210 protein-coding genes, 1 tRNA gene, 2 rRNA genes, 2 pseudogenes and 2 riboswitches (2 of these 217 cut by a window edge) are annotated in these 230,686 nt (G+C 62.6%); of the genes and pseudogenes, 118 read left to right on the forward strand and 97 right to left on the reverse strand.

Annotated elements, in window-relative coordinates:
- The 3 genes from WFR25_RS02575 to WFR25_RS02585 all read left to right on the forward strand — a co-directional run.
- Positions 1-2,191, forward strand: a 23S ribosomal RNA gene (locus WFR25_RS02575); it begins 617 nt to the left of the window's first position.
- A gap of 138 nt (positions 2,192-2,329) precedes the next feature.
- Positions 2,330-2,444: ribosomal RNA gene (gene rrf, locus WFR25_RS02580) — 5S ribosomal RNA — on the forward strand.
- 106 nt (positions 2,445-2,550) lie between these two features.
- A tRNA-Met gene (locus WFR25_RS02585) sits at positions 2,551-2,627 on the forward strand.
- On the opposite strand, the gene WFR25_RS02590 is transcribed toward WFR25_RS02585, so the two are convergent.
- Positions 2,584-4,272, reverse strand: a complete 1,689-nt coding sequence (locus tag WFR25_RS02590) for a recombinase family protein (protein WP_336974624.1) — start codon at positions 4,270-4,272, stop codon at positions 2,584-2,586. The genes WFR25_RS02585 and WFR25_RS02590 overlap by 44 nt on opposite strands.
- Before the next feature lie 638 nt (positions 4,273-4,910).
- On the opposite strand from WFR25_RS02590, the gene WFR25_RS02595 reads away from it, so the two are divergent.
- The 5 genes from WFR25_RS02595 (at position 4,911) to istB (ending at position 10,605) form a co-directional block, all read left to right on the forward strand.
- On the forward strand, positions 4,911-5,528 hold the full coding sequence (locus tag WFR25_RS02595) for an RNA polymerase sigma factor (RefSeq protein WP_336968210.1): 618 nt from the start codon (positions 4,911-4,913) through the stop codon (positions 5,526-5,528).
- Entirely contained in the window at positions 5,528-6,526 is a 999-nt protein-coding gene (locus WFR25_RS02600) for a FecR family protein (RefSeq protein ID WP_336968212.1), read from the forward strand. Before WFR25_RS02595 ends, WFR25_RS02600 begins: the two co-directional genes overlap by 1 nt.
- Before the next feature lie 66 nt (positions 6,527-6,592).
- Positions 6,593-8,212 carry a TonB-dependent receptor gene (locus tag WFR25_RS02605; RefSeq protein WP_336968215.1) on the forward strand — a complete coding sequence of 540 codons (1,620 nt, stop codon included), beginning with the start codon at positions 6,593-6,595 and terminating at the stop codon, positions 8,210-8,212.
- A 97-nt stretch (positions 8,213-8,309) separates the two neighbouring features.
- On the forward strand, positions 8,310-9,833 hold the full coding sequence (gene istA, locus WFR25_RS02610) for an IS21 family transposase (protein ID WP_336968217.1): 1,524 nt from the start codon (positions 8,310-8,312) through the stop codon (positions 9,831-9,833).
- The gene (istB, locus tag WFR25_RS02615) at positions 9,823-10,605 is read left to right on the forward strand and encodes an IS21-like element helper ATPase IstB (protein ID WP_336968219.1); all 783 of its coding nucleotides are present in this window, start codon (positions 9,823-9,825) and stop codon (positions 10,603-10,605) included. Before istA ends, istB begins: the two co-directional genes overlap by 11 nt.
- A gap of 68 nt (positions 10,606-10,673) precedes the next feature.
- Here istB and WFR25_RS02620 read toward each other — a convergent pair whose 3' ends face one another.
- Genes WFR25_RS02620 through WFR25_RS02635 form a run of 4 tightly spaced genes read right to left on the reverse strand, consistent with a single transcriptional unit; the run spans position 10,674 to position 11,789 of the window.
- The gene (locus WFR25_RS02620; protein WP_336968222.1) at positions 10,674-10,820 is read right to left on the reverse strand and encodes a hypothetical protein; all 147 of its coding nucleotides are present in this window, start codon (positions 10,818-10,820) and stop codon (positions 10,674-10,676) included.
- Positions 10,821-10,826: 6 nt separating this feature from the next.
- Positions 10,827-11,351: a VOC family protein gene (locus WFR25_RS02625; RefSeq protein ID WP_336968223.1), complete on the reverse strand. Its 525-nt coding sequence runs from the start codon at positions 11,349-11,351 to the stop codon at positions 10,827-10,829.
- A gap of 22 nt (positions 11,352-11,373) precedes the next feature.
- Positions 11,374-11,526: a hypothetical protein gene (locus tag WFR25_RS02630; protein ID WP_336968226.1), complete on the reverse strand. Its 153-nt coding sequence runs from the start codon at positions 11,524-11,526 to the stop codon at positions 11,374-11,376.
- Complete coding sequence (locus WFR25_RS02635) at positions 11,523-11,789, reverse strand: hypothetical protein (RefSeq protein WP_336968228.1); 267 nt, start codon at positions 11,787-11,789, stop codon at positions 11,523-11,525. Before WFR25_RS02635 ends, WFR25_RS02630 begins: the two co-directional genes overlap by 4 nt.
- A 255-nt stretch (positions 11,790-12,044) precedes the next feature.
- Between WFR25_RS02635 and WFR25_RS02640 the strand changes: the two genes are divergently transcribed.
- Both WFR25_RS02640 and WFR25_RS02645 read left to right on the forward strand, forming a co-directional pair.
- Positions 12,045-12,542 (forward strand): nuclear transport factor 2 family protein, encoded by a 498-nt coding sequence (locus tag WFR25_RS02640; protein ID WP_336968229.1) that lies wholly within the window; start codon positions 12,045-12,047, stop codon positions 12,540-12,542.
- A 16-nt stretch (positions 12,543-12,558) separates the two neighbouring features.
- Positions 12,559-12,903, forward strand: a complete 345-nt coding sequence (locus tag WFR25_RS02645; RefSeq protein WP_336968230.1) for an SDR family NAD(P)-dependent oxidoreductase — start codon at positions 12,559-12,561, stop codon at positions 12,901-12,903.
- A 114-nt stretch (positions 12,904-13,017) separates the two neighbouring features.
- Here WFR25_RS02645 and WFR25_RS02650 read toward each other — a convergent pair whose 3' ends face one another.
- The 10 genes from WFR25_RS02650 to WFR25_RS02695 all read right to left on the reverse strand — a co-directional run bounded on the left by WFR25_RS02650 (position 13,018) and on the right by WFR25_RS02695 (position 20,144).
- Positions 13,018-13,443, reverse strand: coding sequence for a hypothetical protein (locus tag WFR25_RS02650; protein WP_336968232.1), 426 nt, complete (start codon positions 13,441-13,443; stop codon positions 13,018-13,020).
- The gene (locus WFR25_RS02655; protein ID WP_336968234.1) at positions 13,397-13,798 is read right to left on the reverse strand and encodes a helix-turn-helix domain-containing protein; all 402 of its coding nucleotides are present in this window, start codon (positions 13,796-13,798) and stop codon (positions 13,397-13,399) included. The genes WFR25_RS02650 and WFR25_RS02655 overlap by 47 nt, the downstream gene beginning before the upstream one ends.
- 5 nt (positions 13,799-13,803) lie before the next feature.
- Complete coding sequence (locus WFR25_RS02660) at positions 13,804-14,019, reverse strand: SDR family oxidoreductase (RefSeq protein ID WP_336968236.1); 216 nt, start codon at positions 14,017-14,019, stop codon at positions 13,804-13,806.
- A gap of 16 nt (positions 14,020-14,035) precedes the next feature.
- Positions 14,036-14,194: an SDR family NAD(P)-dependent oxidoreductase gene (locus tag WFR25_RS02665; protein ID WP_336968239.1), complete on the reverse strand. Its 159-nt coding sequence runs from the start codon at positions 14,192-14,194 to the stop codon at positions 14,036-14,038.
- Between the two features lie 9 nt (positions 14,195-14,203).
- Positions 14,204-15,163: an acyl-CoA dehydrogenase family protein gene (locus WFR25_RS02670; protein ID WP_336968240.1), complete on the reverse strand. Its 960-nt coding sequence runs from the start codon at positions 15,161-15,163 to the stop codon at positions 14,204-14,206.
- A gap of 438 nt (positions 15,164-15,601) precedes the next feature.
- Entirely contained in the window at positions 15,602-17,215 is a 1,614-nt protein-coding gene (locus WFR25_RS02675) for a hypothetical protein (protein ID WP_336968242.1), read from the reverse strand.
- Entirely contained in the window at positions 17,208-17,855 is a 648-nt protein-coding gene (locus tag WFR25_RS02680) for a class I SAM-dependent methyltransferase (RefSeq protein WP_336968243.1), read from the reverse strand. The genes WFR25_RS02675 and WFR25_RS02680 overlap by 8 nt, the downstream gene beginning before the upstream one ends.
- Entirely contained in the window at positions 17,852-18,847 is a 996-nt protein-coding gene (locus WFR25_RS02685) for a glycosyltransferase (protein WP_336968244.1), read from the reverse strand. Before WFR25_RS02685 ends, WFR25_RS02680 begins: the two co-directional genes overlap by 4 nt.
- Before the next feature lie 254 nt (positions 18,848-19,101).
- The gene (locus WFR25_RS02690; protein WP_336968247.1) at positions 19,102-19,500 is read right to left on the reverse strand and encodes a GtrA family protein; all 399 of its coding nucleotides are present in this window, start codon (positions 19,498-19,500) and stop codon (positions 19,102-19,104) included.
- 308 nt (positions 19,501-19,808) lie between these two features.
- On the reverse strand, positions 19,809-20,144 hold the full coding sequence (locus tag WFR25_RS02695) for a DUF3140 domain-containing protein (protein ID WP_336968250.1): 336 nt from the start codon (positions 20,142-20,144) through the stop codon (positions 19,809-19,811).
- 2 nt (positions 20,145-20,146) lie between these two features.
- Here WFR25_RS02695 and WFR25_RS26575 point away from each other — a divergent pair.
- Together WFR25_RS26575 and WFR25_RS02700 are read left to right on the forward strand one after the other, a co-directional pair.
- Positions 20,147-20,384, forward strand: a pseudogene (locus WFR25_RS26575) (DDE-type integrase/transposase/recombinase); the annotation flags it as partial.
- A gap of 217 nt (positions 20,385-20,601) precedes the next feature.
- A complete protein-coding gene (locus WFR25_RS02700) occupies positions 20,602-21,312 on the forward strand; it encodes a hypothetical protein (RefSeq protein WP_336968252.1) in 711 nt (236 codons plus the stop codon).
- 16 nt (positions 21,313-21,328) lie between these two features.
- Here the strand turns inward: WFR25_RS02700 and WFR25_RS02705 are convergent, their stop codons facing one another.
- Together WFR25_RS02705 and WFR25_RS02710 are read right to left on the reverse strand one after the other, a co-directional pair.
- Entirely contained in the window at positions 21,329-22,192 is an 864-nt protein-coding gene (locus WFR25_RS02705) for a S1/P1 nuclease (protein ID WP_336968255.1), read from the reverse strand.
- Complete coding sequence (locus tag WFR25_RS02710; RefSeq protein WP_336968257.1) at positions 22,179-23,132, reverse strand: isoaspartyl peptidase/L-asparaginase family protein; 954 nt, start codon at positions 23,130-23,132, stop codon at positions 22,179-22,181. Before WFR25_RS02710 ends, WFR25_RS02705 begins: the two co-directional genes overlap by 14 nt.
- Positions 23,133-23,391: 259 nt before the next feature.
- Here WFR25_RS02710 and WFR25_RS02715 point away from each other — a divergent pair, with 259 nt between their 5' ends.
- The 9 genes from WFR25_RS02715 to WFR25_RS02755 all read left to right on the forward strand — a co-directional run bounded on the left by WFR25_RS02715 (position 23,392) and on the right by WFR25_RS02755 (position 33,930).
- Entirely contained in the window at positions 23,392-24,699 is a 1,308-nt protein-coding gene (locus WFR25_RS02715) for an OmpP1/FadL family transporter (protein ID WP_336974625.1), read from the forward strand.
- Positions 24,700-24,750: 51 nt separating this feature from the next.
- Positions 24,751-25,911 (forward strand): flavodoxin-dependent (E)-4-hydroxy-3-methylbut-2-enyl-diphosphate synthase, encoded by a 1,161-nt coding sequence (ispG, locus tag WFR25_RS02720; protein WP_336968259.1) that lies wholly within the window; start codon positions 24,751-24,753, stop codon positions 25,909-25,911.
- A gap of 383 nt (positions 25,912-26,294) precedes the next feature.
- Positions 26,295-27,209, forward strand: coding sequence for a DMT family transporter (locus WFR25_RS02725; protein WP_336968262.1), 915 nt, complete (start codon positions 26,295-26,297; stop codon positions 27,207-27,209).
- 9 nt (positions 27,210-27,218) lie between these two features.
- Positions 27,219-27,713, forward strand: a complete 495-nt coding sequence (locus WFR25_RS02730) for a GNAT family N-acetyltransferase (RefSeq protein WP_336968264.1) — start codon at positions 27,219-27,221, stop codon at positions 27,711-27,713.
- Between the two features lie 59 nt (positions 27,714-27,772).
- Positions 27,773-30,103 (forward strand): FtsK/SpoIIIE family DNA translocase, encoded by a 2,331-nt coding sequence (locus WFR25_RS02735; protein ID WP_336968266.1) that lies wholly within the window; start codon positions 27,773-27,775, stop codon positions 30,101-30,103.
- Positions 30,104-30,629: 526 nt separating this feature from the next.
- Positions 30,630-31,280, forward strand: coding sequence for a LolA family protein (locus WFR25_RS02740; RefSeq protein WP_336968269.1), 651 nt, complete (start codon positions 30,630-30,632; stop codon positions 31,278-31,280).
- A 249-nt stretch (positions 31,281-31,529) separates the two neighbouring features.
- The gene (locus WFR25_RS02745; protein WP_336968271.1) at positions 31,530-32,348 is read left to right on the forward strand and encodes an exodeoxyribonuclease III; all 819 of its coding nucleotides are present in this window, start codon (positions 31,530-31,532) and stop codon (positions 32,346-32,348) included.
- Positions 32,345-33,430, forward strand: coding sequence for a GTP cyclohydrolase II (gene ribA, locus WFR25_RS02750; protein WP_336968274.1), 1,086 nt, complete (start codon positions 32,345-32,347; stop codon positions 33,428-33,430). The genes WFR25_RS02745 and ribA overlap by 4 nt, the downstream gene beginning before the upstream one ends.
- Positions 33,427-33,930 (forward strand): L,D-transpeptidase family protein, encoded by a 504-nt coding sequence (locus WFR25_RS02755; protein WP_336968277.1) that lies wholly within the window; start codon positions 33,427-33,429, stop codon positions 33,928-33,930. The genes ribA and WFR25_RS02755 overlap by 4 nt, the downstream gene beginning before the upstream one ends.
- Positions 33,931-34,199: 269 nt before the next feature.
- Here WFR25_RS02755 and WFR25_RS02760 read toward each other — a convergent pair whose 3' ends face one another.
- Positions 34,200-36,974: a [protein-PII] uridylyltransferase gene (locus tag WFR25_RS02760; protein WP_336974626.1), complete on the reverse strand. Its 2,775-nt coding sequence runs from the start codon at positions 36,972-36,974 to the stop codon at positions 34,200-34,202.
- A gap of 9 nt (positions 36,975-36,983) precedes the next feature.
- Positions 36,984-39,647, reverse strand: a complete 2,664-nt coding sequence (gene mutS, locus WFR25_RS02765) for a DNA mismatch repair protein MutS (RefSeq protein WP_336974629.1) — start codon at positions 39,645-39,647, stop codon at positions 36,984-36,986.
- A 124-nt stretch (positions 39,648-39,771) separates the two neighbouring features.
- Between mutS and WFR25_RS02770 the strand changes: the two genes are divergently transcribed.
- Positions 39,772-42,033, forward strand: coding sequence for an NADP-dependent malic enzyme (locus WFR25_RS02770; protein WP_336968280.1), 2,262 nt, complete (start codon positions 39,772-39,774; stop codon positions 42,031-42,033).
- 83 nt (positions 42,034-42,116) lie between these two features.
- Here WFR25_RS02770 and WFR25_RS02775 read toward each other — a convergent pair whose 3' ends face one another.
- Complete coding sequence (locus tag WFR25_RS02775) at positions 42,117-42,959, reverse strand: MJ0042-type zinc finger domain-containing protein (protein WP_336968282.1); 843 nt, start codon at positions 42,957-42,959, stop codon at positions 42,117-42,119.
- A 159-nt stretch (positions 42,960-43,118) separates the two neighbouring features.
- Between WFR25_RS02775 and ftsE the strand changes: the two genes are divergently transcribed.
- The 4 genes from ftsE to WFR25_RS02795 are packed head-to-tail and all read left to right on the forward strand — an operon-like array spanning position 43,119 to position 46,012.
- Positions 43,119-43,829 (forward strand): cell division ATP-binding protein FtsE, encoded by a 711-nt coding sequence (ftsE, locus tag WFR25_RS02780; RefSeq protein ID WP_336968284.1) that lies wholly within the window; start codon positions 43,119-43,121, stop codon positions 43,827-43,829.
- A complete protein-coding gene (locus WFR25_RS02785) occupies positions 43,829-44,749 on the forward strand; it encodes a cell division protein FtsX (RefSeq protein ID WP_336968287.1) in 921 nt (306 codons plus the stop codon). Before ftsE ends, WFR25_RS02785 begins: the two co-directional genes overlap by 1 nt.
- 16 nt (positions 44,750-44,765) lie before the next feature.
- Positions 44,766-45,296, forward strand: a complete 531-nt coding sequence (locus WFR25_RS02790) for a YdcF family protein (RefSeq protein WP_336968288.1) — start codon at positions 44,766-44,768, stop codon at positions 45,294-45,296.
- A gap of 14 nt (positions 45,297-45,310) precedes the next feature.
- Complete coding sequence (locus WFR25_RS02795; protein ID WP_336968291.1) at positions 45,311-46,012, forward strand: lysophospholipid acyltransferase family protein; 702 nt, start codon at positions 45,311-45,313, stop codon at positions 46,010-46,012.
- Here WFR25_RS02795 and WFR25_RS02800 read toward each other — a convergent pair.
- The 3 genes from WFR25_RS02800 to WFR25_RS02810 form a co-directional block, all read right to left on the reverse strand.
- Positions 46,009-46,917: a prephenate/arogenate dehydrogenase family protein gene (locus tag WFR25_RS02800; protein ID WP_336968294.1), complete on the reverse strand. Its 909-nt coding sequence runs from the start codon at positions 46,915-46,917 to the stop codon at positions 46,009-46,011. The two genes, WFR25_RS02795 and WFR25_RS02800, sit on opposite strands and share 4 nt — an antisense overlap.
- A gap of 2 nt (positions 46,918-46,919) precedes the next feature.
- Positions 46,920-48,017 carry a histidinol-phosphate transaminase gene (hisC, locus tag WFR25_RS02805; protein ID WP_336968297.1) on the reverse strand — a complete coding sequence of 366 codons (1,098 nt, stop codon included), beginning with the start codon at positions 48,015-48,017 and terminating at the stop codon, positions 46,920-46,922.
- A gap of 72 nt (positions 48,018-48,089) precedes the next feature.
- A complete protein-coding gene (locus WFR25_RS02810; protein ID WP_336968300.1) occupies positions 48,090-49,049 on the reverse strand; it encodes a 2-hydroxyacid dehydrogenase in 960 nt (319 codons plus the stop codon).
- Between the two features lie 88 nt (positions 49,050-49,137).
- On the opposite strand from WFR25_RS02810, the gene metX reads away from it, so the two are divergent.
- Together metX and metW are read left to right on the forward strand one after the other, a co-directional pair.
- A complete protein-coding gene (gene metX, locus WFR25_RS02815) occupies positions 49,138-50,274 on the forward strand; it encodes a homoserine O-acetyltransferase MetX (protein ID WP_336968302.1) in 1,137 nt (378 codons plus the stop codon).
- 4 nt (positions 50,275-50,278) lie between these two features.
- Positions 50,279-50,875, forward strand: a complete 597-nt coding sequence (gene metW, locus WFR25_RS02820) for a methionine biosynthesis protein MetW (protein ID WP_336968305.1) — start codon at positions 50,279-50,281, stop codon at positions 50,873-50,875.
- Between the two features lie 7 nt (positions 50,876-50,882).
- Here metW and WFR25_RS02825 read toward each other — a convergent pair whose 3' ends face one another.
- A complete protein-coding gene (locus WFR25_RS02825) occupies positions 50,883-51,497 on the reverse strand; it encodes a TetR/AcrR family transcriptional regulator (RefSeq protein ID WP_336968307.1) in 615 nt (204 codons plus the stop codon).
- Positions 51,498-51,654: 157 nt separating this feature from the next.
- Here WFR25_RS02825 and WFR25_RS02830 point away from each other — a divergent pair, with 157 nt between their 5' ends.
- Entirely contained in the window at positions 51,655-53,973 is a 2,319-nt protein-coding gene (locus WFR25_RS02830; RefSeq protein WP_336974630.1) for a TonB-dependent receptor, read from the forward strand.
- Positions 53,974-54,040: 67 nt separating this feature from the next.
- Entirely contained in the window at positions 54,041-55,312 is a 1,272-nt protein-coding gene (locus tag WFR25_RS02835; RefSeq protein WP_336968308.1) for a spinster family MFS transporter, read from the forward strand.
- A gap of 61 nt (positions 55,313-55,373) precedes the next feature.
- Here WFR25_RS02835 and WFR25_RS02840 read toward each other — a convergent pair whose 3' ends face one another.
- Positions 55,374-56,951, reverse strand: coding sequence for a peptide chain release factor 3 (locus tag WFR25_RS02840; protein WP_336968311.1), 1,578 nt, complete (start codon positions 56,949-56,951; stop codon positions 55,374-55,376).
- Between the two features lie 56 nt (positions 56,952-57,007).
- Positions 57,008-57,889 (reverse strand): aldose 1-epimerase family protein, encoded by an 882-nt coding sequence (locus WFR25_RS02845; protein WP_336968314.1) that lies wholly within the window; start codon positions 57,887-57,889, stop codon positions 57,008-57,010.
- A 150-nt stretch (positions 57,890-58,039) separates the two neighbouring features.
- On the opposite strand from WFR25_RS02845, the gene WFR25_RS02850 reads away from it, so the two are divergent.
- Positions 58,040-58,648 (forward strand): hypothetical protein, encoded by a 609-nt coding sequence (locus WFR25_RS02850; protein WP_336968317.1) that lies wholly within the window; start codon positions 58,040-58,042, stop codon positions 58,646-58,648.
- Here WFR25_RS02850 and pheT read toward each other — a convergent pair.
- The 6 genes from pheT to hisN all read right to left on the reverse strand — a co-directional run bounded on the left by pheT (position 58,593) and on the right by hisN (position 64,470).
- Positions 58,593-61,022 (reverse strand): phenylalanine--tRNA ligase subunit beta, encoded by a 2,430-nt coding sequence (pheT, locus tag WFR25_RS02855; protein WP_336968319.1) that lies wholly within the window; start codon positions 61,020-61,022, stop codon positions 58,593-58,595. The two genes, WFR25_RS02850 and pheT, sit on opposite strands and share 56 nt — an antisense overlap.
- Positions 61,019-62,110, reverse strand: a complete 1,092-nt coding sequence (gene pheS / locus WFR25_RS02860) for a phenylalanine--tRNA ligase subunit alpha (protein WP_336968321.1) — start codon at positions 62,108-62,110, stop codon at positions 61,019-61,021. Before pheS ends, pheT begins: the two co-directional genes overlap by 4 nt.
- A 71-nt stretch (positions 62,111-62,181) precedes the next feature.
- Positions 62,182-62,805, reverse strand: a complete 624-nt coding sequence (locus WFR25_RS02865; protein ID WP_336968324.1) for a LysE family translocator — start codon at positions 62,803-62,805, stop codon at positions 62,182-62,184.
- 90 nt (positions 62,806-62,895) lie between these two features.
- Entirely contained in the window at positions 62,896-63,261 is a 366-nt protein-coding gene (rplT, locus tag WFR25_RS02870; protein ID WP_336968327.1) for a 50S ribosomal protein L20, read from the reverse strand.
- Positions 63,262-63,274: 13 nt separating this feature from the next.
- The gene (rpmI, locus tag WFR25_RS02875; RefSeq protein WP_336968329.1) at positions 63,275-63,478 is read right to left on the reverse strand and encodes a 50S ribosomal protein L35; all 204 of its coding nucleotides are present in this window, start codon (positions 63,476-63,478) and stop codon (positions 63,275-63,277) included.
- A gap of 197 nt (positions 63,479-63,675) precedes the next feature.
- Positions 63,676-64,470, reverse strand: coding sequence for a histidinol-phosphatase (gene hisN, locus WFR25_RS02880; protein WP_336968331.1), 795 nt, complete (start codon positions 64,468-64,470; stop codon positions 63,676-63,678).
- An 82-nt stretch (positions 64,471-64,552) separates the two neighbouring features.
- On the opposite strand from hisN, the gene WFR25_RS02885 reads away from it, so the two are divergent.
- Both WFR25_RS02885 and WFR25_RS02890 read left to right on the forward strand, forming a co-directional pair.
- Positions 64,553-64,981, forward strand: coding sequence for a VOC family protein (locus WFR25_RS02885; RefSeq protein ID WP_336968333.1), 429 nt, complete (start codon positions 64,553-64,555; stop codon positions 64,979-64,981).
- 54 nt (positions 64,982-65,035) lie between these two features.
- Positions 65,036-65,269 (forward strand): hypothetical protein, encoded by a 234-nt coding sequence (locus WFR25_RS02890; protein WP_336968335.1) that lies wholly within the window; start codon positions 65,036-65,038, stop codon positions 65,267-65,269.
- 25 nt (positions 65,270-65,294) lie between these two features.
- On the opposite strand, the gene WFR25_RS02895 is transcribed toward WFR25_RS02890, so the two are convergent.
- A complete protein-coding gene (locus WFR25_RS02895) occupies positions 65,295-66,230 on the reverse strand; it encodes a ribose-phosphate pyrophosphokinase (protein ID WP_336968337.1) in 936 nt (311 codons plus the stop codon).
- Positions 66,231-66,351: 121 nt separating this feature from the next.
- Between WFR25_RS02895 and WFR25_RS02900 the strand changes: the two genes are divergently transcribed.
- Together WFR25_RS02900 and gltX are read left to right on the forward strand one after the other, a co-directional pair.
- Entirely contained in the window at positions 66,352-68,013 is a 1,662-nt protein-coding gene (locus WFR25_RS02900; protein ID WP_336968340.1) for an NAD+ synthase, read from the forward strand.
- An 80-nt stretch (positions 68,014-68,093) separates the two neighbouring features.
- Positions 68,094-69,416, forward strand: a complete 1,323-nt coding sequence (gene gltX, locus WFR25_RS02905; RefSeq protein WP_336968343.1) for a glutamate--tRNA ligase — start codon at positions 68,094-68,096, stop codon at positions 69,414-69,416.
- 581 nt (positions 69,417-69,997) lie between these two features.
- Here gltX and WFR25_RS02910 read toward each other — a convergent pair.
- From WFR25_RS02910 to hemC, 4 genes are all read right to left on the reverse strand, one after another.
- Entirely contained in the window at positions 69,998-70,753 is a 756-nt protein-coding gene (locus WFR25_RS02910) for an esterase/lipase family protein (RefSeq protein WP_336968345.1), read from the reverse strand.
- A 108-nt stretch (positions 70,754-70,861) separates the two neighbouring features.
- Positions 70,862-71,695 carry a hypothetical protein gene (locus WFR25_RS02915; RefSeq protein ID WP_336974631.1) on the reverse strand — a complete coding sequence of 278 codons (834 nt, stop codon included), beginning with the start codon at positions 71,693-71,695 and terminating at the stop codon, positions 70,862-70,864.
- Between the two features lie 52 nt (positions 71,696-71,747).
- Complete coding sequence (locus tag WFR25_RS02920) at positions 71,748-72,455, reverse strand: uroporphyrinogen-III synthase (RefSeq protein ID WP_336968348.1); 708 nt, start codon at positions 72,453-72,455, stop codon at positions 71,748-71,750.
- Positions 72,452-73,381 (reverse strand): hydroxymethylbilane synthase, encoded by a 930-nt coding sequence (gene hemC, locus WFR25_RS02925; RefSeq protein ID WP_336968350.1) that lies wholly within the window; start codon positions 73,379-73,381, stop codon positions 72,452-72,454. Before hemC ends, WFR25_RS02920 begins: the two co-directional genes overlap by 4 nt.
- Before the next feature lie 44 nt (positions 73,382-73,425).
- Between hemC and tsaD the strand changes: the two genes are divergently transcribed.
- The 3 genes from tsaD to WFR25_RS02940 are packed head-to-tail and all read left to right on the forward strand — an operon-like array spanning position 73,426 to position 77,016.
- Complete coding sequence (tsaD, locus tag WFR25_RS02930) at positions 73,426-74,460, forward strand: tRNA (adenosine(37)-N6)-threonylcarbamoyltransferase complex transferase subunit TsaD (RefSeq protein WP_336968353.1); 1,035 nt, start codon at positions 73,426-73,428, stop codon at positions 74,458-74,460.
- Positions 74,457-75,428 (forward strand): NAD(P)H-dependent glycerol-3-phosphate dehydrogenase, encoded by a 972-nt coding sequence (locus WFR25_RS02935; RefSeq protein WP_336968356.1) that lies wholly within the window; start codon positions 74,457-74,459, stop codon positions 75,426-75,428. Before tsaD ends, WFR25_RS02935 begins: the two co-directional genes overlap by 4 nt.
- 43 nt (positions 75,429-75,471) lie before the next feature.
- Positions 75,472-77,016 carry a lipopolysaccharide biosynthesis protein gene (locus WFR25_RS02940; protein WP_419723137.1) on the forward strand — a complete coding sequence of 515 codons (1,545 nt, stop codon included), beginning with the start codon at positions 75,472-75,474 and terminating at the stop codon, positions 77,014-77,016.
- A 38-nt stretch (positions 77,017-77,054) separates the two neighbouring features.
- Here the strand turns inward: WFR25_RS02940 and WFR25_RS02945 are convergent, their stop codons facing one another.
- Positions 77,055-78,092 carry an adenosine kinase gene (locus WFR25_RS02945; protein WP_419723138.1) on the reverse strand — a complete coding sequence of 346 codons (1,038 nt, stop codon included), beginning with the start codon at positions 78,090-78,092 and terminating at the stop codon, positions 77,055-77,057.
- A 104-nt stretch (positions 78,093-78,196) separates the two neighbouring features.
- On the opposite strand from WFR25_RS02945, the gene WFR25_RS02950 reads away from it, so the two are divergent.
- Positions 78,197-78,862 (forward strand): EI24 domain-containing protein, encoded by a 666-nt coding sequence (locus WFR25_RS02950; protein WP_336974632.1) that lies wholly within the window; start codon positions 78,197-78,199, stop codon positions 78,860-78,862.
- Positions 78,859-79,227: a hypothetical protein gene (locus WFR25_RS02955; protein WP_336968363.1), complete on the forward strand. Its 369-nt coding sequence runs from the start codon at positions 78,859-78,861 to the stop codon at positions 79,225-79,227. The genes WFR25_RS02950 and WFR25_RS02955 overlap by 4 nt, the downstream gene beginning before the upstream one ends.
- On the opposite strand, the gene queG is transcribed toward WFR25_RS02955, so the two are convergent.
- Positions 79,213-80,253, reverse strand: coding sequence for a tRNA epoxyqueuosine(34) reductase QueG (gene queG, locus WFR25_RS02960; RefSeq protein WP_336968365.1), 1,041 nt, complete (start codon positions 80,251-80,253; stop codon positions 79,213-79,215). The genes WFR25_RS02955 and queG overlap by 15 nt on opposite strands.
- 22 nt (positions 80,254-80,275) lie before the next feature.
- On the opposite strand from queG, the gene WFR25_RS02965 reads away from it, so the two are divergent.
- The 3 genes from WFR25_RS02965 to msrB are packed head-to-tail and all read left to right on the forward strand — an operon-like array spanning position 80,276 to position 82,954.
- On the forward strand, positions 80,276-81,247 hold the full coding sequence (locus WFR25_RS02965) for an ABC transporter ATP-binding protein (protein WP_419723188.1): 972 nt from the start codon (positions 80,276-80,278) through the stop codon (positions 81,245-81,247).
- Positions 81,244-82,449 (forward strand): ABC transporter permease, encoded by a 1,206-nt coding sequence (locus WFR25_RS02970; protein ID WP_336968370.1) that lies wholly within the window; start codon positions 81,244-81,246, stop codon positions 82,447-82,449. Before WFR25_RS02965 ends, WFR25_RS02970 begins: the two co-directional genes overlap by 4 nt.
- Positions 82,450-82,468: 19 nt before the next feature.
- Positions 82,469-82,954 (forward strand): peptide-methionine (R)-S-oxide reductase MsrB, encoded by a 486-nt coding sequence (gene msrB, locus WFR25_RS02975; protein WP_336968372.1) that lies wholly within the window; start codon positions 82,469-82,471, stop codon positions 82,952-82,954.
- On the opposite strand, the gene WFR25_RS02980 is transcribed toward msrB, so the two are convergent.
- The 9 genes from WFR25_RS02980 to htpX form a co-directional block, all read right to left on the reverse strand.
- Positions 82,903-84,687 (reverse strand): hypothetical protein, encoded by a 1,785-nt coding sequence (locus WFR25_RS02980; protein WP_336968374.1) that lies wholly within the window; start codon positions 84,685-84,687, stop codon positions 82,903-82,905. The two genes, msrB and WFR25_RS02980, sit on opposite strands and share 52 nt — an antisense overlap.
- A gap of 4 nt (positions 84,688-84,691) precedes the next feature.
- A complete protein-coding gene (locus tag WFR25_RS02985; protein ID WP_419723189.1) occupies positions 84,692-85,060 on the reverse strand; it encodes a GtrA family protein in 369 nt (122 codons plus the stop codon).
- A gap of 88 nt (positions 85,061-85,148) precedes the next feature.
- Complete coding sequence (locus WFR25_RS02990; protein WP_336968378.1) at positions 85,149-86,660, reverse strand: NAD(P)/FAD-dependent oxidoreductase; 1,512 nt, start codon at positions 86,658-86,660, stop codon at positions 85,149-85,151.
- A 148-nt stretch (positions 86,661-86,808) separates the two neighbouring features.
- On the reverse strand, positions 86,809-87,138 hold the full coding sequence (locus WFR25_RS02995; RefSeq protein ID WP_336968380.1) for a UrcA family protein: 330 nt from the start codon (positions 87,136-87,138) through the stop codon (positions 86,809-86,811).
- Between the two features lie 167 nt (positions 87,139-87,305).
- Positions 87,306-88,895, reverse strand: a complete 1,590-nt coding sequence (gene purH, locus WFR25_RS03000) for a bifunctional phosphoribosylaminoimidazolecarboxamide formyltransferase/IMP cyclohydrolase (protein ID WP_336968382.1) — start codon at positions 88,893-88,895, stop codon at positions 87,306-87,308.
- A gap of 53 nt (positions 88,896-88,948) precedes the next feature.
- Positions 88,949-90,739 carry a heparinase II/III family protein gene (locus WFR25_RS03005; protein WP_336968385.1) on the reverse strand — a complete coding sequence of 597 codons (1,791 nt, stop codon included), beginning with the start codon at positions 90,737-90,739 and terminating at the stop codon, positions 88,949-88,951.
- Positions 90,736-91,398, reverse strand: coding sequence for a ribulose-phosphate 3-epimerase (gene rpe / locus WFR25_RS03010; protein WP_336968387.1), 663 nt, complete (start codon positions 91,396-91,398; stop codon positions 90,736-90,738). Before rpe ends, WFR25_RS03005 begins: the two co-directional genes overlap by 4 nt.
- 66 nt (positions 91,399-91,464) lie before the next feature.
- Entirely contained in the window at positions 91,465-92,751 is a 1,287-nt protein-coding gene (locus WFR25_RS03015; protein ID WP_336968390.1) for an RsmB/NOP family class I SAM-dependent RNA methyltransferase, read from the reverse strand.
- Between the two features lie 44 nt (positions 92,752-92,795).
- A complete protein-coding gene (gene htpX / locus WFR25_RS03020) occupies positions 92,796-93,719 on the reverse strand; it encodes a zinc metalloprotease HtpX (RefSeq protein WP_336968392.1) in 924 nt (307 codons plus the stop codon).
- A gap of 88 nt (positions 93,720-93,807) precedes the next feature.
- Here htpX and WFR25_RS03025 point away from each other — a divergent pair, with 88 nt between their 5' ends.
- The 4 genes from WFR25_RS03025 (at position 93,808) to WFR25_RS03040 (ending at position 96,170) form a co-directional block, all read left to right on the forward strand.
- Positions 93,808-93,981, forward strand: coding sequence for a DUF1674 domain-containing protein (locus WFR25_RS03025; RefSeq protein ID WP_336968393.1), 174 nt, complete (start codon positions 93,808-93,810; stop codon positions 93,979-93,981).
- A 221-nt stretch (positions 93,982-94,202) separates the two neighbouring features.
- Complete coding sequence (locus WFR25_RS03030; RefSeq protein ID WP_336968395.1) at positions 94,203-94,640, forward strand: hypothetical protein; 438 nt, start codon at positions 94,203-94,205, stop codon at positions 94,638-94,640.
- A 170-nt stretch (positions 94,641-94,810) separates the two neighbouring features.
- A complete protein-coding gene (locus WFR25_RS03035; RefSeq protein WP_336968397.1) occupies positions 94,811-95,689 on the forward strand; it encodes a UTP--glucose-1-phosphate uridylyltransferase in 879 nt (292 codons plus the stop codon).
- Positions 95,690-95,753: 64 nt separating this feature from the next.
- Positions 95,754-96,170: a VOC family protein gene (locus WFR25_RS03040; RefSeq protein ID WP_336968400.1), complete on the forward strand. Its 417-nt coding sequence runs from the start codon at positions 95,754-95,756 to the stop codon at positions 96,168-96,170.
- A gap of 118 nt (positions 96,171-96,288) precedes the next feature.
- On the opposite strand, the gene WFR25_RS03045 is transcribed toward WFR25_RS03040, so the two are convergent.
- From WFR25_RS03045 to WFR25_RS03060, 4 genes are all read right to left on the reverse strand, one after another.
- Positions 96,289-98,316 (reverse strand): glycoside hydrolase family 97 protein, encoded by a 2,028-nt coding sequence (locus WFR25_RS03045; protein ID WP_336968401.1) that lies wholly within the window; start codon positions 98,314-98,316, stop codon positions 96,289-96,291.
- 17 nt (positions 98,317-98,333) lie between these two features.
- Positions 98,334-99,962, reverse strand: coding sequence for an alpha-glucosidase (locus WFR25_RS03050; RefSeq protein WP_336968403.1), 1,629 nt, complete (start codon positions 99,960-99,962; stop codon positions 98,334-98,336).
- Positions 99,959-101,776, reverse strand: coding sequence for an alpha-amylase family glycosyl hydrolase (locus WFR25_RS03055; RefSeq protein WP_336968406.1), 1,818 nt, complete (start codon positions 101,774-101,776; stop codon positions 99,959-99,961). The genes WFR25_RS03050 and WFR25_RS03055 overlap by 4 nt, the downstream gene beginning before the upstream one ends.
- 111 nt (positions 101,777-101,887) lie before the next feature.
- Positions 101,888-104,668: a TonB-dependent receptor gene (locus WFR25_RS03060; RefSeq protein ID WP_336968408.1), complete on the reverse strand. Its 2,781-nt coding sequence runs from the start codon at positions 104,666-104,668 to the stop codon at positions 101,888-101,890.
- A gap of 319 nt (positions 104,669-104,987) precedes the next feature.
- Between WFR25_RS03060 and WFR25_RS03065 the strand changes: the two genes are divergently transcribed.
- The 5 genes from WFR25_RS03065 to WFR25_RS03085 all read left to right on the forward strand — a co-directional run bounded on the left by WFR25_RS03065 (position 104,988) and on the right by WFR25_RS03085 (position 110,095).
- Positions 104,988-106,016, forward strand: a complete 1,029-nt coding sequence (locus tag WFR25_RS03065; protein WP_336974635.1) for a LacI family DNA-binding transcriptional regulator — start codon at positions 104,988-104,990, stop codon at positions 106,014-106,016.
- A gap of 101 nt (positions 106,017-106,117) precedes the next feature.
- Positions 106,118-107,602, forward strand: a complete 1,485-nt coding sequence (locus WFR25_RS03070) for an MFS transporter (RefSeq protein ID WP_336968410.1) — start codon at positions 106,118-106,120, stop codon at positions 107,600-107,602.
- A 281-nt stretch (positions 107,603-107,883) separates the two neighbouring features.
- A complete protein-coding gene (locus tag WFR25_RS03075; RefSeq protein ID WP_336968412.1) occupies positions 107,884-108,078 on the forward strand; it encodes a hypothetical protein in 195 nt (64 codons plus the stop codon).
- A 26-nt stretch (positions 108,079-108,104) separates the two neighbouring features.
- Positions 108,105-109,514, forward strand: a complete 1,410-nt coding sequence (locus WFR25_RS03080) for a sensor histidine kinase (RefSeq protein ID WP_336968415.1) — start codon at positions 108,105-108,107, stop codon at positions 109,512-109,514.
- A complete protein-coding gene (locus WFR25_RS03085; protein WP_336968416.1) occupies positions 109,511-110,095 on the forward strand; it encodes a response regulator transcription factor in 585 nt (194 codons plus the stop codon). The genes WFR25_RS03080 and WFR25_RS03085 overlap by 4 nt, the downstream gene beginning before the upstream one ends.
- Positions 110,096-110,142: 47 nt before the next feature.
- On the opposite strand, the gene WFR25_RS03090 is transcribed toward WFR25_RS03085, so the two are convergent.
- The 4 genes from WFR25_RS03090 to WFR25_RS03105 form a co-directional block, all read right to left on the reverse strand.
- Positions 110,143-111,660, reverse strand: coding sequence for a CRTAC1 family protein (locus WFR25_RS03090; RefSeq protein ID WP_336968417.1), 1,518 nt, complete (start codon positions 111,658-111,660; stop codon positions 110,143-110,145).
- 19 nt (positions 111,661-111,679) lie between these two features.
- Positions 111,680-112,999 (reverse strand): MFS transporter, encoded by a 1,320-nt coding sequence (locus WFR25_RS03095; protein ID WP_336968419.1) that lies wholly within the window; start codon positions 112,997-112,999, stop codon positions 111,680-111,682.
- Between the two features lie 63 nt (positions 113,000-113,062).
- Positions 113,063-114,103, reverse strand: coding sequence for a FecR family protein (locus tag WFR25_RS03100; protein ID WP_336968420.1), 1,041 nt, complete (start codon positions 114,101-114,103; stop codon positions 113,063-113,065).
- On the reverse strand, positions 114,033-114,278 hold the full coding sequence (locus tag WFR25_RS03105) for a sigma factor-like helix-turn-helix DNA-binding protein (RefSeq protein WP_336968422.1): 246 nt from the start codon (positions 114,276-114,278) through the stop codon (positions 114,033-114,035). The genes WFR25_RS03100 and WFR25_RS03105 overlap by 71 nt, the downstream gene beginning before the upstream one ends.
- A gap of 149 nt (positions 114,279-114,427) precedes the next feature.
- On the opposite strand from WFR25_RS03105, the gene WFR25_RS03110 reads away from it, so the two are divergent.
- Positions 114,428-115,777: an IS1380-like element ISSp1 family transposase gene (locus WFR25_RS03110; RefSeq protein WP_013039775.1), complete on the forward strand. Its 1,350-nt coding sequence runs from the start codon at positions 114,428-114,430 to the stop codon at positions 115,775-115,777.
- Positions 115,778-115,832: 55 nt separating this feature from the next.
- On the opposite strand, the gene WFR25_RS03115 is transcribed toward WFR25_RS03110, so the two are convergent.
- Positions 115,833-116,336 carry an RNA polymerase sigma factor gene (locus WFR25_RS03115; RefSeq protein WP_336968428.1) on the reverse strand — a complete coding sequence of 168 codons (504 nt, stop codon included), beginning with the start codon at positions 116,334-116,336 and terminating at the stop codon, positions 115,833-115,835.
- Between the two features lie 130 nt (positions 116,337-116,466).
- On the opposite strand from WFR25_RS03115, the gene WFR25_RS03120 reads away from it, so the two are divergent.
- The 5 genes from WFR25_RS03120 (at position 116,467) to WFR25_RS03140 (ending at position 125,952) form a co-directional block, all read left to right on the forward strand.
- Complete coding sequence (locus WFR25_RS03120) at positions 116,467-119,286, forward strand: TonB-dependent receptor (protein ID WP_336968430.1); 2,820 nt, start codon at positions 116,467-116,469, stop codon at positions 119,284-119,286.
- Positions 119,287-119,448: 162 nt separating this feature from the next.
- Complete coding sequence (locus tag WFR25_RS03125; protein ID WP_336968431.1) at positions 119,449-121,959, forward strand: TonB-dependent receptor plug domain-containing protein; 2,511 nt, start codon at positions 119,449-119,451, stop codon at positions 121,957-121,959.
- Between the two features lie 19 nt (positions 121,960-121,978).
- Positions 121,979-124,084: an acylase gene (locus tag WFR25_RS03130; protein ID WP_336968432.1), complete on the forward strand. Its 2,106-nt coding sequence runs from the start codon at positions 121,979-121,981 to the stop codon at positions 124,082-124,084.
- A gap of 148 nt (positions 124,085-124,232) precedes the next feature.
- The gene (locus tag WFR25_RS03135; RefSeq protein ID WP_336968434.1) at positions 124,233-125,399 is read left to right on the forward strand and encodes a DUF2157 domain-containing protein; all 1,167 of its coding nucleotides are present in this window, start codon (positions 124,233-124,235) and stop codon (positions 125,397-125,399) included.
- Positions 125,392-125,952, forward strand: coding sequence for a GDYXXLXY domain-containing protein (locus WFR25_RS03140; protein ID WP_336968437.1), 561 nt, complete (start codon positions 125,392-125,394; stop codon positions 125,950-125,952). Before WFR25_RS03135 ends, WFR25_RS03140 begins: the two co-directional genes overlap by 8 nt.
- Positions 125,953-125,988: 36 nt before the next feature.
- Here the strand turns inward: WFR25_RS03140 and WFR25_RS03145 are convergent, their stop codons facing one another.
- Positions 125,989-127,116 (reverse strand): zinc-binding dehydrogenase, encoded by a 1,128-nt coding sequence (locus WFR25_RS03145; protein WP_336968438.1) that lies wholly within the window; start codon positions 127,114-127,116, stop codon positions 125,989-125,991.
- A gap of 111 nt (positions 127,117-127,227) precedes the next feature.
- Between WFR25_RS03145 and WFR25_RS03150 the strand changes: the two genes are divergently transcribed.
- The gene (locus WFR25_RS03150; protein WP_336968439.1) at positions 127,228-127,686 is read left to right on the forward strand and encodes a hypothetical protein; all 459 of its coding nucleotides are present in this window, start codon (positions 127,228-127,230) and stop codon (positions 127,684-127,686) included.
- A 50-nt stretch (positions 127,687-127,736) separates the two neighbouring features.
- On the forward strand, positions 127,737-128,600 hold the full coding sequence (locus WFR25_RS03155) for an ImmA/IrrE family metallo-endopeptidase (RefSeq protein WP_336968442.1): 864 nt from the start codon (positions 127,737-127,739) through the stop codon (positions 128,598-128,600).
- Positions 128,601-128,895: 295 nt separating this feature from the next.
- Here the strand turns inward: WFR25_RS03155 and WFR25_RS03160 are convergent, their stop codons facing one another.
- Positions 128,896-129,552 (reverse strand): spermidine synthase family protein, encoded by a 657-nt coding sequence (locus WFR25_RS03160; protein WP_336968444.1) that lies wholly within the window; start codon positions 129,550-129,552, stop codon positions 128,896-128,898.
- A 35-nt stretch (positions 129,553-129,587) separates the two neighbouring features.
- Positions 129,588-129,725 (reverse strand): hypothetical protein, encoded by a 138-nt coding sequence (locus tag WFR25_RS03165; RefSeq protein ID WP_336968446.1) that lies wholly within the window; start codon positions 129,723-129,725, stop codon positions 129,588-129,590.
- 207 nt (positions 129,726-129,932) lie between these two features.
- Here WFR25_RS03165 and WFR25_RS03170 point away from each other — a divergent pair, with 207 nt between their 5' ends.
- Together WFR25_RS03170 and WFR25_RS03175 are read left to right on the forward strand one after the other, a co-directional pair.
- Positions 129,933-130,202, forward strand: a complete 270-nt coding sequence (locus tag WFR25_RS03170) for a hypothetical protein (protein WP_336968447.1) — start codon at positions 129,933-129,935, stop codon at positions 130,200-130,202.
- Between the two features lie 45 nt (positions 130,203-130,247).
- Positions 130,248-131,705: a CYTH and CHAD domain-containing protein gene (locus tag WFR25_RS03175; RefSeq protein WP_336968449.1), complete on the forward strand. Its 1,458-nt coding sequence runs from the start codon at positions 130,248-130,250 to the stop codon at positions 131,703-131,705.
- Between the two features lie 35 nt (positions 131,706-131,740).
- Here the strand turns inward: WFR25_RS03175 and WFR25_RS03180 are convergent, their stop codons facing one another.
- Positions 131,741-132,154 carry a MarR family winged helix-turn-helix transcriptional regulator gene (locus WFR25_RS03180; RefSeq protein WP_336968450.1) on the reverse strand — a complete coding sequence of 138 codons (414 nt, stop codon included), beginning with the start codon at positions 132,152-132,154 and terminating at the stop codon, positions 131,741-131,743.
- Positions 132,155-132,291: 137 nt separating this feature from the next.
- Between WFR25_RS03180 and WFR25_RS03185 the strand changes: the two genes are divergently transcribed.
- Positions 132,292-134,013: a chloride channel protein gene (locus tag WFR25_RS03185; RefSeq protein ID WP_336968451.1), complete on the forward strand. Its 1,722-nt coding sequence runs from the start codon at positions 132,292-132,294 to the stop codon at positions 134,011-134,013.
- Positions 134,014-134,808: 795 nt separating this feature from the next.
- On the opposite strand, the gene WFR25_RS03190 is transcribed toward WFR25_RS03185, so the two are convergent.
- Positions 134,809-135,261, reverse strand: a complete 453-nt coding sequence (locus tag WFR25_RS03190; RefSeq protein ID WP_336968453.1) for an RrF2 family transcriptional regulator — start codon at positions 135,259-135,261, stop codon at positions 134,809-134,811.
- Between the two features lie 95 nt (positions 135,262-135,356).
- Here WFR25_RS03190 and WFR25_RS03195 point away from each other — a divergent pair, with 95 nt between their 5' ends.
- The 5 genes from WFR25_RS03195 to WFR25_RS03215 all read left to right on the forward strand — a co-directional run bounded on the left by WFR25_RS03195 (position 135,357) and on the right by WFR25_RS03215 (position 141,560).
- Entirely contained in the window at positions 135,357-135,746 is a 390-nt protein-coding gene (locus WFR25_RS03195) for a group III truncated hemoglobin (protein ID WP_336968456.1), read from the forward strand.
- 38 nt (positions 135,747-135,784) lie between these two features.
- On the forward strand, positions 135,785-136,996 hold the full coding sequence (hmpA, locus tag WFR25_RS03200) for an NO-inducible flavohemoprotein (RefSeq protein WP_336968459.1): 1,212 nt from the start codon (positions 135,785-135,787) through the stop codon (positions 136,994-136,996).
- Between the two features lie 112 nt (positions 136,997-137,108).
- Positions 137,109-137,621, forward strand: coding sequence for a DUF6306 domain-containing protein (locus tag WFR25_RS03205; RefSeq protein ID WP_336968461.1), 513 nt, complete (start codon positions 137,109-137,111; stop codon positions 137,619-137,621).
- An 84-nt stretch (positions 137,622-137,705) separates the two neighbouring features.
- The gene (locus WFR25_RS03210) at positions 137,706-138,383 is read left to right on the forward strand and encodes a TetR/AcrR family transcriptional regulator (RefSeq protein ID WP_336968462.1); all 678 of its coding nucleotides are present in this window, start codon (positions 137,706-137,708) and stop codon (positions 138,381-138,383) included.
- Positions 138,384-139,109: 726 nt separating this feature from the next.
- Positions 139,110-141,560: a TonB-dependent receptor gene (locus WFR25_RS03215; protein WP_336968464.1), complete on the forward strand. Its 2,451-nt coding sequence runs from the start codon at positions 139,110-139,112 to the stop codon at positions 141,558-141,560.
- Positions 141,561-141,616: 56 nt separating this feature from the next.
- Here the strand turns inward: WFR25_RS03215 and trhO are convergent, their stop codons facing one another.
- Positions 141,617-142,564 carry an oxygen-dependent tRNA uridine(34) hydroxylase TrhO gene (gene trhO / locus WFR25_RS03220; RefSeq protein WP_336968467.1) on the reverse strand — a complete coding sequence of 316 codons (948 nt, stop codon included), beginning with the start codon at positions 142,562-142,564 and terminating at the stop codon, positions 141,617-141,619.
- 157 nt (positions 142,565-142,721) lie between these two features.
- On the opposite strand from trhO, the gene WFR25_RS03225 reads away from it, so the two are divergent.
- From WFR25_RS03225 to WFR25_RS03265, 9 genes are all read left to right on the forward strand, one after another.
- Complete coding sequence (locus tag WFR25_RS03225; RefSeq protein ID WP_336968468.1) at positions 142,722-143,066, forward strand: HU family DNA-binding protein; 345 nt, start codon at positions 142,722-142,724, stop codon at positions 143,064-143,066.
- A 120-nt stretch (positions 143,067-143,186) separates the two neighbouring features.
- Positions 143,187-143,843: a phosphatase PAP2 family protein gene (locus tag WFR25_RS03230; protein WP_336968470.1), complete on the forward strand. Its 657-nt coding sequence runs from the start codon at positions 143,187-143,189 to the stop codon at positions 143,841-143,843.
- Between the two features lie 110 nt (positions 143,844-143,953).
- Positions 143,954-144,271, forward strand: coding sequence for a hypothetical protein (locus WFR25_RS03235; RefSeq protein WP_336968473.1), 318 nt, complete (start codon positions 143,954-143,956; stop codon positions 144,269-144,271).
- A 196-nt stretch (positions 144,272-144,467) separates the two neighbouring features.
- The gene (locus WFR25_RS03240) at positions 144,468-147,164 is read left to right on the forward strand and encodes a glycoside hydrolase family 2 TIM barrel-domain containing protein (RefSeq protein WP_336968475.1); all 2,697 of its coding nucleotides are present in this window, start codon (positions 144,468-144,470) and stop codon (positions 147,162-147,164) included.
- Complete coding sequence (locus tag WFR25_RS03245) at positions 147,161-148,048, forward strand: sugar phosphate isomerase/epimerase family protein (protein WP_336968477.1); 888 nt, start codon at positions 147,161-147,163, stop codon at positions 148,046-148,048. The genes WFR25_RS03240 and WFR25_RS03245 overlap by 4 nt, the downstream gene beginning before the upstream one ends.
- A gap of 121 nt (positions 148,049-148,169) precedes the next feature.
- A complete protein-coding gene (locus WFR25_RS03250; protein ID WP_336968479.1) occupies positions 148,170-149,279 on the forward strand; it encodes an S-(hydroxymethyl)glutathione dehydrogenase/class III alcohol dehydrogenase in 1,110 nt (369 codons plus the stop codon).
- A gap of 19 nt (positions 149,280-149,298) precedes the next feature.
- Positions 149,299-149,679, forward strand: a complete 381-nt coding sequence (locus WFR25_RS03255; protein WP_336968481.1) for a VOC family protein — start codon at positions 149,299-149,301, stop codon at positions 149,677-149,679.
- 17 nt (positions 149,680-149,696) lie between these two features.
- Complete coding sequence (gene fghA / locus WFR25_RS03260) at positions 149,697-150,536, forward strand: S-formylglutathione hydrolase (protein ID WP_336974637.1); 840 nt, start codon at positions 149,697-149,699, stop codon at positions 150,534-150,536.
- A gap of 12 nt (positions 150,537-150,548) precedes the next feature.
- Positions 150,549-150,911 (forward strand): winged helix-turn-helix domain-containing protein, encoded by a 363-nt coding sequence (locus WFR25_RS03265; protein WP_336968483.1) that lies wholly within the window; start codon positions 150,549-150,551, stop codon positions 150,909-150,911.
- Here the strand turns inward: WFR25_RS03265 and WFR25_RS03270 are convergent.
- Complete coding sequence (locus WFR25_RS03270) at positions 150,908-151,900, reverse strand: cytochrome-c peroxidase (RefSeq protein ID WP_336968485.1); 993 nt, start codon at positions 151,898-151,900, stop codon at positions 150,908-150,910. The genes WFR25_RS03265 and WFR25_RS03270 overlap by 4 nt on opposite strands.
- Positions 151,897-152,421 carry a hypothetical protein gene (locus WFR25_RS03275; RefSeq protein WP_336968486.1) on the reverse strand — a complete coding sequence of 175 codons (525 nt, stop codon included), beginning with the start codon at positions 152,419-152,421 and terminating at the stop codon, positions 151,897-151,899. Before WFR25_RS03275 ends, WFR25_RS03270 begins: the two co-directional genes overlap by 4 nt.
- A gap of 75 nt (positions 152,422-152,496) precedes the next feature.
- On the opposite strand from WFR25_RS03275, the gene WFR25_RS03280 reads away from it, so the two are divergent.
- Positions 152,497-154,653 carry a TonB-dependent receptor plug domain-containing protein gene (locus tag WFR25_RS03280; RefSeq protein ID WP_336968488.1) on the forward strand — a complete coding sequence of 719 codons (2,157 nt, stop codon included), beginning with the start codon at positions 152,497-152,499 and terminating at the stop codon, positions 154,651-154,653.
- A 108-nt stretch (positions 154,654-154,761) separates the two neighbouring features.
- Positions 154,762-157,176, forward strand: coding sequence for a hypothetical protein (locus WFR25_RS03285; RefSeq protein WP_336968491.1), 2,415 nt, complete (start codon positions 154,762-154,764; stop codon positions 157,174-157,176).
- Between the two features lie 5 nt (positions 157,177-157,181).
- Here the strand turns inward: WFR25_RS03285 and WFR25_RS03290 are convergent, their stop codons facing one another.
- On the reverse strand, positions 157,182-158,057 hold the full coding sequence (locus WFR25_RS03290) for a LysR family transcriptional regulator (RefSeq protein ID WP_336974639.1): 876 nt from the start codon (positions 158,055-158,057) through the stop codon (positions 157,182-157,184).
- On the opposite strand from WFR25_RS03290, the gene WFR25_RS03295 reads away from it, so the two are divergent.
- The 8 genes from WFR25_RS03295 (at position 157,953) to WFR25_RS03330 (ending at position 164,618) form a co-directional block, all read left to right on the forward strand.
- Positions 157,953-158,204, forward strand: a complete 252-nt coding sequence (locus WFR25_RS03295) for a hypothetical protein (RefSeq protein WP_336975047.1) — start codon at positions 157,953-157,955, stop codon at positions 158,202-158,204. The two genes, WFR25_RS03290 and WFR25_RS03295, sit on opposite strands and share 105 nt — an antisense overlap.
- 6 nt (positions 158,205-158,210) lie before the next feature.
- The gene (locus WFR25_RS03300) at positions 158,211-159,722 is read left to right on the forward strand and encodes an acetyl-CoA hydrolase/transferase family protein (RefSeq protein WP_336968493.1); all 1,512 of its coding nucleotides are present in this window, start codon (positions 158,211-158,213) and stop codon (positions 159,720-159,722) included.
- Between the two features lie 47 nt (positions 159,723-159,769).
- Positions 159,770-161,029: a glycosyltransferase family 4 protein gene (locus WFR25_RS03305; RefSeq protein ID WP_336968496.1), complete on the forward strand. Its 1,260-nt coding sequence runs from the start codon at positions 159,770-159,772 to the stop codon at positions 161,027-161,029.
- A 22-nt stretch (positions 161,030-161,051) separates the two neighbouring features.
- On the forward strand, positions 161,052-161,588 hold the full coding sequence (locus tag WFR25_RS03310; protein WP_336968497.1) for a sigma-70 family RNA polymerase sigma factor: 537 nt from the start codon (positions 161,052-161,054) through the stop codon (positions 161,586-161,588).
- Positions 161,581-162,309: an anti-sigma factor family protein gene (locus WFR25_RS03315; RefSeq protein ID WP_336968498.1), complete on the forward strand. Its 729-nt coding sequence runs from the start codon at positions 161,581-161,583 to the stop codon at positions 162,307-162,309. Before WFR25_RS03310 ends, WFR25_RS03315 begins: the two co-directional genes overlap by 8 nt.
- A 21-nt stretch (positions 162,310-162,330) precedes the next feature.
- On the forward strand, positions 162,331-162,981 hold the full coding sequence (locus WFR25_RS03320; protein ID WP_336968500.1) for a DedA family protein: 651 nt from the start codon (positions 162,331-162,333) through the stop codon (positions 162,979-162,981).
- Between the two features lie 72 nt (positions 162,982-163,053).
- Positions 163,054-163,833 (forward strand): sulfite exporter TauE/SafE family protein, encoded by a 780-nt coding sequence (locus tag WFR25_RS03325; protein ID WP_336968502.1) that lies wholly within the window; start codon positions 163,054-163,056, stop codon positions 163,831-163,833.
- An 80-nt stretch (positions 163,834-163,913) separates the two neighbouring features.
- Positions 163,914-164,618: an HAD family hydrolase gene (locus tag WFR25_RS03330; protein WP_336968504.1), complete on the forward strand. Its 705-nt coding sequence runs from the start codon at positions 163,914-163,916 to the stop codon at positions 164,616-164,618.
- Here the strand turns inward: WFR25_RS03330 and cobU are convergent.
- The 10 genes from cobU to WFR25_RS03380 form a co-directional block, all read right to left on the reverse strand.
- The gene (gene cobU, locus WFR25_RS03335; RefSeq protein WP_336974640.1) at positions 164,610-165,131 is read right to left on the reverse strand and encodes a bifunctional adenosylcobinamide kinase/adenosylcobinamide-phosphate guanylyltransferase; all 522 of its coding nucleotides are present in this window, start codon (positions 165,129-165,131) and stop codon (positions 164,610-164,612) included. The two genes, WFR25_RS03330 and cobU, sit on opposite strands and share 9 nt — an antisense overlap.
- On the reverse strand, positions 165,131-166,591 hold the full coding sequence (locus WFR25_RS03340) for a cobyric acid synthase (protein WP_336968506.1): 1,461 nt from the start codon (positions 166,589-166,591) through the stop codon (positions 165,131-165,133). The genes cobU and WFR25_RS03340 overlap by 1 nt, the downstream gene beginning before the upstream one ends.
- Positions 166,579-167,517: an adenosylcobinamide-phosphate synthase CbiB gene (gene cbiB, locus WFR25_RS03345; RefSeq protein WP_336968509.1), complete on the reverse strand. Its 939-nt coding sequence runs from the start codon at positions 167,515-167,517 to the stop codon at positions 166,579-166,581. The genes WFR25_RS03340 and cbiB overlap by 13 nt, the downstream gene beginning before the upstream one ends.
- The gene (locus WFR25_RS03350; RefSeq protein ID WP_336968510.1) at positions 167,510-168,493 is read right to left on the reverse strand and encodes a threonine-phosphate decarboxylase; all 984 of its coding nucleotides are present in this window, start codon (positions 168,491-168,493) and stop codon (positions 167,510-167,512) included. Before WFR25_RS03350 ends, cbiB begins: the two co-directional genes overlap by 8 nt.
- Positions 168,490-169,218 (reverse strand): adenosylcobinamide-GDP ribazoletransferase, encoded by a 729-nt coding sequence (locus WFR25_RS03355; protein WP_336968512.1) that lies wholly within the window; start codon positions 169,216-169,218, stop codon positions 168,490-168,492. Before WFR25_RS03355 ends, WFR25_RS03350 begins: the two co-directional genes overlap by 4 nt.
- Positions 169,218-169,784, reverse strand: coding sequence for a histidine phosphatase family protein (locus WFR25_RS03360; RefSeq protein ID WP_336968513.1), 567 nt, complete (start codon positions 169,782-169,784; stop codon positions 169,218-169,220). Before WFR25_RS03360 ends, WFR25_RS03355 begins: the two co-directional genes overlap by 1 nt.
- Positions 169,781-170,797 (reverse strand): nicotinate-nucleotide--dimethylbenzimidazole phosphoribosyltransferase, encoded by a 1,017-nt coding sequence (gene cobT / locus WFR25_RS03365; RefSeq protein WP_336968514.1) that lies wholly within the window; start codon positions 170,795-170,797, stop codon positions 169,781-169,783. The genes WFR25_RS03360 and cobT overlap by 4 nt, the downstream gene beginning before the upstream one ends.
- Positions 170,794-171,210: a DUF1636 domain-containing protein gene (locus WFR25_RS03370; protein WP_419723190.1), complete on the reverse strand. Its 417-nt coding sequence runs from the start codon at positions 171,208-171,210 to the stop codon at positions 170,794-170,796. The genes cobT and WFR25_RS03370 overlap by 4 nt, the downstream gene beginning before the upstream one ends.
- Before the next feature lie 189 nt (positions 171,211-171,399).
- Positions 171,400-171,594, reverse strand: a riboswitch (cobalamin riboswitch).
- 32 nt (positions 171,595-171,626) lie between these two features.
- Complete coding sequence (locus tag WFR25_RS03375; protein ID WP_336968516.1) at positions 171,627-172,406, reverse strand: ABC transporter ATP-binding protein; 780 nt, start codon at positions 172,404-172,406, stop codon at positions 171,627-171,629.
- Positions 172,400-173,371 (reverse strand): FecCD family ABC transporter permease, encoded by a 972-nt coding sequence (locus tag WFR25_RS03380; RefSeq protein ID WP_336974643.1) that lies wholly within the window; start codon positions 173,369-173,371, stop codon positions 172,400-172,402. The genes WFR25_RS03375 and WFR25_RS03380 overlap by 7 nt, the downstream gene beginning before the upstream one ends.
- A gap of 128 nt (positions 173,372-173,499) precedes the next feature.
- Here WFR25_RS03380 and WFR25_RS03385 point away from each other — a divergent pair, with 128 nt between their 5' ends.
- Complete coding sequence (locus tag WFR25_RS03385; protein WP_336968518.1) at positions 173,500-174,381, forward strand: ABC transporter substrate-binding protein; 882 nt, start codon at positions 173,500-173,502, stop codon at positions 174,379-174,381.
- On the opposite strand, the gene bluB is transcribed toward WFR25_RS03385, so the two are convergent.
- The 4 genes from bluB to cobW are packed head-to-tail and all read right to left on the reverse strand — an operon-like array spanning position 174,368 to position 180,394.
- The gene (gene bluB, locus WFR25_RS03390; RefSeq protein ID WP_336968520.1) at positions 174,368-175,018 is read right to left on the reverse strand and encodes a 5,6-dimethylbenzimidazole synthase; all 651 of its coding nucleotides are present in this window, start codon (positions 175,016-175,018) and stop codon (positions 174,368-174,370) included. The genes WFR25_RS03385 and bluB overlap by 14 nt on opposite strands.
- Positions 175,018-175,626 carry a cob(I)yrinic acid a,c-diamide adenosyltransferase gene (gene cobO, locus WFR25_RS03395; RefSeq protein WP_336968523.1) on the reverse strand — a complete coding sequence of 203 codons (609 nt, stop codon included), beginning with the start codon at positions 175,624-175,626 and terminating at the stop codon, positions 175,018-175,020. The genes bluB and cobO overlap by 1 nt, the downstream gene beginning before the upstream one ends.
- Before the next feature lie 2 nt (positions 175,627-175,628).
- A complete protein-coding gene (gene cobN, locus WFR25_RS03400) occupies positions 175,629-179,348 on the reverse strand; it encodes a cobaltochelatase subunit CobN (RefSeq protein ID WP_336968525.1) in 3,720 nt (1,239 codons plus the stop codon).
- Positions 179,348-180,394, reverse strand: a complete 1,047-nt coding sequence (gene cobW / locus WFR25_RS03405; protein ID WP_336968527.1) for a cobalamin biosynthesis protein CobW — start codon at positions 180,392-180,394, stop codon at positions 179,348-179,350. The genes cobN and cobW overlap by 1 nt, the downstream gene beginning before the upstream one ends.
- A 139-nt stretch (positions 180,395-180,533) precedes the next feature.
- A riboswitch (cobalamin riboswitch) is annotated at positions 180,534-180,777 on the reverse strand.
- Positions 180,778-180,904: 127 nt separating this feature from the next.
- Here cobW and WFR25_RS03410 point away from each other — a divergent pair.
- Positions 180,905-182,536: a TonB-dependent siderophore receptor gene (locus WFR25_RS03410; RefSeq protein WP_336968530.1), complete on the forward strand. Its 1,632-nt coding sequence runs from the start codon at positions 180,905-180,907 to the stop codon at positions 182,534-182,536.
- 34 nt (positions 182,537-182,570) lie between these two features.
- On the opposite strand, the gene WFR25_RS03415 is transcribed toward WFR25_RS03410, so the two are convergent.
- Positions 182,571-183,563 (reverse strand): NAD(P)H-dependent flavin oxidoreductase, encoded by a 993-nt coding sequence (locus tag WFR25_RS03415; RefSeq protein WP_336968531.1) that lies wholly within the window; start codon positions 183,561-183,563, stop codon positions 182,571-182,573.
- Between the two features lie 77 nt (positions 183,564-183,640).
- Entirely contained in the window at positions 183,641-184,258 is a 618-nt protein-coding gene (locus WFR25_RS03420; protein ID WP_336968532.1) for a TetR/AcrR family transcriptional regulator, read from the reverse strand.
- Between the two features lie 98 nt (positions 184,259-184,356).
- On the opposite strand from WFR25_RS03420, the gene WFR25_RS03425 reads away from it, so the two are divergent.
- Genes WFR25_RS03425 through WFR25_RS03440 form a run of 4 tightly spaced genes read left to right on the forward strand, consistent with a single transcriptional unit; the run spans position 184,357 to position 188,482 of the window.
- A complete protein-coding gene (locus tag WFR25_RS03425) occupies positions 184,357-185,484 on the forward strand; it encodes an acyl-CoA dehydrogenase family protein (RefSeq protein WP_336968534.1) in 1,128 nt (375 codons plus the stop codon).
- A 32-nt stretch (positions 185,485-185,516) separates the two neighbouring features.
- A complete protein-coding gene (locus WFR25_RS03430) occupies positions 185,517-186,965 on the forward strand; it encodes an NAD-dependent succinate-semialdehyde dehydrogenase (protein WP_336968537.1) in 1,449 nt (482 codons plus the stop codon).
- Positions 186,966-187,022: 57 nt separating this feature from the next.
- On the forward strand, positions 187,023-187,784 hold the full coding sequence (locus WFR25_RS03435; RefSeq protein WP_336968538.1) for an SDR family NAD(P)-dependent oxidoreductase: 762 nt from the start codon (positions 187,023-187,025) through the stop codon (positions 187,782-187,784).
- Positions 187,785-187,810: 26 nt separating this feature from the next.
- Positions 187,811-188,482 (forward strand): SDR family NAD(P)-dependent oxidoreductase, encoded by a 672-nt coding sequence (locus tag WFR25_RS03440; RefSeq protein WP_336968539.1) that lies wholly within the window; start codon positions 187,811-187,813, stop codon positions 188,480-188,482.
- Between the two features lie 45 nt (positions 188,483-188,527).
- Here WFR25_RS03440 and WFR25_RS03445 read toward each other — a convergent pair whose 3' ends face one another.
- Entirely contained in the window at positions 188,528-188,836 is a 309-nt protein-coding gene (locus WFR25_RS03445) for a hypothetical protein (protein WP_336968542.1), read from the reverse strand.
- 60 nt (positions 188,837-188,896) lie between these two features.
- On the reverse strand, positions 188,897-189,787 hold the full coding sequence (locus tag WFR25_RS03450; RefSeq protein ID WP_336968544.1) for an alpha/beta fold hydrolase: 891 nt from the start codon (positions 189,785-189,787) through the stop codon (positions 188,897-188,899).
- Positions 189,788-190,037: 250 nt separating this feature from the next.
- Here WFR25_RS03450 and WFR25_RS03455 point away from each other — a divergent pair, with 250 nt between their 5' ends.
- The 6 genes from WFR25_RS03455 (at position 190,038) to WFR25_RS03480 (ending at position 198,700) form a co-directional block, all read left to right on the forward strand.
- Positions 190,038-191,867 carry a flavin-containing monooxygenase gene (locus WFR25_RS03455; protein ID WP_336968546.1) on the forward strand — a complete coding sequence of 610 codons (1,830 nt, stop codon included), beginning with the start codon at positions 190,038-190,040 and terminating at the stop codon, positions 191,865-191,867.
- A 155-nt stretch (positions 191,868-192,022) separates the two neighbouring features.
- A complete protein-coding gene (locus tag WFR25_RS03460; protein WP_336968547.1) occupies positions 192,023-193,399 on the forward strand; it encodes an aromatic ring-hydroxylating oxygenase subunit alpha in 1,377 nt (458 codons plus the stop codon).
- Complete coding sequence (locus WFR25_RS03465) at positions 193,396-195,183, forward strand: thiamine pyrophosphate-binding protein (RefSeq protein ID WP_336968549.1); 1,788 nt, start codon at positions 193,396-193,398, stop codon at positions 195,181-195,183. Before WFR25_RS03460 ends, WFR25_RS03465 begins: the two co-directional genes overlap by 4 nt.
- A 72-nt stretch (positions 195,184-195,255) precedes the next feature.
- Positions 195,256-196,671 carry an aldehyde dehydrogenase family protein gene (locus WFR25_RS03470; RefSeq protein WP_336968550.1) on the forward strand — a complete coding sequence of 472 codons (1,416 nt, stop codon included), beginning with the start codon at positions 195,256-195,258 and terminating at the stop codon, positions 196,669-196,671.
- 2 nt (positions 196,672-196,673) lie between these two features.
- Complete coding sequence (locus tag WFR25_RS03475; RefSeq protein WP_336968553.1) at positions 196,674-198,260, forward strand: NHL repeat-containing protein; 1,587 nt, start codon at positions 196,674-196,676, stop codon at positions 198,258-198,260.
- Between the two features lie 26 nt (positions 198,261-198,286).
- Positions 198,287-198,700, forward strand: a complete 414-nt coding sequence (locus WFR25_RS03480; RefSeq protein ID WP_336968555.1) for an EthD domain-containing protein — start codon at positions 198,287-198,289, stop codon at positions 198,698-198,700.
- On the opposite strand, the gene WFR25_RS03485 is transcribed toward WFR25_RS03480, so the two are convergent.
- Entirely contained in the window at positions 198,697-199,185 is a 489-nt protein-coding gene (locus WFR25_RS03485) for a nitroreductase/quinone reductase family protein (RefSeq protein WP_336968558.1), read from the reverse strand. The genes WFR25_RS03480 and WFR25_RS03485 overlap by 4 nt on opposite strands.
- A gap of 119 nt (positions 199,186-199,304) precedes the next feature.
- Positions 199,305-200,162 carry an IclR family transcriptional regulator gene (locus WFR25_RS03490; protein WP_336968559.1) on the reverse strand — a complete coding sequence of 286 codons (858 nt, stop codon included), beginning with the start codon at positions 200,160-200,162 and terminating at the stop codon, positions 199,305-199,307.
- 150 nt (positions 200,163-200,312) lie between these two features.
- Between WFR25_RS03490 and WFR25_RS03495 the strand changes: the two genes are divergently transcribed.
- The 4 genes from WFR25_RS03495 (at position 200,313) to WFR25_RS03510 (ending at position 205,385) form a co-directional block, all read left to right on the forward strand.
- Positions 200,313-201,881 (forward strand): acetate--CoA ligase, encoded by a 1,569-nt coding sequence (locus WFR25_RS03495; RefSeq protein WP_336968560.1) that lies wholly within the window; start codon positions 200,313-200,315, stop codon positions 201,879-201,881.
- Positions 201,882-201,916: 35 nt separating this feature from the next.
- Complete coding sequence (locus tag WFR25_RS03500) at positions 201,917-203,068, forward strand: FAS1-like dehydratase domain-containing protein (protein WP_336968562.1); 1,152 nt, start codon at positions 201,917-201,919, stop codon at positions 203,066-203,068.
- 81 nt (positions 203,069-203,149) lie between these two features.
- Complete coding sequence (locus tag WFR25_RS03505; RefSeq protein ID WP_336968564.1) at positions 203,150-204,364, forward strand: CaiB/BaiF CoA transferase family protein; 1,215 nt, start codon at positions 203,150-203,152, stop codon at positions 204,362-204,364.
- 97 nt (positions 204,365-204,461) lie between these two features.
- Positions 204,462-205,385, forward strand: coding sequence for an SDR family NAD(P)-dependent oxidoreductase (locus WFR25_RS03510; protein WP_336968566.1), 924 nt, complete (start codon positions 204,462-204,464; stop codon positions 205,383-205,385).
- Here the strand turns inward: WFR25_RS03510 and WFR25_RS03515 are convergent.
- Genes WFR25_RS03515 through WFR25_RS03535 form a run of 5 tightly spaced genes read right to left on the reverse strand, consistent with a single transcriptional unit; the run spans position 205,382 to position 210,105 of the window.
- Positions 205,382-205,789 carry a nuclear transport factor 2 family protein gene (locus tag WFR25_RS03515; RefSeq protein ID WP_336968568.1) on the reverse strand — a complete coding sequence of 136 codons (408 nt, stop codon included), beginning with the start codon at positions 205,787-205,789 and terminating at the stop codon, positions 205,382-205,384. The two genes, WFR25_RS03510 and WFR25_RS03515, sit on opposite strands and share 4 nt — an antisense overlap.
- Before the next feature lie 4 nt (positions 205,790-205,793).
- Complete coding sequence (locus tag WFR25_RS03520; protein ID WP_336968571.1) at positions 205,794-206,957, reverse strand: sulfotransferase family protein; 1,164 nt, start codon at positions 206,955-206,957, stop codon at positions 205,794-205,796.
- 35 nt (positions 206,958-206,992) lie between these two features.
- Positions 206,993-208,249 carry an MBL fold metallo-hydrolase gene (locus WFR25_RS03525; protein WP_336968573.1) on the reverse strand — a complete coding sequence of 419 codons (1,257 nt, stop codon included), beginning with the start codon at positions 208,247-208,249 and terminating at the stop codon, positions 206,993-206,995.
- On the reverse strand, positions 208,246-209,259 hold the full coding sequence (locus WFR25_RS03530; RefSeq protein WP_336968575.1) for a zinc-dependent alcohol dehydrogenase: 1,014 nt from the start codon (positions 209,257-209,259) through the stop codon (positions 208,246-208,248). The genes WFR25_RS03525 and WFR25_RS03530 overlap by 4 nt, the downstream gene beginning before the upstream one ends.
- Positions 209,260-209,280: 21 nt before the next feature.
- Entirely contained in the window at positions 209,281-210,105 is an 825-nt protein-coding gene (locus tag WFR25_RS03535; protein WP_336974645.1) for an SDR family NAD(P)-dependent oxidoreductase, read from the reverse strand.
- A gap of 140 nt (positions 210,106-210,245) precedes the next feature.
- On the opposite strand from WFR25_RS03535, the gene WFR25_RS03540 reads away from it, so the two are divergent.
- From WFR25_RS03540 to WFR25_RS03555, 4 genes are all read left to right on the forward strand, one after another.
- Positions 210,246-211,115 (forward strand): helix-turn-helix transcriptional regulator, encoded by an 870-nt coding sequence (locus tag WFR25_RS03540; RefSeq protein ID WP_336974646.1) that lies wholly within the window; start codon positions 210,246-210,248, stop codon positions 211,113-211,115.
- 115 nt (positions 211,116-211,230) lie between these two features.
- Positions 211,231-212,382, forward strand: a complete 1,152-nt coding sequence (locus WFR25_RS03545; RefSeq protein ID WP_336968577.1) for a sulfotransferase family protein — start codon at positions 211,231-211,233, stop codon at positions 212,380-212,382.
- 3 nt (positions 212,383-212,385) lie between these two features.
- A complete protein-coding gene (locus WFR25_RS03550; protein ID WP_336968580.1) occupies positions 212,386-212,853 on the forward strand; it encodes a VOC family protein in 468 nt (155 codons plus the stop codon).
- Positions 212,854-212,866: 13 nt separating this feature from the next.
- Complete coding sequence (locus tag WFR25_RS03555) at positions 212,867-213,250, forward strand: VOC family protein (protein WP_336968582.1); 384 nt, start codon at positions 212,867-212,869, stop codon at positions 213,248-213,250.
- Positions 213,251-213,277: 27 nt separating this feature from the next.
- On the opposite strand, the gene WFR25_RS03560 is transcribed toward WFR25_RS03555, so the two are convergent.
- Positions 213,278-214,090 (reverse strand): SDR family NAD(P)-dependent oxidoreductase, encoded by an 813-nt coding sequence (locus WFR25_RS03560; RefSeq protein ID WP_336968583.1) that lies wholly within the window; start codon positions 214,088-214,090, stop codon positions 213,278-213,280.
- A 272-nt stretch (positions 214,091-214,362) separates the two neighbouring features.
- On the opposite strand from WFR25_RS03560, the gene WFR25_RS03565 reads away from it, so the two are divergent.
- The 7 genes and pseudogenes from WFR25_RS03565 to WFR25_RS03595 all read left to right on the forward strand — a co-directional run.
- Positions 214,363-216,786: a TonB-dependent receptor gene (locus tag WFR25_RS03565; RefSeq protein WP_336968586.1), complete on the forward strand. Its 2,424-nt coding sequence runs from the start codon at positions 214,363-214,365 to the stop codon at positions 216,784-216,786.
- Positions 216,787-217,132: 346 nt separating this feature from the next.
- Positions 217,133-217,822 (forward strand): TetR/AcrR family transcriptional regulator, encoded by a 690-nt coding sequence (locus WFR25_RS03570; protein WP_336968589.1) that lies wholly within the window; start codon positions 217,133-217,135, stop codon positions 217,820-217,822.
- A 49-nt stretch (positions 217,823-217,871) separates the two neighbouring features.
- Entirely contained in the window at positions 217,872-218,855 is a 984-nt protein-coding gene (acuI, locus tag WFR25_RS03575; RefSeq protein ID WP_336968591.1) for an acrylyl-CoA reductase (NADPH), read from the forward strand.
- Positions 218,856-218,880: 25 nt separating this feature from the next.
- Entirely contained in the window at positions 218,881-220,563 is a 1,683-nt protein-coding gene (locus WFR25_RS03580; protein ID WP_336968593.1) for a class I adenylate-forming enzyme family protein, read from the forward strand.
- The gene (locus WFR25_RS03585) at positions 220,560-220,973 is read left to right on the forward strand and encodes a nuclear transport factor 2 family protein (protein ID WP_336968596.1); all 414 of its coding nucleotides are present in this window, start codon (positions 220,560-220,562) and stop codon (positions 220,971-220,973) included. Before WFR25_RS03580 ends, WFR25_RS03585 begins: the two co-directional genes overlap by 4 nt.
- A 22-nt stretch (positions 220,974-220,995) precedes the next feature.
- Entirely contained in the window at positions 220,996-221,757 is a 762-nt protein-coding gene (locus tag WFR25_RS03590) for an SDR family NAD(P)-dependent oxidoreductase (protein ID WP_336968597.1), read from the forward strand.
- A pseudogene (locus WFR25_RS03595) lies at positions 221,757-221,942 on the forward strand (nuclear transport factor 2 family protein); the annotation flags it as partial. The gene WFR25_RS03590 and the pseudogene WFR25_RS03595, both read left to right, overlap by 1 nt.
- Positions 221,943-221,996: 54 nt before the next feature.
- On the opposite strand, the gene WFR25_RS03600 reads toward WFR25_RS03595, so the two are convergent.
- The gene (locus WFR25_RS03600; RefSeq protein ID WP_336968600.1) at positions 221,997-222,521 is read right to left on the reverse strand and encodes a cupin domain-containing protein; all 525 of its coding nucleotides are present in this window, start codon (positions 222,519-222,521) and stop codon (positions 221,997-221,999) included.
- A 172-nt stretch (positions 222,522-222,693) separates the two neighbouring features.
- Between WFR25_RS03600 and WFR25_RS03605 the strand changes: the two genes are divergently transcribed.
- The 4 genes from WFR25_RS03605 to WFR25_RS03620 all read left to right on the forward strand — a co-directional run bounded on the left by WFR25_RS03605 (position 222,694) and on the right by WFR25_RS03620 (position 226,621).
- Positions 222,694-223,476 carry a hypothetical protein gene (locus tag WFR25_RS03605; RefSeq protein ID WP_336968603.1) on the forward strand — a complete coding sequence of 261 codons (783 nt, stop codon included), beginning with the start codon at positions 222,694-222,696 and terminating at the stop codon, positions 223,474-223,476.
- A gap of 100 nt (positions 223,477-223,576) precedes the next feature.
- Positions 223,577-224,329 carry an SDR family oxidoreductase gene (locus tag WFR25_RS03610; RefSeq protein ID WP_336968604.1) on the forward strand — a complete coding sequence of 251 codons (753 nt, stop codon included), beginning with the start codon at positions 223,577-223,579 and terminating at the stop codon, positions 224,327-224,329.
- A 55-nt stretch (positions 224,330-224,384) separates the two neighbouring features.
- Positions 224,385-225,851, forward strand: a complete 1,467-nt coding sequence (locus WFR25_RS03615; protein ID WP_336968606.1) for an aldehyde dehydrogenase family protein — start codon at positions 224,385-224,387, stop codon at positions 225,849-225,851.
- A 26-nt stretch (positions 225,852-225,877) separates the two neighbouring features.
- Positions 225,878-226,621, forward strand: a complete 744-nt coding sequence (locus tag WFR25_RS03620) for a TetR/AcrR family transcriptional regulator (protein ID WP_336968608.1) — start codon at positions 225,878-225,880, stop codon at positions 226,619-226,621.
- Between the two features lie 4 nt (positions 226,622-226,625).
- Here WFR25_RS03620 and WFR25_RS03625 read toward each other — a convergent pair whose 3' ends face one another.
- The 4 genes in view from WFR25_RS03625 to WFR25_RS03640 are tightly spaced (at most 39 nt apart) and all read right to left on the reverse strand, a layout consistent with a single transcriptional unit that may run on beyond the window.
- Entirely contained in the window at positions 226,626-227,426 is an 801-nt protein-coding gene (locus WFR25_RS03625) for an enoyl-CoA hydratase/isomerase family protein (protein ID WP_336968609.1), read from the reverse strand.
- A gap of 8 nt (positions 227,427-227,434) precedes the next feature.
- Entirely contained in the window at positions 227,435-229,642 is a 2,208-nt protein-coding gene (locus WFR25_RS03630) for an acyl-CoA dehydrogenase family protein (protein ID WP_336968610.1), read from the reverse strand.
- Between the two features lie 39 nt (positions 229,643-229,681).
- Positions 229,682-230,509: a coniferyl-alcohol dehydrogenase gene (locus WFR25_RS03635; RefSeq protein WP_336974650.1), complete on the reverse strand. Its 828-nt coding sequence runs from the start codon at positions 230,507-230,509 to the stop codon at positions 229,682-229,684.
- A 22-nt stretch (positions 230,510-230,531) separates the two neighbouring features.
- A protein-coding gene (locus WFR25_RS03640) for a ferredoxin (RefSeq protein ID WP_336968612.1) crosses the window boundary here: on the reverse strand, positions 230,532-230,686 show its 3' portion. Its footprint extends 76 nt past the window's final position; 155 of the gene's 231 nt are visible here — the last part of the coding sequence; its start codon lies off the right edge, out of view — the gene reads right to left on this strand; it ends in the stop codon at positions 230,532-230,534.

Below are 230,686 nucleotides of genomic sequence, written 5' to 3' on the forward strand. Positions count from 1 at the left end.
TGGGTCTGTGACTTAGTGTATCAAGCAAGCTTAAGCCGTTAGGTGTAGGCGCAGCGAAAGCGAGTCTGAATAGGGCGACCATAGTTTGATGCATTAGACCCGAAACCCGGCGATCTATGCATGACCAGGTTGAAGGTGCGGTAACACGCACTGGAGGACCGAACCGTTCAATGTTGAAAAATTGTCGGATGAGTTGTGCTTAGGGGTGAAAGGCCAATCAAGCCGGGAAATAGCTGGTTCTCCGCGAAATCTATTGAGGTAGAGCGTCGAATATTTGCCGTTGGGGGTAGAGCACTGGATGGTTGCGGGGGTCGCGAGATCTACCAACACTAACCAAACTCCGAATACCAACGAGTCTAGTTCGGCAGACAGACGGCGGGTGCTAAGGTCCGTCGTCAAAAGGGAAACAGCCCTAACCTACAGCTAAGGTCCCCAAGTCATCACTAAGTGGGAAAGCATGTGGGATTTCCAAAACAACCAGGAGGTTGGCTTAGAAGCAGCCATCCTTTAAAGAAAGCGTAACAGCTCACTGGTCTAAATAAGAGATCCTGCGGCGAAGATGTAACGGGGCTAAAGTGATGCACCGAAGCTTAGGGTTTGGATCTTTTGATCCAAGCGGTAGCGGAGCGTTCCGTAGGCCGATGAAGCGATCTGGTAATGGGTCGTGGAGGTATCGGAAGTGCGAATGCAGACATGAGTAGCGATTAACAGTGTGAGATGCACTGTCGCCGAAATTCCAAGGGTTCCTGCTTAAAGCTAATCTGAGCAGGGTAAGCCGGCCCCTAAGACGAGCCCGAAGGGGGTAGTCGATGGGAACCACGTTAATATTCGTGGGCCTGGTGGTGTGTGACGGATGGTGTAACTTGTTCGGGCTTATTGGATTGCTCCGGGCAGGGAAATCGTCCCAGGAAATAGCCCCACCGTATAGACCGTACCCTAAACCGACACAGGTGGAATGGTAGAGTATACCAAGGCGTTTGAGAGAAGTATCCTGAAGGAACTCGGCAAATTGCCTCCGTACCTTCGGAAGAAGGAGGCCCCATGTTAAGGCAACTTTTCATGGGGGGCACAGGCCAGGGGGTAGCGACTGTTTAGCAAAAACACAGGGCTCTGCTAAGTCGGCTTCAAGACGACGTATAGGGCCTGACGCCTGCCCGGTGCTGGAAGGTTAAGAGGAGGAGTGCAAGCTCTGAATTGAAGCCCCAGTAAACGGCGGCCGTAACTATAACGGTCCTAAGGTAGCGAAATTCCTTGTCGGGTAAGTTCCGACCTGCACGAATGGCGTAACGACTTCCCCACTGTCTCCAGGATATGCTCAGCGAAATTGAATTCTCCGTGAAGATGCGGAGTACCCGCGGTTAGACGGAAAGACCCCGTGCACCTTTACTGCAGCTTCAGAGTGGCATTAGGAAAGAACTGTGTAGCATAGGTGGGAGGCTTTGAAGCGATGACGCCAGTTGTCGTGGAGCCATAGGTGAAATACCACCCTGTTGTTTTCTGATGTCTAACCTCGCACCGTTATCCGGTGCAGGGACCCTCTGTGGCGGGTAGTTTGACTGGGGCGGTCGCCTCCTAAAGAGTAACGGAGGCGCGCGATGGTGGGCTCAGGACGGTTGGAAACCGTCTGTTAGAGTGCAATGGCATAAGCCCGCCTGACTGCGAGACTGACAAGTCGAGCAGAGACGAAAGTCGGTCATAGTGATCCGGTGGTCCCTCGTGGAAGGGCCATCGCTCAACGGATAAAAGGTACGCCGGGGATAACAGGCTGATGATTCCCAAGAGCTCATATCGACGGAATCGTTTGGCACCTCGATGTCGGCTCATCACATCCTGGGGCTGGAGCAGGTCCCAAGGGTTTGGCTGTTCGCCAATTAAAGTGGTACGTGAGCTGGGTTCAGAACGTCGCGAGACAGTTTGGTCCCTATCTGCCGTGGGCGTCGAAATTTGAGAGGAGTTGACCCTAGTACGAGAGGACCGGGTTGAACATACCTCTGGTGTACCAGTCGTTCCGCCAGGAGCGCAGCTGGGTAGCTATGTATGGACGGGATAACCGCTGAAAGCATCTAAGCGGGAAGCCTCCCTCAAGATAAGATTTCATCGAGCCGTGGAAGACCACCACGTTGATAGGCTGGGTGTGGAAGTGCGGTAACGCATGAAGCTAACCAGTCCTAATTGCTCTGTTCGCGCTTAAGAGTCCCACCATCAACAACAGTGCTGGATATCCAGCGCCAAGGCGATGTGCGATGATTATACGCAGCCCGATAATTACAGGTCAAAATACACACCGTGCACGGTATCGATTAAAAACCCTTATGCGCCTGCTTCATTGCTTGGTGACCATAGCGTCTGTGACCCACCCGATCCCATCCCGAACTCGGCCGTGAAACCAGACTGCGCCGATGGTACTATTGCTCAAGCACTGGAAGAGTAGGTCGTCGCCAGGCATTGCAGCACGCGCATAAGAAAAAACCCATTCACATGTCAAAAGGGCGGCCCAAAAGGCCGCCTTTTTGCATTACAAACCCCCATGCACCCAGCATGGGACAGTGTCGCGGGATGGAGCAGCCCGGTAGCTCGTCAGGCTCATAACCTGAAGGTCGCAGGTTCAAATCCTGCTCCCGCAACCATCTCAAATTGCGATTTGAGATGATCACAATCACCGGAGGCCATAGGCCGCTTGAAACCCGCCCCAGAGGCGGGTTTTTTGCGTTCAAGCGCGATCGACAATATGCCCGCCAGATCCCCACGCACATCAATCTTCAACTCGCCCTCTTCGGGTACGAGAATGATCTCGTCGATCAGCGAGCGAATGACTTCCGCCGCTTCGAAACGCTGAGTTTCGTCGGTATGGTCGAGGGCCTGGGACAGATTGTCGAGCTGCGCCCGATAATGATGGGCCATGTTCGGGTGCAGCAGGGGCGGCGGCTCCTGCGCCTGGGCGAGGTCACGCTCCAGTTCCTTCTTTCGAGCCTCCAGCCCCACCATCTTGGCGTTGATCTTGTCTGCTGCACCACCTCGCAGGATCAAGTTCACCAGCATATCAAGATCCCGGTCGATCTTGCTGATCTCTGCCTGAGCTGCGGTGATGGCTGCGCCTGCGTTGCTCCTCAGCCGATTGATCTCCCGGGTGAACTCCTCACAAAATTCGGCAAAGAGCGTGGGGTCCATCAGATGATGCCGCAGCGCATTGAGAACCCGCTCCTCCAGCCGGTCACGCCGGATATTCAATCGGTTGTCGCAGGTACCCTTGTTCCGTGCAGTAGCGCATCCCAGCATCGCTGCCGAAATCATGGAGTAGGCGCCACCGCAGCAACCGCATCGCAAAAGGCCGGACAGGAGATATTTCTGTCGCCTGCGGTCCCGGAACGGCGTGGGCGTTTCTGTTGAATCAGGCCGGGTGAGTTGGCAGGATTTTTGTCGCTCCTTGGCCTGCTGCCAAAGCGCATCGTCGATGATCCTCAGTTCGGGCACGTCCTGAACGATCCATTCAGATTCCGGATTGGGGCGTGCCTGGCGCTTTCCGGTGTCGGGAGCCTTGATAAAGCGCTGCCGGTTCCAGATCAGCTTGCCAACATAGAGTTCATTGTTGAGGATGCCCGTGCCGCGCTTGGGGTTGCCGTTGATGGTGCTGAACCCCCATGCGCCTCCCGTCGGCGCTTCGATACCCTCCTTATTAAGTTCGCTGGCGATGCGCTTGCCGGACTTACCCGCGACGAAATCGCGAAAGATCCGTTCGATGACCATTGCCTGCGTCTCATTGATGGAGCGATCACCACGGATCAGTTCGCCGCTGGCATCGAGTCGCTTTACGACATCATAGCCATAGCTGTTACCGCCGCCCGACTTGCCCTGCTCGACCCGCCCACGCAGACCACGCCGGGTCTTGTCGGCAAGATCCTTGAGAAACAGGGCATTCATTGTTCCCTTGAGGCCGACATGGAGATGGCTGACTTCACCTTCGGACAGGGTGACGATCTTGACGTCCGCATAGGCCATCCGCTTGAACAGGCCTGCGATATCTTCCTGATCGCGGGACAGGCGGTCCATCGCCTCAGCCAGCACGATCTGAAATCCCCCTTGGCCGGAATCGGACATCAGCGCCTGGATGCCAGGTCTTAAAAGCGATGCACCGGAGATTGCGTGATCGGCATATTCCTCAACGACCTGCCATCCCTGCTTTTCTGCATGCAGACGGCAGATGCGCAGCTGATCGGCGATCGAGGCATCGCGCTGTTTGTCGAATGAGTAGCGGGCATAGAGCGCAACCTTCACAAATGATCTCCTGCATCAGGAGCGGGGTGTGCGGCGCTCCTCCAACATTTTGCGATAGGCCTTTCGCGCGGCACGGCGGGCGAGCATATGAATCAATGCTACAAGGCGCTTGTCGCTGCTCGCATCCCCAACTCTCAGCTTGAGTTCCGCGGGTTCCCGTAGAACGCGCCGAGAAGGATGCTTGCGGTCCACCATGATCACCTCATTTCCGCGCTAACGCAATATCCGATCAATCACTTGCGCGTGTGGATGAGTATTCGACACATCCGTGCATGCGTCACGGGTCTCATTGGGCCCAAGGCGTACCTTTGAGGTCAAGATCAGGAAGAATACGTGTTCACGATATGACGGAAATAGCCTTCAGGGTGAAGCAAATTGGATATTGCCTTGCCGAATCAATTCGCTAAGCTTGTGGTGCGTCGAATGAGAACGGCGCGGAGGCGTGAGAACCTCCCTAAGAGACTCTCCACTGGCATATATTGCCGGGTGGCCGATGCGTATGTCCAAGCCGCTTGCGGTGAAAGGCATCGGCGCATGGCTTAGGCATGTTCTCAACACCCGGCTTCCAGCCGGCTTTGCCTCCCATGAAGAGGCGAAGCAGGCATGACGGACGCACTGATACCATCTGAGATACATTCGTGCGTAGCGAAGCATGGTTGGATGTTTCCATGCGTCTAATCGCCAACATCCTGAACTCTCTTTCGGAGCCTCGGATCGCGGAGGGCGACCCGCTGCCCCCCGATGATCGGATCGTCATCGGTTCGGCGCTCGCTTTGGAAGACCTCTATCGCGCGCGCGCGCCGCGGCTTCATCGCTTTTTCGGCGGACGCACCGAAAGGCAGGATGCTGGCGATCTTGTTCAGGAATGTTTTGCCCGACTTGCCGAAGCCAGTGCATCGAAGGAGAAGGCGATCGACCACCCCGAGGCCTATCTCAACCAGATTGCCAAAAACTTGTTGCGTGATCGTGCCAAAGTGGCTCTGCAAAGATCACTTACCCGGCATGATCCGGTGGAAGAGGTGGCACTGCAAGGTCCCGATATAGTGGCGGCCCTGGAGGCACGAGACATGCTAAACCGGCTACAGACGGCCCTCATGAAACTCAAACCCAGAACGCGCGCGATTTTTCTCGCGCATCGGGTCGATGGCATGAGCTATAAGGTTATCGCCCGGGACCAAGGGCTTAGCATCAAAGGGGTCGAGTGGCACATGCACAAGGCAATAATCCAGCTTGATCGCGTGCTGCGGGCGCGTTGATGGTCGATCCCACCGGTGAGGGGCGCTCGGATGATCAAATCCGGGAGGAAGCGGCCGCCTGGCTCGCGCGTCTGCGCGATTCCAGCGATACGCAGGATTATGAGGCGTTTGCCGATTGGTACAGTGCCGATATCCGGCACGCAGACCTTTATGACGAGGTACTTGCAAGCTGGGATGAAACAGCCTCTGCGGGTTTGACGCCGGCCGGCGAGGCAAACAGCCAAGCAAAGTCAGCGCAGCCGACTAAAAACGGCGGGCGTCTCATGCTGGCTGCAGCGGCTTGCATCGTGATCGCACTTGCCCTTGTTTGCCTTCATGCCCTGAGCGCCGCGGGCAACCCGAAACGCGCGGATGAGTTGGCGTCTGGAATCGGCGAAATACGGACGCTTTCCCTGCCCGACGGATCCAAGGTGACGCTCGATGCAGGCAGCGTCGTCATTGTCGACTATGGCGACCAGCAGCGGCATCTGCTGTTGCAGCGGGGTCGCGCCCGCTTCGATGTCGCCCACGATGCGGTTCGCCCATTCATTGTGTCGGCCGGGAACGGCGATGTCATCGCGCACGGCACGATCTTCGATGTTGACCTGCAGGGCCAAAGGATGACGGTTTCCCTTCTGCGCGGTTCCGTAGAGGTCAAACGTCATTTTGGCACCAGGCAAGGGCAATTTCTCATGCCGGGGGAATCGGCATTTGTCGAAGACGGGGCCCCGAGCGAGCCGGAACCGATATCCGCGGGAGCGAGGGACTGGCCGACCGGCGTGCTATCTTTTTCGAATGCAGAACTTGGTGACGTGGCCCGCCTCGCCAATCGTCATGCGGCAGCGGGAATCATCATCGTCAGCCCGGACGCAGCGCAGCTTAAGTTTACCGGGACGATGGTGGCCGACGACACAGCGGGCCTCGCAAAGCTGCTCGCTGCGACCTTTGGGCTTTCCCTCAATAAGGATCGGGCGGGAAATTTCCTGCTGGCGGTGCCTGCGAAAAAATTACCAGGGTAAATCGGCAAATATCGGTCTTCCCCTTCGAGCGACGCCGCGTCGGTGCTTCGCCGAGAGGAATGCCCCATGCGACTATTTCGAAACACGGCCCTGGCCGTTTCGGTGCCGGCCCTTGCCGTCTCCACGATGTTCGGCTCACAACCGGCTCGCGCGCAGCAAAATGGCCAGTATGTCTATCATCTGCCGGCCCAATCGCTTGAACTGTCGCTGAGGGCGATCGCCGCCCGTTCGGGACGCAATATCGGCGCTGCCGCGTCGGTCCTTGCTGGCAGGACCGCTCCCGCGCTTGATGGGGCGTTCACGACCGAAGGGGCAGTGGGGAGAGTGTTGGCAGGAACCGACCTGCGCTACCGGGCGGTGGGTTCAGACCTGATCATCGAAGCCATTGCGCGCGATAGTGTGTCGGAGAGCAGCGAGGAACGGCAAGGCACCTCGATTACCGTGACCGGGAGCCGCATTCGCGGTGCGCCCGTCGCGTCCCCCACGATCAGCGTTGATCGAGAGGCAATCATTGCGAGCGGGCAGACGGGCCTTGCCGAAGTTGCCCGCAACCTGCCCCAGAGTTTCGGAGGCGGGCAGAATCTCGGTGTCGGCGCGAATGTCGGCAGCGCCAACGGCATCAATGTTGGCGGTGCGGCGACGATCAATCTGCGCGGTCTTGGCAGCGACGCCACGCTCACCCTGCTCAACGGCCATCGGCTCGCCTATAATGGTTCCCGGCAGGGCGTCGATGTATCCGCCATACCACTGGGTGCGGTTGACCGTCTGGAAGTCGTCGCGGATGGCGCCTCAGCTCTATATGGCTCCGACGCCGTGGCCGGCGTTGCCAATATCATCCTGCGCCGGGACTTCGAAGGCCTGACCGTTGATCTCGACGGAGGCCTGGCGACGCAGGGCGGCTATTCCCGGCAGCGGGTGGCCGCAACGACCGGCGCCAAATGGCGGTCAGGCGGCATCATCGCATCCTATGAATATGCCCGCAGCACGAGCCTGCGCTCGGATGAGCGCGATTTTGCCCGCTCACGCCCGGGCGTCATCATCTTCCCGCCGACCGAGCGCCATGCCATTGTCCTCTCCGGCCATCAGGAACTGACGGAACGGCTTTCCTTCGCGGCGGACCTGCTCTTCAATCGGCGTCGGACGGAAATCGGTTTTCCCGACAATCCCGCCGGGGACCTGTCCGTCAGCCGTACCGAACAGCCGTCCACCAGCCGCTCTTTCGCCGTGGCCCCATCGCTGACGCTCGAACTGCCGGGTGGATGGCGGGGCGCGCTTTCAGGCGTCTATGGGAAGGAACGTGTTTTCACCCGCGCGAATAATTTCGTGGGCCAGACGCTCATCCGTTCGACGCCGCTCTGCTATTGCAATGACGGGAAATCCTTCGAACTGGCGGCCGATGGAGGCCTGTTCGACCTGGGCGGTGGTACGGCGCGCGCCGCCCTTGGTGCCGGCTATCGCAGCAATCTGCTCAATGCCGATCGGGGGCCCGGTAATGTCGCCAATGTCCGGCGCTCGCAGGACAGCTATTATGCCTATGGCGAACTTAACGTGCCCCTTGCTTCGCCCTTCCAGGGGCGCAAGGGCCTGTATCGCCTCAACCTCAGCGCAGCGCTGCGCTATGAGCGCTATCCCGGCATCGACGAGGTCGTCACACCGAAATTGGGCCAGCCTGTTGATTGCCGTTGAGAAGTGACCCGGGGAAGCCAGTAATTTCCACTGAGAAGTGACCCATGTTTGAACACGTCCCTGGCTTTGACGAGCGGGGGACCATGGAGTGTTGGACATGGCATTATTGAGCGTTATCCGGCGGTGGCATTACCGCGATCATCTATCGATCCGGGAGATAGCCAGGCGCACCGGTCTTTCCCGCAACACCGTTCGTAAATATCTGCGGTCGGACACGATCGAGCCGCAGTTCAAGGTGCCGGAGCGACCGAGCAAGCTGGACCCGTTCGTCGAGCGGCTGACAGCCTGGCTGAGGCGGGAGATGGGCCGTCCGCGCAAGCAGAAGCGCACGGTCAAGCAGTTGTATGCCGATCTGGTGAGCCTCGGCTTTGACGGTTCCTATGGCCGTGTCGCGGCCTTTGCCCGGGACTGGCGTGATGATTATCGCCGCCAGCAGCAGATGAGCGGCAGAGGCACCTTCGTGCCGTTGTCCTTCGCACCGGGTGAGGCGTTCCAGTTCGACTGGAGCGAGGACTGGGCGATCATCGATGGCGTGCGCACCAAGCTGCAGGTCGCGCACTTCAAGCTCAGCTACAGTCGCGCCTTCTTTGTGCGGGCCTATCTACTGCAGACCCACGAGATGCTGTTCGACGCCCATAATCATGCGTTCCGCGTGCTGGGCGGCGTGCCGCGACGCGGCATCTACGACAACATGAGGACTGCCGTCGACAAGGTCGGGCGCGGCAAGAGCCGGACCGTCAACGCCCGCTTCCTGACGATGGTGAGCCATTATCTGTTCGAGGCCGAGTTCTGTAATCCGGCCGCTGGGTGGGAGAAGGGCCAGGTCGAGAAGAACGTGCAGGATGCACGGCATCGCCTGTGGCAGCCTGTCCCCCAGACTCAGAGCCTCGACGCTTTGAACATCTGGCTGGAGGAGCGCTGCAAGGCGCTATGGCAGGATATTCCGCACGGAATCGAGCCCGGGTCTGTCGCTGATGCCTGGGCGGATGAGGTGGCGAGCCTGATGCCGACAGGCAGGGCGTTCGATGGCTTTGTCGAGTATGGCAAGCGGGTCTCACCGACCTGCCTCGTCCATCTCGAGCGCAACCGCTACAGCGTGCCGGCGTCGTTCGCCAACCGCCCCGTCAGCCTGCGCGTCTATCCCGACCGCTTCCTGGTGGTCGCCGAGGGACAGTTGCTGTGCGAACACCAGCGTATCATCGAACGATCCCACGATGGGCCGGGGCGCACCGTCTATGACTGGCGCCATTATCTGGCGGTGGTGCAGCGCAAGCCAGGTGCCCTGCGCAATGGGGCGCCGTTCCTTGAACTGCCTGATCCCTTCCAGCGGCTGCAGCGGCATCTGTTGCGGTCTCCTGGCGGTGACAGGGAGATGGTCGAGATCCTGGCCCTGGTGCTGCATCATGACGAGCAGACCGTGCTGACGGCCGTCACGATGGCGTTGGAGGGGGGCGTTCCAACCAAGACCCATATCCTCAACCTCCTGCACCGTCTGCTCGACGGCAAGCCGCTGACAACGCCGCCGGTCACGGCGCCACAGGCGCTGAGACTGGTCAGCGAGCCGATGGCCAATGTCGAGCGCTATGACGCTCTGCGTCGGGAGAGCCGCCATGCGTCATGATCCCGCCAGCGGCGCTATTATCGTCATGCTGCGCAGCCTCAAGATGCACGGCATGGCGCAGGCCGTTACCGATCTCATGGAACAGGGTGCACCGGCGTTCGATGCCGCCATCCCGATCCTGTCCCAGCTCCTGAAGGCGGAGACTGCTGAACGAGAGGTGCGATCGGTATCCTATCAACTCAAGGCTGCGCGGTTCCCGGCCTATCGCGACCTGGCAGGCTTCGACTTCGCCAGCAGTGAGATCAACGAAGCGCTGGTGCGCCAGCTTCACCGCTGTGAGTTTATCGACGTTGCCGACAACATCGTGCTGGTCGGCGGCCCCGGCACCGGCAAGACCCACATCGCGACAGCGCTGGGCGTTCAGGCCATCGAGCATCATCGAAAACGGGTGCGGTTCTTCTCCACCGTCGAGTTGGTTAATGCGCTCGAACAGGAGAAGGCCCAGGGCAAGGCAGGCCAGGTCGCCGGAAGGCTCGCCCACGCCGATCTCGTGATCCTCGATGAGCTCGGCTATCTGCCGTTCAGCGCCTCAGGCGGTGCATTGCTGTTCCATCTGCTCAGCAAACTTTACGAGCGCACCAGCGTCATCATCACCACCAACCTCAGCTTCAGTGAATGGGCCACCGTGTTCGGTGATGCCAAGATGACCACAGCGCTGCTCGATCGGCTGACCCATCACTGCCACATCCTTGAAACCGGCAACGACAGCTTCCGGTTCAAAAACAGCTCTGCTCAGCAGCCCACAGCGCGAAAGGAGAAAACCTCATCTTGACCCAACGGTGACATCCGAAACATAATCGCAAGGTGGGTCACTTCTCGATGAAAACCCCGGGTCACTTCTCAACGGCAATCAACACCCTTATAGCCTGCCGCCGCCGCTGCCTCGATCCGGCGGCGCATATCGATGGGACTCGGCTGGTGCGGCCCGGCCATCGGGCGGAATCCCGCGAGCGTGAAATAGGAGGCGACCAGCGGGGGGACGGTCATGGCGGATTATCCCGTTATGGTGAAATGAGGGTTCTTGCCGTCCCACGTCCTGGCGGCATGGCGCAGCGCGCCGAACAGCGCGGTCGCGCCCTCGCCAAGCTGCGCGACCTCCAGGATCACGCCCTGATCGCCGCCCATCGCATAATAGCCGATGATGCCGCCGCTGATCCGCCCGCCCTGCAGCCGCTTGCCGCCGCGCGCGAGCACGTCCTTTTCCGTTGCGGCGAAATCGTCGGTGAAGACGCAGGTGTGGTGCATCCCCTCCCGCCCGGCCTCGCGCCATTCCGCGAAGATGGACCGGCCGACCGGCTGGATCAGTTCGATATTGATGTCGCCCGAATAGGCGATCGCCGCATGAAGGCCCAGGATCATGCTCTCGCCATGCAGGTCCGATTCGTCATAGACGAGGTCGCGCAGCATCATGAACGGGCCTACGCCCATCACTTCCGTCCACCATTTGACGCCTGCGTCCAGATCATCGACCACATAGGCGATCTGGTTGAACGGGGTGGCGCCTGCGATCGGCTTCATCGTCTCTCTCCGTTGTTATGTATCAGACCAGCGCGAAGCTGCGGCAGACATCCTCGCCTTCCTTGTAGGTCCAGTTGCAGGAGGCGGTCTTGATCAGATGATAGACGCCGAGCAGCGGCGGCGTCGGTTCGTAGAGTTCGATGAAGTGGCCGAACTGCTTCGTCGCGTCCATCATCGCAAAACCCCGCCCGGCGTGACCTCGCCATAAAAGCCTTCCTCGAGGCCCTTCTCTTCGAACTCCTTCATCGTCGCCTGCAGATTGTCCACGATCAGCGCGACATGATGGAAGCCCGGCCCGCCATTGGGATAGAGGTCGGTGAAGACCGACGGCTCCTTGCTGTTGACCTGCGAAGACGCCCGGTTGGCCGCGATGGCGGGCGAGGTGCATGGGGATATGCTCGGCGACGTAATAGGGGCCGGACCCGAAGGCGGCGGCATGCTCCTGCGCCGCCTTGCGCGCGTCGGGCATATAATAGGCGACCTGCCGGATGGGATATTTCATGAAGCTGCGTTCGGCCATCTCTTCCTCGCGATCCTTATCTGCGCGGAGTGTAGCAAAGCGCGCCCGATTGGGCATCGTGCAGACGATAACAAAGCGACCGAAACGATAAACTTTCCGTCGGACAGCCGCGCGCGCCCTTGGCGAATGGGTGCGGGTGAGGCATCGGTGTCAAATGTGAAAGGAGATGGGCTGTGTCCCTCGAAATCGAATCGGCGCTGCGCGCGCTGCTGGCCCGGTCCAGCGATTGTGTCTGGCGGCGCGATCGGGCGGGCTATTCGCAATGCTGGGCGAGCGACGGCGAATGGCACATATTGGGCGAGGTGGTGCGCGGGCGGGAGGCGATCGTGTCGCGTTGGGTGGAACTTATGGCCCCGTTCGAGAAGGTCTGGCAGCTTTCGCACAATGTCGTCTTCGGTTTCGATCGCGACCAGCCTGCGGCGCGCGTCTATCTGGAGGAGACGCTGGTGCCCGCCGGCGCGCCGGTGAATTTCCTCAAGGGCATCTATCATGACAGCTACAGGCTGGAGGACGGCGCATGGCGCTTTGCCCGGCGGCATATCGACATCGGCTATCTTGGCCCGGCGGATTTCAGCGGACGGTGGTTTCCGATGATCGACCATGGTCCGGCGCCCCATGATCCCGATCCGTCGCGCCTGTCGACGCCGAGCATGGCAGAGGCCTATGGCTGAGCCAAGGAGAAAGCCGATGAGGAGGGTCGCCGGAAAAGTCTGCATCGTGACCGGCGCCGCGTCGGGTCTGGGCGCCGCCGATGCGCGGCGGCTGGCGGAAGAAGGCGCGAGCGTCGTGCTGACCGACGTCGCGGAGGATGCGGCGCGCGCGGTCGCGGCGTCCATCCCCGGCGCGCACAACACGCCGATGATGGGTGCGGCCTTCGAACAGGGGGAGGAACGCGGGCGCGACGAGGGCGGGACGCGGCTGCTTGCCGATCCTGCCGACCTTGTCAACCTCGTCCTCTTCCTCGCCTCCGACGAATCGCGCAACATCACCGGTACCTATATGGTGTCCGACAATCGGGAGACGATGCGGTAGGGGTTTGGGTGGGTAAGAGCAAAGCGAGCCTCAGTCATCTCGGTAATATGGCGCCGCTAACACGGCGCACCCACCCCCGGCTCCTCCCTCAAAGGGAGGGGAGAAGCCATAAGTTTACGCTGCGTTCCCGATTCCTAAGCCATCGAGCCATTGATGGAGGCGGTTCTGCTCGTCGCAGTCGAGCAGGCCGGTGAGGAAGATCGCAGCGCCCGTGGCGAGGTCGCGCCGCAAATGAGGCAGGCTCCCGCGCCGGTCGGTCCAGTCGATGAAGGCGCTGCGCAAATGCGCCTGAAGCGCGCCGGCGACGGCGCGCGCCCCGCCCAGCCGGTCGAGCCGGTCCGCGTCGCAGAGCGCAGACAGCCAGCGCGAAAGCGTGCCGACCGATTCTTCACGCAGCATGCTGTCGACGCGGCGGCCGCCTGGCGCGGGCGCGCAGAGTTCGACCAGATGGCGGGCATAGGTCGGGCGCGTCATCGCCGCCCACCACAGCGCATCAACATAGGCGGAGACGATGTTGACGTCGCCGCGCATCGCCAGCACCAGGGCTTCCTCGATACACGTGCCCAGGCCTTCGAGCAGCGCCTGCTCGACGACCGCGCCGCGTCCGCCGACCAGCGTAGATTGTGGGGGCAGCGACCCCGCTCCGTGCCGCCAGCCGCCGCACCGTTACCCCCGAGGAGCCGCCTTCATCGAACAGCGCGCGCGCGGCGGCGAGGATGGTGGCGCGGCGATGACCCTGCGCGAGCACGCGCTGCCCCGCGTCGGGCAGGATGGCGAGCATCTTGCGCGGCAGGGTGATGTCGATGCGGTTGCGCACATCCTCTTCAGTGACCGGGACGGCGCGCAGGGGCGGCGCGGCGCGCTGTCTCTGGTCGAGGGTGAAGGCGGTCGCCATCGCGATCAGCCGCCGACCGACGCGACCGAGCCGCCGTCGACGCGCAGGATCGCCCCGTTGACGAAGTCCGCACGGTCCGACGCCAGGAAGGCAACCGCGCCGGCAATCTCGTCGGGCTGTCCACCGCGCCCGACCGCGATGTTCGGGCGGAAGCTCTGGAGCAGCGCGGCCTCCGCCTCGGCGAGCGGTGCACCGGTCTGCTGCGCATAGCTCGCGATCATGCCCTTTACCCCTCGGTCAGGGTGAAGGCGGGCGAGACAATGTTCGCGCGCGCACCCCCTCGGCGGCATAAGCCTTGGAGATGGTCTTGGAGAAGGCGTTGAGCGCGGCCTTGGCGGCGTTGTAGTCGGCACCGATCGGGTCGGGCTGGACACCGGATTCGGAGGAGATGGACACGATCCGGCCCTAGCCGCGCGCGCGCATCCCTGGCAGAAGCGCGCGGGTGAAGCGCACGGCGGACAGGACGTTGATCGGCTCCAGCCCGAGCATGTCGCGCCCCAATATTTCGTAGCTGAGGTCGATATTGTAGACGATGTGGCGGATGGCGATGCTGAAGTCCCGCCAGTGACGCTGCGCCGGATGGCTGTTGTAAAAGGCCGACGAGCCACCCAGCGTCATGAGCTGATCGACGGCGGCGGTTAGCAATTCGCTCGCCACGGCATTTTCCGCCTTCATCGCCACGCGTTCCACATGGGTGAGGAGCCGTCGCTCCGTCGCCGCGCAGTCGTTGGTGAACAGGGATTTTTCCGCGATGGCACGGGCCGCGCCGATCTTTGCCGCCGCCTCGCCCAGCCGCCCGACATAGAAGTGGGAGTCGCGTTTTGCCGCGAAGCTGGTGTTCAATATGGGCTTGCCCACGCCGGGCAGCAGGCTGTCGAGCAGTCCCTGCGCAACGCCTGCCAGCACGACGATCACCTGCGGGCGCAGGACGGGGGTCGGCGCCCAGAAATCGCTCGCCTCGTCGAAGCGCTCGCCGGTCTTGCCCGCCTCCCCGGCGGCCATTTCGGCGGGTGCGCAGAGATTGGCGTCGGTCACGCGCACGCCCTGCGCGATCAGGTTGTCGGAGCCGGTGGCGCGCATACCGCTGACATTCCATGTCTTCTCGCGGCGAAGATCGCCGATCGGCACCAGCGCCATCAAGAAGCCCGCTTCCCCCATCACCGGCACGATCGCCCAGTCGGCATGATGCGACCCGGACGCACAAGCCCAGTTGCCGTCGATCATGTAGGCGCCGTCGCCCGTGGCGGTGAGCTTGCCCGGCGCGCCGGCGCAGGACGCGACCTTGTACCGCCCGCTGCCGAAGACGAGGCGCTGCACGGTCGCGGGCATCGGGCATGCGCGAGAGGAGCCAGATGTTGATGACATGGCATCCCCGGTCTCGCGTTCATCGTCCAGGCTGCGGCGCCTGAGAGTAGTGGTGGCTTTCTTGGTTGCAGCGGGATCGGCACTGGCAGGCGGCGATCAGAGGTTGCCGCGCTCGCGCTGGGCGGCGGTCGAGAGAAGAGCAGGAGATCGATAAAATCCTGACAAAGCAGGCGCCGGCAGCCGTCCGATGTCCGCCCGATGAGCCGGGTCTCGAACAGGGGCACGTTATCCCTTTGCCCATGTGGCCGGTGATCCAGCCTGGTTCGTTTGCCATCCCTGATGTGTGAATGTAAATCGCTGACTGCTTGGCTGCCCTTGGCGTCAGGCCCGCTAGCCATGTTCTTCCAGATGTTGCGGAAGCAGCCCTTTGGGCCGGAGCTCGATGAGATACGCCCCTATCCTCGATGAGATACGCCCCTCTCACGGAGCGGGCACTTTCTACCGAAGCGGACAGTGCCCGTTCGATGCTGGTGCGGCAGATGGCCAGCGCAGCGAGTATTTGCTGATCTTTTCTTCCAGAGGATAGGCTGAGAGGATTGCCGCGGCAACCGGCGGATTGTAGCGCGCCCGGAACGGCAGCCGGTCAACTTTCCCCTCGGTCACAAGTAGACCGAAGCAATGGGCACGGACTAGTCGGGCGAAACCGAGCTGGTCATATTTGCCAAGCTGCGCCAGTTCGGCGGTGATAGCCGACTCCCATTCGACATTCCTGCCTGCGCGGATGAGCAGCGTCATATCGTCGGAAATAACCGGCCGGGTGGAAGACGCGATCCGCTCCACAATCCTGGCGCCTACCTTGGTGTTCTGCGCAATGGCCTGCGCGCTGGAAAAGCCCACGGGAAGGAAGGCCAGCTGCAGCGGCAGGGCGACAAGGGCAAGAACCACATGGACAGGCGACAGCTTCTCCACACCGGACGTCTGCCCCATTGCCCGAGCAGCGAAGGGCGCCAGCGTCAGTGCCGCAAAGACCGCGACAGCGGAGAACCATTCTATCATATAGTTGTAGCTGGCTCCCGACTTCAGGATCCCCAGCAGCATGATCGTCTTCAGTCCGAGGAAGATCAGCAGCATCAGCGCCGCGACCGCCGCTCGATTCTGCGCGAGAGAATCCCGGATCAAGGCGAGCGAGCCTTTGTCCAGAAAAGTCCTGCTGCCCCGCCAGGTCGCCGTCACGCCCAGAACGGATAGCGCGATCAGCACCATGTGGATGAAAAGCTGTGGAAACAGGATGTCACCGAAGGACGATGGCAGGAACCGATTAATATTATAGACCAGAATATGCGTCAGGAACCCGCCGTCCGTTGCCCGGCTCAGCCATGCGAGTGCCAGCAGACCGGAAATGGTTGAAAAGGCGATGCCGCGAACCGCCAGCCCCGGGCGGACCAGCAGCAGCACCGAAAAGGCCGCCATGGGCGCCGCAATCGATATTTGCTTGGCATAGAGCGACAGTACGAACATGGCCGCCGCACCATAAATCCACGCGGGGCGATCGAGTGCGCGCAGGGCGAGCAACATGCCTGCCAACCCCAACGCTCCCGACAGCATGTCGACCCGCATCAACGGCGTCCAGATCAGCACTGGATAGCAGGTGAGGAACAGCAGCCCGGCCATCGTTGCGCAAATTGCCCGGACGCGCCCATCCACCTCCGCAGGCATGGCGCGCGCCGTCAGCAATCCCACCATATATGCGGTCGCGAAGGAGGAGAGAATGGAGACCAGCCGCCCTGCGACCAGCTGATCCATACCGGTAAGAGCCGCCAGCGCAGCCGACGTCATGTGAAAGACGGGCGGGTAGTGATAGACGATCGCCGGATAGACCTGAAGCGGGCCATAGGCCGTGCCGTCCACCATGTCCCGCATCTGTTGCCATACGATTCCTTCGCCATAATCAAGCGAATAGGGGTAGAAGAGGACGGCTTTCAGATGGGTCAGCAGCTCGCCCACATGCCAGAGCATGACGCACGCAAGGATGCCGAGTCCTGCGGCAAGCAGGATCGCGATCCGGTCTGGAGCAAAGCATGTCTTTTGGGCGATCTCTCCACCGTCACCCATGATGTTGCGCCGGGCGTGCCACGATCAGCATCTGTTTGCCCAGCGGCTTGAAGGGCGAGCGCAGATAGGCGCCGACCAGCATCTTCCACGTCGGGAGGCGCGACTTGATGCTGAGCGGCAGGAAACGAGGATGAACCTCCAGAACTTCCCATCCATGCGCCGTCATCAGGTCTGTAAGGCCAATGTGCGAATAGGCGGTGATATGAGTATAGTCGTCGAAATATTCCCGAAAGGCATAGCGATAATTGGGCTGGAGGATCGTCAGCCTGCCGCGATCCGACAGTTTTGCCTTGAGCGAAGAGAGGACGCTCACGAGTGCCTGCTGCGACAGATGCTCGAACAGGTTGGACGCAAAGGCAAAATCGACGGCGCCATCCTCCACCGCTGCCAAATCCTCAACCGGGCCGATGATCGTCTCCACAGTCGGCGCGACGTGCTGGCGCATACCCGGCCACATATCCAGCGCGATCCGGCGGGATGCGGTTACGCTGTTGATGAAGTCGCCATACCCCGCTCCCAGGTCGAGCACGCAATCCTGCGGCGTGATGCGATAGCGGAAATAATATTGCCACAGGGCGCTCCACACCCCGGCGCGGCGCTTGTCTGCGGTCAGGCGCGATTCATGATAATTGCCGGTCATGCATACCGCTTCCAGTTATCGAGCATGCCGAAAATCATGCGCATGCCCACGGTAAATCCGCGCCAGTTGTTGATGTTGCCGCCTTTACTGACTCCCACCCGGGGATGGAAGGTAATTGGGCATTCCAGCAGGACGAGTCCGTTGCCAAGCGCGGTATCGAGGAAATGGGCGTTGAATTCGAGATTTACGGCCGGCTTCAACGTGTCAAGCAGCGGGATCAGCGATTCCCGTCGACACAGCTTGTACGTCGTGCCGACATCGGTAATCGTGCCGCGGCCCAGATGCTTCGCTTCCAAGAGCTTCCCGACAAAAATATTGCCATAATACATGAAGGTGGAAAGCTGTGTGACATATTGCCGCAGCGGCTCGACGGTCCTTGTACCATTTACGATGTCGGCATGGGGCGCATAGGCCAGAAGCTTCTCTATGTCATAAGCCCGGAAGGTACTGTCGCCTTCGCACAGGACGACGAACTCGGTATCCTCGAATTTCACAGCCTCTGACAGGCACCGAAACACGCAACGGCCATAGCCGGGCGCCATTTCGTTGAAGGTGATGGCGCCTGCATCCTGCGCGCGCTCGAAGGTCCGGTCGCTGCAGTTGTTGCTGACGACAATCACGCGCTCTACCAGCGGATGCTCCAGAAAATCCCTGACCGCGGGGCCAATGCTATCCTCATCATTATAGGCGGTGAGGGCTACAGTCACGCGACGGCGGCGGACCGGCTCAAACCGAACCGGCGCATTGGGCTTCTTGCCGCTGAACAGGAAGAGGAGGTCAAATAGAGCAAAGGCCAGCCCCAGCATGATCGGCACGCCGCTGTACCACACCAGCCAGGCGGAAATCGGATCGAGCAGATGACGCAGACCCAGTAGATAGCGGGGAAACACAAGCAGAACGCCAACCAGATAGGAGGCGAAGCCTAGGATGAACAGCAGGACGCCGTAAAGCAGGAACGGCGTATGCCGGTTTTGTCTAGTGGCGTTCTTCATGGTGCCCCCCAACCTGATGGCGCTACGAAGTCGCTTTAGATTCCTATGGTTAATTATACGTAATGGTGGCCGGGGCAGATTCCCGTGCATGCGTGTTGCGTAGATTTTTTCGGCTGTGATTCAAGCTTGCGATGTCAGGTGGCGGATCAGACCCTTTTGATGAAGCGGGCTTTTCGGATTTACGCCGTGTGGTTTCCGCTGAAGCCATCGCCATGATGCATCGCATGAACATGGCCGCGATGCTTGTAATTCCGTCAGGCGGCGCGAAAGACCCAGTGGCGCGCGACAACGAATGTCATGACAGGGGTAGCGGCAACCATCATGATGATCGGCGTCCAGTTGGCCCATCCCAGTAAACCGGTCAGTAGCCAAACCCACAGCGAGTTAAGCGCGAAAGCGGCAACCGACATCACCAGATATCGCACAATACCGGGGAAATGCGCGTCGCTCTGCCGGAAACTATAGACCCGGTGCATTTGATAGCCCAAGACAAGTTGGGTGAGGTAGGCCACGAAGTTTGCCAGTAGCGGCGCCCAGCCTAGAATGATGGCGCACAGACAATAAGTCGCAACCGCCACCAGCGCGACACCGCCGCCATTGATGGCGAAGCGGAGGAACGCCGCCCAGTAAGAATGGCTCCAGAGAAACCTCATTGACGCAGTGGTAGCCGAGCCGCGTTAATGGCGCTTTAATGTGCCCTCTGACCCTCACGGCCGGTGCCGTCGGTCAGGTTCTGTGACAGCAAACGTCAAGCCGGTAGTCGCAGACAACGCGCATGCCCGGACCCAATCCCTTCCGCTATTTCAATTCCTCCCCCCGGGAATTACGCCTCGTGGTGATGATTTATGTCTGCTTTCCCCTAAGCCTTCGTAATGTTGGGGATCTGCTTTTCGAACGCGGCATCAGATTAAGTTGGTCGACACGGGCGCAATGGCGTTCCGGTGTCGCCGCAGCTCCAGACTTAAACGATATCCTTCACTGGATCGTATCCCCAGTTCTTTAGCGAATAACGCCAACGCGAGGTAAAAACATTATCCGGGCGCTGGGCAGAGTGACGACGGATGTACCCGATGCATTTTCGCATAAAGGCAATCTCGTCTGTCCTCAGCTCATCTTGGGGCCTCCGCAATATTTGGGCAATTCGACGTCCGCTCGCATGACCAACACTCTCAGGCGCAAGGCCGTTCCGACCTTTCCATCCCACCGCGTTACTTTCACTGGTTTGCAGCCATTCGTCCAGTTCATCCGCGCCCATGTTGATCGTACACATGAACATATGCACCGTTTCGTTATCCATAACGGGAATCCCTCGGTCGCTGGGCCAACAATCGGGTGGAAAACAGTCATCTTCCATTCCAACGACGAGAGCGCGCGCGATGCTGCGATTTCGACAGATGAAGGTGCTACAGAAATTCGCGTCCGTCCATGCCAACATTCACAACCATCTTTCTCTGTCGAACGCCATCTCGTTGATCGGCAAGCCTACAAGGAGCGACGCTCGACCGCCCTGGTCGAGTGGCAATTCCTCGTGGGATAGTTCACCCTCATCAAAAACCCAAATGCATCGGTGAGAGAGCGGTTGGCTTTAGACTGACAGCACCGTGGGATGCTATCCGTAATGCTTGGCCTCGCGTCACTCGCGCCGGATGCGCAAATTACTTCACCGCAACCGGATGTACCAGAATGATAGGATTCTGCTCTAGCTTGGCGGGCCGGATCTGGCGGTCGCGGCAGATTGGTTTAATGGTGCGGGCATGGTCGGTCGATGCCCCTTTGCTGCTGTTATCGTCATTGTCGCGGCCGTCATGCTCGCTGCGCCCCTGGCGGCGCTAGCCAAGGCGCCCTCCGGTTCACCCAAACAGACCAACGTCGTTGGCATTTACGATGGAGGCCAGACCGAGATGGCCGTCGGCCTCGAACTTCGCAAGGATGGTCGCTTCCGCTATGGCCTGTCCTACGGCGCGCTTGATGAACAAGCCCAGGGGACCTGGGCATCAGATGAGGACCAGGTGCTGCTCACCAGCGATCCGTTCGTTCCGCCCCGGTTCACTCTTGCAGGTCGGCTTGATGCGCCCGCTGGCCAACTCAGCATCACATTGGAACTGCCCAATGGGATGTCACGGCAATATTTCCAGGCTGAACTCCGTCTCGCGGATGGGAGCGTAGTCGAGCATCAGCTCAACGACCGGCAGGAACCGCTGGCATTTGATCCGCGGGAAAAGCCGGTGTCCGTCGCGTTGACTCTGCCAATCTTCGGGCTTCGCAGCGAGACCGTGGATCTGTCCGGAGCCGCAGGCAGTGTGGTTCGCTTCCGTTTTGAGCCAAACGCATTGGGCACGGTCGCTTTTTCAAAAACAGCGCTGCGGAAGGATCATGGCGCCCTCATCCTCATGCGCCATGATCGCACGATCCGATTCAGGCGTCTGCCCGATGCGGAGGTGACCGACGCGGATTTAAAGGATTGAAGCGGGCGGGCCGACCCTACCGCAAAGCTTCGTCCAGCAACCGCGCCAGCCGCAGCCCCCCACGCTCCACCTGCAACCGCACCGCAGGTACAAGGCGGTTGATTTGCGCTGCGTTCAGCTTCGCGCGGGTGTCTCCCGGTATCGTGCAGGCGTTCCCGCCCAGTGCCAGGCCGTAGGCAAGGTCGCGGCTCAGCGTCCAGCTTTCGCGACTCCAGTCCTCCGTCGTGCCGCCGCCCATCTCTGCGCGCTCGGCGGGGGTATAGACCCGTACCAGCGGCGGCGGCGAGATAATCGACCGCTCGGCCAGCCAGCCGTCCCAAATAGTGTGCAGATTGAGCTTTGGCGTCGTATAGATTCCATAATCCGCCTTCTGCCGGTTGCCGCCCAGGTCGCCCTTGTCCGCCGCATGGAGAGGCTGGTGCAGGTCGCCGACGAAATGGACCAGATAAGCCAGCGCCATCAACCGTTCGCGCGCGGGCACCTTGCGGTCCTTAAGCAACCGGAAATTGCGATCCACCTGCGCGGTCACGCAATTGCCGTCGGGGCAGGCGGCCTTGACGTCATAGGGCTGGCAGATCGACAGATTCTGATAATGCCAGTTATATTGGTAGCTGAACCGGTCCCCCAGCGTCTTGATACAATCGGGCCACACGCTCGCGCCCTCGATTGTGTTGATCGGGCATTCAGGCGTCTGGATGTCGGGCGCGTGGCGCAGCAGCGCGGTAATGGCGGCGCGAGTCCTGGGCGTCACATTGCGCGCGGCGATTTTCGCCACTGTCTCATGCCCCAATTCCCACCAGGCCATCGCCGGGGTCGGTGCCAGCATCAGCAGTGCGCCCAGCAATAATATTAGCGGGCGCATCCGCTCATTCATCGCCATAGATCGCCACCTGGCGCTCCCCGTCGCTCGTTGCTTTGCCCCGATAGAGGCCCGGCGTGTTGAAATGGATCGCGGTGCCGCCACCTGGCGCCGCGACAATTACTCCGCCGACACCGCCCATGGCCGCAATCTCGCCAAAGACAGCGCGCGCGGCTTCGTCGGGCGTCTCGCCCATCATCCGCACGCGCGCTGCAATTTCGTGACCGACGCCGACGCGAATGAAAAATTCCCCCGCGCCGGTCGCCGACACCGCGCAACCGCGATCATCGGCATAGGTGCCCGCCCCGATCAGCGGGGAATCACCGATCCGCGCCCAGCGCTTGCCGGTCAGCCCGCCGGTGGAAGTGGCCGCCGCGACATGGCCCTGCGCATCCAGCGCTACGGCGCCGACCGTCCCATATTTCATGTCGACATCATAATAGCTGCCGTCCGGTCGCGCTTTGAGTTCCTCCAGTTGGCGGCGGCGTTCAGCGGTCATGAAATAGTCCTGCTCGACCTGTTCGACGCCCTGCTCGACCGCAAACCGGTCTGCGCCCTCACGGCTGAGCAGCACATGGGGGCTTTTCTCCATCACCGCGCGGGCCAGCCCGACCGGATTGCGCGTAGTGGTGACGCCCGCCACCGCGCCTGCATCCCGGCTGCTTCCATCCATGATTGCCGCGTCCAGTTCGATCCGTCCCTCATAGGTGAAGACCGCGCCGCGCCCGGCGTTGAAATGCGGGTCGTCCTCCAGCACGCGCACTGCCGCTTCGACTGCGTCCAGCGCCGAGCCGCTACGCTCCAGCTCCGCGACCCCGGCATCGAGCGCTGCATTCAGACCCGCGCGCGCCGTTGCATCCTGCTCGGCCGTCAATAGATCGCGTGTCATCGCCCCCGCGCCACCATGAACCAGCAGCGTCCAGGGACCGGAGGAGGGGGGCACGGGAGAATCGGAAGACATGGCGGTTTTGGGTCCGATGTTGAGGGATGTCTCCTTTAGCAAAGGAACCGTCCGGTGATAGCCCATAGCGATACGGAGGCACCCCGCCGTTGCCGTAGCGGAACCTGTTGCGTATCGGCATCAAACCGCGGAAATGCGACAAATCGCGCCCGCTTTTCTGGATATTAACCATCAAATCGCTAGTGGGCGGTGTGAAGACAGGCGCTCGCTGGGGTTCCCGCACTGCCTAAAGTCTGGGTTGTTTGGAGAAGGAATGACTATGTCGCCTACGCGTACCACCATGATGTCTGCGATATTGGTCGCGGGTGCGGCCGCTTTGCCGATGCCGGCGCTGGCCGGTGGCTTTTATCTTCAGGAACAGTCGCCCAAGGAAACCGGGCGCGCGCTGTCGGGCGGCGCGGCGGCGGCGGACGATCCCTCCACCATCTATTTCAATCCGGCGGCGATGACCCAGCTTCCCGGTATCCAGACGTCGGTTGGCGGCATCGCCCTGATGGCCAGTGCGAAGCAGGTCAATCGCGGCTCCACCCGCACGATTCCCGGCGTTCCGACGCCAGTCGCGATCAATGGCGGTTCGGGTGGCAATGCGTTTGAAAAGGTGATCCCGATCCCCAGCTTTTACGCAACCGGCCAGGTCAGCGATCGCCTGTGGGTCGGCATTGGCGTCAACGCGCCCTTCGGTCTGAAGCTGGAATATGATGACGGCTATTTCGGCCGCTATGATTCAACCTATACCGACCTGAAAACCTACAATATCCAGCCCTCGGCAGCCTATAAACTGTCCGACAGCCTGTCGATCGGTGGCGGCGTCGATGTGCAATATATCAAAGTGACGCTGATCAACGCGCTGCCCAATGTGTCGCCGCTACTGGCCGATGGCATGGTAAAGGTGAAGGGTGACGACTGGTCGGTTGGATGGAATGCGGGCGTTTTCTATACTACTGGCGACACCAATTTCGGTCTCCATTATCGATCGCGCATGAAACATGGTCTGAAGGGCAGCTATGCCGTTTCCGGCCTGCTGGGGCCGCTCGCGGGCGGCAATGCGACGCTGGACGCCAGCGCGCCACTCGAATTGCCCGATATCGTCACCGCCAGCATGACGCACAAGTTGACCCCCAGTCTGCGCGCGATGATCACGGCGCGCTGGTATAACTGGTCGGTGTTCAGGAATATCACTATCCAGCCCGTCGGCGCCGCCACATCGGTCAAGGAACTCCACTATCGTGACACATTCAGCGTAGGCGTCGGCGGCGAATATGACCTCAACGAGACGCTGACCCTGCGCGCGGGCACGATGTTCGATCGCACGCCCACCAATCCGCAGTTCCTGACCACGCGCGTGCCCGATGGCGACCGCGCCTGGCTGACGGCGGGGGCGACCTATAATATCTCACCTGCTTTCGCACTCAACCTGTCCTACGCCCACACCTTCGTGGAAAAGGCGAATATCATCCGTCCGGACGTCTATTATGGGGGCACCCCGGCGGCGATCACCGCCACCACCCGCGCGACCACGATCGGCAATGCGGATCAGGTTGCGGCATCCCTGACTGCCCGCTTCTAACCGTCACCATATGCGACTATAGGGGCTTCATGCAGATGGAGCCCCTTTTCTATGTCCGACCATAATCCCGGCCTTCGTCCATGGCGCGATATTGCGCGTCGCGACTGCCGCCAGATCATGGTCGGCAATGTCCCGGTCGGCGGCGGCGCGCCCGTCACCGTGCAGACGATGACCAACACGCCCACGTCAGACGCCCGCGCAACGATCGACCAGATCCGCCGCTGCGAGGAGGCAGGCGTGGACATTATCCGCGTCTCCTGCCCCGACGTCGAATCGACCGCCGCGCTCAGGCAGATCGTCCGCGCCGCCCGTGTGCCGATCGTCGCCGACATTCATTTTCACTATAAGCGAGCGCTGGAAGCGGCGGACGCGGGTGCGGCCTGCCTGCGGATCAACCCCGGCAACATCGGCAGCGCCGCGCGGGTCAAGGAAGTGGTCGATGCGGCCAAGTCCAATGGCTGCGCCATCCGCATCGGCGTGAATGGCGGCTCCCTCGAAAAAGACCTGCTCGAAAAATATGGCGAGCCGTGCCCGGAGGCGCTGGTCGAAAGCGCGCTCGACCATATCAAGCTGCTCCAGGACCTGGATTTCCACGACTATAAGGTCGCGGTGAAGGCCAGCGACGTGTTCCTCGCGGTCGCGGCCTATATGCAATTGGCCGAAGCGGTGGATTGCCCATTGCACCTTGGCATTACCGAAGCGGGCGGCCTGATCGGCGGTACGGTGAAGAGCGCGATCGGCATCGGCAATCTGCTTTGGGCCGGGATCGGCGACACGATCCGCGTGTCCCTTTCGGCCGAACCGGAAGAGGAAGTGCGCGTCGGCTACGAGATATTGAAGTCGCTGGGCATCCGCACGCGCGGGGTGAAGGTCATCTCCTGCCCCAGTTGCGCGCGGCAGGGCTTCGATGTCATCCGCACCGTGCAGGCGCTGGAGGAACGGCTCCAGCATATCAACACGCCGCTCTCGCTCTCTGTCCTTGGCTGCGTCGTCAATGGCCCCGGCGAAGCCCGCGAAACCGACATCGGCCTGACCGGCGGCGGCGCGGGCAAGCATATGGTCTATCTCTCCGGCATCACCGACCACACCATTCAGGACGAAGGTATGGTGGAACACATCATCCGCCTGGTTGAAGCCAAGGCCGCCGAGATCGAAGCGGCGAAGGCGGAGGCAGAGATGACCGACGCGGGAACGGCGCAGGCGGCGGAGTAGGGGCCGGTGCGGCCCCTGTTGTTTTGCCTTTCCCCGATTGTCGTTGCTGGTAGTTGCGCCAGTGCGGATGAGGGCACGGCGACGCGTCTCGTTCGTCTTGACGTTCAGGAAGGCAATCGCTGCATTGTAACGGTCGATGGCAAGTCGTTCGCTCCAACGGACGAAGCGGCGATCGAGGCAGTCTTTCCGCCCAACAAAAACCCAAAAGCCAAAGTGTATATCATTGGCAGTTCGGTCGTTCCCTATCGCTGCATCGGTGGACTGATTTACACCGTGCAACGGCGGGGGTTACGGCAAGATCGCCTTCCTCTCGGATCCGCCCACCTCCGATGGAAGTAATTGATCGACACGCCTTTCTTCGGGATGCATGGATCGCCTGACCAATGACATCTCGTTCCACCGTCATCCCTTTTGCCGTCTGCTGTGCGGGCGTTGCGCTTTTTTCCGTGATGGACGCCGCGATGAAGGGGCTGAGCCTCTCGATCGGCGTCTATAACGCGCTGCTTTGGCGCGCGGTGGCGGGCACGTTGCTGGGTCTCGTCCTGATGCTCGTTCTGCGCCAGCACTGGCCGACCGCTGTGGTCCTGCGCCTTCATCTGCTGCGCGGCACGGTGGTCGCCTTCATGGCGTTCGCCTTTTTCTGGGCGCTGGTTCGCCTGCCGCTGGCCGAAACGATTGCGCTGTCCTTCATCGCCCCGCTCATCGCCCTCTATCTCGCGGCATTGCTGCTCAAGGAGAAGGTAGGCCGCGCCGCGATTTTCGCCTCCCTGCTGGGCCTCGTTGGGGTCGCGGTCATCCTGTCGGGCCGGATGCGCGGAACCTATGATGCCGACGCGCTCGCCGGGGCAGGGGCGGTGCTGCTGTCCGCTGTCCTCTTCGCCTGGAACCTCATCCTCCAGCGGCAGCAGGCGCAGGTCGCGTCGCCTGTGGAGGTCGCCTTCTTCCAGCATCTGGTGATGCTCGGCATCTTCGCCCTTGCTGCGCCCTTTCTCGCCATCCTGCCGCCGCCCGGTGCGCTGCCTTTGGTCGCGCTGGCCGCAGCCCTCGCTTTCACTTCGCTCGCTGCGCTCGCCTGGGCCTATGCGCGGGCAGAGGCGCAGCGGCTCATACCGGTCGAATATAGCGCCTTCGTCTGGGCCGCGATCATCGGCTGGCTGGTCTTTGGCGAGAGGCTGGCGGTCACGACGGTCGCGGGCGCGGCGCTGATCGTGGCGGCCTGCCTGATCGCCGCGCGTGCCAGACCCGTCAGTTCGCTGCCCAATGATCCGCCGCCCCATATCGAACCCGGCCTGACCTGAAAGCCCCCCATGCCTGTCACCATTCGCCCCGCCGACCCGACTGATATCGACACGATTCATACGTTCATCCGTGCGCTCGCCGACTATGAACGGCTGGCGCACGAGGTGAAGGCCGACCGCGAAACCCTTGCCCGCTATCTCTTCGGCCCCCGCCCCATGGCAGAGGTGCTGATTGCGGAAGCGGATGGCGCCTCCATCGGTTTCGCACTCTTCTTCCACAATTTCTCGACTTTCGAAGGGCGGCCCGGCCTCTATCTCGAAGACCTCTTCGTCCTTCCGCAAGCGCGCGGGGCGGGGGCGGGCAAGGCGCTGCTGCGCCAACTCGCAAAACTGGCGCTGGACCGTGACTGTGCCCGCCTCGAATGGGCGGTACTCGATTGGAACGAACCGGCCATCGCCGTCTATCGCGCGATCGGCGCCAAGCCAATGGATGAATGGACCGTCCAGCGTCTGGATGGCGCAGCCCTGATGGCACTCGCCGACGGTTCGTCGCCGGACTCTTGACGCCGACTCCCCCCTCGGCGCATTGTGCCAGAACGGAACATTTGGGGGACAAGAAGGTCATGGCCGTCGGCCGCACCGTTAAACGCACGCCGGAATGGCGCGGAATGCTCAAACGCAGCCTGATCCGCAGCGGAGCACTGATCGGCGCGATCGCGCTGTTTCTGGCCACTCTGTTTCTGGCGCTTGCGCTCTTGAGCTATACGCCCAGCGACCCGTCGATCATGACCGTCGCGGGCGATCATGTGCAAAATGTGATGCAGTCGCCCGGCGCCTGGATCGCAGATTTCCTGCTGCTGCTGTTCGGTGTGCCCGTCGCGCTGGTCCTGCCGCTTATGGCTATCACCGCGCGCCGGCTGTGGGGGGATCAGGACATGAGCGGGTGGAAAGGACAGGTGGGCAAATGCCTGTTCGGCATCATCCTGCTCGGCATTGCCCTCTCGCTGTTCCAGCCCGATCCGCTGGTCGGCCTGCCCTCGGGCTGGGGCGGGATGATCGGCCTTGCCACCGCGCGGGGCATATTGAGCCTGACCGCCGCCGCGCCGCTGGGCGCACGCAGTTGGATCAGTGGCATCCTCATCCTCGTGACGCTGATCACCGGCTTCTTCATCTGGTATCGCAGCCTCGCCCTCGAAAAACCGCTGCTACACCTCAAGCGTCCCACGCTTCCGCGCCTCAGCCTGCCGCGCCCGACCTTCGCCTTTGCTGGAGGAACGGCGCAGGATGACGAGGAGGATGACGAGCCACGCCCTGCGCGGGATGGTGCCGCCACCCCGCGCAAAACAGTGTCGAACGAACCAAAGCCGCCGATCACGATCCAGGCGCCCAAGCCCCCGCCCAGCCAGCGGCCGATGGCGCCTGTGTCGCAGGATGACCTGTTCGGCCATAGTTCGCTGCCTTCGCCTGATCTGCTGGCCCCAACGCCCCCGTCGCAGGGCGGGAAGATCGACAAGGCGGGGCTGGAGCGCAACGCCCGCCTGCTCGAATCGGTACTCGACGACTTCCATGTGAAGGGCAACATCATCGAGGTGCGGCCCGGTCCGGTCGTCACCATGTACGAACTGGACCCTGCGCCGGGTATCAAGGCCAGTCGTGTCATTGCGCTGGCCGACGATATTGCCCGCAATATGTCCGCGCTTTCGGCGCGCGTCGCGACCATCCCTGGCCGCACGGTCATCGGTATCGAACTGCCCAACGCCAATCGCGAATCCGTGGGCTTTCGCGAGATGATCACCAGCGAACAATTCGCGCAGGATGGCGCGCTGCCGATCATCCTGGGCAAAAATATCTCGGGCGAGCCGATCATCGCCGATCTTGCGCCGATGCCGCATTTGCTGATCGCGGGCACCACCGGGTCGGGTAAGTCGGTCGGCCTCAACGCCATGATCCTCTCGCTGCTGTACCGCATGACGCCGGACCAGCTGCGTCTGATCATGATCGATCCCAAGATGCTGGAACTCAGCACCTATGACGATATTCCGCATTTGCTCTCGCCGGTGGTGACGGAACCGGCCAAGGCGATTCGCGCGCTCAAATGGGCGGTCGAACAGATGGAGGATCGCTATCGCATGATGGCGTCCATCTCTGTCCGCAACCTTGCCAATTATAATGAGAAAGTTCGCGCCGCGAAGGTGAAGGGCAAGCCGCTGGGTCGCCGCGTCCAGACTGGCTATGATCCCGAAAATGGCAAGCCGATCTATGAGGAGGAGCAGCTCGATTTCCAGCCCTTGCCGCAGATCGTGGTGGTGGTCGACGAACTGGCCGACCTAATGATGACCGCGGGCAAGGAGGTCGAATTCCTGATCCAGCGTCTGGCGCAGAAGGCGCGCGCGGCGGGCATCCACCTCATCCTTGCCACTCAGCGTCCGTCGGTCGACGTCATCACCGGCGTTATCAAGGCAAATCTGCCGACGCGAATCAGCTTCTCCGTTACGTCAAAGATCGACAGTCGCACCATATTGGGGGAACAGGGCGCCGAACAGCTGCTGGGCAAGGGCGACATGCTCTATATGGCAGGCGGCAAGGCGCTGACCCGCGTCCATGGTCCCTTCGTTTCGGATGACGAAGTGCGTGCCGTTGCCGATCATTGGCGCGCGCAGGGGACGCCCGACTATATCTCCGCCGTTACCGAAGAACCGGAGGAGGGCAGCTTCGCCCTCGACGGCGTGGACCTGGGCGACGACAGCCCGGACGCCAACCTCTATCGCAAAGCCTGTCAGCTGGTGTTCGAGAATCAGAAAGCCTCGACAAGCTGGCTCCAGCGCCAGTTGCGCGTCGGCTATAACAGCGCGGCGCGCTTGATCGAACGGATGGAGGAGGAGGGACTTGTCGGCGCCCCGAATCATGTCGGTCGTCGGGAAGTGCTGCGCGATGAAGGCGGAAATCCGCTTTAATTTGCTTCGCTATGGCGATGCGAAGGGAATCGAAACCAGTGTTGACGTTACGGAAACCTGTCTTTCATGGTGTAAGTGCATATTTTGCAACCGTAACGATCCTTTTCGCATTTGCGAAATGAAGCCGGGTCAGCGAAGAGGGTTGTGCCTTTCAGGCATCCTCTCCTAAAACTTTTCGGGCTGGTCTTCGGATCAGCCCTTTTTTTTGGCGCAGACTCGGTCTATGGATCGCTTGCTGCTGCCGCGCCGATAACATAAATTGGAGCGGTGCCGCCGGGAAAACCGGCATGGCGAGGCGGGAGCATGGGGGATGGAGCCTGCGCTTACGCCGGCGCAGGCTCTCCCCCATAGGGCTAGTCCCTGACCGCTATCCCCGACAGGGTTGGTCATGAGAGGCCTTTGCACTGCGATGCTTTCCCTGCAACATTTCCTCGCCAGCCTGAACATCACGGAACGGCCGGGTTCACAACGGGTTCAACCCCGATCCTCCATATCCTATCCTCCAACAGACCGGAGAAATGATCGCATGAAGCGCATCCTGGCGCCCATCGCCCTGACCCCCATTGCCCTGATCCTTGCCGTTCCCGTCGCGTTCGTCGCCACAGGCGCGGTCGCACAGCAGGGTCAGTCGGACCTGTCGCAGGTCAACGCCTATATCCGCGCCGTCACATCGATGACCGCCGATTTCGCCCAGACCGATCGTAACGGCCAGGTGCTGACCGGCACCATTCAGATGCGATCGCCCGGCAAGATCCGATTCCAGTATCAAAAGGGCGTACCTTTGCTGATCGTCGGTGATGGCAAGGCGCTGACCATGATCGATTATGAAGTGCGGCAGGTGCAGCGCTGGCCGATCGGCAGCTCGCCACTGGGCGCGCTGCTCGATCCGTCCAAGGACCTGTCGAAGTTCGGCAAGGTCGTCCAGACTGGCGATCCTAATGTTCTTTCGGTCGAAGCGCGCGATCCCAAGCGGCCGGAATTCGGCACGATCACCATGATCTTCCAACGCAACGCCAGCGCGCCTGCAGGCCTGCAGCTCTATGGCTGGGTTGCACTCGATTCGCAGAATAACCGCACGGCTGTACGGCTTTCGAATCAGCGCTACGGCGTACCCGTCCCCGATTCGGCCTTCCGCTGGACCGATCCGCGACCAAAGGGACGGCCTGGCGGCGGGTAAGGCGAGCCGGGCGCGCGACGGGCGGCAAACTTAACGCTTCCGTTCATCTGCCGCTCATATGCCGACCCCTAAAAGATCATCAACGGCTGAGGCGATGACCGGGATTTCCCCCCTGTTACTCGGATAGTCCCTCAACCGCGAAGCGCTTCAAGGGCGCGATCGAGACCCCCGTTCCACGCCCCCGGAGCGGGGGTTTTTCGTGTCCGCTGTCCCTTGCATGCCCCGCCTTTGCATCCTAGTGCCTGACCCATGCCCCAGACCTTCTCCAAACCCCAGACTCTCTCCATCGCCTCCTGGAATATCAACAGCGTCCGCGCCCGGATCGACATCGTCGAGAAGTTCCTGCGCGAGGAAGCGCCCGACATATTGTGCCTCCAGGAAACCAAGGTGGTGAACGAGACCTACCCGACGGAGATGTTCAAGCGCCTCGGCTATGTCCATCAGGTGTTGAACGGCCAGCGGATGCACCACGGTGTTGCGATCATGTCCAGAGTACCGATCCATGCGGATGACCGTTTCGATTGGCAGGCCAATGGCGAGGCGCGCCATGTCGGCGTGCGCCTCGACAACGGCGTGCGGATCGAAAATGTCTATGTGCCCGCAGGTGGCGATATTCCCGACCGGGCGGTCAATCCGAAATTTGGGCAGAAGATCGACTTCCTCGAACGCATGATCGAGTGGTCGGGCGGGCTGTCGGACAAACCCACCATTCTCACCGGCGATTTCAACATCGCCCCGCTGGAATGCGATGTGTGGAGTCACAAACAACTACTCAACGTCGTCAGCCACACCCCGATCGAGTGCGAGATCCTCGCCCGTCTTCGGGCGTCGAACAACTGGGTTGATATCGGTCGTCACTTCTATCCGGCGCCGCAGCGCCTCTACACCTGGTGGAGCTATCGCGCGACCGACTGGGCCGCTTCCGATCGGGGACGCCGCCTCGACCATATGTGGATGAGCGCCGACGTCGCGAAACAGGCGGTTGCGCATCGCGTGGTCGAACCGGCGCGGAGCTGGCTCAAGCCCAGCGACCATATCCCGATCATCACGGATTTCGTCTTCGCATGACGGTGCGCCACTCTGGGGCCGATTCTCCGCGCGCCGCCGCCCGCGCCATCGACGCGCTGCGCCGGGGCTGGCCGGTGACGGTCGCTGCCGAAGATGGCGCGCTGCGGATCATGGCGATCGAGGGGGCGGACATGGTGACACTCGCCGATTTCGATGCGGATGGCCACGCCGACATCCTCGTCTCCGCAGCACGCGCCGAAACGCTGAAGCTGACCAACCAACTCGCCGCCGCCAATCCCGATCGTCCCGTGCTCGTCGCCCGCACCCCCTGGATCGACCGCGACGTCGCCATGGCCATCGCCGATCCGGTTCGCGACCTTGCCTCACCGCTCAAGGGACCGTTCGCCGCGCGGACCCTCGTGGCGCCGCAGGCCGCCAGCGCCGCGCTGCGGCTCGCGCGGCTCGCGGGCATCCTGCCTGCCTATTTCGTGGCAGAGGGGGAGGGCGCCAGCGAACTCACCGTCACCGCCGATGCCATCACCGCCTATGACGATGCCGCCCATCTTGCCATCGCCACCCGTGCGCGCCTGCCCGTTTCGGCCAGTGAGGAGGCGGAGATCATCGCCTTCCGCAGCCCCGACGAACCGCGCGAACATATCGCGCTGGTCATCGGCCACCGCGACGCCTCGCCGCCCGTGGTGCGGCTGCACAGCGAATGCCTGACCGGCGACGTGCTGGGCAGCCTCAAATGCGACTGTGGCCCGCAACTGCATGAGGCGCTGCACCAGATCGCCGACGCGCCCTGGGGCATCCTCCTGTATCTGCGGCAGGAAGGACGCGGTATCGGCCTCGTCAACAAACTGCGCGCCTATGCGTTGCAGGATCAGGGTTATGACACGGTGGACGCCAATGTCCGGCTGGGCTTCGCCATCGACGCGCGCGACTTTTCGGTCGCGGCGCGGATGCTCGACCTGCTGGGTGTGGGCAGCGTTCGCCTGCTCACCAACAATCCGCAGAAGGTGGCTGGCCTCGAAGATGCGGGCATCCGTGTGGCGGAGCGCCTGCCCATCATCCTCCCCACCAATCCGCACAATGAGAAATATCTCGCCACCAAGCGTGACCGCACCGGCCACCAGCTATGAGCCTGATCGAGGTCGACACCGCCGCAAGGCGGTTGCGCTTCGGCGATCTCGACATCCCCTGTGTGATTGGCCGCAGCGGCGCCTGTCCCGCAGATGCCAAGCGCGAAGGCGACGGCTGCACCCCTACAGGCACATGGCCGATCCGCGCTGCCCTGCTCCGCCCGGACCGCGTTGCACTGCCGACGCTAAGCCTGCCATGGCGCTGGATCCGCCCAGATGATGGCTGGTCCGATGCCCCGGCCGACCCGGCCTATAACCGCCCGGTTCACCTGCCGCGCGCGCATTCCGCCGAAAACCTTCAGCGCGACGACGCGCTCTACGACATCATTGTCATCCTCGGCCACAATGACGCTCCCCCAGTCCCCAGCGCAGGCAGCGCCATCTTCTTCCACCTCTGGATCGACGCCAAACCCACCGAAGGGTGCGTGGCCATCGCCCGAGAAGACATGCTGCACCTGTTGCCTCAACTACAGTCGGGCGATGTGATGGTGATCCGCTAGGCATAGCAATATTGCACAGAGAGCTGAAGTTGGAATTTGAAACAATATTCCGTTATGCGGAAATTATTGCCAATCAGATAAGTAGAGATGCAACAAAAAACCCGACCCTCTGGCGAGAGGGCCGGGTATTATAATGCGTAGTTCTATCTCTGGCTAAAAGCCAAGAACTTCGGGTCGCTGTTTCTATTTGGCGCGAACTAAATGATTTGCATAGTATAAAACGGTCATAGCAAATCCTGTATCAAACCAGAACAGTTGGGGTCCATAGTTTAAGCCGTCTGCAACGCCTTTGCCGCCGCATCATCCGGTTCTCCGCCTGCGGCCACCAGCAAGCGCCGCTCCAGCGTTTGGAGTCGCCCCTTCCCTTCCACCTTCCCGCCCAGCAGGTCGGTGACGTAGAATGTATCGACCGCGCGCTCGCCATAGGTAGCGACATGCGCGCTGTGCACTGTCACCTTTGACTGGAACAGGGCGTTCGCCAGCGCGAATAGCAGCGCCGGCCGATCCCGTGCATTTACCTCGACCACCGTGAAGCGGTTCGATGCCTTGTTGTCGATCAGCACATTGGGAACGATGTGGAACGCCTCGGCCCGCGTGCGGGGCAGGGGGCGCGCCTCCAGCTTGGTAATCAGGCGATGGCGGTTCGCCAGCGAATCCTCGATCGCATTGCTGATCCGCTTCAACTGCTCGGGGCTGTGGAAGGCGCCGCCCAGCGGGTCCTGCACCAGGAAATTATCGATCGCCACGCCATCGCGCGTCGTGTGGATGCGCGCGTCGATGATGTTGCCGCCGGCCAGGTGTATCGCGCCCGCGACGCGATAGAAGAGGCCCGGATGGTCGGCGGCATAGACCGTCACCAGCGTCGCGCCGCGCTGCGGATAATATTGCGCGGCGATCGACAATTGTGCGTCGCCGGCTTGCAATATGTGGTTGGCGTTGTGGAACAATATGTCCTCTGGCTCGGCGATCCAGTAGGATTCGGGCAGTCGCTTCTTCAGGCCTGCGAACACATCGTCGGACAGGCCCATCGCCTGTTGCAGCGCCGCCTGCTTGGCCACGACGCGCTCGGTCCGGCCCTTCTGCTTGTGGCCCAGCCGCAGCACTTCCTCGGCCGCTTCGTAGAGGTCGCCCAGCAATTGTCGCTTCCAGCTGTTCCACACACCCGGCCCAACCGCGCGAATGTCCACGACGGTCAGGCACAGCAGCAGGCGCAGCCGTTCCGGGCTTTGCACGACTTCGACGAAATCCAGGATGGTCTTGTAATCGGCCAGGTCGCGCTTGAAGGCGGTGGCCGACATCAGCAGATGATAGCGGACCAGCCAGGACACCGTCTCGGTCTCCGCCGCGGTTAGTCCCAACCGCGGGCATAGCGACAGCGCGATCTCCGCGCCCAGCACGCTATGGTCGCCGCCACGTCCCTTCGCGATATCGTGCAGCAATACGGCGACATACAGGACTCGGCGAGAGATCAGCTTGCCCATCAGTTCAGCCGCCAGCGGATGGTCCTCGCGCAGCTCGCCCTTTTCGATCTGCGCCAGCAGGCCGACGGCGCGGATCGTATGTTCATCCACCGTATAGTGATGGTACATGTCGAACTGCATCTGCGCGACGACGCGGCGGAAATCGGGCACGAACCGGCCGAACACGCCGCTTTCATTCATCCAGCGGAGTACTGTTTCGGGATCACGCGGGGATGTCAGCACCTCCATGAAGGCGGCATTGGCGCGGGTATCCTTGCGCACCTTCGCGCTGATCAGCGCCGCGTCGCGCGTCGCCGCCCGCATCGCGCTGGGATGGATTTGCAGGCCATGTTTGTCGGCCAGCGCGAAAATCTCCAGCATCCGCACCGGATCGACGCGGAAGAAATCATCCTCCGGCAGGGCCAGCCGCCCGCGATCGAGCACGAAACCGTCCAGCTTTTTGGGCCGCCGGAAAAAGGCCGGGACATAGCGCCGCCCCTTCGCCGCCATCTGGTCGTCCAGATGCGCCAGAAACACCGCCGTCAGATCGCCCACGGTCTTCGCGTTCAGGAAATAATAGCGCATGAAGCGCTCCACGCCCGACCGGTCATGCCGTCCGGTAAAGCGCATCCGCGTCGCGATCTCCAGTTGCAGGTCGAAGGTCAGCCGGTCTTCCATCCGCCCGGTGATGGCGTGCAGGTGGCAGCGGACGGCCCACAGGAAATCCTCCGCCTTCTGGAACTGGCGCAGCTCGTCCTGCGTCAACAGGCCCGCATCGACCAGTTCGGCCACCGACCGCACCCGATGGACGAACTTGCCGATCCAGAACAGCGTGTGCAGATCGCGCAGGCCGCCCTTGCCTTCCTTCACATTGGGTTCGACGACGTAACGGCTGTCGCCCATCCGCTTGTGCCGCGCTTCGCGCTCGGCCAGCTTTTCGGTGACGAAGGCGCGGGCATTGTCGCGCTGGATCTCATTGTCGAACCGGGTAGCGGTTTCCTCGTACAGCGCCCGGTCGCCCCAGACATAGCGCGCTTCGAGCAGGGCGGTGCGAACGGTCAGGTCGGCCTTGGCCATTCGCATCGTCTCGTCGATCGATCGGCTGGAGTGACCGACCTTCAGCCCCAGATCCCACAGCGAATAGAGCATGGATTCGATGACCTGCTCGGTCCAGCCGGTAGGCTTCCACGGGGTGATGAAGCCGATGTCGACATCGCTGTGCGGCGCCATCTCACCCCGGCCATAGCCGCCGACCGCGATCAGCGCGACCCGCTCGCCAGTGCTGCGATTGCTGGAAGGATAGAGATGATGCGTCGTCGCATCGTAGAGCAGTCGCAATATCTGGTCGACCAGGAAGGCAAAGGCCGTCACCGTCTCGCGCCCGCGCGTCGGTTTTGCCTCCAGCCGCCGCTCAACCTCCTTGCGGCCTTCGTCCAGCGCGGCCTTCAGTTCACGCACGATCCCACCGCGCAGCGCGGCGGTATCGCCCTCATGCGCGGCGGCGATGGCGTTGATCTGGTCGGATACCGCGCGCCGGTCGATGATGGCGCGGCGACTGCCGAGGGCAGGAAATTGTATAACCACGGACATGATCTAGTGTTTCCCACCGTCTGCGGCCAGTTGTTTAAGACGATATAGTTGTTCCAGCGCCTCACGCGGGGACAGCGCATCGGCGTCGATCCCGGCCAGCGCCTCGCGCAGGGCGTCGATCTGCTCCTCTTCATGCGCGGCGGCGGCGGCGAACAGCGGCAGGTCGTCCAGTCCCGCGGCGATTCCGCCGGTCTTTGCCTTGCCCGCCTCCAATCGCGTCAGCACATCCTTCGCGCGCTTCAGCACAGCGGCGGGCAACCCCGCCAGCCGCGCCACGGCCAGACCATAGCTGCGATCCGCCGGGCCTTCGGCGACCTCGTGCAACAGCACAAGGTCGCCCTTCCACTCCCGCGCCCGGACATTGTGGAGCGACAGCGCGTCCAGGCTTTCCGACAGCCGGGTCAGCTCATGATAATGGGTCGCGAACAGGCAACGGCAGCGATTGATCTCATGCACCGCCTCTACCACCGCCCAGGCGAGCGCCAGCCCGTCATACGTCGATGTACCACGCCCCACTTCGTCCAATATGACGAAACTGCGTTCCGTGGCCTGCGAAAGAATCGCGGCGGTCTCCACCATCTCGACCATGAAGGTCGATCGCCCGCGCGCGAGATTGTCCGACGCGCCCACCCGGCTGAACAATCGGTCCACCAGCGTCAGCGTGGCGCTTTGCGCGGGGACGAACCCACCCGCCTGCGCCAGCACGACCACCAGCGCATTTTGCCGCAGGAAGGTCGATTTACCGCCCATGTTCGGGCCTGTGACCAGCCACAGCCGGTCATCGGGGCCAAGGCGGCAGTCATTGGCGACAAAGGGATGGCCCTGCTTGCGCAACGCATCCTCGACCACCGGATGCCGCCCGCCGATAATGTCGAGGCATGGCCCGTCGCCCGCCACGAAATGCGGCCGCGCCCAGCCGCCCTCCGCCGCGCGCTCCGCCAGCGCCGCGCCCACATCCAGCCGCGCCAGCGCCTCGGCTGCCCGCGCAATCGCGTCCTTGCGCGCCAGCACGGCGGCGATCAGGTCTTCGAGGTGCGCGGCTTCGGCCACCAATGCGTGCGCGCCCGCCTGCGCCACCCGGCTGGCCTGCTCATGCAGGTCCACCGAATTGAAACGCACTACCCCGGCCAGCGTCTGGCGATGGGTAAAGCCGCTCTCATCCTTCATCAGCGGATCGGCGGCGCGTGCGGGCACCTCGACATGATAGCCCAGCACGCCATTATGCCGGATCTTGAGCGAGGAAATCCCGGTCTGCTCGCGATAGTGGCTCTCCAGCGCCGCGATGGCCCGCCGCCCGTCGCCCGACAGCCGCCGCAACTCGTCCAGCGCCGCGTCATAGCCATCGGCGATATAGCCGCCACTGGCCGTCTCGGTCGGCGGGCTGGGCACCAGCGCCCGCGCCAGCGCATCGACCAGTTCGCCATGCCCGTCCAGCGCGGGCAGCAACGCCGCCAGCAGCGTCGGCTGGTCCGTCATCCGTCCCAGTCGCTCACGCAACAGTCGCGCCTCGTTCAATCCATCGCGCAACTGCCCCAGATCGCGCGGGGAGCCGCGCCCCACCGCGATCCGTCCCAACGCCCGACCAATGTCCGGCAGCGCCCGCAAGGCGCTGCGCAACTGGTCGCGTAAGGTGCCATCGTCATGGAATAGCTGCACCAGACCCAGCCGCGCATCGATTACGCTCATATCCATCAGCGGCGCCGACAGATCCTGCGCCAGCAACCGCGCGCCCGCGCCTGTCACCGTCCGGTCGACCGCCCCCAGCAGGCTCCCGGTCCGTGCGCCGTTCGCCGTGGCGACGATCTCCAGGCTTTCGCGCGTTGCCGCGTCGATCGCGACATGGCTCCCGCCGGGTCGCTGTACCGGCGGCGCAAGGAAAGGCAGACGTCCCTTGCCAGCATGGTCCAGATAGCTCAGCAGCCCGCCCATCGCCGCCAGTTCGGCCCGTCCGAACTGCCCGAACCCGTCCAGCGTCGCCACGCCGAACAGCCGTTTCAGTGTTTCTTCCGCCCGCGCGCTGGAAAAAGCCGCCCGGTCGAACCCATGCGTCTCGGGCAAGTCGAAAATCGCACCTTCGGCCACCACCGTTTCACTCGGTCGCAACCGCGCCAGTTCGGCAGGGAGGTCGCCGCGCGCGCAGACTGTCGTTTCGAATCGCCCCGTCGAAATATCAGCGGCGGCGAGGCCAATCTCGCCACCCGCATCGCCACCGATCTGCGCCAGCGCCACCAGCATATTGTCCTGGCGCGCGTCGAGCAGCGTTTCCTCGGTCAGCGTGCCCGCCGTGACGTAGCGCACGATCGCCCGCGCTACGAGCGTCTTGCCGCCCCGCGCCTTGGCCTGTGCGGGCGTCTCCGTCTGCTCGGCAATGGCGACCCGGTGCCCGGCCTTGATCAGCCGTGCCAGATAGCCCTCCGCGCTGTGTACCGGCACGCCGCACATCGGGATCGGCGCGCCACCATGCTCGCCCCGGCTGGTCAGCGCTATGTCCAGTGTCGCGGCGGCCGCCTTGGCGTCATCGAAGAACAGTTCGAAGAAATCGCCCATGCGGTAGAAGAGCAGGCAGTCCTGCGCATCGGCTTTCAGCGTCAGATATTGCGCCATCATGGGTGTTGGCCCAGCAGGAGAGGCGGTGGGCTGGGCGGAAGGGGCTGCGGTGCTGGACATCGCCCAGTCGGATAGCGGGAAGCGACCCGTCATGGAAGAGCAACGAAAAAGCGTCTTCTCGCACTTGCCCACAAAGGCCCGTCGCCGCTAGGGCCGAGCGAACTGTAGAGGAGGCGCGTGCATAATGGCCGATAAGTCGAACGTGGATTTTTCCGAGCGCGAGGCGCTGTTCTTCCATTCGACCGGCCGCCCCGGCAAGATAGAGATTATCGCGTCCAAGCCGATGGCGACCCAGCGCGACCTCAGCCTCGCTTATTCGCCCGGCGTCGCGGTGCCGGTGCTGGCCATCGCGGCGGATCCCGCGACCGCCTATGACTATACCGCCAAGGGCAATCTGGTTGCAGTCATCACCAACGGCACGGCCATATTGGGCCTGGGCAATCTGGGCGCGCTGGCATCCAAGCCGGTGATGGAGGGGAAGGCGGTCCTCTTCAAGCGTTTCGCTGACGTCGATTCGATCGACATCGAGCTGAAGACCGAAGATGTCGACCGCTTCATCGACGCGGTGGAACTGATGGAGCCGACCTTTGGCGGCATCAACCTTGAGGATATCAAGGCGCCAGAATGTTTCATCATCGAACAGACACTCAAAGAGCGGATGAACATTCCGGTCTTTCATGACGACCAGCATGGCACCGCGATCATCGCGGCGGCGGGCGTCATCAATGCGGCGCTGGTCACGGGCCGCGACTTCAAGGATATGAAGGTCGTGGTGAACGGCGCGGGGGCGGCCTCCATCGCCTGCACCGAACTGATCAAGGCGATTGGCGTCCCGTCCGACAATGTCATCATGTGCGACAGTAAGGGTGTGATCTACCAGGGCCGCACCGAAGGCATGAACCAATGGAAGTCCGCCCATGCGGTGCGGACCGATGCGCGGACTTTGAAGGAAGCGATGAAGGGCGCGGATGTGTTCCTTGGCCTTTCGGTCAAGGGCGCGGTGACGCCCGACATGGTCAAGGACATGGCCCCCCGGCCGATCATCTTCGCCATGGCCAATCCAGACCCGGAAATCCTGCCGCCCGACGCCAAGGCCGTGCGTCCCGACGCGATCGTCGCCACCGGGCGGTCCGACTATCCCAACCAGGTCAACAATGTCCTAGGCTTCCCCTTCATCTTCCGCGGCGCGCTCGACGTGCGGGCGACCACGATCAACGAAGCGATGAAGGTCGCCGCCGCCCACGCCATCGCCTATCTGGCGCGCGAACAGGTGCCCGAGGAAGTCGCCAAAGCCTATGGTACCCAGCACAGCTTCGGCCCTGACTATATCATCCCCGCGCCGTTCGACCCGCGGCTGATGGAGGTCGTGCCCTCCGCCGTCGCGCAGGCGGCGATGGACAGCGGCGTCGCGCAGAAGCCGATTGCCGACATGGCCGCCTATCGCCAGTCGCTGAAGGCGCGTCTCAACCCCACCACCTCAGTCCTCACCACCGCCTATGAAGTGGCCAAGGCCAGCCCCAAGCGCGTCGTCTTCGCCGAAGCGGAGGAAGAAGTGGTGCTGCGCGCCGCGATTCAGTTCCGCGACCTTGGCTACGGCATTCCCGTGCTGGTCGGGCGGGAAATCGTGCGCGAGAAGCTGCAAAGTCTGGGCGTGTCCGATCCCGATGGGTTCGAACTGCACAACAGCGTCAATTCGCCCCTCGTCCCCGCGATGGTCGACATCCTCTATGCCCGGCTCCAGCGGCGCGGCTATCTGCGTCGGGACTGCGAGCGGATGGTCAATCGCGACCGCAATATCTTCGGCGCGCTGATGGTGAAGATGGGGCAGGCTGACGCCATGATATCGGGTACCACGCGCCCCTATGCCCAGACGATGCGCGAGATAAAGCGCGTGATCGATCCGCAGCCGGGCCGCACGCCCTTTGGCATCCATGTGCTGGTGGGCAAGAATCACACCGTGTTCATGGCCGACACCACGGTCAATGAACGCCCCACGGCCAGCGAACTGGCTGACATCGCCGAAGGGACCGTGGCGGTCGCGCGGCGCATGGGCCATGACCCGCGGGTCGCCTTTCTCTCCTATTCCAGCTTTGGCAATCCCTCGGGCGCGTTCCTCGACAATATCCGCGATGGCGTGATCGAACTCGACAAGCGCAACGTCGATTTCGAATATGAAGGGGAAATGGCGCCCGACGTGGCCCTCAATCCGCAGGTGATGAAGAATTATCCCTTCAGTCGCTTGTCGGGGCCAGCCAATATCCTGGTCATGCCGGGCCTTCAGTCCGCCAATCTCTCGGCAAAGCTGCTGCGCGAACTGGGCGGGGATTCGGTGATCGGCCCGATGTTGGTCGGTATGGAAAAGTCGGTGCAGATCGCGACCATGGCGTCAAACGCCTCGGAACTTCTAACCCTCGCGGTTCTCGCGGCGGGTGGCGTGGCGCTGTAGGACAGGCGCCTGCCCTGTTGGTTTCCAGCAGGGCAGGAGGACGACGCGCAACGGGCACTACCTGCGCGTCAGTGGCGTCAGGATTACTGGACGAAGGTCAGCGACAGGTTTTCCGCATTTTTGGGAATGTCGATCCGGCTTTCGTTGATCGACGCTTCCTCGCCTGGTTTCAGGCGGGCACGATCGGCCTTTGTCGTCCAACTGAACACCAGCCGGTTCTGCTGGTCGCGCAGTTGCACCAGCACCGGTGGCACCGGTAATGGCTCTTGTCCGCTGTTCACGATCCGCGCGCCAAAAGCGAAATATTCCTCGCCGGTCGGCAGCTTGCGCCGCTCAGCGGGCTTGGACAGGTAAAAGAGCAGGTCAGGATCGCCCTCCTCTGTCACCAGCCCCAGATTGACGGCCCAACTGGGCGCTCCGAAATAATAAAGCGCACCGCCAACGGCACTGACGATCAGGAAAAACCCGATCGCCGCATAGGTCCACAGCTTCGCCGGATTGCGGCGTGGGCGGAAGGGCGGGGCGGGGTCGTACCAGCTTGTTTCCGTGTCCTCCGGTGCATCCGGCACGATTGCCGATGGCCCTGGCGCGACGAAGGCGGGCGCTGGCGCTGGAGCGGGCGTTGCGGCCTGCGCGGCTTCCGGTTCTTCTTCCTCTTCCTCTGCGGCCACGTCCGGGACTGTTGGCGGGACCGCTGGAGCGTCCTCAACTCCGGTCGGTTCTGGCTCTGGTGCTGGCTCAGGGGGGGTGAGGACGGGTGGGCTGATGACCGGTGCGGCTTCCACCGGCTCGCGCGGGGGCAAGGCGGGGCCTTCCTGGAACCAGCTATGTTTGCAGGAGGCGCAGCGGACCTGGCGACCGGTCGGTCCGACGGCGCTGTCCGGGACGATATAGCGCGTGGCGCAATTCGGGCACACCAGGATCATTTCGCTTCCTTGTCATGCCACGGACTCGAGGGCAAGCGGGGACCGTCATCAGGACGTCATGTGTCGGCTATGCAGGCCGGGCTTGCCGCCTGCCACCCGCCTGTGCAATGGCTTCGTGTCAGGGGAAATCAACGGGAGCGCGCGGGGCCGCCACACGCCATGTCCACCATCGTCCAGTTCGAAAATGTGGGCCTGCGCTATGGTCTGGACAGCGAAACGCTGTCCGACGTCAGCTTTTCGCTGCGCGGCGGCGGCTTTTACTTCCTGACCGGCGCGTCGGGTGCGGGGAAGACGTCACTTCTCAAGCTGTTATACCTTGCCCAGCGACCGAGCCGGGGCGTCATTCGCCTTTTCGGCGAGGATGTGGTGACGCTTCCCCGCAAGCGCCTTCCCGGTTTCCGTCGTCGCATCGGTGTCGTCTTTCAGGATTTTCGCCTGGTCCCGCATTTGTCCACCTATGACAATATCGCGCTGCCGTTGCGCGTCGCCGGGATGGAAGAGGCGGAAATCGACGCACCGGTGGCCGAGATGTTGAACTGGGTTGGCCTCTCCGGACGGGCGCAGGCGCGACCCGCGACCCTGTCGGGTGGGGAGCAGCAGCGCGTCGCCATCGCCCGCGCCGTCATCGGGCGACCCGAAATATTGGTGGCGGATGAGCCGACGGGTAACGTCGACGCCGACATGGCCCGTCGATTGATGAGCCTGTTTGAAGCGCTCAATCGGCTGGGCACCACTATCGTCGTCGCCACTCACGACCTGCCGCTGATCGCGCAGGTGGATGGCGCACAGATGATGCGGTTGGACAGGGGGCGTCTTTCCGATCCCACAGGCGCGCTGCGTTATCCCCCGCGCGGCATCGGGGCCGCCTGATGGCCGCGCCGCTTCCTCCGGTTCCCGTCGACAACCGCAGTGCGTCGGCGGCGCGCAACCGCCTTCTGCCCGAGGGACGCGTGGCCGGGCCGATGCCCTGGGTCATCGCGATCATGATGTTCCTGACGGTGCTTGCCGCTGCCGCTGGCCTTGGCCTGGGGGCAGGCGTGCGGGCGATGGGCGCCGATCTTGCGGGCCGGGCGACGGTGCAGATCGTGGAGGCCGACCAGCTTGCCCGCGATCGTCTTGCCGTCAGCGTGGCTGGGGCGCTGCGCGGCATGCCGGACGTGCGTCGGGCGATGCCGGTGGACCAGCGCGCGCTCGCCGATCAATTGCGCCCCTGGCTGGGGGATGAGGCGGTAAGCCGCGACCTTCCCGTCCCCGCGCTTATCGACGTTGACCTCACCCCCGGCAATGCCGATGCCAAGGTGGCGGCGCTCCGGGGTGTACTCGGCAAGATCAGTACCAAGGCGCGGATTGAACCGCACGCCGCTTTCCTCCAGCCATTGAGCGCATTGCTGGCCTCTCTTGGCTGGCTTGCCGTGGGACTCGTGCTTTTGATGGCTGTGGCGACCGCAGCGGTGGTCGTCCTCGCCGCGCGTGCTGCGCTCGATAGCCATCGCGGCACGATCGACGTGCTGCACCTGATGGGCGCGACCGATGTGCAGATTGCCCGGCTGTTCCAGCGCCGGATCGCGCTGGATGCGCTGCTGGGCGGGGTCGCGGGCTTCTGCGCGGCGATGTTGGTGATCCTGGCGCTGGGCGGTCGGCTGGAGGCGACCGGATCGGACCTTTTGCGCGTCATCGGCCTGCCCTGGGCGGCCTGGGGACTGCTGCTCCTGCTCCCGGTCGGCGGCGTGCTGCTGGCGATGCTCGCCGCGCGCCTCACCATCTTGCGCGCCCTGAGCCGCGCCCTGTGACCGGAGCGTTGACGGCATGATCGTTCGCTTCCTCTCGCTGCTGTTGCTGGGCTGGATGCTGGGATTCGCCTGGTTCGCGATTTTCCTGCCCCAGCCACTCGACGGTCGCCCGACCGACGCCATTGTCGTGCTAACCGGCGGCGCGGGACGCATCGACCGGGGCCTTACCTTGCTGGAGGCAGGAGCCGCCAAGCGGATGCTGATCTCCGGCGTCGATCGGGCGGTACGCCCGGTCGAACTGGCGGCGGAGTATAAGGCGCCCGACCGACTCTTCACCTGTTGCATCACTCTGGGGCGGGAGGCGATCGATACTCGGTCCAACGCGATCGAAACGGCCCGCTGGCTCGACCGGCGCGACTATGCGACCGTTCGCCTCATCACCACCGACTGGCATATGCGCCGCGCCGCGCTGGAGCTTCGGCAGGCATTGCCGGGCAGCGTCAGCATCGTCTACGACGCGGTCCCCAGCCGCCCCAGCCTGCGCGTGCTGGCGCGCGAATATAATAAATATCTGCTGCGTCGCATGGCCGCCCTGATCGGCATCTGAATCGAGATTGATGGATGATATTTCTGCGTTCCCTGGCCTTCGCCATTGCCTTCTACAGCGGCACGGTGCTGGTCCTGCTCATCTCGCTACCGATCGGGCTGGTGTCGCAGCGCGGAATTCATTTCATGGCGCGTGTCTGGAGTCGTTTGCACCGCATCACCACGCACTATCTGCTGGGCCAGAAAATCCGCGTCGATGGCACCCTGCCGGATGGGCCGCATCTCTACATTCTCAAGCATGAATCGATGTTCGAGACGATCGACCTGCTGTCCCTGCTCCCCAATCCGGTGATCGTGGCGAAGCGCGAACTGTTCGATATTCCGGTCTGGGGCCGGATCGCGCGGCAATATGGGTTGATCCCGGTCGAACGCACGGCGGGCGCCAGTGCGTTGCGGAATATGCGTGCAGCTGCCCGCGCGGCGACCGATGCGGGGCGTTCGATCGGCCTGTTCCCGGAAGGAACGCGCGTTCCCCATGGGCAATCGCCGCCGCTCCAGTCGGGGTTCGCGGGCCTTTACGCCTTGTTGCGCCTGCCCGTGGTGCCGATCGCGATCGACAGCGGCCGCGTCTCGCCTCGTGGCAGCTTCCTCAAGCACGCAGGCACGATCACCTACAAGGTGGGCGAAGTGATCCCGCCCGGCCTTGACCGTGCCGTCGCCGAGGCGCGCGTCCATGCTGCGATCAATGCCCTCAACAGGGAATTACCCAAACCCTAGCTGTGGCTCCGGCCGAAGTCGGGGGCGGGATCATCCTGTCCCTCTTCGATGATCGACCGGCGGATGGCGCGGGTGCGGGTGAACAGGTTGAACAAGGCATCGCCATCATTCCAGCGGATCGCCCGCTGAAGTGCCGACAAATCCTCCGAAAAGCGCTGGAGCATCTCCAGCACCGCATCCTTGTTCGCCAGGAACACGTCGCGCCACATGGTCGGGTCGGATGCGGCGATGCGGGTGAAGTCGCGGAAGCCGCCAGCGGAATATTTGATGACTTCGGACCGGGTCACGCTTTCCAGATCGCTGGCCGTGCCGACGATGGTATAGGCGATAAGGTGCGGCAGATGACTGGTGACGGCCAGCACCAGATCATGATGCGCCGCCTCCATCACCTCGACCTGCGCACCCACGCGGCGCCACAGTTCGGACACCCGCTCGACGGCGGTGGAGTCGGCATCTGCGGGCGGGGTGACGATGCACCAGCGCCCCTTGAACAGCGTCGCAAAGCCCGCTTCCGGTCCGCTATTCTCGGTCCCCGCCACCGGATGGGCGGGCACGACCGGCTGGCCGGGTAACGCAGCCTGTAGCGACGCAAGTACATCGGCCTTGCACGACCCCACGTCGCTGACGATCGCCTCGGCCGGCAGGTCGCTGGCGATCTCCGCCGCCGCCGCCGCCATCGCACGCACCGGCACGCACAGCACCACAAGATCCGCGTCCGTAACCGATGCGCCTGCCGTGTCGGTGATGTCGTCGCACAGGTCTATACGCCGCGCGATTTCTCTTACCGCCGGGTTGGCGTCATGGCCTGTCACCCGCACGGTCGGCATGTCGGCGCGGATGGCGCGGGCAAGCGAGGAGCCGATCAGGCCAAGGCCGATGATGGTGACGCGGGCGAAAGGCAGCATGGTCAGGCCGCTTCCGCCATCGCGCGCAGCTTTGCCGCCACCGCGCGGGTCTGCGCCTTGGTGCCGATGGTGATGCGCAGGCCGTTGGGCAGGCCTTGTCCCGGTAGCCAGCGGGTCGCGAAACCCTCTTCCCACAGGCCCTTCATCGCCGCCTCGGCGGTCAACGTGCCGTCGAACAGGATCAGCAGGAAATTGCACCGGCTGGGCACTGAACGCAGGCCGTGATTGCTCAGCGAAGCGACCTCGCCTTCCAGCCATTCGCGCCAACGCTTCGTATGCGTGCGGCTATGCTCGACCCATTCGCGGTCGGCGATCGCCGCCGCCGCCGCTGCCTGTCCAGCCGTCGTCACGTTGAACGGCGCGCGGATGCGGTGGAGCATGCCGATCACCTCCGCGCTGGCATAGCCCCAGCCGATCCGCTCCGCTGCCAGTCCGTAAATCTTGGAAAAGGTCCGCGTCATGAATACGTTGGCGGCATTCTTCGCCAGTTCCATGCCGCCATCATCCTCGTCCGCGTCCAGATATTCCGCATAAGCCTGATCCAGCACGAACAAGATGTCGGGGCGTAGGCCCGCATGAAGCCGCGCTATTTCCGTGCGCGACGTCATGGTGCCGGTGGGATTGTTGGGATTAGCGAGGAAGACGACCTTTGTCTTTTCCGTCACCGCCGCCAGCAGCGCATCGACGTCAGTCGCATAGTCGGCATCGGGCGCCACTATAGGGGTCGCCCCCACGCGCCGCGCGGCAATATCATAGACCGAAAAGCCATAGCGGACGTAGAGGATTTCGTCCCCCGGCCCGGCATAGGCGCTCGCCGCGATATGCAGCAGTTCGTCCGATCCGGTGCCATAGATGACTCGCGCCGGGTCCAGCCCATATTCCCGCGCGATTGCCTCGCGCAGCAGGGCCGCGCCCGGATCGGGATAGGTGGCAAGGTCGGCGGTCGCGGCGATCATCGCGGCGCGCGCGGCGGGGCTGGTGCCCAGCGGGTTTTCATTGGCCGACAGCTTGATGAGCGGGCGGCCATTGTCGGTCGCGGACTTGCCGGGGACATAGGGCGAAATGCCCAGTATCCAGTCCTTGGGAACGGGGTGTGTCATGGCCCGCGCTTTAGCGGCATCGACGCAAAACGCAAAGCTATCACATGGCTTTGTCGGTTTAGCCAAACTTGGCTATACCACCGCCGTCGGCAACGGCTCACCCGCAAAATGCGCGTCCAGATTGGCCAACACCAGATCGGCCATCGCCGCGCGCGTTTCGACGGTCGCGCTCGCCTGATGCGGCTGCAACACGACATGGTTCATCGCCAGCAATGCCTGCGGCACATGCGGTTCATCCGCGAACACATCGAGTCCTGCGCCGCCCAGCCGTCTTTCGCCAAGCGCCGCCACCAGTTCCGGTTCGTCGATCACGCTGCCCCGGCTGATATTGACGATCACGCCCTGTGGTCCCAGCGCGTCGATCATCGCCCGATCGACCAGTCCGCGCGCTTCCGGCCCGCCAGAGGTCGCGACGATCATCACCTCACTCCGCCGGGCAAAGTCCAGCCGGTTGGCGACATAGGTCCATGGCGCGTCCGGCCTGGGATGGCGGCTATGATAGAGGAGTTCGCCCGCCACCGGTTCCAGCCGCTTCGCAATCGCGGTGCCGATCCTTCCAAGCCCCAATATCCCGATCCGCCGCCCGGTCACGCGACCGGACAGCGCGGGCTTCTCGCCCCGCGCCCAGTCGCCGCGTCGCACCATGGCGTCATTCGCGGCGATATTGCGAACAGTCGCATAGAGCAGCCCGACGGCCAGATCGGCGACATCGTCGGTCAGCACGTCGGGCGTATTGCTGACGCGGATGCCACACGCGCGGGCGTGTTCTATATCTACCTTGTCATAACCGACCGAGAATAGCCCGATCATCTCCAGCTTCGGCAGTGCGTTCATCAGCGCCGCCGATGCGCCAACCGCGCCAAAGGTGACAAGCGCCCGCGCCTCGCGCAACGCCGGATCAAGCGTTGTCGGATCGGCCCCGGCGGCCAGCAGATGCACGGTAAATCGCTGTTCCAGCCCCTCGATCAGCCGGGGGTTGAGCGCGCCATAGGCGATCACGGGGATGCGGGATATATTGGTCATGCACGCCATTTAGGGATCGTCACTGCCCATCGCCACCCGTTCCTTAAGCGCGGGCCGGATTGACAGCGACGGATGACGACCCTAGCGCCGCTGCACCATGTTGAGCGCCTCCCTGCCTGATGACAGCCGTTTTGGCCTCCGCCGGCAAGTTCGCCTGACTGGTCCCTTGCGGCTGGATGGCGGCGGATCGCTGGGACCACTCGACATTGCCTATGAAACCTATGGATCGATGAATGCGGACCGCTCCAACGTCATCCTCATCTGCCACGCGCTGACCCTTGATCAATATGTCGCCTCCGATCATCCCGTAACCGGCAAGCCGGGTTGGTGGTGGCGGCTGGTGGGACCGGGCAAACCGATCGACCCGGGCAGGCATTTCATTATCTGTTCCAACGTCATCGGCAGCTGCATGGGGTCGAGCGGCCCGGCCAGCCTGAACCCTGAGACCGGCGATCCGCACGCGATGCGCTTCCCGGTCCTCACCATCGGCGACATGGTCCGGGCGCAGGCGCTGCTGCTCGATCATCTGGGTGTCGATCGCCTGGCGGCGGTGGTCGGCGGGTCGATGGGCGGGATGCAGGCGCTGACATGGCCCACCTTGTTCCCCGCCCGCGTCGAATCCTGCATCGTTATCGCTTCGACCGCACGCCACAGCGCCCAGAATATCGCCTTCCACGAAGTCGGGCGTCAGGCGATCATGGCTGATCCCAACTGGCGCGGCGGCGACTATTATGCCGATGGGCAGGTGCCCGGCGCGGGCCTCGCCGTCGCGCGCATGGCCGCGCACATCACCTATTTGTCCGAAGCGGGCCTGACGGAGAAGTTCGGACGGCGCTTGCAGGGGCGCGACAGCAAGACGTTCGGCTTCGACGCGGATTTCCAGGTGGAAAGCTATCTGCGCCATCAGGGGTTGAGCTTTGTCGAGCGGTTCGACGCCAACTCCTACCTCTATATCACCCGCGCCATGGACTATTACGACATTGCCGACGATCATGGCGGCAGCCTTGCCAAAGCCTTTGCGGGCAGCCGGACGCGCTTCTGCCTCGTCAGTTTCGATACGGACTGGCTCTATCCGACTGCCGAATCCCGCGCGATCGTCCATGCCCTCAACGCCTCGGGCGCGCAGGCGAGCTTCGTCGAATTGTCCAGCCCCTTCGGCCATGATGCCTTCCTGCTGGAATGTCCGGAACTCAACCGGGTGGTCGACGGCTTCCTGCGCGGCGGGCGAGCCTGACGTCATGACCGTCGATACGCTTCGCCCCGATCTTGCCCTGATCGCCCGTACCGTAAAGCCGGGTGCGCGCGTCCTCGACGTGGGTTGTGGTGATGGCGCGCTGATGGCAGCGCTGCGCGATGCCAAGCAGGTCGATGCGCGCGGTCTGGAGATTGATGGCGCCAATGTCGCGGCAGCGGTCGGGCGGGGCCTGTCGGTGGTGCAGGGTGATGCCGACACCGACCTTGGCTATTATCCCGACGCCAGTTTCGATTATGCCATCCTCAGCCAGACGCTGCAAACCACACGGCGGCCCGATCTGGTGGTGGAGGAACTGTTGCGGATCGGCCAGCAGGCGTTCGTCAGCTTCCCCAATTTCGCCCATTGGCGCGGGCGGATTTCCCTGTTGTGGGGCGGGCGGATGCCGGTGACGCGGCTGTTGCCCGACACATGGTATGATACGCTCAACATCCACCATGTGACGGTCGACGATTTCCGCGCACTGGTGAAGGAGCATGGCTGGTCGATCGACGGCCAATGGTTCCTGAAGGGGGACAAGGAAACCACCCACGCGAACGCCAACCTGTTCGCCGAACATGCGGTGTTCCTGCTGCGGAAATAGCGCCGAGTTAACCCTCCGTCCTGATCCCCCGTTCGATCAGGGCATTGGCGATGCCCGCCACCTCATCCGCGTCGCGGCTGCCATCCCACACGCCATAGCGCAGGCCCAGAAACACGTTCATCCCCATGATTGCCCAGGCATGAACCTCATCCACATCGGGGCGCACCTCGCCGCGCGCTGCCGCTGCGGCCAGCCGTTGGGTGATGCGGCTGGCGGTATTTTCATAATGGGCGCGATAGGCGGCCTGATCGACAAACTCGGCTTCGTCGATGATGCGATAGATTTCCTTGTGCGCCCGCGCGAACTCCAGAAAGCTTAAAAGCCCGATCCGCTCGGCGTCGATCCCGTCCTTCGCCTGTGCGATCCTTGGCCCCACATAATCGCGCACCTGCCCTGACATGTCGCCTACCAGCGCGCGGAAAATATCGTCCTTGCTGTCATAATAGGTGTAGAAACTGCCCAGTGCGCAGCCCGCCCGGCGGGTGATGCCGCTGATCGATCCGTCATGGAATCCCTTCTCGCCAAACTCGTCTGCCGCCGCACTCAACAGCGCACGTCGCGTGCGTTCGCCGCGCGCCGTGCGCGGGGTTTTGTCCTCCCGTGGGGCATCCGATTCGGTCATCCATCCTCCCATCGCTGCGGCCTTTTTAGCGCAGTCTGATCCTCTTGTGAGATAGTCTCTTATTTCAAGTTGAAAGTTGGTTCAACTTTCATTATCGATTCGATCTGCAACAAGCAGCCCAGCCAATCGGGCGCATCAGTCAGGAGAGGATTTCATGATGACTTCCCGTCAGTCGATTCGCGCAATCGCGCTTGCTTCCGCCGCTTTCGCAGGTGTCGCTTCCATGCCGACCTTCGCGCAGCAGGTTGCAGGTGTCGATGCCAATGATGGCGATATCGTCGTCACCGCCCGCCGACGGGAAGAAAGCCTGCTCGACGTGCCGATCGCCGTCACGGCCTTTTCCGGCGCGGCGCTGGAAAAGAGCGGCGCGATCGACATCACAGACATCGGCAATGTCACCCCCAACACCACGCTGGAAAATTCACGCGGCACCAACTCCACGCTTACCGCCTTCATCCGTGGCGTGGGCCAGCAGGATCCGGTTCCGGGTTTTGAGGCGGGCATCGGCATCTATCTCGACGACGTCTATCTCAACCGTCCGCAGGCGGGCGTTCTCGACATCTATGATGTGGAGCGGATCGAGGTGCTGCGCGGCCCGCAGGGAACGCTCTACGGTCGCAACACCATCGGCGGCGCGGTCAAATATGTGACGCGCGCGCTCCCCGACAAGATGCAGCTAAAGGTGCGGGCCACCTATGGCAGCTATGATCAGGCCGACCTGGTCGTCAGCGCCAGCACGCCCATCACCGACATGATCCGCGTGGGCGGGTCGGTGGCGCGCCTGTCGCGCGGCGGCTTTGGCGACAATCTGAACATCAAGGGGCTGGAAAACTACAACAAGGATATCTGGGCCGGGCGCGGCACGTTGGAAATCGGCGGCAATGGACAGCCTGTTCTGATCCGCATCTCGGGCGATTACAGCCGCGACAAGTCAGATCCGCGCAACGGTCACCGCCTGATTCCGGGTCTTGTTTCCGGCGCGCCGGTTCTCGATGATGTTTTTGACACCCGGGCGGGCCTTAACAATCCGAAACAGGATGTGAAGGCCTATGGCCTCGCCATGAACGTTTCTGCCCAGTTGTCGGATACCCTCACGCTGCGCTCGATCAGCGCCTGGCGAAAGGATCGCAGCTTCACGCCTATTGATTTCGACGCGCTGCCTTCGGTCGATGTCGATGTGCCCGCCGTCTATCGCAATGAACAACTCAGCCAGGAATTCCAGCTTCTCTACGAAAGCGATCGGCTGAACGGCCTCGTCGGCTTCTATTATCTCGATGCCCGCGCTTCGACTGCGTTCGATGTATTGCTGGGCCTGCAAGGGGCGGCGATCGGTTTTCCGGGGCTCAACGGCTATACGGCGGGCGATGTGCGGACCGATACCTGGTCGGTGTTCGGCGATTTCACCTATGATTTCACCGAGCAGCTGAGCCTTTCGGTCGGCGGCCGCTTCACCAACGACCGGCGCAACGCCTTTATCTACAAGGCAAACCGGATCACCGGCACGTCGCCGGAGTTCGGTGGCGTCAATCCGCCGATCATCCTGGGCTTGCCTGCCACCAATTTCCGGGGCGAACGGACGTTCAAGGAATTTACCCCGCGCGCGTCGCTCAGCTTCAAGCCCGATACCAATAACATGGTCTATGCCTCGTATTCGAAGGGCTTCAAGGGCGGCGGTTTCGACCCGCGTGGAGCGGGCACATCGGCCCCGATCAGCAATCCGGCGGCGGGCCGCACCTATGAGGATATTTATAATTTCCTCTCCTTCGACCCGGAAAAGGTCAACAGCTACGAACTGGGTTACAAGGGATCGCTGTTCGATCGCCGCCTGACACTCAGCCTGGCGGGCTTCTATTCGGACTATAAGGATGTGCAGATCCCCGGTTCGGTCGGCTGTATTTCGGGCGGTGTGCAAACTTTCTGTGGCATCACCACCAACGCGGCCAAGGCGCGGATCAAGGGCGTGGAGGCAGAAGCAAACGCGGTGCTGGTCCGCGACTTCGCCGGATCGGGATCGCGCGTCAGCCTCAACGGCGCGCTGGGTTATATCGACGCCCAGTATCGCCGCTTCATTGGCCCCACCGGCGCAGACGTGGCGAACCAGCGCACTTTCCAGAACACGCCGAAATGGACTGTTTCGGGTACGCTTGCCGCGTCGGGCATGGCGCTGGCCAGCGGCACGATCGACGCTTCGACCACCCTGTCCTATCGCAGCCTGACCCATCAGTTCGAAGTGCCGATCCCGGCCCTCGATCAGCCCGGCTATGCGCTGTGGGACGCCAGCATTACCTGGACCTCGGATGATGAGCGCTATTCGCTGGGCCTGCATGGCAAAAATCTGACCGATAAGCGCTACATCACATCGGGCTATAATTATCAGTCGGCGGCCGGGACTTCGACGCTGGGTCGGGAGGGCGTGCTGACCGCCTTTTACGGCAATCCGCGTCAGGTCTTCGTGACCGCAGGTCTCAAATTCTGACCTCTTGCCGCCCCCCTTGTCTCATGGCGTCATCCCCGCAAAAGCGGGGATGACGAAAGGATCGCCGATGGACGCTGCCACCCAGACTCCGACGATCGCGCCTCCGACCCGCGCCTATCGCGGCGTCGTACTCGCGATGCTGTTGTTGGTTTACACATTCAACTTCCTCGACCGGCAGATCCTCGGCATCCTGGCTGGCCCGATCAAGGCGGAGCTGGGCCTGACCGACACGCAATTGGGCGCGCTGGGCGGCATTGCCTTCGCATTGCTCTATTCGACGCTGGCGATACCGTTGGCGCTGCTGGCGGACCGCACCAGCCGCACCTGGGTCATTACCGTCAGCCTTGGCATCTGGAGCGGCTTTACCGCGCTGTGCGGTGTAGCAGGCAGCTTCTGGCAGTTGTTCGCCTTCCGTGTGGGCGTGGGCGTGGGTGAGGCGGGGGGCGTCGCGCCGTCCTATGCCGTCATCTCCGATTATTTCCCACCCGACCGGCGCGCGCGGGCGCTCTCCATTTATTCGCTCGGCATTCCGTTGGGATCGGCAGGCGGCGTGCTGCTGGGCGGCTATATCGCGCAGGCGGTGGAGTGGCGCACCGCTTTCCTTGTCGTCGGTCTGCTGGGCCTGATGATCGCCCCGGTCTTCCGCCTCGTCGTCCGCGAACCCGTGCGCCCGGTGCAGCAGGGGGACGTCGTGCCGGTCTCCGCCGTCTTCGGTATCCTGGCGGCAAAGCGTAGTTTCTGGTTTCTCGCGCTGGGCGCGGCATGCAGTTCTATGTGTGGCTATGGCGTCGCCTTCTGGCTGCCCAGCTTGCTGATGCGCAGCTTCGGCCTCGACCTGATGGGCGCGGGCCAGTTCCTTGGCGCGCTGCTGCTGATGGGTGGTGTCGCGGGCGTGCTGCTCGGTGGTTGGCTGGGTGACAGGCTGGGTGGCAAGGATAAGGCTGCCTATGCCTGGGTACCCGCCGTCAGCTATATCGTCGGGATGCCGTTGTTCGTCATCGGCGTCCTCTCCAGCAGCGTCACGGCTGCCTTCCTGCTGTTCCTGATCCCGCAGGCGCTGGTCTATGTCTGGCTCGGCCCGGTCCTCACCGCCGTCCAGCACCTCGTCCCCGCGCATATGCGCGCCAGTGCGGCCGCCAGCTTCCTGCTCATCAATAATCTGGTGGGATTGGGGCTGGGCAGCTGGAGCGTCGGTGCCCTGTCCGACGCGCTGACGCCCAGCTACGGCGCAGAGTCACTTCGCTATGCCATCATCGCCGCGCTGGGCTTCTACCTGCTCGCGGGCCTGTTCATGGCGCTGGCGGGCAAGCATCTGCGCAAGGATTGGGTGGCAGGCTAAAGCATTTTCTAAGCAGGTGGAATCACCTGCTGCCTCGGAAAATGCGCTAAATCAAAAGACTCTACCGCTCGCGCGTGGCGCTGAACTTCACCTTCGGGTGCCGTTCCTGCTGATAGCCGATGTCCCACGCACTCTTGGCCATGAAGACCAGATTGCCGTCGCGGTCCTTGGCCATGTTGCCGCCGTTGAACGACACGAAATCCTTGAGTGCCGCCTCTTCGCCGCCGATCCAGCGCGCGGTGTCGAAGGGGGACATTTCCAACCCCGCCGCGACCTTATATTCCGCCTCCAGCCGGGAAATCAGCACTTCAAGCTGCAATTGCCCGACCACGCCGACGATCCACTGGCTGCCGATCTCGGGATAGAAGACCTGAATGACGCCCTCTTCGGACAGGTCGTCCAGCGCCTTGCGCAACTGCTTGGTCTTGGTCGGGTCTTTCAATTGCACGCGGCGTAAAATTTCCGGCGCGAAATTGGGCAGGCCGGTAAAGCGCAGCCCCGGTTTTTCCGACAGCGTGTCGCCGACGCGCAGCGCGCCATGGTTGGGAATGCCGATGATGTCGCCTGGATAGGCCTCATCCGCCAATTCGCGGTCCTGCGCGAAGAACAGGATCGGCGAATGCACCGCCAGCGGCTTGCCCGACCCGGATGGAGTCAGCTTCATGCCGCGCCGGAACTTGCCTGAAACCAGCCGCATGAAGGCGATACGGTCGCGATGCTGCGGGTCCATATTGGCCTGCACCTTGAAGATGAAGCCGGTGACTTCATTATCCTCCGGTTCGACCGGCGCTGGCTCAGCGGGTTGCGGGCGCGGCGGCGGCGCGTGGGCGGCGAGCGCGTCGATCAGCTCAGTCACGCCAAACAGCTTCAACGCCGATCCGAAATAGACCGGGGTCAGGTCGCCATGACGATAACGGGCGAGGTCGAAATGCGCATAGCCGCCCTGCGATAGCTCGGCTTCCTCGCGCAGCTTGGCCAGGCCCCGTTTGGAGATGAATTCGGCAAGCCGGGGATCGTCCAGCCCCGTGAACTGCTGCCGGGTGCCGTCAAATTCCTTGCTCGGCCCGACCGGCTGCATCAACCGGTTGGTGGCAAAGTCGTACACCCCCTCAAACTCGCCGCCCATGCCGACCGGCCAGCTCATCGGGCACACGTCCAGTTGCAACTGGTCGGCCACCTCGTCCAGCAAACCGAACGTCTCGCGGCCTTCGCGATCCACCTTGTTGACGAAGGTGATGATCGGCACGTTGCGCAGACGGCAGACCTCGAACAGCTTGCGCGTCTGCGGCTCGATGCCCTTGGCCGCGTCGATCACCATGACCGCCGAATCGACTGCCGTCAGCGTGCGATAGGTATCTTCGGAAAAATCCTCATGCCCCGGCGTGTCGAGCAGGTTGAAAGTGATCGTCTCGCCATCGCGCGTCCGCTCGAACGTCATGACGGAGGAGGTGACGGAGATGCCACGCTGCTGCTCGATCTTCATCCAGTCCGAACGGGCGCGCCGGTTCGCGCCGCGCGCCTTGACCTCACCGGCCAGATGGATCGCGCCACCTTCCAGCAGCAGCTTTTCAGTCAGGGTGGTCTTGCCCGCGTCGGGGTGGGAAATGATCGCGAAGGTGCGGCGGGATGGAATGCTCATAGGGGCGCCATATAGCGATTATTGCGGCCCGTACCAGCCGCCCGCGCTTTCACCCGTTAGGCGACCAGCGTCACCTCCATACGGAAGGCGCGTGTCTCGCCGGGTGCCAGCCGCATGATCCCGCTCTTGTCCCATACATCGCCCTCAAAGCCCACCGGGTCGGCCATGCCCGCCCAGGGTTCGACGCACAGATAATGTGCGCCCGGTCGCTGCCACAAGCCCAGCCAGGGCGTATCAGGAAAGTCGATCTTCAGGTGGGGCTGCCCCGGCACGCCCCAGAACAGGCTGCGGCTTTCCAGTGCGTCCCAGATCAGCGCATCCCCCTCGAACATCGCATGGGTCGGCGACAGGGTGTTGCCCACGACCGGCGAGGGGAAGTTTTCCAGCGCGATCAGCCCCGGCTCACTACCCACCTTGCGAATCGGCGCTGGCTCGGGCTTTTCAAACAGGATCCGGTGATCTTTGACCGCGCCGTCATAGGGCAGGGGCCAGGCGAAGGCCGGGTGATAGCCAAAGCTGAACGGCATGTCCGCTGCGTCCCGATTACTGACGCTGGCCGTCATCCGCAACGTCGCGCCTTCCAGCGCGAACGTCATGTCCAGCCGGAAGTCGAACGGATAGTCCGCCCGCGTTTCCGCGTTCGCCTCCAGCCGGAAGGTCACGGCTCCCTCATCCCGGCGCACCACGGCAAAAGGCATCCGACGCGCAAAACCATGCTGGGCCATCGGATAGGTCACGCCGTTCAGCCGATAGACGTCATCGCGCGACCGCCCGACAAAAGGAAACAGCAAGGGCGCGTGGCCACCCCACCAGCGCGGATCGGCATCGGTCATCAACGCGCGGTCCTGCGCATCCATCAGCGACCAGAGTTCGGCCCCCAGCGGATTGATCGCCGCAGTCAACTCGCCCGATTCTATGGTGATATGGTCTTCGCGCACGTGCCGCTCGCCTTATGTCGTTGCCGGTCCTGCATAACGGCGGTGTGGCCCGCTGTCTGCCCTTCCGTCTGCCCGCTCTTTGGCCGATCGTTTCGATCGGGGAACCAGAGGGATGGCTGGCCGGTTGAGCAGCGACAGGGAGACTATCCGATGATGTTAAGAGCCGCTTTGCTTTCACTTTTGCTGACCAGCGCCGCCGTGGCCCAGGACAAGCCGGCCAAAGACCAGACAGAAAATCAGAAAGATGCTACGGCGCCGGGGGAGCAGGACAAGCCGCGCGACGAGACGCTCGACAAGGCGGGCCGCATCGCCAGCCAGCCCGCGCGCGACGTCGGCATCGCCAAGACCGAAATCCCGCCGATCCTGCAAAAATCGACCGAAGCGCCCTATGCCATGCCCCCCAGCCGCACCTGCAAGGGGCTGAACGCCGCGATGGCTGAACTGACCGAGGCCCTTGGTCCCGATTTTGGCACGGGCAAGGCGAATAACGAGAATCGCACCGGCAAGATCATGGAGGCGGGTGGCCGCACCATCATCAACTCGCTGATCCCCTTTCGTGGACTCGTCCGCGAAGTGACCGGCGCGGCCCCAGCCGAACGCCGGCTTCAGGCTGCGATCAGTACCGGCCTCGCCCGCCGCGGCTTCCTGCGCGGCATGGCGACGAGCAAGGGATGCAAGATCACCGGGGAAGGCGCTGCGGCAGTCAGCCCCGCAACGTCCCGCCCAGCTTCTCCGCCGCCTTCACCACAGCCGCGCTGATCGCGTCCAGTTCTTCCTGTGAAAAGCTCTTTTCGCCAGGCTGCAGCGTGATTTCGATGGCGAGGGACTTCATGCCCTCGTCCACGCCTCGCCCGACGAAGACGTCGAACAGGCGTGCATCCACAATCGCCTTCTTGTCCGCGCTCCGTGCCGCGCGTACCAGCGCGTCGGCTTCCAGCGCCTCCGGCACGACGAAGGCGAAGTCGCGCTTCACCGCTTGCAAAACGGGTGGCGCATAGGGCGCGCGCATGAAGCCCGCCTTGCGCTTGGCGGGAATGGCATCAAGGAAAATCTCGGCTGCGACCACGGGGCCGGTCAGCCCGAACTGCTTGGCCAGCGAAGGATGCAGCACGCCATATTCGGCCAGTATCACCTTCGGTCCCAGCCGCAGCGTGCCCGACTGGCCGGGATGATAGGCGCCTGACGCTTCCCCAAAGTTTTGGAGGTTGCCGACCGGCGCACCGGCAGCGGCCAGCAGCGCCAGCACTTCCGCCTTGGCGTCATGGGCCGCGAAACCCTGCGCCTTGCCCGTCTGCCAGCCACGCGCGATCTTCTCGCCCGCCAGCAGGAAGCCGACGGTCGCGCGTTCCCAACTTCCATCATTCTGGCCGGAGAAGTAGCGCCGCCCAACTTCGAACAGGCGCACCGATGTTGCGCCGCGATCCATATTGCGCCGCGTTGCTGACAACAGGCCGGGCAACAGCGAAGGCCGCATGACCTTCAGATCCTCGGAAATCGGATTGGCCAGCGTCCAGTCACCGCCGCCGACCGATGCCGCTTCCTTTTCCGACAGGAAGGACCAGTTGATCGCCTCCGACAGCCCACGCGCCGCCGCCGTGCGCCGCACCCGGCGCTCGATCATCTGTTCGGGCGTCGCGGTCGGACGAGCCACGCCGGGGATGCGGGGCAGGGGGGTGGAGGGCACTTTGTCCAGCCCCACCATCCGCACGACCTCTTCCACCAGATCGGGTCCGCCGTCGATGTCGCGGCGCCAGCTTGGCACGGTCACGGTCCAGCCGTCCCGGCCATAGACGGGCGTGCCGTCCTGATAGTCGACGCTGACTTCGCCACCCTCGACCGCAAAGCCCAGCCGCTCCAGTATCGCTCTCTGCTCGTCGTCGGCGACATGTACGCCCGCCAGTCCCTCGCACAGCGCCGGATCATAGGCGATGGTGCGCGGAGCAACCGGTGGGACGCCCGCGCGCGTCGCCGCGCTGGGCGTTCCACCGCACAGCTTCACCACCAGATCGGTCGCGATCGACAGGCCGTCGTCCAGAAAGGCGGGATCGACCCCGCGCTCGAACCGGCCACGCGCGTCGCTCGACAGGTTCAGCGTCTGTCCCGTCATCGCGATCCGCTCGGGCGTGAAATAGGCGCATTCGATCAGCACGTCGGTCGTGCCCATCTGCGCGCCCGAATGTTCGCCACCCATGATGCCGCCAATGTCATGCACGGCTGCATCATCGGCGATCACGGTCATCGTTTCATCGACCGTGTAGCTCTTGCCGTTCAGCGCCACCACCTGCTCGCCGGGCTTGCCCTTGCGCGCGACGAGGCCACCCTTCAGCGTCGCCATGTCATAGACATGCAGCGGCCGGCCCAAATCGATCATGATATAGTTGGTGATGTCGACCAGCGTGCTGATCGGCTTCTGGCCGATCGCATTCAGCCGCTTGCTCATCCAGTCAGGCGACGTGCCATTAGTAACGCCCTTCACGGTGCGCGCATAGAAAGCCGGGCAGCCGTCCATATCCTCGGTTCGCACATTCGGGCCATCGCCCATGCCATCGATGATCGGCACGATGATCGCGTTCAGCGTGCCCAACCCGGCCGCGGCAAGGTCGCGGGCGATGCCGCGCACGCCCATGCAATCTTGCCGGTTCGGCGTGATCGACACGTCGATGACCGGATCGTTCAGCCCCGCCCAGTCGGCATAGACGCGGCCCAGCGGCGCATCGGCGGGCAACTCGATGATCCCGTCATGATCATCGCCCAGTTCCAGTTCGCGGGTCGAGCACATCATGCCGTTCGATTCGACACCGCGAATGGCGGCGACCTTCAACACCATAGCATTGGACGGCACCACCGCGCCGGGGCTGCCGAACACGCCGACCAGTCCTTCGCGCGCATTGGGCGCGCCGCATACGACCTGCAACGGGCCATCACCCGCATCGACGCTCAGCACCTGCAACTTGTCGGCCTGCGGATGCGGCGCGGCGCTCAGGACTTTCGCGATGCGGAACGCGCCCAGCTTCTCGGCCGGGTTCTCGACGCCCTCGACCTCCAGCCCGATATTGGTCAGGGCTTTCAGGATCGTCGGCAGATCGGCATCGGTATTGAGGTGCGATTTCAGCCAGCTCAAAGTGAACTTCATGCGCCCACTCCCCCCGACAGCGTGGGCACGTCCAGCGCCGAAAAACCATAATGGCGCAGCCAGCGCAGATCGCCGTCAAAGAAAGCGCGCAAGTCGTTCATCCCATATTTGAGCATCGCCAGCCGGTCGACCCCGGTGCCAAAGGCAAAGCCCTGCCACTCGTCGGGGTCGAGGCCGCACGCTTCGATCACCTTGCGATTGACCATGCCGCTGCCCAGCACTTCCAGCCAACCGCCATCGGGCGCATCGCCGTCGCCGCCGATCACCCGCTGTCCATTCACCAGCGTATAGCCGACATCGACCTCCACCGATGGTTCGGTGAAGGGGAAATAGCTGGGGCGCAGGCGCAGGACGATATCGTCCCGCTCGAAAAAGGCTTTGAGGAAGGTTTCCAGCGTCCATTTCAGATGGCCAAGGGTGATGCCCTTGTCGATCACCAGTCCCTCGATCTGATGGAACATCGGCGTATGCGTCGCGTCGCTGTCCGACCGATAGACCCGGCCCGGCGCGATGATGCGGATCGGCGGTTCCTGATTCATCATCGTGCGGATCTGCACTGGCGAGGTGTGGGTCCGCAGCAGCATCTTCTTGGCCGCGTCCCCAGCGGGGAAATAGAAAGTGTCGTGCATCGCCCGCGCCGGATGCGTCTCGGGGATGTTGAGCGCGGTGAAATTATGCCAGTCGTCCTCAATTTCCGGCCCCGTGGCGACTGAAAAGCCGAGGTCTGCGAAAATCTCCGCCAGTTCGTCCATCACCTGACTGACCGGATGCACCGACCCGACCGCACCAATGTCGGCGGGCAGGCTCATGTCGATCCGCTCGTCCGCGAGCCGCGCGTCCAGCGCCGCCTGTTCCAGCGCGCCCTTCCGCTCCGCCAGTGCCACCGTCACCGATTCGCGCAAATCCTGGATCGGTGGTCCCTTCTCCAGCCGCTCCTCCGGACTCATACCCCCCAGCGTCTTGAGCAGGCCGGTAATGACCCCCTGCTTACCCAACGCCCCAACGCGCAGGGCTTCGACCGCTTCGGGCGTGTGGGCGGCGGCGATGTCGGCCAGCAGGCCGGCCTTCAGAGCAGTGATTTCGGTCATGTCTTCCATTCAGCCTGGATGGCGGGGACGTTGTGGGCGGCCTTAGCGGTACGGAGCGTCCAAGAAAAGGGTCACACCCGATGTCCCAGCAATGCCGCGCCAAAGCCGACGAAGATCGTGCCGGTCACACGGTTGAACAGCCGCTGGCGGTTGGCCGGTTCCAGCCAGCGGGCCAGCGACCGCCCACCCATCGCATAGAGCGCGTACCAGAAACATTCGATCGCCGCGAAGGTGACGACCATGATCCCCAACTGCGGCGCAAAAGGCGCGCGTGCATTGACGAACTGCGGAAACAGCGCGGCAGCGAAGATGATGAGCTTGGGATTGGAGAGGCCGATCAGCAGCCCGCCGCGATAGAGCGATCCGGCCGACTGGACCGGACGTGTTGCGCCAGCCTCACCAGGCGATGTGACGGGCAAGCGCCACGCCTTGATCCCCAGCCAGATCAGATAGGCGACCCCGCCATAGCGCAGGACGTCGAACAAGCGCGGTTCGGCCTTCAGCAGAGTGCCAAGGCCGAATGCAGAGGCGAACAGGCACAGCAGCACTGCCGACAGGCACCCCATCATCGCAAAACCCGACCGGCGCGGGCCGACCTGAATCGAGCGCATCATGATGTGCAGCATGTTGGGACCGGGGGTCCCCGCGACCACGAAAACGGTCAGGACATAGAACCACCATGTGCCGATCTGCATATGTCTTCCTCCTGTTTGCGCGCTGCATAAACGAAAAGGGCGCCGGAAGCATCTGCCCCGGCGCCCTTTCGCGTGTCTGTCGCTTACAGCTTACGCCGCTGCGGGCAGAGCCGCTTTCGCCTGGGCGATGATGGCGCTGAATGCTTCGCCTTCATGCATGGCAATGTCGGCCAGAACCTTGCGGTCCAGTTGCACGCCAGCCAGCTTCAGGCCGTGCATGAACTGCGAATAGGTCAGACCCTCGGCGCGGACACCGGCGTTGATACGCTGGATCCACAGGCCGCGGAAGGTGCGCTTCTTAACCTTACGGTCGCGATACGCATATTGACCGGCCTTTTCGACCGCCTGACGGGCGATGCGGATGGTATTTTTGCGACGGCCATAATAGCCCTTCGCCTGTTCCAATATCCGCTTATGCTTTGCGCGGGTGGTAACACCCCGTTTGACGCGTGCCATTGTCCCTTACTCCTTACTTCAGGCCGTAGGGTGCCCAGAGGCGGACGTGCGCGACGTCGGACTCGGACAGCACGGAAGTGCCACGGTTCTGGCGAATATATTTTGCGTTGTGGCTGATCAAACGGTGGCGCTTGCCAGCGACACCATGCTTGACCTTGCCGGAAGCGGTGAACTTGAAGCGCTTCTTCACACCGCTCTTGGTCTTGAGCTTGGGCATTTTCGTCTCCTTGAAGCTTAATCACGGCATCTGGCAAAAGCCAGCGCCGCAGACGATTATGGACGGTCGCGGCAGCCCTACTGGCCGGATCATCCCATCAAATCCCGCAGGTCAAGACCCGACGGGAACGCGCGCCTATACGGGGGAAGCATCGCCAAGGCAAGCGATTCGCTGGAAAAGCGTCCGGTCTGGTCAATTCAACCGTGATGATGCCCCTCATGGCCCTGCGACAACGCTTCCAGCACATCGTCCATCCGCGCCGGATCGCCGATGGCGATGACCTTGCCGTCACTGTCGGCGGTCAGCGGATCGCCCGCCCAGTCGCACATCCGCCCACCCGCGCCCTCGACCACCGGCACCAGCGCGGCCAGATCGTGCAGTTTCAGCCCCGCCTCGACCACGATGTCGACATGGCCCGATGCCACCAGCCCGTAATTATAGCAGTCGCCGCCCCACACCGTGTCGCGGCACTGGCCCGCCAGCCGGGCGAAATGCTCGCCGGTGCAATCGGGGAAGAGTTGCGGCGCGGTACTGGCCAATATCGCTTGATCCAGATCGCGGCAGGTGCGGGTTATCACCGGCTTGTCGTTGAAGGTGGTCGGCTGTCCGCTCATTCCGGCCCAACGCTCCCTGGCGATCGGCTGGTCGATGATGCCGATGGTCGGCCAGCCGCCCTGTGTCAGAGCGATCAGCGTGCCGAAGATCGGTCGCCCGGCGATGAAGCTGCGCGTGCCGTCGATCGGGTCCAATATCCAGACCCGCTCGGCATCCTCACGGATCGCGCCATATTCCTCGCCGATGATGCCGTCATCGGGGCGTTCTTTTTCCAATATCGCACGAATCGCCGCTTCGGCGGCACGATCGGCTTCCGTCACCGGCGACTTGTCGGACTTATATTCCAAATCATAGCGGGCACGGAAAAAGGGGCGGATCGCCGCGCCAGCGGCATCGGCAAGGCGGTTGGCAAGGGCCAGATCTTCGCGCGTGGTCATGGCTCTGCGCCTAGCCGCTCCGGCCGCGCTGCGCTAGACTGGACTCGGTTTTGGTTCGATGATTCCCGATGAGGAGGTCAAGATGCCCGGTTCACCCGTCATACCCGGCCTGCGCTACGCCAACGCGCCCGCTGCGATCGATTTCCTGTGCGACGCCTTTGGATTCCAACGCCACGCCGTCTATCCCGATGAGGCTGATCCGACCATCATCCACCATGCGCAACTGGTCTTCGGCGATGGCATGATCATGCTGGGCAGCGTTCGCGACGGGGACGCCGAATCGCTCATCACATGGAAGACGCCGCGCGAACTTAATGGCGTGACCTTATGCACCTACCTCGTCGTGCCCGACGCTGATGCGCACTGCCTGCATGCCCGCAATGCCGGCGCGGTGGTGGTGAACGAGCCGCATGACAATGAAGGCTATCCGGGGCGCGGCTATGAGGCGCTGGATCCCGAAGGCAATGTCTGGAGCTTTGGCACCTACGATCCCTGGATCGACAAGGTTTAAGTCTTCGGCAACCCGCCCGTTCTATCCTGCGAAAAGCGAAAGGGATTTTTGGGCATGGCCCTGTTGGGGTGGATCATCGGCTTTATCGCCCTGTTCGGGGGACTGGCACTGCGGCAGGATATGCCGGTTGGCGGATCTGCCACGATCGCCAACGGCCTGTTTGTCCTCGCCCTACTCGCCTGCCCGCTGGTTTGGAACGCCAAACCGCTGGGCATCTCGCGCGGTCAGCGGATCGCCGCCGGACTCGCGCTTATCCTCTGCCTGCCGATCATCCTGTTCCCGGCCTGACAAGTCGCGCTGTGCGACTTCTCGATCAATCAAACAGGCTGGAGACGGAGCTTTCGTCGGCGATGCGCTTGATCGCTTCGCCCAGCAGAGGGGCGATCGGCAACTGACGGATGCGGCGGGAACTGCAAACAGCGTCGGTTCCCATGATCGAGTCGGTGATGACCAGTTCGGTCAGTTCCGAAGCATCGACTCGGGCGACGGCCCCACCAGACAAGACGCCATGGGTGACGTAAGCGACGACGCCCTCTGCGCCTGCGGCCAACAGGGCGGATGCCGCGTTGCACAGCGTTCCGCCCGAATCGACGATATCGTCGACCAGCACGCAGAAGCGGCCCTTCACGTCGCCGATGATGTTCATCACTTCCGATTCGCCCGCCCGCTCGCGCCGCTTGTCGACGATGGCGAGGGGGGCGTTGTCCAGTCGCTTGGCGAGTGCGCGGGCGCGCACCACGCCGCCGACGTCGGGCGACACGACCATGATATTCTTGTCGCCAAAGCGCGCCTGGATATCGGCGGACATCACCGGCGCGCCGAACAGATTATCGGTCGGAATGTCGAAGAAACCCTGGATTTGTCCGGCGTGCAGGTCGACCGACAGGACACGGTTGGCGCCTGCCGTGGTGATGAGGTTGGCGACCAGCTTGGCCGAAATCGGGGTGCGGGGACCGGGTTTGCGGTCCTGTCGGGCATAGCCGAAATAGGGAACGACCGCCGTGATCCGCTTGGCCGAGGCGCGTTTCAGCGCATCGATCATGATCAGCAATTCCATCAGATTGTCGTTGCACGGATAGCTGGTGGACTGGAGAACGAACACATCCTCGCCACGTACATTCTCATGGATTTCCACGAAAACTTCCTCGTCGGCAAAGCGCCGGACGCTGACGTTGGTCAGAGGGATTTCGATATAATCAGCGATGGCGGTGGCCAGCGGCAGGTTGGAATTGCCGGTCATGAGCTTCATCGGCCGAGTTCCCCGTGACAGATAGATGACTATGCGTGAGACGCCGCCCCTTTAGCGGCGAGATGCGACGCTGGAAAGGCGCTTTTGCGCCGTCCGGTAAAATGGGATAGGGGCGCTGCCCATGACCGACAGACTGACCATCGCCCTTGCCCAGCTGACCCAGTCGGTCGGCGACCTTACCGCCAACGCCGATGCGATGCTCGCCTGGCGTGAGAAGGCGAGGGCTGCGGACCTGATCGTCTTCCCCGAACTCCAGCTTATCGGCTATCCGCCAGAGGATCTGGTGCTGAAGCCCGCGCTGGTCGACCGCGCCAATCATGAACTGGACCGGTTGGCGCAGGCGACGGCGGATGGCGGCCCGGCGATGCTGGTCGGCACGGTGGTCGCGGCGCAAGGGGTGTTGTTCAACGTCGTGGCGTTGCTGGACGGCGGCGCCGTCACCGCCATCCGGCAAAAGCGCGAACTGCCCAATTACGGCACGTTCGATGAAAAGCGCCTGTTCGCCCCCGGCCCGCTGCCCGCGCCCATCGATTTTCGGGGCGTGAAGATCGGCGTGCCCATCTGTGAGGACATCTGGTTCCCCTTCGTCACCGCGCATCTTAAAAGTGAGGGCGCGGACATCCTCGTCAGCCCCAATGGCAGCCCCTATGAGGTCGGCAAGGACGACAAGCGTATTCAGGCTGTTGCGGGCACCCGTATCCGCGAAACCGGCCTGCCGCTCGTTTATCTGAACCGTGTTGGCGGGCAGGATGAACTGGTGTTCGATGGTGCGTCCTTCGTGCTGGGCGCTGACCTTGAACTGCGCCATCAGATGCCCGACTGGGACGAGGCGCTGACGCTGACCCATTGGGAAAAGCGCAATGGCGCATGGGATTGCCTGCCCGGTGAGATCCACCCGCTCGATGAGCATCCCGCCGATATCTACAACGCCATGGTTCTTGGCCTGCGTGACTATGTGAACCGCAACCGCTTCCCCGGTGTCGTGCTGGGCCTGTCGGGTGGCATCGATTCGGCCCTGTCCGCTGCCGTCGCGGTTGACGCACTGGGCGCGGAGCGGGTGTGGTGCGTGATGATGCCCTCGCGCTTCACCAGTCAGGACAGCCTGGACGATGCGGTCGAATGCGCCCGCCTGCTGGACGTCCGCTATGATACGATTCCCATCGAACCGGCGGTCGGCGCTTTCGACACGATGCTGGCCCCTCCCTTCGCGACCCGCCAGCGCGACATCACCGAGGAAAATATCCAGTCGCGCATCCGGGGCGTGACCCTGATGGCCCTTTCCAATAAGTTCGGCCACATGCTGCTGACGACAGGCAACAAGAGCGAGATGTCGGTCGGCTATGCCACCATCTATGGCGACATGGCGGGCGGTTATTCGGTGCTGAAAGATGCCTACAAGACCACCGTTTTTGACTTGTCCCGCTGGCGGAATGAGAATGTGCCGTCGCTTGGGGCTGGCCTTGGTCCGTCCGGCCCGGTCATGCCCGACCGCGTCATCACCAAGCCGCCCAGCGCCGAACTGCGCGAGGATCAGCGCGATGACGACAGCCTGCCCCCCTATGAGATACTGGACCCCATCCTCTATGGTCTGGTCGAGGAGGAATTGTCGGTCGAGCAACTGGTCGCGCGTGGTTTCGAGCGTGAGACGGTGGCCCGGATCGAGCGCCTCCTCTACGTCGCCGAATATAAACGCCGACAGGCCCCTCCCGGCGTAAAGCTCGGCACCCGCAACTTCGGTCGCGACCGTCGCTACCCGATCACGAACGCTTTTCGCACATTGTAATCCACTCAATCCCGTTCGCTTCGAGCGAAGTCGAGAAGCGCCTCTCGACAGGCGCGGCCCGAACGGAGATGGAAGCATCCATGACCATAACCCGCTTCGCCCCGTCGCCCACCGGGCACCTGCATGTCGGCAATATCCGTGCCGCGCTCCATAACTGGCTCTATGCGCGCCAGAGCGGCGGGCGCTTCCTGCTGCGTCTCGATGATACCGACCTGGAACGCTCGCGCCCTGAATATGCCGATTCGATTCGCGCCGACCTGACATGGCTCGGCCTGCTGCCAGATGCGGAAGTTCGCCAGTCCGACCGTTTCGCCCTGTACGAACAGCAGTTCGCGGCGCTGAAAGCATCTGGGCATGTCTACCCCGCCTATGAAAGCGCGCAGGAACTCGACCTGCGCCGCAAAGTCCTGCTCGGTCGCGGCCTGCCGCCGGTCTATGACCGCGCCGCCCTGTCGCTAACCCCCGACCAGATCGCCGCCTATGAAGCCGAAGGCCGCACCCCCCATTGGCGCTTCAGGCTCGACCACGCCCTGCCCATCACCTGGACCGACCTGATCCGTGACGCGCAGCATTTCGACCCGAAACTCCTGTCCGATCCGGTCATCCGCCGGGCCGATGGCTCATGGCTCTATATGCTCCCCTCGGTCATTGACGACATTGACATGGGCATCACCCATGTCGTGCGGGGCGAGGATCATGTGTCCAACACCGCCACCCAGATTCAGATGTTCGCGGCCCTTGGCGCGCCGATCCCGTCCTTTGCCCATGAAGCGCTGCTGACCGGCAGCGAAGGCAAGCTGTCGAAGCGCCTCGGCTCGCTCGGCGTCGTCCATTTCCGCGAGATGGGGCTGGAGCCGATGGCGATCGTCTCATTGCTGGCGCGGCTGGGCACCAGCCAGCCGGTCGAGCCGTTCGCCGACGCCAGCGCGCTGATCGACAGTTTCGACTTCTCCCATTTCGGCCGCGCGCCCGCACGCTTCGACGAGGCGGAATTGGCGGCCCTCAACCAGAAAATCCTCCACCACCTCCCCTATGCAACCGTCGCCGACCGCTTGCCGGACGGCATGGGCGAAGCGGCATGGACAGCGATCCAGCCCAATCTGGAAACGCTGGGGGGAGCCGCCGAATGGTGGCGCATCGTCACCGGTCCGATCGATGCGCCCACTGCCGATCCCGAGGATGCCGACTTCCTGAAGGCTGCCCAAGCGATCCTCTCGACGCTCCCCTTTGATGAAAGCATCTGGCGGACCCTGACCGACGCGCTGAAAGCTGAGACGGGACGCAAGGGCAAAACCCTCTTCCTCCCCCTCCGCCGCGCCTTGACAGGCCGCGATCACGGCCCGGACATGGCCGCGCTCCTGCCGCTGATCGGTCTGGAAGAGGCGCTGCAACGACTGGGCTGAGCGCGCTTTGATTATTTGGGGTGGTTTGCGGTCCGTCCGCTATTGCTTAACGTCCGACCCAAGCGCTTTGCGCGTAATTCATGGCAGTTGCTGCTCCGGAAGGCAGCGCAACCAAATCGCCGCAAATATCGTCAAGCTGCCCATCCTTGGAATGTAAGGGCGCTGCATCAGGCGTCGTCGATCCATATTGGTTAGCCCCCACATATGTTCGACCGCCTAAATTGTGCACCAATCTTGCTGAGCAATCGATCCGCAAGTCTATGATGGTGTAGGCCGGTAGCCGGGGTCCAAAAAACTGTTCCTTAAGGACGATAACCATAGCACCCTCGATAACAGGGGCGGAGCGAACCAACCCGTCGACATCCACTGCCATGGCAACCTTATCGGTACGTTTTCTCCCGCCAATCTCCCGCAGCAGCCTTAGCGGCCGTAAATATCAACAGCGCAGTAGCCGCACCTCTTAGCAACACACAGCCATAATATGCGCGCATGATTTTGCTTTCGTCCCCGAATTAAGTGCTGTCCGGTATCAAAACTCTCAATTGTCCGCAAATGGTCGTTAGGGGTCGCCCCACAAACCCCTAAACGCCCCGCAGCATCTCCAGCGCGCGTCCCACGGCCGCAATCCCCTCGGGCGCGGCAGCGAAGCCCATATGGCTGCAATCCACTTCGATCGCCCGGTCGCGCTCGCCCGCGCGTCCCGCCGCGCATTCGGGTCGCACCACGCCGTCGCGCGCCGACCAGAGCGCGATCGTCGGCACCGGTGGCTTCTCCTCGCGGATGCAAGGGAAGGGCGGGGTGTCGACCGCATGGCCCGACACTAGCTGATAGAGCCGCCAGGCCCAGTTGGCGCGTGGGTCGCCGGAGAAGGGCGTGCCCATCGTCACGACGGCATTGACCTTGACGCTCGCATATTTGGCATATTCCCGCGCGAACAGGCCGCCCAGGCTCCAGCCCACCAACGTCACCGGCTGCCCGCTGCTCTGGCGAATCGCGTCGACGCGGCGGTCGATCTGCTCCAGCGTGTCCAGTTTCGGCCCATAATTGCGGCCCATGCCCCAGTCATGCGCGTCATAGCCCGCCATCGCCAGCACGTCGCGCAGCGGCTGCATCCGCGCTTCCGACGCCATCAGGCCAGGGATCAGCAGGACGGACCCGCCATCGGACTCCATGTCCGCCGCCAGAGTGTCGGCCATCGTCCGCGTCCGCTTGAGGTCGAACGGCAACGCCGCATTACCCAGCAGATGCCCGACCGGTGGCAGCGCGGCGATCCGCGCGCCGGGCGCGAAACGGCTTCTGCGAAGCTGGTTGAGGGCATAAACGGACGGGGCTTGCACGAATCGGTATCCTGATCCTTGGGGAAAAGGTGACATATTCATGACAAACGCTGGTGACGTCTATAGGTTTCAGCGTGAAATTGAATCCATTGGTCGCATGCGGGTATGTCAGGGGGCCAGTGGCGATGTCTGACTTACATTCTCGCCGTCGCTCGTCCGCAACTGGCGCGGTTCCAGTATCGCTGCCGTCTCGATCAGGTCCAGCGCCCGGTGCGCTTCCTGATAGCGACGGGCATATTCGGTCCAGCGGGCGGCAACTGCCCTGCCCGGCATCCGTTCCACTTCCGTGAGCGCGTTGCTGACCCGGCCTGCGTCGATATAGCGCAGCGCCCGTTCTAGCGCGGCTTGCGGGCGAGGGGAGGGGGTGGTCGTCTTGCGGAGCGTTACCAGCGCCTTGGCTTCCTGTTCCATTGCATCCCACCAACTGACGTTGGATGGGTTGCGCGTCACCTGGTCGGACACAGCCAGCAGTCCGGCGCGCAGGTCGATCAGCGTCACCGGCTCTCGCGCGGCGTTGATGATGGTCGCGACGGCGCGTGGTTGCGCTTGTCCAAAGCGCAGGCGCAATTGGCCCTCGACATAGCCCAGCGGCGTTCCACCATCGAGCGCGCGGCGCGCGGCAAAGGCGACCAGCAGCCCCTCGGCCCGGGCGGCATTGCTGGACGCGGCCTGGGCCTCCACGGTGATGCGATTTAGGCGATCTTCAAGCTGTACCACCCGCATATCCACCATGCGCGCGGCGTCGGCGTTCAATGGCTGGGCATAGGGCGGGGCCGCGCGATCCATCGCGGTCACGGGCAAGCGGGCGGCGGCACTGGTCGCGCGATCTCCACCCTGCCACCAACGTTCCAGAGAAGGTATGGTCCAGATGGTCGCGCCGACGCCGACCGCAAAGGCGATCAGTAGCCCGATCAGCAGCCAGGGGCCGCGTCGTGCGGGCATCACGGGGGGCGCAACGACGTGCCCGATATCCTCGTCACCACTGATCAAGGGGTCAGCTTCCTCCGTCGGCATGTTTGGCATGGCTGTGTCCTTCGCACAACAGCGCCGCGAGCGCCAGCATCGCCGTATCGTTGGGGGCGTCGGCGGCCCGCGCGCTCGCCCAGCCTTCGCCGCACGTTGCCAGCGCCGCTGGGCTGATGGCGACGATATGCAATGCGTGCCGTGCTGCCTCGTCCACCAGCGCATTCAGCCGTCCACCCGCGCGGGGCGAATGGACCATCAGCACCGTATCCGGCTCCAACACCGCCGCCAGCGCCGCGCGATCCGCCGCTTCCACTGCCGCATAGAGCGCCTCACGCCGAATACGCAACGGACCCGGATCAAAGGGCGCGACATCCTCCCCCGCCAGATGCAGCACGACACGATGGCCATCCGCCACGATCCGCGCGGCGATGGCGGCGCCGTCGGTGTTCCCCACCGTCACGTTCCTGAACCCCGCGGCGTCCAATGCCTGCGCCGTCGCCTTGCCCACGGCGTAGCTGGGCAGGCCATGATAACGCGCCAGGTCGGCTCCGCCCGTTCGCACGGCCTGCGCGCTCGTCACCAGCAGCGCATCGAAATCGGTGGCGGGTGGCGGCGCCCAGGCGATCGGCGCGATTCGGAACAGCGGGCAGGCGGTGGTCGCGATACCCAGCATGGCCGCCTTCGCCATCGTGTTGGACGCCCCCGGCTCAGGCCGCAGTACGATCAGCCGACTCACGCCCCCTCGAACAGCGCGCGCAGCGCCGGGCTGGCCCGATCCAACAGTTCTTTACCCAGCGCCATCGCCGCATCGGGGTTCCCGCGATCTATGTTCAGTTCGCCACCCACCTGGTCGGTGCCTTCGGCGGTCAATATTTCCGCCCGAATATGCACTCTGCCGCCATCTATCCGCGCCAACGCTGCGATCGGCGAATGGCATGTGCCGCCCAGCGCCCGCAGCACTGCGCGTTCCGCCATCACGCAATCGAAGGTATCTGCATCGTTGATCGCCGCCAGCCAGTCCCGCATCTGCCGGTTCGCCGCCAGCGTCTCGATCCCCACCGCGCCTTGCGCCGGAGCGGGCAGCATCTCGTCCAGTTCGATCGTCGTGCCGATGTCGCTTCGGCCCAGCCGGTCCAGCCCCGCCGCTGCCAGCAGCGTGGCATGGGCAAAGCCCTGTTCCAGCTTGGCGAGCCGCGTCGCCACATTGCCGCGAAACAGGATGATCGACGCATCGGGTCGCGTCCGGCGGACCTGCGCGGCGCGGCGCGGGGAACTGGTGCCCACCACCGGCTTGTCCGGCAGCGCCGCCAGGCTTGTCGCGCCGACCAGCCGATCGCGCACATCGGCGCGGGGCAGCATCGCGGCGATGGCGATGTCGGCAGGCCGGATCGTCTCCACATCCTTCATCGAATGAACCGCAAAGTCGATCTCGCCCTCGACCAGCGCCCGGTCCAGCTCCTTGGTCCACAGCGCCTTGCCGCCGATATCGGCAAGAGCACGGTCCTGGATGCGGTCGCCGCTGGTCTGCACAATCACGGTCTGGATGGCATCGTCTCGCCAGCGATGGCGGGTGATTAGCGCCTGTGTGGTCATGCGTGCCTGGGCCAGCGCCAGCGGTGAGCCGCGGGTGCCAAGGCGAAGGGGAGAAGAGGGGGAGGACATATGCAGCTTGCTCTAATCATCGCGGACATTAGATGGAAGCGGCAATGACGATCATCCTTGGCCTTGAATCAAGCTGCGACGAAACGGCAGCCGCGCTGGTAACGGCCGATGGCAAGGTGCTGGCCCATCGCCTTGCCACGCAGGAGGAAGCGCATCGCCCCTATGGCGGCGTTGTTCCTGAAATTGCCGCGCGCGCGCATGTCGAGGCGCTGATGCCACTGGTGGAGGGCGCTCTTGCCGATGCAAAACTGACGCTGGCGCAGGTCGACGTGATCGCGGCGACGGCGGGTCCGGGCCTGATCGGTGGCGTGATGGTCGGCCTCGTCACCGGGAAAGCGCTGGCCCATGCGGCGGGCAAGCCGCTGGTCGCGGTCAATCATCTGGAGGGGCACGCCCTCTCGCCCCGCCTCGCCGATCCGACGCTTGCATTCCCCTATATGCTGCTGCTGGTTTCGGGCGGCCATTGCCAGTTGCTTCATGTTCGCGGCCCCGGCGATTATGTGCGGCTCGCCACCACCATCGACGATGCGGCGGGCGAAGCCTTTGACAAGACCGCCAAGCTGCTGGGTCTGGGCTATCCCGGCGGCCCGGCGGTCGAGAAGGCTGCGGCGAAGGGCGATCCAAAGGCTGTTCGACTGCCCCGTCCCCTGCTCGGCACCGCCGAACCGCATTTTTCCTTCGCAGGGTTGAAAAGCGCAGTCATGCGGGCGGTGCAGTCTGGGGAACACAGTGTCGAAGATATCGCCGCCAGTTTTCAGCAGGCTGTCATCGACTGCCTCGTCGATCGCACTCGCCGCCAATTGGTGGACGCGACCGGAATCAGCGCGCTGGTCGTCGCGGGCGGCGTGGCTGCCAACAGCGCGATCCGCGCTGCGCTTGAAGCGCTCGCTGCCGATCATGGCGTGCCCTTTGTCGCCCCGCCGATGTGGTTGTGTACCGATAATGCAGCGATGATCGCCTGGGCGGGCGCGGAGCGCTATGCTGCGGGGATGACCGATGACCTCACCGTTCCCGCCCGGCCCCGCTGGCCGCTCGACCCCGCCGCCGAAAAGGCGCGCGGCGCCGGAGTTAAGGCATGAAGGCGGGCGTCATCGGCGCTGGCGCCTGGGGCACCGCGCTCGCGCAGGTGCTGGCGGCGGACGGGCAGGAGGTGCTGCTCTGGGCGCTGGAGGATGAGGTGGTGGCCGCTATCAACGCGATCCACGCCAATCCGCTCTATCTGCCCGGTACGCCGCTCCATTCCAGCATCCGTGCGACCTTCGCCATGACGGACCTGGCTGTCTGCGACATGCTGTTGGTCGTGACCCCGGCCCAGCATTTGCGCAGCGCATTGGCGCAGGCCCCCGCCGCGACGCCGCTGATCCTCTGTTCCAAGGGGATAGAGGCAGGCACGGGCCTGTTGATGTCGGAGGTTGTCGCGCAGATCCGCCCCGACGCCCCGATTGCCGTCCTTTCCGGCCCCACCTTTGCCCATGAAGTCGCGGCCGGGCTACCAACCGCCGTGACCCTGGCCTGTGATGATGCGGACATCGCCCGGGCAATCGCCGCGCGCATCGCCCGGCCCGCCTTTCGCCCATATCTGTCTGACGATGTGATCGGCGCGGAAATTGGCGGCGCGGTCAAGAATGTGCTCGCCATCGCCTGCGGCGTAGCCGACGGGGCGGGGCTTGGCCTCAATGCGCGCGCCTCGCTCATCAGTCGGGGCTTTGCGGAAATGACGCGGTTCGGCCTGGCACGGGGGGCGCGGGCGGAAACGCTGGGCGGCCTTTCGGGGCTGGGCGACCTTGTCCTCACCTGTTCTTCCACCAATTCGCGCAATTTCTCTTTGGGCAAGGGGCTGGGCGAGGGGCAGTCGGCATCGGTCCTGCTGGCCAACCGCCGAACGGTGGCGGAGGGGGCCTTCACCGCCCCCGGGCTGCGCGATGCGGCGCGCGCCGCCGGCGTCGAAATGCCGGTGGTGGAGGCGGTCTGTGCGCTGCTGGATGGCAGCGCGCCGGTCGCGCAGGTGGTCGAGGCGCTGCTCGCGCGTCCGCTGCGTCCCGAATAACATCGCGTCGCGACCAAACATTGCCTAATATAGCCGCAAAGCCATGACGCGAGAGGGGGATCATAATAAGGTGCCGACACCGGCCATCCCTGCGCACGTCGATGCGTCGTCTGGCGAAGAGGACGATATTGCCGCCCTGGCGAAGGGCGGGCGCACCAATATTTTCGGCTTCCTGCTGCGCCTTGCCGCGCGCCTGCCCTTCCTGTTCATTGCTGGCCGCTGGTATGGCGCCGACGCGCTGGGCCGTTTCGCCTATGCGGTGCTGGTCGTGGAGTTTGCCGCGCAACTCGCGACGCTGGGCCTCAAGCGCGGCCTTGCAGGCGCGCTGTCGCAGACCGAGCGGCCCCATGGCCATGTCGTTGCCGACGCTATCATCGTGACGCTCATCGCCTCGCTGATCGGCGCCGGGGCGCTGGTCGCCTTTCCACAGGCGATGTTCCCGAACAGTGGCATCAACGGGCTGGATCGATTGTTGGCTCTGATCGTCATTGCAGTCGCGGTGTCCGATGTGTCGTTGGCGGCCTGTGCCTATCGCTTCGATATCGCCGCGACCGTGCGTGCGCGGTCCATCATCGAACCGTGGGCGATCAGTATCGGCGCGTTCGCCTTTGCTTTCTACTCGACCCGTGACGGCCTGATCCTCTCCTATGTGCTGTCCATGGTGGCGGCGATGATCGCCTCGGTCATACCGATGATGCGGCATTATGGCTGGCCTTCGGGCTGGCGGTTCGATGGCGGGCGGTTGTGGCGGCTGGCGCGTCGCAACCTGCCGCTGGCGGCCGCCGACGGGGTGGAATGGGGTTCGCGCCGTCTGGACTTGGCAATACTGGGCCTGTTCGTCAGCCCGGCGGTCGTTGGCATCTATTATGTCGCGCAGCAGGTCGCCTCGCTGCCGCAGAAGCTGAAGACCAGTTTCGATCCCATTCTTGGTCCGGTCATCACCCGCAATCTGTCGGAGGGCAATCTGGCCGCCATCGCGCGCCAAGTCAGCCAAGTCGGTTTCTGGATCATCGCCGCGCAGGCGGGGATCGCCCTGGCGCTCGGTATTCCGGGCGAGGCCGTGATGGGGTTGGTGGGTCCGCATTTCGTTGGCGGCACCGGCGCGCTGGCCTTCCTGCTGCTGGCCGAAGTGGTGGCCGCGACGGCGGTCGTCAGTGAATCGGCGCTTGTCTACATCGCCCGGCACCGCAATCTGGTGATCTCGCTGATGATGATCGCGTTGCAGGCGCTGCTCAGCTTCGCACTCATCATCGGTGCGCGGCGTTTGGGGCTGGTGCCGATGTACATCGCGGCGGCACCTGCTTTGGCGCTCTGCATCGCGCTGGGCGTTGGCGCGCTGGTCAAGGCGCGATTGCTCTCGCAACTGCTTGATGCACGGGTCAACGCCTGGCGCTGGCCGCTCCTGAGCGCCTCGGGCGTCGCCTGCATCGTGGGCGCGGGCTTTGTTGCCCTGCCACCGCACCTCGAATGGGTCGAGCTGGTGTTCGGCGTCGCTGCGATCCTGGGGGCTTACGGGTTTGTCATCTGGCGCTGGGGCTTCGGTCCAGAGGATCGCGCGCTGTTCCGGCGCCAGAAGACGTCGGGCTGATCGGCATTCCGTTCATGCCGATCAGCTTTTGCTTGGCGTCAGGCGAATAGCTTCGCCCGGATCAGCTTCAGATCGACTTCGGGCCGCGCGCCATAGTGAGAGATGATTTCCGCCGCGGCGGCTGCGCCCAGTTTCAGGCAATCCTCTACGCCCAGGCCGTCGATATGCGCGGCCAGAAAGCCAGCAGCGAACAGGTCGCCCGCGCCGGTTGTGTCCACCACCTGCGCCACGGATGCGGCTGGCGCTTCATAGCGCGTGCCATCGACAACCGCGACGGCGCCATTCTCGCTGCGGGTGGATACCAGCACCGGCACCTTGGCCGCGACGGTCGCTACGGCCTTGTCGAAATCGTCGATCTGGACGAGCGACTTTATCTCTCCTTCGTTGGAAAAGAGGATGTCGATCAGTCCCTGGTCGATCAGGTCCAGGAAATCGGCGCGATGCCGGTCGATCACGAAATTGTCTGACAGGGTGAAGGCGACCCGTCGACCGGCATCGCGGGCGGTGGCGATGGCGGCGCGCATGGCCGCGCGCGGCTGCTCCGGATCCCACAGATAACCTTCGAGGTAGAGGATGCCCGCGGAGCGGATAAGGTCGGCGTCCAGCGCACTTTCGGGCAGGAACTGCGATGCGCCCAGAAAGGTGTTCATGGTTCGCTGCCCATCGGGGGTGACCAGGATCAGGCAGCGCGCGGTCGGCACGTCACCGCTCACCGCCGGGGTGGTGAAGGTGACGCCCATCGCCCGGATGTCATGGGCAAAGACGCCGCCCAACTGATCGTCGCACACCTGGCCGATGAAACCACAGCTTTTGCCCAGCGCGGCAAGGCCGGCCAGCGTATTGGCGGCGGAGCCACCGCTGATCTCCACTGCCGATCCCATTCCGGCATAGAGCGTCTCGGCCATCTCTGCGTCGATCAGTTGCATGCCGCCCTTGGTCAGCGCATGTTCTGCCAAAAAGCCATCATCGCTGCGGGCAAGCACGTCGACGATCGCATTGCCGATGGCGATGACGTCCAGTGTGTGGGGGCTGTTGGCGGACAAATGCTTTTCCTTCGCGCAAGAAAATGGCCCCATAGCGGGGCCGTCATGCCCTTAGCTCTATCGGTGTGCGGGTGAGGACGCAACGGCGCATGTCGCGAGTGATTGACCCGCGCGGTGGCGGGGGCGACAAGAGGGCCATGATCCTTGCCGCCCTGTTCCGGTCGCTACCGCAGATTTTCCACCCCGCTGCGCGTGCGGTGTTGGGGCGCACGCTGCTTGTCACCCTGCTGGTATTCGCGATCCTTGGAGCGGCGCTTTGGTGGGGGATCGACGCGCTGCTGGACTGGCGGGGCTGGGATGGTGGGCTGGCCGAAGGAGCCGCGAGCGGACTGGTGACGCTGGTTGCCGCCTGGTTCCTGTTTCGCGCGATCGCAATGGCGGTCATGGGCCTCTTCGCCGATGCGATCATTGAGGCGGTGGAAAAGGAAAGCTATCCACAGGCCGCGATCCGCGCCCGGCCCGTTGGTTTTACCCGCAGTCTGTGCTTTGCCCTCGCCTCGCTCACCCGGACACTTGGCCTCAACCTGCTCGCGCTGCCGCTCTATATCGTGCTGCTCGTCACAGGTGTTGGTACGCTTGTCCTGTTCCTTGTGCTCAACGCCTGGCTGCTGGGGCGCGACATGGCCGACATGGTGGAGCCACGCCATCCCGACCTGCCACCCATCGCGCGCGCGGGGCGTTGGCTGATGGGCTTGGTGTCTGCCCTGTTGTTCCTGCTGCCGGTCGTGAACCTGCTTGCACCGATCTGGAGCGCGGCTATGGCCGTTCACATGCTCCATAACCGCAAGAGGATAGCTGCATGAGCGCCGCCCGGCTTTTTGTCATGGGATTCGCCGCGCTGTCGCTTGCAGCCTGTGCCACCGTGCCCCCACCACAGCCCGCTGCGGCTGCCAATCCCGGCCCCCCGGCCAGCGCCTTTACAAAGGCTGGACCCTTGATGGGCGAGGAGGCGAAGCAACTTACCCGGTTGCTCGGCACGCCCCGGCTCGACATTCGCGAAGCGACGATGCGAAAGCTGCAATTCGCCAATGGCCGCTGCGTGCTCGACGCCTATCTCTATCCCCCCTCGCCGGGCAAGGAGCCGGTGGTGACGCATATCGATGCACGCTCGCCTGCCGGCGTGAACATCGACCCGGCGTCCTGCGCGGCGGCGCTACAGGCGCGCTAACGCCCACTTGGCGGCTTCTGCGACGACAGGATCAGGATCGTCGCGCAATGGTTCCAGCCAGCGTGCCAGACCCTTGTCGCCGCTGTTCCCCGCCGCGATCGCCGCGTTGCGGACCATCCGGTTGCGTCCGATCCGCTTGATCGGCGACCCGGAAAATATCTCCCGGAACCCGGCATCGTCCAACGACAACAGGTCGGATAGCGCCGGGGCGGCCAGTTCGGCCCGACCGACAAAGGCGCGGTTGGCCGCCGCCGTTTGCGCGAACTTGTTCCAGGGGCACACCGCCAGACAATCGTCGCAACCATAGATGCGGTTGCCGATCCCCTTGCGAAATTCCTCCGGGATAGGTCCCTTATGCTCGATAGTGAGGTAAGAGATGCAGCGCCGCGCATCGACGACATAGGGCGCAGCGAACGCATCGGTAGGGCAAGCATGCAGGCAGGCGCTGCAACTGCCGCAATGATCGACTTCGGGCGCATCCGGCACCAGCGGGATCGCGGTATATATCGCTCCCAGAAACAGCCAGCTACCATGATCGCGGCTGACGAGGTTGCTGTGTTTGCCCTGCCAGCCCAGCCCGGCCCCTTGTGCTAGCGGCTTTTCCATCACCGGGGCGGTATCCACGAAGACCTTGAGCGCGCCCTCCTGCTGCTCCACCAGCCAGCGGGCCAGCGCCTTCAGCGCCTTTTTGACGACGTCATGATAATCGCGCCCCTGCGCATAGACGGAAATCCGCCCCCGATTCCCCACATCGGCCAGCGCCAGCGGGTCGCGTGCCGGGGCATAGCTCATGCCCAGCATGATGACGCTTTGCACCTCCGGCCAAAGGCCAGCGGGCGATCCGCGCTGCCCGGCGCGCTCCTCCATCCACAGCATGTCGCCATGGTGGCCCGCGTCCAGCCACGCCTTCAGCCGCTCGGCCGTTTTCGGAGCCGCGTCGGCGCGCGCAATGGCGCAGGCGGCAAAGCCCAACCGCATGGCCTCCGCCTTCAGGCGCTCTTCAAGAGTTTGGATTGGCGTTGACATGGCGTCCGGCTATGGGGGAGCGATGATCGGCGATCCCACGTTGCAGCCCACCTATGCCGTTGAAGGTCATGGTCTTGTCAAGACATTCGGCAGCTTTCGCGCTGTCGATGGCATCGACATAGCCGTGCCTGCGGGCACCATCTATGGCATTCTTGGTCCCAATGGCGCGGGCAAGACCACGTTGTTGCGGACGCTGCTGGGCATTGTCGATCCCGATGCGGGGCACCGCACCCTGCTGGGCGATGCCGCGCCGCTGCGCCGGGCGAAAGAGGTCGGCTATCTGCCCGAAGAACGCGGTCTTTACCCGTCGATGAAGGCTTTTGAGGCGATTGCCTTCATGGGCGCCTTGCGGGGCCTGCCATTGAAAGTCGGGCGTGAGCGCGCCCGCATCCTGCTGGCGGACCATGGCATGGGCGCCTCGATGGACAAGCCGATCCGCCAGTTGTCGAAGGGCATGGCCCAGACCGTCCAGCTATTCGGCACGATCGTGCATGAACCGCGCCTCATCGTGCTGGACGAGCCTTTCTCCGGCCTTGACGCCATCAATCAGGGCAAGCTGGAGGCGCTGATTCGCGCGCAGGCGCGGAGCGGCGTGACGATTCTCTTCTCTACCCATGTCATTGCCCATGCCGAGCGTCTGTGCGAGCGCATAGCCATCGTCGCGGGCGGTCGCATACGATTCGAGGGAACGGTTGCCGCCGCGCGCGATCGCCTCGCGCCGCAGGTGCGGTTGCGGACACGTGCCAGCGATGGTCCGTGGCGCGCGGTCCTGCCCGCAGACACGATGGCGCAGGATGGCGGTTGGCATTTTGCCCTGCCCGATGAGGGCATGGAGCCGTTGCTCCGCGCACTGCTGGATGGTCAGGCTGGTATCGAAAGCCTGTCGATCGAGCGTCCCGGCCTGCATGATGCCTTCGTCGCCATTGCGGGGGAGGCGACCGCGCGGCAGATGGACGAAGAGGCGCAGGCTGGGCAAGAGGAGCAGGTCGCATGATCGACATAGTGCGCGCCGCCTTCGTCATCGCCCGACGGGACTTCACCGCCATCGTCTTTTCCAAGACATTCATCTTCTTCCTGCTCGGCCCGCTTTTCCCGCTGATCATCGGTATGGCCTTTGGTGGGCTGGGGGAAAAGATCAGCACCGACGCCCTGCGTCCCGTCATCGGCATCGCCATGCCGGGCGCGGAAGCAGCCCGGATGGAACGCGCCCATGCGGCGCTGGTCGAGCGGCTGGGAACACAGACCTTGCCAGAACTCAAACGGCTGTCGCCTGCCGCCGATCCGGCGGCGCAGCTTGCCCAGCACAAGGTCGGCGTTGTCGCGATTGTGTCGGGCACGGTCGATCGTCCGCTGCTGACGGGCAAGCCCGACGACATCGCCATGTTGAAGGGCGACGTCAGTCTGATCGCCAGCGCGGCGGAGGCGGGCGCTCAGTTGCCGCGGGTCAACGTCCGCACCCAAGCCGTCGTCACCAGCACCGGCGCGCAGGATCAGGCCCGGTTGCTCACCGCGCGGGCGGGGCAGGCGCTGATCTTCCTTCTCACCATGTTGTTGGCGGGCATGGTCCTGTCCAACATGGTCGAAGAAAAGACGACCAAAGTGATCGAGGTGCTGGCCGCAGCGGTTCCGGTGGACGCCATCTTCCTTGGCAAGCTGGCGGCGATGCTGGCAATGAGTTTCGTCGGCATCGCTTTTTGGGGCGGCGGAGCGGTTGGTCTGACGCTGTTGCTGGCTGGACCGGGCGGATTTTCGATGCCCGCCCCCGCGGTTGGCTGGCCGCTGTTCGTGATGCTTGGCATCCTCTATTTCGCGATGGCCTATCTGCTGCTCGGCTCGCTGTTCCTGGGAATAGGCGCGCAGGCCGCGACAGTGCGGGAGGTGCAGACGCTCAATATGCCCGTGACGATGGCGCAATTACTGATCTTCTTCTTCGCCACCTATGCGGTCGATCATATGGGATCGCCGGCGGAGGTTGCCGCTATCATCTTCCCCTTCAGTTCGCCGTTCGCGATGATCGCCCGCGCCGCCCAGCAGGAGGCGCTCTGGCCGCATTTCGTCGCGCTTATCTGGCAGGGGTTGGCGGTGGTCGTCATCATCCGGCTGGGCGTCTTCCTGTTCCGCCGCCATGTGCTGAAATCTGGCAGTGCCGGAGGGCGCCTGCGCTGGCGCGACCTGTTCAGGCAGGCGAAAGGCTGATGATGGGAGGCTCGCCGACATGAACCGGCGAGTCTTTCTGGGCGGCGCTGCGGCGACCGCGATCGTCGCCACCTTCTGGCATATGGGCACGGGGGAGGCAGAGGCCGCTTATCCCGTCACCCTGACCAATGCCGAATGGCGCAAGCGCCTCAGCCCGCAGGCTTATGCCGTTCTACGCCAGAAATCGACCGAGCATCCCTTTACCAGTCCGCTCAACAAGGAAAAGCGCGAGGGTGTCTATAGCTGCGCAGGGTGCGAGCAGCGACTATTCCTCTCGAAGACCAAGTTTGATAGCGGCACCGGCTGGCCCAGCTTCTATCGCCCCATCAACAGCGCGATCGGAACAAGCACCGATCGCGAACTGGGCTATTCCAGGACAGAAGTGCATTGCGCGCGCTGTGGCGGGCATCTGGGCCATGTGTTCGATGACGGGCCGAGGCCCACCGGCCTGCGCTATTGCATGAACGGCGTGGCGATGCGCTTTGTGGCGGGCAAGACCCGATAGATTTTGAGCGGGCCATGGGTGGGTAGCTGCGTCAACCAGGCAGGAACCTCGCCCCGCGCCAGCACCGCCGCCAATCCGTGGGGCGAATCCTTCACATACATCCCCATTTCGTTGAGGCCGGAGCAGGTGATGACATAAGCGGCTCCACCCCCACCGTTCAACCGCTCGATCACCTGCTGCGCCTTGGCGGGCGGCGCCATATAGCCTTCGAGAACCGCCGTGATCCCGGCGGCGTTGCGATGATGCGCGGTGCCAGTGACGGCATGGCGGGTCTGCACCAATATGTCCGGCCCCATGTCGATCGGCGCGAACAGCAAGGCAGGCGACAGGGCCTTTAGCGGCGCCAGCGTAGCGGCTTCCCGGCAATCCGTGGTGTTGGTGGCCTCTGTCTTGGCGTCCGGTTTGGTTGCAATGCTTACCCATAAAGCCGCTAGCCCAAAAGGAGTCAGCGCTGCCAGTGCAACCGATCCGAAGACGCGCACCATGGCCATACGTGACGCCTGCACCCGGCGGAACAGCGTGATCAGCAGCCAGGCGATCCCCGGCAAGGCAAACAGATGCGCGACGCTCATGGCCCGCATGACCAGAATCGATACGGCCATGGTGCCGCCCAGCAGCAGCGCCAGCATCAGCCAGTCGCGCCGCGCTCCGTCACGATTTGCCCCTGCCGCGCCAAGCGTGCCGACAAGCCCGATGACAGGGGTCAACAGAATAACGCCCGCCATCGACAGGCCCTGTTCCCAGATCGGGCGCCCCTCCATGACTTGCAGATACCAATAGCGATAGGCGAGCGGTCCAAGGGCAGCAAAGGGATCGCCCGACAGGCATGATCCACCTGTCACCAGAAAAATCGCCACCGCGCAAAGGCCGCCGATCGCGGGCACCGCGAAGCGCCGAGCCGGGGTAGCGTTGCCGATCAGACGGACTGCTATAAGGCTGGCAACCGACAGGCCAAGCAGTGGCCAGATATAGATGTAGGACAGGGCATCGCAATTTTGCGCCCAGAGTGCGCTTGCCCCACGCGTGGCCATCAGCAAAGCGAGCGCGGCGATCCCCAGCGTAACCGCATAGGTGACGAACCGTCTCGCTTCACGCCGTTCCATCCATTGCTGTAGCGCCAGTACGCCAGCGAACAGCGCCGCATAGGGCAGCCCTTCGCTCGAAATCTGGAGCCAGACGGCCAGTGCAAGGCCGGCAACCATACCGCCGCGCGCGGCGCGTGGATCGAACAACCCACCCAGCGCCACCGCCGCCATCAGGATCTGCCAACCATGATGGTCGATCCGCATCGGTGTAAACTGCACCAGGATCGACGGATTGGTCAGCAACAGCGCAACGCTGACCAGCGCCACGGCCGTCCCGCCAATTCGTCCAGCGGCCCGGTATGTCGCCCAGGTCAGGGCGCCCAGCAACAGCAACGGCACGATGATGCAGGCCAAAATCTCTGCGCCTGCCATGCCCAGAAACGGCCGGAAGGTCAGAATGATGTCGGCAATCGGCAGGTCTACGATCCGCGACCAGTGCATTGGGCCGCCTGCGGGCGGATAGACGCGATATTGGGTGACGTCGAACCAACTCTGTCCGCCGATCCAGTCACGCACCTGCGTCAGCCGCATCGCGTCATCGGGATCGCGAAAGCCAAGGGCCACAAAGCTGCCATGGAAAATCCACAGCATGACGGCGCTGCACAGCGCCCATGCGGCAGCGACCAGCCGGCCGGGTCGCAGTCTCATCCCACTATCGTGCGGCAAAGATGCCATATTTGCGAATCGCATAAATGGTGAAGAAGCTGACGGGAATAGACGCCAGCTTGGCGATGGCCGGGCTGGTGCCGACGCTACTCAATGCGCCGACGATCCCCATGGTCATCGCCATGCCCAGCAGCGAACTGAGGACAAAACCGACACGTTGGGCATGGGTGGCGCTGTCCGCATCGCCGGGCAGGAAAACAAATCGCACGCTGATGACCCAGTGGACACCCATCCCGAAGAGATAGCCGCCAAAGGCCGCGATCACAGGCGGCGCACCCAGATGATCCAGCATCAGGAAGACAAGCATATCGCTCGCCAGCGCGCAGGCGCTCGCAACCAGATAGCGTGCCAACATGAAGCGGGCCGTAATCAGTCCGACAATGGTTTTTACGGCGCGAATGCCCCCGGTGGTCTTCACAACGCGGATAGGTTCCGGCATGATGTCATGCGGCTTTCAGGCGGCTGGGAACCAATCGTTCGCTGGCCAGCGCGGCCTTCTCGCCCTCGTCGCCCGACTCATGATATTCGGCATCCTCGTTGACGCCCCACACGTCATAAGCGCGCGCGCCCGCCTCGATATTGCGGACGGTCAGCATCGCCGTCATCATGGCGTGGTCCTGATTATTATAGCGGTGCATGCCGTTGCGTCCGACCAGATGCAGTGTCGGATAGCGGGTTTCCAGCTCGGTCCGCATCTCCAGCACATTGGCCGCATAAGCGTCGTCATAGATGGGATAGGCCTTTTCCTGCCGCACCACCGCGCCACCGACCACATCGGCCGGATCGCACAGGCCCAGCATCGCCATTTCTGCCTTTGCCAGCTCGATCAGGTCCGCGTCGGCTGTCGCCCACAGGCCGTCGCCCTCAAAACAGAAATATTCCAGGCCGACACAGGCGACCGACGGATCGGGCACCATCTCTGGCGACCAGCTGCGGAAATTCTGGATGCGGCCGACCTTGACCTTGCTGTCGTGGATATAGATCCAGTTGTCGGGGAACAGGTCATCCGATTTGATCATCAGCGCGACGGTCAGGAAGTCGCGATATTTAAGGTCTTGCGCTTGTGGCAGGGTCGCGGGCAGGGGATGGATGCGTGCCGCCAACTCGCGCATCGGTGCGGAGCTGATGACATGGGCGGCATTGATGATGATCTCGCCCTCCGGTCCATCGGCAATCATGCGCCAGCGGCTGGTGCCCTGATCCTGCGCGATCTGCTTGAGGCTATGGTCCATCAATATCTGATTGCCACCCGCGACGACCAGATCGCGCGCCTTTTCCCACATCATGCCGGGGCCAAGGCGCGGATAGCGAAAGGTCTCCAGCAGCGTCTTGGTTTCCATACCGTCATTGGGCCGCTTGTTGAGGCCAAGGCTGCGCTTGAGGCCGTCCGTCACGGCGCCCCACAGCGACAGCCCCTTGATGCGTTGCGCGGCCCAGTCCGCCGAAATCTCGTTACAGGCCATGCCCCACACTTTTTCGGTGTAGGTCTTGAAAAAGATGGAGAAGAGGCGATGACCAAAGGCGTTGACGGTCCAGTCCTGAAATGACTTGATGTCGCGATTGGGCATCAGCCGCGCCTTGGCGAAACTGGCCATGCACAGGGTCGAGCGGATGATTCCCAGATTCCACAGCGCTTCGAATGCGCGCAGGGGATAGCTGTAGAATTTCCCCTCATAATAGATGCGGCTCATGCGCGGGCGCTGGATGAAGTCGTCGGGCAAGATCTCGTTCCACAGGTCGACCACTTCCTGTGCCTTGGAAAAGAAGCGGTGCCCGCCAATGTCGAAGCGGTAGCCATCCAGTTCGACCGTCCGGCTGATCCCGCCGACATAGACCGGATCTTTCTCGATGACGGTGACGCTGTAGCCTTTTTTGGTCAGCAGGTAGGCGGCGGTAAGGCCGGCCGGGCCTGCGCCGATGATGGCGACGTCCACGCTCTGGTCGATACGCGGCATATGCTTCTGGTCCCCCGGACAAGTCTTTCCTGTCTCCGGGAGTGAAGGAAATCCTCTAAGGAGTGGTTAACGGCCGATAAGCATATGCCAGCAAAAAGGGCCGCCCCGCACGATCGCGGGACGGCCCTTTTTGCGCTCCAGCGGTAGTTTAGCTGCGCTGCGCCAGCGTATTCAGGTCGTCGCGAGCGCCATCTAGCGCGTCACCGAAGCAGGTCCGATAGTCGCGGGTTTCCGGAATGATCGACCCGTTCATATGGCCGCATACCTTCTTTGCCGCTTTGGTGATGCGATAGTCGGCCATGCGATAGCCGCGCTGATCGGCAAGGTTGAGGTCGCGGAGCGATATGGTCATCGAGCGGGTCTCGGTGCCGGTGTTGCCGTCCACGATCACGTCAGCATTGGTGTTGAGCGCCGAAGCCGCGGTGGGCAGAGCAACAGCCATTGTGGCGGCCAGCGCCACCAGCATTTTTCTGGTCATCCTGTATCTCCTGTCGAACATGCTTATATTTTTTGCCCCACGCCTACGTGGGCGTTCGGGTCCATTTCTAAATAAGCGTGACAGGCAGCGAAGGAAAGGGCCAATTCGCCCTTTCCGGCCTTAAAAACCGCTAAAAACCGCCATATTTGTTGCTGCGGCGCGTCAAATCAATGACGGAAATGCCGCATCCCGGTGAAGACCATCGCCAGACCCGCTTCGTCCGCCGCCGCGATCACCTCTTCATCGCGGATCGAACCGCCCGGCTGGATGACGGCGGCGGCGCCCGCCTCGACCGCCGCCAGCAACCCATCAGCGAAGGGGAAGAAGGCGTCTGAAGCAACTGCAGAGCCGATGGTGCGCGCGCTGTCCCAGCCCGCCTTGTCGGCGGCGTCCTTCGCCTTCCACGCCGCGATGCGCGCGGATTCCAGCCGGTTCATCTGTCCAGCGCCGATGCCTGCGGTGCTGCCACCTTTGGCGTAGACGATGGAGTTGGACTTCACATGCTTGGCCACGGTCCATGCGAACAGGCAATCGATGAGTTCCTGATCGGTGGGTGCGCGCTTTGTCACGACCTTCAGCGCGTCCATATCGACCCGGCCATTGTCGCGGCTCTGGAACAATATGCCGCCCGCAATGCTCTTCATCTGCATACCGGGACGGGCCGGATCGGGCAGGTCGCCGGTCAGCAGCAGGCGCAGATTCTTCTTCTTGGCAAAGATCGCCTTGGCCGCGTCATCGGCGTCGGGCGCAGCCACGACTTCGGTGAAGATGCCGCTGATGGCTTCGGCGGTGGGGCCGTCGAGGGGGCGGTTGACGGCGATGATGCCGCCAAAGGCCGATACGCTGTCACAGGCGAGCGCCGCCTCATAGGCCTCGATCAACGTCGCGCCGGTCGCCACGCCGCAGGGGTTGGCATGCTTGACTATGACCACGGTCGGTGGCCCGTCGCGGAATTCGCTCACCAGTTCCAGCGCCGCATCGGCGTCGTTGATATTATTGTAGCTCAGTTCCTTGCCCTGCACCTGCCGCGCCTGCGCGATGCCGTTGGCGGTCGGATTAACGGGCAGATAGAGCGCCGCCGACTGGTGCGGATTTTCACCATAGCGCAATGACGTCGCCAGCTTGGAGGCGACCGACAGGGTCTCGGGGAACATCGTCCCCTGATCGGCAAAGGCGAACCAGCTTGCGATCATCGAATCATAGGCCGCCGTCGCCGCATAGGCCTTGGCCGCCAGCAGTCGGCGGAAATCATAGCTGGTCGCGCCGCCCTTGTCCGTCATCTCGGCGATCAGCCGCGCATAGTCGGCGGGATCGGTAACGATCGCCACGCTCTCATGATTCTTCGCCGCCGAACGGACCATCGAGGGGCCGCCAATGTCGATATTCTCGATAATCTCCTCGCGCTCCGCGCCCCTGGCGACGGTCGCGGCGAAGGGATAGAGGTTGACGACCACCAGGTCGATCGCGCCGATCTGATGCTCATCCATCGACGCGACATGCTCGGCATTGTTGCGCACGGCCAGCAGGCCGCCATGCACCTTGGGATGCAGCGTCTTGACGCGCCCGTCCATCATCTCGGGAAAGCCGGTCAGGTCGGAAATGTCCATGACCTCCAACCCGGCTTCTCGCAGCGCCTTGGCCGTGCCGCCGGTCGACACCAGTTCGACGCCATGGCTGGCGAGCGCCGCGCCCAGTTCGTTGAGGCCGGTCTTGTCGGACACGGACAGCAGCGCCCGTTTGATGGTCACGTCAGTCATTGAAAAGAGTCCTTGGCGGATGGGCAGCAGAAAGTTGAGCGCCCCCTAGCGGATCATCCCACCCGCTTCAACAGCCAGCCGATGCTGGAGCCGCCGGGCAGGGCCTCGTGGCTGACGACCAGTTGCTGGGTGGCGTGGGGTCGCCCATCGGCATCGACCCACAGGCTGTCTTCGATCGTCAGCTTGCCCGCGCCAGCACGAAACTGCCACAGCGCCCCCAGTTCGATCCGCAACAGCGCGCCCTGCCCATCGGCGGTCGGGGTCGGTTCTACGCCGGGGGCCAGATGGAAACGGATCTGCAACGGCAGCCGCTGGGGCTTACGACGGCGGACAGCGGGGGTCAGCATATCCTCACCCCGTATCTCCTTGCCGTCGCCGCTCATCAGCAGCAGGCGGCGATGGACATAACCCATGCGCCGGACATAGCCGTCGTGGGAGAGGTCGAGGCGACTGCCGCTCTCCAGTTCCTGCCGGTTCAGTTCCACTTCGGTCACACCGCGCCCCAGCGTGCCGTCGGGCAGCAACGCGGTCGAATTGGTGTCGTCCAGTATCAGCGTACTGTGCGCCGCCGTCGTCCGCAGCCCCTGCGCCAGATCGGCAGGAATCCATGCACCTTCCAGCGTCGCGCCGCCGCAACTGATGATGAGGCGATGGAGGCCGTCGCTGACCTCGATCGCGCCGGTCGATGCGCAGCCTGCCTCCGCCACCCGCGCGATCGGTGGGGGCGCGGCGTCGACCTGGATGATGGTCGATCCTGCGGCAAGCCGCTGATAGCCCCAATCGCGCGCCTGCCGCAGCGGGCGGGTCCGCACCCGGCTGGCATTGACGATCGCCTGTACCTGCTCGGGCGGAATCGCACCTGCGCCCTGCCAATTGCCAAGGCCGCCGTCGCCATGGGTGAGGCCCAGCAGGGCGGGCACCGCTCGCGCCAGCGCTTCGTTGAGGAAAGTGGGGATTTGTTCGCGGCGCACGTCATACACCGCTGCCAGCATCGACAGCAGCATGATCGCTTCGGCCTGCGCCATCGGAGAGCGCGAAATGATGCCGCCATCGCCGTGGAACCCGCTGTCGATCGCGCGGCGTAGCCCTGCCTCGCCGAATACCTTGCGCGCCGCGCCGCCGGGGATCAGCAGCGACGCCGCGACGACTCCGCTCCAGGCGATCAGGCGCGGCAGGCCCAGTGGTGCTTTTTCAGCCCCGCGGTCCAGATGCCGGGCCGTGCGCGCGATGCAGTTGAGCACCAGCGAGCGATAGACGAGGTCGCTGGACGACAGGATCAGCGGCGCATAGGCCGTCCAGAACAACAACCGCCATCCCGCATTGTCCGCGCGCCACGCGGGTTCGCTGGGAGTGTCGGCATGGGCGGACAGCCAATTGCGCATCACGCTTTCGGCGATGGGTGCGCCCTGCTCGCGACCGCCTGCGGTAGCGAGATCGCGCAGCCAGCGGAAGCTGTGGAGATGATCCGCGATAGCAGGAGGCAAGGTGGACCCGGCAAAATCCAGCGTATCGAGCGGCTGACGGGTGCCTCGGAACAGGAAATAACCTGCGCGTATCGCCTGACCCGCCCGTGCGTCGCCGGGCATGGCGTCGTCGGGCACTGCCAGCAGCTTCAGCGGATATTTGCCCTTAAGGTGGCGGCCATGCAGCGGCGTGCGCCAGCTTAGCAGATAGAAGCGGTTGGCGATCCGTTCGGCGAGCGACAGCCCCTTGTCATCCGCCAGGCGGATAAGGCTCTTGCCCTGCTCGATCCCGTTTTCCGATCCGTTTTCAGCCCCGCTTTCAGGCGCGGCATCGCCGGGGGTCGAGGTGGGCCGTTTGGGGATGCGCCGAAAGTCGTTCACCCGCCCCGTAGCCTCCGGATATTATCGGCATAGGCGTCCGCCCCGCCCTTGAAGGTCGCGGTGCCTGCAACCAGCACGTCCGCACCCGCCGCGATCGCGCGGGGTGCGGTATTGATGTCGATCCCGCCATCGACTTGCAGGCGGATGTCCCGGCCGCTCTTGTCGATCATTTTGCGGATGGCTTCGATCTTGCGAAGCTGGTTCTCGATGAAGCTCTGTCCGCCAAAGCCCGGATTGACGCTCATCACCAATATGAGGTCCAGATCATCGATCAGATAATCCAGCATCTTGGCCGGGGTGCCGGGGTTCAGCACCACGCCTGCCATCACGCCCAGCGACTTGATATGCTGCACGGTGCGATGGATATGCGGTCCGGCCTCTGGGTGGACGGTAATGATGTCGGCCCCCGCCTGCGCAAAGGCGTCCAGATAGACATCGACCGGAGAGATCATCAGATGGACGTCGAACGGCTTTTTCGTGTGTGGGCGCAACGCTTTGACCACCGCCGGGCCGATGGTGATGTTGGGCACGAAATGCCCGTCCATCACGTCGATATGGATCCAGTCGCACCCGGCTTCGTCGATGGCGCGAACCTCCTCGCCCAGACGGGCGAAGTCGGCGGAGAGGATGGACGGTGCGATGCGGATAAGGTCGGTCATTAACGCTTGGCCTTAGCCGTGCGAATCAGGCGGCGCAATATCTCAAACGCGGCTTATCCCCAGCTTTCAGGCGCGAACGAATCGGGCGATGAAAAAGCCGTCGACGCCGCCCTTGTCAGCGAGGGTGTCGGGCAGGGTCCGCACCCACCCCTCGGCCGTGGGAGAAATCCCCTGCGGCAGTTCGTCCGGCGAGGGTGGCGACAGGCGGAAGTCGTTGCGGGCGCTCATAAATTGCCTGACCTGATCCTCACCCTCCGCCTGCTCCAGCGAGCAGGTGGCATAGAGAAGCGTGCCGCCGGGCTTCACCCAATCGGCGGCGCGCGCCAGCAATTGAGCCTGCAACTCTGCCAGCTCGTTTATTTGCCGTGGTCCGATCCGGTGCAGCACATCGGGATGACGGCGATAGATGCCGGTCGCGGTGCAGGGGGCGTCGAGCAGCACCGCGTCGGCAGGCTGGTCGGGCGTCCATTGGCGCAAATCCGCCGCGACGGTCGCCACGGACAGGCCTGTGCGTTCCAGATTTTGTTTCATCCGCGTCAGGCGCTTGGCCGACTGGTCCACCGCCGTCACTGCCCATCCGGCGGCGGCCAACTGCATCGTCTTGCCGCCGGGTGCGGCGCACAGGTCCAGCACGGAACGGTCATTGCCCGCGCCCAACAGGCGAGCGGGCAGCGATGCGGCCAGATCCTGCACCCACCACTCACCCTCGACAAAGCCGGGCAGTTCGGTAACGGCGCCATGATCGGGCAGGCGGACATGACCGGAATACAGACTCTCTCCGCCCAGCGCCTGCGCCCAATGCGCGGTCTGGCCCGCATCGCACAGCGAAACATCGACTGGCGGTCGCACCGCAAAGGCGGTGGCGGCCTGATCTGGCATGGCTTCACCCCACTGGTCGCCCCAGCGTTCGGCCACGCCCGCCGGAAGTGTCGGTGGCACTGGTAGCACCGCGCCGCCGCGCGTCACCGTGCCGAACACGCCATGGACCAGCTTGCGCGGGCCACCATCGACCAGCGGCAGGGCGGTTGCGATCGCCGCATGGGCGGGAGTGCCCAGCACCAGCGTCTGGACCAGGGCGATGCGCAGCACCATCCGCGCCTTGGCATCGTCGGGCAGGGGCTTGGCGGTGGCCCCGTCGATCAGCGCGTCCAGATCAGGCAGATGGCGCAGCGTCTCCGCCGCGATCATGTGCACCAGCGCCCGGTCGGCCCGGTCCGGCAAGCCCTGCGTCGCGCCATGCAGCGCCAGTTCCAGCGGTTCGCCCCTGCGCAACACGGCGTCCAATAGTCTGAGAGCAGATCGCCGCGCAGGCAGGCCGGGAACATCGTCGGGTCGGGGAGAAAGGCTGGTCATGGCCCGGGCCTAGGGCATTTCGCGATCAGGCGCAAAGGCGCGCTTCAGTCCCGCCTTAGCGGGTCGAGGGCGCTGGATCGGCGACGGGGCGGTGTAGGATGTGCCGACAGCGCTGACGGGGGTGATGCGGGAGCGGCCCCCATTTCGAGAGCGATCGCCTCCAGCGCCGCAATCCGGCTTTCGGTCGCGGGGTGGGTGGAGAAGAGCTGGCTCACCTGCGTTGGCACGATATAAAGCTGCGCCGCGGCTGGATTACGTTCCGCCACCGGATTGGGAATCCGCGCGGCTTGCCCCGAAATCTTGGCAAGGGCAGAGGCAAGCGCGCGGGGATGGCCACTAATCTCCGCACCGGCCCGATCCGCGCCATATTCGCGCGTGCGGCTGATCGCCATCTGCACAATGATCGCGGCAAAGGGCGCCACGATCACTGCCGCCAGACTGGCGAGCATATTATGATTCTGGTTATCGCCGCCGCCGCGAAAGAAAAGGCCGAAATTGGCGAGCATCGAAATGGCGCCCGCGATCGTCGCGACCATCGTCATGATCAGGGTGTCGCGATTCTTCACATGGCCCAGTTCATGCGCCATCACGCCCGCAATCTCCTCGCGCGTCAGCATGTCGAGTAGGCCCGTGGTGGCGGCCACGGCGGCATGATCGGGGTCGCGCCCGGTGGCAAAGGCATTGGGATGCGGCTCGTCGATCAGATAGACGCGCGGCATGGGCAGGCCCGCCCGCTCGGCCAGTTGCCGCACCAGACCGTGGAAATCGGGGGCGCTGATCGCGTCCACCTCCCGCGCATTATGCATCCGCAGCACGATCTTGTCGGCATTCCAGAAGGTGAACAGGTTCATGCCCGCCGCCACCAGCAGCGCAATCACCGCACCGCCGCTGCCGCCCAGCGTATAGCCCAATGCCATGAACAGCGCCGTCAGCGCTGCCAGCAGCATCATCGTCTTCATCCCGTTCACTTGCACTTTGCTCCTTTGCCGCCCAGATAGCCGGTCATGCATGAATGTGGGGTTGCCCGGTGCAGCCTGCAATTGGAAAGGCAAGATAATGGGCATCTATCAGGGCAAGCGACCCGCGCATGTGAAGGCGCCCGCGCACCTCTCCAAAAACCCGCCGGTGCCCCAGCCTGACCCCATAGACCAGCAACCCGTTCTGGACGAAGAACTCAGCCCCGTTCGCTATGGCGATTGGGAGCGAAAGGGAATCGCGATAGATTTCTGATGTTTGGTTAAGATTTCGGGGTTGATGCCGGTCGAGCCATCAACGGTTCGTCCAGTATTTTGCACGGCCCACGATATGCCGTGCCCAATGTGCGAGCGTCCGCATGCACGCAACGGTTCGTCTCTAGCCTCCCGCAGCGCGAATGTGACACGAGGAGTCATATAAGACTTTCGGGTAAGAGCTTTCGGGGCGCGTACATGAATTTGGCACATGATATCAGCATGAAATCGGCAACGGACTATACGCCGGAGGACGCGGCGTTGCTCTGCGGCGTCGGGCGCCTTGTCTGTGCATGGAGCATGCTGGAACAGAGCCTGGAGGCAAAGATCGGGATGCTGCGCGAGGCGATGGGCGATGTGCGTACCGTGGGCGCGCGCACTCGGCCCAGCATGGCAAAGCTGATGACGGAATTGCGGACGATGGTGGCCATGCGCGATCGGCGCAACGCCAGCGCACTGCACGAAATTGCGGCGATCGAGCGCGACATGCAACGGATAGACCGATTTCGTGCGCTCATCGTATCGGGCTTTCAGGAGCCGGAACCGGGTGGCTTTGCTTGCCGCGATGGGCGTAACAATCGCCTCCACGTCTCGCTTGGGCAATTGGATGGAGAGATCACCGCGCTTGAGGATGTAGGGAACCGGCTGCTCGCCGTCTAAATCCCCTACGTCCCGCTTGACCTTTTTCGCAACTGCGGCAAATTACTGCTGAATGTAGCGAAATCCTGCCGTCCCGTACCTATTACCGTAACATCTTTCGGGCATCGGCGACGATGCCTCCTGGGCTACCTCTGCGCAGGTCGCCTGTCCCCTCAAGCGAATGGAGCGTTATGCCGAAAAGCCCGATCCGCAAGGCCATCTTCCCCGTCGCGGGGCTTGGCACCCGGTTCCTTCCCGCGACCAAGGCTGTCCCCAAGGAACTGCTGCCCATCGTCGATAGGCCCCTGATCCAATATGCCGTCGATGAAGCGATCGAGGCGGGGATCGAGCAGATGATCTTCGTCACCGGACGGGGCAAGGGCGCGATCGAGGATTATTTCGACATCGCCTTTGAATGCGAAGTGACCCAGCGCGAACGGGGCAAGGACTTGTCGGCGCTGGAAGGCACACGTCTCGCGCCCGGCAAGGCGGTGTTTCTGCGGCAGCAGGAGCCGCTCGGCCTGGGCCACGCCATCTGGTGCGCACGCGATATCATCGGTGACGAACCCTTCGCGATCCTGCTGCCTGACGAGTTTATGAAGGGCGCACCGGGCGCGGGCTGCATGAAGCAGATGGTCGATGCCTATGACAAGGTTGGCGGCAATCTGGTCTGCGCGCTTGAAATCCCGATGGAGCAAACGCCCAGCTATGGCGTGATCGACCCCGGCGCCCGCGATGGCGCGCTGACGGAGGTCAAGGGCCTGGTCGAAAAGCCCGCTGCTGGCACGGCCCCCTCCAATCTCATCCTGCCGGGCCGCTATATCCTCCAGCCGGAGGTGATGAATATCCTGGAAACGCAGGAAAAGGGCGCAGGTGGCGAGATTCAGCTTACCGACGCAATGGCCGCACTGATCGGCAGGCAAGCTTTTCACGGCGTTACTTTCGATGGTCGTCGTTTCGACTGTGGTTCCAAGGCGGGCTATATCGAGGCGAATCTGGCGCTTGCGCTGGAACGCGCGGACATCGGCGCGCATATTCGCGAATTTGCGAAAGCTGAACTGGCGGGCTGATGGCGGGTCACTCGGCTGCCCTCGCCCCTTGCCGGGCGGGGGCGGCAGGGATATAATATGTGGCATGGCCGTGTCGCTCAATCACACGATCGTTCATGCGCGCGACAGCGATGCCAGCGCGGCTTTTCTGGCGGGAATGATGAATCTTCCCGCCCCATCCACGCTCGGGCCTTTTGTGGTCGTGCAGGTCGGCGAAACCTCGCTGGACTTCCTTCAGACGGATGAAGTCATCCACCCGAACCATTTCGCCTTTCTGGTATCGGAAGAGGAGTTCAGCACCATCTTCGACCGCATACGGGCCGCAGGCCTTCGCTATTGGGCCGATCCGTTTCATCAGCAGCCGGGACAAATCAATCATTGGGATGACGGACGAGGCGTCTATTTCGACGATCCCAACGGCCATATATTGGAAATCCTGACTCGCCCCTATGGCAGCGGTGGGCTGGATGCCGCCCATCCCAACCCGCTACTTTTGAGCTAGGGGTCGCCCATCCAACAGGGACGCACAATCCCTTTCCATCGTCGTTGGCCGCGCAGTGCTCGCGCGGGGGATGACCAAAGCCCTTCTCTCAACTTGAGTGGAAGAGGGGCAGGGACCGTCAGGGTGCGACGAAACGAATGGCCTGACCGCCGCCGGGGGCGAGGATCAGCGAAAGCCGATCCCCCTGCTTCACCTTGCGCGTTTCGATCGCATAATGATGGCGCGTATCGGTGCGATAATTTGTGTCGGCGGTGTCGCGGTAGATCTGGGCGGTGTAGGTCTTGCCCCGATCGAGGAAGTCAAGCGTCACGTCGAGCGTGCGGGCCGTTTCGTCCGTACCAGCGCCCAGATACCAGTCAGCGCTGTTGCGGTCCTTGCGTGCGATGGTGACATAGTCGCCAATCTCGCCGTTCAACACGCGGCTGTCCTCCCAGTCGGTCGGGACATCCTTGATGAACTGAAAAGGCTTCATCAGCTTCGCATAATGTTCGGGCAGGTCGGCCGCCATCTGGATCGGGCTGTAGAGCAGCACATAAAGGGCAAGTTGCCGCGCCACGGTCGATTGCAACGGCTGGCCGCGCCCTTCAAGGGAGAGGACGCCCGGCGTATAATCCATCGGTCCCGCCAGCATCCGGGTGAAGACCAGGTTGATCTCATGCTCAGGCGGATTGGGGGGTGAACCCCAGGCATTATATTCCATGCCACGCGCGCCTTCGCGCGCGACCCAGTTGGGATAGGTGCGGCGCAGACCCGTATCCTTGATCGGTTCGTGCGCGTTGACGGCGATGTGATGCCTTGCCGCTTCCATCACGACCTTCAGGTGATGGCGCACGCTGGCCTGACCGTCATGCCATTCATAATGGATCTGGCCATCGGCGCCGCGCACTTTGGCCCCGCCCGCGTCGGCGACATAGCCGGTCTTCACACTGTCGATGCCTAGCCGCTGATAGAGGTTGAGCGCCGGGGTCAGGTGATCCTCATAATGGGCCATGTTGCCGGAAGTTTCGTGATGGCCGATCAGGTGAACGCCGTTGCGCGCGGCATAACGGCTCAATCCCTCAATATCGAAATCGGGGTAAGGTTCGGTGAAGCTGAAGGAGGAGCCGTCGGCGAACCAGTCGCCATCCCATCCCTTGTTCCAGCCCTCGACCAGCACCCCGCGAAAGCCGTTCTTCGCGGCGAAGTCGATATAATGTTTCGTGTTGGCGGTGGTCGCGCCATGCTTGGGGCCGGAAGCCCATGTCTCCGTGTCGAGATGCAGTCCCCACCAGACACCGACATATTTATAGGGCTTCACCCAACTGACATCGCCGAGTTTGTTCGGATCGTTGAGGTTCAGGATCAGGCTGGAATCGGCTAGGCCGCCTGCCGTGTCGCTGATCTGGATCGTGCGCCAGGGCGTGTCGAACGCGCCGCTCCGCACGACCTTGGCCCCGCCGGACGAGGGAGAGAGGGTGGCGCGGAAACGCAGCCCCTCGACATGGGTGAGGCACATCGCCGAATAATCGACCAATGCCGCTTCATGGAAGGCGATATGCAGGCCGGTGTCGAGCTTCATGGTGATCGGTGTATGGGCGCGACCGACCTCGCTGATAGGCGTGCGGTTGTAGAGATATTCGTAGCGGTTCCACTCACCCGCCGGAATCCACCAGGCGGTGCCGTCCTGGGCGAGGTTGAACTCGGTCAACTCATCGCCGATGTTCGCGGTTTTGAGGGTGGGCTGGTCGGGGAAGGCATAGCGGAAGCCGATGCCGTCATCATAGACGCGGAAGACGATGCCAAGCGAACGGCCCAGCGCGGTCTTTTCCTTCAGGTCCACGCGTAACTGGGTGTAGCGGTTGCGGATGCTGCGGCGTTCGCCCCAAGGCTGCTCCCATGTCTCGTCGCTGCTGGTCGTCGTCTGGGTCGCCAGGGTCAGGTTGCGCTCCAGCTTGGGCGCGTTGGTCAGCAGGAAACCCAGGCGAGAGGGGGCGATGATGGGTTTTCCATCACGCGTTACGGCATAGGTCGGGCGGCCATCCTTGTCGAGGTCGAGCGACACCGCGATCCGTTGATCGGGGGAGGTCGCCTGCGCCACGATTTCGGCGGAGGCGGGCGCAGTGAAAACCGCCAGCGGCAACGCCAGCGTGCAGAGGCTGTATTTCATGAGGCGGAAAACTCCGTTCAGTTGACCTGTTGCAGGACGATCCCGCCCATCGGCGGCAAATGACCGATGGTGGCGTCGTTCACGCTCTCCGCCACCGTCCAGATATCCAGTTCGTCCGGGGTCCAGTCGAGCGGATCGGCGCCGAAATTGAAGGCGCAGAGCATCGTCTGATTGCCATGGCGCCGCTCGAATGCCAGCAGCGTGTCGGTGGCGGTGATGATCTCCATCGACCCGATGCGCAGCGCCGCATGGGCGTTGCGGGTGGCGAGCAGGCGGCGGGTAAGAGTCAGCATCGAATGCGGGTCGCCCTCCTGACGATCCACTGCCAGCGCAGCATGATCGGGACCGAAGGGGAGCCAGGGATCGCGGCTGCCAAAGCCCAGGTCCGGAGCATCCCCCTTCCACGGCATGGGGGTGCGTGCGCCGTCACGGCTCAGTGTCAGCGGCCAGTTGGCGATCGCCTCGGGATCTTGCAGCTTCTCGAACGGAATATCGACCTGCGTCATGTTCAGTTCTTCTCCATAATAGAGGAAGATATTGCCGCGCAGGCAGGTCAGCAGCAGCATCTTCATCGCGCCAAAGGCGGGCCGCGCGTCCGGCGTCGTCCAGCGGGAGATGGCGCGCGGCGCATCGTGATTTTCAAACGCCCAGCTTGGCCAGCCAAGACCCGGCGTGTCGGGCCACAGGGCGACGGTGTCGGCGACCATGGCGGGCGTCAGCGCGTCGGCATAGAGGAAGTCGAAGCCGTAGGCGCTGTTGAAACGGCTGGCGCCTTGGGTGAACAGCTTCATCTCCCGCTCGGCATTATCGCCGCCAACCTCGGCCACGGTGAAGCGCGCGCCATATTCGTCGGTCAGGGATCGAAGCCGTTCGATGAATTTAGGGATGTCGGCGTGGCTCTGATTGTAGATTTTGAGCTGGAAGTCGAACGGGCGGGTGGGCAGTTTGGCCGTGACGGGTGCAGGTGGATTATCGCGGAAATCGAGGTCATGCATCGCGAAGTTTATCGCATCCACGCGAAAACCATCGACGCCCCGGTCCAGCCAGAAACGCGCGGCGTCCAGCAGAGCCTGCTGCACGGCGGGGCTGTGGACGTTGAGCTGGGGCTGGGACTCCAGGAAATTGTGCAGATAATATTGGCGACGGCGGCCATTCCAGCGCCAGGCGGGGCCGCCGAATACCGATTGCCAGTTGCTGGGCGGGGAGCCATCGGGCTTGGCGTCGGCCCAGACATACCAGTCGGCCTTGCCATTGTCGCGGGATGCGCGGCTCTCGACGAACCAGGGATGCTGGTCGGAGGTATGGGCATAGACCTGATCGATGATGACGCGCAGGCCCAGCGCATGCGCGCGCGCGATCAGCGCGTCGAAATCATCAAGCGTGCCGAAAATCGGATCGACCCCGCAATAGTCCGACACGTCATAGCCGAAATCCTTCATCGGCGACGGGAAGAAGGGGGACAGCCAGATGGCGTCCACGCCCAGCGAGGCGACATGGTCGAGATGGGCTGTGATGCCGGCCAGATCGCCGATGCCATCGCCATTCGCATCGCCAAAACTGCGCGGATAGATTTGGTAGATGGCGGCCCCGCGCCACCATATAACGGCGGGGTCGGCTTGGGCAAGGATTTCGGGCGCAGGGGTCATTGAACGGCTCCGCAGACGAGAGTGCCAAGGGCGGGAATAGTGAGCGCCAGCGTGCCGGGCGCCGTGGGATGGACAGGGCAGTCGCCGATCAAGGGAACGAAAGCGGAGGAGGCAGGGTCCACCTCCACATTGCCGGAGAAGGGCGTGATCGCGGTGTTGAACGCGATCATCAGTTCGCGGCCCGTTTGCGGGTCTATCCGGGAAACGGCGAACAGGCCGGGCTTGTCCGAATAGTTGCGGACGATCTGCGCGCCGCGACGCAGGGCGGGTTGCGCCGCGCGAAGCTTCGCGAGGGTCGCGATGGTGCGGTAGAGCGGGTGGCTGGCGGTGAAATTTTCGCTCGCGGTGGTGTCTTTGGTGCCGAGCAGGCGGTTGTCATTATAGACCGCCACTTTGCTGGCGAACATATCCTCGCGCGCGTCCTGATCGTTGCCGTCGCCGGTGAAGCCCTGCTCGTCACCCGAATAGATGGTGGGGACGCCGCGCAGCAGCAGCAGCATGGCATGGGCCAATTGCGTGCGCTTGAGGATTTCGTCGTCGCTGGCTTGTGGCAGCGCCTTGCGCGCATAATAAGCGAAGCGGCCATTGTCGTGATTGGAGATGAAGGTCGGCAGGCGATTGGCGGCGGCGCTGCCGCCTTCATAAAGCGGATCGCCGAAGAACAGGCGTTCGAACCTGTCCGTGCCCTGCTCGCCGCCCACCGCCTGGATGATCGCGGCGCGAAAGGCGAAGTCGAGGACCGCGGGTAGCTTGTCGACGCGGGTATGGACCGCCAACGTGCCCGGCTCCATCGCGTCCTGCGAAACCTCGCCGAAAATGTGGAAGTTGGGGATGCCCCTCGCCTTGGCGCGGTCCAGCATGGCGGGAACGAAGGCGGCCCAGAACTGCGGGTTGACATGGCGGGCGGTGTCGATGCGGAAGCCGTCGACGCCGAAATCGTCGATCCACTGACTGAAAATGTCGATCATCCCCTGCACCACGCGCGGGTTTTCGGTCATCAGGTCGTCGAGACCGACAAAATCGCCCATCGTCGCGCTTTCCCCGGTGAAGGTGGTGTTGCCGCGATTATGATAGAGAATGGGATCGTTGAGCCAGGCCGGAGTCTTGGCCTTTTCCTCCCCCTTCGGCAGATAGGGTGTGTAAGCGAAGCGAGGATCGGTGAGCTTGCCGAAATTGTCGGCGGTCTGGATCCGGTCGCCTGCAAAGCCGCCATTGATCGCCGCACCAGCCGCACCGCCGCGCCGCTGATAGGGATAGTCCGCGCGCGAGCGATAGGGGCAGGCGGACTGGTCCGCGCATTCCCGATAGGCAATGACGTCGGCCGTATGGTTGGCAATGATGTCCATATAGACCTTCATGCCACGTTGATGGGCGGCGTCCACCAAAGCCTTCATGTCCGCATTGGTGCCGAAATGCGGATCGACGCGGGTGAAGTCGGTGATCCAATAGCCATGATAGCCCGCCGATTCCTCGCCCGGCGCGCCCTGCACCGGCTTGTTCTTGAAAATCGGGCCAAGCCAGATGGCGGTGGCGCCAAGAGTCTGGATATAGTCGAGGCGCTTTATCAGCCCCTTGAGGTCGCCGCCGTGGAAGAAACCCTTGGCCGTGGGATCATAGCCGGTCTTGAGCCGGTCGCCCTTCAGCCCGCCGCGATCATTGGCTGGATCGCCATTTTCGAAACGGTCGGGAAGGAGGAAATAGATCGTTTCATCCTCCGGCAGACGCTGGCGATAGCTGTCCGGCGAGGGCGCGGTCTGCGCCTGCGCGGGCAGCGCGAGCAGAAGGGCAAGGGCGGTGAGCGGAGCGCGAAGCATCGGGCGACTATCCTTTGGAAATCGGCGGCTGTGCAATGGGGTGCGTGCAGGCGCCCGCAGGCCTGGATGACCTGTCCGCGTGCAGGCGGACGGGTCATCCAAGCCGGTCGATCAGAACTTGAAGCTCGCGCCTGCAAGGAAGCGGCGACCATAGCTCTGATAATCGATCACTTCACCGGGCGAACCCGGATTGGTGGTGGTGAAGGGCTGGTCCGTCAGATTCTGACCCTGGATGAACAGGGAGAGGCCGTGGAGCGCGCTGCCTTCCTGGAAGTCATAGCCGACTTGCGCATCGACGATCGTCTCGCCTGCTGCCCGTCGACGGGTACGCGCCGCGCCGAAGCCCGACAGTTCGCCGATGAAGGTTGAACGATAGCGAACCGAACCACGGGCGGAGAAGCCCCATTTCTCGAAATAGGCCGTGCCGTTCAGCACCCACTTCGAATAGCCCGGCAGATCGCGGGAGTCCGCGCCCGGCGTGGGAGCGATCTGCGTCTTTGTATAGGAGCCGCTGCCCGTGACACCAAAGCCGTCCAGCGCCTGCGTAATGGCGGAGAAGGGCAGGGTGCCCGCCAGTTCGATACCGTACAGCTTGCCACCCTTGCCATTCACCGGGATTTCCAGTCGGCCGACAGGCAGGATCGTCACGCCATTGCCGGGGTTGGACAGTGCCAGTCCGGCGACGTCGAAGGACTGGTCGAGCGTGTAGATGTAGCTTTTCAGATCCTTGAAAAACAACTGGGCGGCGATGTAACCTTGATGCCCGAAATATTTCTCGAATGTCAGGTCGACCGCATTGGCGCGCCACGGACGCAGGGTCGGGTTGCCGCTCTTGCCGGTGACCAGCGCAGTATTGCCCTGGATGTTGAACTCATAGCTGAGCGAGGCGCGCATGTCGTCCAGGCGCGGACGGATAATTTCCCGCGCGGCGGACAGGCGGATGACCAGATCGCCCGCCGTCCGCAGCGACAGGTTCACGCTGGGCAGCACGTCGAGATAGTCGACGCTGGACCGGCGCGCAGTGCCCACGATGTTGGGCGATCCATTGGCGTTGGTGCCCTGCTGGGTCGCGGTGGCGCCGTTGCTGTTCTGGTCGGTCCAGTTCGCTTGCACACCAAAATTGCCTGTCAGGGTCGCCGATCCCAGTTCGGCGTCGATATTGCCCTGGGCATAAGCGGTCATCACCTTTTCGGCGATGTCGTAGGATTTGACGACGACGTCGCCATAGGGGTTCTTCACCAGCTTGTAGATGCCAGCGTCCAACAGATCGCGCGGATCGTAGCTGATGACCGGGCCAAGGCCCAGAAAGTCGAGATTGGTGGTGCCCTTGCGATACTGTTCGGGAACCGGCGTGCTGGTGAGGCCGTCGGTGTTGGCGACGATACCGAGGAAGGCTTCGTCGGGCGTCAGCGACTTGGTGCGGTCGGTATAGTTGAGGCCGACCTGGACGCTGCGCAGGAAGCCGTTGTCCATCTCCCTTTCGATATCCAGGCGATATTGGCGCAGTTCGTCCTTGATCAGGCGGTTGTTGTAATAGCCGTCCTGACCGTTGAGGATCGAGGAGCCATCCGGCGCGATCTGGGTTCCACCCCAGCCCAGCGGACTGGTCAACTTGATGAGGTTATAGTCGCCATAGTTGAGTGTCGGGCTGAAAAAGGTACCCTTCGATCCGCTGATGAAGCCGATCGAATCTTTCAGCCCCACATTCTCACCGCGCCCGGTGCCGGCATTGCTTTCCAGCACCAGTTCGTTGCGGTCGGTCTTTGACAGGCTGAGGTCCAGCGTGACGTTCCAGCCGTCGTCGCCCTTCCACGCGCCGTTCCAGCCGAAGGAATAGAGCTTTGCCCTGCGCTCGAACACATCGTTGCGGACCACGCCTTCGACATTGTTGAAGGTGCCAGCCGTGACGAAGCCGTTGGCGACGGTCGCGCCCGTCAGCGTCACCAGATTATTGCCGAAGGCGAGCGGCAGTTCGACGCCGCGCTTGATCTGATCGTCCTTGAAATCCGAATAGAAACCATCGAAGCTGGTCGTGAAATTGGGTGAGGGGCGCCATTCCAGCGTACCCTGAAGACCAAGGCGGGTGAGGTTGGTGGAGGTGACGTAGGATTTCGATCCGCCGATGACCTTCGGGCTGGCGGCGGTGCCGTCGCCTGCATAGCCCCAGGCGTTGAATTCCTGGATCTGATAGGGTTCGTCCAGATAGCTGGCCGAGAGTGCGATGCCGATCGTGTCGTTGGCGAACTGGTCGACATAGCTGGCGTTGACGCGATAGCCCTTGTCCTTTGACCCGGCGTTGAGCTTGCCAAGGTCGGCATAGGTGCCGCGTGCGCCGACCGAAATCGTCCGGTCCTTGTGATCGAGCGGGCGGATGGTGCGAAGGTCGACGGTGCCCGACAGACCCTGACCGATCAGGCTGGCCATCGGCGTCTTGTAGACCAGCACCTGGCTGACGACTTCGGACGGATATTGGTCATATTCGACGGCGCGGTTGTCGCCGGTCGATGTCTGCTCGCGGCCGTTCAGCAGCGTGGTGGAGAAGTCGGGCGCAAAGCCGCGGATCGAGATGGCGTTGGAGCGGCCCGATACGCGTTGCGAGGTGAGGCCGGGGAGGCGGGTGATGGATTCGGCGATCGAGGCGTCGGGCAGCTTGCCGATATCCTCGGCGGAGATGGACTCGACGACCTGATCGCGCTCCTTCTTGGCGATGACGGCATTTTCAAGGGCGGCGCGGAAGCCGGTGACGACGATTGCCTGGCTGTCGTCAACAGGAGCGGCGGCTTCCTGCGGGATGCTGGTCTGGGCATGGGCGCTGCCAATGGCGAGCGCGCCGGCAAGAGCCGCGATGCTGGTCGATCGCGACAGGATCGCTGAGATACGAATGCTGGTCATTGGTCTTTTCCTCCCCTGTGCTTCAACGCGGTGGGCGGCGCTCTGATCGGCGCCGGTTCCCCGCGATGAAGGCAAGTCACTGCCCGTCGTCGCCATGTCCTGTTGAACGGCGGCGACCCGTGAGGCCTCTTTGCGCTGCCCGCCCCGGCAGCGGCAACGAACGTGCATACGAATACATGATGGCTGGCGTTGTGCGTGATGCCCTGTTGCAACAGCATTGTTGCAGCCGGGATGCAGCAATTTGCGCGGGGACATGTGATCTGGCATGACGGGCGGGCCGCATCGCGTGGCACGTAAGAGAGGCAGCGAGCCAGACGCCATGCATCCGCCGCGAAAGGCCACGTCCTTCGACATCGCGCAACTGGCCGGGGTTTCGCAGCCAACCGTGTCGCGCGCGCTGCGTGGCCATGCGTCGATCAGCGAGGAAACACGCAAGCGGATCGAGGCGATTGCCCATCAACTAAACTATAAGGTGGACAAGAACGCCTCCAGCCTGCGCAGCCAGCGATCCAACACGCTGGCACTGCTGTTTTTTGAAGACCCGACGCCAGACGGGTCGCACATCAACCCCTTTTTCCTGTCGATGGTGGGATCGATCACACGGGCCTGCGCGCGGCGGGGGTTCGATCTGCTGATATCCTTCCAGCAATTTTCACAGGACTGGCATACGGAATATGAGGATAGCCGCAAGGCTGACGGCATCATCCTGCTGGGCTATGGCGATTATGAGCAGACCCGCAGCAAGCTGGAGTTGCTGGTTTCCCAGGGCACGCATTTCGTGCTGTGGGGATCGAGCAAGGATGGTCAGCCGGGCGTTACCGTGGGCTGCGACAACCGGCAGGGTGGCGAGGATGCGACCGTGCATTTGATGGCGGGTGGGCGGCGGCGGATCGCCTTCATCGGCACGGCGACACGCCATTATCCGGAGTTCTTCTCCCGCTGGCGCGGCTATGCCGACGCGCATGAGGCGGCCGGGCGGGCCATCGACCCGGCGCTGCATCGCGAGGCGCTGAATTTCGAGGAAGATGGCTATGGCGCGGCGCAGACGCTGCTGAGCGCAGGCGCTGGCTTCGACGCGATCATGTGCGCCAGCGACACGATCGCGTTGGGGGCGATGCGGGCGTTGCAGGAGGCGGGGCGCAGGATACCGCAGGACGTCGCGGTGGTCGGGTTCGATGATATTCCCACGGCCCGCGTGTCCAGTCCTCCACTGAGCAGCGTAGTGCAGGATCAGCGACTGGCCGGCGACGTGCTGGTCGATACGCTGGTCCGGCAGATAGAGGGCGGCAAGGCGAGCGATACGGTGCTGCCGGTGCGGTTGGTGGTTCGGCAGTCTTCGGAAGGCTGATCGAACAGTTTTCCTGTGATGCATTCACGCATACGAATACGCAGTTCCCTTGGACCTCCGGGCGGGCCAAGCAGCACGCAACAGAACAGATAGGGAGCGTGATGGAGATGGAGAAGCCCCGGCAGGGATTTGGCGGCCTGTGGAATATTTCCTTCGGCTTTTTCGGCATCCAGATCGGTTTCGCGCTGCAAAACGCCAATATGAGCCGCATCTTCCAGTCGCTGGGCGAATCGCTCGATGATTTGCCGCTGCTGTGGGTGGCCGCGCCGCTGACCGGCCTGCTGGTCCAGCCGATCATCGGCCACTATAGCGATCGCACATGGGGGCGGTTCGGGCGGCGGCGGCCTTATTTTTTGGCCGGGGCGTTGTTGTCCGCCATCGCGTTACTGCTGATGCCCAGTGCGCCGGGGCTGTGGTTCGCGGTCTTCACGCTGTGGATATTGGACGCGTCGCTCAATGTGTCGATGGAGCCGTTTCGCGCCTTTGTCGGGGATATGCTGGGGAAGGACCAGCATACGGCGGGCTATGCGTTCCAGACTGCTTTCATCGGCGCAGGAGCGGTAGTTGGGTCGGCCACGCCCTGGCTGCTGGACCAGTTGGGCGTGTCCAATGCGGTGGCGGGAAACGGGATTCCCGATACGGTTCGCTACAGCTTTTATCTGGGGGCCGGGGCGTTGCTGGCGGCGGTGCTGTGGACGGTGCTGACGACGCGCGAATATGATCCGGATACGCTGGCGCGCTATCATGCAGGAACCGAGGAAGAGGTCAGCGCCGCGCCGCCCGCCGGGGTGGGTGCTGTCGCACCCTGGCTGGTCGCGGGCGCGCTGGTGATCGTCGGTGTGCGCGGGCTGGGGCTTGAAAAGGAACTCTATCTGCTGGGCGAGTTGCTGATCGCCTTTGGCCTGGCGCGGCTGGGAACGGCGATGCTGGTGCGGACGGGGCGGAGGGATAATCTGCTCAGCCATATCGTCGGCGATTTTTCAGGGATGCCGGACACGATGAAGCGATTGGCGCTGGTGCAGTTCTTTAGCTGGTCGGCGCTGTTCATCATGTGGATCTACACGACGCCGGTGGTGGCCCAATATATGTTCGGGTCGGCTGATCCGCAGTCGGCGGCATTCAACGTTGGCGGCAATTGGGTCGGCATATTGTTCGCGGTCTATAATGGTGTGGCGGCGTTGTTTGCGATGGCCGTATTGCCGCATATTGCGGCCCGGTTGGGACGAGTGCGGACCCATGCCCTCTGTCTGATCGCCGGATCGATGGGGTTCGGGTCCTTCCTTCTGATCCGTGATCCACATTGGCTGATCCTGTCCGAAGTCGGCATCGGCATTGCCTGGGCCTCCATCCTGTCGATGCCCTACGCCATCCTGGCCGCCACCCTGCCGCAGACAAAGCTGGGCGTTTATATGGGCCTTTTCAATATCTTCGTGGTCATGCCGCAGCTATTGGTCGCGACCGTCATGGGCAGCGTCCTGCGGGCTTTCTTCCCCACTGAACCCATCTGGACGATGGCCTGCGCGGCGGCGGTGCTGGCGCTTGCCGCCCTGGCGATGCTGCGTGTGGCAGAGCCGGACGGGGCCTGACCCCGCCGGTTTCTTTGATAGAGCCGCTCTCGCCGGGATCGCACCCTTCTGACGCAGGCAGGTCGGGAAGTCCGGGCGGCGTGGGTCGCATACGCCGCCCGGGTCCATCCCACAGCGCTTCGATGAGGAAGCAATCGGCGAGAAGCGAACAAGTGATCGGTAGCCACCCTATCCTGGGCCGCGCCATCCGGGAAAAACCCGGTGACTATAATGATGTCCGGGGATGTCCGGGAATTTCCCGGCTATGTTCAGCCAAGCGTTTTTGCCAGAAGGGGATCGCAATGGCTGTTCTTCCTTATGCCCAATCAGCCAGCCTGCGCCGCTGGGGACGCCTTCCGCATGGCTCCGACTGGTCGATATTGCTATTATATGGCATCGGTTTCGCTCTGGCGCACTGGGTCGCCGCGGCCTGGGGCGGCGAAGGCTTCTACTCTGTCTGGTTTCCTGCGGCGGGCCTGCGGCGGGCCTGCGGCTGACGCTGTTTTGGTACGTCGGTTCCAGATTGACGCCTGCCACGGCGCTGGTCGAGGTTATCGTCAATATCCTTGATGGCGGCGTTCATATTGGATCACCTGATCTGATCCTGGAAATCATCGGCGTGATACGGCCCACATTTGCTTACGGGATCGCGGTGGCGTTCACCCGGTGGCTGTCGGGCGGTGTTCGCGCCAGCATATTATTGCCGCCCATGCCGTTTGGCCTTGCAACGATCGTCGCGCCTCTCCTCGCCGCAATCGCGGCCCTTTCGGAACTCCTGATCCGACCGGACATGATCGGTGTCACCGATGCTCGCAGCATCATGCTCGCTCTGACGGCGTTCACGGTTGGCGATCTTCTGGGCGTGCTTGTGGTGGCGCCCCCGCTCCTATGGCTGATCGATGTGGCGACGGGTCGCACGGCGCTACCGCGCACCTTGCCTGCTTTGGCGGTAGTGGCTGAAGCCATGCTGGTACTGACGTGCGGCATGCTGTTCGCGGGTGTTCTACAGTGGCTGGGCTTCCGTCCACAGCCCATGCCGCTGGCACTGGCCGTCGCCTGGATCGGACTGCGGTTTGGGCGCAGTGCTGCGTGGGGGGCTATGATGGTGGTGGTCCTGCTACTGCTGCCGCATACGGCGGGGGCGATCGGTACGATGGAGCGGTTGCAAATCCACCTCGGTCTCGCGACGGTTATGGTTGTCGGCTATCTGGCGGGCAGTTTCGCCGATGCGCAGACGCGCGCCCGCGCCGATCTGGCGCGGCGCGATCGGCTGCTGTTCCAGGCCGAGCGCCTCAAGACATTACGGGCCATGTCGGTGGCCGTGATTCATGAGATCAGCCAGCCGCTCTCGACCCTGGCGATTGAAGCCCGACACCTCCACGCAATAACCGGGGATGCCGATCCGGACATCGCCGCAAGCGCGGCCCTGATCGACCGCAAGGCTGAAGCGCTGTCCACATTGGTACGGCGGCTGCGCCGCTTTGGCGGCAGGACTGTCGATGAACCCACGCCATTGCCGCTGACTGTCCTGATTGACAGCGTCATATCGGTCGTTTCGTCCGAGGCGAAGGCAGCAGGAACAGCTTTGGTGTTACCGACGGTGAATCCCGACCTGGTTGTGATGGCGCAGGAAGTGGAACTGGTGCAGGCGCTGGTCAACCTGCTGCGTAATGCAATCCAGGCAAGCCATGGCGGACGCGTAACGCTGACCGTGTCGCAGGACGCGATGCAGGTGCGGCTGACCATATCGAACCCGGTAGCTCCTGACCGATTGCCGCAACCGGGAATGGGTGTGGGGACTCTGGTCGCCCGGGCAATTTTGGTGGCCCACGGCGGAACATTGACACGGGACACGGATGATCAGGGCATCGTGCATGCTCGACTGGCTCTGCCACGCATTGCGGAGGCGGCCATGACTGGAGACGATTTATGACGGACAGCCCTGCCGCGACTGTCTATGTCGTGGATGACGATCGCGATCTGGGGGGCAGCGTGGCCCGATTGCTGATCCGCAATGGCTATGCCGCCGAACCCTTTCTGGATCCTGCCCTGCTGCTTGATGTCTATACGCAGGCGCCCGCCCATTGCGTGATTACCGATGTGATGATGGGGGATCTGGATGGCTTCGGCTTTGCCGATCAGTTGCGCGTGCTTGATACCGGCGTCGCGATCATCTTCATGACAGCGTGGCCGACCACCGCCAATGCGGTCGATTCCGTGCGGCACTATGGCGGTCTCGACTATCTTGAAAAGCCCTTGGACGAAGCGCGACTGCTCGCCGCCGTGGCCGAGGGCGTCGCCTGGTCGCTTGAGCGCCGACACCAGCAGTCGCGGACCGCGGCCTTGACGCCCCGCGAACGACAGGTGTTTGATCTTCTGGTGCAGGGGTACAGCACCAAGATGATGGCGGGAGCGTTGACGCTTAGTCCCAAAACTATCGAAGATCATCGTGCAGCCATAATGGCAAAAACGGGTGCAAACGGACTTGCCCAGTTGATAGCGCTCGCTGGATAGCCTGCATGCATGGCAGCTAATGCAGGCCCGGTTTAAGCGCTATGACGCTATTTGCCTTGGCGAACGACGAGGGATTTGCCGGTATATTTTTTGGGGCTCACATTCTGGATGGTCTGCATCTGCCTGCCGCTCGCGCTCATATAGGTGACTTCCACGGTAACCGGGGTCATGGATGTCAGTCCGAAATGGACGGGCGCGGCATTTTGTGAGTTATAGCCGTCGCCAGTCGATACTTGCCGGGTCGCCAGGATTTTCCCGGCCTTGTCATAGAGCCGCACTTCCGCACCCATTTTGGTGAAGCGGCCCTTTACGTCGAGCACCGTTACGCTCAGGCTTCGGCGCGCATCTGCATTGGGCAGGTCGTTGTGAAAAAGGAAGTGCCCGCCCTTGTCGGTGTAACCACGCATGACCGACAGGTCGAGCGCCCCGTCAGCGTCATAATCCACCCATTGAACGCCATGGTCACCCACATTGAGTTTGGATTCCGGTGTCAGCACGTTCACGAAGCCTTTGCCGCCCTGATTATGGAACAGGCTATCCTTGGGGGTCTGCTGGTTACGCTCGCCGGTATAGGAGGTGACGAAGAGATCCAGATAGCCGTCATTATCATAATCGCCCCATACCGCGCCGACCGCATGATTTTCGATGCCGACGCCCATCTCTTTGGCAACGTTGGAGAAGGTGCCGTCGCGATTGTTCCGGTAGAGAGCGTTATGCCCGTAATTGGGTACGAACAGGTCTAGATAGCCATCATTGTCATAGTCGCCCACAGCGCAGCCGACGCCCCCTTCTTCCTTGGTGCGCCCCGGATTATCGACGCCGGCCTGCGCTGCCACATCGACAAAAGCAGTCCCATCGTTGCGCCACAGGGAATCGGTAGCGCCCGACTGATTGGCAAGGAACAGATCCAGGTCGCCATCGCGGTCATAGTCGAACCAGCAAGCGCCAACAGTCGGGCGCGGATCGGACAGGCTGGTGCCCGCAAAAACCTGCACAAACTTGCCCTGGTCGTTGCGAAACAGGGCATTGGGACCGATGCGGTTCGAGGCGTAAAGGTCCAGATCGCCGTCATTGTCATAGTCGAGCCAGCTCGTCTGACGAGCGGAACGTCCCGGAATTGTCAGGCCCAGTTCGGGGGCGACATTGGTGAATGTCCTGCCGCCCTCATTATGAAACACCAGGCTCAACTGGTCGGGCATGGTTGCCCCACCCAACAGGTCGACCCAGCCGTCGCCGTCATAATCTCCCCAGGCGACCCCCCGCATTTCCGGACCGGACGATGGCAAGCCAACCGCGGGGCCGATATTCACGAACTTGCCCTTGTCGTTGCGATACAGGCGGATATCGCCCCCCTTCAAAGATACTGCCAGGTCGAGGTCGCCATCATTATCGAAATCGGCCCAGCTATTGGAAAGCGATCCGGCAATGGCGAAGTCGGCCTCCTGAATGGATGTGAAAGCGGGTTCCTTGGCGGTGCCTGCATCCTCAGCATGGCTGATGCCTGCTTGCAGAACGAGCAGGAGTGGCAGGGTGCGGGACAATGTCTTGGGCAATGAAGTCTTCATGGTGGCTCCCCTGGGTCGATCAGATACGGCTGGTGGTGCGTGTGTCAGGCATGCGGATATAGACGATGAGCGAAACGGCGATCATGGCGGTAACGTACCAGTAAAAACCGCCTTCCAGATCTTGTGCTTTCAGCCACAGGGCAACGAACTCGGCGGTGCCGCCGAACAGCGTATTGGCCAGGGCATAAGGCAGGGCGACGCCCAGCGCGCGGATATGGGCGGGGAACAGTTCTGCCTTCACGACCGCGTTGATCGACGTATAGCCGGTAACGATGACCAGCCCCGACAATACGAGCAGAAACGCGCCGAAGGAGGATGTAACCGTTTCAAGCCGGGTGAAGATCGCCGTCGTAAACAACACGCCACCGATCCCGAAGGCCAGCAGGAGCGGCTTGCGTCCGACGCGGTCGGAAAGCCAGCCTGCCAAGGGCTGAAGCAGCATATAGATGAACAGCGCCGAGGCCATGATTGCGGTCGCCGTCTGACGTCCGAAGCCGGCGCTGTTGACCAGGAATTTCTGCATGTAGGTGCTGTAGGCGTAGAAGGCGAGCGTACCGCCTGCGGTCAGCGCCATAACCAGAAGTACCTCGCGCGGATGCCGCCGGATCAGCATCCATCCGCCCGAACGGGGCTTGCCGGCATCCGCCGCGCTTTCTTCGAACTGCTCTGTCTCTCGCAACCCGCGGCGCAGATAATAGACGCCGACCGCCATCAGCCCACCCACCGCAAAGGGAATACGCCATCCCCAGCTTTCCAGTTGCTGCTCGGTCAACAGTAACTGGAGGAGAAGCAGCACGCACAGCGCCAGCAACTGACCGGCGATCAGCGTCACATATTGAAAGCTGGAGAAAAAGCCGCGTTGACCATCCTGCGCCATTTCCGAAAGATAGGTGGCGCTGGCGCCATATTCGCCGCCCACCGACAGGCCCTGCATCAGCCGTGCGAGCAACAGGAGCAGGGGTGCAGCCATGCCGATGGAGCCATAGCCGGGGATGCAGGCAATCATCAGCGAACCGCCGCCCATCAGCATGACCGATACGGTCAGGCCCGCTTTGCGCCCCTTGCGATCGGCATACGTTCCCATCATCCATGCGCCCAGGGGACGCATGAGAAATCCGACGGCAAAGATCGCTGCCGTGTTCAGCAGTTGTGCGGTGCTGTCGTCCGATGGGAAAAAGACGGGCGCGAAGTAGAGGGTGAAGGCCGAATAGACGTACCAGTCATACCATTCGATCAGATTTCCGATCGATCCTCCCAGGATGGAGCGAAGGCGGTCCTTGCTTGAAATCGGGGCCTTGCTTGAAATGGGCGCAGGAGGACGAAGAGGTACATGTTCCATGGATGCTGAAACGGACAGCTTTCAACACTCTGCTACCGAAGCAAAGCTTTTCCCTTTTTCACCCTATTCGGCAGCAACCAGAATGACGGAATCGTCGTTGCCCGCGACAGCGCGAAGCCCGAAGCCCCGTTCCAGCGCCAGCACGAAATCATCGGATCTGTTGCTGTGGAAGGTTCCGCCTATGCGCATGCTGGCGATCGCGGGATCGCCGATGACCAGCGGTGTGGCGCGATAGCGGTTAAACTCTGCCACGGCCTGCTCCAGCGTATCGCCGTCGAACTCGATCATGCCGTTCTGCCAGGCGATGCGCTGTTTCAATTTGTCGCTGGCCAGTGGCGTAACCGCTATACTGCCGCTGCGCACGGCGGCGCTCTTGCCCGCGCCGATCCGGTGTTCGGGCGATCCGCCATTTTTCACCGCGACCACGCCCTCTATAACGGTCAATTCCGTCAGTTCAGGGCGTAACCGGACATTGAACGTCGTGCCGACTGCACGAACCTGCGTACCGTCAGCATCCACGATGAACGGCCTGATCCGGTCGTGCGCGACATCAAATCGCGCCTCCCCCTTCAGCAGTTTGATCGATCGGATGTTTTCCCTAAGCGCGACCTCGATCGAACTGTCGGTATTGAGATGAGCGACAGATCCGTCAGCAAGGCGCACGGCACGCGTTTCACCCAAGGCCGTGCGATAGTGATCCACTGTCCCGATCAGGCGCAGGGTCACAGTACCCGCGACACCAACCACTGCGGCGGCAACCGCCATGCCCAGCCATGCCCTGCGGTTTATCGGCGAGGCCCGGTGAATAAAGGGATTGTGCGGGCCATCAGCAGAGGGGTCATCAGCAGAGACAGGGGCTGCAAATCCATCAACGCGAGACGGCACAACAATCGGGTCGTCAGGCAACTCGCTTAATCGTTCAGCAAGCTCCCATCCCGCTTCCGCCTTGGCAAAGGCAAATCCATGCATGGGGTCGATCGCGACCCATGCATAGGCTGCGTCCCAGTCGGCCTGGGCGTCGCTTGCGCGCGCTTTAAGAAACAGACGGGCTGCTTCGGCTTCGATGGCCTGAATTTCCTCCGCGCTTTTGTAGCGACCACCCAAATCCGGAACCCTCGAACTGCCCAATGGCGTGCATTATCTTTACCGCTGCGCGCGTCAAATGCTTGTCCACTGTAAAAACGGACAAATCCATCTCTTCTGCTATCTCCTTCACCGATTTACCGTGAACGCGGCGCTGAATAAAGGCTCGGCGACATTGTGGCGGCAGGGTTTCCAATATCGCCTGGAGATGCCTTAGCCCGCCTTATTCACCAAAAGTGTCCTGAAGGGTTGGCGGGAGTGGCGTAAGCCTCTGATCTGAATTAGGAACTGGGTGTCTAAGCCGAACCTGCCGCAGGGCAGAAAATGCCACGGGCCACACCCGCCATGAACGATGATATCGCAAGCTCATTTGGATTCCCAGCAGTCGGCCGCAAGAAAATCACAGCTGCGTTCGACGGTGGCCGGCTTACCTCGGATGGCGGTGTTCTACTGCTTGCACAGGCCGAGCGCGCGATGGGGATTTGCCAGCGCCTGGCGGCTTGTATTGCCGATCCGCGCGATCCAGCGCGGGTGATCCATCGCCTGGATGACATTCTGCGTGCCCGTGTGTTCGCGATTGCGTGCGGCTATGAGGATGCCGATGATCTCGATGCTCTGCGCGACGATCCAGGCTTCCGCCTGGCGCTCGGCAAGCTGCCGGAATCGGGCGCGGGGCTGGCCAGCCAACCGACGATGAGCCGGTGGGAAAATGCACCGACTACGCGCGAACTGGCCAGCATGATGGCCGCGATGATCGACATCTACTGCGCCAGCTATCCCGCCCCTCCGACAGCGGTCACGCTGGATATCGACGACACGTGCGACGTCGTGCATGGCTATCAACAGCTCTCGTTCTGGAACGGGCATCATGGGGAGCGCTGCTTCCTACCGATCCATATCTACGACACCGCGACCGGCAGGCCGGTGGCCATGCTGCTGCGCACAGGCAAGACGCCTTCTGGAAAGGAGGCGGCGGGGCACATCCGACGCCTGGTGCGTCACCTGCGCCGTAATTGGCCCGATACCCACATCACTATCCGCGGCGACGGGCACTATGGTCGACCCGAGGTCATGGCCTACTGCGATGCGGCCCGCGTCGATTACGTGTTCGGCCTGCCCACCAATTCAGCGCTGCGCGCCGATCCCGCCATTGTTGCGGTCGCCGATGCCTGCGCGGTCAAGCGCGCCCAGCGTCAGTGTCCCGTCCTGCGCAACTATGCCGAGACCCGCTATGGGGCAAAGACCTGGAAGTGCCAGCGTCGCGTCGTTGCACGGATCGAGGCCAGCACGCTGGGCATGGACATCCGCTATGTCGTCACCTCGTTGGCAACAGGATCGGCCGAGCACATCTACGACACGCTCTACTGCGCGCGTGGTCAGGCCGAGAACCTGATCAAGCGCCACAAGTCCCAGCTCGCCAGCGACCGAACCTCGTGCCGCTCGGCCAATGCCAATCAGATGCGCCTGATACTGCACACTGCCGCATACTGGCTGCTATGGCGCATCCAGCAGGCGATGCCCAGGACCGCTGCTCTGGCAAGCGCGGAGTTTACCACCTTGCGCCTGCGGCTGCTCAAGGTCGCTGCGCGCGTCGTAGAAAGTGCTAGCCGCATCCGCATTGCCTTCGCTTCCGCCTGTCCGGATGCCGACCTGTTCCGCGCCCTCGTTCTCCGGCTGAAGCCTGCGCCGACGTAGCCCATGCGGCAGCGCCGCAGAACTCCGAGCCCAGCCCTTCAACCCGAAAAGCCCATCAATCCGAATGCGGTGAAACAAACGCCAGCGATGCCGGTCGTCCGCGCAATACAGCCAGCCGCAGCAAATGCCCAGAGCGGGCCCGAAACCGAGCGTCGTGAATAAGAGAGGTTAACTCGTCGCGGGCATGCAGCGTGGCTTCGGTCGAATGATCGGCATGAAGCACATCCAGTTCCGCAACCAGTTCAAGGGAAACGACTTTTTCGCGTCTGGCCTCATCTATCAACAGGTTTCGCGCGATCTGGAACAGATAGGCTTTGCCGGAAGTGGTTCGTGTCACGTCGCCATTGGCGTAGGCGCGGGTCATGCATTCGGCGACCAGATCGTCCACGTCGCAAGGCCGGTTTACGATCCGGCGCAGACGCGCCCTCAACGCACCTTCATGCGGCAGGATCGCGATCTTGAACCAATCCAGTCGTACCCTGATCGATTCCATGCAATTCCCCTTTTTAACCTGGCTTGATCCCTTCGCGACATTTGATTTTGGCGCACTCGCCGCCATGGCCGGATCGAGAGCGAAGTACCGCGCATGTTGCTGCAACAAAAATGAGATATTTTAATCCATCGCTAGCAGAAACGTAGAGTCCCCTCGTTTCCACCATCAGAACATTCGAAAATTTCAAGGGGGCTTCATGACGCGAAATATTCTGCGTGCGGCTATTACATCGTCTGCTGCGATTGTGGCAGTCGCGGCGGCGCCATCCGTTTCCGCTGCTGCGGCCGTGAAATTCGATATTCCGGCCCAGTCGATGCAAGCCGCCCTTGCGCAATTTTCCCGACAGTCGGGCATTCAAATCCTGTTTTCCTATGATCAGGTCGAGGGGCTTCGCGCACCGTCGGTAAATGGCCGCATGGCCCCCAATGTTGCGCTATCCCGTCTCATCGCGGGCAGTGGTCTCAAGGTGTCGCTCGCCAACAGCAATGTGATCGCCTTGTCGCTGATCGGTGGCGCAAAGCCAGCGCGCCGGATGGAGGTCGCCAGTCTGTCGGTTACCAGCCTGCCGATGAGCATGCAGTCCGCCATGATGGTTCAGGGGAGCGCCGCTTCCATCGCCCCACAGGCAGCGCTGGACGAACCGGGACCGGATATCGTCGTGACCGGGTCGCGCGGCCTCGCGCGGACGATTACGGATAGTCCCACGCCGATCGACGTCATTTCAGCCAAGGAACTCGAAGCCACGGGCAAGCCCGGCGTTCTCGCCGCGCTCAACACACTGGTGCCCAGTTTCAACGTGCCGACCCGCGCAGGTGGCGGCATTTCCACGGTCATCAGCACTGGCGGCCTGCGCGGCCTGAATCCCGATCAGACGTTGATTCTGGTCAACGGCAAGCGTCGCCACAAGACATCGCTCATCAATTCGGTCTCCTCCTTCTACAATGGCTCGGTCCCGGCCGATCTTGATCTCATCCCCACCTCGGCCATCGACCATATTGAGGTGCTGCGCGACGGTGCCGCCGCGCAATATGGGTCGGACGCTATCGCCGGCGTCATCAACCTCATTCTGAAAAGCGGTACGAATGGCGGTTCGGCCTCTTTCACCGCAGGGCAGAATTATGACCGTTCCGATGGCGAAAATTATCTGGTGCAGGGAAACTGGGGCACCAAGCTGGGTGAATCGGGCTTCCTCGACATTTTCGCCAATGGCAAGATCCAGCAGGTTTCGAACCGCGCCGTGCCGATCGCCGATAACATCAACCTCTATCCGCTCGTCAACGGTCAACGTGACCCGCGCGAAGCCACGATCGACCGCCTCGTCACCAAAAATTATGGTGCTTTCCCGGCCAAGGGTTTCAACGTCGGCTATAATGTTGGCTATGATGCGGGCGGCATTCACCTTTATTCCTTCGGCACCTACAGCCAGCGCAATTCGGAACTGAACTTTACCTTCCGTGCCCCAAACAACACGGCGACCCTGCCAGAGGTCTATCCCAATGGCTTCCGGCCGCGCCTCGACGTTGTGGAAGATGATTTTGAATTCGCGCTGGGCCTGAAGGGTCAGGTCGCTGGATGGGACTGGGATCTCAGCACCACCTATGGCAAAAATTATGCCTATCGTCAGGGCTATGAAACCTACAATCCCACGCTTGGGCCGACTAGCCCGACTGAACTGTATGTCGGTGCGCTGAAGTCCACCGAATGGGTCAATTCGCTCGATCTCACCAAGGGCTTCGACGTTGCCGGGCATTTGCAGGTTTCCGCCGGTCTTCAGCACCGTCACGAAACCTATGAGATAATGCCCGGCGAGCCGGATTCCTATGCGGCGGGCGGCTATACCTATGTCAGGAACGGCGTGACGATCCGTCCCGCACCCGGTGGGCAGGCGGCCAACGGCATCACGCCGGAGGATGCGGGCAGCATCTCCCGCGACAATCTGGCGGCCTATGCCGATGTCGCCTGGGACCCCAGTCCGTCGACCACGATCGGCGCAGCCGCGCGGTTCGAACATTATGATGATGCCAGCGGAGATACGTTGATCGGCAAGGTCAATTTCCGTCAGGCTGTAACGCCCTGGTTCTCGTTCCGGGGGGCGGCAGGCACGGGCTTTCGCGCGCCCGCTCTCGCGCAACAAATCTACGCCTCCACCAGCGGTCAGTTCCGCATGATCGCAGGCGTTCTCAACCTGTTGCAGATCAAGACGCTTCCTGTGGGGTCTGCCGCAGCGATAGCCCTTGGTTCCGAACCGCTGACGCCGGAAAAATCAACCAACTTCTCGGGTGGGTTCGTATTGACGCCGCTGCAGAATCTCAGCGTCACCGTTGACGCCTATCAGGTCAAGGTGAAGGACCGTATCGCCGTTACCTCGACGCTGACGGGCAGTGCGGTGTCGGCCATCCTGATCGCCAATGGCCTGTCGTCCGACATCAGTGCACAATATTATACAAATGCCATCGACACCCGGACACGGGGCATCGATATCGTGGCAAGCTATCGCCACGCGCTGGGCGGTCTCAAACTATCCTGGAACCTTGGGTATAATTACAACAAGACCAGGATCACCAACATCAAGGCCAATCCTCCAGAACTCGCTTCACTCGGTGCCGGTTTCGTGTTGTTTGATCGTCTGTCGCAGATGAATATCACAGAAAATCTGCCCAAGACGAAGCTGTTCATCGGGAATGTCGCGACGCTTGGCGACTTCAGCCTGTCGAGCCGCGTCACCCGCTTCGGCTCGTTCAACTCGTTCGGCAATGCAACCGCGACAGTCGGCGGCGTACCGGTTTATGGCAGCGATCGCCATTTCGGGGCCAAGTTCATAACCGATACCGAGTTCACCTGGCAGGCGACGCCGGTGCTGGCCGTATCGGTTGGTGCGAACAACCTGTTCAACGTTTACCCCGACTATGACTCTGCCTCGGCAAATGCCAGCCTGGGGTCCGGCTTCTACGCCACCAGCGGCGCCTATGGCTTCACCGGCGGCTATTATTACGGGAAGGTCGCGGTCAAATTCTGATCTTCCCTCCGGTGCATGCGCCCGATAGTCGCCCGCGCCCTTTCGGGATGTGCTGCGCACGATGGGCCGGAAAAATCCGCAAAAAGCCTGGGTGGACTAGCAGAAGCGGCGGGCGCCCGCGTTTACCCAATCAAAGCAGTTCATATTCCCTGGGGGGTCTTCATGTCGCGCACATTTCTGAAATCCATCGGCCTGGTGTCGACCGCATTGGCGGGCGTGCTGGCTATGCCATCCTTCGCCATTGGCCAGGATGCCGCGCCGCAGGCGAGCGGCGAAGACGTTGGTTCTGCCATCGTCGTCACCGGATCGCGCGGTCAGCAACGGACCGTTGTCGATAGCCCGACGCCGATCGACGTCATCTCCGGCGAAGACCTGGAACGGACCGGCAAGGCCGGCGTATTCTCCGCCCTCAATACGCTGGTGCCCAGTTTCAACCTGCCGGTCAGGGCCGGCGGCGCTACTTCCACGGTGATCGCGACTGGCGGCTTGCGTGGCCTGAACCCCGATCAGGTGTTGATCCTGGTCAATGGCAAGCGCCGCCACAAGACATCGCTCATCAACGCGGTGTCCACGCTCTATAATGGCTCGGTCCCCGCCGATCTGGACATGATCCCGGTGGCCGCCATCGACCATATCGAGGTGCTGCGCGACGGCGCTGCCGCGCAATATGGGTCGGACGCCATCGCGGGCGTCATCAATATCATCCTGAAGGACGATAATTCGGGCGGTTCGGCCGGTTTCACGGCTGGCCAGAATTTCGACCGGTCAGACGGCGAACTTTATCAGGCGAACCTTAATTTCGGTATGAAGCTGGGTGAAAACGGCTTTGCCAATTTCTCGCTCAACCTAAAGAAGCAGGAAATGTCGAACCGCGCGTTGCCGCTGGCCGACTGCACACGCACTGCCACCACGACCTGCCTCTACCCGCTTGTCGGCGGTCAGCTCGACCCGCGCGATGCCGCAGCCGTCGGCACGGAACGGATCGTTACGACCAGCTTCGGCGCCATGCCTTCGCGCAGCATCAACACCGGGCTGAACGCTGGCTACGATCTGGGCGATATCCATCTCTATGCTTTTGGCACCTACAGCCAGCGGCGGTCGGACCTTTGGTACTCGTATCGTTATCCCAAGGACGTCAACAACGTCATGGGCATCTATCCCAATGGCTATCGTCCGCATGTGATGATCGACGAGGAAGATTTCGAATTCGTGCTGGGCGCCAAGGGTCTGGTTGCTGGTTGGGATTGGGATTTCAGCACTGGCTATGGCCGCAACCGTGCCCGCCAGTCGTCGGAAGGGACGGTCAACCCGACCCTGGGTGTGCTCAGCCCCACCGAATTCTATATCGGTACGCTCAAATCCTCGGAATTCGTGACCTCGCTGGATCTGACGCGCGGTTATGACGTGGGGGGCGGCAACCTTCAGGTGTCGGCGGGCGCGCAGCACCGCCACGAACGCTATCAGACCTTTGCGGGCGATCCGGCAAGCTATGCGACTGGCTCCAATATCGTGGCGGGCATGACGCCGGGCGCGCAAAGTTCGGCCGGTTTCCAGCCGCAGGACGCGGCCTATATGTCGCGCGACAATGTCTCCGTCTATGGCGACCTGGCTTGGGACCCCAGCAAGGATCTGACCATCGGTGCGGCCGCGCGCTTTGAACATTATGATGACGGCAGCGGCAACACGCTGATCTGGAAGGTCAATGGCCGTTATGCCGCCACACCCTGGCTGGCGGTGCGTGCTGCCGCCAATACCGGCTTCCGCGCCCCGGCCGTGGCGCAGCAAATCTATACCCAGACGACCAACCAGTTCCGGACGGTCAACGGCGTCAACAACGTCCTGTTGCAGATCAAGACACTGGGCGTGAACGATCCGGCGGCGATCGCATTGGGCGCAAAGCCGCTGACGCCCGAAAAGTCGTTCAATATTTCCGCTGGTGTCGTGTTGACGCCGATGCGCAACTTCAACCTGACGATCGACGCCTATCAGATCGACGTCGACGACCGTATCACCATCACCAGCACGCTGACGGGCACGGTGATTTCGCAGATCCTGCTCGCCAACGGCTTCTCCTCACAGGAGGCGCAGACCCTGTCGGCGCAATATTATACCAACGCCATCGACACCCGCACGCGCGGCATCGACATTGTTGCGTCGTACAAGCACAGCCTGTTCGACGTGGCCGACATGCAGTGGAATATCGGCTACAATTACAACAAGACAAAGATCCGCAAGATCATCGACAATCCGTCGGAATTGAGCGCAATCAATTTCGAACTGTTCGACCGTAGCCGTCGCAGCAACATGACGACGAACCTGCCGCGCACGAAACTGTCGATCAGCAATTACACAAGCGTCGGCGACTTTTCCCTTTCCACGCGTCTCACCCGCTATGGGAAGTTCGATGTCCTCCAGAACGGCGTTACAACTGCGGGTGTCACCACCTATCCCAACGACCGCAGCTATGGCGCCAAATGGATTACGGACGTGGAATTGGGATGGCAGATCACGCCGATGGTCGACCTTGCGGTCGGCGCCAACAATCTGTTCAACGTCTATCCCGATGAAACGGGCCAGATCAGCGCCACGCTCGGGCAGGGCGCCTATCCGGGGACCTCTCCCATCGGTTTCACGGGCGGTTCCTATTATGCCCGTGTGGGCGTGAAATTCTGACAAGCGGGGAATGATCGATATGAACGCACGACCAATATTTCTCGCGCTGATGCTGGCGGGAACGGCTCTGGCGGCTCCCGCCGCCACGCCGTCCGCCTCGTCCACCAAATGGGGCGAGGGTGAAATCCTGTGGGACAGTTTCGGCGTTCCCCATATTTACGCCAAGACCGAGGAAGGCGGCTTCTATGGCTTCGGTTATGCGCAGGCGCAGAGTCACGGCAATCTGCTGCTGCGCATGTACGGTGAATCACGCGGGCGCGCGGCCGAATATTGGGGCGCGAAATATGACGCGCAGGACAAATGGCTTGTGGCCAACGACGTGCCCGAACGGTCGGCCCTGTGGTTCAAGCAGCAGGCGCCGCAGATGCAGAAGGATCTCAATGCCTTTGCGGCGGGCGTCAACGCCTATGCGGCGGCCCATCCAGACAAGATCGACCCCGCCATGGCCGTGGTCCTGCCGCTGAGCGGTGTCGACATCATCGGGCATGCCCATCGCCTCATGAACTTTGGCTATATCGCTTCGGACCGGAAAGTTCTGGTCGATCCTTCCACCAATGAAGCGGGAGGGTCCAACGCATGGGCGGTCGCGCCATCGCGGTCCGCCAGCGGCAAGGCGATGCTGCTTGCCAACCCGCATCTTCCCTGGGCGCCCAGCCAGTTGACCTATTATGAAGCGCAGATCACAGCGCCCGGCCTTTCTATCTATGGCGCGACCCAGGTCGGCCTGCCGGTGCTGCGCTTCGGCTTCAACAATGACCTGGGCTTCACCAATACCGTCAACACCATGCAGGGCTTCACCAGTTACAAGCTGACCCTGGCGGATGATGGCTATCGTTTCGACGGCAAGGTCCTGCCGTTTAAATCGGTCATGAAAAGCTACAAGGTCAAGCAGGCCGACGGCACGCTCAAGACCATCAACTTCGAGCAGAAAAGCGCGATTCAAGGACCGGTTTTCACCCTGCCGGACGGCAAGACTACCATTGCGCTCAAGGTGGCGGGTCTCGACCGCCCCGGCGTGCTCCAGCAATATCTGGACATGGGCAAGGCGCGGGACTGGGCCGCTTTCCAGAAGGCCTTGCGCACGATGCAGGTACCGATGTTCAACATCGTCTATGCCGATCGGGCAGGCCATATCCTCTATCTGGACAACGGCCTGCTGCCTAAACATCCCGATGGCGACCTCAAATATTGGTCGGCGCCAGTATCGGGCGATAGCTCCGCGACGCTGTGGAAGGATATCCACAGCTATGACGACATGCCCAAGATATTCGATCCCGCCAGCGGTTTCGTCCAGAACGCCAATGATCCGCCATGGCTCGCCACATGGCCACGCCAGCTCGATCCCAAGGCTTTTCCGGCCTATGTCGCACCCATAGGGCCGGTCAGCCAGCGGGCGCAGATGTCGATCAAGCTGATGTCGAGCAAGGACAAGATCGGCTTCGACGATTTCGTTGAACGCAAGCTGACCACGACATCACTGATGGCGCAGCGGATGCTGCCGGATCTGATCGCAGCGGCCGCCGCGTCGAATGACCCGGATATCCAGACAGCCGTTACGTTGCTGAAGGGTTGGGACCACAAGTTCGAGGCGGACAGCCGCGGCGCCCTGTTATTTGAAACCTGGGCGGCGATCTTTGCGCCGAAGAATTTCACCGACCAGTCCAACTACGCGGTTAAATGGACCCTCGATGATCCGCTGGCGACGCCGCGCGGCCTGAAGGATGCCGCTGCCGCCGTGGTGATGCTCAAGGAAGCGGTAGCCAAGACCAGATCACTCTATGGCGCGGTCGATCGCCCCTATGGCGATGTGTCTCGCTTTCACATCGGCGATGTCAGCCTGCCGGGTAACGGTGGCTACGGCAATACCGGCGTGTTTCGCACGATCACCTGGAGCCCGATGAAGAATGGCGAGCGGACGCCTGCTCATGGTGAAACCTGGGTGTCGATGGTCGAATTCGGGACGCCGATGAAAGCGGTAGGCATGATGAGCTATGGCAATAGCAGCCAGCCTGGGTCGAAGCATAACAGCGATCAACTGCGCTTCCTGGCCGACAAGACATTCCGCACATTCTGGATCGAACGCGCGGATGTCGAGAAAAACGTGGAGGAAGTGACGAAGTTTTGACCAGCCGCCGATGTGGGCGTTGAAGGCCAAAGCGCCTTCGCCACGCTTTCCGCCAGCGGTCGTGAAAGCCATGCAATGGACGGATCGACAATGGGATTGCTCTTCATCCCGAGCCAGCTAATCTGTTCCCTGAACAATGTGAGGGGCCATGTCGGAGCGCAAACTCAAAGCATGGCAACGTGCCGGCCTGATAGATGCTGAGACTGCGGAAAGAGTCCGGGTCTGGGAAGCCGGACATGCGCGACCGTTGGGCGTGTGGGCGATTGTCGGACTGGGCGCTCTGACCATCGGGCTGGGGATCGTGTCGGTGGTCGCGGCCAATTGGGACGCGATATCGGGGGAACTCCGACTGGCCGCTCACTTTATCCTCATGGTTGGGCTTGCAGCATGGCTTTGGGTGTATCTGCCCAAAAGGGAGAAGAACGACTATTTCAGTGACGGCGGGCTTTTTGTCGCTGCTGTCCTTGGGCTTACATTCTTCGCCCATGCTGGTCAGGTCTATCAAACCTCCTCTCCGCTTTGGCAGCCGTTGCTGGCCTGGCTTATCCTGTTCTCGCCGCTCCTGTTGCTGTTCGGAAGGGGGTGGCCGATTGCCACTTTGTGGATGGTTGGCGTGCTGGGGACGGCATGGTCTCATGCTGATGAATATGGCCATGTGTGGCTGTGGGGGACGCACGCGACGCCACCCTCCCACCCCGCACTCTATTGGGGACTGATCGCCTGTCCGCCGATGGTGATCGCGGCGTTTTCGGCAGCCATGCGCGGAATCAGTGTACGCCCCGCTTTCTGGCGACTTCTGGAACAACTGGCCATTGCCACGATCCTCGCCGGCCTCACCATCCTCATCATCGTCCGAGGATGGGAAAGCCGCTCAGACTATCTCTTTGGCAGCGTCGCCGTTCAAAGTCTGGCGCTGATCGGAGCGGCGGCGGCGATCTTTGTCGCTCGTCGGACGCGATCTGGCGAGGCTACGGCCAGGATTCTGGGCGTTGCAGCGGTGTTGCATACCGGTCAGGCGCTGCTGCTCGATCTTAGCGATCCAGACCGGGGGCCATGGATGAGCAGCCTTTTTTTCCTTATCCTATGGGGCGCCATTGCCGCTGGCGCGCACTATGCTGGCTGGCGTCGTATTTTCCAGCTCGCCGTGGGGCTGATCGCCGTGCGGATCATCATCCTCAGTTTCGAGCTGAACGACGATCTTTTAGGGAATGGCGTCGGTCTTATCCTCTCAGGCATCTTTGCGATGGCCGTTGCCTGGGCGACGGTGCATGTCTCAAAACGCTATGCGCCAGCGCAGGGGATGGCGCATGACTAGGCCTGTGCCCCTTCGCACCTGCCTGGCGGCCGCCCTTCTCCTGCCATTGATCGTGCTCGCTTACACATGGGGGGCAACCTATCGCCTGGCCCAACAGGGGCAGGATTGGCTCGTTCCCATCAACGGCTATGACCCAAGAGACTTGCTGCGCGGGCATTTCGTCCAATATCGCTATGACTGGCCGGTGAACAGGCCGTCAGCGGACCGGCGGGGTGAAGTGTCGGCCGCTCTTGATCCGACCCATGCCAGTCGGCTGTGCATAGAGGGTGTTGCACCAAATATCACCGGGGTTCGCGCACTTCCTTTTTCAGAAGATCAGGTCGGCTCGCAAGCGACGGAAGGGTGTGCGATCGTCGTCCACGCCACTCTGGGTACGCGTCGCGAGGTGCGGGGGCTGGAAACCGGTATTATGTTCACGTCGCAAGACCGCGCGATTGCGCTTTCACGCAGGCTCGCGGACCGGAACCAGCAGGGCTTTGTTCGTGTCAAGATCAGGTCGGATGGGGTGATGCGCCCCGTTGATCTGGAATTCAGGCCGCGTGTGAATAGCTAACGGCGCGTCTGATGCTGTTAACCGGACCGGAGCAGCTTAACCCAGGGTTGGCTTTATCAGGAATTTCTCGCCCGTGGCCTTTCGTTCATAGGCGCGCAGTATATCGGGATTCAAGGCGTCCGCCAAACCGATGACGCGCGTATAGTGGCTGGCGAAGGTGGTGGTCAGTTCGTCCACGACCCGCTGGCGCATCTGTTCTGCCACCTCCTTGCCGGCCTTGCGCAGAAACGGGAAGAGGAGCCAGCCCCCTACGCCCCACTGGAATCCGAACGACAGACGGTTGAGAACAGTCGGAGCTGTGTCGAGCGCGCCATAAATATAGAGCTGTTTGAACGTATCGGAACCATAGCGGCTATAGTCTGTCATGGCGCGGATGGCTGCCCGTTCCATGGCTTGCAGGATATCATTGCCCAGCGTTCCGCCGCCAATGGCATCGAAGGCGATCGTTGCGCCTGTTTGTTGCAGGGCATCCGTGAGCTGCGCGATGAAATCGTCATCCTTGCTGTTGAGGACATAGGTTGCGCCGATTTCGCGCAGAATCTGCGCTTGCTCGGCGGAGCGGACGATGTTGACGAGCGGTATATCGTCGGCAAGGCAGATTTTCTGGAGCATCTGCCCAAGATTGGACGCAGCGGCGGTGTGGACGATGGCTTTATGTCCTTCACGCCGCGCCGTCTCGACAAAGCCGAGCGCCGTGAGCGGGTTCACGAACATGGAAGCGCCGTCTGCGGTGCTGGCACCCTTTGGCAGAGGGATGACATCCGCCGCGCGAATCCTGCGATAGTCGGCATACATGCCGCCGCCGATCATCCCAACGCGCTTGCCCTCCAGTTCCGTCGCGTTCTTGCCCGCTGCGACTACCGTGCCTGCCGCTTCGTTCCCGATCGACAGTGACTGACCGAGCCGACCGCGCACGCCCGCAAGCCTGTCCTTCGGGACGTTGAACAGGAGCGTGGCCCCGCCACCTGCGCCAGCGGTCGCCAGGGAAGCGATATCTGCCGGTCCCAGCAGCAGGCCAAGGTCGCTCGGATTGATCGGGGCAGCCTCCACGCGCACGATGATTTCGTCATCGCCCGGATCGCCGATGGCGACATTCTCCAGAGACAGGGTGAGGACGCCATCCTCGTCAATGGTCGACCGCATTTCGCGTCCCGTGAGCATCATGGCTTACTCCGTTTATGGGCAGTATGAAGATCGGGCTGATCCACAGCTTTACAAGGTGCGAAGGGAAATGCTGATGTTTGATCAATGCTAAGCCAGGCCGAACAGGCAATCTTGAACCTGGAACAAGCGCGTGAACTGCGGGCTTCAGGCCGTTCCTATCGGGATATAGGCCGCACGCTGGCGCTTACCTCCGGCCAGCTTGGTCACATCCGGCGAACATTGAAGCGGGAGAAGGGCGCGCGCACAAGGCTGCGCAGGGCAAAGCCGGACTCCACGGATCGCGATCTGCCGGTCAGCCAGTCCATCCTGCCGACCGGTCTGCGAAAGCGTCTGACTGCCTCGGGCTATCGAACGCTCGGCGACCTGGCGGACAGGCTTGCCGATCCTGATTTCCCCGGTCTGGAGACGCTGCCGGGTATCGGTCCGCACAAAGCAAGGCTGGTGAAGGGCGTATTGGATCATTTCGGCCTGCTCCCCGGCCCGGACGACCTCCAGTTCGCGGTCGAGCACCTCTTTCCCGAATTTCAGGATAGGTGCCCGGCTGCGGCAGGCCAGATACTGAAGTCCTGAACACTCCATAATCGTCGCGCATCGAGCATGTTTGCGATACGAGCGCGGGAATGCAGAATAGCGCACTCTTGAAGGAACTGGCGGATTGTGGATCTCCGGAGACGCTGCTCGTCGCGATAATGAAGCATCATCCAGATCTTTGTGCTCCGGTGGATGTCGAGGCGATCGCAAGAAATGCCGGAATCATCGAGTTTCGCGTTTCCGAAGCAGAAGGCCCAACGAGCGCGATGATGGCGGACATCGACAAGACAAAGGGTGTCATCCTGTGCGCGGCTGGTTTGTCGGCGCAGCGTCGCCGCTTTGCCATCGCACATCAGCTCGGACATTTTCTCATCAAGGCGCAGCGCGGCGACCGGCACTGCACCAGCCGCGACCTAGGCGAAAACCGGCGTGATACCCCGCGTCGCAAGGAAGAGATGCAGGCCAACCGCTTCGCCGCTGGCCTGCTGATGCCAAAGCCATTGTTCACCACATTCGTCGACGGCCTGGGCAAGCCGACAGTCACGCATCTGCCCGCCATTGCCGCTGCTTACAATGTTACCCTCGAAACGGCGGCAAGTCGTTATGTCGATCTGACACAGGCCATGTGCGCGTTCGTCTTCATCAAGGATGGCATCGTGCGCCATGCCCGACCGTCGCGATCCTTCCCGATGCTCTCGATCCGCGCGGGAGAGGCCGCTCCCGTCGCGGTTCTGTCGGCGAATCCGAATGATCGGATTGCGTGGCTGCCAGCAGACGTCCGCGACTGGGTGCCGGTATCCCGTGGCGTTCGCCCGCCAAAGCTGACGATGCAGATATTCAGCAAGGAGAATGGCTTTCAGCTTGTCATGCTGTTTGCGAACGCGGCAGCGGAGCGGCGGGCTGATGAGGAGGATGAGAAGCTGGCGACCCAGAGTCCAAAATTCGGCCGCTGATCGGTGGCTTTTTATTTGGACGATGGTGCGAAGTTGGGGCGGACACGCTAGTATGATCTTTTACGGACAAGGGCTTCCATGAACGGATATGTGCAATTCGAGACCCCTGACGGGGAGCCAATCACTCTCAATGCAGATCGTGTGAATTTTGTACGACGGTATAGAGGGGGAAGCGACGCCAGCGCGGTGAATTTCGAGAAGGGCAATTACGTCGTTGTGAAGGGAAGCCTCGACGAAGTGACCAAGGTGCTTGCCGAAGGGTAGCGGAGTGCCGGAATCGAGCGACCTGTTCCGCTCAGCTTTCCCGTATCGCCAGCCAAATCACATGCCGGGCGCCCCGACCGCGCTCACCGGTACGCAGGCTGACCTCTTCGACCATGAATCCGGCGTCCTCCAGACGGTCGGCAAAGCCATGTTCAGGATAGCTTGACCAGATCGCCAGCACGCCACCGGGCCGCAACGCCGTATGGGCCGCGCGCAGTCCCCAATCGCAGTAAAGGCGGTCATTGGCCGCGCTGATCAGCCCGTCCGGCCCATTGTCAACGTCCAGCAGGATCGCATCAAATTGTTCGGGCGGCCCGGAAATGATGTCGTGGACATCGCAAATCTCTATCGCCACACGCGGATCGTCCAGCGTTCCGCCGAACAGATGCGCCAGCGGCCCTCTGGCCCATTCCACGACCTTGGGGACAAGTTCGGCGACAACAACGCTCGCGCTTCCAGGCAAGGCCGCGAGCGCTGCGCTCAGCGTAAACCCCATGCCAAGCCCACCGATCAGCATGCGGCCGTGCTCCATGCCCATCCGCTGGCACGCAAGCGTCGCCAACGCCTCCTCGGACCTGCTGGCCCAGCTCACCATCAATTGGGTTTCGCCATATTCGATCGCGAAATCGTCGCCGCGTTGCTTCAGCTGCAACTGGCCACCGCCTGGAATATCTGCCGTGTCGATCAATTCGACGGGTAGATCCCGGGCCTCGATGGCGGCGTTCAGGAGGTGGCCTTTGCCGGCGGAGTAGCGGTCTTGGCGGCAGCGGCAGTCTTCTCGATCGCCGCCGCTTGCTTGCGCGCGGCAGTCTGACGAATGGCGCGGTTGCGCCGGTTATTGGCTGTGCGCAGCTGGCCCATTGATGATCCTATCAGCTTGTATCGCGCGCAGCGTTGGCCGGATCGGCATTCATCAGACGGCGATAGATATGCCTCCATGCGCATATCCGGGCGATTGTGACAAGGCGCATCTGACGCGCTGACGCTCTGATGATCGGTTGCACCCCTTGATTGCTGTATGCGATGATCGGAAACCTTAGCCATTAATCAAACAAGGTGAAGGCAAGCATGACCTTTGACGACCAGCTTCGCCGCTATTTTGGATCTGTGGATCTTGACGCGGTCCCGGCCCCCGCGATTGCGGCGGGTGTCGAAAGGATGCGCGTGGATTTCGGCCTGGAGACCGATCGCGGCCGACGCTTTGCCCTTTGGTCGCTTTTGTTTCTGTTGGGAGCCGCGCCTGATCTCGATGCTTTCGAAAATCCCGTGGATCGGGATGCCGCGCGCGATTTCATGGAAATGATGGAGAAGGATCCTGCGGAAAATCGCTTTCGATGATGTGTTGGTCTATAAGTGAGACCAGGCATGGAAAGGACAGGGCGGGTGGCGATTGAAACCGAACTCAAGCTGGAAATCGCGCCGGAAGCCGCCGCATTTCTGGAGGCTTCCGACCTGCTGAGCGGTTCGGCGCACATCGTCAAGCAACGCGCTATTTATTTCGATACCCCAGGCAAAACCCTTCTGTCAGAAGGCATATCTCTGCGTATTCGGCGGGAGGGGCGGAAACGCATCCAGACAATCAAGATAGCCAGCGGCCCAGCTGCAGGTCTTTTCGCCCGTTCCGAATGGGAAATGGCGGTCAAGAATGACGAGCCTGTTATCGACGCGGACGGGGAATTGGCCAAACTTCTGGGCGAAAGAGCAAGCGCACTGGCGCCTGCCTTTGAGGTCCTGATCGAACGGCGCACCTGGATGCTGCAAGAGAGCGAATCGCACATCGAACTCGTCATCGATCGGGGCGCTGCCAAAGTGGCCGGACGGGAATCGCTGGTCAGCGAAATCGAGCTTGAGCTTAAGTCCGGCGATCCCGCCGATCTGTTCAGCCTTGCCCGAAAACTGGACGCGATAGTGCCGGTTCGGCTGGCTATGCTCAGCAAGGCGGAGCGTGGCTACGGGCTACTTGGCCCGGCGGTAGAGGCACGCAAGGCTGAGCCGATACCGCTGGATGGCGAGGTGATAGCCGCCGAAGCCTTCCGTCGGATTGCCCTGTCCTGCCTTAGGCAATACCGTTTGAATGAGGCGGTGCTGCTCGAAGCATGGCAGTCGGCGGCCCTGCATCAAGCCCGAGTCTCGCTCCGGCGCTTGCGTTCCGCGTTCACGATCTTCAAGCCGATGCTCGGCGGCGACCGTGCTGACAAGTTCAATGCTGCATTGCGCGATCTGTCGGCGGTACTTGGACAGGCCCGAAACCTCGACGTCCTGCGCGATAGATGTACCGTCGAACCTCTCCGACGGCGCATTGATGAGGCCAGGGTCGAGGCGTATGCGCGCGTCAAAGAGGAACTGGCATCAGACCATGTTCGCGCGTTGATGCTTGATCTTTTGCAATGGATTGATGGGCGCCATTGGCTGCGCGAACGGGAGAGCGTTGGCATCCAAAGCAGGGCGGGCAGAGACTTTGCAGGCGAAGCGCTCGATCAGCTACACAGGCGGATCAAGAAACATGGCCGCAGGCTGAAAGCCGGGACCGATGAGGATCGGCATAAGGTGCGGAAAGATGCCAAGAAGCTCCGTTATGCTTCCGATTTTTTTGCAGACTTCTTTGACCTGCCTCGGCAGGAGCGCAAGGCAGCGAAATTCACAAAATTACTGGAGCTGTTGCAGGAGAAACTCGGAACGCTGAACGATCACAAGACCGCGCAGGAACTGATCGATAGCCTTGACCTTCATGGCCAATCTGGCGTTGTCGAACTGCTTGGCGAATCCCGGCGTGAGAAGCTGATCAAGCGTGCCGACAATGCCTGGGAGGAACTGATCGATCTGAAACGCTTCTGGCGATAGCTGCCGCCGCCTTACCCTGAACGACCAGTGTAATATCAGTCGAACCGGGACAACATGCCTTCCAGCAGGGGTTTGAGGCGACGGATTTCCTCCCGATGGGTTGCGGAAAGCGCGGCCAGCAGGGTGAGGGCCTTGTCCGTCAGATGCAGGACTGCGCGTCTCCGATCCTCCGGGGCCACATGGCGCGTGACTAGATCCAGTGTTTCAAGACGGTCGATCAGCCCTGTGGCGCTGTGGGGCTTCAGCAGCAGCCGTTGGGCGACATAGCCAATGGTCGACTGGCCCGCTTCGGCGCCACGAATGGCCAGAAGGGCCTGATGCTGCTGGGGTGTCAGGCCGGTTTCCCTGGCCCGTTCGTCGCTGAATGCGTGGAATTGACGCAGCGCAAAACGGAAATCCGCGAGCGCGGCGTAGTCCGCGTCGTGCAGGTCACTGACATTCCGGTTCATGCTTCGACACCTTCTTGAAAAACATCGTAATACGATATAATGGCGACCCCGCAACGCAGCAAGGTAACGCAATGACGCCAGCATCGCACGAAATAGCCGATAATCCTCGCCTCGCAGATCATAGCGCTGATCGGCGTATGATCATGCTCGCCTTCATGGCGATCGCGGTAGGCACAGGGGGAGCGTTGGGGGCGTGGCTTCTGCTGCAACTGATAGCATTGGCCACCAATCTCTTCTGGTTTGGCCGCCTCTCGCTGGACCATGCCAGCATTGCCGATACGCAGGTCGGCCTCGCCATCATCGTCATTCCGGTGGTTGGCAGCCTGATCATCGGGGTGATGGCACGCTATGGCTCGGACAAGATCCGGGGCCATGGTATCCCTGAGGCGATCGAGACGATCCTGTTCGGGGAAAGCCGCCTGTCCGCCAAGGTCGCCATACTCAAGCCGCTTTCATCGGCGATATCGATCGGAAGCGGCGGGCCATTCGGTGCGGAAGGGCCGGTCATCATGACGGGCGGCGCCATCGGATCGCTTTTTGCCCAATGCTTCCATCTGAGCGCCGCCGAACGCAAGACGCTGCTGGTCGCCGGGGCCGCCGCTGGCATGACCGCGATTTTCGGAACGCCCCTTGCCGCCATCCTGCTGGCGATCGAGGTGCTTCTGTTCGAATGGAAACCGCGCAGCTTCGTCCCTGTCGTGGTGGCCGTGCTGATATCCGTTGCCTGGCGTCCGACCCTGATCGGCAGCGGCCCAATGTTCCCCGCCGCGTTCGTCATGCCGTCCAGCCTTTGGGCGCTGGTTGCCGCCGCGGGCCTTGGCATCGTCATGGGGCTGGAAGCGACCCTGCTGTCGGGCGCGCTCTATCGTATCGAAGATCTTTTCCATCGCTTGCCCATGCATTGGATGTGGTGGCCGGCGATTGGAGCGATCGTTGTCGGCGTAGGGGGTCTGATGGATGCCCATGTCCTGGGCGCGGGTTATGAGAGTATCCAGGCTTTGCTGGACGGTTCGCTTACGCTGCGGGCGATCCTGGCCCTGCTTGCGATCAAGGCGGTCGTCTGGCTCGTGGCGCTTGGTTCCGGCACATCCGGCGGCGTACTGGCGCCGCTTCTGATCCTCGGCGGGGCGCTTGGATGCCTCATCGGTCAGTTCCTGCCGGGTGATCCGGGCTTCTGGGCCATGATCGGCATGGCAGGGATTTTGAGTGGCGCGATGCGCGCGCCGATCACTGGCGCGTTGTTCGCGGTAGAGTTGACGGGGCACTTCGAAGCCCTGTCGTTCACCATTGCCGCGGCAGGCGGCGCCTATGCCGTCAGCGTGCTGCTGATGCGCCGGTCGATCCTGACCGAGAAAATCGCGCGGCGCGGCCGACATATCTTGCAGGAATATTCCGTTGATCCGCTGGATTTCATGCAGGCTGATCAATTGATGACCGCCAATCCGGAGACACTGCCCGGAACGATGACGATCAGCGAGGCGCTGGCATTTTTCGCAGAACAGGCCAGGCATCGCAGCTATCCGGTGGTGGATTCCGCGCACTGCCTCATCGGCCTGGTTTCACGCAGCGACGCGTTGCGCTGGCGGATCAACGACAAAGATGGCGACACAAGCCTGGCGGACAGTCTGTCCGACGCGTCGCAACCCGTGGCCTATCCGGAAACCCTAAGCGGCGTTGTGGCTGACCTGATCGTGGCTTCTGGCATCGCTCGCATACCGATCGTCGATCAACAGACCCGCAAAGTCGTCGGAATCCTGTCGCGACAGGACTTGTTGAAGGCACGCAGCAGCCATCGTCAGGGGGAGATGCACAGGGCGCGCTTTGTCGGGCTGGGTGTGAGCGGGGACTCGCGCGGATAGGGATTGCGTGGCGGCTGCCGGAGCGGCATCTCTGCGTCCCTGATGAGGGTCGGGATGTTGCAGCGCCGTCATTGATTGAGAAGCGGGCGGCGCCAATCCAGCCTTTCGAACTGGCAGCCTTTCCTGCGCTGGCTTCCGCTTAATTTGTACCGCTGTTTGTCAGTGATGACTTGTCAGCATTGCGATCGACCGCCCTCGCCGCAATGGGCATTGTGCAAATGCCCAATCTGATGATTGCGCGACCTGCGTGAAGGTAAGTTCTTGCAACTCCTGCCCGATTGGAACTCTCCCAATATTTCCGTGCACGCCATATTCCCGTCACGAAGGGGGTTGCTGCCATCGGTGAGAGCCTTGATCGATCATCTGGCAGACGACTGTCTACCCTTCAGGGACGGAACGGGACATATTTAGCAGCGGGTTGTTCCTGGATCCTTGGAGCGGTGGCACATCGCCCTTCATGTTCACGCTTTTCCACCTGCTGTGATTAATATCGTAATACGATATATTTGAACAAAGGTCGTTCTACCCGCAAGGAGAAGGAATGCCCCTCAACATGTCACACAGGAAGTATCCCGTCATGATTGCCTGCATCGGCGAAGCGAGAGCGCCCGATGTCCAGGAGGTTAAGTGGGTCGCCAAGCGCATTTTGCGAGAGGCATTTCCGCATGTCGCTCGGGTGCGGCGTGACGATACGTCTTTTTACCGGCGTCCTGCTTACGGCTCGCGCTACGTTGGGCCAGGCTTCAAGCCGGGGAGAGGGCAAGAACTAGAGATAGTGCGCGCTCATGATCCTCATCATAAGGCCTCTTGTTCATTGTCGGATGGTTCGGCCCGGTCGAAAAGCAGGGTGCCCAGCATGTCCCGTTTGATCATGATGTCCGCGAGAGAATAGCCGTCAAGCACCTCAAGGAATGCCGCGAGCGCCTTTTGCAGCGCGCCCGTCAATCCGCAGGCTGGCGCGACCACGCAACTGCCGCAATCGACAAGATCAAATCCACCCTCAGTGTGACGGATAACGGTTCCGACATTGATCTGGGACGCTGGACGGGCAAGTCGGATACCGCCCTGCCGTCCCCTGACGCCTTCGAGATAGCCGGCATTCACCAGATCATTGACGACTTTCATGAGGTGATTTTGCGAAATGCCATAGGCATGCGCAATTTCGCCAATCTGGCACAAACGATCCGTTCGCGTCCCGACATACAGCAAGGCCCGCATCGCATAGTCGGTGTAGCGCGTGAGACGCATGCGGTTTCCATCAGTTGTCTATTACATGCTTTTTTATTGCATGTTTTTGCCCGCAAGCATAGATGTACTGAATATGCATGATTGGAGTGCGAGTCATGGAGCCGAGTGCACAGATTGATGAGGTGGCGCTGGAGCGGCTGGTGGCGACCTTCTATGCCCGTGTGCGCGCTGACGCGGATCTCGGGCCAATTTTCAACGACGCCATCGAAGATTGGCCGGAGCATTTGGATAAATTGGTCGCTTTCTGGTCGTCGGTGATGCTGACGACTGGCCGCTACAAGGGGCAGCCAGTTCCCGCCCATGCCAAACATCGCGATCGCATCACACCAGCCCTGTTCGCGCGTTGGCTTGTCATCTGGAAGCAGGCGACGGACGAGTTGATGGCTGTGGATGCCGCCGCCGCGCTTCAGTCAAAAGCCGCGCGGATTGCCGAAAGCCTTCAACTGGCCCTGTTCTTCAAGCTGGAGCCGTCCGGAACGGACTGACCCTTCATCCCCAAGCCCTGGAAAATTAGGAGAAATACATGTCGCAGACCCTGAGCGAGCAAACGATCGCGCTTGTCAAAGCTACTGTACCAGCCCTTGAGGCCCATGGTCTCGACATCGTGAATGAGATGTATGCGCGTATGTTCCAGAATGCGGACATTTGTGACTTGTTCAACCAGTCGCATCATGGCGCTGCCGGTTCGCAATCGCGTGCGTTGACCGGGGCGATCCTCGCTTATGCCAATAATATCGAAAATCTCGGTGCGTTGGCGCCCGCCGTCGAACGCATCACGCAGAAGCATGTCGGCCTGCAGATACTGCCCGAACATTATCCGCATGTGGCCGAGGCTCTTTTGGGTGCGATCAAGACGGTTCTGGGAGACGCCGCCTCGGATGAGATATTGGCGGCCTGGGGCGAAGCCTATTGGTTCCTTGCCAACATATTGATTGCCCGCGAAAAGCGGATTTATCAGGATCTGGAAACGGCCGATGGCGGTTGGAGCGGCTGGCGGGACTTCGTCGTCGACGAGGTTATTCGCGAAAGCAGCGTCATCCATTCCTTCATCCTGCGGCCGGTCGATGGCGGTGCAGTTATCCGGCACAAACCCGGTCAATATCTGACTTTCTGGTTCGAGATTCCTGGGCACACGCCCGTCAAGCGCAACTATTCGGTGTCCAATGCGCCCAACGGGATGAGCTACCGCATTTCGGTGAAGCGTGAACCGCAGGGTCTGGCTTCAGGATGGCTGCACGACAATGTGCGCGCCGGAACGGTCCTGAAGGTTGCGCCGCCGGCCGGGGAATTCTTCCTGTCAGGGCATCCAGAACGTCCGGTAGTGCTGCTATCGGGCGGTGTCGGCCTGACGCCCATGATTTCCATGTTCGAGACGATTGCCGAGCAGCATCCGCAACTGGGTGTCCACTATATCCATGGCACGCATGATCGCAAAACCCATGCCATGCGCGAGCATGTCCGATCCCTGACGGACGGCCGACCCAATTTCATCGTTCAGGATTTCCATCAAACGCCGCTTGCCGACGAAGTGCCGGGACGGGACTATGATCATGCTGGTCTTATCACAGACGAATGGCTTCTCGCTAATACGCCGGTGAACGACGCGGACTATTATGTCTGCGGGCCAAGCCCGTTCCTGCGCGCAGCCGTCTCTGCCCTGTCCCTGGCGGGTGTAGCATCGGATCGAATCCACTATGCGTTTTTCGGTCCCGCCGACGCGCTTCTTGCGGCTTGATCATGGTGCAGAATGGATCGCTTGACGTTGCCGTCCTTTATGCAGCGCCCCGGCGGCCCGGTGTCATGGACCGGATACGCAACGGTTTGCGGGCCGCAGCGGAGGTTCTGCTATGACCAACGAGCCAGCCTCTCCTGTTTGCTACGGTGCGGAAGCGGACGATATCTATATGGGCTATGCCGGTAAGGATGAATTGATTGCGGCGCTGAACGTCTTGCTCGAAGCCGAGCGGGCTGGCGCGCACGTCGCGCGTACCACCCGACGCGCGGGCAGTGGCGGCGTCGCGGAACTCATGAAAAAGGTGGGCGCGGATGAGGCGCGCTGGTGCGCCATGCTGTCCGTTCAGATCAAGCGCCTTGCAGGGGCGCCGTCACGCAAGCGCGGTGCATTTTATGAAAAGGCAATGGCAATCCCCGATGTGCAGGAGCGACTGGCTTTCCTCAACCGCGGTCAGGCCTGGGTGGTTCGCACGCTCAATACACTGATGCCGCGGGTTCGCGACGAGGCGTTGCATATGGCTTTGCGAGACATGCTGCAGTCGCATGTCGACAATATCGCGACGACCGACGATCTGCTTGGCTCATCGGCTCTCTCCATGGAAGCGACAAAGACGACGGCTCATTGAGGTGGCGACTGAGCATCGACAAGCTGGCGCTTGATATGGTTCGCGGCTTCTTGTCAGCTTCGTCAGGCAGGACATAATAGGCTGATGTCCATCGCTTCTCCTCCCGATTCCATATCCGGGCCAAATGCCGGGCGACCACGAGGGCGACCTCCCATCACGGCAGGCGATATCGCCCGGCGGCGGGACAGGATCATTGATGTCGCCGCGCATATGTTCTTTGCGAAGGGCTTTGCGGATACGACCCTTGATGCGGTCGGGCGAGAGGCGGGTTTCACCAAGCGTACCATCTATGAATTGGTTGGCGACAAGAACGCGCTGTTTCGCGCTGCCTATGACAGGTTGCACATCCGCAATTCGCATCTGGAGTTCTCCATCCCGGCGCCCGATCAATCCGTGAGAGAGGTGCTGACACATTTGGCGCGTCAACTTATCGAACATTCGCTTTCCAAGGCATTGATCGCCTCCGAGCGGGCGATCATGCTTGAAGCTGGGCATTATCCCGAGTTGGTAGGCGAAGTGGTCCAGCACGGGAGGATCGCTCTGGATGGCGCCATTGCAGAGATTTTCGACACGCTCGCTGCGCGAGGCAGCATAGAGCCGCTCGACTCCCGGCTTGCAGCAGGTGTCTTTTACGACGTCGCGGTTGGTGCGCGCGGCTTTCGGGCGGCATTGGGCCATCCTGATGAAGTGATCCCGGACGCTGAACTGGCAGCCAGAATTGCCATGTTCGAAAAAGGATATTTGCGCTGTAATTCAGTGTAGCCTTGGACTGGCAGCGACGGTCCAGAGGGCTGGGTGCCGCAGATCGCATGGGCAAGCGGCGCTTTCGTGCCGTTGATTAGTGCAATGCTTCACGCCAATCACCTGCATCGATCCAACAGGCCCGGATCGCCTCTCTTGCATATCAGATAAAGCCCCCGGGTGCGATTCTGGACCTTTTTCAAGTGATGGATTGTGGTTCTTACATTTCGCATTCGTGAAAAATGACAGCGATAGCAATTCAGAATTGATACACTCTGTATCATAGGCCTTCTTACAATAACGCCACCGCGATTGCAGTCCAAAATATAGTGAAATTTCCGGTATTCCATCAAATTTTGGTTGATCCCTGGTGAATTTATTACTCTAGGTCTCCGATATATACCGAATACGCAATTTTTCTCTGCACGAAATACCCATGTATATTCATGAATAATGATAAATATATTATGAATAAAGGAGCGGAATGGTGAATTCTGCACGAATATAGCATTTGGTGAACTGTCTGGGTGAGGGTGCCGCGACCGGCAGGTCTTTGCGGCGGTCAGTTTAACGCCCTTCCGCATTGCCAGTTCGACTTTGCAGAACGTACCGCGTCCGCGAAAAATGCAAGCAAAAGCGGCTTTATTTTGAGGTGCTGGCCCACATTTCGGGGACGTGATCCACGCCAATGTCGCTCCACCAAATGTCGCACAATGAATGCAAAAATAAAGAGGAAATGAGGATCTGATGTTTAGACCATTACTGCAATCCGCTCTCTACACCTCGACCGCGCTGAGCCTTTTCGTGGCGATGCCGGTATTGGCGCAAAGCGATGCCGCCAGCGCAGCGCCGCAAGAGGCCGACGACGCATCTGGCGACATCGTCGTGACCGCTCGCCGAAAGGAAGAGAGCCTGCAGGATGTTCCGGCGTCGATCACTGTGTTCAGTCAGGAGCAACTCGACAATCGCAATATCACGGACGCTTCCGACCTGGCGGCCTTCACGCCTTCGCTTGCGTCGAACGGTCGTTTCGGCACCAACAGTTCGAGCTTTGCGATCCGCGGTTTTACGCAGGAGCTTCGCACGACCTCTTCGGTCGGGGTCTATTTTGCCGAAGTCGTTGCCCCACGCGGCGGTGGTTCGACCCCGGCGGGCGACGGCGCTGGCCCCGGTGCTTTCTTCGACTTGCAGAACGTCCAGGTTCTGAAAGGCCCGCAGGGCACGTTGTTTGGTCGTAATACCACAGGCGGGGCGATCCTGCTGGTGCCGCACCGCCCCGAACATCGTTTCGAAGGCTATGCCGAGGCATCTTACGGCAATTACGACATGAAGCGCCTCCAGGGCGTGATGAACGTCCCGCTGAGCGACGATGCAGCGCTGCGCATCGGCGCCGACTTCATGGATCAGGGCGGTTATCTCAAAAATGGCTCGGGCATTGGTCCCAAGCGTTTTGGTGATACCCATTATATTTCGGCCCGCGCGAGCTTGCTCGTCAATCTTACCCCCGACCTTGAAAATTACACGATCGCCAGCTTCTCGCGGTCGGACACCAATGGTCCGGTGCCCGGAATGATCAGTTGCAATCCGGCAGCAGCGCCCTTTGGCATATTGGCCTGCGGCACGATCGACCGTCAGAAGAAGGACGGCTTCTATGGCGTCCAGAGTGGCGTTGAGGATAGTTATAGCCATGCGACGCAGTGGCAGGTGATCAACACCACCACCTGGCAGATGACGGACGACATCCGGCTGCGCAATATCGTGTCCTATGCGCAGGCAACGAACAGCCAGCAGTCCGAGACGCTGGGCACGCATTTCATTCTGCCCGCATCTTTCGGTCCGATCGCGGGCGCACCGCTGACCTTCACCCGGCAGGTGCCGTGGGCTGGCAACGGCCGGACTAACGATCAGGAAACGATGACCGAGGAACTGCAATTCCAGGGCACATCCTTTGGCGGGCGGCTCGATTGGCAGGCTGGCGCCTATTATGAAGAGAGTAATCCGCTCAGCGTGACGGGAACGCAGTCGCCCTTCTTCCTCAACTGCCCCGATGCCCGGACCTTCCAGTGTACTGATCCGCTGTCCGCGCTGACCGGCGGCGCGCCGTTCGGCAGCATCGGTTATCAGGTCGGCAAGATGCGTTTCCGGAACAAGGCGTTATACAGTCAGGCGACGTTCAAGCTGACCGACAGGTTGAGCATCAGTGGCGGCATCCGCTACACCTGGGATAATTCGGCATCAACGTCCGAACTGGCCGTGTATAAGATTTCCGGCGCTCAGAACCGCTATGTCCTGTCCTGCCTGAATAATCCTGCGGTAGAGGTCGCCAGCACGGGTGCGTGCAGCCAGTCTTTCGCGACGAGTACCAAGGCACCGACCTGGATGGTCGGCATGGAATATAAGCCGATCGACGATGTCCTGCTTTATGCCAAATGGAGCCGCGGCTATCGTCAGGGCGCAGTCAATCCCTATGGCCCTCCGGGGTTCCAGTCGTTCGACGCGGAAAAGGTCGATACCTATGAAGCGGGTCTGAAGGCCAGTTTCCATGGCGCCGTTTCGGGCACCTTCAACCTCACCGGCTTCTACAACGATTTTACCAACCAGCAGTTGCAGGCAGGCGTCGCGGCTCCGGTCAGCACGGGCATTCAGCCAACGGTTGTGATCGTCAATGCCGGTTCCTCCCGCATCTGGGGTATAGAGGCAGAGGCCAATATTACGCCCTTCCCCGGCTTCAACCTGTCAGGCAGCTATGCCTATCTGAATACCGAACTGCTTTCGATCAACTTGCCGGACTTGAGCGCCATCGATTCGCCGTTTACGCAATATAACAACGTGCCATCGGAAGGCGTGGCCTTGCCCTATGCACCCAAGCATCAGCTGACGGCGACGGCTTCCTATGAATTGCCGCTGTCACGTGACATCGGCAAGGTCCGTGTGGCGGCGACCTATTCCTACACGGCCAAGCGCATTGCATCCTATGCGTCGGCGAACGGTATCCTCGATGCGTTCGAAACCGTGAATGCCAATCTGGACTGGTCCTCCGTTGCGGGCAGCCAGTTTGACCTGGCGATCTTTGCCACCAACCTTCTCAACGAGAAATATTACTCGTCCATTGGTGAGCAGGCTCCATTCTTCTCCTATGGTTTCCAGGGCAGGCCGCGGACAGTCGGGGTTCGCTTGAAGGTTAATTTCGGCGGATAATTATAAGGGCTGGCGGCGGTGGCGTCGCCAGCCTGTTTCAATCAGGGGCCGTTCAATCAGGGGCCGTCGCTGGACGCGCCGATATGCGATTCGCCGCGCGCTGCGGCGAGGCTTTCCTGCCGTTGCCGTTCGGCATAGCTGGCGCGCTGGTCATCGGTGCGTTCGTCATGGCAGGCCGGGCAACTGATGCCCTCACGATAGAGCGGGGACGCGCTATCCTCTGCATTCACTGGCCTGCGACAGGCGTGGCAGATGAGATGTGTGCCCGGCGCAAGGCCGTGGCCCACCGCCACGCGCTGATCGAACACGAAACATTCACCATCCCAAAGGCTGTTTTCCGCAGGGATGGTTTCCAGATATTTGAGGATTCCGCCCTGAAGGTGGTACACCTCATCCAGTCCTTCTGCCTTCAGGAAGGCGGTCGATTTTTCGCAGCGGATGCCGCCGGTGCAGAACATCGCGACCTTGGGCGGTGTGCCTGTTCCCAATAGCCGCTCGCGTTCCGCGCGGAACCAGGCCGGGAAATCCCGAAATGTGTGCGTTTGCGGATTGATCGCGCCGGCAAAGGTGCCGATGCCTACTTCATAGTCGTTACGCGTGTCGATGACGATCGTGCCGGGGTCTGAGATCAACGCATTCCAGTCCTTGGGCGCGACATAATGGCCAGCGCCGGTCAGCGGGTCGATCTCGCTCTCGCCCATCGTCACGATCTCGCGCTTGATTCGTACCTTCATGCGATGGAACGGGGGCGTCCTTGCGCGCGAAAGCTTGACGTCCAACTCCGCGCAGCCCGGCAACTGGCGGATATGGGCCAGAATCTGCGCGATCGCCTGATCCGACCCTGCAATCGTTCCGTTGATGCCTTCGCGGGCGAGCAGTAGCGTGCCCTTGATCCCAAGCGAAGAACATAGCGCCGCCAGCGGCCCCTTGATTGCCTCGCAATCGGCAAAGGGCGTGAATTTGTAAAGCGCGGCAACGCAGATGGGCAGGCTGGTATCAGGCACGCGGATGGCATCCGTTAGAGAGCAGTTGTTGAGGGCGCCAATAGCCCCATCATAGCAGCCAAGCATAGTGCCGAGCGATGAAGCGCACCGATCAAGGCCGTGAGGCGGGCCTCTTCGCGCGAAGGGCAGGGCGCAAAAACCTTGAAGAATGGCTGCGATGAGCCATGGACCGACGCGCGACCCGCCGCTATGTCGTCTTCACCAAAAAACATGGGAGTTCCGGAATATGAACAACAGCGATCTTGCAGATACCCTCGCCGCAGCGAACGGCGTCAACAAGGCCGATGCGCGCAAGCTGGTCGATGGCGTGTTCGCCGCGATCACGGATGCAGCGGCAAAGGGCGAGGAAATCTCGCTGAACGGCTTTGGCAAGTTCAAGGTCAAGGATAGCCCGGCCCGTGAAGGCCGCAATCCGGCAACCGGCGCAACCATTCAGATCGCCGCAGCCAAGAAGCTGGCCTTCACGCCTGCCAAGGCGGTCAAGGACAAGCTGAACGGTTGATTTTTGGGAAGGCGCTTCCGGTTCGACCGGAAGCGCCTTTTTCAATATATGACCGCGTTGCAGAAACTCATTCGCTCTCGTTCCGCGTGGCGGGGGCATCGCATCGACAGCCGCATCCTTATGGTCTTCCTCATAATCGCTGCCGGCGGCTTTGTGTTTTTGAAGCTGGCGTCGGAAGTGATGGAGGGGGAAAGTTTCGCCTTCGACAGGTTGATCCTGCAAGGACTGCGAAGCGCATCTGATCCATCGATACCGATCGGCCCCGCCTGGCTTCAGGCCGCAATGATCGACATCACGGCCCTGGGCGGCGTGACGGTTCTGACGCTGCTCACCACGCTTATTGCCTGCTATCTATTCGTCACCAAAAAATCCGGAACGGCAGTCTTGCTGATCGCCGCTATCGCCGTCGGCGCGCTGGCCAGTACGCTACTCAAATTCGGCTATGCGCGGCCCCGGCCAGATCTTGTCGCCCATCTCGTAGAGGTGCACACGACCAGTTTCCCGAGCGGCCATGCGATGAACTCCGCCATAACCTATCTTACGCTGGGGGCGCTGCTGGCTCGCGCCGAAAAAGACCGGCTCGTCAGGATATTCTTCATGGTGGTGGCGATCCTGCTCACATTGGCGATCGGCATATCTCGTATCTATCTGGGCGTGCACTGGCCCAGCGACGTGCTGGCTGGCTGGTGCATTGGCGCCAGTTGGGCGGCGCTTTTTTCACTGTTCGCGCGCGCTTTGCAGCAACGCCACACGATCGAGCAGCCTACGGCGGCTTAGCTGCGATGAGACAATATCGTGCTTTTTGTCGAGCGCGACACATGAAATGGGCTGGGCGCTGCTACCGGAAGATATGCTTGGATAGCGCGATATATCCGGAGAGAATATCTATGCGCGCCGTTGACCAGATCGCCCTGCTGCTGGCCGTTTCGATCCCCAACGTCGCTTTGGCGCAACAGGCGCCCGCCCATGCGACAAAACCCGCTGGCTATAGCGTGGCTGATACCCAGATCGGCACGATGCTCGGCGATCCGGCAGCCAAGGCCATTTTGGACAAGCATATGCCCGGCTTCTCTTCGCAGGCGCAGATCGACAAGGCGCGGTTGATGACGCTGCGGCACATCCAGCCCTATGCGTCCGACATGGTCACGGACGAGGCGCTTGCCCGTATCCAGGCCGATTTTGCAACACTATCCGCGAATGAATAATGATATGTAGCGGCAGGCGTCCCATAATTGGCCTTACCATTTTATTGAGATGATTCCGTATATGGGAGCAATCGCGAGGCCTTGATCGGGGAAGCGATATATTTGGGCTTATCTCCGGTCAGGCCCTTCCACGTTGACGATGAAGTACCGGACTTCCTATTGTGGCCTGACCAAAATAAGGGCGGGAGCAGGAACTATGATCGGGAACGCGATTAAGGCCGGGCTGACGCCCTTTGCCCTTGCCCTGTGCGGCGTCGCGTCCATTGCCACGACCTATGCGAAGGAGAGCGCCGCGCCTGCGGCGCAAGCCACCGGACGCAGCATTGTCGATCTCTCGGCGGGCTGGCGGTTCCGTTTTGGCGCATCCGATGATGCGCCTGCGCGGGAGGGTCTGGATGACAGTGGTTGGGAAAATGTCAGCGTGCCGCATAGCTGGAACCGGATTGGCAGCTATGGTCTGGAACGCGATCCCCTGTCCAACAACAAGCAGGGCGTCGCCTGGTATCGCCTGACGGTCGATGGGCCAGTCGCCCGGACAGGATTGGTCGCCCGGACGGGACAGCGCCAGTATCTGGACTTTGGCGCTGTCAGCAAGATTGCCGATATATGGGTCAACGGCGTCCATGTGGGGCAGCATAAGGGCGCTTTCAGCCGTTTCCGCTTTGACGTGACCGACCATTGGAAGCCCGGCGCGCGCAACCTGATTGCGGTGCGGGCCGATAACAGCAAGCCGGAAATCGGCAACTCCACGGCGCAGACCATCCCCCTGGCAGGCGATTTTTTCGTGCATGGCGGCATCTATCGGGGTGTATCGCTGGTCATGGTGGATGAGGCGAGTTTCGATATGCTCGATCATGGCGGACCGGGCCTCTATGCTCGCAGCGCTTCGGTCGCGCCGGACAAGGCGAAGATCGCGATCCTTGCCCGGCTGCGGAACAGCGGTAGCATGCATCGCGCGATGCAGATGGTGACGGTGATCCGCGACGCGCAGGGGCGACAGGTGGCGCAGTCCACGCAGCCGGCAAGGCTGGCGACCGGCGCGACGGAGGTGAAGGTGACGCTGAGCGTGCCGTCACCGCATCTGTGGAACGGCACGGCCGATCCCTATCTCTACACCGTCACGGCGGAACTGTTGGAGGCTGGGCGCTCCGTCGATCGCGTGACCCAGCCGCTGGGCATCCGCACGTTCAAGGTGGACGCGGACAAAGGGTTCTTTCTGAATGGTCGCCATTTAGCGCTGCACGGCGTGTCCCGCCATCAGGACCGCATGGGCAAGGGTTGGGGCTTGTCGCCACAGGATCATGCCGAGGATATGGCGCTGATCCGCGAAATGGGCGCCAACACCGTCCGGCAGGCGCACTACCAACATGCCGACGAGTGGTCGGATGAGGCCGATCGCGCTGGCATGGCCGTGTGGGCGGAGCTGCCCTATGTCACCACGCCCAGCCTGGAAGGGGGCGAGGGGGCACCCGAATTGTGGGCCAATGCCGAAGATCAACTACGGGAGTTGATCCGGCAGAATTATAACCATCCCTCGATCATGATGTGGTCGGTTGGCAACGAGGTGGACTCGGCCAAGGGCTTTGGCGTGGGCAAGGAACTTATGCGGCCGCTCGCCCTGCTCAAGCGGCTTAATATACTGGCGCGCGCGGAGGATCCGTCACGGCCCACGACCTTCGCCGATTGCTGCGAGGATCTGGGCATGATGAAGACGGCCGGGGAGCAACTGGCCGGGGCAACCGACCTGATCGGCTATAATCGCTATTATGGCTGGTATTATCCGCAGCCGCTGAAGGCGCGCGAGCAACTGGGCGCGCAGATAGACAAGTTCCATGCCAAACATCCGGGCCTGCCGCTCTCCATTTCCGAATATGGCGGCGGCGGCGCGATCAGCCAGCATAGCGACGACCTCATGGCAGGGTTTTTGAACTTCACCGGTCGCCCCCAGCCAGAGGAGTTTGAGAGTTTCGTGCATGAGGCGAACTGGCCCGCGATCCGCGACCGTCCGTTCATCTTTGCCAGTTGGGCCTGGAACATGTTCGATTTTCCCAGTGACCTGCGTGGCGAGGGGGATTCGGTCGACCTCAATACCAAGGGCTTGGTCACGTTCGATCGCAAGGTGAAGAAGGAGCCCTTCTATTATTACAAGGCACAGTGGAACCCTGAACCCATGATTCATCTGACGGGCAAGCGATATGCGACGCGCGCCTATCCCGTGATGGAGGTGAAGGCCTATAGCAATGCGGCACGGGCCAGCCTGACCCTGAATAGCAAGCCGATGGGCGAGGTCGCTTGTACCGATCGCATCTGCCTGTGGCCGGGTGTTACGCTGCAACCGGGGGATAACCGGGCTGTCGTCAATGCTGCGGTCGATGGCAAGCCGGTGCAGGATGAGGCCGTCTGGACTGGCCCGGACCCTAAACAGGGCATTCGGGTCGAGGCGGGCGATCTGGCCGGGCATAGCGTTGCGGGCAAGCTGTTTGGTTCGGACAGTTTTGTTACCGGAGGGCGGCCAGTCGTGCTCAACATGGGCGGCTTTGGCGGGCGGCGGATGATGGCGGAACGCACCGTCACCGCCGAGCATCCCGATTATTATGATTTCTGGCGCGAGGGGGAGGTCTTTTCCTATCTGTTGCCCGTTGCCGATGGCAAATGGACGGTCACCATCCACAGTTTCGAACCGCGCACATCGGGGGACGAGGCCGTGACGATGATCATCGCCGCCAATGGCAAGACGGTGCTGCCCGCGTTCAGTGTCCTGAAGGAAGCAGGCGGTCCGCTGCGCGGGTTGGCCAAAAGCTTCCCGGTCACGGTGAAGGGCGGACAGCTCAAGATCGACTTTACGGGCAATGGCGGCAAGGCGGTGGTCGCTGCGATCGAGGTGACGCGGTGATCAGTCGTCGCGCTGCGCTGACGGGCGCCGCCGCCTTGGGTATCGCGTCGCTGGCGAGCCCGTTCGCGGGAGCGACCCTTCGACGATCGCGTGCAGAACTGAACCTGACCGATGTCACGGTCGCGCGGGAACTGGCGCGTGACTATGCCGGTACGCTCGAACGGGTCGCGGCGCTTGGCCATCGCCGCTTCGGCTTTCGCCTGTCGGGCTATGGTGGTCCCTCGGCGGATGAACCTATGCCGCAGGACAAGGCCCGGATGGTGCGCGCGGCGAAGATGGAGGTCGGCGTGGTGCGCCTGGGTGTCCGCAACGCCAACCATGACCTGCAATTGCGACAAGCCGTGGATATCGGCGCCAAGATCGTCGCCATGACCACGGCGCCGGTGTTCATTGCCGGACGGCAACTTGGCCAGACCACGCGAGCGGCCTTTGACGGATGGCTGCCGCAACTGGCGCGATTGGGTGAGCGGGCGGCTTCGCTTGGCTTGACCCTGGCCTATCATAATCACTGGTATGATTTTACGCCGCTGGATGGCGAAAGGCCGTTCGACCTGATGGCGCGCGCTATCCCGCCCCAGACGCTTTCCTTCGAGGTCGACCTGGCCTGGGCCTGGTTTGGCGGTCAGGACCCGCTGGCGCTGATCAAGGCATTGGGGCCGCGCGTGGTGTCCCTGCATCTTAAGGACATCGATCGACGCAGGGGCAAGTCTCCCACCGACAAGGCCGTTCCGGTCGGGCAGGGGGAGATGGACTATGCCGCCATCCTGCCGCGGCTGGCCGCGATTACCTCTGCGCTGGGCTATGTGGAGGTCGATACCTCGCCTGACGGTATTGCCGCCGCGCAGCAGGCTGCAGATTTCATCACGGCCATCTCCAGGCGCTGAGAAAAAGCACTCGATCATGCGCTTCTAAACGGCCTGTCACCTTGCCCTCACTCCCTGCAAGGCCTATTCGCCTGCACAGGGCGCAAGACTGATGCTGCCCCATCAAATTCGGGAGCCAGACATGAAAACAAGAGCCGCGGTTGCATTCGAAGCCAAGAAGCCGCTGGAGATTGTTGAACTGGATCTGGAAGGCCCCAAGGCGGGCGAAGTTCTGGTCGAGATCATGGCGACGGGCATCTGCCATACCGATGCCTATACGCTGGATGGGCTGGACAGCGAGGGGATTTTCCCGTCCGTTCTGGGCCATGAGGGCGCAGGCATCGTGCGCGAGGTTGGAGCAGGCGTTACCTCAGTGAAGCCCGGCGACCATGTGATCCCGCTCTACACCCCCGAATGCCGCCAGTGCAAAAGCTGCCTGTCGGGCAAGACCAACCTGTGCACTGCGATCCGCGCGACGCAGGGCAAGGGCTTGATGCCGGACGGAACGACCCGCTTTTCCTACAAGGGACAGCCGATCTTTCACTATATGGGCTGCTCGACCTTCTCCAACTTCACGGTCCTGCCCGAGATTGCGGTCGCGAAAATCCGCGAGGACGCGCCGTTCAAGACGAGTTGCTATATCGGCTGTGGCGTGACGACGGGCGTGGGGGCGGTGGTCAATACCGCCAAGGTGCAGGTTGGCGACAATGTCATCATCTTCGGTCTGGGCGGCATCGGCCTCAATGTGCTGCAAGGCGCGCGGATGGCGGGTGCGAACATGATCATCGGTGTCGACATCAACCCGGACCGGGAGGAATGGGGCCGCAGGTTCGGCATGACCCACTTCGTAAACCCGAAGGATATTGATGGCGACATCGTCGCGCATCTGGTCGCGCTGACCGATGGCGGGGCGGATTACACGTTCGATTGCACCGGTAACACGACCGTCATGCGGCAGGCGCTGGAAGCCTGCCATCGCGGCTGGGGCACCAGCATCATCATCGGCGTGGCCGAAGCGGGCAAGGAAATCAGCACGCGGCCGTTCCAGCTTGTGACCGGGCGCAACTGGCGTGGGACTGCATTTGGCGGGGCGAAGGGCCGTACCGACGTACCCAAGATTGTCGACTGGTATATGAACGGAAAGATCGAGATTGATCCGATGATCACCCATGTCCTGGCCCTGGACGAGATCAACAAGGGCTTCGACCTGATGCATGCTGGCGAGAGTATCCGCAGCGTCGTGGTATTCTAACGATAAAAGGAGAGAGGCTATGTTCAGCCACGTCATGCTCGGCGCCAAGGATATTGAGGCGTCCAAGGCTTTCTATGATGCGACCTTTCAGGCGATCGGCGGGAAGCCGGGTTTCGCCGATGACAACGGGCGCATCATCTACATGCATGGAGGTGGCCTGTTCATGCTGACCAAGCCGATCGACGGCGCGCCGGCCTGCCACGCAAACGGTGGGACTATTGGCTTTGCGATGGCATCGCCCGAGCAGGCTGATGCCTGGCATGCGGCGGGTATCGCAGCGGGTGGCACGACGTGCGAAGATCCGCCCGGCGTGCGCGAAGCGAGCTTCGGCAAGTTGTATCTCGCTTACATGCGTGATCCGGCGGGCAATAAATTGTGCGGTTTGTACCGGGTGGCATGACGCAGGTGAGCACGGCGCTGGAAACCATATCGACGGCCAAGGCATTTGGCGGCACGCAGGGCGTCTATCGCCATGCGTCGGAGCAGACGAAGACGGAGATGACATTCTCCGTCTTCGTACCGCCCCATGCGCCTGGCGCTAGTTTGCCGGTGGTCTGGTATCTGTCGGGCCTCACCTGCACCCACGCCAATGTGACGGAAAAGGGCGAGTTTCGCGCGGCCTGCGCCGAACTGGGCCTGATCTTCGTTGCGCCGGACACCAGCCCACGGGGCGGGGCTGTGCCTGATGATCCGGCGGATGCCTATGACTTCGGGCTGGGTGCGGGTTTCTATGTCGATGCGACGCAGGCGCCCTTCGCGACCCATTACAAGATGTGGTCCTATGTCACGCAAGAGCTGCCAGCCCTGATCGGGGCGCATTTTCCCGCCGACTTGGCCCGTCAGTCGATCATGGGCCATAGCATGGGCGGGCATGGCGCACTCACCATCGGTCTTCGCCATCCCGACCGGTTCCGCGCAGTGTCCGCCTTTGCGCCGATCGTCGCGCCGGGGCAGGTGCCGTGGGGGCAAAAGGCGCTGGCGGGCTATCTGGGTGAAGAGGGGGCGTCATGGCGCCAGCATGATGCCGTCGCCCTGATCGAAGATGGCGCACGCGTGCCCGCGCTGCTGGTGGATCAGGGGGGGGCGGACCCGTTTCTGACCGAGCAGCTCAAACCTGAACTATTGCAGGCGGCGTGTGAGAAGGCTGGCATAGCCCTCACGCTGAACCTTCGTGTGGGCTATGATCACAGCTATTATTTCATCTCCACCTTCATGGCAGAGCATCTGCGCTGGCACGCCGAACGGCTGCGCGACTAGGGGTAGGCAATCATGCGCGTCGGCAATCTCAAGGTGAAGATGCAGCTATTGTGCGGGGACGAGATTGCCTTTGGTCCCGGCAAGGCCGACCTGCTGGAAGCGATTGATCGTGAAGGGTCCATATCGGGTGCCGGACGCGCGCTGGGGATGAGTTATCGTCGGGCATGGCTGCTGGTCGATGCGATGCGACGGTGCTGGAGTGAGCCGCTGGTCGACACGCTGGCAGGCGGCGGCAAGGAGCGGGGCGCGAGGGTGACAGAGCATGGCCGGGCCGTCCTGCGCGCCTATCGGGCGCTGGAAGGGGAGGTTGCGGAACTGGCAATCGGCTCTGTGCTGATTGAGGGCGTGCGCGACACGCCGCTGCCGCTTACCTAAAGGGGCTTGCCGCAGGCGCGGTCGGGCATGGCAAAGCGTGGGTTGGTTAGAAAGCCCTGATCGGTCAGCGCCTCTAGAAAGGCTATCAGCGTCGGTATCGCCGAGGCCGGGGGCGACGCGGGATGGCGGGCAATGGCGTCGCCCAGCGTCTTGGCCGATCCGTCGTGGAGCCAGGGACCGGTGATGGCGACATTGCGCAGTGGTGCGGTGCGGAAGCGACCGGCATCGGCCTGATCGCCGGTGGCCTCCGCCAGCCCCGGATCGCGGGCATCGATCGGGCCGAGCCGATGAAAAGCGCCATCGCTTAGATCCCGACCACTATGGCATTGTGCGCAGCCGGAGGAGGCGAACAGCGTCGAGCCTTGACGGGCGGCGGGCGATAGTGCCTCTGTCGCGCCCGCCTGAAAACGATCCCATGGCGTGTCGAGCGCGATCATCGTGCGTTGGAACGCGGCCAGTGCGGCGGCGACGGTACGGGTATCGATCCGACCGTCCTGTTCGGGGAAAGCCCGCTTGAACATAATGGCATAACAGGCATCGGCGCTCAGTCTGCGCGGGAGTTCGGCCTCCAGTCCCTTCATGCCCATCTCCACCGGGCGTTCGCCGAGCAGGGGCACCAGCGCCTGCGATTCAAGCGTGTCGTTCCGTGGATCTGCCCATGTGAGATGCGCCATCCAGCCCACATTGGCGAGGCCGGGGACGTTGCGTCGGCCCGGATCGCCATGCACGCCGGGGCGGGTCGCGTTACCATCGGCAAAGCCGCGCTTCTGCTCATGGCACCCGGCGCAGGCCAGCGTGCCGTTGGCCGACAGGTCGGCATCGTAGAAGAGGCGACGGCCCAGTTCGACCTTGGCGTCGCTCATCGGGTTGTCGGTGGGGACTGGCGGCGACTCCACGCCATTAGCCAAACGCCAGTGCAAATCCCTGCTAGCCGCAACCAGCAACATCGCCCCGGCCAGCACGCAGGCCATCCGCAACAGGCGATTCACTGCAGGCGCGTCACCAGCAGCGGCAGGCTGTCTGTGCCATTGGCCGCGACCTGAAGCACATAGCGGCCCGGCGTCAGGCTGTAGTCGACCATCTTGCGGATGCCCGAACAGTCGGGACCATGGCCATGTGCGATCGACGTCATCGCCTTGCCATTCTTCACCACATCGACCCAAGCGCCAGACCCCAGCGCGACGCGCCATGTGCCTGTCTGCGCCACGGTGAAGCTGGCAAGACCACCGAAGCTGACCGAGCCGCCGGGCTTTTCGGGACGGAGAGGGTAAGTGACTTTCGGCGTCGGCAGCAGCGCAAGGATGACGGCCTTGCCGGGGGGCAGCGCGACCGCTTTTGCCTGCACGTTGCCTGCTGTCGCGGGTGCCGGGTTTCGCCAGCCAGCCAGAGCCTCCGGCAGATCGGCGGGGGCGGCACAGGGGGCCGGAACACCCATCTCCTGTGCGGAAACCGGCGCCGGCAGAGCGATCAGGGACAGCGGTATCGATACGGAAAAAAGCAGGCGGCGCATGGGGTTCCTTCCCGGATCAAACTCTATATACGACGTGATATAGTGGATCGAACGACCATGAAAGGGGAAAAATATATGCGATCTGTCCTTCTCTCTGCGCTGCTGGTGTCCAGCGCGATGGGCACCACCGCCTTGGCGCAGACCGACACGGCCCCGGATGTCGAGGGGCAGGATCGGGGCGATCGCTTTTCGCTGGGACAGATCATCGTCACCGCGCCGCGCACGGAGGGCATCGCCATCGACAGTAGCACGCTGTCGTCGGAGGCGATCTACACCTTCAGCCGCAGTTCGCTGGATGACGCGATCAACCTGATGCCCGGCGTGTCCTCAGGCAACAGCGGCGGCACGCGCAACGAACGGTTGGTCTTCGTGCGCGGCTTCGACCGGTTTCAGGTTCCGCTGTCGATCGACGGCATCCGCGTTTATTTGCCCGCCGACAATCGGCTGGATTATGGCCGCTTCCTGACCTCCGACATCGGCGAGATTCAGGTGGCGAAGGGTTATGCTTCCGTCCTCGACGGGCCGGGCGCGATGGGGGGCGCGATCAACCTCGTCACCCGCAAGCCGACCAAGGCGCTGGATGTCGAGATACGCGGCGCGGTCAATGTCGACAATGACACCGATTATGCGGGCTATTCAACCTCCGCCCTGATCGGGACCAAGCAGGATACATGGTATGCGCAGGCCAGCTATGCCCGCAATGTCACCGATCATTGGGACTTGCCCAACGACTTCACCCCGCGCAATCCCGCGCTGGAGGATGGCGGCACACGTGACTTTTCGCGCACACAGGATTGGCGCGTAAACGCGAAGGTCGGCTTCACCCCGAACGCGACCGACGAATATGCATTGAGCTATACCCATCAGGAAGGGTCGAAGGGTGCGCCGCTGCACATCAGTGATATAGTGACGACGCCGCGCTTCTGGGACTGGCCGTCCTGGGACATCAGCAGCGTTTATTTCCTATCGACCACCGCGCTGGGCGACCGCGCGACGCTTAAGACGCGGGCCTATTATAATCAGTTCGACAGTATGTTGCGCTCGTTCAACGACCGGACGCTGACGACGCAGAGCCGCCCCTTCGCTTTTGACAGCCCCTATGAGGACAAGGCGTGGGGCGGATCGGCGCAACTGGATTTCCGGCCAAGCGAGGCCGACACGCTGCGTCTGGCCTTCCACTATCGCCATGACAAGCATGTGGAGTTCCAGACCAGCTTTTCGACCGCTGGCGCGCCGACGACGGAACCACGGCAGACGCAGACCGAAAATACCTATTCGGCGGCGATCGAAAATGAGCTGAAGCTGACCCCCGATCTCACCTTCACGCTGGGCGGCAGTTTCGATTGGCGAGACCTGAAGCGGGCGGAGGAATATGGCTCGCCGCTTGGCACGTCGGGCACGCCCGCTGTCATCTACAACTATCCGCGCCGTGACAGCGATGCGTGGAATGCGCAGGGGCGGTTCGACTGGCGGGCCAGCGAAGCGGTGCAGCTTCATGCCAGCCTGTCGTCGCGGGCGCGCTTTCCGACCATATTCGAGCGGTTCAGTCAGCGTTTCAACACTGCCATCCCCAATCCGGACTTGAAGGCGGAGCGGGCGACCAACGCCGAGATCGGCGGCGCATGGACCAATGGCGCATTGCGGGTGGAGGGCGCGGTCTTCTATAGCTGGGTGGAGAATGCGATCTTCAGCGTGCCGACGCCTGCCTATCCTTGCACGGCCTCCAACAAGCCACCCGCGACGGCCACGCCGGGCTGCGCGCTCACCAATCTCAGCCAGAGCCGCAATGTCGGCAAGGGCGACTATTACGGTGTCGAACTGTCGGTGTCGGCCACGCTGATGCCGGGGCTGGACGTTGGCATGAACTATACCGGGATCAAGCGCGACCTGACCGACCCGTCCAATGCGCGTTTCCGCCCGACCGGCGTACCGACGCACAAGGGCTTTGCCTATCTGGACTGGGCGCCGGCCGAGCGGCTGCATATCGTGCCCAGCGTCGACCTGGCGTCGAACCGCTGGACGCTGTTCACGGCGACGCCCGCGACCCAGCCCCAGCTTTATTACCGCACCGGCGCCTATGTGAATGTGGGCATCCGGGCGGATTATGCGATCACCGATGGGGTCGAGGTCGGGCTTGGCGCACGCAACCTGTTCGATGACTATTATACATTGACCGATGGCTTCCCGGAGACGGGCCGGACGGTGTTCGCCACGATCCGCACCAGATATTGATCCTGTCTGGCCATGGGGACGGGCGCTCCGGCGTCTTTGCCCGGTTGCGGGGCTTGACGTCCGGGGATGACCCTGCACCATAGACGCATGAAATGTACTGATAGGAATATGGGCAGGCTGTTGCGTGGCGCGGCAGCCTGCCTTGCGGTGGCTCCCCTGTTGTTGTCGACGGTCCGCGCCGCCGATCCCGCGCCCTTTGATCTGGCCGGACCCATGTTGAAGGTCCGCGTGACGCGTGATGGGGTGACGCTGCCTGTCGGGCAGGTGCCCAACCTTGCCGCCGGCGATGTGCTGGACATCAGCGCGGACCTGCCGGCCGATCAGTCGCAAAATTATCTGCTGGTTTCCGCCTTCCTGCACGGGGCCACCAATCCCCCGCCCAAGGACTGGATCGACAGCGCAAAAACCTGGAAAAAGAAGGACAAGGACAGGAGCCTGCATCTGACCGTGCCGAAGGGCGCGCGGCAGATCGTGCTGTTCATGGTGCCGGAAACGGGCGGCGACTTCGGCACGATCGCCGATGCCGTGCGGGGCAAGCCGGGCGAGTTCGTGCGCGTGACGCAGGATCTTAATCAGGCGTCGCTCGACCGGTCGCGGCTCAATGCGTTCATGGCGGGCATTCAGGCGCAGGAAAATACCCATCCTGAATATCTGCGGACCGTTGCGCCAACCCTGTCCACCAGTCTGGCGATCAAGCTGAATGCCGATTGCCTCGACAAGGTGGTGGAATTGCAGGCGGCGTGCCTGATCGAAAATCGCGATACGCTGGTGCTGACCGATGTGCATAGCAGTTCGCTGACCGATACGCTGACCGGTGCGCCCGCCGACCTTGCCTTTCAAATCAGTGCCACACGCGAAGCGGGCTTGGGCTATTATAGCGCCTATATCGGCGTGGTTCGCGATGTGGCGCGCATTTTCGGCGCGTTCAACAATCCTGAATTTCAATATCTGCCCGCCCTTGGCGTGCCACAGGGCGACAGCCTGTCTTTGATCCTCAACACGGCGCCGTCCTTTGCCAAGCCCAAGTCGGTGCTGGTCGCAGGCCTGCCTGCGATCGAGGCGGGAACGCCGCCGCCCCTGCGTGCCAAGGGCAACGCGCCCATCTGTGTGAGCCGCCCTGACTTTGTGATCCCGATGGAGGGCGCGCCGCTTATCTATTCCACCGGCTATGCCCGCGACATGATGCTGAAGGTCAAGGACCGGAGCGGCAAGGATGTCAGCGTTCCGCTGACGGCGCGGGCCGACAAAGGCGGATATGTACTGAGCAAGGCATTGCAGCCCGCGGATTTCGACAGGTCCATCGCTGGTGCAATTGCTGGCAACTGGGGTTTTAGCGCCTTTAACGGGCCGGGTGTCACGCTGCAATTTTCCGGGGAGAAAGCGTGGCAAATGGCGGGCGATGCTCAAGGGCTGATCGTCGGACGGGACAATCTGCTTTCGATCGATGGGGCCGCCGCCGCCTGTGTCGAAAGCATCGTCGTCCAGCAGGCGTCCGCGCCGGATCAATCGGCAACATGGGCGGTGACGGATGAGGATAGCATTGCCGTCACGCTTCCGCTGGCCAAAGCCTCCCCCGGCAAGCTGACGTTGAAGATCAAGCAATATGGGATCAAGGAGCCGACCAGCCTGACGGTGCAGGCCTATGGCGAGACGAGCCGTATCGATGGCCTGACGCTCTATGCCGGGGATGACAAGGCCGTGCTGACGGGTCGCAGGCTGGATCAGGTGGCGAGCATCGATCTTGCAGGGGCGATGTTCCAGCCCGGCGAACTGCGTCGTGACGGAGATGTCGATAAGTTGCAAGTCATCGCTGTGGACGGAGCGCAAGCGCGGGCCTTTGCCAAGGGGCAGGGGGGCAATGCCCGGCTGGCGTTGAAGGATGGACGGACGGTCACCCTGCCGGTCAGGATATTGCCCGCGCGCCCCGCGCTTGAACTTCTGTCAATGTCGCTCGACCGGGCGGCGGGCAAAGCGGCGATCCCGGTCCGGCTGACCGATGCCAAGATGCTGCCGGATGATGCCGGGATAGCCCTTTCGGTGCGCGCGATCGACGGGACGCGTCTGACCAGCGCCGACAGCCTCGAAATCGCGACCGAGGATCAGTCCGCGGCGATCAGGCTTGCCGATGGCAGCGGGTTCAGGCTGGAAAGCCCGCAGGTCGCGATTGCGACATTCGAGCTTGCGAAACTTGGTCCTTCGACCGCTGGTCCGCTGGTCTTTCGCCTTGTCCAGAAGGGTGTTCAGGGGAATTGGCAACCGCTGGGAACGCTGGTGCGGCTTCCCCAGATACAAGGCGTGACCTGTCCGACGGGGGATGTGCCCTGCCGTTTGACGGGCACGAGTCTCTTCCTCATCGATTCTGTCGCCAGCGACGCGGCGTTCCAACAATCGGCAGCGGTTCCGCAAGGGTTCACCGGCACGGCCATTGATGTGCCCCGGCCACGCAATGGCAAGCTGTTCGTCAGGTTGCGCGATGCGCCCGGCTCGTCCGTGGAGATCAGCGTGCCCGTCACGGACAAATGAGGCTTTCAGGCGAGAGGACGAGCTGATTGTGCCATCCTGTCCGCATCTGGAAAGGCGCTGGCCAGAAACTCCAGCACCACCTGGACACGCACGGGCATCCTCATGCCGATGAAGGGATGCGCCACCGATACGGGAACCGGGGGAACGGCGATATCGGGGAGCAGCGGGACGAGCAGGCCGCGAGCAATATCCTCGCCGACCTGTATCTGCGGCAATAGCCCGATCCCCAGCCCGCCGCGCACGGCGCGCATGGCCGCTTCGCTACTGTTGGTCCGCAGATAGCCTGTGACATGCAGGCGCTGGTCGCCGATTTCCCATGGCGTGGGGCGGGCCTCATAGCCGTAAGTGATGCAGTCATGATCGGTCAGCTCGCTCGCCGTCTGCGGTACGCCCCGCACCGCGAGATAGCGGGGCGCCGCCACCAGCAGGCGCGGTGTGTCGCCCAGTTTGCGCAGGCCTTCTCCTTCGGCCTCGTCGATCCGTACTCGTAGGTCGAGGCCGGGGTCGGCGGCATCATTGCGCCAGTCGGCAATGATGAAGTCGATCGACAGATGGGGATGCGCCGCTCTCAACTCGCCCAGACGTTCGGCATAATGGAGGCCGAGCGCCGTCGTGATCCCGACGCGGACCAGACCGCGCGCCGCGACCGTGCCCGCCAGTTCAGCCTCCGCCTGATCGACCTGTTCGATGATGGTCGTGGCATGGGCAAGCAGCCGTTCGCCATCGCGCGTCAGCGCCAGCCGACGGGTCGATCGCTGGAACAGAAGGACGCCGAAATGCGCTTCCAGCTCGCCGATGGATCGCGCCACGGTGGTGTGGCTTTGCCCGACATGGCGCGCGACAGCGGAGAAGCTGGGTTGTTCCGCCAGACGGACGAACAAGCGAAGGGCGCGGACAAGGTCATTCATCTGAACGAATATAGCACAGGTGATGCAGATATTTTCGATATTGTCTTTGACTACGCACTGTTCAAACATCGGGAAATGAAGTCGCAGGCACGACCTGCGGCAATTTCCGGGAAGGGATGACCGACGATGTCGACCCGTATCGCAGATCATCGCCTGCACAGGCGCGTGACGTCCGCCGAAGAGGCGGCTGCGTTGATTACGCATGGCATGACCGTGGGGATGAGCGGCTTTACAGGGTCGGGCTATCCCAAGGCCGTGCCGACCGCGCTTGGCAAGCGGATCGAGGCGGAACATGCCGCCGGGCGCCCGATGCGCGTCAAGATCTGGACGGGCGCCTCGACCGGGCCGGAACTGGACGGTGCGCTGGCCAAGGCCGATGGCATCGAGCTGCGCCTTCCCTATAATTCCGATCCGATCGCGCGGGAACGGATCAATCGGGGCGAGATGGACTATCTCGACATGCATCTCAGCCAGGTCGCGCCGATGGCGTGGCAGGGTTTTCTGGGACCGCTCGACGTCGCGGTGATCGAGGTGACGGGGATCACCGCGGACGGCTCGCTGGTGCCTTCTTCCTCGGTCGGCAACAACAAGACATGGCTCGACCATGCGCAGGGCGTGATCCTGGAGGTCAACCGCTGGCAGAATCCGGCGCTGGAGGGGATGCACGACATTTATTACGGCACGGCCCTGCCGCCCCATCGCGTGCCTATCCCCCTTGTTCGGCCCGATGACCGGATCGGTCAGCCGACCTTCCGCTGCGACCTGGACAGGATCATCGCAATCGTCGAGACGGATGCGCCGGACCGCAACCTGCCTTTCACGCCGCCCGATGAAACCGCGCGGGGCATCGCCGCGCATCTGCTGGACTTCCTTGAGCATGAAGTCGGCAAGGGGCGGCTGCCTGCGTCGTTGTTGCCGATTCAGTCGGGTGTGGGCAATATCGCCAACGCCGTGCTGGCGGGCCTAGCCGATGGACCGTTCCATGACATGACCGCCTATACCGAGGTGATTCAGGACGGCATGCTTGACCTGCTGGATTCCGGGCGGTTGCGGGTTGCGTCGGCCACCGCCTTCTCGCTCAGCCCGGACGCTGCGCTGCGGATCAATGCGGAGATGGCGCGCTATCGCGATCGGCTGATCCTGCGTCCGCAGGAGATCAGCAATCATCCCGAACTTATCCGGCGACTGGGCTGCATCGCCATGAACGGGCTGATTGAGGCCGACATTTACGGCAACGTCAATTCGACCTGCGTGATGGGGTCGCGTGTCCAGAACGGTATCGGTGGATCGGGGGATTTTGCGCGCAACGCCTATATCTCGATCTTCATGACGCCTTCGACCGCGAAGGGCGGAGCGATTTCCGCGATCGTGCCGCAGGTGGCGCATGTCGACCATATCATGCAGGATGTGGCGGTGCTGGTGACTGAGCAGGGGCTTGCGGATATGCGCGGCCTCAGCCCGCGCAAGCGTGCCGCACTGGTGATCGAAAACTGTGCCCATCCGGCGTATCGCGACGTCTTGCGCGACTATTTCGATCGGGCGATGGCCGGGGCCTATGGCCGCCACGCGCCCTCGCTCCCTGCCGAGGCCCTGTCCTGGCATCAGCGGTTCATGGATACAGGCACGATGCGCGCCTGATTGGAGCGACTATGGAATAAGCGGGCGTCGGCGCGCGTAAACGGGGCATGACTGCGCTCAAGAAAATACTGTCCTGGTCCTACGAACCGTCGATATTGCGGGCGGACAATGAAAATCCCGTCAGTCCATCGCTGGACCGTCGCCCGCTTCGGATCGCTCTGTTTTCCGGCAATTATGACTGTGTGCGGGATGGCGCCAATCAGGCGCTGAACCGGCTGGTCGGCCATCTGATCGATCGGGCCGGTGCATCGGTCAGGGTTTATACGCCGGTCGCTGCCCGACCGGCCTTTGCATCGGTCGGCAACATAAGGCCGGTGCGTTCCGTCGGGATTCCGGGACGGCCGGAATATCGCATCGCCCTTGGCCTGACGCGCGCGGCGAAGCGCGACCTTCAGGACTTCGCGCCCGATCTAATCCATCTTTCCGCGCCTGATCTATTGGGTCGGCAGGCGCAGAAATATGCGTTGGCCAAAGGCATTCCGGTCGTCACCAGCCTGCATACGCGGTTCGAGACATATCTCGATTATTATCGGCTTTCCGCGTTGCGGCGACCGGTGGAACGCTATCTCGACCGCTTTTACGCTGACAGCAGCCATATTCTCGCCCCGACCGCGCCCATCGCCGCATCGATGGCGGCCAGGCATGGTGCGGGCAAAGTCTCCATCTGGGGGCGCGGGGTCGATCGACGCTTATTCCATCCGGCAAAGCGGGATGAGGGATACAGACAGTCGCTTGGCTATGGTCCGGAGGATGTCGCGCCGCTGTTTTTCGGCAGGTTGGTGTTGGAAAAGGGGCTTGATATCTTCATTGACACGATCGCTGCTCTACGGCGGTCGGGGTATCATGTTCGTCCAATGATCATTGGTGAGGGGCCGGCCCGCAACGCTTTTGCCGCCCGTCTCGACAATGCGAATTTCCTTGGGCATCTGGAGGGCGAAGCGCTGGGCCGCGCCGTGGCGAGCGCGGACATATTGATCAACCCCAGCGTTACTGAGGCCTTTGGCAACGTCAATCTGGAAGCGATGGCCAGTGGTCTGGCGGTGGTTTCCGCCGACGTGGCGAGCGCATCGGCGCTGATCGACCATGGCAGGACCGGCCTGCTGGTGGAACCGCGCGATGTGGGGGCTTATGCGAAGACAGCCGACCGGCTCATCCGCGACAAGGCTGCCCGAGCAGCGCTGGGGCGGGCTGCGTCCCTTACTGCGGAAGCCTATCTGTGGGAGGAGATTCTGGGCGGCGTCCATGCCTGCTATCGCGCCTGCCTCGACGAATTTGACGCACCCCTGCCCTTGTTGGGAATAAAATGATGCACCAAAGCGTATAGACATCATGCTGGATCACGACTCCACGGACATATTGAGCGATCTTGGCGCGATGCGGCGCTATGCCCGGTCGCTGACGCGCGATGACCAGGCGGCTGACGACGTGGTGCAGGACGCGTTGCTCCGGGCGATGGAGAAGCGGGCAAGCTTCAGGCCGGACGGATCGCGGCGCGGCTGGTTGCTGGCCATCGTTCACAACATCTTCGTTTCCAGCAAGCGGCGTGAGGCGGCCGAGGCGCGACGCAATGATCGCTTCGCCCAGACGCTGGTGACGGAGCTGGGGCCTGAGCAGGAGCAGGTGGCGCAACTGAACGAGGTGGCGCGGGCCTTCGCCGCCCTTCCCACGCAGCAGCGCGAGGTGCTGCATCTGGTGGCGGTCGAAAGCGTCAGCTATCAGGATGCCGCTCATATTCTGGGCGTGCCCATCGGTACGGTCATGTCCCGGCTCAGCCGCGCACGCGCGACGTTGCGGGTCTTTCGCGAAGAGGGAGGCGCCAAGGTGCAAGGCACATTGAGAGTGGTGGGAGGACGCGACGATGAATGACCAGCCCACGCAATTGGAATTGGACACTTATGTCGACGGCCAGTTGGACCTGCCGCGTAAATATATGGTGGAAAATCATCTGGCGCAGCATCCGGCACTGGCGGCACAGGTCATGGCCGACCTTGGCAGCCAGAGCGCGCTGAAAATCCTGATGGGGAACGCGCAGGCGCCGTCGGAGGAGATGCGGGAGGCGGCCAGTCGGCTGGCGGAGCCGCCGCCGCGCGCCTTCTGGCGCAGGGCTGCGCCATTCGGTGGAATGGCCGTCACCGGGATGGCGGCGGCGGCCCTGTTCGCGATGTCGATCGACGGGCCGCCCGATTATGTGGGCTATGCGGTGGCATCCCACCGGACGGCCATGGTGCGCGCGGCGATGGCGTCCCAGCTCGAAACCCCGCGCTTTGACGCAAGGGAGATATTGACCAAGACGCGGATCGACATGCCCGTCATCCCCGCCGCTTGGCACGTTACGGATGTCCAGCTTTTCCCGTCGAACGATGGCCCGGCCCTGCTGGTCGCAGTCAGGACCGGGCAGGGCGAGCCGCTGTCGCTTTACGCTGTGCGTGGGCGGACTTCAGCGCCGGAGCGGCCCGATGCGGTGCGCGAAGGTGCACAATCCGTCGCCTATTGGCGTCGGGGCGATACATCCTATGCGCTGACGGGGGAAACCGACCCGGGGGCCATCGACGCGACGGCGGAGGCTTTGGCAAGGACATGGTCCTGATCAACGCCATGGAATACCGCATTGGACGATAGCGCAGCGCGCCTGCTTGCCTTTATCGCTGCCAATGCAATGCTAGCCGGTCCGGTCATCGGCCTGCTCACGCTAGCAGAATCGCTCGTCGTCATTGGCCTGTTCGTCCCTGCCACCGCCCTGATGATCGCGATTGGCGGGCTGATGGGGAGCGGCATATTGGCGCCTGCGCCTGTGATCGCCTGGGCGGTGCTGGGGGCCATGGCCGGGGACTGGATATCCTATGGTCTGGGTCGAAGGATCGGCCCGTCCGCCTATCGCCGCTGGCCGCTGCGTCAGCATCGCCCGATGGTGGCGCGAGCGCGCCTGTTTTTCCGGCGATTCGGTTTCGCCTCCATTTTTCTTGGCCGTTTTCTGGGGCTGGTCCGGGCAACCGTCCCGCTGGTCGCGGGGGTGCTGAGGATGGATCATCGGCTGTTTCAGCTTGCCAATGTCGGTTCTGCCATCCTGTGGGTTCCCCTTCTCTTCGCGCCGGGCTATTTCGCGGCTCGGACATGGGGGACGGATGATATGATGGATGTGCGGTGGTTGATGGGGCTGGGTCTGGCGCTGGCGGTTCTACCGCTGGTGGGCGGCTGGCTGACGTCCCGAATCGCCTCACGTCGTCGCGCGCAACGCCGCATATCGTCTCTCCAGCCTTGAAGGCTTGCATGGTTCGCGCTTCGTCTGGCGAAAGCGTGTGGAATCCCCGGTCGCTGATTTGCGGAATATATCATGACGTTCTTTAACCCGCTCTATTCGCTCGCCGGGTTCGTCGTGGGCGCGCTGGTGGGTCTTACTGGGGTCGGCGGCGGTTCCCTGATGACGCCCATCCTTGTCCTGCTGTTCAATTTTCATCCGGCAGCCGCGGTCGGCACCGACCTGCTCTATGCCTGCGTGACCAAGGGCGTCGGCAGCATGGTGCATGGTTGGAAGCAGGCGGTCGACTGGCACATCGTCGGCTGGATGGCCGTCGGCAGCATGCCTGCCGCCGTCGCGTCCCTGCTGTTGCTATCCTCCGTCGGGCCGCCTTCTGCGGCGATTGTAGACCCGATAAAGGTCACGCTGGGCATCATGCTGCTGCTGACGGGCCTCGCGCTGCTGGGCAAGGAACAGATACTCGCATGGTCACGCAATCACGGGCAGAATCGCAGCGCCGCCCTGACGCGGAATCTTACTATCGGGCTTGGCGTTATCATTGGTGCTGCCGTCACCGTGACCTCTGTGGGCGCCGGGGCGATCGGTGCGACGGTCCTCCTCATCCTCTACCCGCGCACGGCTCTGGTCCGGATCGTGGGAAGTGACGTTGCCCATGCGGTGCCGCTCACCTTTGTCGCGGGGATAGGCCATTGGTGGCTGGGAACCGTCAATTTCCCGCTGTTGGGATCGCTGTTGCTGGGGTCCGTGCCGGGGATCATCGTTGGCAGCCTGTTGGCATCGCACGTCCGGGAATCGATATTGCGTCCCATCCTGGCCTGCATCTTGATGATCGTGGCGGTCAATCTGATCGCTTGACGGGGCACGGTGCTGCGCGCGCAAGCAGGGCCGCGCGCATTGCAATCGCTAAAACCGGGGTGATAGGCCATAGGGAGACGATGTTCGTCGATCAGCCTTCAACCCTATACCCCGTCGTCCCGAACACGTTTCCCGATCCCGTCAGGGCGGTCATCTTCGACATGGATGGCACTTTGCTGGACACGGAAGCTGCGCATCTGCGCGCCATGGCAGAGGCCGGGACGGCGCTGGGATGGGACGTGTCGCAGGATTTGCTGTTGCAGATGGTGGGCATCCATCGGGAAGCGACGCAGCACATGGTGGCGGCGCATTTCGGACCGGATTTCCCACTGGACCGGTTCTTCCTGGATAGCGATGCCTTGTTCGAGGCGGCGAACGAAGCGGGAATAGCGGTGCGGCCGGGGGCTGTTCCGCTATTGGAGCATCTAAAGCGCGCGGGCATTCCGATGGCCGTCGCCACTTCTACGCGCGCTCCCTTTGCCCAGAATCGGCTGGAGCGGGCAGGGCTGCTCTCCAATTTCGATATCGTCGTAACCCGCAGCGACGTTGAACGTCCCAAGCCCGATCCTGAGCCTTATCTGCTGGCTGCGGCTGGACTGGGGATCGACCCGGTAAGCGCGGTTGCAGTGGAGGACAGCTATGCGGGGATACGGTCAGCCACAGCCGCCGGGATCGCGACCGTGATGGTGCCGGACCTGCTGCCGCCAACGCAGGAATCGCATTTGCTGGCGGCCGCCATTTTACCCAGCCTCGAAGATTTGCGGGATCTTCTCCGCCTAGCCTGATTTTTTCAGCCATAGGGGGAGGCCGGCAAACATCATGACCGCCTCGTCAGCCGCAGCAGCGACTGCCTGATTGATCGATCCCGCAACGTCACGAAACCGGCGTGCCAGCGCATTGTCCGGGACGATGCCCAGCCCGACTTCATTGGCGACAAGGATGATCCCGCCGCGCGCTCCCCCGATCGCGCTCCCCAGATTTTCGGTTTCATAGGCGATGTCTCGCTCATCAAACATCAGGTTGGAGGCCCAGAGCGTCAGGCAATCGACAAGCAACAGGGTATCGGGCGCGTCATGGGCGGCGATGGCCCCGGCAAGGTCCAGCGGTGCCTCCACCGTCGACCAGCGCTCGCCACGATCCGCGCGATGCTGCACGATCCTGTCTGTCATCTCCGCGTCAAAGGCTTGCGCGGTTGCGATGAAGATCAGTTTCCCGGCGGACGCTTCGGCGCGGGCCTGCGCATAGCGGCTCTTGCCCGATCGTGCGCCGCCAAGGACGAACAGCGTGCCGGACGGCATCACAGCGCGCACGCCGCCGACAGAGCAATCAGCGCGTCAACGTCCACATGCTCCTCCAGCGAAGCGGCGATCTCATCAAGAGCCGTGTCGATCGACGCGCGATAATCCCGGCCACTGCCCTCGACACCGAAGCGCGCCAGAAGGGCGCGTCGCTGCGCTGCGTCCGACAGCAAGCCATGGACATAGCTGCCCATCACAATGCCGTCCGCGCTGGACGCGCCATCCCGCCGACCGTCATCGAAAAGAACAAGCGGCCTTTCAGTGTCGGGGCCTGTGGTTTCGCCCATATGCATTTCATAGCCGTCGAAACGTGCCCCAAGGGCCATGCCGCTCACCGCGCGGAGGGCTTTTATGGGGGTCAGCGTCGTTTCGACATCCAGCAGCCCCAATCCTTCGATCGTTCCGGCTGGTCCCTCGATCCCGTCAGGATCGGCGATCCGTTTGCCCAGCATCTGGTATCCGCCACACAGGCCCAATATTGCGCGTCCACGGCGATGGTGGGCCAATATGTCGATGTCCCAACCCTGCGCCCTGAGCGCTTTGAGGTCGACGATCGTCGCTTTTGACCCCGGCAGGATGATGAGGTCCGCTTCTGCCGGGATCGGCTGGCCGGGCGGGATCATCCGCACCTCCAGTCCCTCCTCCAGCTTGAGCGGGTCCAGATCGTCGAAATTGGAAATGCGCGGCAGGATCGGGCAGGCGACCAGCTTTCGGCGATGATCGGTCGCCTGTGGTTTTTCCAGCACGACCGCATCTTCGCTCGGAAGGCGGGCGGTGGCGGGCAGCCATGGTATGACGCCGAACCCCTGCCAGCCCGACAGCGTCTCGATCTGGCGATAGCCATCCTCGAACAGCGTGGGATCGCCCCGGAACTTGTTGATGATGAAGCCCCGGATCATCGTGGCATCGGCGGGATCGATGACGGCCTTCGTGCCGACGATCGCGGCGATCACGCCGCCGCGATCAATGTCACCGATCAGGATGACGGGCACATTTGCCGCGCGGGCAAAGCCCATATTGGCAATGTCGCCCGCGCGCAGGTTGATCTCGGCGGGCGACCCGGCCCCCTCGACCACCACGATGTCGCATCGCTGTCGCAGCCGGCCATAGCTTTCCATCACAGCGCCCAGCAGCGCGCCGCGCGCCTCGCGGAAATTCCCTGCGCCCAGCGTGCCGCGTACTTGGCCATGGACGATGAGCTGGGAGGTTCGGTCTGCCTGAGGCTTGAGCAGCACGGGGTTCATGTCGCTATGCGCTTCAACCTTGCAGGCGATCGCTTGCAAGGCCTGCGCCCGTCCAATCTCGCCGCCGTCGATCGTTACCGCCGCATTGTTCGACATATTCTGCGGTTTGAAGGGCTGCACCCGCAGCCCCCGATTGACGAGCGCGCGACAAAGACCCGCAACCAGCACCGACTTGCCGACATCCGACCCTGTTCCCTGAAGCATCACAGCGCCCATGCCACGCCTCCTGCGATCAGCCAGAGGCAAAGGCAAGCACGACGATACAGGGTGAGCGCATGACGGACATCGGCCGCATCGGCCTGCGGCGATCCGTCACCGATCCAGGCTTTGGGGGAGAGGACGCCGTCATAGGCGATGGGACCGGCAAGGCGCACATCCAGCGCGCCTGCCATCGCGGCTTCGGGCCAGCCCGCATTGGGCGAGTCATGCTTGCCCGCATCGCGCGCCATCACTCGCCAACCCCGGCCAGCGCACAGACAGATCAGGACGCCCGCCAATCGTGCGGGAAGGAGGTTCAGCAGGTCATCGGTGCGCGCCGCCGCCCAGCCGAAAGCGCGCCATCGTTTCTCGCGATGGCCGATCAGGCTGTCGGCGGTGTTGATCGCCTTGTAGATCCAGATGCCCGGCAGACCCAACAGGAGGAGCCAGAACAGGGGCGCCGTCACGCCATCGCAAAAGCTCTCCGACAGGCTTTCGATCGCGGCGCGCGCTACCCCGGCGTCATCCAACCTGTCGGTATCACGGCCCACGATCATGCCGACGGCAATGCGCGCGGTGGCGAGATCATTGTTTTCGAGCGCCTTGGCGACAGGCAGGACATGATCGTGAAGGCTGCGCTGGGCTAGCCCCGGGGCGGCGAGCAGGGCTATCCCAAGCCAATTCCACGGACCCAGAAGCCGAACAAGCAGGGCTTGCAGCAAAAGGCCAAGGCCACCGGCCATGAGGATGAGGATCGCTACGGTCAATATGCCCAGCGCCCGGCGAGATGCGTCGGATCGCGCGGGCTTATTCCACCGCGTTTCACATGTCTCGATGATCCGTGCGAACAGCCCGACCGGATGCCCGACCCAACGATAAAGCGCCTGCGGCCAGCCGATGGCGGCATCCAGCAGCAAAGCGGTCAGGGCAATGGGATCAGCCATATGTGAGCGCGTCGTCCAGACGGGCCAGCGCCTCTTCGCTGTCGGGCAAGCCGATCCGAAGCCAGGAAGGGTTGTGATCGAACGGGCGAGTGAGGATGGCGCGGCGTGCAAGCCTTTCGAAGACTGTTGCGGCGTCATCCACTTCGATCAGGCCGAAGAGGGGGCACTCACCGATGACCTTGAGGCTGTGGCGCAACAGCATGTCGCTCAACGCCTTGGCATCGATCGGCAAGCGCGTCCTCATATCCTCGATCCATCGTTCATCGCGATAGGCGGCTGCGCCGATGGCGATCGCCGCTGATGATAGCGGCCAACTCCCCAGCTTCGCGCGGAAGCGTGCGATCAGCGTGCGCGGTCCCAGAACGAAGCCCAGACGAACGCCTGCAAGACCGAAGAATTTGCCGAATGACCGGAAGATGACGAGTGGTCGATCGTCGCTGATCTGGCTGGCAAGGCTGATGTCCGGCGTTGCATCGGCAAAGGCTTCGTCGATCACCAGCCAGCCTGCCGTGGCCGAAATATGCTGCAATGTTCCGGCCAGTTCAGACGCGGTTAGAACCCGGCCATCGGGGTTGTTGGGATTGGCGAGGATGAGTGTCGAACCCGCTATGGTCACCACATCGGTGATGGCGATCGGGCGGCTGCCCATGACCATCTCGCCATGGGTGCGGTAGGACGGCACGACATGGGCGGCAGGGCCGGGAAGGCAATCGCCGAGCATCCGCAGTCCGACCTCCGTGCCCGGCACGGCGCAGATATGCGCGGGATCGACACCGAAATGATGCGCGGCTGCGGCTTCCAACGCCTCCAGCGCCTTGACATCGGGCAGGGACCGCCAGTCGATCGAAAGATTCGATACGCCCGGCCAGGCATGAGGGTTGATGCCGGTGGAAAGGTCTAGCCACTGCGCGCCGACATTGCCGAAATGCGCTTTGGCTTTCGAAAGCCTGCCGCCATGGAAGGTCCAGCCGTTCATATGCGGGGCCACAGGTGAAAGAGGATAACCATGCTGAGCAGCAGGGCCGTTTCGATCAGTTCGATGCCCGCGCCGTGACCATCGCCCGAAATGCCGCCGATGGTGCGGCGAAGCTGCCAGCCCCACCACAGGATCAGGGGGGCAGTCATTAGGATGGAGGGCGACGCAGAAGCGGTAGCGACGAGCGCGACAGTCCACACTGCCATGTCGGCAGGACGGACAGCCACCCGAAAACGCGATGCCAGCCCCTCATGCAGTGGCGGCAGCCAGATCGTCCAGACCAGCGGGCCGATCCGGGCGGCAAAGGGGATCAGGATGAGCGGCCAGAATAGTTGTGCTTCGACAGCGCTGTGCAGCAGGATCAGCTTGGCGATCAACTGAAGGGCGATAGCGACTACCCCAAAACTACCGACATGCGGATCGGCGAGAACGGCCAGAAGGCGCTCCCTGTCCTTATGCGCCGCGCCACTGGCATCGGCCAGGTCCGACAGCCCATCGAGATGTAGCGCGCCCGTAACGGCCACCCAGACGCCCAACGCTGCCAGCGGACCCAACCACGGATCGAATCTGGAACCGGCAAATGCGGCGCCCGCGACGAGTGTGCCAATCACCAGTCCAACGGCGGGAAACCAACGTATGGAGGCTGCGAAAGCGGCCTCATCCGCCATGACGCGCGGCGTTGGCAAACGCGTCAGGAACTGGAGGGCGAGGATGAAACCCTTCATCACCGCAATCCTGCTATCTGCGCCGAAAGCGTCTCGCCCGGCCAGATGTGGAGGGAGAGGAGGGACGCATAGGGCAAGTCGAATGCCCAGACCTGTCGGGCATCGAACCCGCACAATAGGGCAAGCGCCGCGCGCATCGCTCCCCCATGGGTGACGACAAGCGTGGGGCGTGGTGTCAGGTCATGGATCGCGGCGCTAACCCTGTCGGTCAGGGCCGACCAGCGTTCGCCGCCCGGTGGTGGACGGCCATCAGGATCGCTCCAGAACTGCCCCAGCGCCACCGGGTCGACCTCTGCACTGCTCATGCCGTCCCAGTCGCCAAAATCGAGTTCGCGCCAGCGCGGATCGACGATCAGCGGCTGGCCCGATGCCGCTGCCAGTGCCTCGCCCGGTTGTCGCGCACGGGCGAGGTCGGACGATATATGGATGTCGATGTCCAGCCCCTTGGCCTGCGCGACGCAGGCGGCGATGCCTTCCTGCGTCGGCCTGCAATCGGTCCGCCCCAGCATGCGCCCGGTGATTTCAGGCGCGCCGTGACGCAGGAGATGGAGCAGGAATCCGGTCATGACGCTCCGGAAATGCCCGCTTCGGCAAAGGTGGCCATGCCTTCATGCGCGGCCAGCGCCGATCGGATCACCGCGACGGCGACTGCCGCGCCGCTGCCCTCACCCAGCCGCATGTCGAGTGCGAGCAGGGGCGCAAGGCCCAGCCGATCCAGCAGGCGGCCGTGGCCCGGCTCGGCCGAACGATGCCCCGCGATGCAATGATCGGTGATGGCCGGGCAGGCTGTAGCGATCGGCGCCAGCGCCGCGCAACTGATGAATCCATCAAGAACCACAGGGATGCGCCGCTGCCGTGCTGTCACGATTGCGCCGGCGATGGCGACAATCTCTCGTCCGCCAAGCCGCCGCAGCGTTTCAAACGGCGTCATGGGCGCGTCGGCATGAAAGGCGATGGCTTGTTCCACCACGACCACTTTTCGCGCGATGCCCTGGCTATCGATACCGGTGCCGGGGCCGACCCAGTCAGCGGCAGATCCACCGAAGGACCGCATGCACAGTGCGGCGGCGGCGGTCGAATTGCCGATTCCCATTTCGCCCACGACCAGCAGGTCGAGTCCGGGTTCCACGACATCCGCGCCCGCCGACAGCGCGGTCAGGCACTCCGCTTCCGTCATGGCGGGTTGGCAGGTGAAGTCCGCCGTGGGCCGATCAAGGTCCAGCGCCACAATCTTCAGGTCAAGATCGACCGCTTTGGCGAGGGCGTTGATCGCGGCGCCGCCCGCTTCGAAATTGCGGACCATCTGCGCGGTGACGTCCGCCGGGAAGGCGCTGACGCCATGGATCGTCACGCCATGATTGCCCGCAAAGATGGCGGCGCGCATGCTGTTCAACACGGGACGCTCGCGGTCCTGCCACCCGGCCAGGAACAGCGCAATGTCCTCTAGCCGTCCCAGCGAGCCAAGTGGCTTGGTGAGTTGGGCCTGTCGCGCCCGTGCGGCCTCCTGTGCGGTGGCATCTACTTTGGGGAGGTCAATCAGCGCAGCCTCGAACGCCGCAATTGTGGGAAAGCCGCTCATTCCTCGACCACAAAGCCCTGGGGTGGCGTGCGGGTGATGAAATGGCCCTTCACGCCCTGCGGCCAATGTGCAAACGGAACGCGGCCATGCTCGCTCGCCGCATAATGGACGGCATAGTCGAGAATGGCGCGGGCGGCCTCTTTGTCAGGCGTGAAGCGGCCCAGCACATAACCGACCTTGGCGGGCGCGCGCAGATGGACGGTGCAAAATTCGGTGCAGGCGAACAGGCATGGCATTTCCTGTACCGTAACGCCGTCATAGCGCGGGTCCGACGCCTTGACCGTCCGAAGCGCAGCAACCAGTTGGGCGCCGCCCCGCGTCCCGCTGTCATTTTCGCGTGCCTCGCCCGAATGGCGACAGGTGTTGCACGCAACGATGGCGGGACCATCTTCGACCGGCTTGAACTTCATCATGCCTTCGACGCGCGCATTGGTGTCGGCAGGAAGGGAGAAATAATAATGTACGGCAACATCAAACGGGCACCCATGACAACGGGCCACGTTCACGAGACATGCCGACGCACGACATGGCCCGCGCATAAGCGGCCCTGACATGTCGCCTGTCGGGTTTACCCCCGTTCGCCCGGAATCCCCTGTCCGCACGAAAGACGACCGCGACGGGCAGGTCTCCTGGCTTGCGGGTCAACACCTGTTCGAACCGCCTTCTCAGGATTGTGACAATCCCAATGGCCTGTGGTCGATGGCTCGCCGCTCACAGTTGCAGGGGCAGCCGGGGTTTTGAACCCCGTTCCCATTTTCATCCCCATTTTCAGGGGAACCTGTCGCGGGCCGACGCTTACTCAGCGCTTCATTGCGCGTCAATCAATCTGTCAATCGGGCAATCTGTCCATCGGGACGATCATGGGCGCGGCGCCAGATGTATCGATGAGGGCGTCGATGCCATAGACCGATCGCAGCCGCTCGGCGGTCAGTACCTCCATCGGCGCGCCGTCGGCGACAAGCGAACCGCCATGCATCAGCAGCAGCCGGTCGCAATAGCGCGCGGCCATCGTCAGGTCATGGAGGACCGCGACCACCAGCGCACCCGCATCCGCCTGCCGCCGCAACAGGGCCATAACATCGATCTGATGGCCCGGATCGAGCGAGGCCAGCGGTTCGTCCACGACCAGAGCGGGCGCTTCGACCGCCAGCGCGCGGGCCAGCAATGCCCTTGCGCGCTCGCCGCCCGAAAGGTCGGTGGCAATGCGGTAGCGCAGATTGGTGACATCCGCGCGATCGAGCGCCCGATCGACAGCGGCCAGATCGTCTGACGCCAGCGACGACATGGGCGCCAGATGCGGCAGTCGTCCCAGCGCGACCAGCCGTTCGACGCTGAGCGGCCAATGCAGCGTCTGCCCCTGTGGAAGATAGGCGACCTTGCGCGCCACGGCGGCGCGGGCCATCTGCGCGACTGGCTTGCTATCGATCAGAGCATTGCCGCTGCTGGCCGGGATCAGGCCCAGCATCACGCGCAACAGGCTGGATTTGCCCGCGCCGTTCGGGCCGATAATGCCGACGAGCCTGCCCGGCTCCAGCGCGGCGCTGACGTCGCGCACGACCTGGCGGCGGCCAAGGCTGACGCTGACCGAATCCAGTTGGATCGTCACCATATCCGCCGCTCCCGCATGAGGTGGAAGAGGAAGACCGGGACGCCCAGAAACGCCGTCATCACGCCAAGTTTCAGTTCGTTGGTCGACGGGATCAGGCGCACGCCTATGTCCGCCAGCGCAAGGAGCGATGCGCCCGCCAGTGCCGAGGGCAGAAGGATCGACGATGGCGCGCGGTCGGTGAGCGGGCGGATCAGATGGGGTACGATCAGGCCGACGAAACCGATCGCGCCCGACACGGCGACCGCGCCTCCCACTCCGATGGCGACGCCCAGCAGCAGGCGTAGCCGCGTGATCCGCAAATCGACGCCCAGCGCCCGCGCGCCATCCTCACCCAGCGTGAGCGCATCAAGCGCATGGCCATCGAACAACAGCAGCGCGATGCCGATGGCGATGCAGGGCAGGGCGATCAGGACATGCTGAAAGGACCGGTTCTCGATCGAACCCAGCAGCCAGGTCATGATCTCCATCGCGGCGAAGGGGTTGGGGGACAGGTTGAGGGCCAGGCTGATCCCGGCCCCGGCCAGGGTCGCGACGGCGATGCCGGCGAGGATCAGGGTCAGCGGGCTTTCCGAGTGACCGGCCAGAGCGAAAAGCAGCGCGAGTGAAATCAGGGCGGCGGTAATCGCCATCAGGGGGAGAAGTAGCGGGTGCAACTCTGCAAGCCCGAAATAGATGGCGCCAACGGCCCCCAGCGCGGCGCTGTTGGATGCGCCAAGGACCGATGGTTCGGCCAGCGGATTGCGAAGATAGCCCTGCAACGTCGCCCCGGCGAGGCCCAGCATGGCGCCCACGGCAAGGGCGATGATCGTGCGCGGCAGTCGCAGGTCGATCAGGATCGCCGATGCGACCGGATCGCCATGCCCCGTCAGCGCGGCCAGTGCGCGTGCCGGAGCGATCGACACCGCGCCCAACAGCATCGACGTTGTCGCGACGACGACCATCAGCGCCAGCAGGGCCAGCATCATCGCGGGCCTGCGCCAGCTAGGGACAAGGTGGCCAAGAACAGGATTGAACGTCAAGAAAATCCTCTTAGTCGATCGCTTGCCCCAGCGCGCTTGTGTCGCGGGACCGTATGGCTATGCATGACGGCGTCATGCCCTATCGCTCTTATCGTTCGTTCGTCAAAATTATAGCGGTGTTTGCCGCAATCGCGTCGCTGGGCGCTGTTGCTCAGGCGGGTGAAGGCAGGCGACCCCAGCGGATCGTCTCGCTCAACCTGTGCGCCGACCAATATCTGATCGCGCTGGCCGATCCGGGCCAGATTGCGGGGCTTACCCATAATGCTACCGATCCGGCCATGTCGGCGGGTGCCGCCAGGGCGCGGGGGCTGCCGATCATGGGGCAATCGGCGGAGGAGATATTGGCGATCAACCCGGACCTCATCATTGGCGCGCCTGCCCGTCGTAGCGGCGTCATGGCCGCGCTTAACGGGCGTGATTATCGCATGGTCGACCTTAAATCCGCCGAAAACTACGGGGACATCATCGCGCAGATCCGGCAAGTGGCGGCGGCGATCGGGCAGGGGCCGCGTGGAGAGGCGATGATCGCGCGGATGAACAGGGAGCTGACCGCACTGCCCCGGCTGCCGGGCAAGCCGGTCGCGGCCTATTATCAGCGTCGCGGCTATATGACGGGGACGGGCACGCTGGTGGATGACCTGATGAGGCGCGTCGGCCTCACCAATCTTGCCGGTAAACTTGGCAAGCCGTCGCTTTCCCAACTGTCGCTGGAGGAAATGATTATGGCCAATCCCGACTATCTGGTGGTCGAGAGCGCCACCGACCGGATCACCGATCAGGGCACGGAAATGCTGCATCATCCGATACTGGATGGCATCCCTCGACTGCGCGTGCCGCAGGCATGGACCGTCTGCGGCGGCCCTGCCTATGTGCTGGCAGCGCGCAGCCTGTCCCAACAAATACAACAGACTCAGGCTAGGACCGGGACAGGGGCGAAGCGGATTAACGCTCGCTGACATGCGCTCGCCAGTCCCGCCGTGCCTGCCAGCCGCGCCGATCAAGTTCGGGTATGTCTGACGGCGCCTTTGCATAGCCGATGCAGAGCAGGGCAATGAAATGCCACTGAGCGGGCGCATCCAGCAAGTCTGCGAGCCAGTCAGGTTCAAGGATCGACACCCAGCCAAGGCCGATGCCGCGACTCTGCGCCGTCAGCCACAGCGTATGGATCGCCATGATGGTCGAATAACGCAATGCTTCGGGCATGGTGGCGATGCCCAACCCATGGCCTTCGCGGGGGCTTTCATCGGAAAAGACCGCCACGATCTCCGGCGCTTCACGCAGGCCATGGAGTTTTAGCGAGGCGTAGAGCGCGGCCTGTTCCGCCTGCGTATAGCGTTCGCCCGCCTGTCGCGCGGCGGCATCGACATGGTCGGCAAGCGTGGTGCGGAGCGCAGGCGTGCGGAGGCGGACGAAGCGCCACGGCTGCGCGTTGCCGACTGACGGGGCAAGTCTGGTGGCGGCGAACAGTCGGTCCATTTCGTCTTCGGGCACCGGGCGGGTATCGAAATGCCGGACATCACGCCGCCAGACCAGCAGCTTTTCAAGGTCGCTTGCCTGTGTGGCTTCTGCGCTCGATGGCCCGTCATCCGGCATCAGAACTCGATACCGGCCTGCGCCCTGACACCCTGTTCACGGAAGGGATGTTTGATGAGCGTCATTTCGGTGACGAGATCGGCCGCCTCGATCAGCGCTTCGGGCGCATTGCGACCGGTGACGATGACATGGGTCATTTCCGGCTTGGCCTTGAGCACATCGATCACCTCGTCGAGCGGCAGATAGTCGTAGCGCAGCACTATATTGAGTTCGTCGGCCAACACCATGCCATAAGCGGGGTCGGCGACCATTCGCTTGACCTCGTCCCATGCCCCGCGCGCGGTCGCAATGTCGCGGGCGCGGTCCTGCGTGTCCCAGGTGAAACCCTCGCCCATCGGCTTGAACTCAACCTGCTCGGGGAAAGCGTCGAATACCACTTTTTCTCCGGTGGTCATCGCGCCTTTCACGAATTGGACGACGCCAACCTTCTTGCCATGGCCGATGGCGCGCACGACCATGCCGAGCGCCGCAGTGGTCTTGCCCTTGCCTTTGCCGGTATGGACGATCAGCAGACCCTTTTCGACCGTCTTGCCCGCAAGAATCTTGTCATGCGCGGCCTGCTTCTTCTTCATCTTCTCGGTATGACGTTCCTCGGTCCGTTCCACCATGATCATGCTCCTGCAAGGTCTGCGAGCAGCATGCCCGCGCTGTTCGATTTGGGTTTCCAAAGGCCGCGCTCCAGCGCTTCGGCAAGGCGGGCTGCGGTTTCGCGCAGCGCTGCCGGGTTCACTTCGCTCATGAAGGCACGGACGTCCTCATCCTCGATAAAGGCGGCGTGGACGGCGTCGAAATGATGGTCGCGCACGGCATGGGTCGTGGCGGCGAAGGCGAACAGATAATCGACGCTCGCCGCGATCTCGAATGCGCCCTTATAGCCATGGCGCATCACGCCCGCGATCCATTTGGGATTAGTGACGCGGGCGCGCACGACGCGGCCGATCTCATCCTCCAGCGTGCGGACGACGGGCCGTTCCGGGCGGCTATGGTCATTGTGGTAGGCGCGGGGGCGTTTGCCCGACAGATGCTCGACGGCTGCGGCGATGCCGCCTTCAAACTGGTAATAATCGTCGCTGTCGAGCAGGTCATGCTCGCGATTATCCTGATTCTGGACCACCGCGTCCACTTGGCTAAGTCGATCGGTAAAGAGCGTGCGTTCGGCGTCGCCCTTCACCCCCGCGCCATAGGCATAGCTGCCCCAGTCCAGGTAGACCGATGCCAGATCGGCGCGGTCGTGCCAGATCTTCTCGTCGATCATCGCCTGAAGGCCTGCGCCATAGGCGCCCGGCTTCGATCCAAAGACGCGAAACCCCGCGCGCAGCGCCGATTGGCCGGGGTCGCCGCCCTCTTCGACCAGCCGCGCGGTTTCGGCGCGGTGGCGGGCGGCGGCGGGGTTATCTTCCTCCGGCTCGTCCAGCGCCATGACCGCGCGGGCGGCACTGTCGAGCAGATCGATCTGTTCGGGAAAGGCGTCGCGGAAAAAGCCCGAAACACGGAAGGTCACGTCTACCCTTGGGCGGCCGATCTCCGCGACCTTCATCACCTCGAACCCGATCACCCGGCCTGACGTCCAGTCCCAGCGGGGCCGCACGCCCATCAGGGCGAGAGCTTGTGCGATGTCGTCGCCGCCGGTCCGCATATTGGCGGTGCCCCAGGCACTGAGCGCCATGGCGCGCGGATAGTCGCCCTCCCGCTGGAGATAATCGTCGACCAGCAGTTGCGCCGATCGCTTGCCCAATTCCCACGCCGTGGCGGTCGGCACCGACCGCGTGTCGACCGAATAGAAATTGCGCCCCGTCGGCAGGACGTCGGGGCGACCCCGCGTCGGCGCGCCGGAGGGACCGGGCAGGATGAACTGCCCGTCGAGGGCCGCGAGCAACGCGGTACGTTCCGCTTGGCCACAGGCGTCCACTCGAAGCGCGAGGTCGCCGAGCAGCGACTGCATGACGGCGGCGGAGGCAGGGCCGGGGGGCGTCTGGCCATCGACCAGCGCGATCGCCAACAGTTCCAGCCGCTCGACCGTGTCGCCAGTGCTGCGCCACGGATCGGTGGAGAGGATCGATAAGGGAGGGGGTGTAGGACCGGTCCACGCATCGGCCATCCGGCAATCGAGCGGGTCGAAGCCCAGCGACAGATCGTCCGCCATGGCGCGCAGCAGCGACGCCTGCCCCGCATGGTCATAGCCGCGCGGCGTCCGGGCGAGCGCGATCAGCAGGTCAGTCCGCAACCTCTGTTCGGGCGAGCGGGTGAAGATATGCAGCCCATCACGGATCTGCATTTCCTTTAGCTCGCACAGATAATTATCGAGCGCCGCCAGAGCATCATCGCCATCGCCTGCCGCGCCTGCGTCCATGTCCAGCCCTTGGCTACGAGCAAGGTTGAGGATTTCACCCTTCAGATGATTGATCCGGCGCGGGTCCATCCCGGCGGCCAGATAGTATTCGTCTACCAGCGCCTCCAGCGCCTTCAACGGGCCATAGCTTTCCGCGCGGGTGAGCGGCGGGGTGAGGTGATCGATGATGACGGCGCCGATCCGGCGCTTGGCCTGTGTCCCTTCGCCCGGATCATTGACGATGAAGGGATAGAGTTGGGGTATCGGTCCCGCGCAGATTTCGGGCAAGCAGCTGTCGGACAAAGCGAGCGCCTTGCCGGGCAGCCATTCCAGATTGCCATGCTTGCCGACATGAACGACCGCATGAGCGCCGAAATGCCGGTTCAGCCAGATGTGGAACGCCAGATAGCCATGGGGCGGGACCAGCGCAGGATCATGATAGGTCGCCTTGGCGTCGATATTGTAACCCCGCGCAGGCTGCACCGCGACCGCGACATGGCCGAAGCGGTGGACGGGGAGCTGAAAGGCGCCGTCCTGCACGAAAGGGTCGGCTTCGGGGGAACCCCAGCGCTCGGACACAGCCGCTCGCACGGACGCGGGCATGGTTTCGAACGCCGCCCTGTAGTCGGTCAGCGACAGGGCAACCTCTCCGGGGCGGTCGACCGAAGCGGGGGCGTTGGTGACGCCCGCCAGCATGATCGCCATCAGCGCTGCGCCGTCGGTGGGGGCGTCGCCGACCGTATAGCCAGCCTCTCTCAATGCTTGCAGGATCGCCACGGTGCTGGCCGGGGTGTCGAGACCAACGCCATTGCCCAGACGCCCGTCGCGATTGGGATAGTTGGCGAGCACCAGCGCGACATGGCGATCGGCAGCGGACGTTCGGCGCAGCCTCGCCCAGCCAAGGGCAAGGTCAGCGACGAAGGCAACCCGGTCGGGTGCGACCCGTGGCACGACGATGCCACATTCGGTACGGCCGTCGAAATGCTCGGAGGCCTTGAAGGCGACGGCGCGGGTGAAGAGGCGACCGTCCACTTCAGGCAAAGCGACATTCATGGCGAGGTCGCGCGGCCCCAGACCACGCGGACTTTCCCGCCACGCGTCTTCCTCCGCGCTTGCAAAGACGGTCTGGAGGATTGGGCAGTTGGCGTCCTCCAATATGCTCGCGCCGCGCGTCTCGCCGGGGGAGGAGGCGGCGAAGGCTGTTGCGTTCAGGATGACGTCCGGGGCGGTATTGGCGATCACGCCGCGCAGCCAGTCGATCGCAAAGGGTTCGCGCAATGCCCGCACATGCACCGCGATCACGTTCAGCCCGCGCGCGCCCAGCGCCTCGACCAGCGCGTCGACGGCATCCAATGTCCCCGCGATCATCAGCGCGCGATAGAAGCACAGCATCGCCACCGGACGACCGGCGATCCAGCGCTTGCGAACATCCGCCAGCGTCGGCCGTTCGATACCTGACAGATACAGGCCCGCATCGGCCACCGGGACGGGATCGTCCGGCAGGCCGATGTCCTCGCCGATCAGCCGGGCGGCATGTCGCAGGAAGCTGGTGGCGTTCGCTATACCGCCCTGACGCAGATAATCACGCAGTCGCTCGCGCACATTTTGAGGCAGCGTGGAGGCCGCGTCGAGCGTTGGGTCGGGTTCGCGCCCGTCGGCGATGGCTGCGAAGGCGATGCCCTTTTCCCGCGCGACACGGGCGATCTCATCCACGCCATAGGGCCAGTAGCTCTTGCCGCCCAGCAGCACGACGCACACGAAACGGGCGTTGGCGATTACCTTTTGGACATAGAGGTCGACCGAATAGGGGTGTTTGAGCTGGAGCAGGTTGGCGAGCCGGATGGTCGGCGCGTCTTTGTCCAGCGTTGCTACCGCCTTGGCGAAGCAGGCAAGTTCGCTGTCCGCCACGGTGAGAAAGACGATATCCCCCGGCGACTGGGCGAGGTCGATCGCCTCGTCACCATTGGAGATCGTTCCCGGCGTGGCGGCCAGCAAATGCATCAGGCGGGGACGGTGCCCAATGCCGCGCCAAGCGCGGCGTCGATCGCGGGCTGGTCCAGACCCTTCTGGCCGATCACCACCAACTGCGATGCGCGCGCTTCGCCGGGTGCCCAGGCGCGGTCGAAATAATGCTGGATACGGGGACCAACAGCCTGAATGACAAGGCGTGCGGGGCGGCCTTCGACGGCGACGAAGCCCTTGATACGCAATATGTCATGCTGTTCGATCAGCTTCGTCATCGCCGCCAGCAAGGCGTCGACCTCCCCGAGTTCGCCGCCCTGAACCACGAAGCTGTCAAAGTCGTCATGGTCGTGATCCGGGTCGGCATCATGATGGGATGGGCGGGTGTCCAGATCGTCTTCCGCCCCCGCGAACAGGCCGAGCAATATCTTGGCGTCAACCGCGCCCTGCACAGCGCGCACGATCTTTACGCCGCTGCGGGTGTCGCCGGCTATGTCGCCTTCTATCCGGGTCAGGCTATCGGCATCGACCAGATCGGACTTGTTGAGGATGACGAGGTCGGCGCAGGCCAGTTGGTCTTCGTACAGTTCCTCCAGCGGGCTGTCATGGTCGAGCGCGGGATCGGCGGCGCGGGCGAGCGCCAGTGCGGCTTCGTCCGTGGCAAAGCGACCATTGGCCACCGCGTCGGCGTCGATCAGGGCGATCACGCCGTCCACCGTCGCGCGGGTGCGGATGTCGGGCCATTGGAAGGCCTTCACCAGCGGCTTGGGCAGAGCCAGCCCCGACGTCTCGATGATGATATGGTCGGGCGGGCTGGGCCGGTCGAGCAATGTCAGCATCGTCGGCAGGAAATCGTCGGCGACCGTGCAGCAGATGCAGCCATTGGCCAGCTCGACGATATTATCCTCCGGGCAGGCTTCGTCATTGCAGCCGCGCAACAACGCGCCATCGACGCCGACATCGCCAAACTCGTTGACGATCAATGCCAGCCTGCGACCATTGGCATTTTGCAACAGATGCCGGATCAGCGTGGTCTTGCCCGCGCCCAGAAATCCCGTGATGACCGTTGTGGGAACCTTGCTCATACGCCTTTTCCTTCGTCGACTACGGGCAAGCGAACGACGTCGGGCGTGCGAGCGCGCACCCGACGCGGCGCCGTGCCGCATGGGTTTCGTCGCTCAGACGGAGAAAGACCGTGCCGTGACCATCCCCTGGATCAAGGCAAGAGCGACCGGTGCGCTGGCAGGTCTCCTGGCTTGCGGGTCAAAGCGCGATCCATGGCCTTCCCAGGCCTCGCAGGATTTAGCGTCCGGCCCAGTGGCTGTCGGCCACCGCATGGGTGATCGACGATATGCATCTTGCTCACCGCTCACAGTTGCAGGGACAGCCGCGGATTTGGGCGGCTCTCACCACCCGCACCGCATTCCCGTTTCAAGCCCTTGCGGGCACCGGCGCGATCATGTCCGCCCGAGGCCTTGCGGCGCCCAGCGGACGCGGTTTGGTAGAGTGAGAGAGCGGGCAGGTCAATGCAACAAGCAGGGCCGCGATAAGCGCCGGGCCAGCGAGCGTTCAGCGAACGCTATCATGTCAGCCCGATGCTGACCTTTGCGCCCGACCCGGCGACCAGCTTCACTTTAGTCGCCGCCTATCAGCATGCCCCCAGCGGCGGCGGCTATTCGGGCGTGCCCTATCGCGGATCGGTAGTGGAAAGCTCCATCGGCCGGTTGCCACGCACCATCAACACCGGCGATCCGGGCTATGAACGCTATAATCACAAGGCGAAGTCGATTGCGGGCTTTTTCCGCCACGATTTCGATGAGCATCTGACCGTCCGGTCGAACATCCGCTACCAGAATAGCAAGCTGTCATACCGCCAACTCTATATCGCGGGTTTCGCGACGACGGGGATCGGCGCGAACCGTAACAGCGATTATTCCACGATCATTCGGGGCGGTGGCGGCGCGGACGAGGATTTCGACACGCTGACGCTGGACAATAGCTTGAATGCCAAGTTCGCCACGGGCTTCATCCAGCATAACCTGCTGGTAGGGGTCGATTATCAGCGGATCACCGGTGAGAATGTTCAGCAGTTCAATACCGGCCAGACCACCAACCCCCTGACCAGCATTCCCAACCTCAACCTGCTGAACCCCGTCTATCGCGGGGTGTTGCCCAGTTTCGACCTGACGCAACTGTCGAGCGCTTACACCAACACCTATGGCAAGCGCGACCAGACGGGCGTGTATATCCAGGATCAGATCAGCATCGGGCGGCTGCAACTGATCGCCAGTGGCCGTCGGGACTGGTATGACCAGACGACGCTGAACCTCAATCCCGCGACTGCCGCTGCGCGTGCCGCGCCAGTGACGCGCCTGTCGCAAAAGGCGTTCACCATGCGTCTGGGCGCGCTCTATGCGTTCGAATCCGGGGTTTCGCCCTATTTCAGCTATGCTGAATCCTTCGAGCCGCAATCGGGTCTGGTCTATGTGTCCAGCACCGAAAACAGGCCTGCCACGCCCGTGACCGGTCGGCAATATGAAGGCGGCCTCAAATATCAGCCCGCAGGCACCAATGCCATTTTCACTGTGTCGGCCTATGATTTGCGACGTCAGAATACTTTGGTGGGCCATCCACAGGCTGGGACGGTTGGTATCCCTTCGACCGCGCAGATCCAGATTGGCGAGGTGCGGGTACGCGGCGTAGAGCTGGAAGGGCGTGGGGAGATTGTGCCCGGCTTCGATGTCGTCGCGGCGGCCAGCTATACCGACTCGATCATCACGCAGGGTACTCAGGCCGTCGCGCCGACCGCCACCAACAGCGGTACACCCACGACAACGGATACGCGTTCGCTGGGCACGCCCAAATGGGCCGCCTCCAGCTTCCTGTCCTATGATTTCGGCAAGAGCGGCAAGGCTGCGGGGCAGCTATCGGGCCTCAGCTTCGGCGCGGGGGTGCGTTATGTCAGCGGGTCGGATGGCACGACCAGCTATGACGTCATCAACAATGTGACGACGTTCCGGCGGTTTCACACCGATGGTTTTGTGCTGGTCGACGCGCTGCTTGGCTATGATCTGGGCAAGCTGTCGCCGGGGCTGGACGGGTGGAATGTGGCGATCAATGCCGCCAACCTGTTCGACAAGACCTATGTTTCGGCCTGTCCGTTCACGAATAGCTGCTATTATGGTGCGGGGCGCACAGTGGTCGGGTCGATCCGCTTCAACTGGTAACGGGGGCGGAGAGGTTGGCCTCCTCCGATCCTTTTCAGGCCATTTGCGGCTGAACGATAAAGCCTGCAAGCCGGTCGCGGATGATCGCTTCGGCCTCCTCCACGATCCGGCTGATGAGCGCGTCGCAGGTCGGTATGTCGCGTATCAGGCCCTGAACCTGTCCGGCCCAGATCAGCCCGGCGTCAAGATCGCCGGTTTCCAGCGCGGTGCGGCCCTTCGCGCCTGATACCAGCGGGCGGACATGGTCGAACACGGCGTCGGGGCGGCTGCCCAGTGCGACCACTTCGTCCGACACGGAGGTCTTTGCGACGCGGCCGGTGTTGCGGAAAGCGCGGAAGATGAGGTTGGTCGAGCGTTCGTCGTTGTCGACCAGCAGCTGCTTCACCTTGTCATGGATCGGCGCTTCGAGCGTCGCGCAGAAGCGGGTGCCCATGTTGATCCCCTCGGCCCCCAGCGCCAGCGCGGCTGCAAGGCCGCGACCATCGCCAAAGCCGCCGCTGGCGATCATCGGGATTTTTACCTGATCGGCGGCGGCGGGAATCAGGATCAGGCCGGGAATATCGTCCTCGCCCGGATGGCCCGCACATTCAAAGCCGTCGATCGAAATGGCGTCGACGCCCATCCGTTCGGCCGACAAGGCGTGGCGGACGGCGGTGCATTTGTGGATGACCTTGACGCCATGCGCCTTGAAATCGTCGACATGTTCCTGCGGCTTGTAGCCTGCCGTTTCCACCACGGTGATGCCGCTGTCGATGATCGCGCGACGATAGTCGGCATAGGGCGGGGGCGTGACGGAGGGCAATATGGTCAGGTTCACGCCGAAGGGCTTGTCGGTCAACGTCCGGCAGCGCGCAATTTCTCGCCGCAGGTCGTCGGGGGTCGGCTGGGTCAGGGCGGTGATGATGCCAAGGCCGCCCGCGTTGGACACGGCGGCGGCGAGTTCGGCGCGGCCGACCCACATCATGCCACCCTGTATGATCGGATGCTCGATCCCGACCAGTTCCGTAAAGCGTGTGCGGATCGCCATCGTCCCGTTCCCTTGATACCGTTATCTACTCACGAGTAGGTGGGCCGGGACAGGATGGATTGTCAATATGGGCGGGATCAGGCGGAGCGGGGCGCCATGCCCAAAAGGAGGAGATCGACCATCTGTTCGGCCAGACTCTCAGGCGAGAGTTCGCCATCCGCACGATGCCAGCGTGCGGGCCAATTCAGCGCGCCTGCAAGGGTAAAGGCCGCGATCTTGACGTCCAGCAGTGCGATCGAGCCGTCCTTCATCCCCTCTGTCAGCAGGCCGCGCATCGCCCGGTCGATTTCTCGCTTGAGGGCGCGGAAGCGGGTGGCGCTGGCTGTCGTTAGTGCCTCTTCCGCCGTGCGAATCACGCAGCGGCCGAAATCGTCCATGGTGATCCCCGAATAGCGGACCAGAAAGCTGCGCAGGCGGTCGAGGCCGTTGCCCGGTTGCGCGCGGGCCTCCGCCGCCGCTTCGCTCATTTGCGCGACGCCGCGGGTCACGCATTCAAGCAATACCTGATCCTTGTTACCCAGATAATGGTAGATGGTAGGCTTGCTGATCCCCAGACTGGCGGCGACATCGTCCAGAGAAGTGGCGTGGAATCCCCGCGCGTTGAACATCCGGACAGCCGCGCGCAGTACCGCTTCGCGCTTCTCTTCACGGTCGGCCTTGCGTTCGTCCTGATTGCGAAAGGGCGATATTTGCATCGCGGCGTCGATCCTTCACGGTTGGTAGCCCCCATGATTGACGAGGGGGCCATGCCGGTTCACTATACTCGCTGGTACAAGGGAGACCAGTGGGTTTCATGATTCTGAACGAAACGCAAACAGCCATTCGCGACATGGTGCGCGATTTCGCGCAGGATCGCATCCGTCCAAATGTCGCAGCGTTCGAGGCGGCGGCTGGCTATCCCCCTGCTTTGCTGGAGGAAGTGGCGGCGCTGGGCTTGATGGGCATGACCGCGCCAGAGGAAATGGGCGGGGCGGGGACGGATTATATCTCCTACGCGCTGGCGCTGATGGAACTGGCGGCGGGGGACGGGGCGCTCTCGACGATCATGTCGATCCAGAACAGCCTGATCGTCTCCGCGCTGGTGAAGCTGGGCACACCTGAGCAGCAGGCGCGCTTCCTGCCCGATCTGGTGGCGGGACGGATGATCGGCGCCTTTGCACTGACCGAGGCGGATGCCGGGTCGGACGCCGCCGCCATTCGCACTCGCGCAACGCGGGTCGAGGGCGGCTGGCGGCTGGATGGGACCAAGCAGTTCGTTACATCGGGCCGAATCGCGGGGGTGGCGATCGTGTTCGCCGTTACCGATCCGGCGGCGGGCAAGAAGGGCATGTCCGCCTTCCTCGTTCCCACCGACCGGCCCGGCTATGGTGTGGACAAGGTCGAGCATAAGATGGGGCAGGCCGCGTCGGACACCTGCGCGATACGCTTCGACAATCTGTTCGTCGAGGATGCGTTGATGCTGGGCGCACCGGGCGAGGGTTATCGCATCGCGCTCTCCAATCTGGAAGCCGGGCGGATCGGCATTGCGGGCCAGTGCGTCGGCATGGCGCAGTCGGCGCTGGAGATCGCGGTCGGCTATGCCAAGGAGCGCAAGAGCTTTGGCAAGCCCATCATCGAGCATCAGGCGGTCGGCTTTCGGCTAGCCGATCTTGCCACCCGGCTGGAAGCGGCGCGGCAGATGGTATTGTCTGCCGCCGCGCTGAAGGATGCGGGCGAACCCTGTTTGACGCAGGCGTCGATGGCCAAGCTGTTCGCATCGGAGACAGCCGAAGCGGTGGTGTCGGGAGCGATCCAGACGTTGGGCGGTTATGGCTATCTGGAAGATTATGGCCTTGCGAAAATCTATCGCGATGTCCGCGTTTGCCAGATTTACGAAGGCACGTCGGACATTCAGCGGCTGGTGATCGCACGCGCGCTCTGATCCTCCTTCTTACCCGATAAAAGGTGCCTGCCATGACCATGACCCTCGCCGATCCCGCGCTGCTGCGCGAACAATGCCTGATCAATGGCGCGTGGACGGGCACGCCCGCCATCGCCGTCACCGATCCCGCGACCGACGAGACGCTGGCGCGGGTGCCGGATCTGGGCACGGACGAAACGCGCGCGGCGATCGCGGCGGCCAAGGCGGCGATGCCCGTATGGGTGGCCAGGACGGCGGGCGAGCGGGCTCGCATCCTGCGCAAATGGTTCGACCTGATGGTGGCGCATCAGGAGGATCTGGCGACCATCCTGACCCGCGAGCAGGGCAAGTCGCTGACCGAGGCGAAGGGTGAGATCGCCTATGCCGCGTCCTTCGTCGAATGGTTCGCGGAAGAGGCCAAGCGCGTTTATGGCGAGGTCATTCCCAGTCATCGGGCGGACAGCCGGATCGTCATCATCAGGCAGCCGGTCGGCGTGGTCGCCGCGATCACCCCCTGGAACTTCCCCGCCGCGATGATCACGCGAAAGGCCGCGCCCGCGCTGGCCGCAGGCTGTACGATGGTGTTGAAGCCCGCGACCCAGACGCCGCTGACCGCGCTGGCGCTGGCGGTGCTGGCCGAACGGGCGGGTATCCCTGCGGGCGTATTCAACATCGTTACCGGATCGTCGCGGGTGATCGGCGCGGAACTGACCGCCAATCCCGATGTCCGCAAATTGAGCTTCACCGGATCGACCGAAGTCGGCAAGACGCTGATGGCGCAATGCGCGCCAACGATGAAGAAGCTGTCGATGGAACTGGGCGGCAATGCGCCCTTCATCATCTTTGCCGACGCCGACCTTGATGCTGCCGTCGAGGGGGCGATCGCGTCGAAATATCGCAATAGCGGCCAGACCTGCGTCTGCGTGAACCGCATCTTCGTGCAACGCGAGGTGGCGGCGGCGTTCGAGCAGAAGCTGGCGGTTGCGGTCGGCAAGCTGAAGGTCGGGCCGGGGATCGAGCCGGGCACGACCCAGGGACCGCTGATCAACGAGGATGCGGTCGAGAAGGTCGAGGAGCATATCGCCGACGCGCTGGCGAAGGGCGGGCGGCTGGTGACAGGCGGCAAGCGTCATCCTCTGGGCCACAGCTTTTTCGAGCCGACTGTAGTTGCGGGCTGCACGCCGGCGATGATGCTGGCGCGCGAGGAAACCTTTGGCCCGCTGGCGGCGCTGTTCGCCTTCGACAGCGAAGCGGAAGCGGTGGCGATGGCCAATGATACCGAGGTCGGACTGGCGGGCTATTTCTACACCCGCGATCTGGCGCGGGCGTGGCGCGTCGGCGAAGCGCTGGAGGTGGGCATGGTCGGGATCAACACCGGCCTGATCTCCACCGAGGTCGCACCCTTTGGCGGGGTGAAGGAATCGGGCATGGGCCGCGAAGGGTCGCGGCACGGCATCGAGGATTATACCGAGATGAAATATCTGTGCATGTCGGGCCTTTGAATCGGGGCGGACTGTAGCGCGTGATAATATTTTCCATCGAATGAAGGGTAAGCCTGAATGGACATCAACGGAATAGCAGCAGTCGTTACGGGCGGCGCGTCGGGGCTGGGCAACGAGACGGCGAAGATGCTGGCCGCCGGTGGCGCCAAGGTCGCGATCTTCGACCTGAACGAAGAAGTCGGCACGAGGGCGGCGGCCGAGATTGGCGGCGCTTTCTTCAAGGTGAATGTGTCGGACGAGGCGAGCGCGAGCGCTGCGTTTGAAGCGGCGCAGGCGGCGCATGGCGTCGCGCAGGTGCTGGTCAATTGCGCGGGCGTGGCCCCCGCGATCCGTATCGTCGCCAAGGATGGCACGCGCCATTCGCTCGACGCCTATCGCAAAGCGGTGGAGGTGAACCTGATTGGCACCTTCAACATGATTTCCCAGTTCGCCGAGGGCCTGATCGCCGCGAAGATCGAGGGCGAGGAAGCGGGCATCGTGGTCAACACCGCGTCGGTCGCCGCCTATGACGGGCAAATCGGGCAGGCGGCCTATGCCTCGTCCAAGGGTGGTGTGGTCGGGCTGACCCTGCCGGCCGCGCGTGATCTGGCGCAGCATCGCATCCGGGTGATGACGATTGCGCCGGGCATCTTCCTGACGCCGATGCTGATGGGTCTGCCGCAGGCCGCACAGGATTCGCTTGGTACGCAGGTGCCGCACCCCAGCCGTTTGGGTCGCCCGAGCGAATATGCGCAATTGGTCGGATCGATCATTGCCAATCCGATGCTGAACGGCGAAGTAATCCGTCTGGACGGCGCGATCCGCATGGCGCCGCGCTAAAGGATCGAAATAGGGGAGTCTCGACGATGGCAGGAATAGTGGCAGTAACCGGCGCGGCCGGTGCGCTTGGCCGGAAGGTCGTCGAGACTCTGGCCGGTTCTGGCTGGCGGGTGGTCGGTATCGATCTGGGTCCGGTCGGTGCGGATGGCGTCGCCTTGGCGCTGGGCGGCGTCGACCTGACTGATGAGGCGGCCATGGCCGGCGCGGCAGAGCGGATCGGCGCGGAACTGGGCCAGCTTGACGGGTTGGTGAATATTGCTGGCGGGTTTAGCTGGGAAACGGTGCAGGACGGCGCGGTCGCCACCTGGGACCGGCTCTATGCGATGAATGTCAAGACGACGTTGGTATCATCGCGCGCGTTGCTGCCGCTGCTGCGCGCATCGCGCGGCGGAATCGTCAATATCGGGGCGGCGGCGTCGGCCAAGGCCGCGACCGGCATGGGCGCCTATGCGGCGTCCAAGGCCGGGGTTGCGCGGCTGACCGAGGCGCTGGCCGAAGAGTTGAAGGATGAAGGCGTGCGGGTCAATGCCCTGCTGCCCAGCATCATCGACACGCCCGCCAATCGCGCGGACATGCCCGACGCGGAGTATGATCGCTGGGTGGCGCCGAGCCAGTTGGCGGATGTCATCGCGTTTCTGCTGTCTCCCGCCGCGACGGCAATCACGGGGGCGCTGATCCCGGTTACAGGACGGGTTTAGGGCAGGGTCGCTACGCGCGGTTAGCGACCCGGATCGGATTGGCAGCTATTCCTGGTCCCTGCCAAAAGCCAGCGCATCGGCATCACCGAGATGCTTTTCCCCCGCGAACAACAGATCCAGGCGGTTGCGGATGTCGCGCCTGTAATCCTGCGAGGCTATCGATCGTGGCGCACAGACGATGATCTCATCGGCTATGGCATTTTTGATCCGCTCGACGGCAGCTTCCTCCAATATATTTGCACGCCGCAACTCTGTGCAGAGCTGAACCAGGCCAGCGGCTGTCGCCTGCGCGCGCAGGCCTACATTGGTGAGGTCGAAATGCAGCTTCTTATGCTTGTCCTGGGGCATGGTCATTTTTGGCTCCTCTCACAGCGTCTATGACGTAACGCGTGAGGGCCGGTAAGGGTACAAAATTCAACGGACCCATTCATCGCGTGGTGGCGCCATTTGCGCGCTCACCTGTCGGTCGATGAAAGCGAACACAGCGTCGTTAAAGGCGTCATTGGCGTCGCCTGCGACCATGTGATGCGCGCCGTCGATATGGGCATAATCGGCATGGGGGACCATCTCCAGAAACTCGCGGGCGCTTTCCTCGGTGACGATATTGCTGTGGCCACCGCGGATCAGCAGCGTCGGCAGCGTGAGGGCGCGGGCGGCGTCGTCCAACAGGGTCGGCGTGTTCGCCTGTATTTCGCTATCCTCGCCCATCGCCATGAAGGCGGGGTCCCAGTGCCAGTAATAGCGACCATCGCGCAGGCGCAGGTTGCGGGCGAGGCCGCTATTATCCGCAGGGCGCGGGCGATGCGGTTGATAGGCGGCGACGGCATCGGAGGCTTCTTCCAGCGTGGCGAAGCCGTTGGCCGCCGCGCCCATGAAGCCCATGACATCCTTGGCGCCGTCGGCATTCACCTTCGAAGTGATGTCGACCAGCACGAGTGCGCGCATAGAGTCGGGATGGGCGGCGGCGACCAGCATGGCCGCCAGCCCGCCTAGCGAGGCCCCGACGACGATCGGCGGCGTGCCGATCGCGTCGACCACCGCGCGCAGATCATCGGCGAAGGTCTGGACGCTATAGTGGCTGTCGGGCGACCAGCCGCTGTCGCCATGGCCGCGCAGGTCGATGGTGATGGCGCGATAGCCGTGGCGGGCCGCCACCGCGACTGCCTTGCGCCAGCTCTGCCGGGTCTGGCCGCTGCCATGCAGGAACAGCACGACCTGTCCATCGTCCGGGCCGATGGCGTCGGCGGTCAACATCAGGCCCGATCCGGGCAAAGTCAGGCGTTCAATCGCGGTCATCATCGTCATTCCACTTCCATGCCATCCAGCGCGCCCTTTGTCAGTGCTGGATGGCAGCGCGGTGGCGAACCGGTGCGGACTCCCGCTTCCCTTGCGACTCCAAACCTAGCGCGCGCCGTAAAGGCCAGGACAGCCCGATCGGGAAATAATCGCTCCAGCGGTAACAGCGTCGGTCGGCCCTCCGCGGACCTCGGCGCCATTGCAAATGAACAGGTATGTTGATTAGTAGATCGAAAGAGATTGGAGTGATGGAGTGGAGATGAACTGCAAGCCGACCCGGACGCCTGCGCCCGATGCGTTCGACATCCCGACGCTGCGCGAGAAATATCGCGAGGAGCGCGACAAGCGCCTGCGATCGGACGGGCAGGCGCAATATCAGCCCACCACCGACGACACGACGCACAGCTATGATGTCGATCCGCATCTGCCCGTCACGCCCCGCGACCCGATTGTCGAGGATCTGGACGTGGTCGTGCTGGGCGCGGGTTTCGCCGGGATCATGGCTGCCTATCACCTGACCAAGGCGGGCGTGACCAGCTTTCGCAACATCGACCATGCGGGCGACTTTGGCGGCGTGTGGTACTGGAACCGCTATCCGGGCATCCAGTGCGATAATGACGCCTATTGCTACCTGCCGCTGCTGGAAGAAACGGGCTTCATGCCGTCGAAGAAATTTTCCGATGGCGTGGAAATCCAGGGCTATATCAAGCAGATCGCGCAGACCTTCGGCTTTCATGACAAGGCGCTGTTCCATACGCTGATCACTTCGCTGAAATGGGATGAAACCATCCAGCGCTGGCGCGTAGGCACCAGCCGGGGCGATGAGTTCCGCGCGCGCTTTGTCATCATGGGCTGTGGCGTGCTGAACATGCCCAAGCTGCCCGGCATCGCGGGCATCGGCGATTTCAAGGGCAAGATCTTCCACACCGCCCGCTGGGACTATGCCTATACCGGCGGCAGCTATCAGAATCCCACGCTCGACAAGCTGGCCGACAAGACGGTCGCGATTATCGGCACGGGCGCCACGGCGATCCAGGCGGTTCCGTTTCTGGCCCGCCATGCCAAACATCTCTATGTCATCCAGCGCACCCCCTCGACCGTGGATGAGCGGCCCAATCCGCCGACCGATCCAGACTGGATCAAGTCGCTCCAGCCCGGCTGGCAGGCGGAGCGGCAGGCGAATTTCCACCGCGCGGCGATGGAGTTTTTCGCGCCGGGCGAGCCGGACCTGATTTGCGACATCTGGACCGAGGTCGCCCGCAACCTGGCATCAGAGCTGGAGGCCGAAGGCTGGCCCGAGCTGAGCTTTGAGGACTTCATGGCGCGGCGCGAGGTGGTCGACTATCGCGTAATGGAGCGGCTGCGCGGGCGTGTGGATTCGATGGTGTCGGACAAGGCGACAGCCGAAGCGCTCAAGCCCTGGTATCGGTTCCTGTGCAAGCGGCCGCTGTCCAGCGACGACTTTTACGGCGTTTTCAACCAGCCCAATGTGACGTTGATCGACGTCGCGGATACCAAGGGGCTGGAGCGGATGACGGAAGGGGGCTTTGTCGCCAACGGCAAGAACTATGATGCCGACTGCATGATCTTTGCCAGCGGGTTCGAAGTGACCAGCGAATTGAAGCGTCGCTGGGGCATCGACGTGGTCGAGGGTCGGGATGGCGAGTCCATTTACGACCATTGGGCCAACGGTCCCAAGACGCTGCACGGCACCATGACCCATGGTTTCCCGAACCAGTTCTTCATAGGCTATATTCAGGGTGGCTTGAATGCCAGCGTGACCGAGCAATTCGGACGGCAGGCCCAGCATATCGCGCATATCATCGAGCAAACGATGCAGCGCGGTGCCGCGGCTGTCGAGCCGACGCAGGAGGCGCAGGACGCCTATGTCCGTCACTTCGAAGAGGTGGAGTTGGATATCTCTGCGTTCCAGCAGGAATGCACGCCCAGCTATTTTACCAATGAAGGCCAGGTGAAGGCACCCTGGGCACTGTTCCGCAGCTATGGCCCCGGCTGGACCGCGTTCCAGGCGCTGCTGGAGGAGTGGCGGGAGAAGGGCGATCTGGAGGGCATGACGCTCTCTTCCTGATCGCCGGGGGGATACTCGCTTCTGGCCTGCGGCTTTCATTTTGGGGGCTGGGCCAGTTGCGATACGCATGTTGAACATCTGCCCGACATGGGCGCGCGAAAGATGACGTCCCGCCCCGCGATCAGCCGGGAGGGAGCACGTTGCAGGAGGATGTCGTGACCAAGCCGATCAACATCAATGTCGAGGATCTGGCGAAGCCGCTAACCTATCCGACGCAAGCCTTTCTATCGAAGGATTATGCGGCGGCGGAGAAGGAACTGCTGTGGCCCAAAGTGTGGCAGATGGCGGCGCGGGTCGAGGAATTGCCGGAGGCCGGCGACTGGCTGACCTATAATATCTGCGATGATTCGATCATCATCGTGCGGACCGCGCCTGAAACGTGGAAGGCCTTTCATAACGTCTGTCCGCATCGCGGACGACAGTTGGTCAACACGCCCGATGGCGTGCATTCGGTGCGGGGGAGCAACCGCAAGTCCTTCATCTGCGGCTTTCACGGCTGGACCTTCGATACCGAGGGCAGCAACACCTATATTCTGGACCCGCAGGACTGGCAGGGCGCGCTGACGCCCGAATGCACACACCTGTCGGAGATCAAGATCGATATATGGGGCGGCTGGGTCTGGATCCATATGGATCTGGAAGCGGAGCCGCTGGAGGAATTCCTGGGCGACGCCGGGCGCATCCTGTCGCATTTCGAGATGGACAAGATGCGCTACAAATGGCGCAAATGGGTGGTCTATCCCGCGAACTGGAAGACCGCGCTTGAGGCGTTCATGGAGCCGTATCACGTCGCGGGCACCCATACCCAGTTGCTCGATCATGGTGACTATTACGCTTATAGCGCGGCCTATGGCCTGCACGGCGTCAGTGGTTTCGACCAGCGCGACCCAGCGTTCAGCATGAGTCAGAGCAGCAGCGTGACGCGCGCGGGCAAGGGCGAAGACCCGCGCCGTTCGACCTACAATCTGATCCGTGAAAATTACGAGACACTGAATTATGCGGCGTCGACAGAGACGCTGGTCAATGCGGCCAGCCGACTGGTGGACGAACTGCCCGAAGGGACGTCTGCGCCGGATGTAATCGCGCACTGGCTGAAATCGGCAAAGGCAGATGATGCAGCTCGCGGTGTGATCTGGCCGGAGATTCCGCCGGAGATCATGTCCGAAGCGGGCCTCGCCTGGAATGTCTTCCCCAACATGTCGGTGCTGCACGGCATCACCTTCGCGCTCTGCTACCGAACCAGGCCCTTTGGCGACGATCCCAATATGTGCATCTTTGAATCCTACGCGATCGAGCGCTTTCCCGAGGGCGAAGTGCCGCAAACGGAATGGGAAGAAACCGAAGCGACGGCCGAAGGCTGGGGTTCGGTCCTCGCGCAGGATTTCTCCAACATGGAATGGGTGCAGAAGGGCATGAAGTCGCGCGGTTTCCGCGGGCCGCTGCCCAACCCGCACCAGGAACGCAAGATTACCAATTTCCACCGCAACATAGCCGCGTACATGGGTACGGGCGCACCGAGGTTACTCAAATGAGCTATGACGATCCCAAGCCCGCGACCGCTGTGACAACTGCATCGGGCAAGCCGGGCACGCCGGTTTACAAGCGCGTGCTGGACCTGTTCGAAGCCGAGGGCATCAATACCCTGTTCGGCATTCCCGATCCCAACTTCGTGCACATGTTTCTGGAAGCCGAACGGCGCGGCTGGACCGTGGTCGCTCCGCACCATGAAGCCGCCGCTGGTTTTATGGCCGAGGCTGCTTCGCGCATCACCGGCAAGCCTGCGGTCGCCATTGGCACGCTCGGGCCGGGCATCGCCAATATGGCGCCTGCTATCCAGTGCGCGCTGGTCGAACATTCGCCCGTCATCTTCCTGTCGGGCCAGCGCGCCCGCGTGACCGAACAGCGTGTCCGCCGTGGCCGCATCCAGTTCGTCAAGCAGATGCCGCTGTTCGAAAATTCGGTGAAGTACGCTGCATCGATCGAATATGCCGACCAGACCGACGAGGTGATCCGCGAGGGCATCCGCAAGGCGATGGGCGGCACGCCCGGCCCGGTCTATATCGAATATCCCAGCCACATCATCCTGGAAGAACTGGACCTGCCCGCGCCGCTGGTGCCCGAGCGTTATCGGCTGGTCAATCAGGGCGCGGACATCGACCGGGTGCATGAAGCGGCCAAGCTGATCCGCGAAGCCAAGAACCCGATCCTGCTGGTGGGGCATGGCGTCCATACCTCGCGCACCGGCACGGTGGTCAAGGAACTGGCCGAGCTGATGAACTGCCCGGTCATCCAGACCTCGGGCGGCACATCGTACATCAAGGGGCTGGAGGATCGTACCTTCCAGTACGTCTTCTCCAACGCGTCGATCGAGGCGGTGACGGAGTCCGATCTCGTCCTCGCGCTGGGCACCGAACTCGGCGAGCCGGTGCATTTCGGCAAGTGGCGCTACTGGCAGAAGAACGAGGCGATCCGTAAGTGGATCTATGTCGAGCAGGACCCCGCCGCAATCGGCGTGAACCGTCCGATCGACGTGCCGCTGGTCGGCGACCTTCGCGGCGTCGTGCCACAGTTGGTCGCTGCGCTCAAGGACACGCCGCGCCCGCCCGCACAGGGCCTGGCCAAATTCATGAAGGACGGTCAGGATGAGCTGGACCAACTGGCCGCTGAATCGCTGACCAAGAGCGATGGTACGGGCGAATTGGCCATCCACCCGGCCCGTCTGGCCGTGGAAGCGACGCAGGCCTTCCCCAAGGACGGCATCCTGATCCGCGACGGCGGGGCCGGTGTGGTGTTCCAGTGGACCTATTCACAGTGCAAGCCGAATGACGTGATCTGGAACCAGAATTTCGGTCATATCGGCACCGGCCTGCCCTATGCCACCGGCGCGATGCTGGCGGACAAGGCGGCGACCGGGGTTGCCCGTCCGGGCATGCTGCTGACGTCGGACTCCTCCTTCCTGTTCCATATCGGTGAACTGGAAGTGGCGGCCCGCACGAAGCTGCCTTTGGTCTGTGTCATCGGTGTCGACCATCAATGGGGTCTGGAAGTGGGCGTGTACAAGCGGACCTTCGGTCAGGGCACGGAAGAAACCGGCACCCACTGGAGCAAGGACGTCCGCTTCGACAAGATCGGCGAGGGCTTTGGCTGCCACGGCGAATATGTGACCAAGGCGGAAGACATCAAGCCAGCGATTGAGCGCGCCTATGCCAGCGGCAAGGTGGGCGTGGTTCATGTCGTGATCGACCCCAAGGCGAATTCGGAAGAAATGCCGAAATATGCCGAATTCCGCACCTGGTACGCCGAAGGCACCCAGTAAGACGGGCGAAGCCGGGCCTGTCAGTGGCAGGCCCGGTCCTTAAGTAAATCCCTCCATTCATACGGGTGAGATATGCGCGACTATCGGAAGTTCTACATCGACGGCCAGTGGGTCGATCCGGTCGAGCCGAAAACCGCGGATGTCATCAACCCGGCCACTGAAGCCGTTGCCGGTAGCATCTCGCTCGGTTCGGTCGCGGATGTGAACAAGGCGGTGGCCGCCGCGCGCAAGGCTTTTCCGGGTTGGTCGCAGACCAGCCGCGAGCAGCGGCTCGACATTCTCGGCGCGATCCAGGCGGAATATCAGCGACGTCAGACCGAGCTTGGCGATGCGATCATGGAAGAAATCGGCGCGCCATCGTCGCTGGCCCATGGCTTCCATGTAGGGCTGGGCGCGGGGCATCTCCAGACCGCGATAGAAGTGCTGCGCGACTTCAGGTTCGATGAATTGCATGGGGCAACCATGATCGCCAAGGAGCCGATCGGCGTCTGCGCGCTCATCACGCCTTGGAACTGGCCGATGAACCAGACCTGCGTGAAGATATTTCCGGCACTGGCCACCGGCTGTACGATGATCCTGAAACCGCCCCAGCTTGCGCCTTTCTCCGCCCAGATATTGGCGGAAATACTCGACGCGGCGGGCGTGCCGGCGGGTGTGTTCAACATGGTGCAGGGCAGCGGCAGCGTCATCGGCACCGCGCTGTCGACCCATGAGGATGTCGACATGATCTCCTTCACCGGATCGGAGCCGGTCGGCGTCCAGATCCAGAAGGATGCGGCGACCACGATCAAGCGCGTCGGGCTGGAACTGGGCGGCAAGAGCGCGTTCATCGTTCTGGACGATGAGGCGCTGGCCGCCAATGTCGGCGGTGCCACCGGCGGCATGATGGGCAATTCGGGGCAGACATGCAGCGCCGGTTCGCGCCTGCTGGTGCCTGCCTCGCGCATGGACGAGGTCATTGCGGTGGCGCGTGCCGCTGCGGAGGCTGTGACGGTCGGCGACCCCACGGGCAATGTCGCGATGGGTCCGGTCGTCTCCAAGAGCCAGTACAATATCATTCAGGACTATATCCAAAAGGGTCTGGATGAAGGGGCGACCCTGATCGCCGGTGGTCCCGGTCGTCCCGAGGGGATCGACAACGGCTGGTTCGTCAGGCCGACGGTGTTCGTGGGCACCAACGACATGGTCATCGCCCGCGAGGAGATTTTTGGGCCGGTGCTGGTCATCATCGGCTATGACGATATCGATCATGCCGTAGAGATCGCCAATGACAGTGATTTCGGTCTGGCGGGCTATGTCAGCGGCAGCGATGCGGAGCAGTGCCGCGCGGTGGCCCGGCGGATGCGGACCGGCTGGATCAGCATCAATGGTGGCTTTGATTTCCACGCACCGTTCGGCGGCTACAAGCGCAGTGGCAATGGGCGCGAATGGGGCGCGCATGGCTTCCTTGAATATCTGGAAGTGAAGTCGCTGCTGGGTTACGCCTGACCATGGCGAGCCGCTTTGTCACAGCGCCTGCCTCGATTGCTGATGGTTGGGTGCTGGAGAGGCTGACGCCGCCCAGCCGCCTGTACGGGGCCAATGGTCTTGCGACCGGACCTGATGGACGGCTTTATGTCGCGCAGGTCGGCGGCAGTCAGGTCAGCGCGATCGACGTTGATAGCGGCGTGATCGAAACGATCAGCGCGATGGGCGGCGACATCGTCGCGCCCGACGATCTGGTCTTCGATGAGCAAGGCAATCTATATCTGACAGAGATTACCGAGGGTCGGGTCTGCATGCGGACGCCCGATGGCGATGTGCGGGTGGTGCAGGGCGACATGCCGGTCGCCAATCCAATCACCTGGCATCAGGGGCGGCTGATCGCGGGCGAATGCCGGGTCGGCGCGCGGATCATGGAACTGGATCGCGACGGCGGTGCGCCGCGCGTGATTCTGGACAATGTACCGATGGCCAACGCCTTTCAGGTCGGGCCGGACGGCAAGCTCTATTTCCCGGTCATGGGCGCCAACGAGATTTGGCGCGTCGACCTTGCGGGTGGAGCGCCGGAAGTCGTCGCGGGCGATCTGGGCGTACCCGATTCGGTCAAGTTCGACAGCAAGGGTCGGATCGTCACCACGCAGGCTGCGAGCGGTCAGGTGCTACAGCTGGATCTGGTCAGCGGCACGCGGGAAGTGTTGGCCGATCTTGGCCCCGGCCTCGATAATGTCTCCTTCATTGGTGACAGGATTTTCGTATCGAGCATCCCCGGCGAGATCACGGAGCTATTGGGCGACGGCAAGGTTCGTCCGGTGGTTCCCCGCGGGCTGCAATGGCCGCTGGGACTGGCGGTGGATGCGGAGGGTGCGGTCTTCGTTGCTGACGGCACCTTTGGATATACGCTTCAGCCGGGCGGATCGCTCGCGCTGGCGGGCATGATCTTCTACCCCGGATGCCCCGGTTATATGCGCGGCGTCGTTGCAGGTTCGCAGCCGGGCGAGTGGATCGTCACGACCGGGATGGGCGGAGTGGCCCGCTATCGCCCGGTCGCTGGGACAAGCGAATTTCTCGGCAATGGCTATGACCAGTTGATGGGCGTGGATATTGCGCCCGGCGGCGCGGTGATTTTTGCCGACTATGGCACGGGACGGATACTTTCCGCTGAAAATGGCGCGGTCGTTGAACTGGCGACGGGTCTGGACAAGCCGATGGGGGTCGCCATCGCAGCCGATGGCATCTGCTATGTGGCGGAGGCAGGCGCGGGGCGCGTGGTGAAGCTGCTGGGTGGCAAGGCCGAGGCGGTGCTGGAAGGGCTTGGTCGGCCCGAGGGGCTGGCCATTACGGGTGGACGATTGGTGACGGTCGATACCGCGACAAAAACGCTGTTGGCCTGTGATCTGTCAGGCCGTGGGCGTGAGGTTCTGGCTAGCGGCCTGCCGGTCGGTGCGCCGGTGGGGGTTCGTCCGAAATTCCTTGGCCCGATTGGCGATATGGCCGGGCCGATGATCAATTTCAGTGCCGTGGCCGCCGGGACGGACGGGACGCTCTATGTCTCGGGCGATGCTGAAGGGAGCGTGCTCGCCATCCGGGCGGTGTGACGCAATCTGGAGAGGGAGTTGGTCATTTGATCAAGCAAATCGTGTTCCTCAAGAAGCGGGATGATATGTCCATGGAGGATTTCATGGACTATTATGAGAATCAGCATTCGCGACTGTCAAAGAAGATGGGCGCCAAGCCTGCGCTCCCCAATGCACAGCGTTATGTACGGCGTTATCTGGCGCCGGAGGCCAATCCGTTGACCGGTGCGGTGATCCATCCGGGCTATGATTGCATCATGGAGATATGGTGGAACAGCCGCGCCGATTTCGAGGCGGCAATGAAGGGACTGTCCGATCCTGCAATGCTGGAGCACCGGATGGCGGATGAGCGCAAATTATTCGCATCCAACAACAATCCGGTATGCACGGCAGTCGAACATGATTCGCCGGTGGGACCGGAAAATCGAATCCCCCGCTGCGAGCCTGTGTTCGAGGATTAGGCGGTGAAGGGGGCCACCGGCTCCACGGGAGACAGCAATATCAGCGGGATCAACCGATCGGTCGATGCCTGATATTGGGTGTAAGGCGGGAAGACCCCTTCCATGAACGGCCAGATGCGTGCGCGCTCTTCGTCCGTCGGTTCGCGCCAGCTTGCGCGGAAGGCCTGGGTCGCGATCTGGAAATGGAGTTCCGGCGTTTCCCGCACATTGAGATACCAAGCGGGATGATGGTCAGCGCCGCCCTTGGACGCGACGATCACGACCTCTCCGCCGATGTCGCCATAGATGAGCGGGGTAATGATCGTCCGGCCGCTCTTGCGTCCGATATATTTGAGCAGCAGCGTGGTGGTGAAAGGATGCCCGCCAATGTCACTGACGTCGACGATATGTCCTTCGGCGCCGCCGGAATCCAGATACATGCCCAGATGGTCGGTTTTCCAGTCGCGCCGCTGGCCCGCGATTGTCGCGCTGCTCTCATCGCTCATGCCGTCTCTCCATGGTTGCATATCGTAAATGCGCTCTTGCGCGGTTGGTGCCGATCCTTCCCCATTCCGGTTCCAAAGTCCATGCGGCGGGACGTCGGCCGGGGGAGTGTCAGGGGGCATCAGCGGGGCTGACCCCCCGTGGCGTCGCCACATAGCTGGACGCTGAGCGAGCGGGTCGCGGTGAGCAGTGCATCCTCCAGATCGGCAAGACCGCTGCGCTTGAGTGCGCCGCCGATGCCGATCGCGACGAGCGCATGAACAGGACGGCCCGGCGCCTTCCATACCGGTGCTGAAACGACCGTAACCCCCGAAATATATTGACCTTCATCGACCGCAAAGCCCTGCGCGCGGGTTTCGTTGACCTGTTCGCGCCATTGCGCATAGTTGGGCGGATCATCCCAGCGCAGAGTATGAAAGCGGGCCTCCAGTTCTGCTTCCGGATAATCGCCAAAGGCGGCGATGCAGCGGCCGGTGGCGCTGATGAGTGCGGGGAAGCGGCTGCCGACCTGGGTACTCAATTGGAAATTGCGGCCCGATTGCGAAATCGCCACCACGATCATGTGATCGAGGCCGACGGCCTGAACCCCCAGCATGGTAACGCCATGGGTCTGGGCGAGCCGATCCAGCAGGGGCTGGGCCAGGTCGTTGAACGGATCGCGCTGCAACCAGTGGCGCGCTAGGGTCAGCACGCCCGCCTGCAACGCATAGCGTTTGGTATCGGAATCGAAGGCGACCAGTTCCTCCTCCGTCAGTGCGCGCAGGACGTAGAGGCAGGTGCTGGGCACAAGGCCCAGTTCCTTGGCGATTGCCTGCACGCCGAGCGGTCGGTCGCTCTTGCCCAGCAAGCGCAGGATCGCAGCCGCGCGGGCGATGGCGGGGGCTTTGCTGTCCTTGACCGCCTTCGCGACTTTTCTGACGGTAGATGGGCGGACGGTTGAGGGCGCGCGCGCCGGGCGGGTGGGGAGGGTGTCGCTCATACCCGACTTGTATCGCAGTGCCGATGGCCTTGTCATTCAAAATATCGAACATCATTCACCATTTACAACAAATGAGTCGGTGTGACATCAGCGGATCATCGTGGTGGCATGGTCTTTCGGCTGTTCTCCATATTGAATGGATTGGGAATCATGGCCAAGCTGACCGACTATCAGAGCTATGCCGATGCACAGGCGCATGCCGGTTCGGAGGCCTTGTGGGCGCTGTTCGATGGCGACCGCGGCGTCCTGAACATCGCGCATGAATGCATCACGCGTCATGCGGATGGATCGGGCCGCCCGGCAGTCCGCATCGCCCATGCCGATGGTCGCGACGAGCTGTTGAGCTTTGACAGGATCTCTGCGGGCGCGGCGCGCTTCGCCCATTGGCTGGATGCCGAGGGTGTTCAGCCGGGTGAACGCATCGCCTTCATGCTGGAGCCGTCGCTGCCCTTCTATGTCTGCCTGTTCGGGGCGATGCAGACCGGCGCGATCAGCGTGCCGCTGTTCACCCTGTTCGGTCCCGATGCGCTGCGCCTGCGGGTGGATGACTGCAAGCCGACGATCCTCATCACCAACGCGGAAAAAGCTGATCTGGCCCGCAGCATGACCGGGCCGCGCGTCATCGTCGCGGACGACGGGCTGCTGGACGAGATCGAGAAATTCCCGGTCACTTATGCGCCCAAGACCAAGGCGAACGACCTCGCTGTCTTCCAATATACGTCAGGCACGACGCGCGAACTGCCGGAGGCGGTCAAGCATAGCCATCGCGCGCTGGTAACGCTGATGTTCGCCGCGCTCTACGGTACCGGCATCCGTCCGGGGGACGAGTTTTTCTGCCCGTCCTCGCCGGCCTGGGGTCATGGTCTGTGGCACGGTACGCTGGCGCCGCTGGGGCTGGGCGTGACGACCGGCACCTTTGCGGGGCGCTTCGATCCGGTTCGGCTGATGAAGGCGCTGGACGATTATGGCATCACCAATATGTCGGCGGCCGCGACCCATTATCGCATGATGAAGAATAGCGGGAAGGTGGATGATTTCCGCTTCCACTTCAAGAAGCTGTCCTACACGGGCGAGCCGATTGATCCCGCAACGCTGGATTTCATCGACGCTTATTTCAAGGTGCCTGCCTGTTCCATGTACGGCACGACCGAGATTGGCGTGGTGCTGGTCAACTATCCGGGCGCTGACGATTTCGCGGTGAAGCCGGGTTCGCTGGGCAAGGCGGTGCCGGGGCAGACGCTGCAAGTGCAGCGCCCCGATGGCACGCCGTCCGATCCCGGCGAGATTGGTGAACTGATGCTGTGGCGGCGCGACAAGTGGGAAACCACCAAGGATCGCGCGAAGATCGACGCCGACGGCTATTTCTACCATTGCGGCCGGGCGGATGACGTCATCATTTCGGCGGGCTGGACGATGAGCGCGGTCGAGATCGAGAATACGCTGCTCAAACACGGCAATGTGCTGGAATGCGCGGTCATCGGCGTGGCCGACGAGAAGCGCGGTCAGGTGGTGAAGGCCTTCGTCATCGCCAATTGCGAGGGCAGCGACGCGCTCGTCAAGGAATTGCAGGACTTCACGCGGGAAAAGCTGGCGCGGCATGAATTTCCGCGCGTCGTTGAATTTGTATCCGACCTTCCCAAAACCCCGGCGGGCAAGGTCCACCGCAAGGTTTTGCGCGACCGTGAAGCCGCCAAGGCCGCACTCGTCGCGGCCCACTAACGAACGCGCCAACGGACATTTCAGGAGAAGAAATCATGGCAACACTGGCAGAACCCACAACCAATAAATTCCCGAAGATTACCGAAGAGGGTCTGGACGATCTGCGCAAGCGCATCGGCGTCAAGATCGAGAACACGGTCGAGCCCTGGAACTATGAAGCCACGCGCGACGCGATCCGCCACTATGCCCATGGCATCGGTGACGACAATCCGCTGTGGACCGATCCTGACTATGCCGCGAAGACCAAATATGGCTCGATCGTCGCGCTGCCGAGCTTCATGTTCACGACCAGCCGCATCATTTCGGGCTATTGCGGGGGCCTGTCGGGCGTTCATGCCATGTGGGCGGGCGCTGACTGGACCTGGCACAAGCCGGTGCTGCGCAACGACACAATCCGCACCGAAGCCTATCTCAAGGATCTGGTCGAGCATCAGACCAAGTTCGCCGGTCGTTCTTTCCAGCAGATCTACCATGTCGACTTCTTCAACCAGTCGGGTGACAAGGTTGCCGAGGGCGATAGCTGGGTATTCCGCACCGACCGCGACGAGGCCCGCGAGCGCGGCACCAAATACACCGAAGCCCGTGGCCGCGTGGAGCAGTACACCGAGGAAGAGCTGGCAGAGTTCACCCGCCTGTATCAGGAAGAGGAAGTGCGCGGTTCGACCCCCCGTTATTGGGAAGACGTCAAGGAAGGCGAACAGCTTCCCCGCATGATGAAGGGGCCGATGACCGTCACCGGCTTCATCTGCTATGCACAGGGTTGGGGTGGCCTTTATATCCGCGCCAACAAGCTGGCCAACCAGATGCAGCAGGCCCATCCCGGTCTGGGTATCCGCAATCGCTTCAATGTGCCTGACTGCCCCGAGCGCGTGCATTGGGACGAGGCGTTCGCTCTCGAAGTCGGCGCGCCTGGCGCCTATGATTATGGTCCGGAGCGTTGCAGCTGGCTGACCCATCACATCACCAACTGGATTGGTGACGATGGCTTCCTGACCAAGAGCAAGTGCCAGATCCGCCGTCACAATCCCGATGGCGACGCGATCTACATCGACGGCACCGTCGTTCGCAAGTTCGAGGAAAACGGCAAGAAGTTCGTCGAAATCCGCCAGGAAGCGACGACCCATCGTGGTGAGATGTCAGCGTTCGGCACCTCGATCGCCGAACTGCCCAGCAAGGCTGGCAAGTAAAAGGGGAGGGGGCTGCGCGATGCGTAGCCCCCTTTTCCGCTTTTGCCGTCGGAGTGACGGGACGGGGCTGATGCACGACCTATGACAGACGCTCCATCCGCCCCCTGGCCCGGCCCCCTTTCGGATGTCCGCGTGCTGGATTTTACGCGTGTGCTGGCGGGACCAGCCGCGTCGCTGGCGCTGGCCGATCTGGGTGCGGAAGTCATCAAGGTGGAGCCGCCGGGGACGGGCGACGAAACCCGCACCTTCCCGCCGCTGCGCGATGGCGAGAGCCATTATTTCCTGAGCGTCAATCGCGGCAAGAAAAGCATCGTCATCGACCTCAAAACCGAGGCAGGCGTGGCGCTGGTCCGCGATCTGGCCTGCCAGTGCGACATTGTCGTCGAAAATTACCGGCCCGGCGTGATGGACCGGCTGGGCCTTGGCTATGACGCGCTGTCGGCGCTGCATCCGGGCCTGATCTATTGCGCGATTTCCGGTTTTGGCATGACCGGGCCGCTTAAGGACCGGCCGTCCTTCGACATCGTGCTTCAGGCGATGTCGGGCGCGCTCAGCGTCAATGGCGAACCGGGCGGGTTGCCCACGAAACTGGGAATACCGCTGGGCGACCTGATCGGCGGGATCAACGGGCCGATCGCGATCCTTGCGGCCCTGCACGAACGGCATGCGACCGGGCGCGGGCGGCTGATCGACATCAGCCTGATGGACGGGATGATCGGGATGCTGGGCTATCTGGCGCAACTCTCCTTCTTCACCGGCGAAGACCCCACGCCGCAAGGGTCGCAGCATCCCAATCTGGTGCCCTATGGCACGTTCCCCGCACGCGACGGGTCGATCGTGGTCGCCTGCCTCACCAACGCTTTCTGGGGTCGCATTTGTGCGGCGCTGGGGCGGCTCGAACTGACGAGCGATCCGCGGTTCGACACGATCGAAAAGCGGCGCGATCAGCGGGAGGCGGTCAATGCGCTGCTGTCCGACTTTACCCGCGCGCAGACGGTGGAAGCGTTGGCCACTCTGTTTGCTGCGCATCAGGTGCCACACGCCCCGATCCTGGGCATAAGCCAGGCGTTGGCCCAACCGCAGGCGGTGGCGCGCGAAATGGTGGTGGAAACCGATCACAAGACGCTGGGGAAAATCCCGATCGTCAATCGGCCCTTCCGCTTTGCCGATCAGGTGCAGCCGGTGCCGAGCGCGCCGCCTGTGCTGGGCGAGCATAGCGAGGCGATCCTGTCCGACCTGCTGGGCCTGGACGCCGCCGCCATCGCGAAGCTGCGCGCCGACAAGATCGTCGCCTGAGACGTCGCCCACGCGATACTGCGGGAGCGGGGATAGGGAATGGGCGCAAGCGGCGCTACATCCTGTGCGTAATCAGAACAGGCAAGAGGAGCACGCAATGGCGGAGTGGCGGTTTGACGATCGCGTGGCGGTGATCACCGGCGCGGGACGCGGGCTGGGGCGGGCCTATGCGCTGCTGCTGGCGTCACGCGGCGCGAAGGTAGTCGTCAACGATCCAGGTGTTGGCATGGGTGGCGAAGGCATTGATGCAGGTCCTGCCGAAGACGTGGTGCGCGAGATTCGCGATGCGGGCGGGCAGGCGGTCGCCTCCACCGCATCGGTCGCCACGGCCCAGGGGGGGCAGGCGATCATTGATGCGGCGCTCGACACGTTCGGGCGGATCGACATTCTCATCCACAATGCCGGGATCGTGCGGCGTGGGTCGCTCAGCGAACTCAGCTATGCGGATTTCGAGACGGTGCTGGACGTGCATCTGCGCGGCGCCTTCCATGTCGTGCGCCCGGCCTTCCCGCATATGTGCGCGGCAGGCTATGGGCGCATCGTCCTTACCGGCTCCATCAACGGCCTCTACGGCAATGAGAATGTGGTGAATTACAGCGTCGCCAAGGCCGGGATGATCGGCCTGTCCAACGTCGCCGCGATCGAGGGGGCGGCGCATGGGGTGAAGAGCAACCTGATCCTGCCCGGCGCGGTGACGCGCATGGCCGAGGGACTCGACACCAGCGCCTATCCGCCGATGGACCCCGAGCTGGTGGCCCCTGCCGTCGGCTGGCTGGCGCATGAGAATTGCTCGATCAGTGGGGAGATGCTGATCTCCATGGCCGGTCGGGTTGCGCGCGCCTATGTCGCCGAAACGCAGGGCGTTTTTCGTCCGTCCTGGACCATCGAGCAGATGGACGAGCAGATGGCGGCGATCCGCGACACCGATGACGCGCTGCTCTTCCCGCCCGCGCCGACCGGCCATATCGACCATCTGCGCCACAGTTTCGCGATGGCGAGCAAAGGGCTTGGTAAAGTTTAGGGGCCTTTGCGGGCCATGGCCGCCTGGATCAGCGGGCGGATTTTTTCCTGCACGGGCGTGGGATCGAAATGCTCCGCGACCGACGCGATGCGCCCGTCGCGCAGGCGCAGGATGAAGACATAACGATTCGCGAACGGCTCGCCATTGACGAGTGTGCCGTGGGAGCGGACCTCCGCCGCGACCCGGTCGTCCTGCGCCGTCAGTGACTCCACCGTGAAGCTGAGGCCGCCGTCGAATAGTGTGCCAAGCATGGCGACGCCGCGCTGATACGATGTCTTTTCGGACGCCACGCCTGACGAAGTAGTCCAGGCAGTCATGTCCGGCGTCAGCAACGTATCGGGCAAATCAGCGGCTGACAGGGCGGCAAAAAAGCTTCGTGCGATCGTGTGGGCGTCCTGTGTCATGGGGTCACGCCTTGCATGGGATGGAGAAACGGTCGGTATAGTCGCGGAAATGCGCGTGGACCTGTTTACGGTTCAGACCGTAATCCTCAAGGCTATAGCTGTGCTTGCCATGCTTGCCCTGCGGGTTGTCGTCAAGGAACGCCTGCATCGATGCCTGGGTTTGCGCGGTGAAGGGTTCGTCGAAGCGGGCGTAAAGCCGCCGCATTTCCCCGATCGGATCGCGTAGCTGATCGGCATATTGTATGTCGTGGATCGAATCCTGCCCATGTTTCTCGCGATAGGCGGCCATGCGCGCGATCATCAGGTCAAAGGTCTGAAGGAGCGACTGGCCGATCTCCACTGGATCGACGTCGGCGCTGAACATCTTGCGGACATTATGGACAAGGCTGCACGCGGACCCCACGACATCGGCAGGATCGCGATGGGTCATGACCAGCTGGGCATCGGGATAGACGGTCCTCAGGTCATCCAGATAGAGCGGATGCCACGGATTTTTGAGCGTCCAGCGCCCGTCATTTTCGGCCTGAAGCAGTTGCAGCAGACGTTTGTGATAGCGGAAGGCGGGCAGGTAGCTCGTCTCGAAAAACCACTTCCGATAGCTGGGAATATGCAGCACCGAATCATAATATTGGGCGCAGAAGGACGGGGACATCGCAAACTGGCATTCGGTCGGGCTGTCGGCGTCCTCATGATGGATTGCCGAAATATGCGGCGCATATTTAAGCGACATGTTAAGCCGCTCCTGCTCGGCCACATAGCGCGGATCGCTACGCAGCGTTCCGGCTGCGGCGGGCGGCGCGGAGGCAAAGGCTTCCCAGCGGAGCAGGCTGCGGCGGGTCGGATCCGCGTTCAGCAGGTTTATGGTCAGCGTCGTGCCGGTGCGCGGCAGGCCGAAGACGAACATCGGTTTTTCGATTGGTCGCTCCAGCAATTCGGGATGGCGGGCAAGCCAATCCTCAACCTGTAGCCGGTTGGCGAGGGTCGCGGTGATCATCTGCGCCCAGCGGTCCTGCGCCGCCTCGGTCAGTTTTGCTTCATGATTGATGCTGTCGACCAGTATCTGCAGTCCCTCAAGGATGTTCTCGTCACCCACGCTGGAAAGCCCGGTCTGAGCGCGGGCGGCGGTGAGCAGGGCGTCGGCGTCAAGCCTGGCCAATGTGGTTGTCATGATCCTCTTTCCTTATTTCTTATGCTCTTGCAGCATCAGGCTGCTGACAGCCGCTTTTCGGCGTCGGCGATTTCAGCCTTCAGCCACATGGTTTCGGACAGATTGGTGCCGCCGCTCAGCGCCAGCAGATGTTCGTGCGCGGCCTTGCGGACCGTCAACGACGCGGCGTGGGCTGGGGCGGCATCAAGCGCGATGTCAGTGAGGTGGATGGCTTCGAGCGCGCGTCCTGCCTCGACATGGGTCTTGGCCCGTGTGGCGAGGGCGTCCGCGCCCCCCGCCAGTTCGGCAAGGTCGCCATTCACCGCCGAACGCGGCACGCCGTAAAGCGCGGTGGTGCCGTCCTCATAATGGAACCAGCCCGCATTCTCCTCCCAGATGGCGCGAACCACCCAGGACGTCTTGCCGTGAAATTCGCCGATCCTGAGGGGGTCGGGCAGGGCGATTTCGCGCATCAATTGCTGCACGCTTTTGCCTTCATTCATGCCCGCGATCGTCTCGTGCTCAATATAGGAGACGGCGGCGTGCATGGCGTGGAGATCAGCGCGGATTGTCTCGGCCCCCCGGATCGGTTCGCCATGGCCGGTAATGACAAGGTCCGGTGACAGCGCGCGGATCTGTTCGACCGACTGGAGATAGGCGCGCACCAGCCGGGGCCGATCGCCGCGCATCGTCACCAGATTGGGCATGGCGCGCCACACCGGGCCGAACAGGTTGCCGGTAAAGACGATGCGGTCCTGCGGCATCCAGACGAAGACCGAGCAGAGCGCTTCGCCGCCGGGGGTTTTGACCACCTCGAACTGGCGGCCACCCTGTTCGAAGGCGTAAGTTTGCGACACTTCGATGTCGGGTTTGATAACCGGCGGCTTCGGCGGTGGGCCGTCGCGCCGGGTCATCGACGCCCAGAGCTTGCCTGAGCGGCGGCCGAGAAAGGGCGCGAGCCGGTCGAAAAAATTGGCGGTGTCGGTAAAGCCAGCGCCGGTGATGATCTGCGTCCCCGGCTCCTGCTGATCGGGCAGCGCGCCATAATGGTCGGCGTGGCTTTGGGTGACGATGATATGTTTGAGCGGCCCGGTGCGCTGCGGGGCGAACAGCCCCTTGTTGCGCGCGCCATTCCCCAGGAAGCCGGTGTTGACCAGCAGGTCGCCGTCGGCGGTCGTTACCAGATAGGCGTTGGAAATATCCTTCACCATGAAGATGCCGTCGGCGATCTTTTCGGCGCTGGTCTGGCCTTCGCCGGCCATGACGAGAGCGCCCAGCGGTGTTTGGGCTGGGGTTTGGGGTTTCTCGCTCATAGGGCAGCTCCCTCAAATTCGATCATGACCTTGGCCGATTGCGGCTTTGCGGCGATATCCAGCCCTTCGATCACCCGGTCGAAGGGCAGTTTGTGGCTGATGAGCGCCGCGATCTTGTCCTTCAGGCGCGGCATGGCGGCGATCACGTCGGGCATTTCGGTCGGATAACCAACCGCCGTGGTGATGGTCATTTCCGTGGTCAGCATCGGTCCGGCGGGCAGTTCGATGGGCTTCATATAGGCGGCGGTGATGACGTGGCGGGCGTGTGTTTTGGCCAGCGTCACGACGTCGCGCAGGATGGAGGGCGCGCCCGCCGCGTCGATAAAGGCGTCGGTTTGCGATTTCTCCCGTCCGAAGACCGTGACTGTACCGTGGATTTCCTTGATCCGCGCGATCGTATCTTCCTGCGCCGGGTTGACCGTGTGGGCGCCCAATGCGCGGGCGCGCTCCAGTCGTTCCTCTGCCAGATCGAGCGCGATCACGTCCTTGCAGCCGCGATCAATGGCCCACAGGATCATGCCAAGGCCGATCGGGCCACAGCCGAAGATGACGACCCGGTCGCCTGCTTTCGCCTGCGCCCGGTTGACGCCGTGCATCGCCACCGACAGCGGTTCGCACATCGCCGCGACGTCATAAGGGATGCCTGCGGGTATTGGCAGCAAGCTGTCACCCAGACGCGCGTCGCGGACCAGCAGTTCCTCGGTAAAGGCGCCTTCCGGGCCGCCGCTGCCGATATAGCTGGGGGTCATCATCGGGTTGATGATGACGCTCTGGCCGACACTGACACCTGCGACATCGCTGCCGACGATCAGGATTTCGCCCGCGCCCTCATGGCCCAACGCCGTCAGCTTGCCGGGGCCGGGGATGCCGCCATTCTTGATATAGGACAGGTCGCTGCCGCAGATGCCGCAGGCCTTCATCTTGACGACCACGTCCTTCGGGCCGGGTTCCGGTCGTTCATAGGGGTCGAGCCGAACGTCGTTCACGTCATGGATGTTGAGAAGGCGCATGGGTTCAAGTCCTTCCGGTCATCAAAAAGCGTAGGGCGGATAGATCAGGCTGCCGCCGTCGATGACGATCGTGTCCCCCGAATGATATTGCGAGGCGTCGCTGCACAGATAGGCACCGATGCCCTCAAAATCCTCAATCTTGCCGGGCCGATGTATGGGCGTCTTGGCCGAGAAATGGGCGTCGACCGCAGCCATGCGTACCTTCATTTCCTCGCTCATATCATCCTGGCCGCCGCCGATGCCGGTCTTGATATAGCCGGGCGCGATTGAATTGGCGCGGATCTCGAACTTGCCCAGTTCCGCCGCCATGCCGCGCATGACCGCGCCCATGCCGCCCTTGGACGCGGCATAATTGTTGATCCCCGATATGCCGTGGAACATCGACAGGCTGCCGCAATAGACGAGGCTGCCGCCCGGTTCGCCCCCCTCTGCGCGGGCGACCATCGCCTTTGCACCTTCGCGCAGGGTGAAGAAGGCGCCGTGGAGGTTGACGGCCAGCAGGTCATGCCATTCCTGCGCGTCCAGTGTCAGGACCGACCGGCTTTTCGATGCGCGGCCCGAATTGGCGAAGACGCAATCGAGGCGACCGAAATCGGCCAGCAGCTTGGCGTAGCCATCGACGATGGCCTCTTCCGACGACACATCGACGGCATAGGTTTCGACTCGTTTGGCGCCAGCGGCCAGAAGATCCTTTTTCGCCGCCGCATTCTTGTCCGCGTTGCGCGCCCAGATGGCGATGTCGCCGCCCATTTTCGCGACGCCGCGCGCAAAGCCCAGGCCGATGCCGCCATTGCCGCCCGTTACCAACGTAACTTTGCCCGTGCAGTCGAAAAGACCCTTTGTCATCATTCTCTCCAGTTCCGCCATCTGCCTGATGGTCGTGCCTAAGGCTTAACTGTCTGCCAGTGCGGACCGGGTCGCAATTGACGAGGCTATAGAAATCAAGCCATATTACGGCAATAAGGACACAGATGAGAGGCGTGAGCATGCCAGCGGAGAGCTATGCGGACTCGGTGTACGAGGCGGAGCTATCGGTCGGCATGGCGACGGCGCGAATCATGCGGCTGCATCTCGACAAGCCGACCAATCGCATCTTTCGCCGCGACACCCATTATTGGCTGGATCTGTGCCTGACGCCCCGGCCGGAAAAGGCGCGCGGCTGTTATAGCGATCGCTGGGGACCACATCGGTTCGAGCGATTGGGCGAAATCTTCCTCGTGCCGCCGGGCGAGGCGCTGCATTTGCGGAGCGACCGGGGTGGCAATCAGGCGTCGATCATCTGCGAGATCGACGCCCTGGCGATCGACCGCTGGCTGGATGGCGGCATCGAATGGACCGATCAGCGGCTGGCGGCGGGGCTGGATATTACCCATCCCTATATGCGGTCCTGCCTGTTTCGTCTGGCGCAGGAGGTGAGCCGTCCCGGTCCCGGTAGCGAGGTGCTGGTGGAGATGATCACGGGGCAGTTGGCGATCGAGGTCGCGCGCTATTGCCAGGCGATTGCCGAAGGGCCGATCACCGGGGGCCTTGCGTCGTGGCGATTGCGGTTGATCGACGAACGGCTCCAACAACTGGGTGTAGCGCCCTCGCTGGAGGAGTTGGCGGTGCTGTGTGCGCTGTCGCCACGTCAGTTGACGCGCGGCTTTCGCGCGAGCCGGGGCTGCTCCATTGGCGACCATATCGCCCAGATGCGGATCGATCTGGCCAAGCGAATGCTGGGCAGCGAGGAGAATATCAAGGCGATCGCCTTCTCTCTGGGCTTTGCCTCCCCCTCCAGTTTTGCCTTCGCCTTTCGTCGCGCGACCGGGGCCACGCCCAGCCAGTTTCGCCAGCGGCAGTTGCATCAATTGCGTTGAAGGTGTTGTGGCCTGTTGTCGATGATCCGGCCCGATCGCTGCATATATCGCGATTGGCGGGCGGGTTGGCGCTGCTCATGATGACCGCAAAAATAGCGCCATCAGGAGAAACAGGATGACTGCACCGCTCGTCGCCGACGCGCTGGTCGAACAGGCCATGACGGCAACCGACCTTGACCGGTTCGATTCCAATAGCTGGCGGGAGGGGCTGGATGTCCTGCTGGCCGACGCCAACAAGGCCGGACTGTCGGATAGCGGCCATGCCCGGATGCAGACCAGTCTGGTGGACCTGTTGTCCAACCGGCTGAAGACCACCGCGTATCTGGAGCAGCGTCCTGAACTGCTTGACCGTCCGATCGAGCGGCCTGTGTTCGTGTTCGGCATTCCGCGCACCGGCACCACCCTGCTCAACAACCTGCTGGCCTGCGATCCGGCGCGCCGGTCGCCGCTGACATGGGAGATCGACGACCCGGTGCCGCCCGCGACGTCTGCGACGCTGAAAAGTGACCCGCGCGCCACTGCGCGTCTGGAGCAGGAAAAGGCTATGCTGGCCGCGCGGCCGGAGATGGGCAAATATTATCGCAACTCGGCGGTCTATCCCAATGAGTGCATCTTTTTCATGGCGCATGATTTCAAGGCGCTGGCGCTGGAATCGCGGGGGAAGCTGCCCAATTATCGCGACTGGCTATTCTCGACCGACATGACGTCGGCCTACACCTATCACAAGCGCTTCCTGCAATTGTTGCAGGCCGATGCGCCGGGGACATGGAACCTGAAAATGCCCAGCCACAGTCTTTGGCTGGATACGATCAAAGCGGTCTATCCTGATGCGCGGCTGGTGTGGACGCACCGCGATCCCTTTACCGCGATGGGCAGTTTCTGCTCGATCATCAGTCTGGCGCATATGGGCTTCATGGGTCGGGTCAATACCGATTGGCTGAAGGAAAATTGCACCTATCAGGCGGTGCTTCATGCCGAGCGGATGCTCGATTATCGCGACAAACATGGGCAGGACAGCATGATCGACGTTCATTATGCCGACCTGATGGCAGATCCGATGGCGGCGATGCGGCGGCTTTATGTGTCGCTGGGCGACGTGCTGACGCCGGAGGCCGAGGCGGCGATGCAGGCGTGGCTGGACGCCAACCCGCAGGGCAAGTTCGGCAAGCATGATTATAAGCTGGCCCAATATGGCCTGTCGGTCGAAGAACTGGCGCCGAAATTCGAGCGCTATCTGTCACGCTATGATATCGCACGGGAAGGCTGAGCCATGATCGTCGGACGTCATTTCCAAAATGCCTATGTCACCCGTGATGTCGACAAGGCGGTCGCCCAGTTCAAGCAGCGCGCCGATGTTCGCACCCTGTCGGAGATCGAGGTGCCGGTACAGCTTTGGACGCCGCAGGGAGAAGGCAAGGGCGTGCAAAAACTCGCTTTCGTCTGGGTCGGCGACATGCAGTTCGAACTGATCCAGCCCAAGGAAGGCGATGTGCTGGCGCTGTATCGTGATGCGCTGCCCGGCGACGACCGGCTGTCCTTTCACCATATTTGCCAGATCGTAGATGATTGGGATGCCTTTATGGCGCAGGTCGAACAACAGCCCTATCCCGTCGTGCTGAAGGGCGGGACGCCGGGGATGCTCCAGTTCATCTATCTCGATACGCGCGCGTGGTTGGGGCACTATATCGAATATGTCTGGATGCAGCCCGAACGCTGGGCGGCTATGGGCGGACGATAAAGGAGAGACGCATATGATTACTATGGCACGATTCGGTACACGCGATCTGGAATGCGCGAAGGGCTTTTATGACGGAATCGCACCGTTGCTCGGCGCCGTTCGTGCCTATGACCGGCCCGGTCTGGTGGCTTATAAGAGCACCGACAGCGCCATGCTGCTGATCGGCAAACCGTTCGAGGGTGAGGCCAGCGTGGGCAATGGCAATCAGGCCGGTATACAGGCACCCAGTCGCGCTGTGGTGGATGCGGTCCATGCAAAAGCGCTGGAGCTTGGCGGCAAATGCGAAGGCAAGCCGGGCATCCGCGGTGATGATCCGAACGGTTTCTATGGCGCCTATTTCCGGGATCTGGACGGCAACAAGCTGGCGGTCTTCCGCTTCGGTCCGCCGGACGCCTGATCTTTTAAATCGAGGGGGTGGCCGGCTTTACAGCAGGCTGCCCCCATCCACTGGATAGACCTGTCCGGTGATGAAACTCGCACGGGGCGAGGCGAGATAGACGGCGAGCGAGGCGACTTCGTTCGCATCCGCCACGGGGCGGCCAAGCACGGTCTGGCGCGCGCGTTTCGCCATATCCTCCGGGCTGGTTCCAGCAAAAGCCTTGGTGAAAAAGCCATTGTCGCGGTTGAAGCGGCTGCCCTGGCTGAACGCATCGGGGTCGGTCGACACCGTACCATAGGGGGCGACGCAGTTGACGCGAATGCCATGCTGGCCGACTTCCTTGGCAAGCACTCTGGTAAAGCCATGCACCGCCGCCTTGGCCGCGGAATAGACGGGCAACATATAGTCGCCGACAAGCCCCGCAGTAGAACCGATATTGACGATGGTCCCGGTCTTGCGGGCGATCATGCCGGGCAGCGCGGCATGGGTCATGCGCAGCAGGGTGCCAAAGTTGAGGTCCATGTCGCCCGCCCAACTGGCAGGATCGGAATCCGCGAAAAAGCCAGCGCCGACATTACCGCCGACATTGTTGACCAGCACGCCGACCGGTCCCAGCATTTGCGCGGCCTCCATGATGGCGGCGGGGGCGGCGGGATCGGTCAGGTCGGCGGCGACGAAGCAGGCATCGGCCGCGCCCCTTTCCTTGCAGAGCATGACGAGCTTCTCGCCTGCCGCCCGGTCACGACCGACGGCGATCACTGCTGCGCCCTCCGTTGCAAGGCCCAGGATGATGGCGCGGCCGATATTGGCGGTTGCGCCGGTGACGATGGCGACGGTTCCCGCCAGTCCTGTGTCCATGTGCCTCTCCCTCGAAGATTGAGATGGCAGTCTGCGGTGGGGGTGGAGGAGCGTCCAGCCGCGCTGACGCGGGGGCCTCGAATGGGACACGAAACCGCCCCGGCGTTGAATCGACGGCCCACAGAAACGCAGCGGCGATATGTGGCCGAACAGCCGGGCTGTGGACTTTTCGCGGGCCAAATATCGGGCATAACGGGCGCGCAACAAGAACAAGAAGAACGGCCGTTGTCGGGATATGGTCCTGCGGCGGCTTCATATGGGGAGGCTACCAAGTGAAGACCATGTCCACTTATTATCTGATGGGCGCGAGCGTCATGGCGCTCGCTGCACCGATGCAGGTCGCCGCGCAGGATGCTGCCCAACCGGTCGTGCGCGAAACCTATGACCCCAACGTCATCATCGTCGAAGCGCGTCGCCGCGAAGAAGACGTGCAGGATGTGCCTGCGGTGATCAATGCCGTGACGGCGGCCGCGATCGGCAACCTCAATTTCCGTGAATTTACCGAAGTGAAGACGCTGGCGCCGGGCCTTGACCTTTCGGTCAACGCCAATGGCATCGGCGGCAACGCCCGTCTGCGCGGCGTCAATTTCGATGCGAACGCCAGCGGCAACAACGGTACGGTCGAATTCTATTATAATGACGCGCCGATCTCGCCCGGCGTGATCCTTCAGCAGATGTACGACATCGGCCAGATCGAAGTGCAGCGCGGCCCGCAGGGTACGCTGCGCGGACGCGCCTCGCCGTCCGGCTCAATCACCATCACCACGCGCAAGCCCGATCTCAATGAGATTGGCGGCTTCCTGGACATGACGGGTAACGATATCGGCACCCTGAACTTCAAGGGCGGCCTCAACGTGCCGATTATCCCCGGCATCGCGGCAATCCGCGTCGCTGGCTTGTGGGACGAGAATGAAGGTGATCGCGTGCGGTCGATCTACAGTAATGTCAGCCCGCATTCGCGCACAAAAAGTGGTCGGGTCAGTGGCCTGGTCGAGCCTGCTGACTGGATCAAGCTGGAGGGTAGCTATCAATATATGGACCGCGACGCGCGGACCTATGACCAGGCGATTTCCTTTAGCGAAGTCAATCCGGCCGCTGCGCCCAGCGATGTGCTGATCACGGCCAAGGATCGCCTGTCGATCCAGGAAGAGCCGCGCACCATCAACCAGCGTTTCGACATCTACAACTGGCGCGCCGAATTTGCCGGCATGGGTCAGCGGCTGATCTATCAGGGGCAGCATTCAAAGCAGCAGTTGGTGTCGACCGACAATGTCGATGACGGCAACTTCTTCCCTGGTCGTGACATCAACCAGATCACCGATACGGTTGCAAAGGGTACTTCGCATGAAATCCGCCTTCAGAATCAAGAACGTGTCGCGGGCATGTTCGACTATGTCGTCGGCTTCTTCGACAGTAAGCTGAATCCACCGACGGCCCTGACTTCGCCGACGATCGTGCGTTTACCCACTTCCCTTGGCGGCGGCATTGCGCAGGTTGCGATTACCAATGTTTTGCGCACTGGTAACTCGCATGAGCAGTCGTTCTTTGGTAATCTGACCGCGCATTTGGGCGAAGCCACCGAATTGTCGGGCGGCCTGCGCCAGATCAAGTACAAGTCGCAAAACTTCCTGGCGGTGAACGGCAACACCATCGCGTCGGACGCGCAGGATGTGAAGAAGCTGATCTACAGCGGGTCGATCAAGCATAATTTCACGCCTGACCTGCTGGTCTATTTGAGCACCGGCAGTTCCTTCCGTCCCGGCATCAATGTCGTTGGCGATTTCAATATCGCGCAGTCGGCGCTGGAAAAATCCTTCCTCAACTTGCCGCCAGAAACATCCAAATCCTATGAAGCTGGCTTCAAGAGCACGTTGCTGGGTGGCCGTGCGCGTTTCAACATGACCGCTTATTATCAGAAGTATAAGAACTTCCCGTTCCGCGTGCCCAATAACGGCGTCTATTATGTGAACACCGTCGCCATTCGCAACGCGCAGGGCGTGGTGACTGGTACGGCGCAGCAGGTCGGTTCCTTCAACTTCGTAGGTGCGGTGCCAGTTACCGTGAAGGGGCTGGAAAGCGAACTGCAACTCGACATCAGCGATCGCTGGAATGTCGGCCTGACCGCCAGCTATTCGATCGGCAAGATCAAGAATGGCACGATCCCCTGCAATGACCTGAACGGCGATGGCGTCCCAGACGCGGTTGGCTCGGCACCGTCGTTGGCGCAGTTGCAGGCCGCCGTCGGTGCGAACAACCTGTCCGCTTGCGCGGTCAGCCAGCGCGCCGCCTTCCTGCCGCCCTTCACCGCGACCTTGCAGAGCGAATATAAGCTGCCGGTTACGGACAAGGTCGACGGGTTCCTGCGCGGGTTGGTCAACTATAGCGGCAAGTCGCAGGGCGATCCGGCGAACAATTTCGACAATGTCGGCGCGTTCGCTCTTGCCAATCTTTATGCCGGCATCCGTGATCCCGAGGGTGCGTGGGAAGTGTCGCTGTTCGCCAAGAATCTGTTCGACACGACCAAGGTTTTAACGCGCACGACGCCGCTGTTCACGCCTTATCAGCAAATCACTGGCTTCACGCCAACGGGCGCCACTACGGCGGCACAGACCTTCACCAGCACCTATACCGGTGCGACGGTCACGCCACCTCGTGAGTTCGGTCTAAACGTGCGCTTCTTCTTCGGTTCGCGGTGATCGCAGCGCCGCTCATATGACCTCCATGTCACTGAGCAAGGAATCGGCCGGGCAACCTTTGGGTTGTCCGGCCGATTGCATTTTGGCCCATTTTCCTGCCGCGCTTCTTCGCGGGAGCGATGATCGTGGGATGCTGCGATAGAAAGCCTGACCTTCGGTTGACTCTGGCGGCATGGCGGTCAGGGATGGGGGCGGTAGATCGATCGACCGACGGCTTGATAGTCTTGCCTGATGAACAGCGGTGTTGTTGATATGCGCGGCTACTTTCATCGGCAACCCCGCCTTGAATTTGGGGTTGCATATGAGGAGCGAGGACGGAAATCGACTATCAAATGAGGTGCGGCGCATGACGGAAATTCGCAAAAGACGGTCCCGGGACCCGGTGGCCACGCGCGAGGCGATCCTGGAGGCGGCGCGGGCCTTGCTGGCCAAGGATGGCCCGGAGGGCATCAGCCTGTCGGAAGTTGCGGCCCTGGCCGGAGTCAATCGCGGCACCGCCTATCAGCATTTCGAGACCCGCGAAAACCTGATCGCGGCAACCGCTGAATGGGTGTCCGACCGGATGTTCAGGGATGTCTTTGGCGATCCGGAGACGATTGGCGAACGCCGGGTAGAACAGGTTGATGTCGCCGACACCACCGATCGCGTGGCCAACTTTGCAATGGATAATCCCGAACTGTGCCGCATCTGGCTGCTTCAGTTGCTGGCGTCGCCCGATCCCATGGCTGATCCCTTCTGGCGCGAATATGAAGGGTCATTGCAGCGCTTCGCCGACAGCGACCTGGCGGAAGACGGTGTCGATGCCGAGGTGTTGTCGGTGCTGATGCTCGCCGGGGCGTTCCTGTGGCCGATATGGGCGCGTTCCCATGCGCGCAGCGAGGAAGAACGTCGCCCGCTTGCCCGTCGTCTGGCGCAGGAATGCCTGCGACTTAGCCTGTACGGATCGATGCGGGCCGAGCGTTTTCCACAAATTGCCGAGCGGCTGAGAGACGAGCGCCCTGAAAAGGCACCCGCCAAGGCTGCGTCGTCGTCATGACCGGCCGTCTCCGATTTTCATTCCCCTTTCTGTAAAAAGGACTGACCAGATGTTTTCAGCCATTGTGATCGACAAGACCGACGACAAGCAGAGCGTTGCACTGGCGCAGGTGGACGAGAGTCAACTGCCCGAGGGTGATGTCACGATCGACGTCGCCTATTCGACGCTCAACTATAAGGACGGGCTGGCCATCACCGGCTCCTCGCCCGTGGTTCGCAAATTCCCGATGGTGCCGGGCATTGACCTGGTGGGCACGGTGCGTGAATCGAGCCATGGCGACTGGAAGGCGGGCGACAAGGTCGTGCTGAACGGTTGGGGCGTGGGTGAAGGTCATTGGGGCGGCCTGTCCCAAGTCGCGCGGCTGAAGGGCGACTGGCTGGTGCCGCTGCCCGCCGCCTTTACCCCCGCACAGGCCATGGCGATCGGCACGGCGGGCTATACTGCTGCGCTGTGCGTCGAGGCGCTGGTCAATGCGGGCATCACCCCCGATCAGGGCGAGATTTTGGTGACGGGCGCGACCGGGGGCGTCGGTAGCGTCGCGGTGGCGCTGCTCAAAAAGGCGGGCTTCACGGTGGCCGGATCGACCGGCAAGGCATCGGAAACCGACTATCTCAAGCAGTTGGGCGCCGACACGATCATCGACCGCGCGGAACTGTCCGAAAAGGGCAAGCCGTTGCAGAAGGAGCGCTGGGCCGGTGTCGTGGATTCGGTTGGCAGCTTCACCCTCGCCAATGCCTGCGCCCAGACGCGCTATGGCGGCGCGGTCGCGGCGTGCGGTCTGGCACAGGGCGCGGATTTCCCGGTCACGGTCATGCCTTTCATCCTGCGCGGCGTGCGGCTGTTGGGCGTCGACAGCGTGATGGCGCCCAAGGCGCGTCGTCTGGGCGCATGGGAGCGGCTGGCCCGCGATCTGGACCCCGCGCTGTTGGGTGTGATCGCCCATGAAATCAGTCTGGGCGAAGCGGTGTCCGCTGCGTCGGATCTGCTGGCGGGCAAGGTGCGTGGACGCATCATCGTCGATGTGAATCGCTAAATAGCTGCCAGAACAAGGGACCGGAATGTCTGCAACACCGCTTTCGATCGTCGCAGGTCCGCCGCTGAGCGAAGAGCCGGGCCTTGGCTCGCTCACGCTGGGCGGATGGCTGCGCGAGGTTACGCAACGTTCCGGTCCCCGCGAGGCGCTGGTCATGCACGAGGCGCAGGGCGTCACGCGCTGGTCCTATGACGAATTGTGGGCGCGCGCCAATGCGGTGGCGCGCGCCTTGATCGCCTGCGGTGTGGGCAAGGGCACGCGCGTCGGCGTGTTGATGACCAACCGGCCCGAATTTCTGTCGGCGGTGTTTGGCACGGCGTTGGCGGGGGGCGTTGCGACGACGATCAGCACCTTCTCCACCCCGGCGGAACTGGAGCATCTGCTCCAGTCTTCCGCCTGTACGGTGTTGTTGATGGAGCGGGCAGTCCTGAAGAAGGACTTTGCCGCGATGGTCGCGGGGCTGGAACCTGCGATCGGCACGGCGGCGCCCGGTGAACTGGCCGCGCCGCAATTCCCCTTCCTGCGGCATATCGCGTCGGTGGGCGGTGGGCCGGGCATGATCGAGGGTTGGGACGATTTCCTGGCGCGCGGCGATGCGGTTGCCGGGGCGCTGGTCGATGCGAGGGCGGCGACGGTGACGCCTGCAGATCCGGGGGTATTGTTCTTCTCTTCCGGTTCGACCGCCAAGCCCAAGGGCATAGTGTCGATGCACCGCGGCGTCACGCTCCAGCTATGGCGCTGGAAGCGGTTTCTGGTGGCGAAGGAGGATGCGCGAGCATGGTCGGCCAATGGCTTCTTCTGGTCGGGCAATTTCGCGATGGCGATCGGCGGCGCGCTGTCGTCGGGCGGCAGCCTGATCCTTCAGGCGACCTTCCAGCCCGATGAAGCCCTGACTCTGATGGAGCAGGAAAAGGCGACGATGGCCTTTGCTTGGCCGCATCAATGGGCGCAGTTGGAGGCGGCGTCCAACTGGAACGAAGTCGACCTGTCGTCGCTCCATTATGTCGGCACGCACACGCCCCTGGGCAAGCACCCGACGGTCGACACCGACTGGCAGGAGCCGATGGCCGCCTATGGCAATACAGAGACGTTCACGATCAGCACGATGTTCGATTCTGGTACGCCAGTGGAGCGGATCGCGGGCAGTCATGGCATGCCGCTGCATGGCAATGTGTTCAAGATCGTCGAGCCGCTGACCGGCGCGGTCGTGCCGTTGGGCGACCGGGGTGAGATCGCGGTCAAGGGACCGACATTGATGCTTGGCTATCTTGGTGTGCCGCTGGACGAGACGCTGGACGGCGATGGCTTTTTCCGCACCGGCGACGGGGGCTATTTCGACGCGCAAGGACGGCTGTTCTGGGAAGGACGGCTGAACGACATCATCAAGACCGGCGGCGCCAATGTGTCGCCGATAGAGATCGACGCGATCATAAAATCCTGTCCGGGGGTCAAGGTCACGCAGACCGTGGGCGTTCCGCATGAAATGCTGGGCGAACTGGTCGTGACTTGCATCGTGCGTCATGAAGGGGCGACGCTGGACGAGAACGCGGTGCGCGATTTCGCGAAAGCGCAACTGGCCAGTTACAAGGTGCCACGCCGCGTTCTGTTCTTCATCGAGGATGACCTGAAGTTGACGGGCAGCGCCAAGATCAAGACCGCTGATCTCAAGACGCTGGTGGTGAAGCATCTGGAGGCGGAAGGCCAGTGACGGACGGGGCGGAGCAGACACTGGCGATCGCCAACCTGAAGGCCCGTTATTGCGCCGCCGCCGATCTTGCCGCCAGCGACCCGGTGCAGGCGCACGCGCTGTTCGCTGACATTTTCGCGGCGGACTTTGTCGGCCATTATGGCATGGGGCCGTTGGTCGGCGCGCAGGCGATCACCGATTTCCTGTGTACCGCCATTGCGGGCAACAGCCTGTGGGTGCTGCACATGCTGCATTCGCCTCGAATCGCAATTGAGGGCGATCATGCGACCGGGGACTGGACGGTGCTGGTCAAGCTCAAGCGGCGCGAGAGCGGGGCGGTCGATACCGTCATGGGCCGCTACAGCGATCATTTCCGCCTGACCCCGAAGGGGTGGCGGATCGATAAAGTGACGTTCGACCGGCTGGAATAATCATAATCAGGAGAGAGTTGCCATGGCTCATCGTTTCACCGGCAAGACCGTGCTGGTCACCGGTTCCGCAGGCGGGCTGGGCCGTGCCTATGCGTTGGCCTTTGCGAGTGAGGGGGCGACCCTGATCCTGGCCGACATCAACGAAGCAGGGATGGCCGAGAGCAAGGCGATGATCGAGGCGATCGGCGGCACGGCGAGCTTTCATCGCGTCGATATGAGCAATGAAGCGGATATTATCGCGCTGGGTGAGACGGTGCTGGCCGCGCATGACCGAATCGATGTGCTCATCAACAATGCCGGGCTGCATCTGGGAGAAATTGCGCGCGGTTTCTTTGGTTTGGGGCAAGCGAAATGGCAGCATTTCTTCGCGGTGAACACGATCGGTCCGTTGTTGCTGGCCGAAGCGCTGCGTCCCGCGCTGGCCAAGGCCAAGGGGGTCATCATCAACAAGTCGTCGATGGCGAGCTATAACCCGGCGACCGCCTACGGCATTACCAAGGCATCGCTCAATGTCCTGACCCATGCCATGGCGCAGCAGTTTGGCGCCGATGAAATCCGTTGCGTCGGCATCGCGCCGGGACTGATGGAGACGGAAGCCGCGTTGGGCGGCGTTGAGGCGTCCAATTGGGAGCGGCTGAAGGGGATGCAGTCGGTCAAGCGGCAGGGGACGGTGGACGACATCGCCAATCTGGGGCTATTTCTGGCGTCCGACGAAGGCAGCTTCATCAACAACCAGATCGTGCTGTGTGACGGCGGCAACCAGATGCGCGGGTTCCGTTTCTGATGGCCGCGCCCGGTTTCGCCGACTGGCTGGCGATCGCCGATCTCAAGGCGCGCTATTGCCGCTTGCTCGACAGCAAAGATTGGGACGGCTTTGCCGCGCTGTTCACGGAAGATTTTCTGCTGGACGCAAGCGGATCGGGCGGGCCGGTGCTGGAGGGGCGCGACGTCGCTATCGGGGGAGGCAGGATTGTTCAGCCGCTGGCCGCTGCTGGCGCCGATGATCCTGGAGTTTGCCGGGCGCTAACCGATGCTTAGGCCGGAGGGCGGGGTTTCCTCCGGCCAATCGTCGCGCTTCGCCACTACGCTTTCGACCGCCTTTGCCCAATAAGCGGGGTTGTTGGCGAGCAGGCGAATGTCGAAGCTGTTCGATCCCCTGAACTCCAGCACCTCGACGCCCTCCTCGCCGGGCACATAGGCGTAGGGCACGTCCGCCCCGACGAAGAAGCCATCGCCCGCGCCCAGCGTCTCGGTGCCCAACCGGAGCGATCCGGCCAGAATGAAATAGAGACAGTCGACATTGTGGCTGTGGCGGGGGAGGGGAAAGCCGCTTTTGAACCAGGCATGGGTCAGGCTCAATCCCGGCATGGAGAATAGCAGGCGGACGGTCGTGCCCGCCATCATGCCCGCTTCTACCGCTGCCACCGATCCTTCGATTTCCGTCGGGGTTGGCATAACCGTGGACATGAGGCCGCTTTCCTCAAAATCGGTGGAGTCGCGGCCACGGAAGATGGCGAAACGGGGCGTGGCGGGAGTGGTCGGGGTCATGGGGGGACTGGCTTGCGATGATGATAGCGGGATGCTGCGGCGAGGCGCAGGGGGCGTCAACCGTTCGCGTCCTTCAATGCCCCGGCGATCAATGGCGCCGGCCAGCGCGCAGGGACTGGCGCGGCCGGATTTTCCATGCTGTCCTGCAACCCAATCGTTGAGGGATTGAGGAATGAGCCTGTATACCACCATCCATCTCCACAATGTCGTGGCGGGCCGCGAGGCGGACTATGCCGGATGGTTTGACGGCCAGCACAGGCAGGACGTGGCGCGGCTGCGCGGCTTTCAGTCTGCTGATCGCTATGAGGTGACGGCCGAGCAGGTCATGCCCGACATTCCGCAACCCTGGCGGTATATGAGCGTCTATGAATTTGACTATCCCGCGCCGGAGATCGACCTGCCCGCGCTGGGGCCGCTGCTGGCCGAAGCGCGTGACGGTGGGTTGATCGACGACAGCATGGAGAGCGAGCGCATCCACAGCTATGTGATGTATTCGGACTGGGTATCCAGCCCCAATCATGTTGCCGACCAGCCCTTTTCCGGCGTCAGCATCATCCTCGCTAATTTCGTCGCGGGCCGGGAAGCGGAATATCACCAATGGTATAATGAGGTGCATGGTCCCGAAGTGACCCGTGTGCCCGGCAAGGTGGCGATGAAGCGTGGCCGCCTGTCGCCGTTGCAGGTCGCGCCGGTGCGTTATTGCCCCGGCAGTGATCTGGTCTTTTGCGCACAGCAGACTGAGGACCTGCTGTTCACGGTCAAGGATTTCAGCGCGCGCGCACGCGGCGTCAGCCCCAGCGGCGTGGCGTTTCAGGCGCGCTCCTCGGCAGGGTCGTTCGCGCGCACAGTGCATTATTTCCGCAAGGTGAGTGGCACGGATTTCTGGCCGGGCGGCATCGCCTATGATGGCGATCTGTCGGTCTATCCGGCCGATTTCGCCCGTCCTGCGGGCTGATGCATGGAACTATCGCACTCACGATGGCGCGCCTCTTGCGGCCTGTGCGGCGGTGGGTGCAGGACTGAATGGACAAACGAACGAATAAGCGGAGCAGGACATGGGCAAGACGATCGTGATCACTGGAGCGGGAGATGGGCTGGGCCGTGCATTGGCCCGGCGCTTTGCCGCCGATGGCGAGACGGTCGTGCTGCTGGGCCGCACGCTTGCGAAGGTGGAGGCGGTCGCTGCGGAATTGGGGGACGCACACCTCGCCTTGCAATGTGATGTCGGCAACCCGGATTCCGTGCGCACGGCCTTTGCCACCATCGCCGCGCGTCACCCAAAGATTGACGTGCTGATCAACAATGCCGCCGTCTATGAACCCTTCACCCTGGCGGAAGTGCGCGACGAACAGATCATGGCGTCGTTGGCCACCAATTTTGCCGGCCCAATCTTTTGCGCGCGCGAAGCGCTGCCGCTGCTGCGTGGCGATGGGCATATCATCAATGTCAGCAGCGAATCCGTGTCGCTCAAAATGCCGATGCTGTGGATGTACGCGGGCGGGAAGGCGGCCGTGGAACTTATGTCGGAATTGTGGGCGCGTGAACTGGAGGAGGACGGCGTGCGCGTGACGACGGTGCAGGCTGGCATGATGATGGATGAGACAAAGACTGGCAGCAACTGGCCGATCGATGTCTCGATGCGGTTCGCGCAGGAAAATGCCAAGATCGGCCTGAACCTGCGTGAGCGCGGCATCAGCCACTATAATTCGGTGACGGACGTGTTCCGCGCCGTGCTCGACATGCCGGCGGACCTGCATATCGGCACCGTTGCTCTCAGCGCGCGCAAGCGTGCTGCGGCACCCGCTTGAGCGCGGACCGCTGAACTCATTTATCGCCTAGACATTCGACAGGAAGACGACGATCATGGCCACCCTCCCCGACGCCAAGCTTTATATCGACGGCGCGCTGCGCGATGCCGAAGGCGGCAAGACCTATGATGTGACAGGCCCCTGGACCGGCGCGCCTGTCGGCAAGGCGGCCGATGCCTCCGCCACCGATGTCGAGGCCGCGATCGCCTCCGCGCGCCGCGCCTTCGACGACACCGACTGGTCGATCAACGTCGAAAAGCGCGTCGAGCTGGTCACGAAGTTGCGAGCGTTGTTCGAAGCGAACAAGGAGCGGCTGTCGGACCTGGCCCGGCATGAGGCGGGCGCGGCCTGGGGCGCGGTTGGTCGCGCGCATGTCGATATGGCGCTGGACGGCTGGGACGATTATCTGAAGGTCTTCCCGCAGATCAAGTGGGACAAGGATTATGGCGGGCGCACCGGCTATGGCTTCGAGAGCCAGCGCATTGCGGTTTATGAGCCGGTCGGCGTCGTTGGCGCGATCACGCCGTGGAATGTGCCGCTTTATGTGAATGTGGGCAAGGTCGTGGCCGCGCTGCTGGCAGGCTGCACTGTTATCCTGAAGCCCGCGCCCAACACGCCGGGCATGGGCGCGATCTTCGGCGAACTGGCGCAGGAAGCGGGTTTTCCGGCGGGCGTTCTCAACGTCGTGTTCGGCAGCGACCCGGCCCTGGCGGGCGAGATGCTGGTGACGGACCCGCGCGTCGACCTCATTTCCTTCACTGGCTCCACCGGCGTCGGCAAGCGGATCATGGAACAGGGCGCCGCGACGTTGAAGCGCGTCTTCCTGGAACTGGGCGGCAAGTCGGCCAAGATCGTGCTGGACGATGCGCCCAATTTCGCGATGGACGTCGCGCAGACGATGCTGGTGTTCCATGCCGGTCAGGGCTGCGCGGTCCATTCGCGCCTGCTGGTGCCCCGCAGCCGCTATGAGGAAGCCAAGGCGATCCTTAGCCAAGCCTATGGCAGCTTTGGCGACAATTGGGGCGTGTTCGACAATCCCCAGCACATTATGGGTCCGGTAATTTCGCAACGGCAGATGGAGCGGGTGCTGTCCTATGTCGAGATCGGCCAGCAGGAGGGCGCTACCCTGCTCGCCGGCGGTAAGGCGCGGCCTGACAAGGGCGACGGTTATTTCATCGAACCGACCTGCTTCGTCGATGTCACCAACGACATGCGGATCGCGCAGGAAGAGATTTTCGGTCCCGTGCTCGTCGTTATTCCCTTTGAGGATGATGCCGATGCGGTCCGCATCGCCAACGAAAGCGCCTATGGCCTGTCCGGCGGGGTGAGTAGCGGCGATCTTGACCGGGCGATGGGCGTGGCCAAGCGGATACGGTCGGGGTCGATCAGCGTTAATGGCGGTATGTGCATCGCCGGGGACTTGCCTTTTGGCGGATACAAGGCCAGTGGCATCGGTCGCGAATGGGGTCTGGAGGGAATCGAGGAGTTCCTTGAGACCAAGCTGATCGCGTGGCGCGCCTGACGGGATGATAGGGACGGAATTTGAGCGTGAAGGCTGGAGCAGTGGTGACGGGCGAAGTGGCGGGCAAGAGCGCTCGCGGTCCGTCGCGTGCCAACGCCCATGTCCCGGTGAAGCCACTCAGCCATAATCTCAACGGCCAGCGGCTGGGGCGCAAGGGACGGGACACGCGCGATCGCATCCTGGCGGCGACCAATGAATTGCTGGCCGGCCCCCCGGATGTCGAGATTTCGCTGAGTGCGGTCGCGCGACAGGCGTCACTGGGCATGACTTCGCTCTACAATTATTTCAACGATTTGACCGAATTACTGCTCGCGGTGCTGGAGCCAGTGATGGCGACGGCAGAGGATGCCTATGTCTCCCTGTTGCGGAAGCGCTGGGACGACGCGGAACTGGGTGAGCGCGCCATTGAATTCGTCAGCGCCTATCATGGTTTCTGGGTACGGCATTCGCGCCTGCTTCATTTGCGTAACAGCATGGCCGATGGCCAGAATGAACGGATGGTGCTGCACCGCGTCCGTGCCGCACAGCCGACCATGCGGCTGATGGTGGAGCAGATGGATGGCGACCTGATGCGGCCGGAACAGCCGGTGTTCAGCATGGCGACGGCGCTGATGACCGGGCTGGAGCGTGTCGTCACGGTGACGACCGACGCGGCGCTACAGACTATCCTCAATACGCGGTTTTCCTCCTCGCATGTGCATCTTCTGACGGCGGAATCGCGTTTGCTGGAACTGGGGATTCGCGACTATCGGCGGCTGGCCGAGGGGTGACAGGTTAGGGCTTCTTGCCGCCGACGCCCTTCAGATATTGCTCCATCCCCTCAAGATAGGCGGGGTTGAGCATCAATGCGCTGTTGGCCATGCGCTCGACATGGCGACCCATGCTGGGGCCAACCTCGGCCGCCAGTTCGATGGCGATCTTGGCCGCGCCCATCTGTTCGCTATTCTGCGTGGTCAGGTGGCGGCAAAAGGCGAGCGCCGCATCCTCAAACCCTTCATCGGGCAGGACATCATGGACCAGCCCCATGATGAGGGCGCGGTCGGCATCGGCCTTCTGGTTGCCCATGATGAGCCAGCGCGCCCAGTGTGGTCCGCAGATGCGGGTCAGGCGGCTGACGCCATTGGAGGCGGGCAGGACACCGAACAGCCCCTCCGGAAAGGAAAAGGCCGCGCTCTTTGCCGCCAGACGGAAGTCGCAGGAGAGCGCCATTTCCAGCCCGCCACCAACGCAGGTCGCATGGATGGCGCAGACGATCGGCTTTTCGATATGCTCCATCTCGTCATAGATGCGCTGCATGCCATGGAGGTTGAGCCGATGGTTTTCCCGGATGCCTGAGGGCGTGCGCGGATAGTCGGGTGCGGAACCGCTTTTGAGGTCGGCCCCGGCGCTGAAATAGCGGCCGGTCGCGCGGATCAGCATCACCTTCAAGTCGGGGGTGTCGCGGAAGCGATGCAGCGCAGCCTCGAACAGGCGCATCGTCTCGGCCGACAGCGCGTTCAGCTTGTCGGGTCGGTTCAGGGTGAGGATCAATATGCCGTCCTGATCTTGTGACAGCAGATGCGGTTCTTCCGGCATGGCGTATCCTAGCTTCGTGTGCGGGGCAGGCCCAGCCCGCGTTCGGCGATCATGCTGCGATGGACTTCGCTGGTGCCGCCGTAAATGGTCGATCCCTGCGCATGGCGATAATATTGGTTCATTTCCGCCGCCGCGCCCTTGCGCTTGGACAGGGACAGCGGCGCGGTCAGGTCCAGCAGGTCGCGGGCATCGCTCAGGAATTTTTCCGAACTGAACATCTTGGCCATGGGACCATAAGCGTGGTTCGGCTTCTTTTCCGCGATCGTCCATTGGGCGCGGGACGTAATGAGTTCCGACATCCACAAATGGGCCATGGTGCGGGCCAGCCGCACCTGTGCGCCATTGTCCTCGATCAATGGCTTGCCCTGATAGCGGATCTCGCGCGCCAAGGTTTCGGCGGCATGCAGCATGGCGCGCTGATATTTGGCGAAGCCACCGCCATGTTCCAGCTCCAGGCTGGCGCTCATCGTGCGGACACCGCCATCGACCTCGCCCAGCCGCCAGCTATCGGGGATATGGACGCCATCATAGAAGGTGATGTTGGTGCGCTCATCCTGGAAGGTGTAGACCGGCTGGATCGTCACGCCCTCGGCCTTCAGCGGCACGATGAACATGGTGAGGCCCTTATGCTTGGCCACTTCCGTGTTGGTGCGGCATAGCATCAGCACATAGGTGGACAGGTTCGCGCCGCTGGTGAACATCTTGGTGCCGTCGATGCGCCAGCCATCGCCGTCGGGCGTGGCGCGGCATTGCGCCGCGAACACGTCGGAGCCGGAGCCGGGTTCGGAATAACCCAAAGAGCATATCACTTCGCCGCGCATGATCTGCGGCAATATCGCTTCCTTCAGTTCCTCACTGCCGAAACGATGGATGATGAGCGATACCATCTGGGTGACGTTGGCGGCGGGGTTGTTATAACCCTGCGCCTCGAACGCATCCATCGCGGCGGTCTTTTCATAGGCGGAGAGGCCGCGGCCTCCCACATCCTTGGGCAGGCCGAGATAGAGGAGGTTCTGTGCCGCCAGCTTGCGGTTCAGCTCAGGGTTGTAGCCTTCCCAGCTATAGTGAAACGTGTCGCGCATTTCGGGCGTGACGTTCGCCTCGAAAAAGGCGTTGATCTCTTGGGCAATGGCGTGGGCGTCCTCACCCAGATCGAAGTCGATCGGGACATCGCCCACATCGGGCAGAGCGGCAACCTCTCCAGCATAAAGGCGGCGGCCAGCCTCCTCGATCAGTCGCTGAGGATCGCCCAGCACCAGCGGCCAGGCCTTGGCGCGCAGGTTGAAGAGGAAGATGTCATATTCGGTGGTGAGGCCGTAGCCGCCAAAAGTGTGGAGTGCCTGCGCGACCGTCCGACCGGCGGCATCGGCATTCCACCAGGTGGCGAGCGAGATGGCTGCGCCAGCCTCCTTCGCGCCATCGGCAATGTCGCGGATCGCCTTCCACACCAGAAACTTGCCGCCGTCGATCGCGCAGAGCAGGTCGGCGAGCGGGTGGGAGATGGCCTGGAACTGGCCGATATACTGGTCGAACTGCTTGCGCTCGCACGCATAGGCCGCCGCGAGCTTCAGCGCCTGACGGCCGATACCCGCAAGGCCAGCGGCGATCAGCAGCTTCCATTCCTCGACCCCGGCAGCAAAGGTGGCCAGCGCATCTGCGCCGGACGCCAGCGTCACGCGCGGATGGGCGGAGAGGTCGATCTCCGCCATGGGAGTGGAGGCGAGATTTTCCTCCGCCACGCGGGTGCCTTGCGGCACGGAGACGAGGATGATGTCGTCACCCATGCGGGCGATCACGGATTCCGCCACCAGCCCGCCTGCGATCCACTGAACCGGCTCAACCGCCGCATCATGCAGGGCGAGGGTGAGAACCGCTTCGCCGCTCATGGCGCGGGCCAGCGGCGCTTCGCCCTGTTCGCCGCCCAGTTGCGCGAGCAGGCGCGCGGCGACCAGTGCTTCGGCCATCGGTCCGGACGCCAGCGTGCGCCCGGCCTCTTCCATCAGCAGGGCCGCGTCGAACAGTCCAAGGCCAAGGCCGCCCGCTTCTTCGGGCACGCGGATGGAGAGAGCGCCCAGTTCAGCGAGGCCTGTCCACAGCGCAGCGTCAAAGCCCGACGGCGCTGCCGCACGCACGCGGGCCATGCTGCTGTTTTCGTCCAGGAAACGCGCGAACATGTCGCGCATCATTTCCTGGTCGTCGGTCAGGTCGAAATTCATGGGAAACGGCTCTCCAGGCTCATTGCGCGGGGGCGGAAGTTATTGCGCTGGCGCGGATCGGCGCATCATCACGCTCAGATCCACCTGACCCGTGGCGACGCCGCCCATGAAGCCGCCATCGACGGGGAAGACCACGCCGTTGACGATGCTGGCGAGATCGCTGTTGAGAAGGACGATGCCCGACGCCTGTTCCCGCGGGGTCGAATAACGGCCCATCGGTTCGGCGGCGGCGGCGACCACATCCTTACCCGATGTCGCCTCGAACGCGGCCATCATCGGCGTCTGGGTGGGGGAGGGGAGGGTGCAGTTGATGCGGATGCCCTTCTTGATGAGGTGCGCGCCCATATACTGGGTCCAGACGATCACATTCTCCTTGGAGAAGCTGTAGCCTTCCTTGATCGTGTCTTCATTGGCTTCGCACCATGCCACGGCGGCGTCGAAGCCCTCGGTCGTCACAAATTCCATGTTGGTCGGGATGCGGCGGCTCCAGCCGAGGCCCCCGGTCGACGCGATGCTGGCGATGGCGCCGCCCGGACCCATCAGCGGCAGAACCTGTTCGGTCAGATGGCGCAGGCCGATGAAATTGACCTTCATCACGTCCATCGGCGGGAAGGATTGCGGCAGGCCCGCGCAGTTGAACAGCGCGTCGACCTTGCCGCCAATCCCGGCGACCGCCGCGTCGATCGAGGCAGGGTCGCGCAGGTCGACATTGGTGAAGGACGTCAGCGGCAGGTCGGACTGTTTATAGTCGACGCCATGGACCTCCGCCCCCAGCTCCAGCAGCAGCTTGGCGGTCGCCTCCCCCATGCCGGAAAAGCATCCGCTCACGATAACCCGCTTGCCCCTATAGCCCAGAATGTCGCTCATCATGCTCTCCGATCCAATCTAATCAGTTCTTCGCCTTGGGCGGCCAGGAAATCGTGCCGTCATCCTCTTCGACGAAGATGATCCGCTCCGGGCAGGCGCGTGCGCCGCGTTTTGCGACTTGCTCCATGCCCGTTTCCACGGCGAACCCATCGCTGGCGATGTAGCCATCATCATCCA

It is taken from the genome of Sphingobium aromaticiconvertens (genome assembly GCF_037154075.1).
Classification (GTDB): Bacteria; Pseudomonadota; Alphaproteobacteria; order Sphingomonadales; family Sphingomonadaceae; genus Sphingobium; species Sphingobium aromaticiconvertens.

Coding starts and splice junctions, on each gene's coding strand:
- WFR25_RS02600 (WP_336968212.1), top strand. CDS start 5,528: ATGGTCGATCCCACCGGTGAGGGGCGCTCGGATGATCAAATCCGGGAG.
- WFR25_RS02605 (WP_336968215.1), top strand. CDS start 6,593: ATGCGACTATTTCGAAACACGGCCCTGGCCGTTTCGGTGCCGGCCCTT.
- istA (WP_336968217.1), top strand. CDS start 8,310: ATGGCATTATTGAGCGTTATCCGGCGGTGGCATTACCGCGATCATCTA.
- istB (WP_336968219.1), top strand. CDS start 9,823: ATGCGTCATGATCCCGCCAGCGGCGCTATTATCGTCATGCTGCGCAGC.
- WFR25_RS02620 (WP_336968222.1), bottom strand. CDS start 10,820: ATGACCGTCCCCCCGCTGGTCGCCTCCTATTTCACGCTCGCGGGATTC.
- WFR25_RS02625 (WP_336968223.1), bottom strand. CDS start 11,351: ATGAAGCCGATCGCAGGCGCCACCCCGTTCAACCAGATCGCCTATGTG.
- WFR25_RS02630 (WP_336968226.1), bottom strand. CDS start 11,526: ATGATGGACGCGACGAAGCAGTTCGGCCACTTCATCGAACTCTACGAA.
- WFR25_RS02635 (WP_336968228.1), bottom strand. CDS start 11,789: ATGCCGCCGCCTTCGGGTCCGGCCCCTATTACGTCGCCGAGCATATCC.
- WFR25_RS02645 (WP_336968230.1), top strand. CDS start 12,559: ATGAGGAGGGTCGCCGGAAAAGTCTGCATCGTGACCGGCGCCGCGTCG.
- WFR25_RS02655 (WP_336968234.1), bottom strand. CDS start 13,798: ATGGCGACCGCCTTCACCCTCGACCAGAGACAGCGCGCCGCGCCGCCC.
- WFR25_RS02660 (WP_336968236.1), bottom strand. CDS start 14,019: ATGATCGCGAGCTATGCGCAGCAGACCGGTGCACCGCTCGCCGAGGCG.
- WFR25_RS02670 (WP_336968240.1), bottom strand. CDS start 15,163: ATGTCATCAACATCTGGCTCCTCTCGCGCATGCCCGATGCCCGCGACC.
- WFR25_RS02675 (WP_336968242.1), bottom strand. CDS start 17,215: ATGGGTGACGGTGGAGAGATCGCCCAAAAGACATGCTTTGCTCCAGAC.
- WFR25_RS02680 (WP_336968243.1), bottom strand. CDS start 17,855: ATGACCGGCAATTATCATGAATCGCGCCTGACCGCAGACAAGCGCCGC.
- WFR25_RS02685 (WP_336968244.1), bottom strand. CDS start 18,847: ATGAAGAACGCCACTAGACAAAACCGGCATACGCCGTTCCTGCTTTAC.
- WFR25_RS02690 (WP_336968247.1), bottom strand. CDS start 19,500: ATGAGGTTTCTCTGGAGCCATTCTTACTGGGCGGCGTTCCTCCGCTTC.
- WFR25_RS02695 (WP_336968250.1), bottom strand. CDS start 20,144: ATGGATAACGAAACGGTGCATATGTTCATGTGTACGATCAACATGGGC.
- WFR25_RS02700 (WP_336968252.1), top strand. CDS start 20,602: ATGGTCGGTCGATGCCCCTTTGCTGCTGTTATCGTCATTGTCGCGGCC.
- WFR25_RS02705 (WP_336968255.1), bottom strand. CDS start 22,192: ATGGCGATGAATGAGCGGATGCGCCCGCTAATATTATTGCTGGGCGCA.
- WFR25_RS02710 (WP_336968257.1), bottom strand. CDS start 23,132: ATGTCTTCCGATTCTCCCGTGCCCCCCTCCTCCGGTCCCTGGACGCTG.
- WFR25_RS02715 (WP_336974625.1), top strand. CDS start 23,392: ATGTCGCCTACGCGTACCACCATGATGTCTGCGATATTGGTCGCGGGT.
- ispG (WP_336968259.1), top strand. CDS start 24,751: ATGTCCGACCATAATCCCGGCCTTCGTCCATGGCGCGATATTGCGCGT.
- WFR25_RS02725 (WP_336968262.1), top strand. CDS start 26,295: ATGACATCTCGTTCCACCGTCATCCCTTTTGCCGTCTGCTGTGCGGGC.
- WFR25_RS02730 (WP_336968264.1), top strand. CDS start 27,219: ATGCCTGTCACCATTCGCCCCGCCGACCCGACTGATATCGACACGATT.
- WFR25_RS02735 (WP_336968266.1), top strand. CDS start 27,773: ATGGCCGTCGGCCGCACCGTTAAACGCACGCCGGAATGGCGCGGAATG.
- WFR25_RS02740 (WP_336968269.1), top strand. CDS start 30,630: ATGAAGCGCATCCTGGCGCCCATCGCCCTGACCCCCATTGCCCTGATC.
- WFR25_RS02745 (WP_336968271.1), top strand. CDS start 31,530: ATGCCCCAGACCTTCTCCAAACCCCAGACTCTCTCCATCGCCTCCTGG.
- ribA (WP_336968274.1), top strand. CDS start 32,345: ATGACGGTGCGCCACTCTGGGGCCGATTCTCCGCGCGCCGCCGCCCGC.
- WFR25_RS02755 (WP_336968277.1), top strand. CDS start 33,427: ATGAGCCTGATCGAGGTCGACACCGCCGCAAGGCGGTTGCGCTTCGGC.
- mutS (WP_336974629.1), bottom strand. CDS start 39,647: ATGTCCAGCACCGCAGCCCCTTCCGCCCAGCCCACCGCCTCTCCTGCT.
- WFR25_RS02770 (WP_336968280.1), top strand. CDS start 39,772: ATGGCCGATAAGTCGAACGTGGATTTTTCCGAGCGCGAGGCGCTGTTC.
- WFR25_RS02775 (WP_336968282.1), bottom strand. CDS start 42,959: ATGATCCTGGTGTGCCCGAATTGCGCCACGCGCTATATCGTCCCGGAC.
- ftsE (WP_336968284.1), top strand. CDS start 43,119: ATGTCCACCATCGTCCAGTTCGAAAATGTGGGCCTGCGCTATGGTCTG.
- WFR25_RS02785 (WP_336968287.1), top strand. CDS start 43,829: ATGGCCGCGCCGCTTCCTCCGGTTCCCGTCGACAACCGCAGTGCGTCG.
- WFR25_RS02790 (WP_336968288.1), top strand. CDS start 44,766: ATGATCGTTCGCTTCCTCTCGCTGCTGTTGCTGGGCTGGATGCTGGGA.
- WFR25_RS02795 (WP_336968291.1), top strand. CDS start 45,311: ATGATATTTCTGCGTTCCCTGGCCTTCGCCATTGCCTTCTACAGCGGC.
- WFR25_RS02800 (WP_336968294.1), bottom strand. CDS start 46,917: ATGCTGCCTTTCGCCCGCGTCACCATCATCGGCCTTGGCCTGATCGGC.
- hisC (WP_336968297.1), bottom strand. CDS start 48,017: ATGACACACCCCGTTCCCAAGGACTGGATACTGGGCATTTCGCCCTAT.
- WFR25_RS02810 (WP_336968300.1), bottom strand. CDS start 49,049: ATGGCGTGCATGACCAATATATCCCGCATCCCCGTGATCGCCTATGGC.
- metX (WP_336968302.1), top strand. CDS start 49,138: ATGTTGAGCGCCTCCCTGCCTGATGACAGCCGTTTTGGCCTCCGCCGG.
- metW (WP_336968305.1), top strand. CDS start 50,279: ATGACCGTCGATACGCTTCGCCCCGATCTTGCCCTGATCGCCCGTACC.
- WFR25_RS02825 (WP_336968307.1), bottom strand. CDS start 51,497: ATGACCGAATCGGATGCCCCACGGGAGGACAAAACCCCGCGCACGGCG.
- WFR25_RS02830 (WP_336974630.1), top strand. CDS start 51,655: ATGACTTCCCGTCAGTCGATTCGCGCAATCGCGCTTGCTTCCGCCGCT.
- WFR25_RS02835 (WP_336968308.1), top strand. CDS start 54,041: ATGGACGCTGCCACCCAGACTCCGACGATCGCGCCTCCGACCCGCGCC.
- WFR25_RS02840 (WP_336968311.1), bottom strand. CDS start 56,951: ATGAGCATTCCATCCCGCCGCACCTTCGCGATCATTTCCCACCCCGAC.
- WFR25_RS02850 (WP_336968317.1), top strand. CDS start 58,040: ATGATGTTAAGAGCCGCTTTGCTTTCACTTTTGCTGACCAGCGCCGCC.
- pheT (WP_336968319.1), bottom strand. CDS start 61,022: ATGAAGTTCACTTTGAGCTGGCTGAAATCGCACCTCAATACCGATGCC.
- pheS (WP_336968321.1), bottom strand. CDS start 62,110: ATGACCGAAATCACTGCTCTGAAGGCCGGCCTGCTGGCCGACATCGCC.
- WFR25_RS02865 (WP_336968324.1), bottom strand. CDS start 62,805: ATGCAGATCGGCACATGGTGGTTCTATGTCCTGACCGTTTTCGTGGTC.
- rplT (WP_336968327.1), bottom strand. CDS start 63,261: ATGGCACGCGTCAAACGGGGTGTTACCACCCGCGCAAAGCATAAGCGG.
- rpmI (WP_336968329.1), bottom strand. CDS start 63,478: ATGCCCAAGCTCAAGACCAAGAGCGGTGTGAAGAAGCGCTTCAAGTTC.
- hisN (WP_336968331.1), bottom strand. CDS start 64,470: ATGACCACGCGCGAAGATCTGGCCCTTGCCAACCGCCTTGCCGATGCC.
- WFR25_RS02885 (WP_336968333.1), top strand. CDS start 64,553: ATGCCCGGTTCACCCGTCATACCCGGCCTGCGCTACGCCAACGCGCCC.
- WFR25_RS02890 (WP_336968335.1), top strand. CDS start 65,036: ATGGCCCTGTTGGGGTGGATCATCGGCTTTATCGCCCTGTTCGGGGGA.
- WFR25_RS02895 (WP_336968337.1), bottom strand. CDS start 66,230: ATGAAGCTCATGACCGGCAATTCCAACCTGCCGCTGGCCACCGCCATC.
- WFR25_RS02900 (WP_336968340.1), top strand. CDS start 66,352: ATGACCGACAGACTGACCATCGCCCTTGCCCAGCTGACCCAGTCGGTC.
- gltX (WP_336968343.1), top strand. CDS start 68,094: ATGACCATAACCCGCTTCGCCCCGTCGCCCACCGGGCACCTGCATGTC.
- WFR25_RS02915 (WP_336974631.1), bottom strand. CDS start 71,695: ATGCCCGCACGACGCGGCCCCTGGCTGCTGATCGGGCTACTGATCGCC.
- hemC (WP_336968350.1), bottom strand. CDS start 73,381: ATGTCCTCCCCCTCTTCTCCCCTTCGCCTTGGCACCCGCGGCTCACCG.
- tsaD (WP_336968353.1), top strand. CDS start 73,426: ATGACGATCATCCTTGGCCTTGAATCAAGCTGCGACGAAACGGCAGCC.
- WFR25_RS02935 (WP_336968356.1), top strand. CDS start 74,457: ATGAAGGCGGGCGTCATCGGCGCTGGCGCCTGGGGCACCGCGCTCGCG.
- WFR25_RS02940 (WP_419723137.1), top strand. CDS start 75,472: ATGACGCGAGAGGGGGATCATAATAAGGTGCCGACACCGGCCATCCCT.
- WFR25_RS02945 (WP_419723138.1), bottom strand. CDS start 78,092: ATGGGGCCATTTTCTTGCGCGAAGGAAAAGCATTTGTCCGCCAACAGC.
- WFR25_RS02950 (WP_336974632.1), top strand. CDS start 78,197: ATGATCCTTGCCGCCCTGTTCCGGTCGCTACCGCAGATTTTCCACCCC.
- WFR25_RS02955 (WP_336968363.1), top strand. CDS start 78,859: ATGAGCGCCGCCCGGCTTTTTGTCATGGGATTCGCCGCGCTGTCGCTT.
- queG (WP_336968365.1), bottom strand. CDS start 80,253: ATGTCAACGCCAATCCAAACTCTTGAAGAGCGCCTGAAGGCGGAGGCC.
- WFR25_RS02965 (WP_419723188.1), top strand. CDS start 80,276: ATGATCGGCGATCCCACGTTGCAGCCCACCTATGCCGTTGAAGGTCAT.
- WFR25_RS02970 (WP_336968370.1), top strand. CDS start 81,244: ATGATCGACATAGTGCGCGCCGCCTTCGTCATCGCCCGACGGGACTTC.
- msrB (WP_336968372.1), top strand. CDS start 82,469: ATGAACCGGCGAGTCTTTCTGGGCGGCGCTGCGGCGACCGCGATCGTC.
- WFR25_RS02980 (WP_336968374.1), bottom strand. CDS start 84,687: ATGAGACTGCGACCCGGCCGGCTGGTCGCTGCCGCATGGGCGCTGTGC.
- WFR25_RS02985 (WP_419723189.1), bottom strand. CDS start 85,060: ATGTTGGCACGCTATCTGGTTGCGAGCGCCTGCGCGCTGGCGAGCGAT.
- WFR25_RS02990 (WP_336968378.1), bottom strand. CDS start 86,660: ATGCCGCGTATCGACCAGAGCGTGGACGTCGCCATCATCGGCGCAGGC.
- WFR25_RS02995 (WP_336968380.1), bottom strand. CDS start 87,138: ATGACCAGAAAAATGCTGGTGGCGCTGGCCGCCACAATGGCTGTTGCT.
- purH (WP_336968382.1), bottom strand. CDS start 88,895: ATGACTGACGTGACCATCAAACGGGCGCTGCTGTCCGTGTCCGACAAG.
- rpe (WP_336968387.1), bottom strand. CDS start 91,398: ATGACCGACCTTATCCGCATCGCACCGTCCATCCTCTCCGCCGACTTC.
- WFR25_RS03015 (WP_336968390.1), bottom strand. CDS start 92,751: ATGACCAGCCTTTCTCCCCGACCCGACGATGTTCCCGGCCTGCCTGCG.
- WFR25_RS03025 (WP_336968393.1), top strand. CDS start 93,808: ATGGGCATCTATCAGGGCAAGCGACCCGCGCATGTGAAGGCGCCCGCG.
- WFR25_RS03030 (WP_336968395.1), top strand. CDS start 94,203: ATGAAATCGGCAACGGACTATACGCCGGAGGACGCGGCGTTGCTCTGC.
- WFR25_RS03035 (WP_336968397.1), top strand. CDS start 94,811: ATGCCGAAAAGCCCGATCCGCAAGGCCATCTTCCCCGTCGCGGGGCTT.
- WFR25_RS03040 (WP_336968400.1), top strand. CDS start 95,754: ATGGCCGTGTCGCTCAATCACACGATCGTTCATGCGCGCGACAGCGAT.
- WFR25_RS03045 (WP_336968401.1), bottom strand. CDS start 98,316: ATGAAATACAGCCTCTGCACGCTGGCGTTGCCGCTGGCGGTTTTCACT.
- WFR25_RS03050 (WP_336968403.1), bottom strand. CDS start 99,962: ATGACCCCTGCGCCCGAAATCCTTGCCCAAGCCGACCCCGCCGTTATA.
- WFR25_RS03055 (WP_336968406.1), bottom strand. CDS start 101,776: ATGCTTCGCGCTCCGCTCACCGCCCTTGCCCTTCTGCTCGCGCTGCCC.
- WFR25_RS03060 (WP_336968408.1), bottom strand. CDS start 104,668: ATGACCAGCATTCGTATCTCAGCGATCCTGTCGCGATCGACCAGCATC.
- WFR25_RS03065 (WP_336974635.1), top strand. CDS start 104,988: ATGCATCCGCCGCGAAAGGCCACGTCCTTCGACATCGCGCAACTGGCC.
- WFR25_RS03070 (WP_336968410.1), top strand. CDS start 106,118: ATGGAGATGGAGAAGCCCCGGCAGGGATTTGGCGGCCTGTGGAATATT.
- WFR25_RS03075 (WP_336968412.1), top strand. CDS start 107,884: ATGGCTGTTCTTCCTTATGCCCAATCAGCCAGCCTGCGCCGCTGGGGA.
- WFR25_RS03085 (WP_336968416.1), top strand. CDS start 109,511: ATGACGGACAGCCCTGCCGCGACTGTCTATGTCGTGGATGACGATCGC.
- WFR25_RS03090 (WP_336968417.1), bottom strand. CDS start 111,660: ATGAAGACTTCATTGCCCAAGACATTGTCCCGCACCCTGCCACTCCTG.
- WFR25_RS03095 (WP_336968419.1), bottom strand. CDS start 112,999: ATGGAACATGTACCTCTTCGTCCTCCTGCGCCCATTTCAAGCAAGGCC.
- WFR25_RS03110 (WP_013039775.1), top strand. CDS start 114,428: ATGAACGATGATATCGCAAGCTCATTTGGATTCCCAGCAGTCGGCCGC.
- WFR25_RS03115 (WP_336968428.1), bottom strand. CDS start 116,336: ATGGCGGCGAGTGCGCCAAAATCAAATGTCGCGAAGGGATCAAGCCAG.
- WFR25_RS03120 (WP_336968430.1), top strand. CDS start 116,467: ATGACGCGAAATATTCTGCGTGCGGCTATTACATCGTCTGCTGCGATT.
- WFR25_RS03125 (WP_336968431.1), top strand. CDS start 119,449: ATGTCGCGCACATTTCTGAAATCCATCGGCCTGGTGTCGACCGCATTG.
- WFR25_RS03130 (WP_336968432.1), top strand. CDS start 121,979: ATGAACGCACGACCAATATTTCTCGCGCTGATGCTGGCGGGAACGGCT.
- WFR25_RS03135 (WP_336968434.1), top strand. CDS start 124,233: ATGTCGGAGCGCAAACTCAAAGCATGGCAACGTGCCGGCCTGATAGAT.
- WFR25_RS03140 (WP_336968437.1), top strand. CDS start 125,392: ATGACTAGGCCTGTGCCCCTTCGCACCTGCCTGGCGGCCGCCCTTCTC.
- WFR25_RS03145 (WP_336968438.1), bottom strand. CDS start 127,116: ATGATGCTCACGGGACGCGAAATGCGGTCGACCATTGACGAGGATGGC.
- WFR25_RS03155 (WP_336968442.1), top strand. CDS start 127,737: ATGCAGAATAGCGCACTCTTGAAGGAACTGGCGGATTGTGGATCTCCG.
- WFR25_RS03165 (WP_336968446.1), bottom strand. CDS start 129,725: ATGGGCCAGCTGCGCACAGCCAATAACCGGCGCAACCGCGCCATTCGT.
- WFR25_RS03170 (WP_336968447.1), top strand. CDS start 129,933: ATGACCTTTGACGACCAGCTTCGCCGCTATTTTGGATCTGTGGATCTT.
- WFR25_RS03180 (WP_336968450.1), bottom strand. CDS start 132,154: ATGAACCGGAATGTCAGTGACCTGCACGACGCGGACTACGCCGCGCTC.
- WFR25_RS03185 (WP_336968451.1), top strand. CDS start 132,292: ATGATCATGCTCGCCTTCATGGCGATCGCGGTAGGCACAGGGGGAGCG.
- WFR25_RS03190 (WP_336968453.1), bottom strand. CDS start 135,261: ATGCGTCTCACGCGCTACACCGACTATGCGATGCGGGCCTTGCTGTAT.
- WFR25_RS03195 (WP_336968456.1), top strand. CDS start 135,357: ATGGAGCCGAGTGCACAGATTGATGAGGTGGCGCTGGAGCGGCTGGTG.
- hmpA (WP_336968459.1), top strand. CDS start 135,785: ATGTCGCAGACCCTGAGCGAGCAAACGATCGCGCTTGTCAAAGCTACT.
- WFR25_RS03205 (WP_336968461.1), top strand. CDS start 137,109: ATGACCAACGAGCCAGCCTCTCCTGTTTGCTACGGTGCGGAAGCGGAC.
- WFR25_RS03210 (WP_336968462.1), top strand. CDS start 137,706: ATGTCCATCGCTTCTCCTCCCGATTCCATATCCGGGCCAAATGCCGGG.
- WFR25_RS03215 (WP_336968464.1), top strand. CDS start 139,110: ATGTTTAGACCATTACTGCAATCCGCTCTCTACACCTCGACCGCGCTG.
- WFR25_RS03225 (WP_336968468.1), top strand. CDS start 142,722: ATGAGCCATGGACCGACGCGCGACCCGCCGCTATGTCGTCTTCACCAA.
- WFR25_RS03230 (WP_336968470.1), top strand. CDS start 143,187: ATGGTCTTCCTCATAATCGCTGCCGGCGGCTTTGTGTTTTTGAAGCTG.
- WFR25_RS03235 (WP_336968473.1), top strand. CDS start 143,954: ATGCGCGCCGTTGACCAGATCGCCCTGCTGCTGGCCGTTTCGATCCCC.
- WFR25_RS03240 (WP_336968475.1), top strand. CDS start 144,468: ATGATCGGGAACGCGATTAAGGCCGGGCTGACGCCCTTTGCCCTTGCC.
- WFR25_RS03250 (WP_336968479.1), top strand. CDS start 148,170: ATGAAAACAAGAGCCGCGGTTGCATTCGAAGCCAAGAAGCCGCTGGAG.
- WFR25_RS03255 (WP_336968481.1), top strand. CDS start 149,299: ATGTTCAGCCACGTCATGCTCGGCGCCAAGGATATTGAGGCGTCCAAG.
- WFR25_RS03265 (WP_336968483.1), top strand. CDS start 150,549: ATGCGCGTCGGCAATCTCAAGGTGAAGATGCAGCTATTGTGCGGGGAC.
- WFR25_RS03275 (WP_336968486.1), bottom strand. CDS start 152,421: ATGCGCCGCCTGCTTTTTTCCGTATCGATACCGCTGTCCCTGATCGCT.
- WFR25_RS03280 (WP_336968488.1), top strand. CDS start 152,497: ATGCGATCTGTCCTTCTCTCTGCGCTGCTGGTGTCCAGCGCGATGGGC.
- WFR25_RS03285 (WP_336968491.1), top strand. CDS start 154,762: ATGGGCAGGCTGTTGCGTGGCGCGGCAGCCTGCCTTGCGGTGGCTCCC.
- WFR25_RS03295 (WP_336975047.1), top strand. CDS start 157,953: ATGCGCTTCCAGCTCGCCGATGGATCGCGCCACGGTGGTGTGGCTTTG.
- WFR25_RS03300 (WP_336968493.1), top strand. CDS start 158,211: ATGTCGACCCGTATCGCAGATCATCGCCTGCACAGGCGCGTGACGTCC.
- WFR25_RS03305 (WP_336968496.1), top strand. CDS start 159,770: ATGACTGCGCTCAAGAAAATACTGTCCTGGTCCTACGAACCGTCGATA.
- WFR25_RS03310 (WP_336968497.1), top strand. CDS start 161,052: ATGCTGGATCACGACTCCACGGACATATTGAGCGATCTTGGCGCGATG.
- WFR25_RS03315 (WP_336968498.1), top strand. CDS start 161,581: ATGAATGACCAGCCCACGCAATTGGAATTGGACACTTATGTCGACGGC.
- WFR25_RS03325 (WP_336968502.1), top strand. CDS start 163,054: ATGACGTTCTTTAACCCGCTCTATTCGCTCGCCGGGTTCGTCGTGGGC.
- WFR25_RS03330 (WP_336968504.1), top strand. CDS start 163,914: ATGTTCGTCGATCAGCCTTCAACCCTATACCCCGTCGTCCCGAACACG.
- cobU (WP_336974640.1), bottom strand. CDS start 165,131: ATGCCGTCCGGCACGCTGTTCGTCCTTGGCGGCGCACGATCGGGCAAG.
- WFR25_RS03340 (WP_336968506.1), bottom strand. CDS start 166,591: ATGGGCGCTGTGATGCTTCAGGGAACAGGGTCGGATGTCGGCAAGTCG.
- cbiB (WP_336968509.1), bottom strand. CDS start 167,517: ATGGCTGATCCCATTGCCCTGACCGCTTTGCTGCTGGATGCCGCCATC.
- WFR25_RS03350 (WP_336968510.1), bottom strand. CDS start 168,493: ATGAACGGCTGGACCTTCCATGGCGGCAGGCTTTCGAAAGCCAAAGCG.
- WFR25_RS03355 (WP_336968512.1), bottom strand. CDS start 169,218: ATGAAGGGTTTCATCCTCGCCCTCCAGTTCCTGACGCGTTTGCCAACG.
- WFR25_RS03360 (WP_336968513.1), bottom strand. CDS start 169,784: ATGACCGGATTCCTGCTCCATCTCCTGCGTCACGGCGCGCCTGAAATC.
- cobT (WP_336968514.1), bottom strand. CDS start 170,797: ATGAGCGGCTTTCCCACAATTGCGGCGTTCGAGGCTGCGCTGATTGAC.
- WFR25_RS03370 (WP_419723190.1), bottom strand. CDS start 171,210: ATGATGAAGTTCAAGCCGGTCGAAGATGGTCCCGCCATCGTTGCGTGC.
- WFR25_RS03375 (WP_336968516.1), bottom strand. CDS start 172,406: ATGGTGACGATCCAACTGGATTCGGTCAGCGTCAGCCTTGGCCGCCGC.
- WFR25_RS03380 (WP_336974643.1), bottom strand. CDS start 173,371: ATGATGCTGGCCCTGCTGGCGCTGATGGTCGTCGTCGCGACAACGTCG.
- WFR25_RS03385 (WP_336968518.1), top strand. CDS start 173,500: ATGCCCTATCGCTCTTATCGTTCGTTCGTCAAAATTATAGCGGTGTTT.
- bluB (WP_336968520.1), bottom strand. CDS start 175,018: ATGCCGGATGACGGGCCATCGAGCGCAGAAGCCACACAGGCAAGCGAC.
- cobO (WP_336968523.1), bottom strand. CDS start 175,626: ATGGTGGAACGGACCGAGGAACGTCATACCGAGAAGATGAAGAAGAAG.
- cobN (WP_336968525.1), bottom strand. CDS start 179,348: ATGCATTTGCTGGCCGCCACGCCGGGAACGATCTCCAATGGTGACGAG.
- cobW (WP_336968527.1), bottom strand. CDS start 180,394: ATGAGCAAGGTTCCCACAACGGTCATCACGGGATTTCTGGGCGCGGGC.
- WFR25_RS03410 (WP_336968530.1), top strand. CDS start 180,905: ATGCTGACCTTTGCGCCCGACCCGGCGACCAGCTTCACTTTAGTCGCC.
- WFR25_RS03415 (WP_336968531.1), bottom strand. CDS start 183,563: ATGGCGATCCGCACACGCTTTACGGAACTGGTCGGGATCGAGCATCCG.
- WFR25_RS03420 (WP_336968532.1), bottom strand. CDS start 184,258: ATGCAAATATCGCCCTTTCGCAATCAGGACGAACGCAAGGCCGACCGT.
- WFR25_RS03425 (WP_336968534.1), top strand. CDS start 184,357: ATGATTCTGAACGAAACGCAAACAGCCATTCGCGACATGGTGCGCGAT.
- WFR25_RS03430 (WP_336968537.1), top strand. CDS start 185,517: ATGACCATGACCCTCGCCGATCCCGCGCTGCTGCGCGAACAATGCCTG.
- WFR25_RS03435 (WP_336968538.1), top strand. CDS start 187,023: ATGGACATCAACGGAATAGCAGCAGTCGTTACGGGCGGCGCGTCGGGG.
- WFR25_RS03440 (WP_336968539.1), top strand. CDS start 187,811: ATGGCAGGAATAGTGGCAGTAACCGGCGCGGCCGGTGCGCTTGGCCGG.
- WFR25_RS03445 (WP_336968542.1), bottom strand. CDS start 188,836: ATGACCATGCCCCAGGACAAGCATAAGAAGCTGCATTTCGACCTCACC.
- WFR25_RS03450 (WP_336968544.1), bottom strand. CDS start 189,787: ATGACGATGATGACCGCGATTGAACGCCTGACTTTGCCCGGATCGGGC.
- WFR25_RS03455 (WP_336968546.1), top strand. CDS start 190,038: ATGAACTGCAAGCCGACCCGGACGCCTGCGCCCGATGCGTTCGACATC.
- WFR25_RS03465 (WP_336968549.1), top strand. CDS start 193,396: ATGAGCTATGACGATCCCAAGCCCGCGACCGCTGTGACAACTGCATCG.
- WFR25_RS03470 (WP_336968550.1), top strand. CDS start 195,256: ATGCGCGACTATCGGAAGTTCTACATCGACGGCCAGTGGGTCGATCCG.
- WFR25_RS03475 (WP_336968553.1), top strand. CDS start 196,674: ATGGCGAGCCGCTTTGTCACAGCGCCTGCCTCGATTGCTGATGGTTGG.
- WFR25_RS03485 (WP_336968558.1), bottom strand. CDS start 199,185: ATGAGCGATGAGAGCAGCGCGACAATCGCGGGCCAGCGGCGCGACTGG.
- WFR25_RS03490 (WP_336968559.1), bottom strand. CDS start 200,162: ATGAGCGACACCCTCCCCACCCGCCCGGCGCGCGCGCCCTCAACCGTC.
- WFR25_RS03495 (WP_336968560.1), top strand. CDS start 200,313: ATGGCCAAGCTGACCGACTATCAGAGCTATGCCGATGCACAGGCGCAT.
- WFR25_RS03500 (WP_336968562.1), top strand. CDS start 201,917: ATGGCAACACTGGCAGAACCCACAACCAATAAATTCCCGAAGATTACC.
- WFR25_RS03505 (WP_336968564.1), top strand. CDS start 203,150: ATGACAGACGCTCCATCCGCCCCCTGGCCCGGCCCCCTTTCGGATGTC.
- WFR25_RS03510 (WP_336968566.1), top strand. CDS start 204,462: ATGGCGGAGTGGCGGTTTGACGATCGCGTGGCGGTGATCACCGGCGCG.
- WFR25_RS03515 (WP_336968568.1), bottom strand. CDS start 205,789: ATGACACAGGACGCCCACACGATCGCACGAAGCTTTTTTGCCGCCCTG.
- WFR25_RS03520 (WP_336968571.1), bottom strand. CDS start 206,957: ATGACAACCACATTGGCCAGGCTTGACGCCGACGCCCTGCTCACCGCC.
- WFR25_RS03525 (WP_336968573.1), bottom strand. CDS start 208,249: ATGAGCGAGAAACCCCAAACCCCAGCCCAAACACCGCTGGGCGCTCTC.
- WFR25_RS03530 (WP_336968575.1), bottom strand. CDS start 209,259: ATGCGCCTTCTCAACATCCATGACGTGAACGACGTTCGGCTCGACCCC.
- WFR25_RS03535 (WP_336974645.1), bottom strand. CDS start 210,105: ATGACAAAGGGTCTTTTCGACTGCACGGGCAAAGTTACGTTGGTAACG.
- WFR25_RS03540 (WP_336974646.1), top strand. CDS start 210,246: ATGCCAGCGGAGAGCTATGCGGACTCGGTGTACGAGGCGGAGCTATCG.
- WFR25_RS03545 (WP_336968577.1), top strand. CDS start 211,231: ATGACTGCACCGCTCGTCGCCGACGCGCTGGTCGAACAGGCCATGACG.
- WFR25_RS03550 (WP_336968580.1), top strand. CDS start 212,386: ATGATCGTCGGACGTCATTTCCAAAATGCCTATGTCACCCGTGATGTC.
- WFR25_RS03555 (WP_336968582.1), top strand. CDS start 212,867: ATGATTACTATGGCACGATTCGGTACACGCGATCTGGAATGCGCGAAG.
- WFR25_RS03560 (WP_336968583.1), bottom strand. CDS start 214,090: ATGGACACAGGACTGGCGGGAACCGTCGCCATCGTCACCGGCGCAACC.
- WFR25_RS03570 (WP_336968589.1), top strand. CDS start 217,133: ATGACGGAAATTCGCAAAAGACGGTCCCGGGACCCGGTGGCCACGCGC.
- acuI (WP_336968591.1), top strand. CDS start 217,872: ATGTTTTCAGCCATTGTGATCGACAAGACCGACGACAAGCAGAGCGTT.
- WFR25_RS03580 (WP_336968593.1), top strand. CDS start 218,881: ATGTCTGCAACACCGCTTTCGATCGTCGCAGGTCCGCCGCTGAGCGAA.
- WFR25_RS03590 (WP_336968597.1), top strand. CDS start 220,996: ATGGCTCATCGTTTCACCGGCAAGACCGTGCTGGTCACCGGTTCCGCA.
- WFR25_RS03600 (WP_336968600.1), bottom strand. CDS start 222,521: ATGACCCCGACCACTCCCGCCACGCCCCGTTTCGCCATCTTCCGTGGC.
- WFR25_RS03605 (WP_336968603.1), top strand. CDS start 222,694: ATGAGCCTGTATACCACCATCCATCTCCACAATGTCGTGGCGGGCCGC.
- WFR25_RS03610 (WP_336968604.1), top strand. CDS start 223,577: ATGGGCAAGACGATCGTGATCACTGGAGCGGGAGATGGGCTGGGCCGT.
- WFR25_RS03615 (WP_336968606.1), top strand. CDS start 224,385: ATGGCCACCCTCCCCGACGCCAAGCTTTATATCGACGGCGCGCTGCGC.
- WFR25_RS03625 (WP_336968609.1), bottom strand. CDS start 227,426: ATGCCGGAAGAACCGCATCTGCTGTCACAAGATCAGGACGGCATATTG.
- WFR25_RS03630 (WP_336968610.1), bottom strand. CDS start 229,642: ATGAATTTCGACCTGACCGACGACCAGGAAATGATGCGCGACATGTTC.
- WFR25_RS03635 (WP_336974650.1), bottom strand. CDS start 230,509: ATGAGCGACATTCTGGGCTATAGGGGCAAGCGGGTTATCGTGAGCGGA.